This is a genomic window from Vibrio cholerae ATCC 14035 (assembly GCF_000621645.1).
Classification (GTDB): Bacteria; Pseudomonadota; Gammaproteobacteria; order Enterobacterales; family Vibrionaceae; genus Vibrio; species Vibrio cholerae.
Genome location: NZ_JHXR01000003.1, coordinates 173,014 through 343,669 on the forward strand (window position 1 = coordinate 173,014; position 170,656 = coordinate 343,669).

General features: G+C 48.3%; 144 protein-coding genes, 1 tRNA gene and 1 pseudogene (1 of these 146 cut by a window edge). 100 read left to right on the forward strand and 46 right to left on the reverse strand.

All coding sequences use genetic code 11. The features are described from left to right. On the reverse strand, window positions 1–586 hold the 5' portion of the coding sequence (locus tag T411_RS0104235; protein WP_000349088.1) for a YtjB family periplasmic protein. 38 nt of this gene lie to the left of the window's left edge; the window shows 586 of its 624 coding nt (coding positions 1–586); the start codon lies at window positions 584–586; the stop codon falls past the left edge of the window. Between the two features lie 102 nt (window positions 587–688). Between T411_RS0104235 and serB the strand changes: the two genes are divergently transcribed. Then, a complete protein-coding gene (serB, locus tag T411_RS0104240) occupies window positions 689–1,669 on the forward strand; it encodes a phosphoserine phosphatase (RefSeq protein ID WP_000339691.1) in 981 nt (326 codons plus the stop codon). A gap of 204 nt (window positions 1,670–1,873) precedes the next feature. On the opposite strand, the gene T411_RS0104245 is transcribed toward serB, so the two are convergent. Then, on the reverse strand, window positions 1,874–4,213 hold the full coding sequence (locus T411_RS0104245; RefSeq protein ID WP_001187861.1) for a PilZ domain-containing protein: 2,340 nt from the start codon (window positions 4,211–4,213) through the stop codon (window positions 1,874–1,876). Between the two features lie 130 nt (window positions 4,214–4,343). Between T411_RS0104245 and radA the strand changes: the two genes are divergently transcribed. Together radA and fusA are read left to right on the forward strand one after the other, a co-directional pair. Next, window positions 4,344–5,720: a DNA repair protein RadA gene (gene radA, locus T411_RS0104250; RefSeq protein WP_032074635.1), complete on the forward strand. Its 1,377-nt coding sequence runs from the start codon at window positions 4,344–4,346 to the stop codon at window positions 5,718–5,720. 270 nt (window positions 5,721–5,990) lie between these two features. Beyond that, a complete protein-coding gene (gene fusA, locus T411_RS0104255) occupies window positions 5,991–8,078 on the forward strand; it encodes an elongation factor G (RefSeq protein ID WP_000774534.1) in 2,088 nt (695 codons plus the stop codon). A 113-nt stretch (window positions 8,079–8,191) separates the two neighbouring features. Here the strand turns inward: fusA and T411_RS0104260 are convergent, their stop codons facing one another. The 3 genes from T411_RS0104260 to chrA form a co-directional block, all read right to left on the reverse strand. After that, window positions 8,192–9,877 (reverse strand): AMP-binding protein, encoded by a 1,686-nt coding sequence (locus T411_RS0104260; RefSeq protein ID WP_000615853.1) that lies wholly within the window; start codon window positions 9,875–9,877, stop codon window positions 8,192–8,194. A 205-nt stretch (window positions 9,878–10,082) separates the two neighbouring features. Further along, window positions 10,083–11,237, reverse strand: a complete 1,155-nt coding sequence (locus T411_RS0104265) for an HD-GYP domain-containing protein (RefSeq protein WP_001178408.1) — start codon at window positions 11,235–11,237, stop codon at window positions 10,083–10,085. Between the two features lie 135 nt (window positions 11,238–11,372). Then, on the reverse strand, window positions 11,373–12,515 hold the full coding sequence (chrA, locus tag T411_RS0104270) for a chromate efflux transporter (protein ID WP_000955540.1): 1,143 nt from the start codon (window positions 12,513–12,515) through the stop codon (window positions 11,373–11,375). Window positions 12,516–12,897: 382 nt separating this feature from the next. Here chrA and T411_RS0104275 point away from each other — a divergent pair, with 382 nt between their 5' ends. Next, window positions 12,898–15,972, forward strand: coding sequence for a beta-galactosidase (locus T411_RS0104275; protein WP_001243585.1), 3,075 nt, complete (start codon window positions 12,898–12,900; stop codon window positions 15,970–15,972). An 11-nt stretch (window positions 15,973–15,983) separates the two neighbouring features. Here the strand turns inward: T411_RS0104275 and T411_RS0104280 are convergent, their stop codons facing one another. Further along, window positions 15,984–16,991 (reverse strand): substrate-binding domain-containing protein, encoded by a 1,008-nt coding sequence (locus tag T411_RS0104280; RefSeq protein ID WP_000201010.1) that lies wholly within the window; start codon window positions 16,989–16,991, stop codon window positions 15,984–15,986. A 158-nt stretch (window positions 16,992–17,149) separates the two neighbouring features. Here T411_RS0104280 and T411_RS0104285 point away from each other — a divergent pair, with 158 nt between their 5' ends. Then, window positions 17,150–17,494: a tRNA-binding protein gene (locus tag T411_RS0104285; protein WP_000376453.1), complete on the forward strand. Its 345-nt coding sequence runs from the start codon at window positions 17,150–17,152 to the stop codon at window positions 17,492–17,494. Here T411_RS0104285 and T411_RS0104290 read toward each other — a convergent pair. From T411_RS0104290 to T411_RS0104300, 3 genes are all read right to left on the reverse strand, one after another. Continuing rightward, entirely contained in the window at window positions 17,491–18,042 is a 552-nt protein-coding gene (locus tag T411_RS0104290) for a gamma-glutamylcyclotransferase family protein (RefSeq protein ID WP_000275214.1), read from the reverse strand. The genes T411_RS0104285 and T411_RS0104290 overlap by 4 nt on opposite strands. Window positions 18,043–18,061: 19 nt before the next feature. Further along, on the reverse strand, window positions 18,062–19,003 hold the full coding sequence (locus T411_RS0104295; protein WP_000394852.1) for a zinc transporter ZntB: 942 nt from the start codon (window positions 19,001–19,003) through the stop codon (window positions 18,062–18,064). Between the two features lie 231 nt (window positions 19,004–19,234). Beyond that, the gene (locus tag T411_RS0104300) at window positions 19,235–20,686 is read right to left on the reverse strand and encodes a RimK family ATP-grasp domain-containing protein (protein WP_001285013.1); all 1,452 of its coding nucleotides are present in this window, start codon (window positions 20,684–20,686) and stop codon (window positions 19,235–19,237) included. A 204-nt stretch (window positions 20,687–20,890) separates the two neighbouring features. Here T411_RS0104300 and T411_RS0104310 point away from each other — a divergent pair, with 204 nt between their 5' ends. Together T411_RS0104310 and T411_RS0104315 are read left to right on the forward strand one after the other, a co-directional pair. Beyond that, entirely contained in the window at window positions 20,891–21,982 is a 1,092-nt protein-coding gene (locus T411_RS0104310; protein WP_000354943.1) for a GNAT family N-acetyltransferase/peptidase C39 family protein, read from the forward strand. A 162-nt stretch (window positions 21,983–22,144) separates the two neighbouring features. Continuing rightward, window positions 22,145–23,329, forward strand: a complete 1,185-nt coding sequence (locus tag T411_RS0104315; RefSeq protein WP_002034512.1) for an NnrS family protein — start codon at window positions 22,145–22,147, stop codon at window positions 23,327–23,329. Window positions 23,330–23,410: 81 nt separating this feature from the next. Here the strand turns inward: T411_RS0104315 and dapD are convergent, their stop codons facing one another. The 3 genes from dapD to T411_RS0104330 all read right to left on the reverse strand — a co-directional run bounded on the left by dapD (window position 23,411) and on the right by T411_RS0104330 (window position 26,090). Further along, window positions 23,411–24,442, reverse strand: a complete 1,032-nt coding sequence (dapD, locus tag T411_RS0104320; protein ID WP_000312986.1) for a 2,3,4,5-tetrahydropyridine-2,6-dicarboxylate N-succinyltransferase — start codon at window positions 24,440–24,442, stop codon at window positions 23,411–23,413. 309 nt (window positions 24,443–24,751) lie between these two features. Further along, complete coding sequence (locus T411_RS0104325; protein WP_000268537.1) at window positions 24,752–25,060, reverse strand: YebG family protein; 309 nt, start codon at window positions 25,058–25,060, stop codon at window positions 24,752–24,754. 115 nt (window positions 25,061–25,175) lie between these two features. Next, complete coding sequence (locus T411_RS0104330) at window positions 25,176–26,090, reverse strand: LysR family transcriptional regulator (RefSeq protein ID WP_000146408.1); 915 nt, start codon at window positions 26,088–26,090, stop codon at window positions 25,176–25,178. A gap of 110 nt (window positions 26,091–26,200) precedes the next feature. On the opposite strand from T411_RS0104330, the gene T411_RS0104335 reads away from it, so the two are divergent. The 4 genes from T411_RS0104335 to recD all read left to right on the forward strand — a co-directional run bounded on the left by T411_RS0104335 (window position 26,201) and on the right by recD (window position 36,844). Further along, window positions 26,201–27,169, forward strand: a complete 969-nt coding sequence (locus tag T411_RS0104335; RefSeq protein WP_000617198.1) for a TDT family transporter — start codon at window positions 26,201–26,203, stop codon at window positions 27,167–27,169. 220 nt (window positions 27,170–27,389) lie between these two features. After that, complete coding sequence (gene recC, locus T411_RS0104340) at window positions 27,390–30,836, forward strand: exodeoxyribonuclease V subunit gamma (protein WP_000495611.1); 3,447 nt, start codon at window positions 27,390–27,392, stop codon at window positions 30,834–30,836. A gap of 264 nt (window positions 30,837–31,100) precedes the next feature. Beyond that, entirely contained in the window at window positions 31,101–34,727 is a 3,627-nt protein-coding gene (recB, locus tag T411_RS0104345; protein WP_001271609.1) for an exodeoxyribonuclease V subunit beta, read from the forward strand. Next, entirely contained in the window at window positions 34,724–36,844 is a 2,121-nt protein-coding gene (recD, locus tag T411_RS0104350) for an exodeoxyribonuclease V subunit alpha (RefSeq protein ID WP_000971687.1), read from the forward strand. Before recB ends, recD begins: the two co-directional genes overlap by 4 nt. 29 nt (window positions 36,845–36,873) lie before the next feature. Here recD and T411_RS0104355 read toward each other — a convergent pair whose 3' ends face one another. Both T411_RS0104355 and argA read right to left on the reverse strand, forming a co-directional pair. After that, window positions 36,874–37,059, reverse strand: a complete 186-nt coding sequence (locus tag T411_RS0104355; RefSeq protein ID WP_000859478.1) for a hypothetical protein — start codon at window positions 37,057–37,059, stop codon at window positions 36,874–36,876. Window positions 37,060–37,285: 226 nt separating this feature from the next. Further along, window positions 37,286–38,623: an amino-acid N-acetyltransferase gene (gene argA, locus T411_RS0104365; protein ID WP_000702689.1), complete on the reverse strand. Its 1,338-nt coding sequence runs from the start codon at window positions 38,621–38,623 to the stop codon at window positions 37,286–37,288. A 270-nt stretch (window positions 38,624–38,893) separates the two neighbouring features. Here argA and T411_RS0104370 point away from each other — a divergent pair, with 270 nt between their 5' ends. From T411_RS0104370 to csdE, 4 genes are all read left to right on the forward strand, one after another. Further along, window positions 38,894–39,298 (forward strand): DUF2850 domain-containing protein, encoded by a 405-nt coding sequence (locus T411_RS0104370; protein WP_001140312.1) that lies wholly within the window; start codon window positions 38,894–38,896, stop codon window positions 39,296–39,298. Between the two features lie 70 nt (window positions 39,299–39,368). Next, complete coding sequence (gene mltA, locus T411_RS0104375; RefSeq protein ID WP_000044381.1) at window positions 39,369–40,475, forward strand: murein transglycosylase A; 1,107 nt, start codon at window positions 39,369–39,371, stop codon at window positions 40,473–40,475. A gap of 97 nt (window positions 40,476–40,572) precedes the next feature. Further along, window positions 40,573–41,388, forward strand: a complete 816-nt coding sequence (gene tcdA, locus T411_RS0104380; RefSeq protein ID WP_001208550.1) for a tRNA cyclic N6-threonylcarbamoyladenosine(37) synthase TcdA — start codon at window positions 40,573–40,575, stop codon at window positions 41,386–41,388. Between the two features lie 7 nt (window positions 41,389–41,395). Then, window positions 41,396–41,827 carry a cysteine desulfurase sulfur acceptor subunit CsdE gene (gene csdE, locus T411_RS0104385; RefSeq protein ID WP_001918829.1) on the forward strand — a complete coding sequence of 144 codons (432 nt, stop codon included), beginning with the start codon at window positions 41,396–41,398 and terminating at the stop codon, window positions 41,825–41,827. A gap of 69 nt (window positions 41,828–41,896) precedes the next feature. On the opposite strand, the gene csdA is transcribed toward csdE, so the two are convergent. The 4 genes from csdA to T411_RS0104405 form a co-directional block, all read right to left on the reverse strand. Continuing rightward, window positions 41,897–43,108, reverse strand: coding sequence for a cysteine desulfurase CsdA (gene csdA / locus T411_RS0104390; RefSeq protein ID WP_000933159.1), 1,212 nt, complete (start codon window positions 43,106–43,108; stop codon window positions 41,897–41,899). Continuing rightward, window positions 43,095–43,700, reverse strand: a complete 606-nt coding sequence (locus tag T411_RS0104395; RefSeq protein WP_000044231.1) for a DJ-1 family glyoxalase III — start codon at window positions 43,698–43,700, stop codon at window positions 43,095–43,097. Before T411_RS0104395 ends, csdA begins: the two co-directional genes overlap by 14 nt. Then, window positions 43,697–44,587: a 2-dehydropantoate 2-reductase gene (gene panE, locus T411_RS0104400; protein WP_001028571.1), complete on the reverse strand. Its 891-nt coding sequence runs from the start codon at window positions 44,585–44,587 to the stop codon at window positions 43,697–43,699. Before panE ends, T411_RS0104395 begins: the two co-directional genes overlap by 4 nt. Window positions 44,588–44,725: 138 nt before the next feature. Continuing rightward, complete coding sequence (locus tag T411_RS0104405; RefSeq protein ID WP_001232266.1) at window positions 44,726–45,526, reverse strand: nucleoside-specific channel-forming Tsx family protein; 801 nt, start codon at window positions 45,524–45,526, stop codon at window positions 44,726–44,728. Between the two features lie 327 nt (window positions 45,527–45,853). Between T411_RS0104405 and T411_RS0104410 the strand changes: the two genes are divergently transcribed. The 3 genes from T411_RS0104410 (at window position 45,854) to T411_RS0104420 (ending at window position 47,787) form a co-directional block, all read left to right on the forward strand. Then, on the forward strand, window positions 45,854–46,435 hold the full coding sequence (locus tag T411_RS0104410; RefSeq protein WP_000391276.1) for an LON peptidase substrate-binding domain-containing protein: 582 nt from the start codon (window positions 45,854–45,856) through the stop codon (window positions 46,433–46,435). 90 nt (window positions 46,436–46,525) lie between these two features. Beyond that, window positions 46,526–47,110, forward strand: coding sequence for an RNA polymerase sigma factor (locus T411_RS0104415; RefSeq protein WP_000483035.1), 585 nt, complete (start codon window positions 46,526–46,528; stop codon window positions 47,108–47,110). Further along, on the forward strand, window positions 47,107–47,787 hold the full coding sequence (locus T411_RS0104420; protein WP_000120276.1) for a ChrR family anti-sigma-E factor: 681 nt from the start codon (window positions 47,107–47,109) through the stop codon (window positions 47,785–47,787). Before T411_RS0104415 ends, T411_RS0104420 begins: the two co-directional genes overlap by 4 nt. An 87-nt stretch (window positions 47,788–47,874) precedes the next feature. Here T411_RS0104420 and T411_RS0104425 read toward each other — a convergent pair whose 3' ends face one another. The 4 genes from T411_RS0104425 to T411_RS0104440 form a co-directional block, all read right to left on the reverse strand. Then, window positions 47,875–49,263 carry an AmpG family muropeptide MFS transporter gene (locus T411_RS0104425; RefSeq protein ID WP_000250605.1) on the reverse strand — a complete coding sequence of 463 codons (1,389 nt, stop codon included), beginning with the start codon at window positions 49,261–49,263 and terminating at the stop codon, window positions 47,875–47,877. Window positions 49,264–49,331: 68 nt separating this feature from the next. Then, on the reverse strand, window positions 49,332–49,880 hold the full coding sequence (locus tag T411_RS0104430; RefSeq protein WP_001140219.1) for a peptidylprolyl isomerase: 549 nt from the start codon (window positions 49,878–49,880) through the stop codon (window positions 49,332–49,334). Beyond that, window positions 49,873–50,448, reverse strand: a complete 576-nt coding sequence (locus T411_RS0104435) for a YajG family lipoprotein (RefSeq protein WP_000737547.1) — start codon at window positions 50,446–50,448, stop codon at window positions 49,873–49,875. Before T411_RS0104435 ends, T411_RS0104430 begins: the two co-directional genes overlap by 8 nt. A 41-nt stretch (window positions 50,449–50,489) precedes the next feature. Then, window positions 50,490–51,620, reverse strand: coding sequence for a methyltransferase (locus tag T411_RS0104440; protein WP_000845886.1), 1,131 nt, complete (start codon window positions 51,618–51,620; stop codon window positions 50,490–50,492). A gap of 164 nt (window positions 51,621–51,784) precedes the next feature. Here T411_RS0104440 and T411_RS0104445 point away from each other — a divergent pair, with 164 nt between their 5' ends. The 13 genes from T411_RS0104445 to T411_RS0104505 all read left to right on the forward strand — a co-directional run bounded on the left by T411_RS0104445 (window position 51,785) and on the right by T411_RS0104505 (window position 65,139). After that, window positions 51,785–52,105 carry a BolA family protein gene (locus T411_RS0104445; protein ID WP_000613859.1) on the forward strand — a complete coding sequence of 107 codons (321 nt, stop codon included), beginning with the start codon at window positions 51,785–51,787 and terminating at the stop codon, window positions 52,103–52,105. A gap of 484 nt (window positions 52,106–52,589) precedes the next feature. Beyond that, a complete protein-coding gene (locus T411_RS0104450) occupies window positions 52,590–53,930 on the forward strand; it encodes a Na(+)-translocating NADH-quinone reductase subunit A (RefSeq protein WP_001906078.1) in 1,341 nt (446 codons plus the stop codon). A 5-nt stretch (window positions 53,931–53,935) separates the two neighbouring features. Beyond that, window positions 53,936–55,183 carry an NADH:ubiquinone reductase (Na(+)-transporting) subunit B gene (locus tag T411_RS0104455; protein WP_000523294.1) on the forward strand — a complete coding sequence of 416 codons (1,248 nt, stop codon included), beginning with the start codon at window positions 53,936–53,938 and terminating at the stop codon, window positions 55,181–55,183. Then, window positions 55,170–55,943, forward strand: a complete 774-nt coding sequence (locus T411_RS0104460; RefSeq protein WP_000157902.1) for a Na(+)-translocating NADH-quinone reductase subunit C — start codon at window positions 55,170–55,172, stop codon at window positions 55,941–55,943. Before T411_RS0104455 ends, T411_RS0104460 begins: the two co-directional genes overlap by 14 nt. Then, the gene (locus T411_RS0104465; protein ID WP_000092895.1) at window positions 55,943–56,575 is read left to right on the forward strand and encodes an NADH:ubiquinone reductase (Na(+)-transporting) subunit D; all 633 of its coding nucleotides are present in this window, start codon (window positions 55,943–55,945) and stop codon (window positions 56,573–56,575) included. Before T411_RS0104460 ends, T411_RS0104465 begins: the two co-directional genes overlap by 1 nt. 7 nt (window positions 56,576–56,582) lie before the next feature. Continuing rightward, window positions 56,583–57,179 carry an NADH:ubiquinone reductase (Na(+)-transporting) subunit E gene (gene nqrE / locus T411_RS0104470; RefSeq protein ID WP_000401432.1) on the forward strand — a complete coding sequence of 199 codons (597 nt, stop codon included), beginning with the start codon at window positions 56,583–56,585 and terminating at the stop codon, window positions 57,177–57,179. Between the two features lie 33 nt (window positions 57,180–57,212). Then, entirely contained in the window at window positions 57,213–58,439 is a 1,227-nt protein-coding gene (gene nqrF / locus T411_RS0104475) for an NADH:ubiquinone reductase (Na(+)-transporting) subunit F (protein WP_000103964.1), read from the forward strand. Between the two features lie 145 nt (window positions 58,440–58,584). Further along, window positions 58,585–59,589: an FAD:protein FMN transferase gene (locus T411_RS0104480; protein ID WP_001246830.1), complete on the forward strand. Its 1,005-nt coding sequence runs from the start codon at window positions 58,585–58,587 to the stop codon at window positions 59,587–59,589. A gap of 16 nt (window positions 59,590–59,605) precedes the next feature. Continuing rightward, window positions 59,606–59,839, forward strand: a complete 234-nt coding sequence (nqrM, locus tag T411_RS0104485; RefSeq protein ID WP_001091359.1) for a (Na+)-NQR maturation NqrM — start codon at window positions 59,606–59,608, stop codon at window positions 59,837–59,839. Between the two features lie 108 nt (window positions 59,840–59,947). Then, the gene (gene dinB, locus T411_RS0104490; protein WP_001153987.1) at window positions 59,948–61,030 is read left to right on the forward strand and encodes a DNA polymerase IV; all 1,083 of its coding nucleotides are present in this window, start codon (window positions 59,948–59,950) and stop codon (window positions 61,028–61,030) included. A gap of 245 nt (window positions 61,031–61,275) precedes the next feature. Further along, window positions 61,276–62,046 carry a YggN family protein gene (locus tag T411_RS0104495; RefSeq protein WP_001881981.1) on the forward strand — a complete coding sequence of 257 codons (771 nt, stop codon included), beginning with the start codon at window positions 61,276–61,278 and terminating at the stop codon, window positions 62,044–62,046. 63 nt (window positions 62,047–62,109) lie between these two features. Continuing rightward, window positions 62,110–63,627, forward strand: a complete 1,518-nt coding sequence (locus tag T411_RS0104500; RefSeq protein WP_001052610.1) for a diguanylate cyclase — start codon at window positions 62,110–62,112, stop codon at window positions 63,625–63,627. Between the two features lie 156 nt (window positions 63,628–63,783). After that, complete coding sequence (locus T411_RS0104505) at window positions 63,784–65,139, forward strand: sodium-dependent transporter (RefSeq protein WP_000079390.1); 1,356 nt, start codon at window positions 63,784–63,786, stop codon at window positions 65,137–65,139. Between the two features lie 68 nt (window positions 65,140–65,207). On the opposite strand, the gene T411_RS0104510 is transcribed toward T411_RS0104505, so the two are convergent. The 4 genes from T411_RS0104510 to T411_RS0104525 all read right to left on the reverse strand — a co-directional run bounded on the left by T411_RS0104510 (window position 65,208) and on the right by T411_RS0104525 (window position 69,307). Beyond that, window positions 65,208–66,296, reverse strand: a complete 1,089-nt coding sequence (locus tag T411_RS0104510; protein ID WP_001183315.1) for a succinylglutamate desuccinylase/aspartoacylase family protein — start codon at window positions 66,294–66,296, stop codon at window positions 65,208–65,210. Further along, on the reverse strand, window positions 66,256–67,161 hold the full coding sequence (gene rimK, locus T411_RS0104515; protein WP_000689982.1) for a 30S ribosomal protein S6--L-glutamate ligase: 906 nt from the start codon (window positions 67,159–67,161) through the stop codon (window positions 66,256–66,258). Before rimK ends, T411_RS0104510 begins: the two co-directional genes overlap by 41 nt. Then, window positions 67,158–67,601 (reverse strand): ATP-dependent zinc protease family protein, encoded by a 444-nt coding sequence (locus tag T411_RS0104520; protein WP_000660269.1) that lies wholly within the window; start codon window positions 67,599–67,601, stop codon window positions 67,158–67,160. The genes rimK and T411_RS0104520 overlap by 4 nt, the downstream gene beginning before the upstream one ends. 233 nt (window positions 67,602–67,834) lie before the next feature. After that, entirely contained in the window at window positions 67,835–69,307 is a 1,473-nt protein-coding gene (locus T411_RS0104525) for an aminoacyl-histidine dipeptidase (protein ID WP_001288783.1), read from the reverse strand. A gap of 464 nt (window positions 69,308–69,771) precedes the next feature. Here T411_RS0104525 and vcdP point away from each other — a divergent pair, with 464 nt between their 5' ends. The 15 genes from vcdP to pgpA all read left to right on the forward strand — a co-directional run bounded on the left by vcdP (window position 69,772) and on the right by pgpA (window position 82,624). Further along, window positions 69,772–69,861: a small protein VcdP gene (vcdP, locus tag T411_RS1000000121615; RefSeq protein WP_479729363.1), complete on the forward strand. Its 90-nt coding sequence runs from the start codon at window positions 69,772–69,774 to the stop codon at window positions 69,859–69,861. Window positions 69,862–70,184: 323 nt separating this feature from the next. Next, a complete protein-coding gene (locus T411_RS0104530) occupies window positions 70,185–71,477 on the forward strand; it encodes an NCS2 family permease (RefSeq protein WP_000890416.1) in 1,293 nt (430 codons plus the stop codon). A 37-nt stretch (window positions 71,478–71,514) separates the two neighbouring features. Beyond that, window positions 71,515–71,979 (forward strand): xanthine phosphoribosyltransferase, encoded by a 465-nt coding sequence (gene gpt, locus T411_RS0104535; protein WP_000037415.1) that lies wholly within the window; start codon window positions 71,515–71,517, stop codon window positions 71,977–71,979. 96 nt (window positions 71,980–72,075) lie between these two features. Next, entirely contained in the window at window positions 72,076–73,323 is a 1,248-nt protein-coding gene (gene frsA, locus T411_RS0104540) for an esterase FrsA (RefSeq protein WP_001287570.1), read from the forward strand. Between the two features lie 133 nt (window positions 73,324–73,456). Next, window positions 73,457–73,846, forward strand: coding sequence for a sigma factor-binding protein Crl (gene crl / locus T411_RS0104545; protein WP_001293331.1), 390 nt, complete (start codon window positions 73,457–73,459; stop codon window positions 73,844–73,846). 120 nt (window positions 73,847–73,966) lie between these two features. After that, window positions 73,967–75,100, forward strand: coding sequence for a glutamate 5-kinase (proB, locus tag T411_RS0104550; RefSeq protein WP_000210573.1), 1,134 nt, complete (start codon window positions 73,967–73,969; stop codon window positions 75,098–75,100). A gap of 11 nt (window positions 75,101–75,111) precedes the next feature. Further along, window positions 75,112–76,362: a glutamate-5-semialdehyde dehydrogenase gene (locus T411_RS0104555; RefSeq protein WP_000366574.1), complete on the forward strand. Its 1,251-nt coding sequence runs from the start codon at window positions 75,112–75,114 to the stop codon at window positions 76,360–76,362. A gap of 99 nt (window positions 76,363–76,461) precedes the next feature. Next, window positions 76,462–76,911, forward strand: coding sequence for a transcriptional regulator NrdR (nrdR, locus tag T411_RS0104560; protein ID WP_000543544.1), 450 nt, complete (start codon window positions 76,462–76,464; stop codon window positions 76,909–76,911). A 25-nt stretch (window positions 76,912–76,936) separates the two neighbouring features. Then, complete coding sequence (gene ribD / locus T411_RS0104565; RefSeq protein ID WP_001131982.1) at window positions 76,937–78,040, forward strand: bifunctional diaminohydroxyphosphoribosylaminopyrimidine deaminase/5-amino-6-(5-phosphoribosylamino)uracil reductase RibD; 1,104 nt, start codon at window positions 76,937–76,939, stop codon at window positions 78,038–78,040. A gap of 4 nt (window positions 78,041–78,044) precedes the next feature. Continuing rightward, window positions 78,045–78,698, forward strand: coding sequence for a riboflavin synthase (locus tag T411_RS0104570; RefSeq protein ID WP_000493874.1), 654 nt, complete (start codon window positions 78,045–78,047; stop codon window positions 78,696–78,698). Window positions 78,699–78,738: 40 nt separating this feature from the next. Next, on the forward strand, window positions 78,739–79,848 hold the full coding sequence (gene ribBA / locus T411_RS0104575; RefSeq protein ID WP_001122865.1) for a bifunctional 3,4-dihydroxy-2-butanone-4-phosphate synthase/GTP cyclohydrolase II: 1,110 nt from the start codon (window positions 78,739–78,741) through the stop codon (window positions 79,846–79,848). Window positions 79,849–80,112: 264 nt separating this feature from the next. Then, window positions 80,113–80,583 (forward strand): 6,7-dimethyl-8-ribityllumazine synthase, encoded by a 471-nt coding sequence (gene ribH, locus T411_RS0104580; protein ID WP_000864130.1) that lies wholly within the window; start codon window positions 80,113–80,115, stop codon window positions 80,581–80,583. Continuing rightward, window positions 80,583–81,053, forward strand: a complete 471-nt coding sequence (gene nusB, locus T411_RS0104585) for a transcription antitermination factor NusB (RefSeq protein ID WP_000501296.1) — start codon at window positions 80,583–80,585, stop codon at window positions 81,051–81,053. The genes ribH and nusB overlap by 1 nt, the downstream gene beginning before the upstream one ends. A 90-nt stretch (window positions 81,054–81,143) precedes the next feature. After that, complete coding sequence (thiL, locus tag T411_RS0104590; protein WP_001918806.1) at window positions 81,144–82,118, forward strand: thiamine-phosphate kinase; 975 nt, start codon at window positions 81,144–81,146, stop codon at window positions 82,116–82,118. Then, window positions 82,115–82,624, forward strand: coding sequence for a phosphatidylglycerophosphatase A (gene pgpA / locus T411_RS0104595; protein WP_001283269.1), 510 nt, complete (start codon window positions 82,115–82,117; stop codon window positions 82,622–82,624). The genes thiL and pgpA overlap by 4 nt, the downstream gene beginning before the upstream one ends. Window positions 82,625–82,664: 40 nt before the next feature. On the opposite strand, the gene T411_RS0104600 is transcribed toward pgpA, so the two are convergent. The 3 genes from T411_RS0104600 to map form a co-directional block, all read right to left on the reverse strand. After that, window positions 82,665–83,048: a DUF3461 family protein gene (locus tag T411_RS0104600; RefSeq protein WP_000483924.1), complete on the reverse strand. Its 384-nt coding sequence runs from the start codon at window positions 83,046–83,048 to the stop codon at window positions 82,665–82,667. Window positions 83,049–83,323: 275 nt separating this feature from the next. Then, window positions 83,324–85,954 carry a bifunctional uridylyltransferase/uridylyl-removing protein GlnD gene (gene glnD, locus T411_RS0104605; protein ID WP_001146857.1) on the reverse strand — a complete coding sequence of 877 codons (2,631 nt, stop codon included), beginning with the start codon at window positions 85,952–85,954 and terminating at the stop codon, window positions 83,324–83,326. Window positions 85,955–86,058: 104 nt separating this feature from the next. Next, window positions 86,059–86,901: a type I methionyl aminopeptidase gene (gene map, locus T411_RS0104610; RefSeq protein ID WP_000023305.1), complete on the reverse strand. Its 843-nt coding sequence runs from the start codon at window positions 86,899–86,901 to the stop codon at window positions 86,059–86,061. 340 nt (window positions 86,902–87,241) lie between these two features. On the opposite strand from map, the gene rpsB reads away from it, so the two are divergent. The 22 genes from rpsB (at window position 87,242) to T411_RS0104720 (ending at window position 110,776) form a co-directional block, all read left to right on the forward strand. Then, window positions 87,242–87,970 carry a 30S ribosomal protein S2 gene (gene rpsB / locus T411_RS0104615; RefSeq protein ID WP_000179228.1) on the forward strand — a complete coding sequence of 243 codons (729 nt, stop codon included), beginning with the start codon at window positions 87,242–87,244 and terminating at the stop codon, window positions 87,968–87,970. A gap of 131 nt (window positions 87,971–88,101) precedes the next feature. Beyond that, window positions 88,102–88,944, forward strand: a complete 843-nt coding sequence (tsf, locus tag T411_RS0104620; protein ID WP_000301490.1) for a translation elongation factor Ts — start codon at window positions 88,102–88,104, stop codon at window positions 88,942–88,944. Between the two features lie 187 nt (window positions 88,945–89,131). Further along, the gene (gene pyrH / locus T411_RS0104625; protein ID WP_000210548.1) at window positions 89,132–89,863 is read left to right on the forward strand and encodes a UMP kinase; all 732 of its coding nucleotides are present in this window, start codon (window positions 89,132–89,134) and stop codon (window positions 89,861–89,863) included. A 53-nt stretch (window positions 89,864–89,916) separates the two neighbouring features. After that, the gene (gene frr, locus T411_RS0104630) at window positions 89,917–90,474 is read left to right on the forward strand and encodes a ribosome recycling factor (RefSeq protein ID WP_000606619.1); all 558 of its coding nucleotides are present in this window, start codon (window positions 89,917–89,919) and stop codon (window positions 90,472–90,474) included. Between the two features lie 91 nt (window positions 90,475–90,565). Beyond that, window positions 90,566–91,318, forward strand: coding sequence for a polyprenyl diphosphate synthase (uppS, locus tag T411_RS0104635; RefSeq protein WP_001180544.1), 753 nt, complete (start codon window positions 90,566–90,568; stop codon window positions 91,316–91,318). Window positions 91,319–91,335: 17 nt separating this feature from the next. Next, window positions 91,336–92,178, forward strand: coding sequence for a phosphatidate cytidylyltransferase (locus T411_RS0104640; protein ID WP_000813566.1), 843 nt, complete (start codon window positions 91,336–91,338; stop codon window positions 92,176–92,178). 48 nt (window positions 92,179–92,226) lie between these two features. Next, a complete protein-coding gene (ispC, locus tag T411_RS0104645; protein ID WP_001229026.1) occupies window positions 92,227–93,435 on the forward strand; it encodes a 1-deoxy-D-xylulose-5-phosphate reductoisomerase in 1,209 nt (402 codons plus the stop codon). Further along, window positions 93,432–94,790: a sigma E protease regulator RseP gene (rseP, locus tag T411_RS0104650; RefSeq protein WP_000129777.1), complete on the forward strand. Its 1,359-nt coding sequence runs from the start codon at window positions 93,432–93,434 to the stop codon at window positions 94,788–94,790. Before ispC ends, rseP begins: the two co-directional genes overlap by 4 nt. A gap of 48 nt (window positions 94,791–94,838) precedes the next feature. Next, the gene (gene bamA, locus T411_RS0104655) at window positions 94,839–97,250 is read left to right on the forward strand and encodes an outer membrane protein assembly factor BamA (RefSeq protein ID WP_001240970.1); all 2,412 of its coding nucleotides are present in this window, start codon (window positions 94,839–94,841) and stop codon (window positions 97,248–97,250) included. A gap of 14 nt (window positions 97,251–97,264) precedes the next feature. Further along, window positions 97,265–97,774, forward strand: a complete 510-nt coding sequence (locus T411_RS0104660) for an OmpH family outer membrane protein (protein WP_000794125.1) — start codon at window positions 97,265–97,267, stop codon at window positions 97,772–97,774. 9 nt (window positions 97,775–97,783) lie between these two features. Then, entirely contained in the window at window positions 97,784–98,839 is a 1,056-nt protein-coding gene (gene lpxD / locus T411_RS0104665) for a UDP-3-O-(3-hydroxymyristoyl)glucosamine N-acyltransferase (protein WP_000210023.1), read from the forward strand. Between the two features lie 105 nt (window positions 98,840–98,944). Continuing rightward, a complete protein-coding gene (gene fabZ, locus T411_RS0104670; protein ID WP_001027757.1) occupies window positions 98,945–99,376 on the forward strand; it encodes a 3-hydroxyacyl-ACP dehydratase FabZ in 432 nt (143 codons plus the stop codon). 1 nt (window position 99,377) lies between these two features. Further along, the gene (lpxA, locus tag T411_RS0104675; RefSeq protein WP_000581103.1) at window positions 99,378–100,166 is read left to right on the forward strand and encodes an acyl-ACP--UDP-N-acetylglucosamine O-acyltransferase; all 789 of its coding nucleotides are present in this window, start codon (window positions 99,378–99,380) and stop codon (window positions 100,164–100,166) included. Between the two features lie 160 nt (window positions 100,167–100,326). Then, window positions 100,327–101,466, forward strand: a complete 1,140-nt coding sequence (gene lpxB / locus T411_RS0104680; RefSeq protein ID WP_001081509.1) for a lipid-A-disaccharide synthase — start codon at window positions 100,327–100,329, stop codon at window positions 101,464–101,466. Between the two features lie 24 nt (window positions 101,467–101,490). Beyond that, the gene (gene rnhB / locus T411_RS0104685) at window positions 101,491–102,111 is read left to right on the forward strand and encodes a ribonuclease HII (RefSeq protein ID WP_001085485.1); all 621 of its coding nucleotides are present in this window, start codon (window positions 101,491–101,493) and stop codon (window positions 102,109–102,111) included. A 38-nt stretch (window positions 102,112–102,149) separates the two neighbouring features. Further along, entirely contained in the window at window positions 102,150–105,629 is a 3,480-nt protein-coding gene (dnaE, locus tag T411_RS0104690) for a DNA polymerase III subunit alpha (protein ID WP_001909664.1), read from the forward strand. Between the two features lie 54 nt (window positions 105,630–105,683). Further along, window positions 105,684–106,643 (forward strand): acetyl-CoA carboxylase carboxyl transferase subunit alpha, encoded by a 960-nt coding sequence (accA, locus tag T411_RS0104695; protein ID WP_000055726.1) that lies wholly within the window; start codon window positions 105,684–105,686, stop codon window positions 106,641–106,643. Window positions 106,644–106,782: 139 nt separating this feature from the next. Further along, the gene (gene tilS / locus T411_RS0104700; protein ID WP_000342512.1) at window positions 106,783–108,105 is read left to right on the forward strand and encodes a tRNA lysidine(34) synthetase TilS; all 1,323 of its coding nucleotides are present in this window, start codon (window positions 106,783–106,785) and stop codon (window positions 108,103–108,105) included. A 35-nt stretch (window positions 108,106–108,140) separates the two neighbouring features. Then, the gene (locus tag T411_RS0104705) at window positions 108,141–108,464 is read left to right on the forward strand and encodes a c-type cytochrome (RefSeq protein ID WP_000513613.1); all 324 of its coding nucleotides are present in this window, start codon (window positions 108,141–108,143) and stop codon (window positions 108,462–108,464) included. A 376-nt stretch (window positions 108,465–108,840) separates the two neighbouring features. Beyond that, window positions 108,841–109,365: a phenolic acid decarboxylase gene (locus T411_RS0104710; protein ID WP_001210057.1), complete on the forward strand. Its 525-nt coding sequence runs from the start codon at window positions 108,841–108,843 to the stop codon at window positions 109,363–109,365. Window positions 109,366–109,524: 159 nt separating this feature from the next. Next, the gene (gene glnB / locus T411_RS0104715) at window positions 109,525–109,863 is read left to right on the forward strand and encodes a nitrogen regulatory protein P-II (RefSeq protein WP_000717795.1); all 339 of its coding nucleotides are present in this window, start codon (window positions 109,525–109,527) and stop codon (window positions 109,861–109,863) included. Window positions 109,864–109,930: 67 nt separating this feature from the next. Then, entirely contained in the window at window positions 109,931–110,776 is an 846-nt protein-coding gene (locus T411_RS0104720) for an endonuclease/exonuclease/phosphatase family protein (protein ID WP_000747834.1), read from the forward strand. A 16-nt stretch (window positions 110,777–110,792) separates the two neighbouring features. Here T411_RS0104720 and T411_RS0104725 read toward each other — a convergent pair whose 3' ends face one another. Then, entirely contained in the window at window positions 110,793–112,391 is a 1,599-nt protein-coding gene (locus T411_RS0104725; protein ID WP_001264066.1) for a LysM peptidoglycan-binding domain-containing protein, read from the reverse strand. A 71-nt stretch (window positions 112,392–112,462) separates the two neighbouring features. Further along, window positions 112,463–113,221: a hydroxyacylglutathione hydrolase gene (gene gloB, locus T411_RS0104730; RefSeq protein ID WP_000939287.1), complete on the reverse strand. Its 759-nt coding sequence runs from the start codon at window positions 113,219–113,221 to the stop codon at window positions 112,463–112,465. 37 nt (window positions 113,222–113,258) lie between these two features. On the opposite strand from gloB, the gene T411_RS0104735 reads away from it, so the two are divergent. After that, window positions 113,259–113,996, forward strand: coding sequence for a class I SAM-dependent methyltransferase (locus T411_RS0104735; protein WP_000801254.1), 738 nt, complete (start codon window positions 113,259–113,261; stop codon window positions 113,994–113,996). 70 nt (window positions 113,997–114,066) lie between these two features. On the opposite strand, the gene rnhA is transcribed toward T411_RS0104735, so the two are convergent. Next, window positions 114,067–114,537, reverse strand: coding sequence for a ribonuclease HI (gene rnhA, locus T411_RS0104740; RefSeq protein WP_001041874.1), 471 nt, complete (start codon window positions 114,535–114,537; stop codon window positions 114,067–114,069). Between the two features lie 56 nt (window positions 114,538–114,593). Here rnhA and dnaQ point away from each other — a divergent pair, with 56 nt between their 5' ends. Continuing rightward, the gene (gene dnaQ, locus T411_RS0104745) at window positions 114,594–115,337 is read left to right on the forward strand and encodes a DNA polymerase III subunit epsilon (protein WP_001098051.1); all 744 of its coding nucleotides are present in this window, start codon (window positions 114,594–114,596) and stop codon (window positions 115,335–115,337) included. Window positions 115,338–115,345: 8 nt separating this feature from the next. After that, window positions 115,346–116,605: a TIGR03503 family protein gene (locus T411_RS0104750; RefSeq protein WP_000944348.1), complete on the forward strand. Its 1,260-nt coding sequence runs from the start codon at window positions 115,346–115,348 to the stop codon at window positions 116,603–116,605. Between the two features lie 146 nt (window positions 116,606–116,751). On the opposite strand, the gene fadE is transcribed toward T411_RS0104750, so the two are convergent. Beyond that, window positions 116,752–119,196 carry an acyl-CoA dehydrogenase FadE gene (gene fadE / locus T411_RS0104755; protein WP_000404355.1) on the reverse strand — a complete coding sequence of 815 codons (2,445 nt, stop codon included), beginning with the start codon at window positions 119,194–119,196 and terminating at the stop codon, window positions 116,752–116,754. Window positions 119,197–119,513: 317 nt separating this feature from the next. Here fadE and lpcA point away from each other — a divergent pair, with 317 nt between their 5' ends. After that, window positions 119,514–120,089 (forward strand): D-sedoheptulose 7-phosphate isomerase, encoded by a 576-nt coding sequence (lpcA, locus tag T411_RS0104760; protein ID WP_000284054.1) that lies wholly within the window; start codon window positions 119,514–119,516, stop codon window positions 120,087–120,089. Between the two features lie 62 nt (window positions 120,090–120,151). Further along, on the forward strand, window positions 120,152–120,997 hold the full coding sequence (locus tag T411_RS0104765) for a class II glutamine amidotransferase (RefSeq protein WP_000333364.1): 846 nt from the start codon (window positions 120,152–120,154) through the stop codon (window positions 120,995–120,997). A 140-nt stretch (window positions 120,998–121,137) separates the two neighbouring features. On the opposite strand, the gene purN is transcribed toward T411_RS0104765, so the two are convergent. Beyond that, a complete protein-coding gene (purN, locus tag T411_RS0104770) occupies window positions 121,138–121,776 on the reverse strand; it encodes a phosphoribosylglycinamide formyltransferase (protein WP_000836541.1) in 639 nt (212 codons plus the stop codon). Between the two features lie 2 nt (window positions 121,777–121,778). Then, the gene (purM, locus tag T411_RS0104775; protein WP_000016423.1) at window positions 121,779–122,819 is read right to left on the reverse strand and encodes a phosphoribosylformylglycinamidine cyclo-ligase; all 1,041 of its coding nucleotides are present in this window, start codon (window positions 122,817–122,819) and stop codon (window positions 121,779–121,781) included. Between the two features lie 166 nt (window positions 122,820–122,985). On the opposite strand from purM, the gene upp reads away from it, so the two are divergent. Further along, window positions 122,986–123,612: a uracil phosphoribosyltransferase gene (gene upp, locus T411_RS0104780; RefSeq protein WP_001887652.1), complete on the forward strand. Its 627-nt coding sequence runs from the start codon at window positions 122,986–122,988 to the stop codon at window positions 123,610–123,612. 347 nt (window positions 123,613–123,959) lie between these two features. After that, window positions 123,960–125,381: a sensor domain-containing diguanylate cyclase gene (locus T411_RS0104785; RefSeq protein ID WP_001911815.1), complete on the forward strand. Its 1,422-nt coding sequence runs from the start codon at window positions 123,960–123,962 to the stop codon at window positions 125,379–125,381. 97 nt (window positions 125,382–125,478) lie between these two features. Here the strand turns inward: T411_RS0104785 and rluF are convergent, their stop codons facing one another. From rluF to T411_RS0104800, 3 genes are all read right to left on the reverse strand, one after another. After that, complete coding sequence (gene rluF, locus T411_RS0104790; protein ID WP_000082232.1) at window positions 125,479–126,465, reverse strand: 23S rRNA pseudouridine(2604) synthase RluF; 987 nt, start codon at window positions 126,463–126,465, stop codon at window positions 125,479–125,481. A 65-nt stretch (window positions 126,466–126,530) separates the two neighbouring features. Further along, window positions 126,531–127,109 (reverse strand): DNA endonuclease SmrA, encoded by a 579-nt coding sequence (smrA, locus tag T411_RS0104795; RefSeq protein ID WP_000076436.1) that lies wholly within the window; start codon window positions 127,107–127,109, stop codon window positions 126,531–126,533. A 181-nt stretch (window positions 127,110–127,290) separates the two neighbouring features. Next, window positions 127,291–127,431, reverse strand: a complete 141-nt coding sequence (locus tag T411_RS0104800) for a DUF3149 domain-containing protein (protein WP_000348347.1) — start codon at window positions 127,429–127,431, stop codon at window positions 127,291–127,293. Window positions 127,432–127,660: 229 nt separating this feature from the next. On the opposite strand from T411_RS0104800, the gene T411_RS0104805 reads away from it, so the two are divergent. Then, window positions 127,661–127,737: transfer RNA gene (locus tag T411_RS0104805), tRNA-Pro, on the forward strand. 174 nt (window positions 127,738–127,911) lie between these two features. On the opposite strand, the gene T411_RS0104810 is transcribed toward T411_RS0104805, so the two are convergent. After that, on the reverse strand, window positions 127,912–128,778 hold the full coding sequence (locus tag T411_RS0104810; RefSeq protein WP_000957788.1) for a TraB/GumN family protein: 867 nt from the start codon (window positions 128,776–128,778) through the stop codon (window positions 127,912–127,914). A gap of 446 nt (window positions 128,779–129,224) precedes the next feature. Between T411_RS0104810 and T411_RS0104815 the strand changes: the two genes are divergently transcribed. Beyond that, window positions 129,225–131,876, forward strand: coding sequence for a beta-N-acetylhexosaminidase (locus T411_RS0104815; RefSeq protein ID WP_000914817.1), 2,652 nt, complete (start codon window positions 129,225–129,227; stop codon window positions 131,874–131,876). 136 nt (window positions 131,877–132,012) lie between these two features. Here the strand turns inward: T411_RS0104815 and T411_RS0104820 are convergent, their stop codons facing one another. Both T411_RS0104820 and copA read right to left on the reverse strand, forming a co-directional pair. Next, entirely contained in the window at window positions 132,013–132,453 is a 441-nt protein-coding gene (locus T411_RS0104820) for a DUF411 domain-containing protein (RefSeq protein WP_000831719.1), read from the reverse strand. 8 nt (window positions 132,454–132,461) lie between these two features. Beyond that, a complete protein-coding gene (gene copA, locus T411_RS0104825) occupies window positions 132,462–135,182 on the reverse strand; it encodes a copper-translocating P-type ATPase CopA (RefSeq protein WP_001015221.1) in 2,721 nt (906 codons plus the stop codon). Between the two features lie 200 nt (window positions 135,183–135,382). On the opposite strand from copA, the gene gltX reads away from it, so the two are divergent. Next, window positions 135,383–136,807 (forward strand): glutamate--tRNA ligase, encoded by a 1,425-nt coding sequence (gene gltX, locus T411_RS0104830; RefSeq protein ID WP_000216841.1) that lies wholly within the window; start codon window positions 135,383–135,385, stop codon window positions 136,805–136,807. 295 nt (window positions 136,808–137,102) lie between these two features. Beyond that, complete coding sequence (locus T411_RS0104835) at window positions 137,103–138,068, forward strand: OmpA family protein (RefSeq protein WP_000731531.1); 966 nt, start codon at window positions 137,103–137,105, stop codon at window positions 138,066–138,068. Between the two features lie 88 nt (window positions 138,069–138,156). On the opposite strand, the gene T411_RS0104840 is transcribed toward T411_RS0104835, so the two are convergent. Continuing rightward, on the reverse strand, window positions 138,157–138,663 hold the full coding sequence (locus T411_RS0104840) for a Fe3+-citrate ABC transporter substrate-binding protein (protein WP_001895039.1): 507 nt from the start codon (window positions 138,661–138,663) through the stop codon (window positions 138,157–138,159). 611 nt (window positions 138,664–139,274) lie between these two features. Between T411_RS0104840 and T411_RS0104845 the strand changes: the two genes are divergently transcribed. From T411_RS0104845 to T411_RS0104855, 3 genes are all read left to right on the forward strand, one after another. Further along, window positions 139,275–141,338 (forward strand): TonB-dependent siderophore receptor, encoded by a 2,064-nt coding sequence (locus tag T411_RS0104845; RefSeq protein ID WP_000279435.1) that lies wholly within the window; start codon window positions 139,275–139,277, stop codon window positions 141,336–141,338. Window positions 141,339–141,641: 303 nt separating this feature from the next. Next, a complete protein-coding gene (locus T411_RS0104850; protein WP_000064348.1) occupies window positions 141,642–142,457 on the forward strand; it encodes a siderophore-interacting protein in 816 nt (271 codons plus the stop codon). Window positions 142,458–142,702: 245 nt separating this feature from the next. Next, window positions 142,703–149,956, forward strand: a complete 7,254-nt coding sequence (locus T411_RS0104855) for a non-ribosomal peptide synthetase (protein ID WP_000523394.1) — start codon at window positions 142,703–142,705, stop codon at window positions 149,954–149,956. A 129-nt stretch (window positions 149,957–150,085) separates the two neighbouring features. Here the strand turns inward: T411_RS0104855 and T411_RS0104860 are convergent, their stop codons facing one another. After that, window positions 150,086–151,219 carry a flagellar assembly protein FlgT gene (locus T411_RS0104860; protein WP_000739493.1) on the reverse strand — a complete coding sequence of 378 codons (1,134 nt, stop codon included), beginning with the start codon at window positions 151,217–151,219 and terminating at the stop codon, window positions 150,086–150,088. 160 nt (window positions 151,220–151,379) lie between these two features. Between T411_RS0104860 and T411_RS0104865 the strand changes: the two genes are divergently transcribed. Together T411_RS0104865 and flgP are read left to right on the forward strand one after the other, a co-directional pair. After that, complete coding sequence (locus T411_RS0104865) at window positions 151,380–152,015, forward strand: FlgO family outer membrane protein (protein ID WP_000759070.1); 636 nt, start codon at window positions 151,380–151,382, stop codon at window positions 152,013–152,015. Between the two features lie 7 nt (window positions 152,016–152,022). Continuing rightward, complete coding sequence (flgP, locus tag T411_RS0104870; RefSeq protein ID WP_001912103.1) at window positions 152,023–152,460, forward strand: flagellar assembly lipoprotein FlgP; 438 nt, start codon at window positions 152,023–152,025, stop codon at window positions 152,458–152,460. A gap of 109 nt (window positions 152,461–152,569) precedes the next feature. Here the strand turns inward: flgP and T411_RS0104875 are convergent, their stop codons facing one another. The 3 genes from T411_RS0104875 to flgA form a co-directional block, all read right to left on the reverse strand. Then, a complete protein-coding gene (locus tag T411_RS0104875) occupies window positions 152,570–152,995 on the reverse strand; it encodes a flagella synthesis protein FlgN (protein ID WP_000729367.1) in 426 nt (141 codons plus the stop codon). A 103-nt stretch (window positions 152,996–153,098) separates the two neighbouring features. Beyond that, window positions 153,099–153,422, reverse strand: a complete 324-nt coding sequence (gene flgM / locus T411_RS0104880) for a flagellar biosynthesis anti-sigma factor FlgM (RefSeq protein WP_000907265.1) — start codon at window positions 153,420–153,422, stop codon at window positions 153,099–153,101. A 130-nt stretch (window positions 153,423–153,552) separates the two neighbouring features. After that, window positions 153,553–154,320 carry a flagellar basal body P-ring formation chaperone FlgA gene (gene flgA, locus T411_RS0104885; protein ID WP_001881906.1) on the reverse strand — a complete coding sequence of 256 codons (768 nt, stop codon included), beginning with the start codon at window positions 154,318–154,320 and terminating at the stop codon, window positions 153,553–153,555. A 56-nt stretch (window positions 154,321–154,376) separates the two neighbouring features. On the opposite strand from flgA, the gene T411_RS0104890 reads away from it, so the two are divergent. The 16 genes and pseudogenes from T411_RS0104890 to T411_RS1000000120035 all read left to right on the forward strand — a co-directional run. After that, entirely contained in the window at window positions 154,377–155,303 is a 927-nt protein-coding gene (locus T411_RS0104890) for a chemotaxis protein CheV (protein ID WP_000145786.1), read from the forward strand. Between the two features lie 10 nt (window positions 155,304–155,313). Continuing rightward, a complete protein-coding gene (locus tag T411_RS0104895; protein WP_000125384.1) occupies window positions 155,314–156,141 on the forward strand; it encodes a protein-glutamate O-methyltransferase in 828 nt (275 codons plus the stop codon). 219 nt (window positions 156,142–156,360) lie between these two features. After that, window positions 156,361–156,756, forward strand: coding sequence for a flagellar basal body rod protein FlgB (gene flgB, locus T411_RS0104900; RefSeq protein ID WP_001007981.1), 396 nt, complete (start codon window positions 156,361–156,363; stop codon window positions 156,754–156,756). 4 nt (window positions 156,757–156,760) lie between these two features. Beyond that, entirely contained in the window at window positions 156,761–157,177 is a 417-nt protein-coding gene (flgC, locus tag T411_RS0104905; protein ID WP_000051920.1) for a flagellar basal body rod protein FlgC, read from the forward strand. A 17-nt stretch (window positions 157,178–157,194) separates the two neighbouring features. Then, on the forward strand, window positions 157,195–157,902 hold the full coding sequence (gene flgD / locus T411_RS0104910; protein WP_000929365.1) for a flagellar hook assembly protein FlgD: 708 nt from the start codon (window positions 157,195–157,197) through the stop codon (window positions 157,900–157,902). Between the two features lie 28 nt (window positions 157,903–157,930). After that, complete coding sequence (flgE, locus tag T411_RS0104915) at window positions 157,931–159,235, forward strand: flagellar hook protein FlgE (RefSeq protein ID WP_000122825.1); 1,305 nt, start codon at window positions 157,931–157,933, stop codon at window positions 159,233–159,235. Between the two features lie 182 nt (window positions 159,236–159,417). Beyond that, window positions 159,418–160,167, forward strand: a complete 750-nt coding sequence (gene flgF, locus T411_RS0104920; RefSeq protein ID WP_000373284.1) for a flagellar basal-body rod protein FlgF — start codon at window positions 159,418–159,420, stop codon at window positions 160,165–160,167. 19 nt (window positions 160,168–160,186) lie between these two features. Then, complete coding sequence (gene flgG / locus T411_RS0104925; RefSeq protein WP_001182097.1) at window positions 160,187–160,975, forward strand: flagellar basal-body rod protein FlgG; 789 nt, start codon at window positions 160,187–160,189, stop codon at window positions 160,973–160,975. A gap of 23 nt (window positions 160,976–160,998) precedes the next feature. Further along, on the forward strand, window positions 160,999–161,775 hold the full coding sequence (flgH, locus tag T411_RS0104930) for a flagellar basal body L-ring protein FlgH (protein WP_001911822.1): 777 nt from the start codon (window positions 160,999–161,001) through the stop codon (window positions 161,773–161,775). 90 nt (window positions 161,776–161,865) lie between these two features. Next, complete coding sequence (locus T411_RS0104935; RefSeq protein ID WP_001225051.1) at window positions 161,866–162,951, forward strand: flagellar basal body P-ring protein FlgI; 1,086 nt, start codon at window positions 161,866–161,868, stop codon at window positions 162,949–162,951. Window positions 162,952–162,961: 10 nt separating this feature from the next. After that, window positions 162,962–163,900 carry a flagellar assembly peptidoglycan hydrolase FlgJ gene (flgJ, locus tag T411_RS0104940; RefSeq protein WP_000609516.1) on the forward strand — a complete coding sequence of 313 codons (939 nt, stop codon included), beginning with the start codon at window positions 162,962–162,964 and terminating at the stop codon, window positions 163,898–163,900. Between the two features lie 179 nt (window positions 163,901–164,079). Further along, complete coding sequence (gene flgK, locus T411_RS0104945; protein ID WP_000135483.1) at window positions 164,080–165,954, forward strand: flagellar hook-associated protein FlgK; 1,875 nt, start codon at window positions 164,080–164,082, stop codon at window positions 165,952–165,954. Between the two features lie 12 nt (window positions 165,955–165,966). Then, on the forward strand, window positions 165,967–167,160 hold the full coding sequence (gene flgL, locus T411_RS0104950) for a flagellar hook-associated protein FlgL (RefSeq protein ID WP_000934642.1): 1,194 nt from the start codon (window positions 165,967–165,969) through the stop codon (window positions 167,158–167,160). Between the two features lie 407 nt (window positions 167,161–167,567). Further along, window positions 167,568–168,707: a flagellin A gene (flaA, locus tag T411_RS0104955; protein ID WP_000154827.1), complete on the forward strand. Its 1,140-nt coding sequence runs from the start codon at window positions 167,568–167,570 to the stop codon at window positions 168,705–168,707. Window positions 168,708–169,261: 554 nt separating this feature from the next. Next, window positions 169,262–170,395, forward strand: coding sequence for a flagellin C (gene flaC, locus T411_RS0104960; RefSeq protein ID WP_000290380.1), 1,134 nt, complete (start codon window positions 169,262–169,264; stop codon window positions 170,393–170,395). 163 nt (window positions 170,396–170,558) lie between these two features. Beyond that, window positions 170,559–170,656 (forward strand): annotated as a pseudogene (locus tag T411_RS1000000120035) (IS200/IS605 family transposase); the annotation flags it as partial.

The window sequence follows — 170,656 nt, forward strand, 5'->3', positions numbered from 1 at the left end:
AGTTCTCACCTGTTGGTTTTTTCGGTCTGCGTCGTAGTAACAGCGTCAGTAGCACACCGCTGACAAAACTCATCAACAGCATCCAATACATATTGTGGTCGCTCTTACGATAGTGATGGTCTGAAATCGCCGTCACTTTACCGGTTTCAAAAGTAATGCGTACGAAACCAATTAAACTGCCGTCGTGAACTACGGGCTCAACTAATTGTTGGCGGCCAATGCTGGCAGTATGCAGTGGCGTATCTAAACCCAGCACTTCACGCACACTGAGCGCAGAGTCACTCGCGGCCAGCAATACGCCTTCAGAATCATAAATCGAGGCATCGAATACCAGACGATCAGTAGCAAGCTGGTTAGTGAGTGCTAACAGACGTTCCTGATCTTGATCGGCAATCATACTTCCCGCAGACATCGCCGCTTGAGTAATCAGAACTTTGGTTAAGGTTTCCAACTGGTTGGCTTGAATGCGTTCATTGCCTTTACTGATCACAACGCTGTTTTGGATGGTGATAAAAAACATGACTGCGACAGCGAGCACCGTTGCCACGCGCACAACGACTCGGAATGAAAAAAGTGAACCATCCATGATGAGAGAAACCTACAAAAAACCAACTGCGCTCATATTGAGACTTGCGTTTTTAAATTGCAATAGGGTAACGTCTGGCTATACCGAATAAGGAAAGTGGACATGGATGCTTTAACAACTTTACCGATCAAAAAACACACAACGCTACTCAATCGTTTTCCTGAAACGCGTTTTGTCACCCAATTAGCGAAAAAACGTGCCAGTTGGATTGTGTTTGGACATTACCTAACTCCCGCTCAATTTGAAGACATGGATTTCTTCACCAATCGCTTCAATGCCATCTTAGATATGTGGAAAGTGGGACGTTATGAAGTCGCATTGATGGACGGTGAGCTGACGTCTGAGCATGAAACCATTCTTAAAGCGCTAGAACTCGATTACGCGCGGATTCAGGATGTGCCCGATCTCACCAAGCCGGGGTTAATTGTGCTGGATATGGACTCGACCGCGATCCAGATCGAATGCATTGATGAAATTGCTAAGCTTGCGGGAGTCGGGGAAGAGGTCGCTGAAGTCACTGAGCGCGCGATGCAAGGTGAGCTGGATTTTGAGCAGAGTTTACGTTTGCGAGTCAGTAAACTTAAAGATGCTCCGGAGCAGATCCTAAGCCAAGTACGCGAAACCCTGCCGTTAATGCCTGAATTACCCGAGCTGGTGGCAACGCTGCATGCCTTTGGTTGGAAAGTCGCGATCGCCTCGGGCGGCTTTACCTACTTCTCTGATTATCTCAAAGAGCAGTTGTCGCTAGACTATGCACAGTCTAACACTCTAGAAATTGTGAGCGGCAAACTGACTGGACAGGTGCTGGGAGAGGTAGTCTCCGCGCAAACCAAAGCGGATATTTTGCTGACGCTTGCTCAGCAATACGATGTGGAAATTCATAACACGGTAGCGGTTGGCGATGGCGCAAATGATTTGGTGATGATGGCGGCCGCAGGGCTTGGGGTGGCATACCATGCCAAACCTAAGGTTGAAGCCAAGGCGCAAACGGCGGTGCGTTTTGCAGGATTAGGTGGCGTCGTGTGTATCCTTTCTGCCGCACTGGTCGCTCAGCAAAAACTGAGTTGGAAAAGTAAGCCTTAGCCGACACATGGAACTTAGGTTAATCAAATAAGCCACGTTCAGTGACGTGGCTTATGTTTGGAAGAGATATCCCCTTCCTACTTGAAGCTGCAGGAGTGTTGGCTACGTTCGTTCACCCCAATCACATAGTCTGTCTATGCTCATGGGGATTCACTCACTTGCCGCCTACCTGCAACTCCAAGTGGTTTGGGTATAGCGCTAGTATCAGGTCAACTCAAGTCGGATCAACACTTCCTCAGTAATATCGACCAATTCACCATAGCCGACTTGTGCCAGCATCTCTTTTTCTAAACTTTTGGCGTGGTGTGGGCTGATCTCAGCCAGCTCGGTCAAATCGCTGCGTAGCAAATTCGTGATCGGTGCAAACACCGGAACACCACTCACCCTGAGTGCGTAGAATTCGCCCATCGCTTGCCCTTGGCGGATAAAACGGATGCGTTCACGAGTATCGGCAAAGTCACTCAACAAACGTGATTCCACGGATTGAATGCGTGTTCCGTATTTCACCGCACTCAAATACACCTCATGGTATTGCGGTACCGCGCCTTCAATCCGTTTCATTGGCGTTGCGAGTAACGAGTTGGTATGCCCCTTAAATATTGGTTGCAGAGTAATTCGATTCTCACTACCCAATTTGGCCAACAGCGCCAGATGTGGTGGGAGTGGGTAGTTCACCCCAATCACTTTGGGTTTAAGATTACTCCCGACCTTTTCAACAAAAAACGGCGTACTCACCATCTTATCGAGCAGAATATTATGCAGACTTTCGAGTAGGGCATTGCTCGGTAGTATCTCTTCTTTAATCAATAGTTTGTCTTGGTTGTGTTCAATGATGCTATTAAAGAAAGCAATGGTTTTGAGGGTTTGTAAATTCTCCTCAATAACCAGTTGTAAACGGCGTCCTTCAGGACCGATACGCACCACTTTGTAGGGGGCCTTGTCTAAGGGAAGGCTTTTGTCGTACAACTTGAGCTCAAGGTAATCGACCCAGACTTGATCGTTGGCTTTGACATCCAGTGGGGTATCTAACAGCAAACTGAGACCACGCTTAGAGAGATCAACCGTTGCTCCCGTGACCTTGAGTGCATCTATGCTCACTTGTACTGGCGTACTAAACCGATAACGCGGCTCTTTGCGCCGTGAGCGCGCATCAAAATAGATACCCATCGGTGTACCGACGACCTGACGTGGGTGGCGGAAGTCATTCAGTGTGCTGCTCGGTAAATTGGGTTTTTCAACCAGTAAATAGTCGTGTGCCGCTTCAGTATCACTGATCTCTTGCAGTACACCGCAATGAGTGAGAGAACGGGATTGGTCAGCTAATTCACGAGAGTGTTCGGCGAGCGTTTTTCGCTCTTCATCGGAGAGTTCAAACACAAACAGTCGAAACGCTTTCCAGCTATCGCGTTTAGCGCCAATATGCCAAAACAGCTTGCGCTGTTCTTGAGTCGCCTCTGGCATCAGCATAGAGAAAAACAAAGTCTTGTGTTGGTGCTCATGCTTAAAGGCGTACAACACATTATTGCTGCCCCGAACGCCCGGAGCGGTTAAGTGCGCCATGCGTTCTGGTTTGAATAAGGTGCCAAGTGCTTGCTGGTTACGCTCATCGTGCCAATATTGCCAAATGGGGCGGTTATTCTCGGTGAGTAACGCCAGCTTGAGTTCGTTGCCACTAAAAAACAGCGGTAGATTACAGGTGTGTTTGAGGTACATGTGCTCATAGCCACGAGTACGGGCACGAATGATCTTATCTTGGTTGTCGTGGCGTGCTTTCTGCGTATTAGTCTGAATCGCTTCCTCGATGACTTTTTCAATCACATCGGTATCACTGAGTTTCAATACCCGCAGAAATTTAATCGCATCACTGTCATAGGACTCATCGACGCCGAGAATCCGGTAATCGATACTTTTATGCAGTCCCACCACGTTTGAGGTTTTATTTAAGTCAGAAAAATAGACTTGAATCACCTCGCCCAATTTGTAGTCAAATGCTGCTGGCACTTTTAATTTGGCCCCAGAAGGGGAGAGGTCAACACTCAGACCGTGTACTAATTGCTCGTTCTTCAGATGGATTTCGATCTGGCTGGAGATTTTTAAGCGGTTTTCTTGGCGTTTGAGGTCGTATCCAAGCTTGACCGGCTCAACTTCAAAACTCGTATCTTTCGGCTGATCTGTTTTCGGATCGAGTTTGCCTTGTTGCTTCATGACTCGGAAATTATTGCGGGTGTTATTGACCGCTTCCCACACCCCTTCGGTATAAGCCCCAAATTTCTTGAGACTTTTTTGGTAAGAGTTGAACGCCACATCATCAAGCCAGTGTTGGCGGCCATCAAAATGGTATTCCCGACACTCTCCTTGAACTTTGCCACGTAAATCAATGCTTTTTGTACAAGGTGCCATTAGGCGGTTCAGTTCCATTTTGACCAATAATTTGGCCGAAGGCGGGTGCCCTTCGGTCATTTGCGACAAAAGGTAGTCAAGGTCACCGGAACGATAAACGGGTATAAGCCTTTCAACCAGAGAGAGAATTTCGGTCTGTTGCATACTTTTCTGTTAAAGTGTCTTCCATTCTGATGCATCGGCATCAACATACTAATCTTTAGCGATATGTTGCAGCCGTTCCACTTTTTCTTAAAGTATTACGCCTGATAAGTGAGAGCAAGTTCGAGGATTGATTGTGAAAGCTAAGCGCGCCTATGTATGTAATGAATGTGGAGCGGATTTTCCGCGTTGGCAAGGACAGTGTAATGCCTGTGGTTCGTGGAATTCGATTTCAGAAGTTCGTTTAGCGGCTTCACCGCAAGTGGCGCGCAATGAAAGGTTGGTCGGTTATGCGGGAGCTCTTGAAGCGAAAGTACAAACTTTGGCTGATATTGATTTACAAGAAGTGCCTCGATTCACCAGTGGCTTTAAAGAACTAGATCGCGTACTTGGCGGCGGAATTGTGCCGGGTGCGGCGATTTTGATTGGTGGTAATCCGGGCGCGGGTAAATCGACCTTACTACTGCAAACCATGTGTTTACTTTCCGGACAGATGCCGACGTTGTACGTGACGGGCGAAGAATCGTTGCAGCAGGTCGCGATGCGTGCTTCACGGCTTGGTTTGCCGAAACAGCATCTAAAAATGCTCTCAGAAACCAATGTGGATCGGATTTGCCAGATTGCTGAGCAAGAAAAGCCGCGCATTATGGTCATCGATTCGATTCAAGTGATGCATGTGGCGGATGTGCAATCGTCACCGGGGAGTGTCGCGCAAGTGCGTGAGTCGGCCACGGCGCTTACGCGTTATGCTAAACAAAATAATGTGGCGGTATTTATTGTGGGCCACGTAACCAAAGATGGTACGTTGGCGGGACCTAAAGTTCTTGAACACATCATCGATTGCTCGATTCTGCTTGATGGCGATACCGACAGCCGTTTTCGTACACTCCGTAGTCATAAAAACCGTTTTGGTGCGGTCAATGAACTCGGTGTGTTTGCGATGACTGGACAAGGGATGCGTGAGGTGAGTAATCCATCGGCGATTTTCCTTTCTCGTGGAGAAGAAGCCACATCTGGTAGCTCAGTGATGGTGGTGTGGGAAGGAACTCGCCCACTCTTAGTTGAGATTCAAGCGTTGGTCGATTACTCACAACTCGCTAACCCACGACGCGTTGCGGTTGGCTTAGAACAAAACCGTCTCTCTTTATTACTGGCCGTGCTGCATAAACACGGTGGTTTGCAAATGGCCGATCAGGATGTGTTTGTGAACGTAGTCGGTGGCGTGAAAGTGACGGAGACCAGTGCAGATTTAGCGCTACTCATGGCGTTATTGTCGAGTTTTCGTGATCGTCCGCTGCCAAAAGATGTCGTGGTTTTTGGTGAAGTCGGATTGGCTGGAGAAATTCGTCCCGTACCGAGTGGTCAAGAGCGCCTTAACGAAGCCTTCAAACATGGTTTTAAGAAAGCGATTGTGCCGATTGCCAATATGCCGAAAGGTGGTATTGAAGGTATGCAGATCCACGGTGTGAAAAAGCTTTCTGATGCGATCGCGGCTTTTGATGAGCTGTAATGGGTAGTTGGTTTTGAACACGAATGACGCCAAAAAGTGCAGCGTAAAAATATCATGGTTGCGCCTCGCGAGCCGTTTGAGGATCACCTATAGTTTCTCAGCGATAGGCACTCGTTCATCCCCTTGGCTACTTGAAACTGCTGCCGTGTCGGCTGCAACGCTAAGTCGCTAGGGCATATTTTTTTTCAGCAAGCGCATGCAGGGGTATCAGTCTTGACAGATTGTGATATACTCTGCGCGCACTTTATACCTTATTAACAGAGTAAGACAATGGCAGATTTATCATTATACAGAAACATTGGTATCTTCGCGCACGTTGACGCGGGTAAGACCACTACCACTGAGCGTATCCTGAAGCTGACTGGTAAAATCCACCGTCTGGGCGAAGTACATGACGGCGCTTCAACGATGGACTTCATGGAACAAGAAGCTGAGCGTGGTATCACTATCCAGTCTGCTGCGACTACCTGTTTCTGGAAAGGTCACCGTTTTAACGTAATCGACACCCCGGGACACGTTGACTTCACCGTTGAAGTATACCGTTCTCTGAAAGTTCTTGACGGTGGTATCGGTGTATTCTGTGGTTCTGGCGGTGTTGAACCTCAGTCAGAAACTAACTGGCGTTACGCGAACGAATCAGAAGTATCTCGTCTGATCTTCGTTAACAAACTAGACCGTATGGGTGCTGACTTCTTCCGCGTAGTTGAGCAAGTGAAGAAAGTTCTTGGCGCAAACCCACTGGTTATGACTCTACCTATTGGCCGCGAAGATGAATTCGTTGGTGTGGTTGATGTACTAACTCGTCAAGCGTACGTATGGGATGACTCAGGTCTTCCAGAAAACTTCGAAGTGAAAGAAGTTCCAGCAGACATGGTTGATCAGGTAGAAGAATACCGCGAAATGATGATCGAAACTGCTGTTGAGCAAGATGACGAGCTGATGATGGCTTACATGGAAGGCGAAGAGCCAACTGTTGAGCAAATCAAAGCATGTATCCGTAAAGGTACACGTGATCTCGCGTTCTTCCCAACTTTCTGTGGTTCTGCGTTTAAAAACAAAGGTATGCAGCTAGTTCTGGATGCAGTTGTTGACTACCTGCCTTCTCCAACAGAAGTTGAGCCACAACCACTGACTGATCCAGCAACGGGTGAGCCTACTGGTGAAGTAGCAACAGTATCTGTTGATGCACCACTAAAAGCGCTAGCGTTCAAGATCATGGATGACCGTTTTGGTGCCCTGACCTTCGTTCGTCTCTACTCAGGTAAGATTAAGAAGGGTGATACCATTCTTAACAGCGCAACAGGTAAAACTGAGCGTATCGGCCGTATGGTTGAGATGCACGCAAACGACCGTAACGAAGTGGAATCTGCACAAGCAGGTGACATCATCGCGATCGTTGGTATGAAGAACGTTCAAACAGGTCACACTCTATGTGATCCTAAGCACGAATGTACTCTTGAGCCAATGATTTTCCCAACACCAGTTATCTCTATCGCTGTTAAGCCTAAAGATAAGAACGGTTCTGAGAAAATGGGTATCGCGATTGGTAAGATGGTTGCAGAAGATCCATCATTCCAAGTGGAGACTGACGAAGATTCTGGCGAAACCATCCTGAAAGGTATGGGTGAGCTGCATCTAGACATCAAAGTAGACATCCTTAAGCGTACTTACGGCGTTGAGCTGGAAGTGGGTGCTCCTCAAGTTGCTTACCGTGAAACTATCACTAAAGCAGTTGAAGATAGCTACACGCATAAGAAACAGTCTGGTGGTTCAGGTCAGTTCGGTAAGATCGACTACCGTATCCGTCCAGGAGAGCAAAACTCTGGCTTCACCTTCAAGTCAACCGTTGTTGGTGGTAACGTTCCTAAGGAATTCTGGCCAGCAGTTGAGAAAGGCTTCAAGTCTATGATGGATACCGGTACTCTTGCTGGCTTCCCTGTACTTGACGTTGAAGTTGAACTGTTCGACGGTGGCTTCCACGCAGTTGACTCATCTGCAATCGCATTTGAAATCGCAGCGAAAGGCGCATTCCGTCAGTCAATTCCAAAAGCGGCTCCTCAGCTTCTTGAGCCAATCATGAAAGTGGATGTGTTCACTCCGGAAGATCACGTGGGTGACGTTATCGGTGACTTGAACCGTCGTCGTGGCATGATCAAAGACCAAGAAATGGGTCTTACAGGCGTACGCGTTAAAGCAGACGTACCACTATCTGAGATGTTCGGCTACATCGGTTCTCTACGTACAATGACTTCTGGTCGTGGTCAGTTCTCTATGGAGTTCTCTCACTACGCACCATGTCCAAACAACGTAGCTGAGCAAGTTATTGCTGAAGTTAAAGAGCGTAATGCGAAGAAGTAATTCTTTGTTTTAAAGCTTAAAAAGCCCCGTAAGTGAAAGCTTACGGGGCTTTTGTCTTCCTGCCAGCGAGGACGGCTCGACAAGCAAGGCCGTCCGCTTAGCGTGCTAAGTCCTTACTCTTCCCAAACGACGAGCTGACCTTTAGGCCAGTTTTGGCCGACATCGTGATATTTCTTCTCTAGAACATGACGTTTGATCTTGAGCGTTGGCGTTAAGATGCCGTTATCAATGCTCCAAGGATCTTTAATCATTAACACCCCTTTAATTTGTTCGTGAGATTCCAATTCACTATTGATGCGTGCTATCACTTTTTGGGTGGTGCGTTCATAACGCGCACGATCAAAGTGAGGAAAATTGTGCGGAACGGCTAACAAGATGGGGGCTGGGAGACCAGAGCCGATCAAGCACATCATCTCAACTCGGCTGTATTCAAACAGCTTTTTCTCGATAGGAACGGGGGCGACGAACTTGCCTTTAGCGGTTTTAAAGGTGTCTTTTTTACGACCTTGAATGGTTAAATAGCCTTCACTGTCCAATGACCCGATATCGCCAGTATGTAACCAACCGTCATCGTTAAAGCTTTCGGCTGTCGCGGTGTCATTTTTATAGTAGCCAGCAAACAAGCCTTTGCTGCGGACTAAGATTTCTTCATCCTCCGCGATTTTCAGTTCAATGCCCGGTCCAGCATTACCCACAGTGCCGATTTTGTCAGCACGGAATGGATAGTTGAGTGTGCTGTATGCAAAGGATTCCGTCATGCCCCACGCTTCGGTAATGTTTAGTCCGACACTGCGATACCATTCGAGTAATGCTGGGGAGACTGGTGCGGAGCCACAACCGAGCACGCGAGCTTGATCTAGCCCTAAACCATCGGCCAACTTACGTTTGATGAGTGAGTTGACGAAGGGGATTTTGAGCAGAATATTCAGCTTTTTCTGCGGCAGTTTATCTTGGATGCGTTGTTGGAACAGTGTCCATAAACGAGGTACAGAAATAAACAGGGTTGGGCGGTGCATTTTGACATCTTCGATAAAGGTATCGAGAGATTCCGGAAATGCGGTCAGTACGCCACCGATGATCGATGAACCAAAAATATAAACTCGCTCAGTGATATGAGCGAGTGGCAGATATGAGAAAAGTCGATCGTTTTCTTCGATGCCTATGTGGTTGATCAGTTGTTGGGCGGACCAAGTAAATGCGCCATAAGTGAGCATGGCACCTTTCGGTTGTCCTGATGTACCAGAGGTATAAACGATGGACATCAGTTTTTCATCAAAGTGGGTGGGGCGCTCTTCACTGGGTTGATGCTGTTTGATCAGCGTTTGAAACTCATATTGGCATTTGGCTGCCGAAGGATAAGGAAGCGAGATACTGATAAGATTAGGACGCTCTGCTAACACATGCGCAGTGGCTTTATTATCATCCAGCTTGCCGACGATCAGGATTTTACTTTCACTGTGCTCAAGGCAGTAATCGATAGTCTCACTGCCTGCTGTCGGGAAGATAGGCACACTGATGTAATCCCCGAGCATCATGGCTAAATCGCAAATAAACCATTCCGCACAGTTTTTTGAAATTAATGCAACTTTATCGCCCGGATCAGCCCCTAAGGCTCGCAAAGCGGAAACGAGGCGTAGAGCCTTATCCGCAACTTCGGCGTAAGTAAACTCAACAAATTGGCGGTTAATAATCTGTTTTAGGTACACCTCATTCGGACGCTCTTTAGCCCAACGCAGCAACATCTCATTGGGTGGTGGGAGAGCACAAGGAGGGTGATTGAACTGATTAGGCTGGATCATTCTCAAACTCCGGGTAACGTTGTTATTATGTTAATTTATTGTAAAGCGTAGCATGGAGAGCGTATTTCATCGAACCTTTTTGCATAAGAGAAGTGTAAAACTTTACGATTTGTTGACGAGATCAAACAAGACTCTGAATCTAATCAGTGGATTACTTACCCTAAGCGGTTCAATTTTGTCGATGCACGTGATTGGGAGGATGCGCTCAGTGGGTGATTCCCTGGTCCTTGGGATCTTGTTCCGGGAAACGGGCAACGATCTCTTTAAGCTCTTCTTGATTCTCACGCAGGGCATTCACACAATGACGATCTAACTTGCCATCGCTGACCATTTTTTCCAGTTCCAATAGGGCATGAGGAATGGATTGCGCTTGTTTGTAAGGGCGATGTGCGGTCAGGGCATCAAAGATGTTAGCGACCGCTATAATGCGTGCTGGGATAGGAATTTGGTCACTGACTAGACCAAATGGATAGCCGCTGCCATCCAAAAATTCATGGTGATAAGCCATGATTTCTCGCAAAACGGCCAAACAAGGATGGTGAGGTGTACCTAGCTTTGCAATCACTTCATTGAGTAAATCAATGCCGTATTCAATATGGTTATGAACTTGCTCTTTTTCATGGTTGGCCAGTGAAGCGCGTTTTTGCAGAAGATCGGCTGGCAAGGCCAATTTCCCAAGATCATGGCAAGTGGCAAACTGGCTGATGTTTTCTATGAGCTCATCATCGAGCGCATACTGATCTGCGACATCGAGTGCGATGATCCGCGCGTAACGGCTGATCCGCTCTTTATGTTGCTTGATGTGAAGCCAGTGTTCGGGAGATTGAGTTTCAATTTGGTGTACATGGTCAACCAATTGATGGATTAAGGCGTATTCACCACAGATAGATTGTTGGATGAGCGATAAATAGGTTTCTAGCCGTTCAACGACTGACGCAGAAAAATAATGGCTCATTGAAGCGTTAAAAAATAAGAAACCGACGAAGGTGTGTTGATCAAAAACGGGTTTCACTAACGAAGAGCAATATTGCTGTTCCAGCAACCAGCGGTTATGAGGTGTATGGCTTTTGGCTTGATTCGCGAGATCGTGAATAATGCGCAGTGCTCCGGACTCTTTGCTCTGTTGTAAAGAGGGTAAGTTCGCGAGTGGTAACTCATAATGCACAAAGTCATGACTGACCGGAGAGCTGTCGGCACAGGTTTTAATCGAGTCTTTCTTCTCATCGTACAGAGCGAATGAAATCCTTTGGATATCAGGCAGCTCTACCCGAATTTTCTCGAGCATATTGGTTAAATAGGTATTTAGCGACCCCACCGATGGGTAATAGCGAAACTGACCGACTTTGGGTTGCATCTGCATATCACCGCCCTTCCTTGCTAGCTACTCATTAAGTTTAGACAAGGTTTTGTGGATTGCCGCATTAGGGCGGTGCTTTTCTATGTCTGTTTTACTACTCGAGGTCTGTTTTACTACTCGATCACATCCCGTTGCTTTTTAGATTAAGCCGCTGAGCACACCAAATAACAAGGTGCTCCCCACCATGCCAATTAAAGGAAGTCGCAAGACTTTAAACAAGAAGAAGCCGACTAACAGGGCTGCCCAATCGAGTGGGGCATGTACTGTGCTACTCCAAACGGGTTGATATAAGGCGGCGAGCAGTAAACCGACCACACAGGCGTTTACTCCTTGCATGGCTCCTGCAACTTTCGGGCGCTGAGCCAATGCCGACCAGTTTTTGAGTACGCCGAGTAGCAATAAAAAACCGGGGAGAAACACGGCTAAGGTTGCGATTAAAGCGCCAACCACGGGCATCTCTGGTGTCAGCACATAGCCAAGGTAAGTGGCTAAGGTAAACATTGGGCCCGGCACCGCTTGTGCTGCCGCGTAGCCTGTCAGAAATTGATCGGTCGATAGGCTGTCACCTAAGGCATTTTGCAGCAAGGGAAGAACCACATGACCGCCACCAAACACTAAGCTTCCTGCTTGGAAGAAATGGCCAAACAACTCAACCAGCGGTGAGCTTGCAGCCAAGAGCGGCAGCCCGAGTAATAAACTTGCAAAAAGTAGCAGTGAAAGCCAAGAGGGGCTGAACGTGGTTGTCGAAAATGACTGTTGTGGTGCCAAGCGGGCTTGGCCAACGAAAGCGGCGATCAGAAGGACCGCAAACTGAGTGATGAGACCGGGAGCTAACGTAATCGCAACCGCAGTCAGAACACATAACCCTGCAGTAAGGCGTTGCTGACAAAAATTGCGATACATGGTTAAACAAGCATCGGCCACCACTATGATCGCGAGTAGCTTCAAGCCATGAATCATTTGTTCAAACAGTGGGGTATCAAGGAGATGGCTGCTTAGCCCCGCGAGCAGCAGCATGATGAGCACGGAGGGAAGGGTAAAACCGAGAAACGCTGCCCAAGCGCCAGCCAGACCACCACGATGATAACCAATCGCAAAACCAACTTGGCTAGAACCGGGGCCAGGAAGGAACTGGCTCAGTGCCACAAATTGTGCATATTCTTGCTCGCTAACCCAGCGTAATTTCTCAACAAAGGTGTGGCGAAAGTAACCTATATGTGCGGCTGGCCCACCAAAACTCACCCATCCGAGAGCAAAAAAAGTTCTAAAAATCGTTAGCATAATGATCTGAAGTCATCCGTAATCAATGGAAGGTCAACATCCGTAGGAGCATAGGTTATGGAGAGTCAAAGCGCAGAACAACTCCGAATGTGTAAAAAATTACACCATTATGATGGCAATCGTATGAATCGATTCAGAAATAGAAAAATTGGGTCAATATCGACCTCTATTTAAATTGTGGAAACGTTTACACAATTGGTGAGTGGTTCACAGAATCGGTGTTTGAAAGTTTGTTAGACTTTTTTGCATCTGCAGCATGTCATCATTCCTATTCAAAGCTGCGAATCTTATTGAATGACTTCTTTACTCCTCGGCTTGAGGGATGTACGCCGTAGAGCAAAGGCGTTATTGGCTTGTTGCTTCGCGTATTCAAGAGGATCTTATGCGCAACTTCTCCGATATTCTTCTTAGCCAAGATTGGCAAAACCCGCACATCGTTAAATGGCACTGCCGTACACCCCATGTTCCTTTGCACAGTTATCGCACTGAGCAGGAGGCTCGTTTGGATGTTGGGGGGAATCGCCAATCTCTAAATGGTCAGTGGCGGTTTGCTCTGTTTGAGAAGCCAGAAGCGGTTGAGCCTGCGGTGATAGACCCGGATTTCGATGATAGCGCTTGGGCGCACATTCCTGTACCGAGTAACTGGCAGATGCAAGGCTTTGATAAGCCGATTTACACCAATATCCAATATCCATTTGCGGATCGGCCGCCTTACGTGCCGCAAGATAATCCAACCGGCTGTTATCGCCACCGTTTTACACTGGAAAAACAAGCGCTAACCGAGTCCATTCGCATTGTATTTGATGGGGTCAATTCGGCATTTCATCTGTGGTGCAATGGTCATTGGGTCGGTTATTCGCAAGATAGCCGCTTGCCTGCCGAGTTTGAGTTAACCCCTTATCTACAAGAGGGTGAAAACCTGTTGGTGGCCATGGTGCTGCGCTGGTCTGATGGCTCTTATTTGGAAGACCAAGATATGTGGTGGCTGAGTGGCATCTTTCGCGATGTGTATCTCTACCGCAAGCCGATACTCGCGATTGAAGATTTTTTTATCCGCACTGAATTAGATGCGCTTTATCAACACGCTGAATTGCGAGTAGAAACACGCTTAAGCCAAGTGACTCGCCATCATCAAGTGCAAGTGGCTTTATTCGATGCACAAGGTGAATGCGTGGCGCGTTCACAAGCCTTACATACAGGCCAGCGTGTAGTGGATGAAAAAGGAGCATGGCACGATAAAACCGAACACAGTTTAGCGATTTGCTCTCCGACACTGTGGAGTGATGAAGCGCCTTATCTTTACCGCTGCGTGATCTGTTTGCTTGATGAAGATGGCGCGCCGATTGAGTTTGAAAGTGCAGCAGTGGGTTTTCGCAAAGTAGAAATCACTCAGGGACTACTGAAGCTCAATGGTCAGCCCTTGTTGATCCGCGGGGTGAACCGTCATGAACATCATCCCGAATTGGGGCATGTGATGGATGAAGCAAGCATGCGCCGCGATATTGAATTGATGAAACAGCATAATTTCAATGCGGTGCGTACCGCCCATTACCCCAATCATCCGCGTTGGTACGAACTGTGTGATGAGTACGGTTTGTATGTGGTGGATGAGGCCAATCTCGAAACCCACGGCCAATTTCCGATGAGCCGACTTTCCAATGATCCACAATGGGTGAATGCCTATTTGCAGCGCATGATTGGCATGGTGGAGCGCGATAAAAACCACCCTTGTGTGATCATTTGGTCGCTCGGCAATGAATCGGGGATTGGTACCAATCATCACGCCATGTATCAGTGGACGAAACAGCGCGACCCATCGCGTCCTGTGCAATACGAAGGGGGCGGCGCTAATACGGCGGCGACCGATATTGTTTGCCCGATGTATGCGCGGGTCGATCAGCATCAGCCACATCCTGCGGTTCCAAAATATGCGCTGAAAAATTGGATCAGTTTGCCGCAGGAAAACCGCCCCCTCATCTTGTGTGAATATGCTCATGCGATGGGCAACAGCTTGGGCGCGTTTTATAAATACTGGCAGGCGTTTCGTGAGTTTCCTCGTCTGCAAGGTGGCTTTATTTGGGATTGGGTCGATCAGGGCATTTCCAAATGGGATAGCGAGGGGCGCCACTATTGGGGCTATGGCGGTGATTTTGGCGATACGATTAACGATCGCCAATTCTGCATAAACGGTTTGCTGTTCCCAGATCGCACGCCGCATCCGGCATTACATGAAGTCAAAAAAGTCCAGCAGCCGTACCAGTTTTCGTTGAGCTATCCCAAGCTCACCATTCACAATGAGCGCTTGTTTGCAGCGCTGCCGCTGGAGCTGGTAGTTAGTGTGCTATGCGATGGGCAAGAGATTAAGCAAGAACGTCTGCCGCTTGATATTGCGCCGCGCGGCACAATCACGCTGGATTTAGCGTCGCTGCCAATGTTGCCAGAGCATGAATACCACCTCAATGCAGTCTTATTGTGTCGTGAGGATCAGCCATGGTCTAACGCGGGGCACTGCATCGCTAGTGAGCAGTGGTGTTTGCAGCCACGAAGAAGCATGTTACCTAAAATCACACACGCTCCGCTGCCTCAATGGCAGCAAGATGGAGATAAGGTGCGCATCGAGGCGGCCAATCAGCAATGGCAGTTTAACCGCCAAACTGGGCTATTGGAGCAGTGGTGGCAAAATGGTCAGCCCGTATTGAGTGAACCGCTGCGCGATAACTTTTACCGCGCGGTGCTGGATAACGATATTGGTACTAGCGAAGCGCAGCATCTTGACCCGAACAGCTGGATCGCACGTTGGCATGCGGCGGGCTTAGATAAGCTGCGTGTGGAATGTGACGATCTTCGCGTCACCACCTTGAACGAGAGTGTCGAAGTGGTGATCGATGTCGCCCATTACCATCAGCAAGCGTTAGCGCTTCGTACCCGTTGGCGTTACCAAATCTTCGGTGATGCGCGGGTAGAACTGAATGTTGAGGTGATGCTGTGTTCTGATTTACCGCCGCTGCCAAGAGTGGGGTTAACGCTCGCATTACCAGTGGCAGAAAACCCAGTGTCTTGGTTTGGTCGCGGGCCGCATGAGAATTATCCGGATCGTTTGCAATCGGCGCATGTGGGGCGATACACCGCCACGGTGGATGAGCTGCATACACCGTACATTTTCCCGAGCGAAAATGGTTTGCGTTGTGATACTCGCCAGCTACAAGTGGGCGCTTTGGTGGTGGAAGGGCATTTTCACTTCTCGCTCAGTCGCTACTCACAAACGATGTTGGATAAAGCCAAACACAGCAACGAGTTGGTGGCGGGCGATAAGTGGTATCTCAATCTGGATGCGCAGCATATGGGCGTGGGCGGCGATGATTCGTGGAGCCAAAGTGTGCACCCTGAATTTTTGCTCACTCAGCCGCACTATCAGTATCAGCTCACCTTACGTGTGAAAGCGTCATCCCCACAATAAGCCAGAGAGCCTTAAGGCTCTCTTTTTTGTGCCACGCTGTCGCGGCGAACGATGGTGGGCGAAAAGATCATCGGATCATTTTCACGCGGTGCATCGGTTGCCAAAGCAAGAGCCAACTGAGTGGCTTTTTCTGCCATCAGTTGGATTGGGTAACGCACGGTCGTCAGGCGTGGGCGTAAGTAGCGCGAAATCAGGGCATCGTCAAAACCAATCACTGAGACATGTTCAGGAACCGAATGCCCATTTTCCTCAAGTACCAACAGGGCTCCAGCGGCCATATTGTCGTTGTAAGCGACCACTGCGGTAAAAGGCAGTGATTTCACCAGTAGGTTAGTCATCGCCTGTTCGCCGCCTTCACTGTCTGGGCTGGCTTTTTCAATATAGCTGCTGCTTAGGGGGATGCCATGTTCGTTCAAGGCTTGTTGATAGCCCGCAATACGCTGATCGGCATCCTCAATTTGATGAGAGGAGCTGATGCAAGCAATGTTTCTATGTCCTTGACGGATGAGAAAATCGGTTGCTAAATAAGCACCTTTCTGGTTGTCGAGTGAAATACAGCGATCGGCGAGCTGAGGAATATGGCGATTGATCAACACCAGCGTTTTTACCTCGTTGGCGTACTCAATCAGCTCTTCATTGGGAAGCGCTTTGGAGTGGATGACCAGTGCATCACAGCGGCTGTTGATGAGCAGTTCCAGCGCGCGGCGCTCTTCTTCCGCTCGGTGGTAGCCGTTGCCGATCAGCAAATGTTTTCCTTCGCGGTGGGCGACAGTGTCGACGGCTTTGACTAAAGTTCCAAAGAAGGGATCAGAAACATCGCTGACCAAGACCCCTATGGTATTGGTGCTTTGATTGACTAAAGCGCGAGCCGCGGCGTTCGGACGATAGCCGAGTTTGTGCATCGCACTGGTCACCGTATCAATCGAGGCTTGGCTGGCTTTCGGGGATTTGTTGATGACGCGTGAAACCGTTGCCACAGATACACCGGCTTCACGTGCTACGTCTTTTATGGTTGCCATAAGATTCCTTCTCTATCACAGGCGCAATAGTAGCGCTCCCTGTGAAAACAGCGCAATTGTAACTGAGTACATAAGAGTGAATTGTGAGCCATGACGCTTGTTCAACAGGGATTGGCGTAAAGTGTAAACGTTTTTAATGATTAAGAAGGATAAGAGTTATGGACTCGGCGTTTTTGACGGTAGGGTACGATGATTTTGCGCGGCTGGATTTACGTATTGGCACCATTGTTGAGGCAAAGCTTCATCCTCGTTCGACCCGCAACTATATTGTGCAGATTGCGTTGGGAGAGCAGATGTTGCAAGCCGTCACCGCGTTAGCACCTTATTACTCGGCAGAACAATTACTCAATCAACAAGTGGTGGTGCTGTGCAATCTCAAACCGAGCTTGGTAGCTGGTGTAGAATCCCACTGCATGCTGCTGTGCGCGGAAACGCAAGATGGAGAAGAGAGTGTATTGCTCACCCCACAACGGATTATCGCCAATGGGGTGAGAATCGTTTAGCGTACTGCGGCAATCAGTTGATCAATCAAGCCATGCTGCTCCGGTTTTACCCCCGCCAAGTTGCCGTATTTGGGGGCGTGGCGGTCATTGTCTAACGGATGTTGCCAGCCCAAGGTTTGCTCGACAAATTGCCGTGCAAACGCTTCGGAAAACTCAAGGCAGCCACTGAGTACGGTATCGACATAGGTTTGCACGATCGGGCTTTGTGAACAGGGCGGTTGATGCTGCTCGGTGACGTAAATCCAAATCGGTTTTTCTGGATCAAAATGCTCTTGTGTGTGAATACGATCCGCGGTTAAAGCGATGCGCTGATAACCACGCTCACGGCGATCAAATTCCGCTAACGCAACCTCATCAATTTCCAACAGCACGCCATTAATTTGCCCGTCGCCTTGATGAACCACTAAGGGTGAAAGAATGTAACTGTCATCGATTTTGCCAAAATAGCGCACCAATCCGGTTGCGCTGGCGGGAATGGCTCGTCCAGTCTGGCCGGTTAAACGGCGTGAGGCAGAATTAATCAGGCTTCCATAGCCAAAGATGTACATGATGAGTTCCTGTAACGATTTACGATTGATTATCAAAAAAGCGCAGACGGCGCAAAATCCAAAACTCTAAGCCGAAAATTAGCCCAAGTCCTGCACAAAACAGCCCAAAGGCGATGGGCGATTCAGTCCCCGGAATGCCGCCAACGTTCACGCCTAACAAACCCGTTAAGAAACTGGTCGGCAGGAAAATTGCCGCGATCACGGAAAACAAATACGTGTTCTGGTTCATCTTCTCTGCATGGTACTGGCGCAGTTCACCTTTGATGATTTCCAGCTCACTCAAGAAGAAGTCCAAGGTTTCGTTAATCCGCGTTACCGTGTTGACGCTGTGGCGCAAACGTAAATGTTGGCTCTGCGCCAGGGCGACTTCCGAATTGAGATAATCATCCAAAGCGTATTGCTGCGGCTTAATGAAACGCTTCAATTTGAGCAGTGATTTATGGGTTTGCATCAGCTCATTACTGAGTTCGAGTTCTTCATCAAACTGGGTGATGCGTTCCTCAATCTGGTCGAGATAGAGGTCGATGTTTTTATTCAGTTCATCGACTACACGCACAATCAGTTCTGCCAAATTGGATGGGCCTTGGCCGGCTTCAAGCGCTGTACGCACGGTACTGATCGCTTTCGAAGGTGTTTTACGAGTCGAGATCAACGCGCCGTGATAATAGAGAATACGCACACTGAGCATATCCGCAGGATCCGCGTTATCGTTAAGATTCACCCCACGCAAGATCAGCAGAAAGTTCTGTTCATCATACTGCTCAAACAGGGGGCGAGTATCTTCGGCCAACAAACTGTCGATAACCGAAGAGGGAACATTTTGGTCGAGTAACCACTCGCGCAGCCCTTTAGCATCGCGTTGGCAGTGATACCAATCACCGGCTTGTAGTGTTTGCAATTGAGCAGGATGTCGCTTTGGCGCGGAATCGCCAAAACGCCAGTGATCGATGAGAAACTCCATGGTGATCCTTGTTTCAAAACCTTGATGGCAAGAAAGTAACAATGGAGCGATAAAGAGTCAAAGCCCAGAATATTTCTGGGCTTTGATTAGAGAAGGATATTCCCTTCCTACTTGAAGTTGCAGCGGTGTTGGCTACGTTCGTTCACCCCAATCACATAGTCTATCTATGCTCATGGGGACTCACTCACTTGCCGCCTACCTGCAACTCCAAGTTGTTTGGGAATAAACGGTTTAAAAACCACGCATTTGAATGCGGCGTAAGAACTCGGTCATGATGCGATCGTAGAGCAGATCGCCCAAGAAGGCGTCTTCCACATGGTGATCGATACTTGGGTTATCATTCACTTCAATTACGTAAACTTGACCATCAATCTCTTTAAGATCCACACCGTAGAGTCCGCCACCAATCAGGTTTGCGGCTTTGACCGCCACATCGACCACATGCTTCGGTACTTGTTTGAGATCGAGCGTTTCAAAGCCACCTGCGGTCACGCGGCCGCTGTTATGGTGTTGGTAAATCTGCCAGTGGCCACGGCTCATCATGTACTTACAAGCAAAAATCGCTTGACGGTTCATCACCCCGATACGCCAGTCAAAGTCGGTCGGCATAAAGGCTTGCGCCAAAATCAGCGCGCTTTTCTCAAACAGGGTACCGGCTTCTTTCTCCAGCTCTTGCTCATTGCGCACTTTCACCACACCGCGAGAAAAGGCACCATCAGGAATTTTCAGCACCATAGGGAAATCCAACTGCTCCATCAGCCCGGTTTTCCACTCTGGGTCAAAACTGCGGATGATCACGCTCTTCGGTGCGGGTACCTTGTTGGTTTCCAACAGCTCAGTCAAAAATACCTTGTTGGTGCATTTCATGATCGATTCAGAGTCATCCATCACCACTAAGCCCATCTTCTCAGCGGTTTTCGCGAAGCGATAGGTGTAGTTACTGATGTTGGTGGTGGCGCGAATAAACAGACCATCAAATTCCCCCAAACGCGACAAATCATCCGGTGAAATGGTTTCCAAGTTCATACCCAAACGGTTGGCGGCGCGATGGAAACGTTTGAGCGCAGAAGCATCAGACGGTGGCATTTTTTCATCTGGGTCGACCAGCATTGCGATGTCGTAGCGGTACTTCTTCTCTTGCTTTGGACGACGCCACACTTTGGTAGAGAACATTTCTAGAGACTCAATGAAGAAATCCTGCTCGGGGTCTTCTAAGTCTTGAAACGGGAAGGGAGCGATTTTGATGATCTGCCATTGCCCTTGGTATTTGTGCATTTCCAGTTCAATCACGGGCACCATGAACTGCTCAAACAGGCGGCGCGCCAGTTTTTCTAAGCCTTTTTGTGGAGTGCGGCCAAAGTAAATTTTGGTGTTGATGACGTCAGTGCCACTGTTCAGTTTGTGCATCTTGATCAGGCCGGAAGAGAGGAAAAACGGCTGATTGATGTCATTAATCGCCATCACGCGCGGGATCACGCGGTGGCCACGGGCTTCGGCCATCAAGGAAACATAGTAACCGCTACTCATGTAGCCGTAATCGCGACACAGGTTGACTACCTGTACACTGCGGTGATTGAATTTCCAGTCAGTATCGAGATATTGATCGACACTAACAACTTGTTCTGAAGGGAAATATTGTTGCCAGTCACTGACCTGATCGGTCACGATTAAAAGGTTAGCCATCGGTATATTCTTCCTATTGTCATAGGTTTATGCCCTTCCTACTTGTCATGGCAGCGGTGTTGGCTAGGTTCATTCACCCCAAACATAGAGTGAACTATGCTCATGGGGATGAATTCACTTGCTGCCTACCTGCAACTCCAAGTCGTTTGGGGCTATTATGTGAGTCGCAATCTCGTCAATCCACTCATTATTTAAGGACGTTGAATGGACATTCGTCGTGCCAATAGCGCTGATCTCAATGCGCTCAATGCGTTAGAACAACAGCTTTTTGACGGGGATAGAATCTCTCCTCGCCAAATGAAGCGTTTTTTACATTCCGACCATGCGGCGTTATTCGTGGCAGATGCCGGCGACCAGCTGGCGGGATATGCATTGCTTCTATTTCATCAAGGTACACAGCTATCAAGATTGTATTCGATTGCCGTAAAACCTGAATTCAGAGGGCAGAGAATTGCTCAGAGTTTAGTCGAGCAATGCGAGCGTGCTGCTCTTGATCAAGGCTCAACTACATTACGGCTGGAAGTGCGTGAAGACAATACCGCCGCCCTAAAATTATATGAAAAGATGGGCTATAAAACCTTGAAGTTGCTCATCCATTACTATGACGATTTGTGCGATGGGCGCAGAATGCAGAAAAGGTTAACGCCTCAAGAGTCCAAAGTCTTGCTGCCGATGCCTTTGTATGTACAAACCACGCCATTTACTTGTGGTGCAGCCTGTCTGTTAATGAGTTTTGCCTGCTTGGATAAAACCTTTGAGCCGAGCCGCACGCAAGAGATGCAGCTGTGGCGTGAAGCCACCACGATTTTTATGGCGGCTGGGCATGGTGGCTGCAGTGGCCAAGGTTTGGCGCTGGCCGCCGCAAGACGTGGCTATCATGTTGAGCTATGGAATCAATCTCGATCAACGCCTTTTATTGATAGCGTACGTGACCCCAACAAAAAGCAGATCATTGAGTTAGTGCACCAAGATTTTTGCCAGCAACTTACCGAGCAAGATGTGAGTATGATTGATGCGCCGCCATCGCAAGCCCAGCTTGAAGAGTGGGTACGGCAAGGAGCCTGTGTGCTGCTGCTCATTAGCACGTACCGTTTTGATGGTAAGAAAGAGCCGCACTGGATTGTGCTCAGTGGCTTGAGTGATAAGTTCTTCTTTTTCCACGATCCGCATGCAGAATCGGAAGAGCATGTGAGCGGTTCGGGTTATATTCCGGTGGGCAAAGCGGCACTGTCGCAAATCATCGGCTTTGGTAAGCAAAAGCAGATCGCTTGTGTGGTGATCACACCTCGCCTATAGAGTTTGAGTGAAACACACATCAAAAAGTCATAATGACTCGATTTTTCGGTGTCATTATGACTTTTCCTTTTTCTAGTCTATTGATTTTAAATATGAATTATCTTGGCTTGGTTTGTGCTCATCACTGGTTCGGTCTGTGATGAAGTCGGCGAAGGAGCCAAAGTGATCAACATTATCGATAAACGTGTCGAAGAGCGTATTCCTGCCGTACTGCGGTTGGGATTTCGTCCTTTCTTCTTACTTGGCAGTGTTTATGCCGTGGTGGCGATTGTGGCTTGGGTGTGGATGTTTCAAACCGGACAACCGCCACGCTTGCAAGTCCCCGCGCTGTGGTGGCATGTGCATGAAATGCTGTTTGGTTTTGCGATGGCGATTGTGGCCGGATTTCTGCTCACGGCGGTGCAAAACTGGACGGGCATTACTGGCACGAAAAGTCACCGTTTAGCTCTCATTGTGGCTTTGTGGCTAATGGTGCGGATTCTGTTTTGGTTACCTGTGCCGCTCTGGTTAACGTCGAGTATTGAAGCGCTATTTCTTCTGGCGGTGGCCTATGAAGTGGGGTTACGGGTGGTAAAAGCCAAAGGTTGGCGCAACCTATTTTTTATCCCTCTGTTTCTGTTGGCGATTGCCGCTAACTTTGCCAGCTACGCCACCATTAAAGGCATGCCGCCATTCCCGAGCAGTGCGGTGTGGCAAGCCATGCTGTGGTGGTTTATGTTGCTGCTTTCGGTGATGGGCGGGCGAGTGATTCCGTTTTTTACTGCAAGACGCTTTCAATTTACCAAAGCGGAGCCGATTTTGGCTTTGGATGTGATCGCAAACGGTAGCTTACTGGCGCTGTTTGTACTTAGTTTCTTCCCATTGACCACGGCACAACTCGGCCAGCCTTTGATGCTGTTAGCTGGCGTCGCGCAATTGATCCGCTTTTTACGTTGGCAGTCTTGGCGTACAGTGAGTGAGCCTTTAGTCTGGTCACTGCATGCTGCCTATCTGTGTATCCCGCTGAGTTTGCTGCTGCGCGGGGGAGTGAATAACGCTTGGCTGAACCACAACTTACTGCATTTATTTGCGATTGGTGCGCTCTCTGGCCTAGTTTTAAGCATGATTGCGCGTGTCACTATGGGGCATACGGGACGAGCGATTTATCAAGGCCCTAACATGCAATGGGCATTTATCGCTTTGTTGCTTGCTGCACTTGTGCGCAGTTTCGGTGTGGGTTTGCTGCCGCAGCAGTTGCTGATTTGGGTGAACCTGAGCGCTGCGCTGTGGGTGATTGCGTTTGCACTGTTTGTGCTGCGCTTTGGCGCAATGTTGCTAAAACCAAGAGTGGATGGTCATCCCGGTTAAGCGTATTGAAATGCAAGATTTGAGATAAAAAAATGGCTTGGAAATTCAAGCCATTTTTCTTGCATCACGAACGTATCAAGATCAGTTGTTCTTGTGCAGTTCGCTGTTGAGTTCCACGGCCGATTTGTTGGCCAGACACTCAATTTGTCCAGTCAGTGAGTTACGACGGAACAGCAAATCCGAAACGCCAGCCAGATCGCGTGCTTTAACGATATCGACTTGGTTGCCATCTTTATCCAGCGTGCGCACTTTGGTGCCGGCCGTCACGTACAAGCCTGATTCCACAGTACAGCGATCGCCAAGTGGGAAGCCCAAGCCTGCGTTTGCACCAAGCAGAGAGTTTTCACCAATCGATACCACTACTTTGCCGCCGCCAGACAGCGTACCCATGATGGATGCGCCGCCGCCGATGTCTGAGCCATTGCCCACCACAACACCCGCAGAAATACGGCCTTCAACCATGCTCACGCCAGTGGTACCCGCGTTGAAGTTGATGAAGCCTTCATGCATGACTGTGGTGCCTTCACCCACATGTGCGCCAAGACGTACGCGAGAAGTGTCCGCGATACGAATACCTGCAGGGACCACGTAATCGACCATTTTCGGGAATTTGTCGACGCAATCGACCGTCAGCACTCGGCCAGCCAGACGCGCTTCGATTTGGCGCTCTGCCAGTTCTGGAAGATCAATGGGGCCTTCATTGGTCCATGCGATGTTGTGCAGCAGACCGAAAATGCCATCCAGTACCGTACCGTGTGGTTTAACCAGACGGTGAGAAATCAGTTGTAGCTTGAGGTAGCCTTCAGCCACGCTTTGTGGCTTTTCATCGCTGGCCAGAATCACCAGCACGAGAGGCTGTTTGGCATTGGCAGCTTTATCAGCAAATGCTGCGCTTGCGACTTGTTGATGAGCGGCGAAAACTGCGGCTAATTGCGCGCTTTGTGCCGCGGTAATGTCTAGCGCTTGATTGCCTTCTTGGTAACCCACGATCGGTGCCAATGCCGCAACCAAAGCGTCGCTAGGAGCCAGAATGGGGGGTGGGAAGAAGGCTTCAATAATTTTTCCATCACGATTTTTGGTCGCGGTTGCTAGACCTAAAGCAAAGTACGCCATGTGTATTCTCCATCATCAAATGTGGGTTGAGCTGTTTGCCCGCTTGTCATACATGGACAAAGCAAAGGCATTGAGTTGAGCATCCACAGCTCAACCGATAGGTGGTTCATCATAAAGAGTGGTTGAGCAGGATAAAAGACCGCAGAGGCAATACGTCTGTAGAAGAATGCATTTTGTCTTTTTAAAGTGATCCCCGTCCTACTTGAAGCTGTAGCGGTGTTGGCTACGTTCGTTTTTCGCAGTACTTCGTTTGTGAGCCAACCTCAGCAAATAAAAAAAACCGCTGGTTTCACTCAGCGGTTTTCTTGATTAGGCAGCGTCGTCGACCGACTCATCGTCATCACTGTCTGCAACCGCTTTCGGCTTCTTGCCCGTTGCTGGAGCAGGTTTACGCTTGGCTCCCAGTGCGCACAGTACGTCTTCTTTGTTTTGAGCCAAGAACATCGCCAGCTCTTCTTGCTTGGCTTCATCTTCGATCAGAGCACTTTTACCCAGCAGTTCGAACAACTCGTCTGCCATATCCAGCATTTTGTCATAAGCGTCAGCTTCGGCTTTCGAGGTAAAAGTCATTTTCTCTTCTCCGTTGCGCTCCACCACGTACTTCACGATAACAGCCATGGTTAATCCTCTAGTTTGTCGCTAAAAATAACTGGCTGTTTATACAGTTTTCATTCACTAAAGTCCAGTTGCGACCACCAAAATGCGCGCTGAGTCATATCCCTTGATTCACTGATTAATCGAGTTGCAGTAGGGCGCTTTGGCTCGCCCATTGGGGACAAAATTCAATGAACTGCCGTAGCAGTGGGTTTTGGTATTTCTCTTTATGAACCAACATCCAGAAGCGACGTTTCATATCGAGCGGGACATTGAGAATCACCACGCGCCCATCTTGTTGAGGCGTTTTCGCGGCTAATCGAGACAAGCAACCTAGCCCTAAACCGGAAGAGACACTATTGATCAGCGCTTCGGTGGTATTGAGTTCAAACGCTTCAATCCAGTGCTCGATGCGTGGCGCAATCACACGTAAGAAAAACTCGCGCGAGCCAGAACCTGCTTCACGCAGCACCCAATCACTGTGTTCAAAATCGCTCATGACCAAGCGCTCTTGCTGCGCGAGAGGATGATCGGGCGCACAGATGATACACATCTCATCTTGGCTAAACTGAGTAGAGATGAGCTCGGGATGTAGCGTTTTGCCTTCAATCAGACCGATATCGAGCTCGTAATCGACCAGCTTTTGGCACACTTGCGCTGAGTTGGAAATAAACAGGCTTTGTGACGGATGAGGATGCAACTGCCTAAAAGCACTGATCAGATAAGGTGCAACTTGATTACCTATGGTGTCACTCGAACCGATGCGCAGTTTGCCGGTAAGCACCTGCTGCTCTGCAAACAAACGGTCGATATCTTTGGCGCGTTGCAGCAGTTCATCGGCCATTGGCAGCAGTTTTTGCCCTTCTTGATTGAGCACCAAACGGTTGTTGACGCGATCAAACAGTGCGTGACCAAGCTGTTTTTCCAGCTCTGACAGCGCGACACTGACCGCGGCTTTGGAGAGGCACAGCACTTCTGCGGCGACAGTCAAACTTTTATGTTGAGTGATGGTGGTGAAAACCCGCAATTGTTTGAGCGAAATATGGCTAGCCATGGCGACCGTTTAGTTTTATTGAACATGTGTTAGAAATAATTAGATAGTTGAAAACAAAGTGCAAGCGTAAGATGCGTTTATTAACCGATAACCATCAATAGAGAGACAGTATGATTCGAGCAGCAAAAGCGAAAGTGATGGGAGCGCCGACCCCAATGGCCGGCCTCGCGCTAGGGATTGCGAGCTTGGGATGGAGTTGGGAAAACATGATTGCGGCACACGGTGTCGCGCAGTGGGTGGGTGCAGCAATCGCCAGTGTGCTATTGATTGTGCTGGCCTTTAAATTTTTATGGCACGGTCACTTGTTACGCCAAGATTTGGCGCATCCGGTAGTGGGCAGTGTGGTGCCAACCTTTGCCATGGCAACCATGGTGGTATCGGCGTCGCTGGGGCATTTTTACCCTGTGGCTGGCGATGCTTTGTGGCTGTTTGCTGTGGGCTTACACATTCTGTTTTTGGTGAGTTTTTTGTATCACCGCGCACAAGCGTTTGAGCTGCACCACATGGTGCCAAGCTGGTTTGTGCCTCCTGTCGGCATTATTGTCGCTGACGTTTCTTTCTCGGGCCATCCTGCGTTAGCGCCAATTGCCTACGCGTGTTTAGTGTTTGGCATGCTGGCTTACGCCGTGATGCTGCCTATGATGATCTATCGTTTTATTTTTACACATGAAATTCCAGATGCGGCGAAGCCAACATTGGCGATCATGGCCGCGCCAGCCAGCCTCTCTCTGGCGGGGTATTTGACCGTAGTGTCCGAGCCTTCACCTGTGATTGTGGCGCTGCTGTTTGGCATTGCGGTGCTGATGACCGCCATCATCTACTTGGCGTTCACGCGCTTACTGCGTCTGCCTTTTAGTCCCGGCTACGCGGCATTCACCTTCCCGATGGTGATTGGTGCGACCGCGCTGTTTAAAATGGCGCACTGGATGGAAAATATCGGTGTAGCAGAGCATTACGTAGCACAAGTGCATTGGTTAGCGAGCCTTGAGCTGATCGTAGCCACGGTGGTGGTGAGCTATGTTGCGATTCGTTATCTGGCCTTTTATCAACCACACAAAGTGTTAGTGGGTTCTCGTTAACCATTCCCTTCCTACTTGAAGTTGCAGCGGTGTTGGCTACGTTCGTTCACCCCAATCACATAGTTTGTCTATGCTCATGGGGACTCACTCACTTGCCGCCTACCTGCAACTCCAAGTTGTTTGGGGATATATTGAGATCCTAGCCCGCGCTTTTTTATCCTTCCCGACATGCACTTATGCTACTCTCAGCTCATGATGAGTCGAGCAGCATGAGTGCATTGTGTTTACGGTCTACCACTCCAACCAAGTTGAAACGCTGAAGATCCTGTTGGTGCATTTAATCAAAAATGAACCGTTGGACGATCCCTTTATTCCTGAGAGCATTTTGGTGCAAAGCCCCGGCATGTCGCAGTGGCTGAAAATGGCGCTGGCTAGCGAATTAGGGGTTGCCGCGAATCTTGAGTTTCCTCTACCGGCAACCTTTATCTGGCAGATGTTTACTCAAGTGTTGCCCGATGTGCCGCAGCGCAGCGCCTTCAATAAAGAAGCCATGAGTTGGCGTTTGATGGAGCTACTGCCCAAGCTGCTTGACCGAGCCGAATTCCAACCGCTGCAACGCTATTTACAAGACGATGAAGATGATTCTAAGCGCTTCCAATTAGCGGAAAAAATTGCCGATATTTTTGATGGTTACTTGGTGTATCGCCCCGACTGGATTTTAAGTTGGGAAGCGGGGGAAGAGGTGGCGGAAATCGCTGACCAACACCCGTGGCAGCCGATTTTGTGGCGTGAACTCTACGCTTACACGCATAAGCAAGGGCACTCGATTTATCACCGTGCTAACCTCTATCAGCGTTTTATTGAACAGTTGGCGAGTGGCGATTTTGATCGCAGCACATGGCCTAAGCGGTTGTTCATCTTCGGTATTTCTGCGCTGCCGCCCCGTTATATTGATGCGCTGCGCGCGATGGGGGAGCATATCGACGTGCACCTGATGCTGACCAACCCTTGTCAGCACTATTGGGGCGACATTCGTGACCGTAAATATCTGGCGCGAGTGGCAGCGCAAAAACGCAAGCTCCTGCACATTAACGGTGAGCAAGTCACTGTTGGCAGTGAAGTCTCGCCGCTCAAAGGCGATGTGGAAAACTATCTGCAAGAGTCGATGCACCTGAGTCACGCGGTGGGCAATAGCTTACTGGCCTCGATGGGCAAAATGGGGCGCGATAATCTCTATCTTCTGGCACAAAACGATCAGTCTGAATTAGAGCTGTTTATTGAGATTCAACGCGACTCGCTGCTGCATCACATCCAAGCAGATATTTTGCATCTGCAAGAGCATCAAGACGATGCCAAGTTTGCCAGCAGCGGTCATAAACCCAGCATTGCCGCGCAGGATGATTCCCTGCAGATTGCCCTATGTCACAGCCCAATTCGTGAAGTGGAAGTGCTGCACGACCGACTGCTGGCCGAGTTTGAGCGTGACCCTAGCCTGAAACCGCGCGATGTGATTGTGATGGTGCCTGACATTAACGCCTACGCGCCTTACATTCAGGCGGTGTTTGGCAACGCGCCCGGCGAGCGTTTTATTCCGTTTTCAATTTCCGATCGCAGCGCCGATCAGGAAAGCCCTATCTTAACCGCCTTCTTGCAGTTGTTAGCGCTGCCGCAATCACGCTGTCTGGCTTCTGAACTGCTTGAGCTACTTGAAACCCCGGCGATTATGGCGCGTTTTGCGATTGACGAAGAAGAGTTTGCCACTGCCAAACGTTGGGTCGAAGAAGCGGGCATTCGTTGGGGGCTGAATAGCGACACGGGTGCGGAGTTTGAACTGCCCGCCAGTGAACAAAATACGTGGCAGTTTGGCATTGAACGTATGTTACTGGGTTACGCCATGCCGGCTGAAGCGGGATTGTATGAACTTGGCGGCCAGTGGCTTGCTCCTTATAACCAAGTCCAAGGTATGAGCGCTGAGTTGGCGGGTAAGCTCGCACACTTTGTGGAAACGCTCAGCGATCTGCGTAGCCAACTGGCGCAAACCCAAAGCATGGAACAGTGGCGTTATTGGCTCAACGAGCTGTTGGAGCGCTGTTTTAGTGTCGATCTGCAAGGTGAGCTGGCGCTGAAAACCATCCGCGATAGTTTGGTGAACCTAAAACAGCAGTTGGCCGACGCGGGCTACCAACAAGCGATTTCACCGGCCATTATTCGCCAAGTGCTGACCAATAAACTCTCCGGAACTCGGATTAGCCAACGCTTTTTAGCGGGACAAGTGAACTTCTGTACCCTGATGCCGATGCGTTCGATCCCGTTTCGCCGAGTGTGCCTGCTTGGCATGAATGATGGGGTTTATCCACCCAATGAAATGGTGGAGGGGTTTGACCTGCGCAATGTGCAGCGCCGAGTCGGCGACCGTTCACGGCGTGAAGAATCACGCTACCTATTTCTCGAAGCCTTGTTGTCAGCCAAAGAACAGCTTTATATCAGCTATGTCGGCCGCTCGATTCAAGATAACAGCGAGCGCGTGCCTTCAGTGCTGGTCAGCGAGCTTTTGGAATATTGCGAGCAGAACTACTGCTTGGCAGGCGATGAAAATCTAGAAAGTGATGACTCAGGACGCCGTTTGGTTGAGCACTTAACCACTCAGTATCCTATGGTGCCGTTCAGCCCGCAGGCGTTTATCGCTGGCAGTTTTGCCCGTGAATGGCTGCCTGCAGCGCGTCGCCAAGGGCAGAGCAGCGCAGATTTTCTCACCCCACTCAGTGATTATCTGCTCGAAGTGAGTTGGCCGATGGAGCTGGATCTGGTTGAGCTGCAACGTTTTTGGCGTCTGCCGGTGGCGTATTTTTTCAAACGCCGCTTGAAAGTGAGCTTTGAGCCGCCGCTGGCTGTGCTGGAAGATGATGAGCCGTTTGCTTTGGATGGATTGAGCGCGTATCAGTTGCGTGATGAGTTAGTGGAAAATCTGCTGGCTTGCTGTGATGGCGCAGAGCGCGACCAAGTGGTGGCGCAGTTTGCTAAGCAGCAACGAGCGCAAGGCAAGTTGCCGGTGGCGGCGTTTGGCGATCTTGAATTGGCGCAAAGTGCGCAGCAAGCTTTGGCGCTGGCGGAAAAAATTGGCTTTTTGTGTCACCAACCACTGGAAGATGAAGAGATTGATCTACGCTTGCAGCCCTTTGACGATGGCCGAGAAGTCTTACTACGTGGTTGGCTCGTGAAGCGTTATCAATCTGGCTTGGTGCGCGCACGCAGTGGCGCGATTCGCTCGGAAGATTTATTAGCCGCATGGATTGATCATCTTTGCTTGGCGGTGAGCGGCAAAGCCGTCACGACCCATTTGATTGGTTATGAGCGCAAAGAAGGAGTGCAGCACCAAATGCTGCCGCCACTTAATGACGCGCAGCAAGCCAAGGCGCTACTGAGTGAACTGGTGGCGCTGTTTTGCCAAGGCATGAACCAGCCTTTGGCTTATTTCCCGAAAACGGCGTTGGCTTGCGTTGAGGCGGGATTTTCCCGTGGCAAATGGCAGGAAGATGAAGAGAAGTCCTACAAGAAAATGGCGGACACCTTCAACGATAGCTTTTACATCAAGGGTGAAGGCGGTAATCGCTACATCGCGCGTATTTGGCCGCAGTGGAGTAATGAACTGGCAAAATCGCTGCGCCAATTGGCCATCACAGTGCTGCAAACACCGCGTTTACAAGTGCAAGATGCCAAACAGGTTTAATCATGAATGACGTGGGAAGTGGGTGGCCGCCAGAAAATCATTATTGGTGTAGGGCGTTCGCTGTACGGCCACAGGTCAGAGGGACCTAAATTCTTGTGTAACCAATGAATTTGTTAACGTGCGCGCAGTGTAAAGCGCCGCCTTGGCTTGTGCCGTGAAGTGGATCCCATAAGCCCATACTCAATCACGGTTTTTAGTTTAATGCAGAGAAATATTCGTTTTAGGTCACATCTCTGTCATCGGTAGATAGAAGGATTAAGGCTGATGAGTGCCGATTCAAATAAGCTCGCTGTTACGCTCGATACGTTGCGTTTTCCTTTGCATGGAGCGCGGCTGATTGAGGCCTCGGCAGGCACCGGAAAAACCTACACCATTGCCGGACTCTATCTGCGTCTGGTGCTTGGACATGGCTGCGCGGAAACTCGTCACGCGCATCCACTGAGTGTGGATCAAATTCTGGTGGTGACTTTTACCGAAGCGGCCACTGCAGAGCTGCGTGACCGTATTCGTCGCCGCTTGCACGATGCGCGCCTCGCTTTTGCTCGTGGCGCGAGTGACGATCCGCTGCTTCGCTCCCTGCTGGCTGAATTTACCGATCACAACTTAGCCGTCTCTTTGTTGCTGAGTGCCGAGCGGCAGATGGATGAAGCAGCGATTTTCACCATCCACGGTTTTTGCCAACGGATGCTGACGCAAAATGCGTTTGAATCGGGCAGTCGCTTTGAAAATGAATTCGTCACTGATGAAAGTAGTCTCAAAGCTCAAGTGGTGGCCGATTATTGGCGCAGACAGTTCTACCCTTTGCCCATTGCCCTCGCGAGCGAAGTGCGCCGCTTATGGCCTGCACCCTCTGCACTGTTGGCTGAGATTGCCGGTTATCTTTCTGGGCCGCCAGTCAAACTGACCACACCTTTGATGGAAGGGGATTTGGCCGCGCTGCAACAAGCGCAGATAGCGCGCATTAGCGAGATTAAGCAGCACTGGTTAGCGGAGCGAGAGGAGATTGAGCCCGCAGTAACTGGCTCTGACCTGCACAAAAATAGCCAAAATGCGCTGCTGCGCCGTTTGCCGATTCTGGATGCTTGGGCGCAAAGTGAAACGCACGATCTGCACGTGCCGTCAGAGCTTGAAGAGTTCACCCAAAGCGGGTTGCTTGCCAAATCAAAGAAAGGCAATCCGCCACAATTAGCGCTGTTTGAACGAATAGAAGCATTTCTTGCTGAGCCTGTGTCACTCAAAACACCGCTTTTGGTGCATGCGATTCATCACTGTCGTCACTGGTTGGCGAAAGCCAAATCCACCCATCATTGGCTCTCGTTTGATGACTTACTGACTCAACTCAGCGCTGCGCTCGATAATGATGAGCAAGGGCTATTGGGCGAGCGGATCCGCTCGCTTTATCCGGTGGCGATGATCGACGAATTCCAAGATACCGACCCGCTGCAGTACAGCATTTTCAGTCGGCTGTATCTGGACCATCCGCAGTGTGGCTTGTTGATGATCGGCGACCCGAAACAGGCGATTTACGCCTTCCGTGGCGCCGATATTTTCACTTACATCAAAGCGCGTAATCAGGTGAGCGCTCACTACACCTTGGGTACGAACTGGCGCTCCAGCGCGGCTATGGTGGCGGCCGTGAATCAAGTGTTTAGCTCCGCGACTCATCCGTTTATTTACAGTGATGACATTCCCTTTCAGCCCGTGGCGGCAAGCCCTGGTACTGATAAACGCCATTGGTCACTGGAGGGGCAAGTACAACCAGCCTTGACCTATTGGTGGCCGGAAGATCTCGATAAGCCGCAAAGCAAGACCGATTACTACGCGCAAATGGCTGAGGCGTGTGCGGCGCAAATCCAGCACATTTTGACTGCTTCGGCCTCTGGCGCGGCGGCCTTTCACCGTGGCGAGGCGATTGAAGCGGGCGATCTGGCGGTGCTAGTGCGTACCGGTAATGAAGCGCGTATGGTGCGTGATGCGCTCAGTCAGCAAGGCATCGCCAGTGTTTACCTTTCCAACCGTGACAGCGTGTTTGCCAGTGATGTGGCGCAAGATATTGAACGCTTGCTGCTCGCCGTGTGGCAGCCAGAAGATGAACGCTTGCTCCGTGCGGCCATCGCCTCGAATCTGTTTGCGTTAACCGCCAGCGAGCTGGATGCGCTGAATAACGATGAAAACGAATGGGAACAGTTAATTGCCGAATTTCGTCAATATCGCCGCTTGTGGAGCGAGCGCGGCGTATTGCCGATGCTGCGGGCGGTATTAACTCAGCGCCACATCGCCGAGCGTTGGCTGACGGAAAGTGAAGGTGAGCGCTGGCTCACCGATTATCTGCACATCAGCGAACTCTTGCAGCAAGCGACGCGTGAGATCGATAGCGATCAGGGCTTACTGCGTTTTCTGACTCAGGCGATGGCGGATGCTGCCCAAGGATTGGGGGGCAGTGATGAGCAGATCCAGCGTCTCGAATCTGAGCGGCGTCTGGTGCAGATTGTCACCATCCACAAATCAAAAGGGCTTGAGTACCCGCTGGTGTTTTTGCCGTTTGTGATGAGCTATCGCGAGAGCAGTGAAGGCAAATATTACGATACTGAATCGGCCACTACTTGGGTCGATTTAACCGGCAATGAAGAGGCGTTAGCCAAAGCCGATCAAGAACGTTTGGCAGAAGATTTACGCTTGCTGTATGTGGCGCTCACTCGCGCAGTGTATGGCTGTTTTATTGGGATTGCGCCGCTGCGCAACGGCAATTCGAGCCAAGAGCCGACCTCGGCGCATCGCAGTGCGATGGGGTTTCTGCTGCAAGATGGTCAAGAAGGTGGTATCGCGGATCTGCAGCAAGCGCTGCTTAAACAGTGTGAAAACTTGCCAGATGTCGTGCAATGCCCGCCACCGAAGCGTTTCGAACAAGCGTATCAGCCACCCCAATTGGACGAGCGAGAGCTGACTGCCCGTGAGTTAAGCCAAGCGATTGATCGCCGTTGGCGAGTGACCAGTTACTCAGGCTTGGTGATGCAATCAAGTCATGCTCGCCATGATCCTTTGCAAGAGTTGCCCTTGCTTGAAGTAGGCGGTTTTGATCTTGATAGTGCGCAAGAGCGTGATGGAGCGGCGCTGGAATCTGTCGAGCGTTCGATTTTCAATTTCCCGCGTGGCGCACGCCCCGGCACTTTCTTGCATTCGCTGTTTGAAGAGGTGGATTTCCAGCAATCGGCACACAGTGAACCCAATACTAAAATCATCCTTGATTTGATGGAAAGTGAGCAGATTGAAAGCGAGTGGCTGCCGGTGTTGCAACACTTGGTTGACACCGTATTGAGCACGCCACTGGATGGTAAAGCGCTGCGCTTACAACAAATTATGGCCGCCCAGCGTCTGACCGAGTTGGAGTTTTTATTGCCGATCGAAGTGTTGGATGCGCCAACCCTGAATCGCATCACCCAGCGTCACGATCCGCTTTCGGCACAGGCGGGCGATCTCGGTTTTCATGCGGTGCAAGGCATGCTCAAAGGCTTTATCGATCTGGTGTTTCAATATCAAGGGCGCTATTACGTGCTGGACTGGAAATCCAACCATTTAGGTGACGATCCTGCGGCGTATCATCCACAGCGTTTGAGCGGTGCGATGGCCGATCACCGTTACGATCTGCAATACCAGATTTACGCGTTAGCGCTGCATCGCTTTTTGCGCAGCCGTTTAGCCCATTACAATTACGAGCAGCATTTCGGCGGCGTGTTTTATCTCTTCTTACGCGGGATGGATGGCCGCACCGATCAAGGCGTGTTCCATACCAAGCCAAGCTTGGCCTTGTTAGATGAGTTGGATGGATTGATTGCAGGGCGCGAGCTGGCACAAAGAGCGAGTAAAGCTGGGCAGATGGAGCTTGATTTATGATGTTTTGGGATAGTGAAGTAGCGAAACGTCTGCTGGCACAAGGCGCGCTGCGTCCTTTGGATGTGCAGTTTGCCCGCTTTATTGGCAAGCAAGCCGCATTGGCAGGGCACAACGCTGCAGAAAGTGAACTGTTGAGTGTGCTGAGCGCGGCGCTCAGTGCAGAACTTGGGCGTGGACACATCTGTTTGCCACTGTGGGATGCACAGGGTAATCGCTGCGATCTGGCGGCGCTGATTGGTCTTTATGGTGAAGCGAGTTTGCAGCACAGTGAACGCTGGTTAGCGTTAGACTGGCAAGCCTTACTGCAAGCCTCGCCGTTGGTGGGGAAGCAAGGTGAAGCGGTGCCGTTAATGTTTGATGGCGCAAGGCTCTATCTGCATCGCTACTGGCATTATGAAAAGCAACTGGCAGCGCGATTGACTGAGTTGGCCGCACCCCAACGTTTAAGCCCTGCTGAACTGGCTAACTTGCGTGAACGCCTGAATACCTTATTTGCCCGCGACTATTTAGGCTTGTGGCAAGCACTACAACAAAAGCCGCTGAGTTCGGTCGAGCGGATTCAACTGCTGAATGATCGATTGGATGTGGTGGAGTCGGATGCGCTGGATTGGCCAGCGATTGAAGCTGTAGTCGAAAAAGCGCAGCGTGCCGCGGATTTGCAAGCTTTAGAGCAGCTTATTCCGCTTACTCACTGCTTAAACTGGCAAAAAGTGGCGGCTGCCGTCGCGCTCACGCGCCGTTTTGCGGTGATTTCCGGTGGGCCGGGAACCGGCAAAACCACCACAGTGACCAAGCTTCTGGCGGCGCTGATTAGCCAAAGCATGGCGCAAGGTAAAGTGCCAGAGATCAAATTGATTGCTCCAACCGGTAAAGCCGCGGCACGCTTAACCGAATCGATGGGTAAAGCGGTGAGTCAGCTGGCGATAGAGCCTGAGATCGCCGCGGCGATCCCAAGCACTTCCAGTACCATTCACCGTTTGCTTGGCGCGATTCCGGGCAGCGCTGAGTTTCGTCATCATGCACGTAATCCACTCCATCTTGATCTGTTGGTGGTGGATGAAGCGTCCATGGTCGATCTGCCTTTGATGGTGAAACTGGTCGAAGCGCTGCCCAAGCACGCTCGGTTGATTTTACTTGGCGATAAAGATCAGTTGGCCTCGGTAGAAGCGGGGGCGGTGCTCGGTGATATTTGTACCTTCCTGAACCAAGGTTACGGTAATGAGCAGGGCGCGCAGTTGGCTGAACTGACGGGGTTTGCCTCTTTGCGCCAAACTGCCAGTAAGACGGTGAATCCGGTGGCGGATTGCTTATGCATGCTGCAAAAAAGCTACCGTTTTGATGCACGTTCTGGCATTGGCCAACTGGCGAAAGCGATCAACAGTGGATCTCCGGCGCGCGTTGAAACTGTGTGGCAGCAATCGTTCAGCGATATTGAACATTTTGCCCTTAGTGGCGAGCATTATCAGCAACTGCTGCAAACCTTAGTGCAGGCTTATCGTCCTTATCTGAATTTGCTCAATCAATCGACTGAGCAGTTTGAGTCGACAAAGCAAACCATGCTCACACTAGCCAAATCAGCACTCGATGCGTTTAGTCGCTGCCGATTATTGTGCGCGTTACGTGAAGGCGATTTTGGGGTGATGGGGCTGAACACTCGCATCGAACGGGCGTTGAATGCGCACAAGCTGATTAAAACTCAAGAAGAGATCTGGTATCACGGGCGACCGATCATGGTCACGCGTAACGATCATGGCTTGGGGCTATACAATGGTGATATCGGTTTGTGTATGCGCGATCGTGACGATGATCAGGGCAGACTGAAAGTCTATTTTGAGCTGCCGGATGGCAGCATTAAAGCCGTGTTACCGAGCCGAGTCCCGCAACATGAAACCGCGTATGCGATGACCATACATAAATCGCAAGGCAGCGAATTTGATTTAACTTTGCTGATTTTACCGCCGGATTACAGTCCGATTCTGACGCGTGAGTTAGTTTACACGGGGATCACAAGGGCGAAAAAACAGCTCAAATTGTATTGCGATAACAAGGTATTGCAGCGGGCAATTAAAGTGAAAACCCAACGGGCGAGTGGCTTAGTGGCAAGGTTGGAGCAGTAAATGCTCCGCCATTCCGTGGCGGCACAGCATTAAAGGTTGGCAAAAGCTTTAGTAAAGGTGATGCTGCGGATCTGGTAACGTTCACGCGATTGGAGCAGAAACGTTTTGAGATTATCACTGACGGGAAATACGCAGTGTACATCAAGCCCGGAGAGGAACTCAGCGTCAGCCATGTCCCAAAAGCTTTGTAGAGAATTACAAATAACGGTTTTCATAGACGATTTGCTCTTAGATACGGAATGTACTCATAAAAGCAATCCATGCGTGAATTGAGAAAGATCTCAAGCGTCAAATCCTGACTCGATGATTGAACAACATTTAATCAAACGCGCGCATTCTACCGATCTCTCTCACAAAATAAAAGCGAAAATCGAAGAAAAAAGATGCAACAATTTGCATCTTTTGTTCACTTCTGTTCACACGCTTTTCAACCTGTTGAATTTAAAGCTGCAGCATCAAAATTTTTGAGCGGCGTTGGTAGTTGTATAAGCTCTTTTTCGCCATCGGTAGCGCTTCGACATCGACTTCATTGAAACCTTGCTCACGGAACCAGTGTGTGCTGTGAGTGGTTAGCACAAATAGGTGACGAATGCCCATTTGCTTGGCTTGATGCTTGCTGTGCACCAATAAATGCAATCCACGGTGGCCATCACGGTATTCGGGATGAATCGCGACACAAGCCATCTCAGCCATGCGTTCTTCTGGATAAGGGTAGAGTGCCGAGCAACCAATCACTAAACCATCTTTGTCGATGATGGTGAATTTATGGATCTCTTGCTCCAACTGTTCACGAGAACGGCGTACCAGAATGCCTTGTTCTTCCAACGGACGAATCAAATCAAAAATACCGCCGATATCATCAATCGTGGCTTGGCGGATCTGCTCAGCACTCGCCATTACGATCTGGGTGCCGATACCATCAAACGAGAACAGCTCTTGGATTAATGCACCATCTTCTTTGTAACTCACCAAGTGACTGCGCGGCACACCCGCGCGGCAGGCTTTTAAAGCGGCGCGCAAAAAACGCATGGTGCTGAAACACTCTTCATCATCTGGCGCGCACTCTTGCTCCATGTTTTTGACGAGGCGTTCAACATCGCTTGGGAAGAGTTCGGCAATCGCATTGCCTTTGGTATCGATGATCCCTTGCTGTGGGCAAAAACCGATCAGCTTGTCGGCTTTAAGTTTTATCGCCACTTGGGTCGCCACTTCCTCAGAAAGCAGATTGAAACACTCACCAGTGACAGAGCTAGCAATCGGGCCAAGCAGCACAATCGAGCCTAAATCCAACATGCGGTTGATGCCTTCCACATCAATCCGGCGAATGCGCCCGCTGTGGCAGTAATCGACACCTTCATCTATACCTAGTGGTTGAGAGATGATGAAATTGCCGCTCACAACGTTGAGTTGAGTGCCCGCCATTGGCGTATTGTTGAGGCTCATTGAAAGACGCGCAGTGATCGCGTGTTGTAGTTGTCCGGCGGCTTGCATCACTAAGCCGAGTGAGGATTCATCAGTGATCCGCACACCTTTGTGGTATGGCGTATCACGTTGATTTTTTTCAAGGATTTGATTGATTTGTGGCCGAGCTCCGTGCACGAGTACCACTTTAACGCCAAGGCTGTGCAGCAGAGCGATATCGCTGATGATGTTAGGAAAATTTTTATCGGCAATCGCTTCTCCTCCCAGCATAACAACCATGGTTTTCCCACGGTGGGCATTAACGTAGGGCGCTGACTGGCGAAATCCTTTGACGAGAGCGGTACTGCGAATTTTCACGGCTGAACATCCTTGGTGTTTAAATATGCGCAAATAATGACTTTTTATTCTTTTTTGAGCAAGCGGTTTTTTATATGACCGATAGAATCCTCGGTTTATTGCAGACCCGTTTATTGCAGGCCCTATGGGTCAAAATAAATGGGATGTAAAACAGAAGGATGACAAAAGTATGAACAGTAAGGTTGAACGCTGCATCAATCTGTATGAGCAGTGCAGTTAATGGTGCAAAGCCTCGCCCCAAGAGGCTTGGATAAAGTGAGATAAAGCGGTATGGCAAAAACGGAAAGCAAAAGTAAAGCCTTGAGTAAAGAGCGTTTATTGCTCTTGCTCGCGATTTTAGGCACCTCCTACGTTTTGATGCTGTACAGCAACATCTTTGGTCGTCTGCAAGAGCAGTGGTTTCCTAAGTCTGAGCTATATGGAATATGGGTTGAGCAGAATGTTGCCCCTTATGCGGCACAAAAAATCACCATTGGCACTCAAGGTATTGTGTTGAATGGGCGTTTAGTCACCACCCATTTTAACTACGATGGCGCTCGACTCGAATTTACGGTGAATGGGCAGCCGTATCAGTTTGAGATCATGCTGGAGAAAAAGCAGATGAAACAGCGTTCGTCCGCTAACTATCAGCCAGTTTATCAATTGTCAGAAAAAGTAAAAAATAATCGCTATTAATCAAACGCCAATTGCACAGTTTCACTGACTTTGTCATGCTCTTGGCAAACATAAACCATGGACCTCTTTTGTGAGTAAACGTCTTCTTTCTCTCGCCAGTTTGGCACTGCTGTTTGGTTGTGCTCAGCAACCTAACGATCGTGCTCAGCAATACCAACAACAAACTTTTCCACACATTTTGAATCGTGCCGATGTGGTTGAATCCAATAAGCCGCGTGACTATACCGAATTCAGTAAACAGAGTGAGTTGGTCGTGCAAGGCTCAGCCTCCATGGCCAAGATCTATCGACCGCTGTATGAACAATTGAATGAGTGGGTTCTGCAAAGCGGAGATCCTGCCACTTTAGCGCAATTTGGTATTCAAGCAGCGCAGTTAGGTGGCGGGGATAAACAAGGTAACGTATTGTTTACTGGCTATTTTTCACCTGTGATTGAGCTGCGTCATCAACCCGACAGCGTGTTTAAATATCCGGTTTACGGCTTGCCAAAATGCAACAAAAACTGCCCCACTCGAGCGGAGATTTACCAAGGTGCGCTGGATGGTCAAGGTTTAGAATTGGGCTATGCGGAGAACTTGATCGATCCTTTCATCATGGAAGTGCAGGGCAGTGGCTTTGTTCACTTTGGGGATGACGATACTTTGGAATACTTCGCTTACGCGGGTAAAAATAACAAGGCTTACGTCAGCATTGGTAAAGTGTTGATTGAACGCGGTTTGGTTGAGCGCGAGAAAATGTCGCTCAAAGCGATCAAAGATTGGGTGCTGGCCAACGATGAAGCCACCGTACGTGAACTGCTTGAGGAAAACCCTTCCTTCGTATTTTTCAAACCCAGCGCCGCGGCACCTGTGAAGGGCAGCGCCGGGATTCCTTTATTGCCGATGGCATCGGTTGCCGGGGACCGTTCAATTTTGCCTATGGGGACGCCAATTCTAGCGGAAGTCCCCCTGCTGAATGCCGATGGCACTTGGTCTGGCGCACATCAACTGCGTTTGTTGATTGTGCTTGATACAGGCGGTGCCGTGAAACAAAACCATCTCGACTTGTACCACGGTATGGGACCACGTGCAGGGTTAGAAGCGGGGCACTATAAGCACTTTGGCCGTGTGTGGAAACTCGGGTTAGAAAACTCGCCTACCCAAGCACCATGGGCATTGCCGCCGGAAAAACAGCAATAGTTTTTCCTGATATTGTGCCGGTAGCAAACTGGACATTTTTGTGAAGAGTGCGTATAAATCGCACTCTTTATTTTTCAGCTAGAGTGGAAATGTGGTTATGCGTGAACTCGATACTCCTGCCTCCGACAGTTACAACCAACGTTTTGGTGGTACGCGCCGTTTGTATGGTTATGACGAAGTCGACATTTTACGTGCCGCGCACGTGTGTGTGATTGGGATTGGTGGTGTCGGTTCATGGGCGGTAGAAGCTCTGGCGCGCACTGGTATTGGTGAGTTGACGTTGATTGATATGGATGATGTGTGTGTCACTAACATCAACCGTCAAATCCATGCCATGACCGGGACGATTGGCAAAAGCAAAATTGAAGTGATGGCGGAGCGCGTTAAGCTCATCAATCCAGAGTGCAAAGTCAATTTGGTGGATGACTTCATCACGCCGGATAATCAACATCTTTATCTCAATAAATCCTTTGATTATGTGTTGGATGCGATTGACAGCTTGAAAGCCAAAGCTTCTCTTCTGGCTTACTGCCGCAGCAACAAAATCAAAGTGATTACAGTCGGAGGTGCGGGCGGACAAACCGATCCAACGCAAATCACCGTGGCCGATTTGACCAAGACGATTCAAGATCCACTGGCGAAAAAGCTCAAAGATCGCCTGCGTCAGCACCACAACTTCCCAACCAATCCAGCGCGTAAATTTGGGATTGATTGTGTTTTCTCGACCGAGCAACTCAAATACCCACAAGCCGATGGTTCGGTATGCGCGACCAAATCAACCGCAGAAGGTCCAAAACGTATGGATTGCGCCAGCGGATTTGGCGCTGCGACGGTAGTGACGGCGACGTTTGGTTTTGTCGCGGTGGCGCGCATCGTCGATAAATTGATTCAAAAGCATAAAGTGAAGGCGTGAGGGCATGATGAGTCCATTTCCCGCTCATCCCTTTGGTGATGACATTAATGCACAAACCGTCTTAGAAACCATGCAAACATTGCGCGGTTGGGAAGATCGTTATCGCCAGATCATCCAATGGGGCAAACTGCTGCCTGTGATGCCAGAAGCGCTGAAAAGTGAGCAAGTTCTTGTCTCGGGCTGTGAAAGTGAAGTGTGGCTAGTGGCAGAGCAGCAAGGTGAGCAGTGGTTTTTCTGCGCGGATTCCGATGCGCGGATTGTGCGCGGTTTGATTGCGATTGTGTTGGCGGCACTGAATGGCAAAACGTCTGCAGAAATTAGCGCGTTTTCTATGGATGACTACTTTGCCGAGCTTGGCTTGCTGGCGCATTTAAGCCCATCACGCGGTAATGGGTTGCAAGCGATTGTGGCGACGATTCAGGCCAAAGCGCATCACTAACGACATACTTTTTCCAAGCAAAAGAGCCTCATAACCATGAGGCTCTTTTGCTATCAGTTCTGCCGATGTTTACAGTAAATCGACCGCTTTATGGATGGCGGCGATCAAGCGTTCCACCTCTTCTGCGCTGTTGTACACTCCGAAAGAAATTCGCACCGTCCCTTTTACGCCAAAGGCATCCATCAAAGGATGAGCACAATGATGCCCCGCACGAACGGCAATTCCTTGTTGATCGAGTAAGGTGGCGAGGTCTTGATGATGTACGCCATCCATCACTAAGCTCAGTACACTGGCGTTAGGCTGATAACCGAGCACGCGAATATCATCGATTTGCGAAATAGCTTGGTAAGCTTGCTGTTGCAGTTGGTGTAAGTGCGCTTCCACGGCGGCTCGATCAAGACTTTGATACCAGTCAATCGCGGTGGCCAGAGCAATGGCACCTGCCACATTCGGCGTGCCTGCTTCAAATTTTCCGGGCAAGCCGGTAAAGGTTGTACCATCAAACGAGACCTTTTCAACCATCTTGCCGCCGCCATGCCAAGGTGGCATGGCTTCTAAAAGCGCCGTTTTGCCGTACAACACACCAATCCCTGCTGGCGCATACAGCTTATGGCCCGAGAATACATAGAAATCCGCATCCAGCGCGCGAACGTCTACGGTTTCATGGACTATGCCTTGAGCGCCATCGATCACCACAATCGCGCCTTGTTGATGTGCGGCTTGGATGACTGCTTCAATCGGCTGGCGAGTTCCCGTGACATTGGTGATATGGGCTAGGGCTACGATTTTGCAGCGTGGTGACAGCAATTGCCGAAAGGCAGCAAGGCCAAATTCACCCGTTGTTGTCATCGGGATTTTGACCACTTTCGCGCCCGTTTGCTCAGCGACCATTTGCCACGGCACGATATTGGCGTGGTGTTCAGTTTCACTGACCAGAATCTCATCCCCAGCTTGTAATGTGCTGCGGGCATAACTTTGTGCAATGAGGTTGAGTGCTTCGGTAGCACCGCGCGTCCAGATAATATTTTTGCTGCTTGGCGCACCAATAAATTGTGCGACTTGTTCACGCGCGCCTTCAAATTGGCTGGTGGCTTGCGCCGTCAAGCTGTGGCTACCGCGATGTACATTGGCATTGTGCTGGCTGTAGTAGTGGCTGATGGCATCAATCACACATTGTGGTTTTTGCGTAGTGGCCGCACTGTCGAGATAGACCAGCGGGTTACCGTTGACGATTTGTTGCAGCGCCGGAAACTGCGCACGGATTGCATCAAGATTGAGCATCAATAAAACCTGAAAGTTCGGTCAGTTGTTGAGGATGAAGAACCATGGGGGCGGCAACGTGTTGCGCCAATTCCACGCCTGCGAGCAGTGCAATCATGGCGAGCGCAAACTCCAGAGCGGTGCCTGGCCCTTGGCTGGTGAGTAAATGTTGCGTGGCATAGTAACAGACGCGCTGACGACTCAGACGCTCTGAAGGAATATGGTCAAAAAAGTTGGGGTGACAAGTCATGCGTGCGCCGACAAATTTCTGCTGTTTGGCGAAAACCAGTGCAGGTGTCGCGCAAATTGCGGCAACCAGTTTGCCTTGTTGTGAGAACGCATCAATCAGTGCAAGTAGCGCAGTACTATCGGCAAACGCTTGCGCTCCGCCCACACCTCCGGGCAGTGCCAGTGCATCAAACGCTTCTGCCGAGCACGCTTCAAGCGTCTGCTCTGCCGTCAGCCAAACACCCCGTGAGCCTTGCACTTGTAACTTGTCGCCGACCGCTGCCATGGTGACCTGAAATCCTGCGCGCACCAAAGTATCGACGATGATGACAGTTTCCATCTCCTCGCTGCCATGGGCTACGGGGACGAGAATTCGTTTGCTCATGCCTTGCTCCAACTCTGCTCTAAGGTTTTGATTTGTTGATATAACGCGCTGTTTACCGGAGTTGCAATGCCATGCTGTTCGCCTTTGCGTACTACGTAACCAGTAATAAAGTCTATCTCGGTTGGACGTCGGTGGAAAACATCTTGATGCATGGAGGAGAGATTGGCCGCCGTAGCTTGGATTACTTGATAAACCCCATCACGCAGTGCTTCAGCCTCACCGCTTATCGCTTCTGCCTGCATAACGGCTGTCACCTCATCTAAAATGGCAGTGATGATCGGCGTAAATTCAGGTGCAACTAATGCACCGTTGGCGCATTGATGAATCGCGGTTAGCGGATTTATCGCGCAATTCACCGCGAGTTTGCGCCACAAAGCCTGTTGGATCTCTGGATTCCATGTCACTGGAGCGAGTGCGTGATTAAAAACGTCTGCGATAAAATCACAACGTGCACCGAGGGCATTAAAAGGACCCACTTGGGTTTGGCCGAATCCCGTATGACTCACTTGGTTGAGCGTGGCTTTTAGCGCGCCATGAGTGGTGGTTGCAAACAATACCGGAAAGTGAGTCAAAGATTCGCTTATGGCTTCGACTGCGCCCATGCCATTGTGCATAAACAGCAAAATGGTTTCTCGATTCAGATGGGGGAGCAAAGGCTGTAATGCCGCTTCCACTTGCCAAGCCTTGACGGTGATCAGCAGTAAATCGGCATGGATGAGCGTGTCTAAATTTTGATTACGAAATGAAATGGGCGCTTCTTCATCGAGCTGGAGCGTTATGGTCGGCTGAGCTTGACGGCTCCATAGCGCGACTTGATGACCTGCACTATGTAAGTGCAGCGCCCACAAAGAGCCGACCGCTCCCGGGCCAAGTACCACAATATTCATCTCTGTCCCCTGCTGAAAATCGAATGCGCCAAGGATAACGAGGGGAGTTTTGAAAGCAATAAAAAATGGCGCGAAGTCGCGCCATTTTTACTGTTTAGGCTCTTTCCTGTTTAGGAAGGAGCGTGCAGATGTCTACAATTAGAACTTGTAAGTTACTGCTACGTAGTGGCCAAAGCCTGTTGACTTGAAGCCATCGGTATCTTTGATTCCGTAAACGTCTTTGTAGCCTTTTAGACCGTAGCCTACAGCGAAACGATCTGAATGCCAGTAGATACCGTTAAACATCGCACCGCCGTTGCTGGCTGTCGAGTATTCATCTTTAAGGCCGAATTGGTAATCGATATAACCTTGGTAAGAGATGAATGAACCGTTCTCGAAGAAATAGAAAGGTTTAAACCAGTTGGTCGAGATTTGGAAGCCGTTCCAATCTTTGCGGTTGCCATCATAAGTACCGTATAGGTTCAGGCCAACTTTGCCAAACCATGGAACCATCACATCAGAACCAAGACCAATTTTCTGGTTGTTTACAGAAAATGCGTTGGTTTTAAAATCTGTACCATCCCATTCGAACAGTGATGCAACGTAAACTTCTTGTACTGGACCGAAAGACATATCAACGCCAGTAAATGCATCCAGAGACATACGTGGAGCAAACTTCATGAAGATTTTTGGATCGCCAACTTTGTCACTGCTTTTGTTCGTTGCTAAGTTAAACACGTCAACGTAACCGTACAGATCAAAGATACCAGAACGACCGCCAAATTCCATTTCCAGATAATCATGAGATGATTTGCCTGGAAGTTCGTCGAATGCACCCATCAGGTTAAATTGCATCCACTTGTAATCGTTTTTGTGGATATCGCCATCTGAGTAGTCAGCGGCCAGAACAGGTGCTGAAGTTGCTGCCAATAGGCTTAAAGCAAGAAGTGATTTACGCATAAGGGGAACTCTCTGTAAGTGTGTTGTGTATGGCGGCCGCATAACTGCAGCTCGTTCAACTGGCGGGCATAATAACGATAAAAATCGCAATTAAAAGTGATAAGAAGTGCAAAATTAAAGGCATTGAGTGATAGCAATCACACCTTTGTTAATTAATTTTGAACTTATTTTGTATTTCACAATTTTGCATTTTTATTGTGATCTTAATCGCTTTGGTTGAGAGTTGACTAAACTTATACGCTAATCGATAAACCAACAAATTCAGTGAGTGATCGACGAATGAACTCTTTTCGTATACCTAAGTAAATTTATGAAAAGGAGTGAGTAATGGAAGAGATAATGTTGTTTCCACTTAGCTCCGTCGTACTTCCTGAAGGGAAAATGAAGCTGCGAATTTTTGAACCGCGCTATCAGCGTATGGTCGCTCAGTGCAGTAAAACGGGCAGTGGATTTGGTCTCTGTTTGTTCGATAGTAAGTCGAATAAAAATGCAAACGAATTATCTGAGTTTGGGACTTTAGTCAAAATCGTTGATTTTGAAACGTTAAGTGATGGTTTGCTTGGGATCACAGTCGTCGGTATACGACGTTTTGCGATTCGCAAAGTTCGGGTTGAATATGACGGTTTGCGGATTGCTACAGTACAGTGGTTTCCGGATTGGCCAAGCCAAGAATTGTTAGAGCGGGAGCGCTTTTTAGGCGAGCAATTGCAGGAAGTCTATCGGCAATTTCCACAAATTGGTGAGTTGCACAGTTTGTGCTTTTTTGATGATGCGAGCTGGGTCTGTCAACGTTGGCTAGAACTGCTACCTTTAAGCAAAGGACAGTTTGATGTGCTGGTTGGGCAGCGAGATTGCCATGCAGCTTTAGCTTTTTTACAGCGTACCATTGAGTCGCATCTCGACACGTGAACAATTTGCTTGTGGCGAATGATCTCAAGTGGTAACACTGACGTATAGGCTTACTAGGGTGTTCGCCTGAGTCATTAAGGATGAGTTTATATGTTTAATCCATCACCTCATACGTTTGGCCGCCAAGAGTGGCTAGAGTGTATGGAAAAAGTTAAAAGCAGGGACACACAGGCTTTTGCTCTGGTATTTAGCTATTACTCGCCGAAATTGAAGCAGTTTGTGATGAAGCATGTCGGTAGTGAACAGGTAGCGTTGGAATTGGTTCAAGAAACCATGTCAACCGTATGGCAAAAAGCTAGTCTGTTTGATGGGCAGAAAAGCTCTCTCGCGACTTGGATTTACACCATAGCGCGTAACCTAAGTTATGACTTGTTACGTCGACAAAAGGGGCGTGACGCTTATGTGTTGGCCGATGATATTTGGCCGGAAGATTATTGTCCTCCTGATCTGGTTGATCACTACGCACCGGAACAAGATCTGCTCAAAGAGCAGGTGATGAAATTTCTCGACCGCCTGCCAGAAGCACAGCAGCAAGTGATCAAAGCGGTCTATTTAGAAGAAATCCCCCAGCAAGATGTGGCCGATATGCTCGACATTCCACTCGGCACTGTGAAATCACGTCTACGTCTTGCGGTAGAAAAGTTAAGATTATCAATGGATGCGGAGTCCTTATGAGTTATCACCCTAATTATGCTTTACTCGCAGCCTATGCTGAGGGCGGTCTTGATTCTGCGCATGGTTTGGCGATTTCTGCTCATTTGGAAATCTGCCCACATTGTCGTGACTTGGTGCATGAGATTGAGGCAGAACTTGGTGAGTTACTCAATCAGCAAGCGGCCTCTTCTGTCGCCTTGTCAGACGATGCCAACTGGCAAGCGATGTTCGATTCGATTGTGGCCTTGCCGCAGCAAGCGGCATCGAACACTCCCGTTAAAACCACACCGGTAATGGTGACGGTAAACGGTAAGCAGATTGCGATTCCCAAAGTCTTAGCGCGTTTGGTTAAACCTGAGCAGCAGTGGCGCAGCTACGGTGGCAAAGTGTTCAGTTTACCTTTGCAGTCGGAAGATAATGTACGGATGAATCTGATGTACATCAGCCAAGGGGTTTCTATTCCTCAGCACACCCATAAAGGGTTTGAGTCGACCTTGGTGTTGCACGGTGGTTTTAGTGATGAAAATGGTCATTACGATGTGGGTGATTTTATGCAGCATGATGGTCAAATCTGCCATTCGCCAAGCACACCGCAAGATCAAGACTGCCTTTGCTTAACCGTATTGACTGAGCCTATGGTCTTTACCCAAGGGGTAGCGCGGATCTTTAACCTGTTTGGCAAGGGACTTTACCCGTAACCGTTAATGAGCTTGAAAATAAACAAGGGAGCGATGAAGCTCCCTTGTTGGTTTAGTGAAGGGTTTATTTGGTGAATGGTGTGCGCCTTACTGGATGATTTTATCCTCAGGCGGTAACTCTTCTTTATGCTGCTTCGCGTTTTCTAGCATCTTAGTGAAGTCATGACGTAGCGAGTAAAGCATGATCAAACTTGGGATCACCATTACCGCGGTCAAAATGAAGAACAGTGACCAGTCGTTCAGAAAATCCGCTAACTCACCACTAAACGAAGCGATAGTGGTTCTGCCTAAATTACCTAATGAAGCCAGCAACGCGTATTGCGTGGCGGAAAATGCCTGTCCAGTCATTAAGGTCAGGAAGGAAACAAAGGCTACCGTTGAGAAGGCAGAAGTGAAGTTATCGACGAAGAGAGTCGCTAAAAATAGGTGCTCATTCGGACCGACTTTGGCTATCCAAGCAAACATCAAGTTACTAGACGCCATGGCGATGCCACCAATCATTAATCCTCGCACAATACCGAACTTGATATTGACTAAGCTGCCAAGCAAGGTGAACAAAATGGTGATACCCCAACCGAGTAGCTTAGAGTAGTAGCCAATCTGTTCGTTGCTAAAACCAATTTCTTTGTAAAAGGCAATCGACATGCGTCCTAAGAAGGCTTCGCCGATTTTGAACAGAAAGACAAACAGCAGCAGTGTCAGCGCAACACGAAAACCATTACGGCGGAAAAAGTCGATAAACGGCTCTAAGACCGTGACGGTTAACCAACTAAGCACCGGATTGCTGACAACCTGTTGGTGGCGTTCTTCAGCAAGTTGCTGTAATTGATCCCGCTGAGTGTGTGGCTCACCTACCAGCAAGGTAAACAACATCAATAAGCCAACCACTCCTGCCATAATGTAGTAAACCCCATTCCAGCCAATGCTATCGGCATTGACGAAAGCGAAGTAGCCGGGAAGCGAGTAACCCGTCCACCAACCGACGACCGCCATGGCAGATGCTTGTGGCAATTTGGTTGATTCACTTTTTGGGAAGGTATCTATCCGGAAGGCATCGACAGCCACATCTTGCGTCGCCGAGGCAATCGCAATCCCCAAAGCGAACATGGAAGTCAGCATAAGATTGTTGGCTGGGTTAACACCTGCGATGAGTAACGTACAGACTAGAACGATGGATTGGCAGAAAAAGATCCAGCTTCGGCGCTGACCAAGCATCGAATGTAGAATGGGTAACTTGACTCTATCGACCAGTGGTGCCCAGAGAAAGTTGATCGCGTATACCGCAAACACACTGCCAAAATAGCCGATGGCAGCGCGGCTGAGTCCGGCATCTTTCAGCCAGCCAGTCATGTTGGAACCAATCAATACCCATGGGAAGCCGCTGGCACAACCCAGCATAAATACCCAGAGCAAGCGTCGATCAAAATAGCTAACAATAAGTTCTAGCCAAGAATGGGACCGGGGTTGCTGAACCATAACGAGTCCTTTTGCATGTGATTATGATGATTGCCGCACTCCCGAGTTCAGGAGTGCGGTGAGGCAGTTTAAGGTAAGCGAGTGACTTTATTAATGACGATGGGTGTGACAGGAACGTTCTGCATTCGACCTTTATTTTGAGTCGGTTGCTGAGCCATTTTTTCAATCACATCAAACCCTTCGATCACTTGACCAAACACCGCATAGCCCGGCGGCTTTGCGGCATAGTTCAAGAAATCATTATCCACCAAGTTAATGTAAAACTGTCTTGTTGCCGAATTCGGGTTTTGCGTACGAGCCATGGCAATGGTCGCGGTATCATTACGCAAGCCATTGCTGGCTTCATTCTCGATCGGGGCGTAAGTCGGTAGCTGATTAAGATAAGCATCAAAGCCACCTCCTTGCGCCATAAAGCCTGGGATCACGCGATGAAATTGGCTGCCAACATAGCTGCCGTCATCCACATAGCGTAAGAAATTCGCAACCGAGATCGGTGCTTTTTCTTGATTCAGCTCGATCGTGAAATTGCCGAGTGTGGTTTCCACTGCGACTTTGGGACCCGCCCACACGCAACTGCTGACCAGTGCTACGGTTGCCAATAGCCATGACTTAGCCATTAAAGCGCTCCTGCATGTAGTTTTGCAGCTCGGCATCGTTAGCGATCTCTTTGAGCACAGTGTTGATCACGTCATTGAGTACGGTTTCAATTTCATCGTTAGAGGCACTGAGAACGCCAGTACGTTTTGCGGTGCCTGTGTAGCTTTTCACCAACTTGCCTCTTGGTGTTTCAGCCGTGATTTCCAATACCACGCTGCCATCCATTTGGTTTTCCATGATTGAGTGCTTCACGGAGACCAAAAGTTCTTGGATTTCGAGAGTGATGGTGTTTTCACTATTGACGCTGAGACGGAAACCTTGCGATCCAAACTGTTCAGCCAGGGCGTTTTCTAGCGTAATGCGCACATTTTGGCGTGGATGAATGGGCTCAATATTGTTACGACCACTATCGACTAAAGCCACATATTGCGCTGAACGCACATCTTTGCTGACCAGCGAAAAGCTGCTGTTATTCACAATCGCATTTTGGCTTAATGCCGCTTGAGGGTTAACGTTGATTTGACTCTGCTGAGGAGCAGAACAAGCGGTAAGTAAAGCGATTGAAGCCGCAAGAACCAGTTTTTTCATGGTTAATTCCTTTCGTTTTATTGTGCACACAGCCGCAAGGCTCAAGATTTAATAGCTTGTAAGATAACAAATTTACTGTTGTTGGCGATCACTCTAACATGACTTTTACCAAACAATCTTGCCAGTTTTACATCGTAGCCGAGGTGGCGATTGCCGATCACCCATAATTTCCCGCCTTTTTTCAGAACATGCTTTGAGTCACAGAACATTTGCCACGCGATGTGATCCGTAATGGTTTGTTGTTGATGGAACGGCGGATTACACACAATCATTGAACTACTGTGCGCTGGGAAACCATCCAGACAGTTGTTGGCGATACAGTGAATATCTCGTTTACCGAGATTGTCGTGTAAGTTTTTTTGTGCGGAGGCGATCGCCATAAAGCTTTCATCAACACAGGTGATCTTCGCTTGTGGGTTTAATTGTCCGAGACGAACCGATAACACGCCATTGCCACACCCAAGATCAATAAAGTCTTCCAGAGTCGGATCGGCTGGCAAATGCTCAAGGATAAATCTGGAACCCAGATCTAAACTTTCACCCGAATACACATTCGGTAAGTTAGTGAGGGTGATAGCATAAGGCTCAATGCTCCAACCGCATTCAGGGTTAACCTCATTAGCGGGATTCACCGTCGCAGAACTGAACACTAAACGATGTTTTTTCCACGCCAGCGAAGTGGTGGTGGGGCCTAGATGCTTTTCAAACAGATTCAAGGTTGATGTATGAATCTCCTTCGCTTTATTCACCGCAATGATCGGGATGTTCGGCGAAAGGGCTTTACGCAGTTGGCTCAGGATCCACACCAGATGACGATTACTCTTGGGCAGTTGCAGTAGCACGACAGAGGCATCATTAGGGACCGGATCCAACGTCGTCAGTAACTGAACTGGCGGACGCTGATTTTGCTGCAAATTCGCTTGAGTCGCTTGATGGGCAATGTAGGAGTCACTCATCATGCTGACTTTATGTTTTTGACTAAACCAACAACTTAAAGTGCCGAAATGGTCATTAATGATCACTATATGGCTAGATTCTGGGAGGGCGAGTTGTTCCACATGCTGGATGAGGTACTCATCGCCGGCATCCCAAGCTTGCAAAGTTTCGTTATTGCGCTTTGGGAAACGATGAAGAGTGAGCGTCTGCTCAAGCAAAGTAAGCTCAGTTTTCATATTGCTCGTGTTTCTAGTAAATTGACGGCGCATTGTCTCAGATGGCAATAAAACAGCAAATGAAAACCTAGGTTTTTGCATTTTTAGCCACACGCAAGACCCGCTATGGTCTATTCTCAATTTGTCATGTTGTCGACACTCAAGTGTTCAACAAGGAAAGCAATATGATTCAAGATGTTATTGAAAAGAAGCTGAGTGATGAATTTCAGCCCGAGTTTCTGAAAGTGATTAATGAAAGTGATATGCACAACGTGCCGCGAGGTTCGGAGAGTCATTTTAAGGTCACAGTAGTGAGTGAACGCTTTGCCGGCCTGCGTCCTGTCGCTCGTCATCGTTTGGTCAATCAAACCTTGGCGGATGAGTTAGCGAATCATATCCACGCGCTCGCCATTCATACCTACACGACTCAAGAGTGGCAGCAAATGAATCAGGAAAGTCCAGAAAGCCCAATGTGTTTGGGGGGCTCGCGCAAAAGCGCTCAATGATAGGTTTGATACCTATAACGCTTGATTGGATTTTGAGCAAATTATTAACACGGTTTAAACAAATGAGTTCGAATATTTCAGGTTATGCAGGGGTTTAGTGGCTTAAGTCAGTCAATAGGCCCACATAAAATAGGCCTTAGTGAGTTTGTGCGATGCTTCAAAAATATGATGATTTCTTAGCCTTTCACTCCGGATTCGTTTGAAATTAAACAGTGATTCAGGGCATTGGTCATGGCATCAAGTTCCCAAAAGATGCTAGACTACAGCACCTGACAAATCCCCCACATGATTTGTGATGGGATTTTTAAAAGGATGTTGCGATTTTAATGGTTCAAGCCATTAAAAACGGACACAAACAATGTCGTGTCTACCGAGGTAAGGATTCCGCTAGCGTTGTTCAGTTGTAAGGACAAGGCAAACGGAGTGCGCCTCGAATTTGCGCAATGAAAGAATCTTTTTCCCGATAAAAGTAGTGCAAGTGCGTATGATTACAATAAAAAAGGGATTGGACCTTCCTATCGCAGGAACTCCTTCCCAGGTGATTAGTGATGGTAAAGCCATCAAAAAAGTCGCCTTGCTTGGCGAAGAGTACGTTGGCATGCGTCCTACTATGCATGTCCGCGTAGGTGATGAAGTAAAAAAAGCTCAGATTCTTTTTGAAGATAAGAAGAATCCGGGTGTGAAATTTACTTCACCAGTCAGCGGTAAAGTGGTTGAAATCAATCGTGGTGCAAAGCGCGTTCTTCAGTCTGTAGTGATTGAAGTGGCGGGTGATGACCAAGTGACCTTCGACAAGTTTGAAGCCAATCAATTAGCCAGTTTGAATCGCGATGCGATCAAAACTCAGCTGGTTGAGTCTGGTCTTTGGACTGCTTTCCGTACTCGTCCGTTCAGCAAGGTTCCAGCCATTGATTCCACTTCTGAAGCCATTTTTGTCACTGCTATGGATACCAATCCGTTGGCAGCTGAGCCGACCGTTGTGATCAATGAACAATCTGAAGCCTTCGTTGCTGGTCTAGATGTGCTTTCCGCACTGACAACTGGCAAAGTGTACGTTTGTAAAAAAGGCACCAGCTTGCCACGTTCTCAACAGCCGAATGTTGAAGAACATGTCTTTGACGGCCCACATCCTGCAGGCTTAGCTGGCACTCACATGCATTTCCTCTATCCAGTAAGTGCAGACCACGTGGCGTGGAGCATCAACTATCAGGACGTGATCGCAGTAGGTCAACTGTTCCTGACGGGCGAGCTATACACCCAGCGTGTGGTTTCTCTTGCCGGCCCGGTGGTGAACAAACCTCGTTTGGTTCGCACTGTCATGGGCGCATCACTAGAGCAACTGGTGGACAGCGAAATCATGCCTGGCGAAGTACGCATCATCTCTGGCTCTGTGCTGTCTGGTACGAAAGCCACTGGACCACACGCTTATCTTGGTCGTTACCACCTACAGGTCTCTGTTCTTCGTGAAGGACGTGATAAAGAACTGTTTGGTTGGGCGATGCCGGGTAAGAACAAGTTCTCTGTGACTCGCTCTTTCCTTGGTCACCTATTCAAGGGCCAAGTGTACAACATGACCACAACCACTAATGGTAGTGATCGATCTATGGTTCCAATCGGTAACTATGAGAAGGTCATGCCACTAGATATGGAGCCAACCTTGTTGCTTCGTGATCTGTGTGCTGGTGACAGTGACAGCGCGGTTCGCTTAGGTGCTTTAGAGCTGGATGAAGAAGATCTAGCACTGTGTACGTTCGTTTGCCCAGGCAAATACGAGTACGGTCAGCTCCTGCGTGAGTGCTTAGACAAGATCGAGAAAGAAGGGTAATTTCCATGGGCCTTAAAAAGTTTCTTGAAGACATCGAGCATCATTTTGAGCCAGGCGGCAAACACGAGAAGTGGTTTGCCCTGTATGAAGCAGCGGCGACGCTGTTCTATACACCAGGTCTGGTAACCAAAAGAAGCTCGCACGTTCGTGATAGCGTTGACCTAAAACGTATCATGATCATGGTTTGGCTTGCCGTATTCCCAGCGATGTTCTGGGGTATGTACAACGCTGGCGGCCAAGCTATTGCAGCACTTAACCATCTGTATTCAGGTGATCAACTCGCGGCGATTGTGGCGGGTAACTGGCACTACTGGCTAACCGAAATGCTTGGCGGAACCATGTCAAGCGATGCTGGTTGGGGCAGTAAAATGCTGTTGGGTGCAACCTACTTCCTACCTATCTACGCTACGGTGTTCATCGTCGGTGGTTTCTGGGAAGTGTTGTTCTGTATGGTGCGCAAGCATGAAGTCAACGAAGGTTTCTTCGTTACCTCTATTCTGTTTGCTCTGATTGTTCCGCCAACTCTGCCTCTGTGGCAAGCTGCACTGGGTATTACCTTTGGTGTTGTGGTTGCCAAAGAAGTGTTTGGTGGTACAGGCCGTAACTTCCTTAACCCAGCGCTGGCTGGCCGTGCTTTCCTGTTCTTTGCTTACCCAGCACAGATCTCAGGTGACCTAGTATGGACTGCGGCAGATGGCTACTCAGGCGCAACTGCGCTGAGCCAATGGGCACAAGGTGGTGCAGGTGCACTGATTAACAACGCGACTGGTCAAACGATCACTTGGATGGATGCTTTCATCGGTAACATCCCAGGTTCAATTGGTGAAGTGTCTACTCTGGCACTCATGATTGGTGCAGCGTTCATTGTTTATATGGGCATTGCTTCATGGCGCATTATTGGCGGCGTGATGATTGGTATGATCCTGCTGTCGACACTGTTTAACGTGATTGGCTCAGATACCAACGCAATGTTCAACATGCCTTGGCATTGGCACCTAGTATTGGGTGGTTTCGCATTCGGTATGTTCTTCATGGCGACTGACCCAGTTTCTGCGTCCTTCACCAATAGCGGTAAATGGGCTTACGGTATTCTGATCGGTGTTATGTGTGTGCTGATCCGTGTTGTGAACCCGGCTTACCCAGAAGGCATGATGCTGGCGATCCTATTCGCGAACCTATTTGCGCCACTGTTTGACCATGTGGTTGTAGAGAGAAATATCAAGCGGAGATTAGCGCGCTATGGCAAGCAATAACGATAGCATTAAAAAGACGCTGTTTGTTGTTATCGCGTTGAGCCTAGTGTGCTCAATCATTGTATCGGCAGCGGCTGTCGGTCTGCGTGACAAGCAAAAAGAAAATGCGGCATTAGACAAGCAGAGCAAGATCCTGCAAGTGGCTGGCATTGAAGCGAAAGGCAGTAAACAAATCGTTGAATTGTTCAATAAAAGCATTGAACCACGTCTGGTTGACTTCAACACGGGTGACTTTGTTGAAGGCGATGCAGCTAACTACGATCAACGTAAAGCAGCGAAAGAAGCCTCTGAATCTATCAAGCTGACCGCTGAACAAGATAAAGCGAAGATCCAACGTCGTGCGAATGTTGGTGTGGTTTATCTGGTGAAAGACGGCGACAAAACCAGCAAGGTGATTCTGCCTGTACACGGTAACGGCCTATGGTCGATGATGTACGCGTTTGTAGCAGTAGAAACTGACGGTAACACGGTTTCAGGTTTGACCTACTATGAACAAGGTGAAACACCGGGATTGGGTGGCGAAGTTGAAAACCCAGCTTGGCGTGCTCAATGGGTCGGTAAAAAGCTGTTTGATGAAAACCACAAACCTGCGATCAAGATTGTCAAAGGTGGTGCACCTCAAGGTTCAGAGCATGGCGTAGACGGTCTGTCTGGCGCAACTTTGACCAGTAATGGCGTACAAAACACCTTCGACTTCTGGTTGGGTGATATGGGCTTTGGTCCATTCCTGACAAAAGTTCGTGACGGAGGTCTTAACTAATGTCTAGCGCAAAAGAGCTGAAAAAGAGTGTGTTAGCCCCAGTTTTGGACAACAACCCGATTGCACTGCAAGTTCTGGGTGTGTGTTCTGCACTGGCGGTAACCACTAAGCTGGAAACGGCATTTGTTATGACGCTAGCGGTAATGTTTGTTACTGCATTGTCTAACTTCTTCGTTTCTCTGATCCGTAACCACATTCCTAACAGTGTGCGTATTATCGTACAAATGGCGATTATCGCTTCGTTAGTTATCGTGGTAGACCAGATTCTGAAAGCGTATCTGTACGATATTTCTAAGCAACTGTCGGTATTCGTTGGTCTGATTATCACCAACTGTATCGTAATGGGTCGTGCAGAAGCGTTTGCAATGAAGTCTGAACCAATTCCTTCTTTCATTGATGGTATTGGTAACGGTTTAGGATACGGTTTCGTGCTGATGACGGTTGGTTTCTTCCGTGAGCTTTTAGGCTCAGGTAAGCTATTTGGCTTGGAAGTTCTGCCTCTGATCAGCAACGGTGGTTGGTATCAGCCAAACGGCCTGATGCTACTCGCACCTTCAGCATTCTTCCTGATCGGCTTCATGATTTGGGCGATTCGCACGTTCAAACCAGAACAAGTAGAAGCGAAGGAGTAAGGTTGTCATGGAACATTATATTAGTCTGCTGGTGAAATCGATTTTCATCGAGAACATGGCACTCTCTTTCTTCCTAGGGATGTGTACATTCTTGGCGGTGTCGAAGAAAGTTAAGACATCATTCGGCTTAGGTATTGCGGTAATCGTAGTACTGACTATCTCTGTACCAGTTAACAATCTGGTGTACAACCTTGTGCTTAAGCCAGATGCACTGGTTGAAGGGGTAGATCTTAGCTTCCTCAACTTTATTACCTTTATCGGTGTTATTGCGGCATTAGTACAGATTCTGGAAATGATCCTCGATCGCTTCTTCCCGCCTCTGTATAACGCACTGGGCATCTTCCTTCCGCTGATCACAGTAAACTGTGCGATCTTCGGTGGTGTGTCTTTCATGGTGCAGCGCGACTACAGCTTTGCTGAATCAGTGGTATACGGTTTCGGTTCTGGTGTGGGTTGGATGCTGGCTATCGTCGCTCTTGCAGGTATCCGTGAGAAGATGAAGTATTCAGACGTTCCTCCAGGTCTGCGTGGTTTAGGTATTACCTTTATCACGGCTGGCTTGATGGCGTTGGGCTTCATGTCTTTCTCTGGTGTTCAACTGTAAGTCGGGTAAACCGCAGCAATAAAGGAATAGTTAATGTCTACTATTATTTTTGGTGTAGTGATGTTTACCCTGATTATACTGGCTTTGGTTCTGGTGATTCTGTTCGCCAAATCCAAGCTAGTACCAACAGGTGACATTACAATTTCTATTAATGGCGATCCTGAAAAAGCGATCGTAACCCAACCGGGTGGTAAGTTGCTGACTGCACTGGCAGGCGCTGGTGTATTCGTATCTTCAGCTTGTGGTGGTGGTGGTTCATGTGGCCAATGCCGTGTAAAAATCAAATCAGGTGGCGGTGATATTCTGCCGACAGAACTGGATCACATCAGCAAAGGCGAAGCCCGTGAAGGTGAGCGTTTGGCGTGTCAGGTTGCTGTAAAAGCAGATATGGATCTGGAACTGCCAGAAGAGATCTTTGGCGTGAAGAAGTGGGAATGTACGGTTATCTCTAACGATAACAAAGCCACTTTCATCAAAGAGCTGAAGCTTGCGATTCCTGATGGTGAATCAGTACCATTCCGTGCGGGTGGTTACATTCAGATTGAAGCGCCTGCGCACCATGTTAAGTACGCCGATTTTGATGTACCTGAGAAATACCGTGGTGACTGGGACAAATTCAATCTGTTCCGTTATGAGTCTAAAGTGGATGAGCCAATCATCCGTGCATACTCAATGGCGAACTACCCTGAAGAGTTTGGCATCATCATGCTGAACGTGCGTATCGCGACTCCGCCGCCAAATAATCCAAATGTGCCACCAGGCCAAATGTCTTCTTACATCTGGTCACTGAAAGCCGGTGATAAATGTACGATTTCTGGTCCGTTCGGTGAGTTCTTCGCGAAAGACACGGATGCAGAGATGGTATTTATCGGTGGTGGTGCGGGTATGGCGCCAATGCGTTCGCATATCTTTGACCAACTGAAGCGTCTGAAGTCTAAGCGTAAGATGTCTTATTGGTACGGTGCGCGTTCTAAGCGTGAAATGTTCTACGTGGAAGATTTCGATGGCCTAGCGGCTGAGAATGACAACTTCGTATGGCACTGTGCTCTGTCAGATCCTCAACCAGAAGATAACTGGACAGGCTACACCGGTTTCATCCATAACGTACTGTATGAAAACTATCTGAAGGATCACGAAGCTCCGGAAGATTGTGAATACTACATGTGTGGACCTCCGATGATGAACGCGGCAGTGATCAACATGCTGAAAAACCTAGGTGTAGAAGAGGAAAACATCCTACTGGATGACTTCGGTGGTTAATCGATAACTCGCTACACTGCGATGGCTGGCTCGTTCGAGTCAGCCATTGTTTTTTACAAATTGGATATTGAAAGTGTCGATGGTTATCTGGTTTAGGGTATCGGTATTTCCCATATCAATTTTTAACTATGAAAGGAGTAAACAAGTGAGAAATTGGCTTGTTGCATTAGCTTCTCTTCTCTTGCTGGCTGGCTGTGAAAAGCCCGCAGAGCAGGTACATCTCAGTGGCCCAACCATGGGAACCACTTACAACATCAAATACATTCAACAGCCGGGAATTGCGGATTCGAAAACACTGCAAACCGAGATTGATCGACTCCTTGAAGAAGTGAACGATCAAATGTCGACTTACCGTAAAGACTCTGAGCTCAGCCGTTTTAACCAGCATACCAGTAGCGAACCTTTTGCCGTTTCTACACAAACGTTAACCGTGGTGAAAGAGGCGATTCGTTTGAACGGTCTTACTGAAGGTGCTTTAGATGTGACCGTCGGACCTTTGGTTAATCTGTGGGGATTTGGCCCTGAAGCCCGTCCTGATGTGGTACCAACCGATGAAGAGCTGAATGCGCGTCGTGCTATTACTGGCATTGAGCATCTGACGATTGAAGGGAATACGCTGAGTAAAGATATTCCTGAACTGTATGTCGACTTGTCTACGATTGCCAAAGGTTGGGGAGTAGATGTGGTCGCCGATTACCTTCAATCTCAAGGTATCGAAAACTACATGGTAGAAATTGGCGGAGAAATCCGTTTGAAAGGACTGAACCGTGATGGTGTTCCCTGGCGTATTGCGATAGAAAAGCCAAGTGTTGATCAGCGTAGTGTACAAGAGATCATCGAACCGGGTGATTATGCGATCGCAACCTCCGGTGATTACCGTAACTACTTTGAGCAAGATGGCGTTCGTTACTCGCATATCATCGATCCAACTACCGGACGCCCAATCAATAACCGCGTGGTCTCCGTGACGGTACTGGATAAGTCTTGTATGACGGCGGATGGCTTAGCGACAGGCTTGATGGTCATGGGCGAAGAGCGTGGTATGGCTGTCGCAGAAGCCAACCAGATCCCGGTTTTAATGATTGTGAAAACGGATGATGGCTTTAAAGAGTACGCATCAAGCAGCTTTAAACCGTTTTTAAGTAAGTAATAGTGAGCATAAAACAATGAACACCTTTTTGATTACTTTTGGTTTCTTTCTGGCCGTGATTGCCGCCATGGCCGTTGGTTACATTTTCCAACGTAAAGTGGTGAAAGGCAGCTGTGGTGGTTTAGGTGCAGTGGGCATCGAAAAAGTCTGCAATTGCCCTGAGCCTTGTGATGCACGTAAAAAACGTGAAGCTAAAGCAGCCGCCCGCGCCGAGCGTCTTGCGGCTTGGGAAAAAGATCGGATCGCATAATTCGTGCTATCGCATCAAAAAGCTCGCTCCGGCGGGCTTTTTGTTTATCAGACTTTCCTTATCGATGGCTTATTATTATACTGTTTATGTATACAGTATTGGTGGGCTATGCAAGACAGAATTCGTAAAATCATCCATGTCGATATGGACTGCTTTTTCGCTGCCGTTGAAATGCGGGATAACCCTGCGTATCGAGAGATAGCACTGGCCGTGGGCGGACATGAAAAGCAGCGTGGAGTGATCAGTACATGCAACTATCAGGCGCGCAAATTTGGCGTTCGTTCTGCTATGCCTACCGCTCAGGCATTAAAACTCTGCCCACAACTGCATGTCGTCCCGGGGCGGATGTCTGTCTACAAAAGTGTTTCTCAACAAATCCAAACTATTTTTCAGCGTTATACCTCGTTGATTGAGCCTCTTTCACTTGATGAGGCCTATCTTGATGTCAGTGAATCGACTGCCTATCAAGGTAGTGCGACCTTAATTGCTCAAGCGATTCGACGTGATATCTGGCAAGAGTTGAATTTAACGGCGTCCGCTGGTGTTGCGCCGATCAAGTTTCTTGCAAAAGTTGCGTCCGACTTAAATAAACCTAATGGCTTGTATGTGGTGACGCCTGACAAAGTTCAGGAGATGGTCGATAGTTTGCCGCTGGAAAAGATTCCGGGTGTTGGCAAAGTGGCGTTAGAAAAGCTGCATCAAGCCGGTCTTTATGTCGGAGCGGATGTAAGGCGAGCGGACTATCGCAAGTTACTGCATCAATTTGGGCGTTTAGGTGCTTCTTTGTGGAAAAAAAGTCACGGCATTGATGAACGTGAAGTGGTGACTGAGCGCGAACGAAAATCTGTCGGTGTGGAGTACACCTTTAGCCAAAACATTTCGACGTTTCAGGAGTGTTGGCAAGTGATTGAACAGAAATTGTATCCGGAGCTAGATGCTCGTTTGAGTCGGGCTCACCCACAGCGAGGCATTATTAAACAAGGCATTAAAGTGAAATTTGCTGATTTCCAACAGACAACCATTGAGCATGTTCACCCTGCATTAGAGCTCGACTACTTCCACGAGCTGTTAGAGCAAGTGTTAACTCGCCAGCAAGGACGAGAAATTCGCTTACTTGGTTTAAGTGTCATGCTTAAGCCGGAATTGCAGATGAAACAGCTATCGATGTTTCCGAGTGATGGATGGCAATAGGCCGATGCCTCTCTTAAAACAGACATCATGGAGTGGGGTGATAAAGAGCGTTATCCTTTCGTCGCCTAATGCAAATCGTTTGGTATAGTGTGTTTGTTATTGATATACCACTCTAAATGAATGAGAGAGAGTTCAACTTTGGGTTCCTTTATCAGGGGGGGGATTTGATGAATTGAACAATAAACGGCAGGAAAGTGTCATTTTTGACGTTTTATTGGCGTAGTATTCATCAGGATTGATTATAGTTGGCAAAAAATCGGCCAGAGAACACCATGAAAAAATCGTTTTTAACCTTAGCGCTATTAATGAGTTCCTCCACTTGGGCGGCACAATGTCAGGTGGATATCCAAAATGAAGTGCATCTTAATACTCAACGTATTGAGATCCGGCGTACCAGCAGTGATAAAGCGCTGATCGATAAGCAGAACAATCTTTATATTCAAGGTAAGAGAGTTTCGCTTAACGCAGATCAGCAGGCAGCGGTACGTCAGTATCGTGAGCAGTTGACCAGTTTACTGCCAAAAGCTCAGCGATGGGCAGACGATAGTTTGAAGCTAGCCAATCAGTTAGTTGACGATGTTGCACTCTCTTTAGAGGCCCCACAAGCGTTTAATAATGTGAAAACCTCTATGGCCACCTTGTTTGCTGAAGCGAAAGCTGAGTACTTTAAAAATGGTGATTTGGTTGTTCCCGCTGAAACGTTTGCTGCAATGCAAACTCGATGGCAACAGAAATTAGCGCAGGGAAAAGAAGTCCTCACGCAGCAATTTTTTACTAGTGCGTTTGATGTGATGGCGAATAAAATGCAGCAGGAGGGCGGGGTGAATCTTAGCCAGCTTGGTAAAAACATGGCGGATTTAAAAAACAAATTGGACAGCAAGCTAAAAGAACAAAGCTCGACGTTTGAGAAACAAGGACGAGAGTGGTGTGATACGCTGAACAAAATGACGCAACAAGAACAGCAATTACACAAAAAGATCCCTCAACTAAAGAACTATCAAGTCTTCACCATCTAAACTGATAAGAGCGTGACCTGCGCTCTTTTGTTCTAAGTAAAGGTTTATTATGACGATGGTGATATGAATTTAAATAACTTTAGCCTACGCTGGCTAACGACACTCAATGCGTTAGCGGTGGTGTTAGGCTTTTTAATGTTTTATCTGACCTTTAAATATTTCTGGTCACATGATCGTGAAGTTGCGCAAGTGCTGCAGTTACAACAGGCCGAGTTGCAGCGGGTTGAAACCTTGTTGTCGTTAGAACGTAAGGCGATGGGGGCTTCTTTGGCAGATTATGCCGCTTGGGATGAAATGGCAGACTTCATTGCAAAACCCACCCTTGAGTTCACACAAAGCAATATTGGAGAGCACGCTTTCAGTTCACAATTCCTCGATGGCGTATTTATCTATGATCCTGAGGGCAATTTGGTTTGGGGCAAGAAATATGACGCAGCAACGGGGCAGAGCTCTAGCTATGAGCACTTATTGCCGGATTTTTCACGTATTTTACAGCAGGCGACACGTTTAAGTGTGGATGAAATCTCGACTTCCGTTCGTTATATGGTGGTGGAGGATGAGCCCTATTTAGCTGCCACGGCTCGTGTCTGTGACAGTGATGGGAAAGGGTGTAACAAAGGTTTCTTAATCTTTATTAAAAAAGTCCGCGCCCAGTTTGCGAATGTGGTTGAGCAAGCCACTGGTGTCGATATTGAAGTCTTAACCTGTAAAAATGATGCGCCCTTACCGCAAGACGAAGTGGATGTTTCATACATCAAGCAACTCGATTACAGCGGTAATTCCAGTGTGTTGTTTAAAATTAACCATCACATTAAGCATCCTCCCTTCATTCGAACCGAAGAAATTCTTGCTTTGCTGTTCTTTTCACTGGTGATGTACTTAGTCAATTTATGGGTGGTGATTGCCTTGATCAAACCGATCACGACCGCCAGTCAAGTGTTGCAACAATTTAAAACATCGGGCGGAAAAATGCCGGATGCGAGTACTTTTATCTCATCGGAGATGAAAGAATTTGCCACTACGATCAACCGAATCGTCGGACAATTGGAGGATAGTCAACAAGTGTTACGTTGGCAGTCTGAGCATGATCCACTAACCCGCATTTCCAATCGTCGCCATTTAGAAAAGCAGCTTAAAAGTTATTTGAGCGATCGTCCGCAAGCCTATCTGGTGCTGTTTCTTGTCGATATCGATTTTTTCAAACGTTTCAATGACAGCTTTGGTCATTTGGCTGGCGATGAAGCCTTATGTTCCGTTGCTGATGTGCTCCAATCGGTGGAGTTCCATGGCGAGAAAATCGTGGCGCGCTTTGGGGGAGAAGAGTTTTGTGTTGTTTTAGCTTCGGACTGTGCATTTGATGCAGAACAGTATGCACAACAGATGAGAAGCAAAATCGAGCAGCTCGCGATTGCAAATCCGGTTGATGCACTCTGCCAATATCTAACGGTGAGCATTGGTGGTGTGTATGCTATTTCTCCAAAGATGGAGTCTTATCTCTCTTTGTTCCATCAGGCGGATATGGCACTTTATCATGCGAAAGAACACGGACGAGATCGATACGTTGTGCGAAATTTTGTCTAAATTTTAAACGATACATCATTTGAAATTTGATTTGAGTCGATAAAAGTAAAGTGATTGGGTGATTTTTCAGCGAATGATTCTGTTGCTGATTGAGTCAATCTCCGCTTTGTATTAATGTACTAGTTAACTAGTGTGTTGGTATCGTGAGTCGTCGTAATGGCACAATCAAATTCTCGTGAGACATTCAGCTCTCGCCTCGGTTTTATTCTTGCGGCTGCTGGAGCTGCAGTCGGTTTAGGTAATATTTGGGGGTTTCCTACTCAAGCGGCCAGCAATGGTGGCGGCGCATTTTTGTTGGTCTACCTTATTTTGATCTTTGTGGTCGCCTTCCCGATGTTGGTCGTGGAAATGGCGATTGGCCGCTATGGTCAAGCTAACCCTGTCGATAGTATGCGTTCACTCACCTCTCAACCTGCTGCGAAAAAAGTCGGTGGATTCGTTGGTTGGGTTGGCCTTAGTGTACCCAGTGCCGTCTTGGCCTTTTACAGCATTGTGGGTGGCTGGATTATCTGTTTTTTACTGGGAGCCATGACCGATCTGTTTGGTTTCACCGCGGCAAGTGCGTGGCTGAAAGGATTCAGTGTCGAACGTAATCTTTTTGGTACGCTGATTTTTTATGTGTTAACGATCTTGATTGTGCAGGGTGGCGTGAAGCAGGGGATTGAGCGCTGGTCAACCCGACTCATGCCTGCTCTATTTGTGCTGTTTGCCGTGCTGTTTATCTACATCATGACTCAGCAAGGGGCTTGGGAAGGATTGAAGCATTATCTGATCCCTGATTTTGAAAAAGTGTGGGATCGTAAATTGATCTTGGCGGCAATGGGACAGGGATTCTTCTCATTAACCATTGGGGGTTGTTCGATGCTGATTTACGGCTCTTATCTGAGTAAGAAAGAGAACTTGCCGAAAATGGCGATGAGCGTGACCTTGGTGGATACAGCGGTGGCTTTTATTGCTGGTTTGGTGGTGTTGCCAGCAATGTTTGTGGCAATGAATAAAGGCGTGCAGATTTATGCGCAAGATGGCTCTTTGCTGAGCTCTGATACCTTAGTCTTTACCGTATTACCTTTGATGTTTGATAGCTTGGGCTTACTGGGACAGATTTTCGCCATGGTGTTTTTCCTTCTGCTCACCATCGCTGCGCTCACTTCTTCTATCTCTATGCTTGAATGTCCGGTTGCACTGGTGGGTGAGCGTTTCAATACTCGCCGTACGCCAACCAGCTGGGTGTTGGGCGGTTTGATTGCCCTGTTCAGTGTGGTGATTGTCTATAACTTTGGTGCCCTGTTTGGTTTGGTTGCCACTCTAGCGACGCAATATTTGCAGCCTACTGCCGCCTTAATGTTCTGTCTCTTTGGTGGTTGGGTATGGCAGCGTGATGCCAAAATGAAAGAGCTGCAAGCCGGATTTCCGGAACTGCAACAAAGCTTATTTGGCAAAATCTGGCCTTGGTATGTGAAATTTGTCTGCCCGGTTTTAGTGGCGACAGTGATTTGGGCTTCGTTTGGCTAAATAAAGCGCGGCTGGCGTAAGAAAAAGCCCTCATGATGAGGGCTTTTTCTATTGAGCAGATGCGGTATTTAGAGAGTGACAAGATGTCCTGTGGTTAAGGGCTCCAAATCGGCTTCCGTTAACTCTTCGATAAACTCTTCGACCACTTGTTCGATAAGGTCATCAGCTTTATGAAAATAGGCGAGATGGAACACCGCATCCCCTTCATTGACTAAGGGGAGCGTTTGTTGCCCAATCACGATGCCGCTCTTGTTGGCTCGAATCTCCACTTCTAGCTTGCCAAGTGGGGAGTTGATGTAAGCTAACACCTGGCCTTTTTCGACCTTATCTCCTAAAGACACCAATGTACGTAAAATACCGTCGGCTTCGGCACGTAGCCAACTGGTTGATTTTGCAATGATCGAGTTAGGTATCTTTTTACGGCTAGGGCGCAGCATGCCGATGGACTGCATCACTCGCTTGATACCGATGATCCCAGCATTGATCGCAATCGGATCAAAACGCAGAGCTTCCCCCGCTTCATAAGTTAAGACGGGGATCTGCTGCTTTTCCGCTTCACTACGCAGTGAGCCATCGCGTAAAGGTGAATCAATGATCACTGGAGTAGCAAAGGCTTGTGCAATGCGCAGGGTTTCGCTGTTGCTCAGATCGGCACGAATTTGCGGTAGGTTGGTTCGGTGAATCGCTCCGGTATGCAGATCGAGGATGTAATCACAACGCTCGGCGACTTGGGAAAAAAAGGTGTGCGCCATACGTGAGGCTAGAGAGCCTTTTTCACTGCCGGGAAAGCAGCGATTTAAATCACGACGATCGGGTAAGTAGCGTGATTTGTGAATAAAACCGAAAACATTGACGATAGGCACCGCAATCACTGTGCCTTTGAGTTTTTTTTCATCAAGTGTATTGAGCAGTTGGCGGATGATTTCTACGCCATTGAGTTCATCACCATGAATGGCGGCATTGATCATCAAAACGGGGCCGGGAGATGCGCCATGGAGAACTTCGATGGGGATAGAAAGAGGGGAGTCGGTATACAGTTTGGCGGCTTCGAGTTCGATAACTCGCCGAGAAGAGGGGGGAATGGTTTCCCCCAAAAATGAAAAGTCGCCGTGCTTTTTAGCCTTTGCCACGAGTTTTAGTCCTTTTACTGGCTGCATTTTTCTCTATGAATTCGACGATCATACCCGCAATGTCTTTCCCCGTCGCGGCTTCAATGCCTTCTAAACCCGGTGAGGAGTTCACTTCCATCACCAGTGGGCCGCGGGCAGAACGCAGCAGATCTACACCCGCTACATTCAATCCCATAATTTTGGCCGCTTCAATCGCCGTTTTACGCTCTTGAGGGGTGATTTTGACCAATGATGCCGTACCACCACGATGCAGGTTCGAGCGAAACTCACCATCTGCGCCTTGGCGCTTCATCGCTGCAATCACTTTATCACCAATCACAAAGCAGCGAATATCCGCACCGCCTGCTTCTTTGATGTACTCTTGCACCATGATATTGGCTTTGAGTCCCATGAACGCTTCAATAACACTTTCCGCCGCAGTACGGGTTTCTGCCAATACCACGCCGATGCCTTGTGTGCCTTCTAATAGCTTAATCACTACTGGCGCGCCGCCGACCATATCGAGCAAGTCTTTGACATCATCAGGCTTACTCGCAAAACCGGTGATGGGCATGCCAATGCCGCGACGAGAGAGCAACTGCATGGAGCGCAGCTTGTCACGAGAGCGAGTAATCGCAACGGATTCATTGGCTGGGTAAACGCCCATCATTTCAAACTGGCGCAGTACAGCGGTACCGTAGAAAGTGACAGAAGCACCGATACGAGGAATCACAGCATCAAAACCGGCTAGCTCTTCGCCTTTGTAATGAATCTCTGGTTTGTCAGAGTTGATATTCATGTAGCAGCGCAAGGCATCAATCACTCGAACTTCATGGCCACGCTGTTTGCACGCTTCTATCAAACGCTTGGTCGAATACAGCGAAGCGTTACGCGACAGAATACCAATTTTCATTTACTCGGCTCCTCGAAAGGGATTAAAAACGATTTTGTAGGATCGACCATGATTCGATGGTGCATGGCGGTACGTCCTAACAACATACGAAAAGCCATATTTTCTCGATTGGTCAAGGTGATCTCAATTGGCCAAATTTGGCCACCAAAGCTAAGTTCCGATCGAATGACGTAGCGCTTTTCTTCGTGGCCACCGGAATCGCGAACCACACGTTCGTCAATCACTTCGGCTTCACACACATTCACTAGCTGATCATTCTTTTGCATCGGGTGGATCCAAAAACGAACCCATTGAGCTCCTTCCTTAGTGAAGCTCTCCACTTTGAACGCGTGCAAGCAAGACGTTCGGGCTCCGGTATCGATTTTCGCTTTAATACGTTCAATACCTAACCCTGGAAGGCTGAGTTCCTCACGCCATCCGACAATCATTTTTTCTTTCATCGCAATTTCATTAGTTTGAGAATTTCAGATACCGCTAAGGACAAGCAGCACCCTCGAAACAACTCGCATTTGGCCAGTTGTCGCTTGAAGAGAGTTTGGTGAATAACTCTGGGAACTTCAAGGGGGCGAACTCTAGCAGCCAACCTCAAACTCAAGCTAATGAATTAAATTTGCCTTTTCGACAAAAAAAATTGATATAAAAAAGCCGAGTTATGCACTCGGCTTCTTAGCGGTTAGGCTTTCACTGGGATATTGGCGAGTAGTGCCACCATCTGTTGCCAGAACAGATCAACCGTGTCTATCTTCACTTTTTCATCCGGTGAATGTGGGAACTTGATGGTTGGACCGAAAGAGACCATATCCATGTTTGGATAGGGTTTTTTGAACAGCCCACACTCAAGACCCGCGTGGATCACCATGATATTCGGTTTGTGGCCATAAATGCCTTCATACATATCACGGAAAATATGCATGATTTCAGAATCAGCATCGGGTTTCCAGCCAGGGTAAGCACCAGAAAGGTCCAGCTCTGCCCCCGCAAGTTGTGCCAGCGATTGCAACATGCCCTCGACTTGGTGGCGGCCTGAGTCCATTAGGGAGCGAATCAAGCACAGCACTTTGATTTTGTTGGCTTCTGTGGTGATCACTCCCACGTTGAGTGAGGTTTCTACAACACCTGCAATATCATCGCTCATGCGGATCACACCGTTTGGACACGTGTTCAGAGCGGCAACAAAACGTTGTTGAGTGTGCGCGGTCAGCACTTCACTTTGCAGTTCTTTGGCTTCAAGGAAAGTTACCAAGTGAGTTTCAACCTTACCCAGTTCAGCTTTGAGTAGCTCAGTGTAGCGGTGGAATAAGGTTTCTAATTCGGCTACGTGCTGTTCTGGCAAGGCGACGGTGACAAAAGCTTCACGCGGGATCGCATTACGTAGACTACCGCCACGGAATTCGACTAAGCGCAGATCTAATTCTTTCGCATGGCCTGCGAGAAAGCGCGCCATCAGCTTGTTAGCGTTACCACGGCCAGTGTGAATATCACAACCTGAGTGACCGCCTTTCAAACCCTTTAAGATCAGTTGGCGGCCAACATAACCAGCAGGGATCGCTTCACGCTCAATGGAGAAAGTGAACTCGGCGTTCACGCCTCCCGCGCAGCCCATATAGACTTCACCTTCTTGCTCAGAGTCGGTATTGAGCAGAATGTCGCCCTCCAGCCAACCTTCTTTGAGGCCAAAAGCGCCGGTCATGCCTGCTTCTTCATCAATAGTCAGCAGAACTTCAATTGGACCATGTTGGATCTCTTTAGAAGCCAGTACTGCTAGGCAAGAAGCCATGCCGATACCATTATCCGCGCCAAGCGTAGTGCCTTTAGCAGTAACCCATTCACCATCAATATAAGGCTGGATCGGATCTTTGGTGAAATCATGCACTGTGTCTTCATTTTTTTGCGGCACCATATCAATGTGCGCTTGAAGTACCACACCTTTACGATTTTCCATGCCCGGTGTCGCTGGCTTTTTAATAAAGACGTTACCGGTCTCATCACGACGAACGGCCAATCCTTGTTCTTTAGCCCAGTTGATAATGTATTGAGCTAATGCCTCTTCATGTTTTGAAGGGTGCGGGATGGAACAGATAGTGGCGAAAAATGGCCAAATTGGATTTGACGATAACTTACTGATTTCGGTTTGGAACTCAGACACAGATGACTCCTTACTGTAATTTTTCCCGTGTATCCTCTCTCCAGAGCTGGGTCGTGGCAGAGAATTTGCCTGTAACAGGTAGGTACTTTCGTTGCACAGCATATCACTGTGCAGGGGCAGGGTGTAGGTCAAAAGTGGCAGGAAAACGGGTTTTGATCATCGGCTAGCGTCAGGAATGATAAGAAGACGTAACGTGACTGAGGTAGGCAAATGCATCTTCATGCACTTTAACTGTAATTTTTCTTAATAAAGTTGTAATTAAATTACTAAAAAATGCTGACCAAGATCAATTTAAATGATTTTTGTGATTTTAATCACCTTAAGTGTTGTAATTTAATTTCTTGGTGGTATATTTGTGTACAGCTTCGCTAGCGAAGAGAAAACGCTCAAAGGATGAGTCCGATTTATCGCCTCCATGGAACCGAGAAATCAAGTAAACAGTTTTGATTTTAATGGTGATAGTTATGAATAAAGGTTTATCGTCTGCAATGTTCTGGAACCAACACTCTGTGTACACCGGTAACTTTGCATACCCTCGTAGCTTCGGCTACTGATACGCAACTTTTGCGTCTCGAACAAGTTTTGTTCACCCCTAAATTGGAATTTATTGACGACCAAATTTGGTCGATATGATTCACCGCCATCTCACTTGAGGTGGCGTTTTTTTATCCTCAAAAAATCTTCCCTATTCGAACTTGATCGCAACATTCTGTTGGTATTGAGCAATTGACTTATCTTCTGATCGACAGATTCCCTTTTTGGTTAGAAAACCCGCGTACAGTCAGAATTGTGTCTGGAATTTGTTTTTTGATAACTCTATAATCGCCGCCAATCGTTTACGCAACCGTTTACTTTTTTACCACTAAAGGATTCGAACATGCTGGAAAAGCTTTTTAAACTCAGTGAATACGGCACGAACGTGCGCACTGAGATCCTCGCTGGGGTCACGACTTTCCTGACCATGGCTTACATTATTTTTGTTAACCCAGCCATTTTGTCGGATGCGGGAATGGATCGCGGTGCGGTTTTCGTGGCGACCTGTTTGGCGGCCGCGATTGGCTGTTTCATTATGGGTTTTATTGCCAATTATCCTATCGCTCAAGCGCCAGGTATGGGGCTTAATGCCTTCTTCACTTATGGTGTGGTTCTTGGTATGGGACACACTTGGCAAGTCGCTCTGGCCGCGGTGTTCTGCTCGGGCGTGCTGTTTATCCTACTCAGCTTGTTCAAAATCCGTGAGTGGATCATCAACTCGATTCCTCACTCTTTACGTACTGGCATTTCAGCGGGTATTGGTCTGTTCTTAGCTTTCATCGCATTAAAAAATGCGGGCATTGTGGTCGATAATCCGGCAACACTGGTTTCTTTAGGCGCAATTACCTCGCTGCATGCGGTGTTGGCAGCAGTGGGCTTCTTCCTGACGATTGGTTTAGTCTATCGCGGTGTCAAAGGCGCGGTGATGATTGCTATTTTAGCGGTGACAGCTCTCGGTCTCGTATTTGGTGATGTGCAATGGGGCGGCATTATGTCTACGCCTCCGAGTATCGCGCCGACCTTCATGCAACTCGATTTCTCTGCTGTCTTTGAGATCGGCATGATTTCTGTGGTGTTTGCGTTCTTGTTTGTTGACCTATTTGACACTGCTGGCACCTTGGTTGGCGTTGCAACCAAAGCGGGATTGATCGAAAAAGATGGCAAAATTCCGCGCCTGAATCGTGCCCTGTTGGCGGATTCGACAGCAACGTCTGTCGGCGCTCTGCTCGGTACTTCAAACACCACTTCTTATATTGAAAGTGTCTCCGGTGTTGCTGTTGGTGGCCGTACTGGTTTAACTGCTGTGGTGGTTGGCATTTTGTTCCTTCTTGCATTATTCTTCTCGCCACTAGCGGGTATGATCCCAGCTTATGCGACGGCCGGTGCACTTTTCTATGTTGCTATTCTGATGATGTCGGGGTTAGTGAGCATTGATTGGCGTGATCTGACTGAAGCGGCACCCACTGTTGTTACCTGTTTGATGATGCCTCTGACATTCTCGATTGCGGAAGGTATCTCACTCGGTTTTATTGCTTATGCCGCAATCAAACTTTTCAGTGGTAAAGGACGCAGCGTCTCTCTCAGTGTATGGGTTATGGCGGCCATTTTTGTCATCAAATACATTTTGGCGGCGTAAGAGAAGACATTATAAAAATTCAATTTAGGTTTATCACATGAGCAAAAAATTCGTTATCACCTGGGACAATATGCAGCATTACTGCCGTGAACTTGCACAGCGTCAAATGCCTGCAGAACAATGGAAAGGTATCTTGGGTGTCAGCCGTGGTGGCTTAGTTCCCGCTGCTATTCTCGCTCGCGAGTTGGGCATTCGCTATGTGGATACGGTGTGTATCTCGAGCTATGACCATGATCACCAGCGTGATATGACAGTTCTGAAAGCACCAGAGCATGACGGCGAAGGTTTCTTGATCATTGACGATCTGGTGGATAGCGGCGATACCGCACGTAAAATCCGTGAAATGTATCCGAAAGCGAAATTTGTGACTGTCTGTGCTAAACCTGCGGGTAAAGACTTGGTTGACGAGTACGTGGTTGATATTCCACAAGACACTTGGATCGAGCAACCATGGGACATGGTGCTGTCTTATGTTGAGCCAGTTAATCGCAAGCAAAAATAGTCTTTTTGCCGAGAATTTGAAAATGACCCTTTCAAGGGTCATTTTTTTTTACTACTGTTAGCCCAACTTAGCGCAACGCCAGTAAAGAGACTTGTCATGTCAGAAGCGAGCAGCAAAAACCTGTCTGAGACCCTGTTTCAAAATCACAAACAAGCTAAAGAGACATCTTCGCTTACCCAATATATGCCAAGCAGTTTAGAGCTGTTAGACACTCGCCGAGAACAATCATCCCAAGCTTGGTACCGTAATTTGCGCCGTTTACAGTGGATTTGGCAGGGCGTTGATCCGGTTGAGCAGGAAGAGATCCTGGCGCGGATTGCCTCTTCTAAGCATTCGCGCACTCACGATGAGTGGCTTGATACTGTGATGGGATATCGCAGTGGTAACTGGACCTACGAATGGACGCGCGTTGGCATGCTGCATCAAAAGCAAGCGGCGGAGCGTCAAGGAGAAGAGGCGGCCGATCAAATGTTTGCCGCGGCGCTCTATTACAGCATCGCGGGTTATCCTCATCTTCGAAACGACAACTTGGCTTTACAAGCCCAAGTGCTCGCAAACAATGCTTATCAAGAAGCGGCAAAACTGACGGGATTTGTGGTTAAGCGCTTAGAGTTTTCCTATCAAAACAAAAAAATTGCTGGTTATTTGCATCTACGTAATACCGATTCTCCAAAGCCTGTGGTGCTGGTTAGTGCGGGGTTAGATAGCTTACAAACTGATATGTGGCGTCTATTTCGCGACTATTTAGCCAAGCGAGATATCGCCATGCTGACCATTGATATGCCGTCACTGGGCGCAAGCTCTCACTGGCCATTGACTGAAGATTCCTCCTGCTTGCATCAAGCGGTACTGAACCAGCTGGCAGATCTGCCTTGGGTGGATCATTTCCGTATCGGGCTGATTGGTTTTCGTTTTGGTGGGAATGCGATGGCGCGGCTGGCTTTTCTCGAGTCGGATAAGGTGAAAGCTTGTGTTTCACTTGGCGCGCCAATTCACGATATTTTCACCTCCCCTAATAAGTTGGCCGCCATGCCAAAAATGTATCTTGATGTACTGGCGTCACGTTTAGGCAAAAACGTAGTCGATGTGCGCAGCTTATCCGGACAATTGATGGCATGGTCGCTAAAAGTGCAGGGTTTTATGTCTGGCCGCAGAACCAAAACGCCGATTTTAGCACTGGGATTGGAAGGGGATCCGGTATCGCCTTATTCAGACAACCAACTCGTGGCACTCTTTAGCCAAGGTGGGCAAGCGAAGAAAGTAAAAAGTAAAACAATTTCACAGGGATATGAGCAATCCCTCGATTTGGCAATAAACTGGCTAGAAGATGAACTTTGCAAGTGACATTTCCATAAAAGTCATCAAAAGTAAGCAATAAGTGGCGAATATTTGTTCGTCTAATTCTAAAATCTCCCCGCCGAAGTTGTCGGTTGAGGGAGATAACATGGCTCTCAATTGCTGCTTATGGAGATGAATTATGTCAGAGATGACCAAAACCCCTACCCACTACCGCCTGCTCTCGACCTTGAAAGCGATGGGGCCTTATTTACGCGAAGGGCAGTGTAGTGAGCGATTCTACTTATTTGATTGTCTCGCCTCATGTGTGAACGATAAAAAATCCCCTGAAAAACGCGAGTTTTGGGGCTGGTGGATGGAGTTGACGCAAAATGAGCAAGAAATGTCAGCTTGCTACCATATCGGTCGCTATACGCTTGCGGGAGATTGGGTTGCAGAAGCGATACCAGAATCTGCCCAAGCGGAGGTTAATCATACTCAAGCGGAATTTCACAAAAAGTTAGTCAAAACGTTACGTGAACGTTTCGAAATCTCTGTCACTGTCTCAACCGAGTCCGCGCCATTTGCCTAATTAACCCTGTTCAATCGATAACCCGAAGAAAAAGGTGCTTTTGCACCTTTTTCTGCTTGTGCATTGCAGTGTGGATTGCTAAAACATCGTCTCTTAAAGTTTTTCTCAACAGAAGCAATCATGACCACAAATCAACGAAGCATCAAAGCTCCACAAACGGTTGTTGTGAAGCTGGGAACCAGTGTTCTGACCGGCGGTACTCTTGCGCTGGATCGTGCTCATATGGTTGAGCTCGCTCGCCAGTGTGCTGAACTCAAAAAGCAAGGTCACTCAGTAGTGATCGTGACCTCGGGCGCCATTGCGGCTGGCCGTGAGCATTTAGGTTACCCTGCGCTGCCCAACGCGATTTCCAGCAAGCAACTGCTGGCAGCGGTTGGGCAAAGTCGTTTGATTCAGGTCTGGGAATCGTTATTTGCGATTTATGGCATCAAAATTGGTCAGATGCTGCTCACCCGTGCTGATCTTGATGACCGTGAGCGTTTCCTTAATGCGCGTGACACCATCAATGCGTTAGTTGAAAATGGCATTGTGCCTGTGGTCAACGAAAACGATGCGGTAGCAACCAATGAAATCAAAGTCGGTGACAACGATAACTTATCGGCGCTGGTCGGTATTTTGTGTGGTGCGGATAAGCTGCTGCTGTTGACCGATCAAAAAGGCTTGTTCACCGCCGATCCGCGTAAAGATCCCAATGCCCAACTGATCAAAGAAGTGACCACCATTGATGACACACTGCGCAAAATTGCTGGTGGCAGTGGCACTACACTCGGTACGGGCGGCATGGCCACCAAGCTGCAAGCGGCGGACATTGCTCGTCGTGCTGGTATTGAAGTCATCATTGCGGCAGGTCGTGCGCCCAATGTGATTTTTGACTCCTTAAGTGATGAGCCACAAGGCACGCGCTTCTTAGCTTTGGAAGAAGCGTTAGAAAACCGCAAACGCTGGATTTTGGCAGGCCCAGCGGCATCAGGCGATATTGTGATTGACGATGGCGCAGTGAAAGCGGTGCAAACCAAGGGCAGCAGCTTGCTCGCCAAAGGTGTGGTGCGAGTGCAAGGTCAGTTCGCCCGTGGTGAAGTGGTGCGGGTACTGGATAAGCAAAGTCATCTGATTGCGCGCGGCATCGCGGCCTACTCCAATGACGAGTTGGCGCAAATTGCTGGTAAGCACAGTAAAGAGATCATCGATATTTTAGGCTACGATCACGGCTCAGAAGTGATCCACCGCGACGACATGGTCGTGATTCAAGAGTAAAGGAGAGAATGATGGATTTAACCGTACTCGGTAAAGCGGCCAAAGCGGCCTCTTTCCAACTGGCTACCGCCAGTACCGCGCAAAAAAATCAGGCTCTCGCCAGTATGGCCGATCAGTTGGAAGCGCAAAGCGCGAGCATTCTTGCTGCAAACGCAAAAGATATTGCGCTGGGGCGCGAAGCGGGTTTGTCTGATGCCATGCTGGATCGCTTGCTGCTCAATGAGTCTCGCTTGCAAGCAATCGCCAACGATGTGCGTAACGTGATCAAATTGAACGATCCCGTCGGCAGCGAAATTGATAGCCGAGTGTTGGAAAACGGCATGTCATTGGCACGCCGTCGCGTCCCCCTTGGTGTGGTCGGCGTCATTTATGAAGCTCGCCCTAACGTCACCATTGATATTGCGGCGCTGTGTTTAAAAACCGGTAACGCCGCGATTTTGCGCGGTGGCAAAGAGACGTTTTTCTCTAACATGGAACTGGTCAAAGTGATCCAGTCGGCGTTGGATAAAGCAGGTCTGCCAGCGGCTTCCGTGCAGTACATTGAAAAGCCAGATCGTGAACTGGTGACGCAACTCCTGAAAATGGATGATTACGTCGACATGATCATCCCACGTGGCGGTGCGGGCCTGCACAAAATGTGCAAAGAAAACAGCACAGTGCCTGTGATCATTGGAGGCTTTGGCATTAGCCATATTTTCGTGGATGAAAGTGCTGATCTGGATAAATCGGTTGCCGTAATTGAAAACGCTAAAGTGCAACGCCCATCGGCGTGTAATGCGCTAGATACCTTGTTAGTGCATCAAGCGATTGCCAAACCGTTACTAGACAAACTCATCGCAAAACTGAATGGCAAAGTGGCGTTTGTGGCGGAGCCCAAAGCCAAGGCGTTGATGAGTTCAGCGGCTGAGCTGCGTGATGCGCAAGCGGGCGATTTTGATACCGAATGGCTCAGCTACACCTTAGGGGTGAAAGTGGTGCAGGATGTACAAGAAGCCATTGAGCATATGCGCGAGCACAATGCGAGCCATTCCGATGCGATCATGACCAACGATCTCTATAACGCTGAGCTGTTTGTGAATACCGCCGGTTCAGCGGCGGTGTATGTCAACGCTTCTACGCGTTTTACTGACGGTGCACAGTTTGGTTTAGGCGCAGAAGTGGCAGTCTCAACACAAAAACTGCACGCGCGTGGTCCGATGGGGCTAGAAGAGCTCACCAGCTACAAGTGGGTGGGCAAAGCTAATTACCTGTCACGCAGCTAAAATTCAAGCAAAGATGTGATGTAAAGGGGCTTCGCGCCCCTTTTTCTTTGGCTCTCAACAGCACATCGGCTACACTGGTTGTCTTGTTATGGAGGTAATATGCATTGTCCTTTCTGTTCTGAAAACGATACCAAAGTGATCGATTCACGTCTGGTGGCTGACGGACATCAAGTGCGCCGTCGTCGTCAGTGTCTGGCTTGTAATGAGCGCTTTACCACCTTTGAAACCGCGGAGTTAGTGATGCCACGCGTGATCAAATCGAATGGTAATCGTGAGCCTTTTGATGAAGAGAAAATGATTGGTGGCTTGCAGCGCGCATTGGAAAAGCGCCCAGTGAGTGCCGATGCGATTGAACTGGCGATCAGCACCATAAAATCTAAGCTACGTGCCACTGGCGAGCGTGAAGTTCCGAGTAAACTGATTGGTAACTTGGTGATGGAACAGCTGAAAGTGCTAGATAAAGTGGCCTATATTCGCTTTGCATCCGTATATCGTAGTTTTGAAGATGTCCGTGAATTTGGCGAGGAGATCGCCAAACTGCAGGACTAACCGATAGGATTAACTGAAAGCGATTATGCCTATGTTTACCTCTTTTGATCATCAAATGATGTCTCGCGCGATTGAACTTGCGTGGCGCGGGCATTTTACCACTTCTCCTAATCCTAATGTCGGCTGCGTGATCACTCGCGGTGAGCAGATTGTAGGGGAAGGTTTCCATTTTCGCGCGGGGGAACCCCATGCTGAAGTGCATGCTATGCGCCAAGCCGGTGAGCTTACCCGCGGTGCGACCGCTTATGTCACTTTAGAACCTTGCTCTCATTATGGTCGCACACCGCCTTGTGCTGAAGGGCTTATTAAAGCCGGGGTTGCGAAAGTGATTTGCGCAATGCAAGACCCTAACCCACAAGTGGCGGGGAAGGGCGTACAAATGCTGCGTGATGCCGGGATTGAGGTTGAAGTGGGGTTGCTGGAAGCGGATGCTCGAGTACTCAACCGCGGTTTTCTAAAACGTATGGAAACCGGCATGCCTTTTGTGCAGCTTAAAATGGCGGCGAGTCTCGATGGACAAACCGCGCTCGCTAACGGTAAAAGCCAGTGGATTACCTCTCCTGCAGCACGTAAAGATGTTCAGCGGTTTCGCGCGCAAGCCAGTGCGATTCTCTCCACCAGTCAAACGGTGCTGGCGGATAATGCTTCTCTGGCGGTGCGTTGGTACGATTTACCGTCATCGGTACAGGCGCAATACGCAGAAGCGGATTTGCGTCAGCCACTGCGGGTGATTTTGGATCGTCAACATCAATTGCATCCAGAGTTAGCGTTATACCAAACACCTTCACCCGTGCTGCGAGTTGCCAGCGAGAATGCCGAACTCTGTATCTCTGCTGAGAACGGAAAGCTTGATTTGCGTGAGCTTTTGGCACTACTCGCTCAGCAACACAATGTGAATCAACTCTGGGTAGAGGCGGGGAGCCAACTGGCTCAATCTTTGATTGAGCAAAAGTTGGTGGATGAAATCATTCTCTATTTAGCGCCGAAACTGATGGGCAGTGATGGCCGTGGTTTATTTGGCGCGCTCGGTTTGACGGAAATGGCTGAGGCCATTGAACTCAAAATAGAAGATTGTCGAATGGTGGGGGCAGATTTGCGGATCATCGCCACCCCAAAAACAAAAGATTAGCATTATGTTTACAGGTATTGTTGAAGCGGTTGGCAAGCTGACCGCTATTATCCCTAAAGGCAGCGACGTCACCATCAGTGTAGATGTGGGTAAGCTGGACATGGGCGATGTTAAACTCGGTGACAGTATTGCCACTAATGGCGTCTGCTTAACGGTTGTGGCATTTGATCAGCGTAGTTTTAGCGCGGATCTGTCGATGGAAACCCTCAAAAAATCGGGCTTTGCACAGTATCAGGTTGGTGATCGCGTTAACCTTGAAAAAGCCATGCTGCCCACGACCCGTTTTGGTGGTCATATCGTCTCAGGGCATGTGGATGGCGTAGGTGAAATCGTCGAGCGTATTCCTGTGGGGCGTGCGGTGGATCTGTGGGTCAATATGCCGGCAGAAATCAGCAAATACGTGGCTGAAAAAGGCTCGATTACCGTTGATGGCATCAGTTTAACGGTCAATGATCTGCGTAAAAACGCGTTTAAACTGACCATAGTGCCCCACACCAGCGCAGAAACCACTATCGATGAATTCCAAGTGGGACGCCGAGTCAATCTGGAAGTGGATGTATTGGCACGTTACATGGAGCGTTTACTGCAAGGTCAACAAGAGAGTGAACCTCAATCGCGTCTGACCATGGCATTTTTGCAACAAAACGGTTTTGCTTAACCTCAGCTCTCAGAGGTTTCATAACAATAGGACTGACATCATGCCAATTAGCACCCCACAAGAGATCATTGAAGACATTCGTCAAGGCAAAATGGTCATCCTGATGGATGATGAAGATCGTGAAAATGAAGGCGATCTGATCATGGCGGCTGAGCACATTACGCCAGCAGCGATCAATTTTATGGCAACCCATGGTCGCGGACTCATCTGTTTAACGCTCACGAAAGAGCGTTGTCGCCGTCTGGGTTTAAATCCCATGGTACAAGATAATAATGCCCAGTACACCACCAATTTCACCGTTTCGATTGAAGCTGCCGAAGGCGTGACCACCGGTATTTCAGCGGCGGATCGCGCGCGCACAGTACAAGCGGCAGTGGCAAAAGAAGCGAAAGCGGCCGATTTGGTTCAGCCGGGGCATATTTTCCCGTTGGCTGCACAAGATGGCGGAGTATTAACGCGCGCTGGGCACACAGAAGCTGGGTGTGATTTGGCACGCTTGGCAGGTTTAGAGCCCGCGTCGGTGATTGTGGAAATTCTTAATGATGACGGCACCATGGCGCGTCGTCCGGACTTAGAAGTGTTCGCTGAAAAACACGGCTTAAAGCTGGGTACGATTGCAGACTTGATTGAGTACCGCAACCACACCGAAACCACCATTGAGCGTGTCGCGCAGTGTAAACTGCCAACCGAATATGGTGAGTTTGAGCTGGTGACTTACCGCGACATCATCGATAAGCAAATCCACTTTGCTCTGCGTAAAGGCGATATTACTAGTGCGCCAACTCTTGTGCGTGTGCATCTGCAAGATACTTTTACCGATCTGCTGCACAGCAACCGTGCGGCAGAGCGCAGTTGGCCACTTGCGACAGCAATGCAGCGTATTGGGCAAGAAGGCGGGGTGTTGGTGATCCTGGGTCATGAAGAATCGAGTGAGCTCTTGCTACACCGAGTGAAAATGTTTGAGCTGCAAGATAAAGGCGAAGCCCCTGCGATGGCCAAAAAACAAGGCACTTCACGCCGGGTCGGGGTTGGCTCGCAAATCCTTGCTGATCTTGGAGTGAAAGAGATGCGTCTGCTCTCTTCACCAAACAAAAAGTACCACGCATTGGGTGGTTTTGGTCTCAATGTGGTCGAATACGTCTGCGAATAATCGCTATTCCCTTGCTACTTGAAGTGGCAGTGGAGTGAGCGACCTTCATTCCCCCAAGCATAGAACCTACCTATACTGGGGGATGAACTTACTGTCCGCCTCGCTGCAAAAACAAGTCGTTTGAGGATATTTCATGGCTGGTTTACCGCGTTTTAGCTTGATGGCAGTGCGCGGTGTAAGCCCAAATTTCTGTTAGATATTGCTCACAAATTTGTGCTAGAATCCGGCGATTCTCACTTGATGAACAGAGTTAAAGGAAAGCTTATGAAAGTGATCGAGGGTGGTTTCCCAGCACCAAATGCGAAAATTGCGATTGTGATTTCTCGTTTCAACAGTTTTATCAATGAAAGTTTGCTGTCTGGTGCCATCGATACTCTTAAGCGTCACGGTCAGATCAGTGATGACAACATTACCGTTGTGCGTTGTCCCGGTGCGGTTGAGCTGCCTCTGGTAGCGCAACGTGTTGCAAAAACCGGCGACTACGATGCGATTGTCTCTCTGGGTTGTGTGATCCGTGGCGGTACACCGCACTTTGACTACGTTTGCAGTGAAATGAATAAAGGTCTGGCACAAGTGTCTCTGGAATTTAGCATTCCAGTCGCATTCGGTGTGTTGACTGTTGATACTATCGATCAAGCTATTGAACGCGCAGGAACCAAGGCTGGTAATAAGGGTGCTGAAGCAGCACTGAGCGCACTTGAGATGATTAATGTTCTTTCTGAAATCGATTCCTAATGGGGGCCAGTGTGAAACCAGCCGCACGTCGTAATGCACGTCAATTTGCGCTACAAGCAATTTATTCATGGCAAATTACTAAAGAGAATGTTGCGACTATTGAAGAGCAATTTCTAACCAGCGGTAAGTACGATGAAGAAGAACATCGTGCCGCTGAGCCAGCTCTTGCTGCTCCTGAAACCGATGTTTCTTATTTCCGTGATCTGCTGGCGGGTGTGGTTTTAAACCATAATGAACTCGACAGCAAACTGCGTCCTTTTGTTTCTCGTCCGATGCAAGATCTGGACATGATGGAACTGGCGCTACTGCGTTTGGCCATGTATGAAATGACGCGTCGTGAAGACGTACCATACAAAGTGGTGATTAACGAGGCGATTGAACTGGCAAAAGTGTTTGCTGCGGAAGATAGCCATAAATTCGTTAACGGTGTGCTGGATAAAGCCGCACCGCACGTACGTAAGAAAGCGTAATCCGTTTTCCACCAGAAGGTCAGCAGTCGCTGACCTTTTTTCTTGATAAGCTGCGACCTAATGCAGCGTTTCAACCAAAGAGTCTGGATGATGTTTGGTGAATTTAATTTAATCGATAAATACTTTTCCAACCGACAAGCACAACGCAAAGACGTTCACTTAGCATTGGGTGATGACTGTGCCATTGTCAAAGTTCCTGAAAATTCGCGCGTGGCGATCAGCACGGATACCTTAGTTGCTGGAACCCATTTTCTGGCTCAGGCCAATCCGGCTTGGGTCGCGCACAAAGCCTTAGCGTCGAACATCAGTGATTTGGCGGCGATGGGCGCGACTCCGGCTTGGGTTTCGCTTGCGTTGACTCTGCCTGAGATTGATGATGCGTGGCTAACGCCATTTTGCGATGCTTTTTTCGAGTTGGCCAAGTACTACAATGTGCAGCTCATTGGTGGCGATACCACCAAAGGGCCACTCAGTATCACATTAACCGTGCAGGGCTTTTTACCCAAAGAGCAGGCTATGCTGCGTAGCGGGGCGAAAGTTGGCGATTGGCTCTATGTCACGGGCGATCTAGGCGATAGCCAAGCCGGCTTAGACGTGATTTTAGATCCGGAAAAGCGCCATTTACCCTTCGCCGATATTCTTGAGCAGCGCCATTACTTGTCGACACCACGCATTGTGGCAGGGCAAGCCTTAGTGCATTTGGCCTCTTCGGCGATTGATATTTCCGACGGCCTGATTGCCGATCTGCAACACATTTTGCGGCGTTCCAATGTTGGGGCGAGTATTGATGTCAGCTTGTTGCCGCTGTCTAAAGAGTTATTGCAGTTTGTAGACAGTGTCACTAGTGCACAGCAGTATGCCTTGACCAGCGGTGAAGAGTACGAACTCTGCTTCACCATTCCAGAAGAAAATCGAGGCTCGCTAGAAAATGCGCTCGCACATTGCGGCACGAAAGTGACCTGTATTGGCCAAATTCGCCCGGCCGGTACGTTTGAGCTGCACAATCAGGGGAAAAAGCTCGATTGGCAACTGGCTGGGTATGATCATTTCAAGGTGAAAGCATGAGCGATCCACGCAGTAATCTCTCCTTAAGTAACCCTTGGCACTTGCTTGCTACTGGTTTTGGCAGTGGCTTGTCGCCCATCGTGCCCGGAACGATGGGCACGTTAGCATCGGTGCCATTTTATCTAATGCTGGCACAGCTCCCTTGGATTCTGTATGCCGTCGTGGTTGTGTTCGCTAGCCTCATCGGCATAAAAATTTGCCAAGTCACCTCAGATGATATGCAGGTACACGATCACGGTTCGATTGTTTGGGATGAATTTGCCGGCTTTTGGATCACTATGCTGATTGTGCCGTTATACCAATTACCGGTTTTCGATTGGAAATGGCTCGTGACAGGTTTTGTGCTATTTCGCTTTTTCGATATGCTCAAACCTTGGCCGATCAGTTGGTTGGATAAGCGTGTGCATGGCGGTTTCGGCATCATGATTGATGATTTAGTGGCTGGAGTAATGGCCGCGATAAGTTTAGCGGCCATCGGCTACTGGTTAGAGTGGCTGCCTGTTTGAGATTCGCCTGTTTAGGTTCCCCTAGGGGAACCTAACTCAGCTAGTTTAATTTTTGCAAATCGGCTTCAATTTCGGCAATTTTACTGGCAACGACCTTTTCCAAATGGCGTAAATCATTAAGAATTTTCTGTTTCACGTCTACTTCACCCATGACTTCAGGTTTGGTTATCTTATTAAGCTCATCAATCACCAGCGTTAAATTGCGATTAATTTCAGTGACTTCTTTGTACTGATGACTGCCACTGTCGACCAATACATTTTTGATCTGCCTTGGATACTTAAACTTGACGCTTTTGGCGAACAGCTCGCCCTTTTGCTTTTTGAAGTAGATCTTTAATACATCTTTATGCGCTTCTTGGCGCAGCGAATAGCGTTCAATTTGCGTAGGTTCATTAATACCCAAGCCAACGAGATGGGGAAACATAGGCAACCTCTTAGTTAAAATAACCCGCACGCCTCTTGATATACCCTTCCTACTTGAAGCTGCAGCGGTGTTAGCTACGTTCGTTCACCCCAATCACATAGTTTGTCTATGCTCATGGGGACTCACTCACTTGCCGCCTACCTGCAACTCCAAATTGTTTGGGTATATACATTTACCAAGATGGCACTCAATTTACTGTAGCAGTTGGTTGATGTGCCTGACAGTTCAATAGGTTAACTTGTGCTCAAGATCGCACCCGAACCTTGACCGTTTCGCTACTGAGCGCTAGGCGCGAGCTCTGCGACATGTTCAATCAATTTCTCGCGCAAGTGCTGCTCCTCCTCTTCATTGAGGCGCGTGCCTTGGGCGTTGGTCAAAATGAATAAGTCTTCTGCGCGCTCACCTATGGTCGTGATTTTAGCCGCATGCAAATCCAAGTTGAGTTCGGCAAAGGTTGCTCCGACGGTAGCCAGTAGTCCCGGCGTATCCAGCGCGACGAATTCCATTAAGGTGCGCTTTTTACTCTTGGTTGGTAGAAAATCAACCTGAGTTTTGACTTTAAAGTGCTGCAAGTTACGAGGAATGCGCCTTGCCTTTTGCGTGGTAGGACGACCATCTTCCAGTACATGCACCAGATGACGAATCAGTGCTTGATGGCGATCTTCTTCAATGGCTTGCCCATTTTGGTCAAGTACCATGAAAGTATCGAGTACATAACCGTCTTTACTGGCCATGATTTGCGCGTCATGCACGTTCAGATTACGTCGGTCGAGCTCGGCAACCACAGTCGCAAATAAAGCAGCCTGATCCTTGGTGTAGATAAAAACTTCCGTTCCGCCGCGAGTGGCTTTTTTGCTGAGTAAAACCAAAGGTTTGCTACTGTCTTCATGGCGTAATAAATGGGTGCAGTGCCACGCGATCTGTTTATGAGTATGGCGCAAGAAATAATCGGCTTTAAAGCGCTGCCACAACACCTCAATTTCACGGCTAGAGAAGCCTTCTTTGCGCAGTAAGGCAGAGGCCATTTGCTGGTTATGACGAATGCGTTCACGGACATCGACGGGATTTTCTAGGCCGCGCCGTAGCGCGCGCTGGGTTGAGTAAAAGAGCTCTGCCAACAAAGTCCGTTTCCAACTGTTCCAAAGCTCAGGGTTGGTGGCGCAGATGTCAGCGACGGTTAAACACACCAAGTATTCGAGGCGCTCTTCATCACGCACTTTTTTGGCAAATTCGATGATCACATCTGGATCGTAGATATCACGACGCTGCGCGGTGACTGACATCAGGAGGTGATTTTTGACCAGCCAAGCGACCAATTTCGCTTCCGGTTTAGATAAACCGTGCTCAATACAGAAATCAAACGCTTCATCAGCACCAATTTCTGAATGATCACCGCCGCGTCCTTTACCGATATCATGGAAAATGGCCGCGAGGATGAGCAGCTCTTTTTTCTGAATTTTAGGGTAAATTTCACAGCAAATAGGGTGGCGGTCGTGGTTATTGGCATCACTGAATAGATGGATATGTTTGAGTAGACGAATACTATGTTCATCCACCGTATAGACGTGGAACAAGTCGAACTGCATCTGGCCAACAATCTGGTTCCATTGGGGCAAATAAGCAGCAAGTACGCCCAGCTTGTGCATTTGGCTAAACGCTTTATGCAGTGCGTTGGGGTGGCGTACCAGCTCAATAAACTTTTCGCGTGCGGCGGGAAGGGTGTGCAGAAATTTATTCAGTCGGCGACGAGCCGTGCGTAATTGGCGCATGGTGGCTGGCGCAACCGATTCGATGGTGGAGTCGCTGGCCATGTGCAAAAACATATCCAGAATAGTTTCTGGACGAGCTTGAAATAGCGCGGGTTTACGCGCTTCAATCATATTGCCACGGCGTTGGAAGTCATCATCAATAATCACGGCTTCGGCTTCTTCACCATTATTGAGGATCGCTTTATCGAAAATTTTCAGCAGCATTTTGTTGAGTTCAGCCACACGACGCAGGGTGCGGAAAAACTCTTTCATCATCATCTCTATGCCACGGTTGCCTTCACCAAAGTAACCGAGATGACGAGCAACTTGCACTTGATGCGCGAAGGTTAAGCGGTTGTCGTAACGTTTCAGCTCAATGTGCAGCGCAAAACGCACGCGCCATAAAAAGTCTTGGCACTCAACCAGCTCACGGTATTCGGCATCGGTCAGAAAACCAAAGCGGCTCATCTCATACAAGGACGTTGCTCCAAAATGGCGGCGTGCGACCCAACTTAAGGTGTGAATATCGCGTAGCCCACCGGGAGTCGATTTGATGTCTGGCTCTAAGTTGTAGGTGGTGTCGTGATATCGAGCGTGGCGCTCTTTCTGCTCACGCACTTTGGCTTGATAGAAGATTTCACTTGGCCAGAAGGACTCAGAATGGATCACCATTTTCAGGCGATGAAAGGTCTCTTCACAGCCGCACAGTAAGCGCGCTTCTTGCAAGTTAGTGGCTACAGTGAGGTCGGCTTTACCGATTTCAGCACACTGTTCCACGGTTCGTACCGCGTGGCCAATCTCCAATTTTAAATCCCATAACAGGGTGAGAAATTGGCTGATTTTATTGGCGACTTGTTCGCTGAGCGGCTGTTGAGATAAGACTAGGAGATCGATGTCTGAGAGAGGGTGTAGCTCACCACGCCCATAACCCCCAACCGCGACTAAGCTCACTTCAACCAGCTCATCAAAGCCAAAAAATTGCCACAAACGGTGGAGTAGCAAGTCCATGTATTCGGAGCGGCCAAGCACTAAGTCGGTCACTGGATGGTGATCGAAAAACTCCTGCTTTTGGTATTCAGTAAAGCTTTCGAGCTGCTGCTTTAAGCTCTCTACCGTCAGTTGGGGTTCTTGAAATGTGATAGGGGATTGATACGGCATAGCGCGTCCATGCAAGCGTTAACACGAATGGAGCCAATCTAGCAGATGGCGACGGATAAAAAAATATCCCTGACCAGCAGGGATATTTTCAATCGAAGGAAAACTTAGGCGTTATTCAAGATGCGTGGCAGGCTTTCTTCACTACGTAGCGTCAGGATTTCACAGCCAGTTGCAGTGACCAAAATCGTATGTTCCCACTGGGCAGATTTTTTGCCATCGGCGGTGTAGACCGTCCAGCTATCTTCATCATCAAGACGGCAGCCAAATTTACCGGCGTTAATCATGGGCTCAATGGTGAAAATCATCCCTTCACGCAGCACAGTGCGGTCACTGTTTTTGTAGTGCACCACTTGTGGCTCTTCATGGAACTCAGCACCAATGCCGTGACCACAGTAATCACGCACGATAGAGAATTTAAAGCGCGGGTTGTTTTTGTTGTTGGTCTTGATGTGTTTTTCAATCGTGGTTCCAATTTCGCCCAATTGAACGCCCGGCTTGACTTGTTTCAGTGCCAAGTAAAGGCACTCTTGCGCCACATGACACAGGCGTTTGTCTTCAATCGACACATCGCCAATCAAAAACATTTTTGAGGTATCGCCGTGGTAGCCGTCTTTGATAACCGTAATATCGATATTAAGGATGTCGCCATCACGCAGTACCGCAGGACGTTGGATCTGACCAAAATAAGTATCTTCACTGGCAGGAATGCCGTGGCAGACAATGTGGTTGATCGACGTACAGATCGATTTTGGAAAACCGTGATAATTCAGTGGTGCCGGAATCGCGCCTTGAACTTCAGTAATGTACTTATGACATATCTGATCCAGCTCTTCGGTAGTCACGCCTGCTTTCACATGAGGTTCAATCATTTCCAGAACTTCAGCGGCTAAGCGGCCCGCAACGCGCATTTTTTCAATTTCTACGGCATTCTTGATTTTTATAGACATCGGCTTTCTCTACTCACTTGTGAGCACACAAGGTGCTAGTGGCGCTATTGTAACAATGGACAGATGAAGCGCAAGAAAACAGTCGTCCGGCGTTAAAATCGAGTGGCTAAGTCATGGCTTTGCATTGGCTATCGACGAATTTTTTCTAGCCACACAGGGGCGAAATATGATATAAAGCGCGCCGGAATCCGGGTCCTTATTCTCCCTGTTGGCGAAAAGGATTGGGAACCACAAACCTAATTGTTTAAATCACACACATTCCGACACGTATTCCGGGGTGCTCCAAGTGGAGTCGGATATACGGGGGATGTGGAGGCCTAACCCCATAGAGGATTTTAAAATGGCATCTGTATCAATGCGCGATATGCTGACAGCGGGCGTACACTTCGGTCACCAAACTCGTTACTGGAACCCAAAAATGAAGCAATTCATTTTCGGCGCACGTAACCGCGTTCACATCATCAACCTAGAAAAAACTGTACCTATGTTCAACGAAGCTCTAGCTGAGCTGGCAAAAGTTGGCGAGAAGAAAGGTAAAGTTCTATTCGTTGGTACTAAGCGCGCTGCATCTGAGTCTGTGAAAGAAGCAGCTCTAGCAAGCAACCAATACTACGTTAACAACCGCTGGTTGGGCGGTATGCTGACTAACTGGAAAACTGTTCGTCAGTCAATCAAGCGTCTGAAAGAGCTGGAAGTTCAATCTACTGACGGTACTTTTGACAAGCTGACTAAGAAAGAAGCTCTAATGCGCACTCGCGAAATGGAGAAACTGGAAAAGTCTCTTGGCGGTATCAAAGATATGGGCGGCCTGCCTGACGCTCTGTTCGTAATCGACGCAGATCACGAGCACATCGCTATCAAAGAAGCGAACAACCTAGGTATTCCAGTATTTGCTGTTGTTGATACTAACTCTAGCCCAGACGGCGTAGACTACATCATCCCAGGTAACGACGACGCGATCCGCGCTGTTCAACTGTACCTGAATGCTGCTGCTCAAGCGATCAACGAAGGTCGTAACAAAGACGTAGCTGCTGTAGCTGAAAAAGACGGTTTCGTAGAAGCGGAATAATCTCGGCTCTGAGTGAAACTTAGGCTATCTGCCATGATTGTGTAGCATAGCCCAAGTTATAGTTAGCATTGGGGGCCGATAATGTAGGCCCTCAATTTTTACCCAATCCAGAATTAACTGAGGAATAGAGAATGGCTGTTACTGCTGCTCTAGTAAAAGAACTGCGCGAGCGTACTGGCGCAGGTATGATGGAATGTAAGAAAGCCCTTGTTGAAACCAACGGTGACATCGAGCTGGCGATCGAGAACATGCGTAAGAGTGGTGCTGCTAAAGCTGCTAAGAAAGCTGGCAACATCGCTGCTGAAGGCACCATCATGATCAAAGAAGGCGAAGGCATTGCGGCTCTAGTTGAAGTCAACTGCCAAACTGACTTCGTAGCAAAAGACAGCAACTTCGTAGCATTTGCTAACCAAGTTACTGACGCTGCTCTCGCTTCTAAAGCCTCTGTAGAAGAGCTGCAAGCACAATTCGAAGAAGCTCGTGTTGCTCTTGTTGCGAAAATTGGTGAGAACATCAACATCCGTCGCGTTCAGTACGTTGAAGGCGAAGCTCTGGCGACTTATCGCCATGGCGACCGTATCGGTGTTGTCGTTGCTGGTTCTGCTGACGTTGAAACTCTAAAACACGTTGCAATGCACGTAGCGGCTTCTCGCCCAGAATTCCTGACTCCAGACGACGTTCCTGCTGAAGTGGTTGCTAAAGAACGTGAAGTTCAAGTTGGCATCGCAATGAACGAAGGCAAGTCAAAAGAAATCGCAGAGAAAATGGTTGAAGGCCGTATGAAGAAATTCACTGGCGAAGTTTCTCTGACTGGTCAGCCATTCGTAATGGAGCCAAAGAAAACTGTTGGTGAAATTCTGGCTGAGAAAGGCGCAACTGTTTCTGCATTCATCCGTCTAGAAGTAGGTGAAGGCATCGAGAAACAAGAAGGCCTGAGCTTTGCTGAAGAAGTAGCACTGGCGCAAAAAGGTTAATCCTAGCGCGATTGCTCAGAAAAAGACCGTGGCCATGGCTGCGGTCTTTTCACGATTAAGGTGTTGATTCGTTAATGATTGAATCATAAAGCGTCGACTCGATTAACCGTGATGAATGGATTTTGGCCTAGCACTCAAATCTATCCATGACTGTTAATCCTCAACTCTCTTTGGAAGGTAAACTCCCATGACAACGAACCCTAAACCAGCTTATCAACGTATTCTGTTAAAACTAAGTGGTGAAGCGCTACAAGGCTCTGAAGGTTTTGGTATTGATCCAACGGTACTTGATCGTATGGCTCAAGAAGTAAAAGAACTGGTTGAGCTGGGTGTTCAAGTGGGCGTTGTGATTGGTGGCGGCAACCTATTCCGTGGTGCTGGCCTTGCCAAAGCGGGTATGAACCGTGTTGTTGGGGATCATATGGGCATGCTTGCCACGGTAATGAATGGTTTGGCAATGCGTGATGCCCTGCATCGTGCTTACGTCAATGCACGTCTGATGTCTGCTATCCCACTAAATGGTGTGTGTGACGATTACAGCTGGTCTGATGCGATTCGCGAATTGCGCCAAGGCCGAGTGGTGATTTTTGCTGCGGGTACAGGCAATCCTTTCTTTACTACGGATTCGGCTGCGTGTCTGCGTGGTATTGAAATTGAAGCTGATGTCGTTCTCAAAGCGACCAAAGTAGATGGTGTTTACAGCGCTGACCCGGTAGCCAACCCGGATGCACAACTGTATGATAAGCTGGCTTACAACGATGTGCTTGAGAAAGAACTGAAAGTGATGGATTTGGCGGCGTTTACTCTGGCTCGTGACCATAAAATGCCAATTCGTGTCTTCAACATGAATAAGCCAGGCGCACTTCGTCGTGTCGTTATGGGTGAAGCTGAAGGTACGCTGATCAGCGACGTGCAGTGATCCGTCTGCGAACGAAACGCTCTCGAAACGAAAACAAGAATTAAGGTGATATTGTGATTAATGAGATCAAAAAAGATGCGCAAGAGCGTATGGAGAAAAGTGTTGAAGCACTGAAAAATGGCCTGTCGAAAATTCGTACTGGCCGTGCTCACCCAAGTCTGCTGACGGGTATTTCAGTTGACTACTACGGCGCTCCAACTCCACTTAATCAGGTTGCTAACGTGATTGCTGAAGATGCACGTACGCTAGCGATCACCGTGTTTGATCGCGAATTAACTCAAAAAGTTGAAAAAGCGATCCTGATGTCTGATCTGGGTCTAAACCCAATGTCAGCCGGCACCATTATCCGCGTTCCACTGCCACCGCTCACGGAAGAACGTCGCCGTGATCTGGTTAAAATCGTGCGTGGTGAAGCAGAAGGCGGTCGTGTTGCGGTACGTAACATTCGTCGTGATGCGAACAACGATCTGAAAGCGCTACTGAAAGACAAAGAGATTTCAGAAGACGATGAACGCCGTGCACAAGAAGAGATTCAAAAGCTGACGGATGCGGCAGTGAAGAAGATCGATGATGTGCTTGCTGCAAAAGAAAAAGAGTTGATGGAAGTTTAATCCACTGACTTGGTGAACAAAACGCTGTGCTCGCAGCACAGCGTTTTTTTATGCTACTCTTGCGCCTCTTTGATTGTTCGTTGTGTTTCTTATGCAAAATCTATCTCTTTCCCAAGATGTATTGCCTAAACATATTGCCGTCATTATGGATGGTAATGGTCGTTGGGCGAAAGCGCAGGGAAAACCGCGTGTTTTCGGCCATAAAAATGGTGTGGCTGCGGTACGAAAAACCATCTCTACTTCTGCTCGCCTTGGCATTAAAGCCGTAACTCTGTTTGCTTTTAGCAGCGAGAACTGGCGTCGTCCGGAAGAAGAAGTGGGCGTGTTGATGGAACTTTTTATGACGGTTCTTTCAACCGAAATTAAGAAATTGCATAAAAACAATCTGCGTTTGCGAGTGATCGGTGATAAAAGCCGCTTTAGTGAGCGTCTGCAAACGAAAATCGCGCAAGCGGAGCAGTTAACCGCCAGCAATACCGGCATGGTGGTCAACATCGCTGCGAACTACGGTGGACAGTGGGATATCTTGCAAGCTACTCAAGCATTGGCTGAAAAGGTTACCCAAGGTGAACTGCAACCGTCGGACATCGATGAAGACGTATTTAAGCAGCATTTGACTATGGCTGATCTGCCGGATGTGGATTTGTTGATCCGCACCAGTGGAGAGTGCCGCATTAGTAATTTTATGCTTTGGCAACTTGCCTATGCAGAAATGTATTTCACTCCAGTCTTCTGGCCTGAGTTCGATGAAAACTGCCTGATTGAAGCAGTGACTTGGTTTGTTAATCGTGAGCGCCGTTTTGGCTGTACTGGTGAACAAGTCAAGGCATTGATGGAAAACTGAATATAGGACTTCTCAATTTGAAGCAGCGAATCATTACAGCGCTTATTCTGGCGCCTTTGGTGATCCTTGGCATCCTTTATCTGCCTTTTGCTTGGTTTATGTTGGCACTCGCAGTAGTGACCTTACTCGGATTCTGGGAATGGACTCAGTTCGTTAACCAACCATCACGCATGTTAGCCATGATTCCCGCCTTATTGGTTGGTGGTATCAGTGTCGCTTTGATCGACTTTCAATTTCCGGCTATCAGCAATATGAATACGGCGCATTTTATTGTGCTGGGTATCGGTAGCCTTTGGTGGCTCGTCTCAAGTGGACTGGCGATCACTTATCCGCGCTCGCGTCCATTATGGGAGCACTCCAGCACTGTTCGCCACCTGTTTGGCCTATTTACGCTGCTGCCTTTCTTTTGGAGTGTGTTGTTCTTACGCGCCGATACTTACCTTTCCGATCCTCTTTATGGTGCGAAATTAGTTCTCTTCGTCTGTTTTCTGGTCTGGGCCGCAGACAGCGGTGCCTATTTTGTGGGAAAAAGCTTAGGTAAACACAAAATGGCGCCCGCAGTCAGCCCGAATAAAACGATAGAAGGTTTGGTCGGTGGCATCGTCACCGCCATGCTGGTTGGTTATTGGGTAGCAGAGTGCTTTGGTATTCAATTTAGCTCTATGCCTGTCATGCTGCTGATCATCTTATTGACTGTGGTAATTTCGGTTTTAGGGGATTTGGTCGAGAGCATGTTTAAACGTGTTTCTGGGATCAAAGACAGCAGCAATATCATTCCTGGGCACGGCGGCATTCTGGATCGGATTGATAGCCTAACGGCCGCTTTCCCTGTGTTCGCTCTTCTCTATTTCTTGTTCTAGTACTCAGGCTGCTTAGGCAGCCTGATGTGAATAACAGCGATCTTCACTATGCGTAAACTAACCATTTTAGGTGCCACAGGTTCGATAGGAGCCAGCACCCTTAAGGTGATAGCCCAAAATCCACAGCAGTTTTCCATTGTTGCGTTAGTGGCTGGGGTCAACGTAGCCAAAATGTACCAGCTGTGCCAACAGTGGCGGCCGAAATATGCCGTTATGGCAACGGCGTCAGCAGCATCTGAGTTGCAAGGCTTGCTCAAAAACCAAGCGATGGCGACCGAAGTGCTGTACGGCGAAGAGGCGATGTGCCAAGTCGCGGCGCTGGATGATGTGGATACCGTGATGGCGGCCATTGTTGGGGCCGCAGGTTTGTTACCCACCATGGCGGCGGTGAAAGCGGGTAAGCGTGTGTTACTTGCCAATAAAGAAGCATTGGTCATGTCGGGACAGCTATTTATTGATGCTGTCGCACAATCTGGCGCTGAATTAATGCCCGTAGATAGTGAACACAACGCGATTTTCCAATGTCTGCCGACTGAAATCCAAACTCAGTTGGGGCGCTGTGATTTATCTCAACACGGTATCGACCATATTTTGCTCACGGGCTCTGGCGGCCCTTTCCGCTATAGCGACCTTGCGACCTTAGATAGCGTGACTCCTGAGCAGGCGATTGCTCATCCAAACTGGTCAATGGGACCGAAAATTTCGGTAGATTCCGCGACCATGATGAACAAAGGCCTTGAATACATTGAAGCTAAATGGCTATTTAACACGTCACGTGAACAGCTCAAAGTGCTCATCCATCCTCAGTCGGTGATCCACTCTATGGTGCAATACCAAGATGGTTCAGTGATTGCTCAGTTGGGCGAGCCGGATATGGCAACGCCAATCTCCTATGCCATGGCTTATCCTGAGCGAGTGACCGCGGGAGTGCCAGCACTGGATTTTACGCGTTTGCAGCAACTGACCTTTATGGAGGTCGATTTTGCGCGCTACCCGTGCTTGCAATTAGCGATGGATGCGTGTTTCCTCGGCCAACATGCGACAACCTCGCTCAATGCAGCCAATGAAGTAGCCGTTGACGCGTTTTTAAAGCGGAAAATACGGTTTACTGACATTGCACTCATCAATGATCAAGTATTGTCCAAGGTCTGTGCGACCAACACCCAGTTACATTGCCGTGACTTGGAAAGCCTGCTTGAGCTAGATACAATGGCTCGGCATTTTGCCCATCAAGTACTCAAAGAGCGCCAAGCATGACCGACATATTGTGGAACTTTATCGCCTTCATCATTGCGCTGGGCATTCTCGTCGCAGTGCATGAGTTCGGACACTTCTGGGTTGCCAGACGTTGCGGTGTGAAAGTTGAGAAATTTTCTATCGGTTTTGGGAAATCGATTTGGAAACGCGTCGGCCATGACGGTACAGAATACTCGATATCGATGATCCCACTCGGTGGTTACGTCAAAATGCTCGATGGACGTGTGGATGATGTTCCCGCCGAACAGCAAGCCATGGCGTTTGATAAGCAGTCACTCTGGAAACGTTCTGCCATTGTGAGTGCGGGCCCCATTTTTAACTTCCTCTTCGCAATCTTTGCCTATTGGCTGGTGTTTATGATCGGCGTACCAGCGGTCAAGCCTGTGATTGGCGAAGTGACACCCTACTCGATTGCGGCTCAAGCGGGCCTTGAGCCGGGTATGGAGATCAAAGCGGTTTCTGGCGTGAATACTCCCGACTGGGAATCGGTCAACATGGGCTTAATTGGTCATATTGGCGATGACAGTATGACGATCACCGTCTCCTCCGCCGAAGGGGTGGGATTGAATGAAATTAAGACAATAAATCTGCGTGATTGGAACTTTGACCCAGAAACAGAGTCTGCTATGGGGGCGCTTGGCTTTAAACCTTTTACCCCTGAGATTTCCAATCAGCTGACCAATGTTTCTGCGCAAGGTGCGGGTGAGCGTGCGGGTTTACAAGTCGGTGATACCGTGTTGCAAATCAATGGACAAGCGGTTGAGGCTTGGCAACAAGTGGTCAATGCAATTCAAAGTCATCCTAACGCGCCTATCGCAGTTATGGTTGAGCGAGCAGGCCAGCAAGTTGAACTCACTTTGATTCCCGATAGCCGTGAGCTTTCGCAAGGAAAAGTGATTGGTTTTGCGGGAATCGCACCAAAAGTCGCAGAATGGCCGCAAAACTATCGATTTGAATTGCAATTTGGTGTATTTGAGTCGCTTGGTAAAGCGGTTGAAAAAAGCGGACAAGTGATTGACCTGACGGTCAGCATGTTGAAAAAACTGTTGGTGGGCGATGTTGGGTTGAATAATCTCAGTGGTCCCATTTCGATTGCTAAAGGCGCAGGAACAACGGCTGACTACGGCTTTGTGTACTTTTTAGGCTTTTTGGCTCTGATCAGTATTAACCTTGGCATTATCAACTTGGTGCCACTGCCGATGCTGGATGGTGGTCATCTGTTGTTTTTCATGATTGAAGCGGTGATCCGTCGCCCTGTTCCGGAAAAGGTGCAGGAAATGGGTTACCGGATTGGTGGTGCCATCATTTTCTCTTTAATGGCCGTTGCAATCTTTAACGATTTTACTCACCTGTGATTGATAAACATTAGGCAAGAGTTGCAGTAAGGAAGAACTCAAAACAATATGGCGATGAAACAGATTCTGCTCGCGACACTGCTTGCCACGAGCGTGTCGGCGAATGGTGCCGAAAAATTTGTGGTACAGGATATTCAAATTGATGGCCTGCAAAGGGTCGCTTTGGGTGCGGCGTTGTTGAAAATGCCTGTTCGAGTCGGCGACAGTGTCGATTCGCAAGATGTCGCGAACATCATCAAAGCGCTCTATTCCTCAGGTAACTTTGAGGATGTCAAAGTATTGCGTGATGGCAATACCTTGATGGTGCAGGTTAAAGAGCGCCCGACCATTGCAAGCGTGTCGTTTTCTGGCAACAAAGCGATCAAAGAGGAGCAACTCAAGCAAAACTTGGAAGCTTCGAGCATCCGAGTTGGCGAAGCCTTGGATCGAACGACACTCAGCAATATTGAAAAAGGCTTAGAAGATTTTTACTACAGCGTGGGTAAATACAACGCGACCGTGAAAGCGGTGGTAACCCCATTGCCGCGCAACCGTGCTGACCTTAAGTTTGTCTTTACTGAGGGCGTTTCCGCTAAGATCCAACAGATCAACTTTATCGGTAACCAAGTGTTTAGCGATGAAGAGTTGCTGTCACGTTTTAACCTCAACGTTGATGTCGCATGGTGGAACTTCCTTGCGGATGATAAGTACAAGAAGCAAGTGCTGGCGGGTGATATTGAAGCGCTGCGTACTTACTATCTGGATCGCGGTTATCTGAAGTTTCAGGTTGATAGCACACAAGTGGCCATCTCTCCCGATAAGAAGGGCGTGTACATCACGCTGAACTTGAATGAAGGTGAGCCGTACACGGTAAGCAAAGTGCAGTTCCGTGGTGAGCTGATGGGCAAAGAGGCCGAGTTTACTTCTCTTATCCCATTTGAAATCGGCGAAACCTATAACGGTTCTGCGGTGACTAGACTCGAAGAGAGTGTTAAGAAAGTGCTTGGGGAATCTGGCTACGCCTATCCACAAGTACGCACCATTCCTGAATTTGATGATGAAAAGCAGCAAGTGTCACTGGTGGTTCATGTCGAAGCGGGTAAACGTGTCTATGTCCGTGACATCCGTTTTGTCGGTAACAACAGCACTCGTGATGAAGTCTTGCGCCGTGAAATGCGTCAGATGGAAGGCTCCTGGCTCAACTCAAAAGACATCGAAACCGGTAAGACTCGTCTCAATCGTTTAGGTTTCTTTGAAACGGTAGAAGTGCAAACGGTGCGCGTGCCTGGTAGTGAAGACCAAGTGGATCTTGTTTACAGCGTAAAAGAGGCGAACTCAGGCAACGTCAACTTCGGTGTCGGTTACGGTACTGAATCCGGGGTGAGCTTCCAAGTCGGTCTGCAACAAGACAACTTCTTAGGTTCGGGTAACCGCGTTGGCGTGAATGCCATGATCAACGATTATCAGAAAAACCTGACGTTAGAATATCGCGATCCTTACTGGAACCTCGATGGTGTCAGCTTGGGCGGCAAAGTTTTCTACAACCAGTTTGAAGCTTCTGAAGCGGGCATTGTTGACTATACCAACGAAAGTTACGGAACCAGTTTGACTTGGGGTTTCCCATTTGATGAATTGAACCGATTTGAGTTTGGTATTGGTTACACCCACAACAAGATTGGTAACTTAACGCCTTATCTGCAAGTGGAAAACTTCCTTGCTGCGCAGGCGAGTAACATCGATTCTGGCGGTAACTTGTTGACCGATGACTTCGATATCAACTTATCTTGGACGCGTAATAACCTCAATAACAGCTATTTTCCGACGGCGGGTAACCACCAGCGTGCTTTCTACAAAATGACAGTGCCGGGGTCGGACGCGCAGTACTTTAAGCTGCAATACGATGTTCGTCAGTATTTCCCGTTGACCAAGAAACATGAGTTTACCTTACTGCTGCGTGGCCGTTTAGGTTACGGTAACGGTTATGGTCAAACGGATGGAAAAGATAACTTGTTCCCGTTTTATGAGAACTTCTATGCGGGCGGCTTTACCTCATTACGTGGTTTTGGGTCAAACTCTGCAGGTCCTAAAGCGGTGTACCGTGACTACTCGGGTTCGAACAATGGCTCCGATACTGCCACCGATGATTCGGTAGGGGGTAACGCGATTGCTCTTGCCAGCGTAGAGCTGATTGTACCAACGCCGTTTGCTTCAGAAGAAGCACGCAACCAAATTCGTACCAGTATCTTCTACGATATGGCGAGCGTGTGGGATACCGAGTTCGATTATCGTGGTAAAGCGGATTATGGTAACCAGTACTATTACGATTATTCAGATCCAACCAATTACCGCTCATCTTACGGTGTGGCGTTGCAGTGGGTGTCACCAATGGGACCTTTAGTGTTCTCATTGGCTAAACCGATTAAAAAGTATGAGGGTGATGACGAAGAATTCTTCACCTTCACCATTGGAAGAACCTTCTAGGAGAGGAACATATTTTGAAAAACATGATCAAAGCAGCCAGCCTTGGCCTGATTATTCTTAGCTCATCAATGATGGCGAATGCGGCTGAAGCAGCGCAGAAAATTGGCTACATCAACACTGCGCAAGTGTTCCAAGCGCTGCCGCAACGTGAAGTCGTTTTGCAAAAGATGCAAGAAGAGTTCAAAGACAAAGCGGCTGAGCTGCAAGCTATCCAAGCGGATGCTAAAACCAAGATTGAGAAGCTCAAGCGTGATGGTCAATTGATGGGACAAGATGAAGTAGAGAAACTGCGCATCGAAATCGGTCAATTGGACAGCAAATACAAGATCAAAGCACAAGCGTTAGAGCAAGCGTCTGCTCGTCGTGAAGCCGAAGAGAAGCAAAAACTGTTTAAAGTGATCCAAGATGCAGTGAAGAAAGTGGCTGAGAAAGAAGGCTACGATATCGTGCTAGACACGAGCTCAATGCAATACGGTAAGCCAGAACACAATCTGTCTGAGAAAGTTATTAAAGCCATTAAATAATCGAAAATTATGACCACACTCACTTTAGCCGAATTGGCTACTATCACCGGGGGGGAGTTGTTCGGTGATCCAACAGCACTGGTCAGTGCCGTTGCGCCTATGGATAAGGCACAGCTTGGACATGTGACATTCTTGTCTAATCCTAAATACAGTAAGCACTTAGGTGATTGTAAAGCCACGGTGATCATGGTGAAAACCAGTGAGCGAGAACTCTGTCCGAGTAACGCTCTGGTGGTTGCCGATCCGTATGTTGCATTTGCTAAAGTGGCTCAGGCGCTGGATTCAACTCCTTCTCCTGCACACGGTATTGCACCGAGTGCTGTGATTGCTGAAGATGCAAAGTTAGGTCACAACGTTTCGATTGGGGCAAATGCGGTCATTGAGTCAGGTGTTCAGCTTGGCGATAACGTAGTGATTGGTGCTGGCTGTTTTATCGGTAAACAAGCGCGTTTGGGCGATAACACTAAGCTTTGGGCCAATGTAACGATTTACCACAAAGTGGAAATCGGCTCAGATTGTTTGATTCAATCTGGAACCGTGATTGGTGCTGATGGCTTTGGCTATGCGAATGAGCGTGGCGAGTGGATTAAAATTCCTCAGCTTGGCTCTGTGCGTATTGGTGATCGCGTTGAGATTGGTGCTTGCACCACCATCGACCGCGGCGCGCTGGATGATACGGTGATTGAAGATAACGTGATCATCGATAATCAGCTGCAAATCGCTCACAACGTGCACATCGGATATGGTAGTGCGCTGGCGGGTGGTACAGTAATCGCCGGCAGTACACGCATTGGCAAGTACTGTATTATTGGTGGCGCTAGCGTGATTAACGGACATATCGAAATTGCCGATGGGGTGACCATCACTGGCATGGGTATGGTGATGCGCAGTATTGAGGAGAAGGGGATGTACTCTTCGGGTATTCCTCTGCAAACCAATAAAGAGTGGCGTAAAACGGCCGCTCGCGTACACCGTATTGACGATATGCATAAGCGACTGAAAGCTTTAGAAAAGTTGCTTGAGCAATCCGACACGGTACAGCCCGATAACTCTCAAGCTGAATAAGCTGGTTTCAAAGGCTCGCACATTGCGAGTCTTTTCGCTGTTGGGTATTCCCTTATTTTTCTATTTACAAACAGGATGATGACTTTGACTACTGATAAGAAAACGATGAATATCACTGAAATTCAATCGCTTCTGCCTCACCGCTATCCATTTTTACTGATTGATCGCGTGACCGACTATGAAGAAGGTAAGTACCTGATTGGTTTGAAAAATGTTTCAGTGAATGAGCCTCAGTTTACGGGTCACTTTCCACAACTGCCGGTTTTCCCCGGTGTATTGATTTTAGAAGCCATGGCTCAAGCCACTGGTCTGTTGGCGTTCAAAACCTTTGGTGCGCCAAAAGAGAATGAACTGTACTATTTTGCCAGCATTGATGAAGCTAAGTTCCGTAAGCCAGTGACACCGGGCGATCAACTGATGATTGAAGTTGAATTCCTTAAAGAGCGTCGTGGTATCGCGCTGTTTAACGGCGTGGCCAAAGTCGATGGTGATGTGGTCTGTTCTGCTCAACTGAAATGCGCACGTCGAGAGTTTTAAGATGATTCACGAAACTGCACAAATTCACCCAACTTCCGTCGTGGAAGAGGGCGCTATCATTGGTGCCAACGTTAAGATTGGTCCTTTCTGTTTTGTCGATAGCAAAGTCGAGATCGGTGAAGGTACTGAGCTGCTATCGCACGTTGTGGTCAAGGGGCCAACTAAAATCGGTCGCTTCAACCGGATTTTCCAGTTTGCTTCAATTGGTGAAGCGTGTCAGGACCTGAAATACGCTGGTGAAGATACGCAGCTCATCATTGGTGATCGCAATACGATTCGCGAAAGCGTCACCATGCACCGCGGTACAGTGCAAGATAAAGGCATCACTATCGTGGGTAGCGACAACCTATTTATGATCAACGCCCACGTTGCGCATGACTGTGTGATTGGCGATCGCTGTATTTTTGCCAACAACGCGACCTTAGCGGGTCACGTAAAAGTGGGCAACCAAGCGATTGTGGGTGGCATGTCCGCCATTCACCAGTTCTGCCATATTGGCGATCACTGTATGCTGGGTGGCGGCTCTATTGTGGTGCAAGATGTGCCACCGTACGTGATGGCGCAAGGTAACCACTGTGCACCGTTTGGTATTAACGTGGAAGGCTTAAAACGCCGTGGCTTTGATAAAGCAGAAATTCATGCGATTCGCCGTGCCTACAAATCCTTGTACCGCAATGGTTTGACCCTTGAAGCAGCCAAGGCTGAGATTGCCCAAGAAGCTGAGCAATACCCTAGTGTGAAACTGTTCCTCGATTTCCTTGAGAAATCTGAGCGTGGCATTATTCGCTAATTTGTTTAGTGAGTGAGCTAACCAAACTATTTAAAGATCGCTGCTGATTCAGCGATCTTTTGCATTTCTGTACTCTGGCGAGTGTCAAAACAGGGGAGATACCACCCAAGTGGCGAAGGCTTGAGTATCCATCAGCGCATGATGAACTGCGGAGGAAACCGTGAATAGACCATTACGGATTGGCATAGTTGTTGGGGAGCTCTCTGGCGACACCTTAGGCGAAGGCTTTATCAAAGCGATACGTGCTCGTTACCCAGATGCTGAGTTTGTCGGCATCGGTGGGCCGAAAATGAACGCACTTGGCTGTCAATCTCTGTTTGATATGGAAGAGTTGGCCGTGATGGGTTTAGTGGAAGTGCTTGGCCGCTTGCCGCGCCTGCTGAAAGTCAAAGCCGAGCTGGTTAAGTATTTCACTGCCAATCCGCCGGATGTTTTCGTGGGTATCGATGCGCCGGATTTTAATTTACGCCTTGAGCTGAGCCTTAAACAAGCGGGGATCAAAACCGTACATTACGTCAGTCCATCAGTGTGGGCGTGGCGACAAAACCGCATTCATGGCATTGCCGCGGCGACGCATTTAGTGTTGGCCTTCCTTCCATTTGAGAAAGCGTTTTACGACAAATTCAATGTGCCTTGTGAGTTTATCGGTCATACCTTGGCGGATTCGATCCCGTTAGCGTCCGATAAGTTAGCCGCTCGCCAACTGCTTGGTCTGGATGAGCAGCGCCGCTGGTTAGCCGTTTTGCCGGGCAGCCGTGGCAGTGAAATGAAGATGCTCGCGGAGCCCTTTATCGCCACCTGTCAAAAACTGCAGGCGCGCTATCCAGATCTTGGCTTTGTGGTGGCCTTGGTGAATGCTAAACGTCGTGCGCAGTTTGAACAGGCTTGGCAACAAGTCGCTCCTGAGCTGAATTTTGTGCTGGTGGATGATACCGCGCGCAATGTGATTACTGCAGCCGATGCGGTGATGCTTGCCTCCGGCACGGTGGCCTTGGAGTGCATGCTGCTTAAACGCCCTATGGTGGTCGGTTATCGCGTGAATGCCTTTACGGCCTTTTTGGCCAAACGTCTGCTGAAAACGCCGTATGTCTCTTTGCCGAATATCTTGGCGGGAGAGGAACTGGTGAAAGAGCTGCTGCAAGATCATTGCACCGTCGACAACCTTTACCATGAAGTGAGCCGTTTACTCGAAAGCGACAACCAAGCCTTGATGGACAAATTTACCGAAATGCATCAATGGATCCGTAAAGATGCGGATCAGCAAGCGGCGCAAGCTGTGCTGCATTTGATTCAGAAATAACATTAACCAGATTGAGAAGATACCATGGCGAAGAAACCAAGCATTGAGCTGCCTCCCTTTGAGATTCCTGCAGGTTATGCCTTGATTGCTGGAGTGGATGAAGTCGGGCGCGGCCCACTGGTGGGGGATGTCGTCACGGCAGCAGTGATCCTTGACCCTAATCGGCCGATTATGGGCTTGAATGATTCCAAAAAGCTCAGTGAGAAAAAACGCTTAGCCCTGTTTCCTGAGATTCAGGTAAAAGCCTTAGCTTGGGCGGTGGGGCGCTGTTCGCCGCAAGAAATTGATGAGCTGAACATCTTCCAAGCCACCATGGTCGCAATGCAGCGCGCCGTCGCAGGGTTGCGCATTCAGCCTGATTTGGTATTGATTGATGGCAATAAAATTCCCAAGCTCCCAATGGAGGCGCAAGCCGTGGTTAAAGGCGATCTGCGTGTCGCGCAAATCAGTGCCGCTTCGATTATTGCCAAAGTGATCCGCGACCAAGAGATGGAAGCGTTGGATAAACAATATCCTCAGTTTGGTTTCGCCAAGCACAAAGGTTACCCAACCGCCGCGCATTTTGCTGCCATTGAGCAGCATGGAGTGATTGAGCAGCACCGTAAAAGTTTTGGCCCAGTAAAACGTGCTCTTGGTATAGAATAGAGCGCAATTGCGTTTCCTAAGATTTGGATACTCCTTGCATGTCAGACCCAAAGTTCATCCACTTACGTATACACAGTGATTTCTCTATGGTGGATGGTTTGTCCAAAGTCCCGCCATTGGTGAAAAAAGTGGCGGCAATGGGCATGCCCGCAATGGCCTTGACCGATTTCACCAACCTGTGTGGCTTGGTGAAGTTTTACAGCACCGCGCATAACTGCGGGGTTAAGCCAATCATTGGCGCCGACTTTACTTTGCAATCGGAAGAGTTCGGTGATGAGCTGACCAAACTGACCTTGCTTGCTAAAAACAATGTCGGTTACAAAAACCTCACCTTATTGATTTCTAAAGCCTATTTACGCGGCCATGTCCAGCATCAACCTGTGATTGATAAAGCGTGGTTGGTCGAGCATGCCGAAGGGCTGATTGTGCTCTCGGGAGGCAAAAGTGGCGAAGTGGGGCGCGCATTACTCAAAGGCAACCAACAACAAGTAGAAAGATGCATTGAGTTTTACCAAACTCACTTTGCCGATCATTTCTATCTAGAGCTTATCCGCACTGGCCGTGCTGATGAAGAGAGCTACTTACATTTTGCGCTGGATGTGGCAGAGCAGTACGACTTGCCCGTCGTGGCAACCAACGAAGTGGTGTTCATCACTGAAGAGTCGTTTGAAGCCCACGAAATCCGAGTCGCGATTCACGATGGTTATACGCTGGAAGATCCACGCCGTCCGAAAAATTACAGTCCGAAGCAGTATCTGCGCAGCGAAGCGGAGATGTGTGAGCTGTTTGCAGACATTCCAGAAGCGTTAGCCAACAGTGTCGAGATTGCCAAACGTTGTAACGTGACCGTACGTTTGGGCGAATATTTCCTACCTAACTTCCCAACGGGCGGGATGGCGATTGAAGATTTTCTGGTGATGAAATCTCGCGAAGGGTTGGAAGAGCGACTCGAATTTCTTTTCCCAGATCCAGAAGTTCGTGCCAAGCGTCGCCCTGAATATGATGAGCGTTTGCAAGTTGAGCTCGATGTGATTAACCAGATGGGCTTTCCCGGATACTTCTTGATCGTGATGGAGTTTATCCAGTGGTCAAAAGATAACGATATTCCAGTCGGTCCGGGACGGGGCTCGGGGGCGGGCTCATTGGTAGCGTATGCACTGAAAATCACCGACCTTGATCCGCTGGAATACGATCTGCTGTTCGAGCGTTTCTTGAATCCAGAGCGGGTCTCCATGCCCGACTTCGACGTCGATTTCTGTATGGATAAGCGTGATCAAGTAATTGATCACGTAGCGGAAATGTATGGTCGTGATGCGGTATCACAAATCATCACTTTCGGTACCATGGCGGCGAAAGCGGTTATTCGCGATGTGGGGCGTGTACTTGGTCATCCGTTCGGTTTTGTCGATCGCATTTCCAAATTAGTGCCACCCGATCCGGGTATGACGCTCGAGAAAGCCTTTATCGCCGAGCCTGCACTGCAAGAGCTGTATGACGCGGATGAGGAAGTCAAAGAGCTGATCGACAAGTGTCGAATTCTGGAAGGCTGTACCCGTAACGCTGGTAAACACGCTGGGGGCGTGGTGATTTCGCCCACTGCCATCACTGACTTTGCGCCGATTTACTGTGATGCGGAAGGCAACTTCCCGGTTACTCAGTTCGATAAGAACGATGTGGAAACTGCCGGTCTGGTCAAATTTGACTTCTTGGGGCTGCGTACCCTTACCATTATTGACTGGGCTTTGGGCTTAGTGAACCCGCGTTTGAAAAAGGCGGGCAAACCCCCCGTGCGGATTGAAGCGATCCCGCTCGACGATGCGCGCTCTTTCCGTAACCTGCAAGATGCCAAAACCACCGCGGTATTCCAGCTCGAATCGCGCGGTATGAAAGAGCTGATTAAGCGACTGCAACCCGACTGTTTTGAAGACATCATCGCTCTGGTGGCGCTGTTTCGTCCGGGGCCGTTGCAATCCGGCATGGTGGATAACTTTATCGACCGTAAGCATGGCCGAGAAGCCATCTCTTATCCGGATGAAAAGTGGCAACATGAATCGCTCAAAGAGATCCTAGAACCGACCTACGGCATCATCCTCTATCAGGAGCAGGTGATGCAGATCGCGCAGGTACTGTCGGGTTACACCTTGGGTGGGGCAGACATGCTGCGCCGTGCAATGGGTAAGAAAAAGCCAGAAGAAATGGCTAAGCAGCGCGCTGTGTTCCAAGAAGGGGCGGAGAAAAATGGCGTCGATGGTGAGTTGGCGATGAAAATCTTCGATCTGGTGGAAAAATTCGCCGGATACGGATTTAACAAATCGCACTCTGCCGCTTATGCGCTGGTTTCCTACCAAACCTTATGGTTGAAAACCCACTATCCAGCCGAGTTTATGGCGGCGGTAATGACCGCGGATATGGACAACACGGAAAAAGTGGTTGGCCTAGTGGATGAGTGTAAAAACATGGGATTGACCGTGTTGCCACCGGACATTAACTCGGGTCTTTATCGCTTTAACGTCGATGACAACGGCGCGATTGTTTATGGTATTGGCGCAATTAAAGGGGTGGGTGAAGGTCCGATTGAAGCGATTTTGGAAGCGCGCAACAAAGGGGGATATTTCAAAGATCTGTTTGATTTCTGCGCGCGGATTGATCTGAAAAAGGTCAACAAACGGGTAATTGAAAAACTGATCTTGGCTGGCGCCCTGGATAGATTAGGCCCGCATCGCGCAGCCATGATGGCCTCAGTGGATGATGCGGTGCGTGCAGCAAGCCAACATCACCAAGCGGAAGCGTTTGGACAAGCGGATATGTTCGGTGTGCTCACGGATGCGCCAGAAGAAGTCGAGCAGAAATACACGCAAGTGCCAGAATGGCCAGAAAAAGTGCGTTTGGAAGGGGAGCGCGAGACGCTTGGGCTCTATCTCACCGGCCATCCGGTGGATGAATACCTGAAAGAGCTCACCAAATACACCAGTTGCCGTTTGAATGAAGCCGCACCAACCCGGCGTGATCAATCCTTAACCGTTGCCGGATTGGTGATTGCAGCGCGGGTGATGACCACCAAACGTGGCACGCGAATTGGTTTAATGACTTTAGATGACCGCTCGGGCCGTATGGAAGTGATGCTTTACTCGGAAGCACTCGATCGGTATGCAGAATGGTTAGAAAAAGATAAAATTCTGGTGGTTTCCGGACAGGTCAGCTTTGATGACTTCAATGGCGGACTTAAAATGTCGGCGCGCGAGGTCATGGACTTGGGCAGCGCGCGTGAAAAATTTGCCCGCGGTTTATCGATCTCGATTTTACAGTCGCAGATTGATCAACAATTTTTTGAGCGTTTTAGTCACATACTGGAACCTCACCGCGCAGGAACCGTACCTGTCAATGTATACTACCAGCGCCCTGATGCGCGAGCGCGCCTGACGTTAGGCACAGAGTGGCGAGTTACGCCAAGCGATACATTGTTAGACGAATTAAAGCAGCTACTTGGTCATGATCAGGTAGAACTCGAATTTAACTAAAATTCAGCCAGTGCGCACTGAGGGTGGCATGGCTGAGTCACAAAGGATCGATAGATGAGCCTCAATTTTCTTGATTTTGAAAAACCGATTGTCGAACTGGAAACGAAAATTCAGGCGCTGCGTGATGTGTCTCGTCACAGCACAAGCGCATCCGTAGATCTGGATAAAGAGCTAGAACAGCTTGAGAAGAAGAGCCTTGAGCTGAAAAAGAAGATTTTCAGTGACTTAGGTGCATGGCAAGTCGCGCAATTGGCGCGTCATCCGCAACGTCCTTATACGCTGGATTATCTCAAACACATCTTTACTGAGTTTGATGAACTGGCGGGCGATCGCGCCTATGCCGATGACAAGGCGATCGTGGGCGGTATTGCACGCCTTGAAGGTCGTTCGGTCATGGTGATTGGTCACCAAAAAGGTCGTGAAACCCGTGAAAAGGTCAAACGTAACTTTGGTATGCCAAAGCCTGAAGGCTACCGCAAAGCGCTGCGTTTGATGGAAATGGCTGAGCGTTTCAATATGCCTATCATCACTTTCATTGATACCGCGGGCGCATACCCAGGTGTGGGTGCTGAAGAGCGCGGTCAGTCGGAAGCGATCGCCAAAAACCTTAAAGTGATGTCAGGCCTGAAGGTGCCAGTCATCTGTAACGTGGTGGGCGAAGGTGGCTCTGGTGGTGCGTTGGCGATTGGTGTCGGTGACTATGTGAACATGCTGCAATACTCAACCTACTCAGTGATTTCACCAGAAGGTTGTGCGTCGATTCTGTGGCGTGATTCTGATAAAGCGCCACAAGCGGCAGAAGCGATGGGTCTGATTGCTCCACGTTTGAAAGAGCTGGAGTTGATTGACGAAATCATTGAAGAGCCACTGGGCGGTGCGCATCGTGATCACAAACAGACTGCAGAGAATGTAAAAGCCACGCTACTGCGTCAGTTGGCCGATCTGGATGCACTGGATCACGAAAACTTGCTGGAGCGCCGCTATCAACGTTTGATGAACTACGGTTACTGTTGATTGCGGTTACTGTTGATTATTTCATCGCGCAGTGGCGGTGGAATATCCACATATAGAAAGGGTTGGCTTAGGTCAGCCCTTTGGCTTTTCTGGGCTCAAGGGGTAAACTTGAGCCACTTTTCTCAACTCTCTGTGGTTTATGGACGATCTCTATCTCCACTTTGTGCAGCAATTAGCTCGCTATCCTTTTCGCAAAATCCTTCTCGCACTGAGCGGCGGCGTGGATTCGCAAGTTCTGCTTGCCCTTCTGGCGCGTGGACGCGATGAGTTTGGTTGGGATGTGACCGCGGTTCATGTTCATCATGGGTTGAGCCCGAATGCCGATCAGTGGGCGCAGCATTGCCAGCGCTGTTGCCGTGAAGTCGGCATGGCCTGTCAAATCGAATATGTACAGCTGGATGTGGCAAGTGGTGAAAGTATTGAGAAACTGGCGCGAGAGGCGCGTTATCGAGTCCTTGCTCCGCATGTGAATGCGCAGACACTGTTGTTACTTGGGCAGCATGCTGACGATCAACTGGAAACTTTTTTACTCGCATTAAAGCGCGGCAGTGGCCCAAAAGGGCTGGCCGCAATGGCTGCTTATGCCCCGTTTGCCGAGGGACATTTGCTCCGCCCTCTATTAACCGTCTCACGTCAACACATTGAAGCCTATGCCAAGCAGCACAAACTCACTTGGGTTATCGATGAAAGTAATGCAGATATCCGCTACGAGCGCAATTTTCTACGCCATCAGGTGACACCTGTACTTACCGAGCGCTGGCCGAGCATTCGCCAAGCTGTGCAACGTAGTGCTGAGCTGTGTGCAGAACAAGAAGCGCTGCTGCAAGAGTTTTTAGCTGAAGCATTAAAAAAGGCGATCACTGCTGAGGGCGGATTGTCGATCGCCGTTCTGGCTGAGGGCAGTGAGGGAATGCGTCGACAACTGATCCGAGCTTGGTTTGCGCACCATAGGCTACCGATGCCCAGTCGTCAGCACACGGAGCGTATTTGGTGTGAGGTGGCGCTGGCGAGTGAGGACGCCAATCCAAAATTAAAGTTGAACCATATTGAGGTGCGCCGTTTTCAGCACTGTCTGTACCTCGTGCCACCAGAAAAAGATCTTTCAGGCTGGCGCAGTGCATTAGTGCCTGAACAACGTTTGCCGTTGCCGCAAGGTCTAGGTCATCTTCAGTTGACCAGCAAGGCAGGTGGAAATATCAAGCTGCCCGATGACCCCAGCCAATTATGGGTTAGCTTTGAGCCGCAAGGGCTAGAGGCTTGTCCTGTTGGGCGGGTGGGTTCGCGCAAACTCAAAAAACTGTTTCAAGAATATGGTGTGCCGAGTTGGCGGCGGCGGCAAACACCCATCCTCATGTACCAAAATAGAGTGGTCTGTGTCGCGGATTTATTCGTAGATCGTGATTGGAGTGGGCAAGATTGTGAGTTGGTTTGGTTCAAATCTCATGATTCTGTGCCAAAATAAATTCATAACCACACATAATCTATAGGGATAATTACATGGGGAAAGCAATGAACAAAATGGTTATAGCCCTCGCTTTGGGTGGCTGCGCTATGTCTGGTGCCGCTTTGGCGGGGGATGTGGCTGCAGGGCAAGCGAAAGCCGCGGTTTGCGCAGCGTGTCACGGCATGGATGGGATTGCCGTTATTCCCGGCTACCCAAATCTTAAAGGGCAGAGTGAGCAATACTTGATTAGCTCCGTTAAAGCTTACAAAAATAAAGAGCGCACAGGTGGCTTGGCTGCAGTGATGCAAGCGCAAGCCATGATGCTCAGTGATGAAGATATTGCTAATCTGGCTGCTTATTACGCCAGCTTGAAGTGATCATTATCCGCTTCGTACTTAAAGCGGCAGCGGTGTTGGCTAGGTTCGTTCATCTCTATCACATAGTGTGCCTATGCTCATGGAGATGAACCCACCTACTGCCTACCTGCAGTGCCAAGTCGTTCGGGAATAACTTCTATTATGCTTTGTTTGGCACCTATCAATGAATACGTGCCCACACCTAAGGTCCGCGAGTGTTATCTGCGGACTTTTTGCCTTTTTCAGCCTTCACTCTTTTTATCTGTGCATTGTTGTGGCACAGCATACAAATCTCACATTCATTTCACTTTTGATTGCAACCAATTCCAATGATTTATGCTCTCAATGCATGGGAATGATCCCGATCGTCATTATGAACTGTCGTAGAGGAGCGGCCATGAGATTTGAACGAAATGATTTAAGTGGATTTTTAGGGAAGAGTTTTATCTATAACTATGATCAGGGTTGGCGTTATGAGCTGTATGTGAAAAATGCGACCACCATAGATTATCGAGTCCATTCTGGGATTGTTGGTGGGCGATGGGTGAAAGATCAAACCGTGCATATCTCGCGAGTTGGGGCGGCCATTTATCGGGTTTCTTGGGCTGAGCCAACTGGAACCAGCGTCGCTCTCACCTTAAACTTAGAGGATTATGTCGTGCATGGTGCCATTTACTTTCCTCGCTGGATTGTTGATGAGCCTGAAAAAATTGCTTGCTATCAAAATGACCATCTCCCTCTTATGGAAGCGTACCGTGATGCCGGGCCTATCTATCCAACCCATGTGATCGATAGCTTTGCGACCTTGATTTATATGCGTGATTGCGGACTCAATAATGAACAAGTGATTAACTGCCCCCCCAGTGAGCTTGCTGAGGATTATCCTTTCTGTTTAGCCGATAAAAACTTACTGCCAGCCTAAGTGTGGTCATGGCGTAAGCTGATGAAGATGGCTTTGGGAGCACGGAAAAGTCTATAGTGGCTTGAGTAACAAAAGGAAAAATTACTCAAGCACTTTGGTTGATTGTTGGTTATGGCTGACAGATAATGCCGAGCACTGACAGTCGTTTAAGGGATGAACATGAAAAAAATCGAAGCCATCATCAAGCCGTTTAAACTCGACGATGTCCGCGAGGCGTTGGCCGAAGTCGGCATCACAGGTATGACAGTGTCTGAAGTCAAAGGATTTGGCCGTCAGAAAGGACACACTGAACTGTACCGCGGTGCTGAGTATATGGTCGATTTCCTGCCTAAAGTGAAGCTAGAAATTGTGGTCACCGATGATGTGGCGGATCGCTGTGTCGACACCATCATTGAAACGGCTCAAACCGGTAAGATTGGCGATGGTAAAATCTTCATCACCAACGTTGAGCGTGTGGTACGTATTCGTACCGGTGAAGAGGATGAAGATGCAATTTAAGCATCCGTCCCTATGATTACTTAATAATAAGGAGCTAAGGCTCCTTATTTTGTTTGAGGGTAACTGAATGAAAAAACGTTACTGGATGGCTCCATTGTTGATAGCGGCGGCGGGACTGGCCGCTTTCTGGTCTATCTTCACGATTCCGACTCAACCTGAATTAGTCACTATAGGACGCAATCAGCAAGGCGAACCGCTGTTGTGCTATCAACATCCGCAGTCTGAAGTTTTGGATCTTGATGGAGAGCTCAATCTGCTCGTTTGGAATATCTATAAACAAAATCGTGCCAATTGGTCAACGCAGCTCACCGAATTGAGTCGTGACCAGCAATTACTCTTGCTGCAAGAGGCCAATATGACGCCTGCGTTTAAAGAGTGGATTCATCAATTAGGGTGGGATGGCACCCAAGCTCGAGCTTTTGAAGCATTTGGAGAGACGGCTGGAGTAATTAATCTCGCTAAAGTGATGCCAACCATGGCTTGTGCTTATACTCAGCTTGAACCGTGGTTGAGGCTGCCTAAATCGGCGATCTACGCACGATATCGTTTAAGTGATGGGCAAGAGTTAGTCGTAGTCAATCTGCACGCAGTCAACTTCACTTATGGCACCCAAGAGTATCAACAGCAGTTGATCGCACTACTGGATGAGCTACGTGATTTTACTGGCCCTGTGATTGTGGCGGGCGATTTTAACAGTTGGAGCGAGGCGCGTATGGCGCTGCTAAGTACTCAGCTTGCCTCCGTAGGATTACAAGAAGTGCGCTTTTCGCCAGATAACCGCACGACGTTTATCAATGGCTTGCCATTAGATCATGTCTTCTATCGTGGATTGCAGCTTGAAAAAGCAGAAGCGCCCATATCGGACGCTTCTGATCATAATCCTCTGTTGGTTCGCTTTCGCTTACTCAACTAGCCTATTCAGCGCAGTGTTATGCGCTGAATTTGGTCACATCCACATACAGTTTCAGTTGCTGACCCGCCTTGAGATATTGAGTGCTGTTTAAATCATTCCACTTAACGATGTCAGCAGTTTTCACTTTAAACTTATTGGCAATACCACTCAGTGTATCGCCAGAGCGCACTTTGTAAGTTACCGTGCGGATCACGCCACTCGTTGGTTTACTGTCTTTCCAGATCACCAATTTCTGACCTTTACGCAGCGCATCTTTCGGTGCCATGCCATTCCATTTCGCCAGAGATTGGTAAGGCACGTTATACTGCTTGGCGATGGTCCAGAGGCTTTCCCCTGAGTTGACGGTGTGCGTCAACTGATACTGTCCACGTGGCACGGATTGGGTCTTGGCTAAGCGATTGCTCACGCTCAGTGCATACGCTTTCTCATCTTTCACCGAGGTTGGTACGAACAGATAGCTACCCACACGAATTTGGTTGCTGGCAATCTGGTTGGCTTCTTTGATCACTTTAGCCGTGGTGTTGTACTTATCGGCAATGGTGCTGAGAGTATCACCCGATTTCACCTTATAGCGAACCACCTTAATCCCTTTGCCGCGGTTCTCTTCCATGGCTAGATTAAAACGTTCAACTTTTTCAACGGGGATCAGCAGTTGATGTGGGCCATTTGGAGCCGTTGCCCATTGGTTATAGGCAGGGTTAAAGCTTTGCAGCTCTTTAACCGTTAGACCTGCATATCGAGCGGCAATCGCAAGATCCAACTGCTCTTTCGGGTCAACGGTGGCTAACACTGGGCGGTTTTCGATTGCTGGGATGGAGATACCGTATTTTTCCTGATTGGCAATCACATCGGCTAGTGCAATCAGTTTAGGGACATAACCGCTGGTCTCTTTAGGCAGATCCAGCGAGAAGAAATCGATAGGTTTACCCGCTTTTTTATTGGCTTTAATGGCGCGGGCCACGCGCCCTTCACCACTGTTGTAAGCGGCGATGGCGTGATACCAGTCACCATCGAAGTGTTGGTTCAAGACAGTAAGATAATCCAGCGCAGCGTCTGTGGCGGCGGCGACATCTCGTCGGCCGTCATACCAGAAATTTTGTTTGAGACCATAACGCTTGCCGGTAGACGAAATAAACTGCCATAAGCCTGCAGCACTGCCGTGGGAATAGGCAAAAGGATCGAACGAGCTTTCGACAATCGGTAACAGCACCAATTCTAGCGGCAGGCCGCGTTGCTCGACTTTTTCAGTGATCAGATAGAGGAAAGGTTCAGCACGACTGGCAATCGCTTGTAAGTGACCTGGGTTTTTGAGAAACCATTCGCGTTGTGCATCAACACTTGGGTCTTTGGGGATGCCGAGCTTGAACTGCATAGCAATGCGTTGCCATACATCGTCTTGTTCTTGTGGTGTCAGCGCGACGCGCTCTTCTTCTACACTCTCCGTTTCGCCAGCAGGCAGAGTTGCAGTCGTTTGCGGCTTACGCTTTTTTTTCACGGTAGCAGATTGAGTGGGCGGGTTTACCGCTTGGTCATCTGATGTGGTCGTATCCACAGGTTGGGGGGATTGACAGCCAACGAGCAGCAACGCCAATACCCAACTGAATTTAACTCGCATGTAACACAGCCCTTATTCTTCATGGCTGCTGATAATACTTGCCACTTTGTCTTGGTGACAAGCGACAAAAGTCAAAATTCATTCTTCCATTCACGTAATGCAGTAAATATTGTGAGCGGATCCAGCGTTGACACTTGGCTAGCCACTGAGCGAATAACACTCGGCTCTTGCGTGCGTAAAAAAGGATTGACCCATTTTTCACGCCCCAATGTGGTGGGGAGCGTTGGCTGATTTTGCGCGCGTAAACGACTCACTTCATCACGATAAATATGCAGTTGTTCGTTTTCGGGCTCTACCGCTAATGCAAAAGCCACATTGGCGGCAGTGTATTCGTGTGCGCTGTAAACTTGAGTCTCTTCAGGTAGGCTGAGCAACTTATTCAAGGAAGAAAACATCTGCTCCATCGTGCCTTCAAATACTCGCCCGCAGCCTGCAGAAAACAGCACATCGCCGCAAAACAGCTTGCCATCACCAACGTAACCGATATGCCCTAAGGTGTGTCCCGGCAGACCGAGAACCATAAAGCGTTCATCAAACAGTTCGATTTGGTCGCCATCTTCCACCGGATGAGTGAGAGTTGGGATGGGCTCTTGTGCTGGGCCTACCACATGGATTTCGGGGAACTGATGCACAAGCTCAGCAACGCCGCCAATATGGTCGTGATGGTGATGGGTGATCAGCACGGCTTTTAAGTTTAAGTCATGCTGTTTAAGGTAAGCGAGGACAGGCTCAGCACTGCCCGGGTCGACCACAGCACAGTCGCGATCGCGATTTTGAATCAGCCAGATGTAATTGTCGTCAAATGCAGGTATGCTTTTGATCTGTAACATGAGTTGTCTCCGGTTACCTTGATGAAGCGGGTGAGCAATGAAACCAGCACGCAGTGATAAAGCGCTTGAAAATCCACACTCATGGGCTCAATTGAAAAATGGCCAATGGGTGAGTGAATCTATTCAGACCCGTTTAGATGAATGGTGCCCAAAACTTTTTGGTTACCATATGTTAAAGCTCGGCGGTCTGAGCTGTGAGCTTGCCAGTTGTACCTGCAATATTCAACACCAAGTACACCTCGATATTGAAAATCCGTTGCATACGGTGATTGCCGATAAATATGAGCTGCCGTTTTTGGAGAAGAGTATTGATGTGGCGATTTTGGCGCATCAACTCGACTACAGTAACGATCCTCACCGTTTATTACGGGAAGTGGATCGAGTCTTGATTGATGATGGTTATCTGATCATCACCGGTTTTAACCCAATCAGTTTTATTGGCTTAGCCAGCCTGATGCCTTGGCGCAAAAACAACTTACCTTGGAGTGGGCGAATGTTTACCCCGAATCGGATTAAAGATTGGCTAAGCGTACTCAATTACCAAGTGGTTGCTTGCGATCAGTACGCCTTGTTTCCGATGCAAAAATACCGACCTTTCTGGACTTGGTTGGAAAACGGCCTCGGTGGCTCAAATTCGCCCTTTGGTAGCCTGTACTTTATTGTTGCGCGCAAACGTACTTGCCCACTCAAGCCGATTCGTTCTAAATGGCGTTTGAAGCGAAGATTATCGCCGATTGGGGTCAACTATCGAGTTAATAGTAAGTCGCAGTCGTGACGCTCTTTTGAACTCTCATTCTGAGCCTCTGTGGTTCAAAACGAGTGCCTTTTTGCTGATTGAGCTTCTGTTATTGGGGTTCAGGTTGATAGCCGATATCGTCTTCGGTGGGATTTTCTGCCGCTTGGCGGGCAAGTTCATCACACATTTCGTTTTCACGGTGTCCCGCGTGGCCTTTAACCCAGCGCCATTCGACTTGGTGGCGAGCGGTTTCTTTGTCAAGGGCTTGCCATAAGTCGGCATTTTTCACGGGTTTTTTGTCGGCAGTTTTCCAACCACGCAGCTTCCAGTTGTGGATCCACTGGGTGATCCCTTGGCGAACATACTGACTATCGGTCGTCAGGATCACGCGACAGGGTTCTTTAAGTGCCTGCAGAGCCATGACGGCGGCCAGCATTTCCATTCGGTTGTTGGTGGTGAGGCGATAACCGCGAGCAAGGGTCTTCTCGACTTGTTTATAACGCATCACGATGCCATAACCGCCGGGACCTGGGTTGCCGAGGCAAGAACCATCCGTGAAAATTTCCACCTGTTTGTTCATGATTTGATACTATTGGGTCACGCAAAGAATTGGCATAGTCTGACATAGATATCCTGATGAATACTAGCAACAATGCAGAATACCAACGCATCGTGGTGCTCGATACCGAAACCACGGGTATGAACCGCGAAGGCGGCCCCCATTACGAGGGACATCGAATTATTGAGATCGGTGCAGTTGAAATTATCAACCGTAAACTCACCGGACGGCATTTTCACGTCTACTTAAAACCAGATCGCGATATTCAATTAGAGGCGATTGAAGTTCACGGTATTACCGATGAGTTTCTAAAAGATAAGCCCGAGTACAAAGATGTCCATGAGGAGTTTGTAGACTTCATCAAAGGGGCCGAGCTGGTTGCCCACAATGCACCGTTTGACGTCGGCTTTATGGATTACGAGTTTGCTAAACTCGGTGGTGCGATCGGTAAAACCAGCGATTTTTGCAAAGTGACCGATACTTTGGCGATGGCCAAGCGGATTTTCCCCGGTAAACGCAATAACTTGGATATCTTGTGTGAGCGTTACGGCATTGATAACTCACACCGAACCCTGCACGGCGCTTTGCTCGATGCGGAGATTCTAGCCGACGTTTATCTATTGATGACCGGTGGGCAGACTTCACTGCAATTTTCATCGGTCACGCAAAATAGTGGGGAATTGAGCGCAGAATCGTTAAAACGTGCTCGTTCAGAGCGAAAAGCGTTAAAGGTTTTAGCGGCTAGCGCCGATGAACTACAAGCACATCAAGATCGTTTGGACATAGTGGCCAAAAGTGGCACTTGCCTATGGCGTAGTTAGGAGAAGTTATGTTGAGGATTCTCGCGGCGATAGTGGGATGTTTGATCAGTTTGAGTAGTCTAGCGGCACAACAATCTAGCATGTCGCTGCTCGATAACCGTTTTCGCGTTGATCCGACCATAACCCAAATCACCTTTGTGATTTACCGCGAAAAAGATTCTCAACCAGTCGTGTTAGTTCGCCCTGATGGCAGTAAGTATTATCAGTGGCGTAATCCTGAAAATGTGCGCTGGTATCAAGAATCCTCGATGGACATCATCTCGATTGAGAATCCTATGCCGGGGCCTTGGCAGGCAATCGGTAAAGTCACACCGAAAAACAACATCAAACTTATCTCCAATCTACAACTCACGACCGACGTCTTTCCGAGCCGAGTGTTTCAAGGGGAAGAATTTAAATTTACCGCACGCTTAACGTCGGACGGTAAACCTTTGCTATTGCGCGATTTTTTAGATCGAGTCAACCTCAAAGTGACCTTCACCAAGTTTGTTGAAAATGAAGATTCTCTCGCTAAGGAAGCACGACCCATCCCCGAAGTGCTCGGAGAATTTGCCGATGATGGTACTTTGCTTGATGAAAAGCCCGGCGATGGCGTGTTCACGGTGGCTTTAAAAATGGCGATTGAACCGGGCAAATACCGTGTACGAATTACCTCAGGAAATGGCGTTTTTCTGCGTGCGCAAGAGCAAGAGGTGTTAGTTTACCCAACGCCGATTTCGACCACTTTCATTCAATCGCGCTTAACGGGCGCACCGCATCAGGTGCTGTTTACGGGAGAGCAGGGGATGATTGAGCCCGGTTCATTAGTGGCTCATATTCGTCATCGCCACCCTTATCAAGATGATTACATCGCGCAGGCGCAATCAGGCAAAGAATCCTTGACCGCTAAGTTGACCATTCCCTATGACGGTCAGTTTGGTAACTACTCTTGGGATGGAAAAGTGTGGGCGACCGAACTTGCTTCACAACGTGAACTCTATTTCCCGATTGGCGATCAAACCTACAGTGTGGTCGATGAGCTTAATATTGCCGAAGTGCGTCGAATTCAGGAAGAAGAGGAAGCTTTACGCCTGAAACAAGAGCAAGAGCTGTTGATCATTCAGATGCGCGAAGAGCAGCGTAGCCGCAACATGATGTACATCATAGTAGGTAATATCGTGGTACTGATCTTGGCATTAGCCGTTTGGTTTGTACTGCGTAAGATCAAAATGAAAAAAGCTGCTGTACCGGAAATGCAGCTAAATATGCCGCCTAAGAAGGGGAAGTAAAGGCGTTGAATTTGCCTTTGACCTTTTGAGGTTTGTTGTTCAAGCGGATTTGAATGAAGGCTCACTTGAGTTTATGAAACATAAGAAAAGGGAGACGTTGTCTCCCTTTTGGCTATTGAAGTGGTGAATACTGCTCAATGTGGAACTTAAGCCACTTCAGCTTTACGTTGTGTGCGCTTTTTTGCGGCCAGCTCTTGTGGGGCAAAGTCATCGACATTGATGGTGTAGAGACGATGCGCTTCCGCTTCGCTCAGCAGTGCCGCTTCCTGAATGGTCAGCACTTTGGCTTCTAAGCCCAGCTTGGCGACTTCATCCAACCCCATAAATGGGCGGCGTTGACCAAGCGCTTTGCACGCTTTTTCAAACAGCGGCTCAGCTTGTAAAATCACATTCAACGCTTGTTCTATCTTACCCGCAGGATTGTTATCACTCGGTGTTAAGTATTGGTGACGACCAATTCTTGAACGTGTTTCACTCGGGGTTTGCAAGATCTGCGCGAGCTTGCTATCGAGCTTGTCACTTGGCGCTTTACGCACACGGCCGAAAGGCATCATGAGTACACGTAATGCGCGGCCAATAATCCGATTTGGGAAGTTAGCCAAGAACTCATCAATGGCGATTTCAGTTTGGCGCAAACTATCTTGTAAGCCCCAATGGACCAGTGGTAAATCTTCGGCTGGACGGCCATCGTTTTCAAAACGTTTTAAGGTCGCTGAGCTTAAGTAAAGCTGGCTCAGAATATCCCCTAAACGGGCAGAGAGACGCTCTCTACGTTTGAGTGAACCGCCCAATACTGCCATGGAGATATCCGCAAGCAGGGCCAAGTTAGCACTGTAACGATTAAGCTGTTGGTAGTAGCGCTTGGTCGCATCACGGGTTGGTGCTTGTGAACCATAACCATCAGTCAAACCAAGCCATAGGCTGCGCACTAAGTTGCTGAGCACAAAGCCAACGTGTCCTGCTAGGGCACTATCAAATTTTTCTACCGCATCAGAATTTGGGCTATAAGCCGCTTCCATTTCTCTGAGTACATAAGGATGGCAGCGAATCGCACCTTGACCAAAGATGATCATCGAGCGGGTAAGAATGTTCGCGCCTTCTACGGTAACGGCAATTGGAGCACCTTGATACCCGCGAGCGAGGAAGTTAGCGGGGCCTAAACAGATGCCTTTACCGCCGACAATGTCCATCGCATCAATAATTGAGCGTTGTCCGCGGTGGGTACAGTGATATTTTACGATCGCAGAAATTACCGAAGGCTTTTCACCGAGATCGATACCCGCGACAGTCAGGTTGCTTGCTGCATCCATCACATAAGCGTTACCGGCTAGGCGCGCTAATGGCTCTTCAATTCCTTCCATCTGACCGATAGGTTGTTTGAACTGGCGGCGAATACGCGCATAAGCACCTGTAGCGAGTGCCGCAGTTTTAATGCCGCCGGTTGAGTTGGAAGGTAGGGTAATACCGCGTCCCACCGAAAGACATTCCACCAACATGCGCCAGCCTTGGCCTGCCATTTTTGGACCACCGATGATGAAATCCAGCGGCACAAACAGATCTTTGGCACGGGTTGGACCGTTTTGGAAAGGCACGTTGAGTGGGAAGTGGCGATGGCCGATCTCCACGCCTTTAAGATGCGTTGGGATCAAGGCACAGGTAATGCCGAGCTCTTCTTTATCACCGAGCAGTCCTTCAGGGTCGCGCAGTTTAAAGGCAAGCCCCAGCACAGTCGCCACCGGTGCGAGAGTGATGTAGCGCTTGTTCCACGTCAGGCGCATACCTAGAACTTCTTTGCCTTCCCATTGTCCTTTACAAACTACACCGAAATCAGGGATAGAACCTGCGTCTGAACCGGCTTCTGGGCTGGTTAAAGCAAAACAGGGGATCTCTTTGCCTTCCGCTAAGCGAGGTAAGTAATAGTTTTTCTGCTCTTCGGTACCGTAATGTTGCAGCAGCTCACCGGGGCCTAAAGAGTTAGGTACGCCTACGGTTGAGGAGAGAACACCAGAAACACCGGTCAGTTTTTGCAGCACCAAAGATTGTGCATAAGCTGAAAATTCTAAGCCGCCATACTGTTTTTTGATGATCATGGCGAAGAATTTCTTCTCTTTGAGGAAAGTCCACACTTCTGGCGGTAAATCTGCCAGTTCATGGGTGACTTGGTAGTCGCTAACCATGGCACACACTTCATTGACTGGGCCATCCAGGAAGGCTTGTTCTTCAGCAGACAGCTTCGGAGCTTGGATATTGTGCAGCTTTTTCCAGTCCGGCTTGCCTTTAAACAGTTCGGCTTCCCACCAAACTGTTCCGGCCTCGAGGGCTTCTTTCTCGGTCTGTGACATCGCGGGCAGTACTTTTTTAAACACTGCTAATGCTTTACCACTGATCAACGATTGGCGAACGGATGGCAGACAGAGCACGACGACGGCCGCCAAATAGAGCGCCCAACCGAAAAAGCCAACAGGCCCAAACAGTGAAAGCGCTAGCATGGTGAAAGTCAGTGCTGCTAATGAGGTAAATAGGGATGTTCTTTGATACAGGCATGCGCCGAGTATCAAGAGCATGATTAAGGTAGAGAGCAAGATTTCCATACTGTTTTATCCTTTTTCAGACTCGCGTTTTCTATCAGTAGATACGAAAATCGCGACTCTAAGTTTAGTGGTCTAACCAGTTAAAGTGTAACCAAAATATTAATGAAATGTAAAACGGCATTTTGTCCGAAAGTGATCACGCTAGAGTAATCTCTCTACTCTTGCCGCTTCTTGAATGAGTGGATTTGCTAACGAGGAGTAAATCTTGCTTTTTGACTATCGACAGCTTCGCTTGTTTGGGTAAACTCAGGTGGATACTGAATTGAAGTGCCAAGCGCGCGGGTTCGGATAACTAATAATCAATAGAGAGATACCTCATGTACCAGGATTTAATTAGAAGTGAACTGACCGAAGCGGCAGACGTTTTGCAGAAATTTTTGAGTGATGACCACAACATCGCACAAATTGAAGCGGCGGCTAAGCTGATTGCTGATTCGTTCAAGCAAGGTGGGAAAGTGCTTTCTTGCGGTAATGGTGGTTCGCATTGTGATGCCATGCACTTTGCTGAAGAGTTGACTGGGCGTTACCGTGAAAACCGCCCTGGTTATCCTGGTATTGCGATTTCTGATCCAAGCCATCTGTCTTGTGTGAGTAACGATTTTGGCTATGACTATGTTTTCTCTCGTTATGTGGAAGCGGTCGGAGCGAAAGGCGATGTTCTGTTTGGTCTGTCTACCTCTGGTAATTCAGGTAATATCCTAAAAGCCATTGAGGCGGCGAAAGCAAAAGGCATGAAAACCATCGCGTTAACCGGCAAAGATGGCGGCAAAATGGCGGGTTTAGCCGATGTTGAAATTCGTGTGCCACATTTTGGTTACGCGGATCGTATCCAAGAAGTGCACATTAAGATCATCCACATCATCATTCAGTTGATTGAAAAGGAAATGGCGTAACCCTACGCTCAAGAGCCCGGTATTAACCGGGCTACTGGTTTAAGTAAGGAGTGGTTTAAACCATGTGTGAATTGCTCGGCATGAGCGCCAATGTACCAACCGATATCTGTTTTAGTTTCACTGGCTTGATGCAACGTGGCGGGAAAACGGGTCCGCATCGTGATGGGTGGGGAATCGCGTTTTACGAAGGCAAAGGCTTTCGCACCTTCAAAGATCCTAATCCCAGCAGTCAGTCCAAAATTGCCGAGTTAGTTCAGCAGTATCCGATCAAAAGTCGTGCGGTGATCAGCCACATTCGTCAGGCCAATCGCGGTGGGGTGAATCTGGAAAACACTCATCCGTTTACCCGCGAGTTGTGGGGGCAGTACTGGACGTTTGCCCACAATGGGCAATTGACGGGATATCAAAATCTAGTCACTGGACGCCATCGACCAGTCGGTGAAACGGACAGCGAACTGGCGTTCTGTTGGTTGCTGAATCAAATGGAACAGTGTTACCCCGAAGGTCCACAAGATTGGCCTGAGATGCTGCGCTATGTTGCGCAGTGTTGTGATGAGCTTAGAGCTCTCGGTGTCTTTAATATGCTGCTGTCTAATGGCGAATATGTGATGGCGTATTGCACCAATCATTTGTATTGGATTACTCGCCGAGCCCCATTTGGCTGCGCGGCACTGCTCGATGAAGATGTCGAGATCAATTTCCAAGAAGAAACCACGCCGAATGATGTGGTGTCAGTGATTGCGACTCAACCGTTAACCGGTAATGAAACTTGGCAGCGTATGAAGCCGGGGCAATTCGCATTTTTCCATTTTGGAGAGCGGATAGAAGACAATGCACATGTGTTGATGGATGTGGGTTTTGCACCGAATCGACCCGGATGTCAGGCACCAAGCCAACCTCTCGACTAAGCGATATACCTTTCCTACTTGAAGCTGCAGCGGTGTTGGCTATGTTCGTTCACCCCAATCACATAGTTTATGTTGTCTGGGAATAAAAAGTGGTACAAAAAGAAAGGGTTGAATGATTTCAACCCTTTTTCGATTGGAGATTATTCGGCTGCGTAACCGTGTATGCCGAGCGCTTCGCCATCTAAATAAGCTTTGCCGTCTTTCATTGCTAAACGCTCTTCGACAAACCATTTCACGACAAGCGGGTAGATGCGATGCTCTTGATCCTGCACGCGAGCCGTGAGCTCTTCGACCGTGTCATCTTCAAAAATCGGTACTTTGGCTTGCAGAATGACTGGACCGCCATCGAGCTGCTCAGTGACAAAATGCACGCTGGTACCATGCTCTTCATCGCCCGCGTGGATAGCTCGTTGATAAGTGTTCAGTCCCGGATACTTTGGCAATAACGAAGGGTGGATATTGATCATGCGGCCCAGATAGTGGCGAACAAATTCGCTACTGAGAATGCGCATGTAACCGGCCAGCACCACTAAGTCAGGAGCAAATTTATCCATTTGCTCCATCAATGCCGCGTCAAAAGCATCACGAGTTTCGTAAGCTTTGGGATCAATAAAACAGGCGGCTGCGCCAGCCTGTTTGGCACGTTCTAAACCGTAAGCTGTTGCTTTATTGGAAAACACAGCCGTCACTTTGCCATCTTGAATACTGGTTGCACAAGCATCAATGATCGCCTGTAGGTTGGTTCCGTTTCCCGAAATTAAAACAACAATACTCTTCATGCTTAGTTGATCTCTACCTGTGCTTCGTTGCTATTGGCGGCTGCGATTTCGCCGATGACCCATGCGGTTTCGCCTTCTGCTTGCAGTAGCGCAACGGCCGCATTGGCTTGATCTTTTGGCAGTGCAATGATCAAACCGACACCACAGTTGAAGGTGCGGTACATTTCGTGAGTGGTCACGTTACCTTTTTCCTGTAACCATTGGAAAATCACTGGCCATTCCCAGCTCTTACCATCGATCACGGCTTTTGTACCTTCTGGCAATACGCGTGGAATGTTTTCCCAGAAGCCACCGCCAGTGATGTGTGAAATCGCATGAATGTCATGTTCAGCAATCAGCTTTAAGCCAGATTTGATATAAATTTTGGTCGGTGCGAGTAAGTGCTCACCAATGGTTTTGCCTGCTAACCGCTCATTCTTATCGGCTTTAGAGACTTCTAAAATCTTACGTACCAGCGAGTAACCGTTGGAGTGTGGGCCGCTTGAGCCAACCGCAATCAGCGCATCACCCACTTGTACCTTACTGCCGTCGATGATCTCTTCTTTTTCGACGACACCGACACAAAAACCTGCCACGTCGTAGTCTTCACCTTCGTACATGCCTGGCATTTCCGCGGTTTCGCCGCCAATCAGCGCGCAGCCCGCTTGCAAACAGCCATCGGCAATACCAGAAATCACTTCAGCAGCCGTATCCACATCCAGTTTGCCTGTCGCGTAATAATCGAGGAAAAACAGCGGCTCAGCGCCTTGAACAATCAGATCATTGACGCACATCGCCACCAGATCGATACCTATGGTGTCGTGTTTTTTCATATCCAGAGCGAGACGCAGTTTGGTACCTACGCCGTCAGTGCCAGAGACTAAAACAGGGTGCTTGTATTTGGTTGGCAGTTCACACAGTGCGCCAAAACCACCTAGGCCACCCATAACTTCAGGGCGACGGGTGCGCTTCACGGCGCCTTTAATTCGTTCAACGAGTGCATTACCTGCATCAATATCGACACCTGCATCTTTGTAGCTGAGAGATGGATTATTACCGCTCACGGGGAAGTTCCTCGGTCTAGTTGGATATGAAAACGGCGCTATTCTACAGGGCTTAAAACAAAAAGGAAAACGTTTGCGTAAGATTTTTATCCGGTTTTACAGTCGGAAATATCCACAAAATGAGTGTATAATCCGCAGGTTTAAATTAATGAAGCCGGAGTTGGACATGAAAATTGTTGAAGTTAAGCACCCTCTTGTAAAACACAAACTTGGCCTGATGCGTGAAGGCGATATCAGCACTAAGCGTTTTCGTGAGCTTGCAACTGAAGTGGCGAGTCTACTGACTTATGAAGCGACTTCTGACTTTGAAACCGAAAAAGTCACGATCGAAGGCTGGAATGGTCCTGTGCAAGTGGATCAAATTAAAGGTAAGAAAGTGACGGTTGTGCCTATCTTGCGTGCAGGTCTTGGCATGATGGATGGTGTACTTGAGCATATCCCAAGTGCGCGTATCAGCGTGGTCGGGATTTACCGTGATGAAGAAACTCTTGAACCGGTTCCTTACTTCAATAAGTTAGCCACTAATATTGAAGAGCGTATTGCCATGGTGGTTGACCCAATGCTGGCAACTGGCGGCTCGATGATTGCGACAATTGACTTGTTGAAAGAGAAAGGCTGTAACCAGATTAAAGTGCTGGTGTTGGTGGCTGCTCCGGAAGGGATTGCCGCTTTAGAAAAAGCGCACCCAGATGTTGAGCTTTACACGGCGGCGATTGATGAGAAGCTGAACGACAAAGGCTACATCGTACCGGGTCTTGGTGATGCCGGTGATAAGATTTTTGGTACTAAGTAATTTTGAATGAGGAAGCCACATGGCTTCCTCATTATCTTTCACCGTTCATAGCCCATACCCCACAGCCAACAGCGATACTCCCTGTCTATTTTTGCGATCTATTCCTACTTTTATTGCAATGCATTGCCAAAAAGTCGCGGATAAATGAATAGCCCTCACAGCACTGATGCATCTATCAGTTCTTTCTAACGCATCACCGAGAGTTAATGGCAACATAGCCAGCACTCGGTATGGTATATGGATTACGTTTCACTCATTACACTCGCTTATTAGAACAAAGGATGCGCTTCTGTTTTCCACTGATGGAGCAGAAGATTGAAGTAAGCAGTACTAGCAGGATGCTCATTATGACGCGAAAGAAATTTAGTTGGATTCTTGTCACCCTGATTATTTTTGGTTTTTTTGTAACGAGCTTGGTCAGCTATAAAGTGGCTCATGACACGCTTGAAGAGCAAATCAATAAAGATTCACTGCCATTGACCAGCGATAATATTTATTCGGAAATTCAGCAGGATCTGATCCGTCCGATCTTCATCTCCTCACTAATGGCTCAAGACACGTTTGTGCGCGAGTGGACTTTGGCGGGAGAGCAAGACCCAGAAAGGATCATCCGTTATTTGCGTGAAATTCAGCGTCAATATCAAACGATCTCCAGTTTCTATATCTCGGATCGCACCGGTCATTACTACCACTACACAGGCATACTCAAACAAGTATCGGAATCGAATCCGAATGATGCTTGGTTTTATCGCGTTAAAAACTCCGCGCCAGATAAGAATTTTGAAGTCAATATCGACATAGATACCGCGAATAGCCAACAAACCGTGGTGTTTGTGAATTACAAAGTGTTTGATTTTGAAAATCGTTTTCTCGGTGTGATTGGGGTTGGGCTGAGCTCTGATGCGGTTTCCGCATTAGTCGAGAAATATCAAAAACGGTATAACCGCCACATCTATTTCATCAATGAGTTGGGAGAGGTGACTTTACACGGATCTCACCATCCGGGGTTTGATCAGATTCAGCAGCGTGAAGGGCTCAAAACCTTAGCCACTCAAATCCTGACCTCTCCGAGTGTGGGTGCTAGCTATTATGCGGACGGACAGAAAGTCTACCTCAATAGCCGTTGGGTCGATGAGTTTCAGTGGTACATCATTGTGGAGCAGAAAGATGAGTTTAATCACGACATCTGGTTTAAAGCGACATTAGGCAATTTAGCCATCAGTGCTTTTGTGGCGTTGGGAGTGCTTGGTTTAGCGCAAATGAGTTTTCGAGGCTATCAAAAACGGCTGGAAGATATGGCGGTGCGCGATAAATTGACCGGAGCATACAACCGACAAGTTTTTGAAGAGCTCGTCGATGACGCTATTTCTTTGGCCAATAAAGAGAGTCACCCTTTAAGTCTGGCTGTGATCGATCTTGACCATTTCAAACAGGTGAATGACAACTATGGGCATCCCGCGGGGGATCTGGTTTTACAACGGGTGGTTGCACTGTGTCAGCGTCATATTGCTCAGGTAGGAACTTTGTGTCGGTGGGGCGGTGAAGAATTTGTGGTTTTGCTGCCGCATATGACGCAGCAAGAAGCCTATCAGCGTATGGAGAGTATCCGCGCTGAGATTGCTATGCACGCGAGCCAACCACAAGTTACCGTCAGCATTGGTGTGGTGCAATACCAGCAGAATGAGAGTTTGTTACATCTATTCAATCGTGCGGATCAAGCTATGTATACCGCGAAAAGCGAAGGGCGTAATAAGGTCGTTGGCTTGTGATGGATAATCAAAGTGGGGGAAGCCAAGACTTCCCCATTTTTGTATCAAAGCTCCCCCTAGCTAGGCTAGGGGGTTAAGCTTGGAGATAAAACGAAATTTATTTCGATTTTCTGAGGCTTAAAGTGCCACCGGTGCGCGGTGTTGGCTTTGAGCCTGAGGCTGTATTGGATGATGGGCTAGACGGACGACGCTGCGCTTTTTTCGAATTTGGCGCATGGCGAAACTCTTGTGCATTTTTACCATGGTAGGTTTTGGGGTTACGGCGCGCTTTGGATTCTTTGTTGGCTTCACGGCTATCAAATAGCTTGGCATCGGTCGCACGTTTAATCGTGTCACCACTTTGCGCGACTCGTGAGGCTTCTTCTGTACCGCTGGAGTCTTCACACATAGCCAGAATCTCGCTCACTTCCGCTTCGCTTAAATAACGCCATTTACCGTTTGGAATGCCATCTAGCGTGATGTTCATGATCCGCACGCGTCGCAGTTTAAACACTTCATATCCCAAGGCTTCACACATGCGACGAATTTGGCGGTTCAGTCCCTGAGTCAGCACAATACGAAATGAATATTGCGTCTCTTGAGTCACTTTGCAGGGCAGAGTTACCGTATCGAGGATGTTTACCCCAGAAGACATTTGACGGATAAATTCAGGCGTAATGGGTTTATCGACTCGAACCACGTACTCTTTTTCGTGGTTATTTCCCGCACGCAGGATCTTATTCACGATATCGCCATCATTGGTCAGAAAAATCAGGCCATCAGACGGCTTATCTAAACGACCTATTGGGAAAATACGTTTGTGGTGACCAATGAAATCAACGATATTTCCCGGAACATCACGTTCCGTCGTACAAGTAATGCCAGTGGGTTTGTTTAAAGCAATATAAATTGGACGCTCTTTGCTACGCAGAGGCTTACCGTCAATACAGACTTCATCTTGCTCGGTGACTTTGCTTCCGACTTCTGGCTGTAGGCCATTGAGAGTTACTCGCCCTTGCTCAATCAGCTTGTCGGCTTCACGGCGTGAGCAATAGCCCGTCTCACTGATGAATTTATTGAGGCGTTTTTCAGTCGGTTGGGACATACAATCTCCTAACGTTTCACAACGGATGGTGCACAAAATCCGCGCATTCTAACAGCTTTACCTACTTAGCCAAGCCGTTTCTGGTGACGCTCACGGTTTTCGGCTTTTTTCTCGGCACTCTTACGAAGTAAGACATAAACCGCGCCGGTGCCGCCATGTAAGCGTTGAGCTGAATGAGCACACTGCACTTCGCTGATTTGAGTCAGCCAATGGCTGACAAAACTTTTCATCAGCGCTGGTGGGGTAGAGCGCTCGCCACGACCATGCACAATCAGTAGGGTGCGAATATCCATCGCCATACATTGGCGAATAAATTGGATCACTTCACTGCGTGCTTCTTTGAGCGTTTTTCGATGTAAGTCTAAGCGTGCTTGAATAGGGTACTTACCCAATCTGAGCTTGCGATACACGCCATCTTGAACGCCATCCCGCTTAAATTCGAGCATATCATCAGGCTTAAGCATGGGGGCATGATCGATGGATAGCGCCTCGGGGTCATGGTCTGCCAAGCTTACTGCCGCTTCTCGCTTAGCCAGTTGAGCTTCGGTGACTTGGTGGGCTTTTTTGAGTTCAACCGTATCATGGGTGATGGTTTTGACATCGCCCATCATTTGTTGAAACAGTTCTAAATCCTCTTGCGACATAACGGCACATCAAAGTTATTTCACATGGTGCTGATTATATACTTCTCATTTAGCAAGTTGCACGGAGTTGTGCGTGGAAGGGGAGTGATGTTGAGGATAAATGCACAATAAAAAACCGGAGCAGACACGCAGTCGGCTCCGGTGCATAGCGTTTTTCTATCTTTCAATAGAGGCTAGCGATCTAGTGAGGAGATTTGTCCGTCATCACTTTGTAGATGAAGAAACCGCCATAGAACAGCATAAGACCTAAAGCGCCCAAGATGACTATCATTGAAGAGAGTCCAACTGCATTACCAAAAAGAAGATCGAGCCAGAAGTCCATGTTTCCTCCAAAGTGTTGAAGACGAGTTAACGTTAAATTCTGGCTATATTTGCAGCACTGATCTGGATCAATTGTGTTGCATAGGTTGCTTATATGTTTCTAATGTTGAGTTATGAGTCACATTTTTTACGTGCTTTGCTGCTGTTTTGACCGAACGAGAGAAACTCAACAGAAAGTCTGGCTTCAGGGCTTGCGCTTCAAGAAAGAACGAGTAACATACGCAGCGTTTCGGTGAATAGCGCAGTTTGGTAGCGCATCTGGTTTGGGACCAGAGGGTCGGGGGTTCGAATCCCTCTTCACCGACCATATTTAAGGCCTCAGCATTTATGCTGGGGCCTTTTTGCTTTATCAACATCTCACTTGAAGCCTCAGCGTTGTCGGCACTCGCTTCCCATCACATGATCTGTCGATACTTGTTTGGATAAGTTCATCTGCCGCCGACCCATAATGCCAAATCATTTGTTCTACCGAATAGCTGATTTATAAAAATGAGCAGCTTGCCGTTTGGCTTTGGTTAAGCTGCTGGATGCTAAAGCCTTTTTGCTCAAGAATACTGAGCAAGCTCTGCTTGCCAATTAAATGCAAAGTGCCGACGACGACCAGATAAGGTTTGCCTTGTTGTGGTAAGAATTGAGGGTGAGTGAGCTTCTCTGCCCAATCCCGATTACGCTCAGTGAGCATGTGGGCTTCCAATTCAGCGGACATACCGGTGAGTGTGAGCATTTGTAGCAAATTCTTCTCATCTCCTTTTTTCCAGCTTTCAATCATGCACTCGGTGAGTTGGGTATTGTTTTCCCATTCATCGATCAAACTCACCAGTAATTCCTGCCCTGAGTTGGGTAAGTGCGCTAACAGATCCACTTGAAATTGTAAGGTTTCTAGACTGAGTATAGGCAGTTGATGCTGCTCAGCTTGTTGCATGAAATAAAGGTCGATGCCTCGATCGGCTTGATACCCCATCTCTAAAAATTGGCGCATTTGCAGGATAAGGCTGGCTGACCATGGGGGCTGTTGGCGGATCTGCTGGGCATCCAACCTCAGTTGCTGCGCAATCCCATCCAATACAAACAGTTGTTCATCGCTTAAAACCTGCTCACTACTCAACGTCGTTGCAGGCAAAGTGATGTTGGATTGGTGACGGATATCCGTCTCCACGACTAAGCCTGCGCTTTGTTTTAGCTTTTGTGCGAGTTGGTCAGGCAATGGATAAAGCTGATCGCTGCCCACATGCAGAGAGCCTAAGAGGATGAGTTGTGTCGAACCTTTGGTTGCTGACCAGTACAAGGGTTCTGCGTGAAGAGGTTGGATAAATAGCCATAAAAGACAGCAAGCGAATCGTGTGAGCATGGAATGCGTGAACTCCTTTAGGTTCGGCAAAAACGTTACTTTAGCAGTGAATTAACGGATTTGACGGAGCTTGAATCATGATAAAGCTCACATCTTGTTGATTTGTCCGAGCCAACTCACGATTTGTTGCCGCAATCTTGTGTGATGTCGATCGGCTTTCTTTGCGTAACGCGGATTGCTAAGTGTGATCTGGATTGGAAGAAATCTCGTCAAAAATGAAGTGTCGATTTTGACGTTGCTCCTATATTTTTGAAATTTAAGACTTTTATCTTGGTGTCAATTTGTAAAGTTTGAACATGATCACTTGGCTAAAGGATTAATTTTGCGCTTAGAAAAAAGTGCCGCTAAATATCCCTGAATTTTAGGTAAAGCCATTGGCTGATGTCGTTGTGAGATTGGGTGCAGGCAGAGCATCCCTCATCGTTAACTAATTTAGGGTCATTATTATGCTGAAGAAGAGTCTTATCTCGATCGCGGTATTCACTTCATTAAGTGGCTGCGCACTCAACACTACGTCACCACAAGAGGTGGTAGACACATTAGCGAATAACTTGGATGTGCAATACCAAGTGGTCAACAATCACGGCGCGGATACTGGTTTGGCTTGTCAAACTCTAGAAGCTGAGTGGGCTTCTTGTAACCAAGTGAATATGACCTTGGTTAACCGTGGTGAGGCGGTCAATTCAAAAGATTGGGCTATTTACTTCCACAGTATTCGCTTGATCCTCGATGTGGGGAATGACCAGTTCAAAATTACTCGCGTTACCGGCGACCTACATAAACTGGAACCTACCGATAAGTTTGATGGTTTTGCCGCAGGTGAAACGGTGACTTTGCCGCTGATTGGTGAATACTGGACGCTGTTTGAAACGGACTTTATGCCACGCGCTTTTGTCACCGCACCGGATGCCGAGCCAAAAGTCATTGCGGCTTTAAATACCGAGGACGTGGCAAGCTTTGTCAGCGGACTGGAGGGTGAAAACCTTAAGCGCACTCCGAGTGACAACAATGTATTCGCTCAAGCGCTGTCTCGCTTTGAAAAGAACAGTGATGTTGCGCTGCAAGATGTGACACACGCACTCATCCCAACGCCACTGCAAGTGAAATCGCATAGCGGATCTGTCTCTATCGCTAAAGGTATCGCGCTGCCAAGCAAAGCGTTTGACGGTGAGCAAATGCAAGCGCTGAATGAGCGCGCACAACTGCTTGGCGTGAATCTGAAAGGGGTGATGCCGGCGCAAGTTATTATCAATCCTAAATCTTTTAAAGGTGACTTGGCTAAATCTGGTGCGTATCGCCTAGCGATTACGGATAAAGCCGTTAAAGTGACTGCATTTGACCAAGCAGGAGCCTTCTATGCGATGCAATCGCTGCTGGGTTTAGTCGATATGGCCGATGCCACTCAACTGCCAAAGGTTGAAATCGTCGATGCTCCTCGTTTTGATTATCGCGGTGTGATGGTGGATGTAGCGCGTAACTTCCACTCTAAGCAAGCGATTCTGGCGACCTTGGATCAAATGGCGGCTTATAAAATGAATAAGCTGCATCTGCACCTGACTGATGACGAAGGCTGGCGTATTGAAATTCCGGGCTTACCTGAGCTGACGGATATCGGCGCTCAACGCTGTTTTGACCCGAGTGAAACAGAATGCGTGTTGCCACAGCTTGGCTCTGGTCCAAACGCCGATAACTTTGGCTCTGGTTATTTCACCAAGCAAGATTATTTAGAGATCCTGCAATACGCGAAAGCACGTCATATCGAAGTGATCCCTGAGATTGATATGCCAGCGCACGCTCGTGCGGCCGTGGTTTCAATGGAGGCGCGTTACCAACGTTTAATGCAAGAGGGCAATGAGGCGGCGGCCAATGAGTTCCGTTTGCTGGATCCGCAAGATACCTCTAACGTCACCACAGTGCAGTTCTATGATCGCATGAGCTTTATCAATCCATGTTTGGACTCTTCCAAACGCTTTGTGGATAAAGTGATCTCTGAGATTGCGGCAATGCATCAAGCGGCGGGTATGCCTCTGACGACATGGCACTTTGGTGGCGATGAAGCGAAAAACATCAAGCTTGGCGCAGGCTTCCAAGATGTGAATACCCAAGAGCCAGTAAGTTGGAAAGGCAACTTGGATCTGAGCAAGCAAGATAAGCCATTTGCGCGTTCGCCGCAGTGCCAAAACTTGATTGCAACAGGTGCGGTGAGTGATTTCGGCCATTTACCAAGCTACTTTGCTGAGCAAGTGTCTAAGTTGGTTGCCGAGAAAGGGATTCCTAACTTCCAAGCATGGCAAGATGGCTTGAAATACAGCGAAGGCGAAAAAGCGTTCGCAACCGAAAACACACGTGTGAACTTCTGGGATGTACTGTACTGGGGCGGCTCTGCTTCTGCGTACGAATGGGCTGAGAAAGGCTACGATGTGATCATCTCTAACCCTGACTACGTGTACATGGATATGCCTTACGAAGCTGACCCGAAAGAGCGTGGCTACTACTGGGCAACGCGTGCAACCGACACTCGTAAGATGTTTGGTTTTGCACCAGAAAACTTGCCACAAAACGCAGAAACCTCACTGGATCGTGATGGTAATGGCTTCAGCGGTAAAGGCGAAGTGAAAGGTAAGCCTTTCTATGGTCTGTCTGCGCAGCTGTGGTCTGAAACCGTACGTACTGATGAGCAGTATGAATACATGGTATTCCCTCGCGTTCTCGCCGCTGCTGAGCGCGCATGGCACCGTGCAGAGTGGGAAAACGCCTATAAAGTTGGCGTCGAATATTCGCAAGAGACTCAGTTGGTTAACCATAAAGCGCTGAACGCAGATTGGAATCGCTTTGCTAACGTATTAGGTCAACGTGAGCTGGCTAAACTTGAGAAAGCAGGCATTGATTACCGCCTCCCAGTTCCGGGAGCCAAGATCGAGAACGGTCATTTGGCCATGAACGTTCAGTTCCCAGGTGTCACACTGCAATACTCACTGGATGGTCAAACTTGGTTGGATTATGACGCGAAGCAAGCGCCAAAAGTGAGCGGAGAAGTTTGGATTCGCTCGGTGTCTGCCAGCGGTGAGCGCACTAGCCGAGTCACTTCACTGAAATAATCGAACACTCATTTCACTCAATGGATAATGAAAGCCTCCGCATGCGGAGGCTTTTCTTTTGTCTTTTTTCTAAAGAACAAGTTATGGGGCAGCGCTTTGTGTCTAGCCCTTCATTCTCTTCGATAAGAAGGATAGATCAGTTCCCTTGATAAGAGCGGTATTCAAAGACTTGGCCGTGCTCATTAAAGGCATACACCGCATAACTGTCTTTCTTATCGCCATATTCCATACCCGGTGAACCCATAGGCATTCCGGGAACCGCGAGCCCTTTGGCATTTTTCGGTGGGTTAGCCAGAAAGTCTTTGATGTCTTGCGCTGGAATGTGACCTTCAAAGACATAACCGCCGATCTCTGCGGTATGGCAAGAAGCTAGCTTAGGTTTTACGCCCAGTTGTTGCTTAATGCTGTCCATGTTGTCATGCAGCACTTCTTTTACCGTAAAACCATTCTCTTCCATGTGTTTGGTCCATTCGGTGCAACAACCACAATAAGGAGATTTGTGATTCACTACCTGAGTAGCAAGCGCTTGTCCTGAAAATGTGGCCAATAGGGCGAGTGTCATCATTGTGCGTTTCATGGTGTACCTCATTGAGAATGTTGATCGAAAGAAATTTTGCTCCAGCGCAGGCGATTGGCATTGCTGACCACGGTGATCGAGGAGAGCGCCATCGCCGCTCCGGCGACAACTGGGCTGAGTAAAAATCCAAACGCTGGGTAAAGCACACCCGCTGCGATAGGAATGCCCAGCGTGTTGTAAATAAATGCGCCAAACAGGTTTTGCTTCATATTGCGCAGTGTGGCTTTTGACAGCTCAATCGCGCTCACCACACTGGTTGGTGATGAGTTCAAAAGGGTCATCTGTGCGCTCTCAATGGCTACATCACTGCCACTGCCCATGGCAATACCAATGTCAGCCAGCGCTAAAGCTGGGGCATCATTAATCCCATCGCCAATCATGGCGACTTTACGGCCTTGTTGTTGCAAAGCTTGAATGTGCTGCGCTTTTTGGTCGGGCAGCACTTGCGCTATCACTTGCGAGATACCGAGCTCTTTGGCAATCGCATTGGCAACCGAAGTGTGATCGCCAGTCAGCATCACGGTATGAATTCCAAGCTCATTGAGCTTACGTACCGCTTGCGCTGAGGTGGGCTTGATCGGGTCGGCAATCGCTAACACGCCTTGCAACATGCCACGATAAGCCACCGCCACCGGCGTCCACGCTTGTGCTGCAAATTTTTCTAGAGTCGATTCAGCCATCGACAAATCAATGCCTTGTTCTTGCATAAAAGCGAGAGAGCCAACCAGCACGGTTTGATTTTGGTAATCGGCTAAGAGTCCACGTCCACGTTGGTTAGTGAATTGGCTGATCTCTACTGGACTAATATTGCGTTGTTTCGCGTAATCACAGATCGCTTTAGCCAGTGGGTGTTCTGATTGCTGCTCAAGGGCGTATGCTAGAGCCAGTAATTGGTTTTCATCACCCTGCAACACATGCAGTGATTGAATACTCGGTTTGCCTAAGGTCAGCGTCCCCGTTTTATCAAACACCACGGTATCTACCTGACTTGCGGTCTGCAGTACGTTGGCATCGCGAATTAAAATCCCCATCTCTGCTGCTTTGCCGATACCTACGGTAATCGAGAGCGGAGTGGCAAGCCCCAAAGCACAAGGGCAGGCGATGATTAATACAGTGGTCGCAACGACCAACATGTAACTGGCTTTAGGATCGGGGCCATACAGATACCAAAGTGCGGCAGACAAGATGGCAATGACAACAACAACGGGCACGAAAACAGAGGAAATCTGATCGGCTAAACGAGCCATCGCCGGTTTACTGCTTTGCGCTTGTCTTACCATCTGGATAATCCGCGCCAGCATGGTTTGCGCACCAATGCCAGTAGCGGTGATCACTAAGCTGCCATCTTGGTTCAATGTGCCCGCTGCGACTTTCGCGCCGGCTTCTTTGAGTACAGGAATGGGTTCGCCCGTGAGCATGGACTCATCCAGATAAGAGTGACCAGTACTGACCACACCATCGACAGGCACTTGCTCTCCGGGTTTGATGCGCAGTGACATACCCAGTTGAATATCAGCGACGGCGATGGATTGATCGCCTTGTTCAGTCACCAACGTTGCTTGCTGTGGTTGTAAGTTAAGCAAGGCTTGCAGTGAGCGATTAGTATTGCTTTTGGCTTTGGTTTCAATGTAATGACCCAATGAAATCAAACCAATGATCATTGCCGTTGCTTCGAAGTACACATGACGCGCTGCATCAGGGAACGTTTGCGGCCAAGCTACCACGAGCATGGAGTAAAACCAAGCAGCGCCAGTGCCCAGTGCGACTAGGGTGTCCATTGTCGCTCTGCCATGAGTCAGTGCTTGCCACGCATTCATAAAGAAGTGGCGTCCGGCGGTGAGTAGCAGTGCGAAACAGATGGTGCCGATTCCCCCCCAGACCATTTGATCACTACTATTGCGGATCATCATGTTGCCGCCAAACACGCCCCACAGCATTAAAGGCGTACCCAGAGCGATACCTAATAAAGCACTCTGTTTATGCTCTTTTTGTAAGGCTTCTAATTGCGCTTGTTGTTTGGCTTGCTGCTGTGCTGGGTCATCCAAGATCTCCGCTTGGTAGCCAGAACTTTGAATGGCGTTAAGCAGTGGTTGCGGATTGGCGAAAATGCCTCTCACCAAGGCACTTTGCTCTGTGAGGTTGACTTGTGCACTCTGCACTCCCTCAACAGAAAGCAGGGCTTTTTCCACCGATGCGACACAACTGGCGCAGGTCATCCCCTTAATAAGCAGAGAGAGTGTTTGGCTAGACGCCTCAGTGGCTTCTGTGTTCGAGGAGTTCTCAGCGTCAGGCGTGTCGGTTTCCTTCTCATCAATGGAGGCTGCTGGCGCGAATGTTGATTCTTGTTCTGCTTCTATAGCCTGATAGCCCACTTCCGCCACTAGCGCTTTTACTTGCTCAGCGGTTAAGGTTGTAACCAGTGAAAGCCGCTCTTTACTGACGTGCAGTTTGGCAATCTCTGCCTGCGCGCTGAGGTGCGTGGTCAGTTTATTCACACAGCGACCACAATTTAAACCTTGTAGCTGATAAGTTTGCTCAGTACCGCCTTGATAACCCAGCGATTCAATACTGGTGAGCACCTCATTTAAGGTGGCATGGGTATGCAGTTCAATCGAGGTTGGCGTCAGCGTTTCGATCTCAACGGTGAGATCTTGATTGAGTTGGCGCTCCAATTTTCGCGCACAGCCCATGCAGTTCAGGCCACGCAGCGCTAAAGCAAAATGGTTCATGATCACTCCTCCTTGCGGAATGTCCACAAGGATAAACCTTAACCTTAAGGTAAGGTCAACCCTTACTTCTCGAACTCATTTTACTGAGAGTCAATTTGCCGAAAATCGTGCGTAGCATCGCGTTAACTCGGGTGTTAGAATACCGCCCAAAATTTCGCATGCTGAGCTCTCAGCAAAAGAATCTCACAAAGGTAATTCAAATGACGGTTAAAACTCGTTTTGCGCCTAGTCCAACTGGGTATCTGCACGTTGGTGGTGCGCGTACAGCACTCTATTCTTGGTTATATGCTAAAAGCCAAGGTGGTGAATTTGTTCTGCGTATTGAAGACACCGACCTAGAACGCTCTACTCAGGCGGCGGTGGATGCCATTATTGAAGGCATGACGTGGTTAGGTTTGGAATGGGATGAAGGCCCATACTACCAAACCAAACGTTTTGATCGTTACAACCAAGTGATTGATCAGCTATTGGCAGAAGGCAAAGCCTACAAGTGCTATGCGCCGAAAGAGCTGCTGGATGAAATCCGTGCTGAGCAAGAAGCCAACAAAGAGATGCCTCGCTACGATGCGAATCATCCAAAAATCAAAGCGGTCAATGATGCGGCAAAAGAAGGTGAGCCTTGCTGTATCCGTTTCCGTAACCCGAAAGAGGGGAGCGTCGTTTTTGATGACCAAATCCGTGGCCGCATCGAAATCCGTAACGACCAACTGGATGATCTGATCATCCGTCGTACTGATGGCACTCCAACCTATAACTTCTGTGTAGTCGTGGATGATGTCGATATGGGTATCAGCCATGTGATTCGTGGTGAAGACCACATCAACAACACGCCACGCCAGATCAACATTTACAAAGCCATGGGCGCGACCATCCCAACCTTTGCGCACTGTGCAATGATCTTGGGTGATGATGGTGCCAAGCTATCTAAGCGCCATGGCGCGGTTTCTGTAATGCAATACCGTGATGATGGTTACCTCCCAGAAGCGCTGCTGAACTACTTAGTGCGTTTAGGTTGGGGACATGGCGACCAAGAGATCTTCTCACGCGATGAAATGATCAACTTATTCAGCCTTAACGCAATTTCAAAATCAGCGTCAGCGTTTAACACTGACAAACTGCTGTGGTTGAACAACCACTACATCAAGACTTCAGAGCCTGAGTATGTGGCGAAACACCTTGAGTGGCATTTCGAGAACCAAGGCATTAACAAAGCGACCGGCCCTGCTTTAGCGGAAGTGGTGAAGTTGGTGGGTGAGCGTTGCAATACCTTGGTTGAGCTTGCGCAGCAATCACGTTACTTCTACGAAGATTTTGCTGAGTTTGATGCTGATGCCGCGAAGAAACACCTGCGTGGTGTGGCAAAAGAGCCACTGATGCTAGCTCTGAGCAAGATTGAAGCGCTGACAGAATGGAATACCGAAGCACTGCATCACGTGATCGCACAAGTGTGTGAAGAGCTTGAGATTGGCATGGGTAAAATCGGTATGCCACTGCGTGTTGCTGTGACTGGCGGTGGCCAATCGCCTTCTGTGGATGCGGTGATGAACTTGATTGGTCAAGAACGTGTAATTGCACGTATCAAAATGGCACTAGAGTACATCGAAACTCGCGAAGCGAATGCATAGTTGTTTGATTGCATAAAAAGCCAAAGCCGCAGAACAAACTGCGGCTTTTTTATTATCTTTTGAAGTCTTGTTCTAATTCTACCGTTTATAGTTAAGGGTATGTGTTTTAGTCTTTTCTCATTTTTAGCAAAGACGTGACAAAATAATAACCGAAAGGCTCTTTTTCTTTTTATTTCATCCGCTATAGTGATGCCGACAAAAAGGTGATCTGGCTCGAGTACGAGTTAACCTTTTTGAACGGTCGAGGATCAGCGTATAACTCTCGACAATAATCATAAAGAAAAAAGGAAATACCATGAAAAAGCTAGCGGCAATTATTTCAGCGACGTTACTTTTTGCTTCTTCTGCGGCAGTGGCAGAGGTGTATGTCGGAGGTAAGGTCGGTAAATCTTGGTTGGATGACGCGTGTCTAGCTGGTCAATCTTGTGAAGATGATGATCAGGTTGTAGGCGCGTTTCTGGGTTACCAAGCAAACAAATGGCTCTCTCTGGAAGCAGGCTACGACTACTTAGGTAAGTTTACTGCTGCTGGATTGAATGATGAGAAGGTACAAGCGGTAACGCTAGCACCAAAACTCAGCATTCCTCTGACCGAAGGCATTGCGCTGTACGGTAAAGTGGGTGGTGCTTATGTCGATTACGGCAGCAAGGACGACTACTCATACCTAGGTGCAGCAGGCCTAGAGTTCAACACTAACCACAATGTCACTATGCGTTTGGAATACCAAAACCTGACTGACATTAATAACGACATCGTACGTGCACGCGCAGAAACCGCTACACTCGGTATCGCTTATAAGTTCGGTGGCAGTGAAGAGCCAGCACCAGTGGTAGAACAGCGTCCAGCTGAGCCTGCACCTGTTGCCGCACCAGTCGAGAAAGTGGCAGTCACTAAAACCTTTACTTTCCAACATCTGGATAGCAGCACCTTTGCTACTGCAAGTGCTGAGCTAAAACCAGCAACGGTTCAGAAGCTGGATAAAATTGTGGGTTACCTAAACCAATACCCACAAGCAAAAGTAGAAGTAGTTGGTCACACAGACTCAACAGGTTCTGAAGCTTACAACCAAAAACTGTCTGAGCGTCGTGCTCAAGCAGTAGCGAAAGCACTAGAAGCTCAAGGTATTGATGCATCTCGTATTTCAGCTAAAGGTCTAGGCGAAAGCAGCCCAATCGCTTCTAACGCGACAGCAGAAGGTCGTGAGAAGAACCGTCGTGTTGAGCTAGTGATCCCTGAATTCCAGTACCAAGTTACTGAATAATTTACGGTAATCATCAAGATTCAATCTACAAAGGCCCATTCGGGCCTTTGTTTTTTCTGGTGATAACAAAAATCGAGTGAAAAAGGTTTTATTTCAGGTCGATACTGTTTAAGCGTCCCATAAACACCAAAATATCTAAGCAATCTTTATGCGCGGCCAATAGGGCTTTTTTGGTTTTCGTGTAGGCGGCCAGTTTTCCGTGTTTATTGATGGAGCAGACCACGCTGCGGAAGTGGCATTTACCTTGTTCATCGTATTCTCGCCAAGCCGCAATATAACAAGCGTCTCTTGCCGTGGGGTTATCCAAGGTCGGCCTAGGTTTATGGATGATTTTGGGTTCTAAGCTGTGTGGTAAGCGAGTCATCAAGTAAGGATCTTTTAGGATTCTGCGCCAAAATTTGCCCCACATGGCGGAGCCCAATTCGTTGCGTAGCAAAATCGCTTTCTTCAATCCTTTCTTTTCACCAAGCCGTACAAACCCGACTGAGCGATGTAAAACCTTATCGTCAGGGGTATGAATATGAATTTTATACGCGGTTTTCGCTTTGGATATAAAGCGGTGTCCGGTATTCGTCTCTAGGTTACTTTTCGACATGACGTGTTTTATAAATAAAACTGTTAATAGTAATAATAGAGGCTTTTGGCTAGCACGAGAAGAAATGTGCTGTAGGAATGACCAAAGATTGACATAGTAAGCTTTACTCTGACCTTGTATCCTCTTCCTACTTGAAGCAGTAGCGGTGTTGGCTACGTTCGCCCCCCAATCACAGTGTTTATCTATATTCATGGAGATGAACTCTCTTGTCGCCTACCTGCAACTCCAAGTCGTTTGGGTATAGTGACGCTATTTACGTTTTCGCTTCTCTCTACTTCCCCTGCAACGCTCTTTCTATCTAAGCAATGTGCTCATAAATGCAAATGAGAATGCTTTACATTTGATTTGTGAATTATTAAGATTCTCAATGATGTACGTTCTATGCAACTCAGTGTCTTGGTTAAACCGTGGCTCAGTGCATTGTTACTGTATGTTCGTCGGAATACTTGCAATCAAGCGCATGGACTTGAGTCATGGTTTAGCAGTGCTGTTTTGTTTTGCCGCGTACTTTTTCGTTCTGGTATTTGTCATTGAAAACGAAGGAAGCCTCTCATCTCCATACTGGCCTGAGCGCAGTGTAGTGGTTAATTTAGAGTTAAGGAGAAATTCAAATGGCAGTTTTATGCCCAGCGCGAGTCAGTGTTGCAGAGAACAAAAAGTTTAAATTGCACACCTTGTCGGCGATGATGATGGGGCTTTTCACGGGCAGTTTTGCCTATGCGGAAACGCAGAATACGAGTAATCAAGAGCAAGAAATGCCCGTGTTGGTCGTGATTGGCGAAAAAACACAACGCAGCATTTATGAGACGAGCGCGAGTGTCGAAGTGTTTGATCAAGACACGATTGAGAGAACACCCGGCGCAACAGAGATTGATGATCTCCTACAACTGATCCCAAACCTTGTCGATTCGGGTCAAAGCAACAATATGCCCACGATTCGAGGTATCGATGGCTCGGGGCCTTCCGTTGGGGGCTTGGCCAGTTTTGCTGGCACATCACCTCGCTTAAATATGTCGATTGACGGTCGTTCGCTGACTTATTCTGAAATTGCTTTTGGCCCTCGTTCACTCTGGGATATGCAGCAAGTGGAGATCTATTTAGGGCCACAGAGCTACATTCAAGGGCGAAATACCTCGGCGGGCGCGATTGTGATGAAGTCTAACGACCCTACTCATCATTTTGAAAGTGCGGTAAAAGCAGGTATTGGCGAAAGCGATTATTCGCAAACAGCGGGTATGATCTCTGCACCTATTATTCAAGATGAGTTGGCATTTCGTTTGAGTTTTGATCAGCAGAAGCGGGATAGTTTTGTCGATCTTGCTGCTTTTGAACCCGCGGGCGATCCTAAAAAAATCGAGATGAATTCGGTGCGCGGTAAGCTGCTGTACGAACCTTCCGCACTGGATGGTTTTAAAACCACGTTAACGCTCTCTCATATGGATTCTCGTGGGCCACAAACAGAAAACATTAATGTGGCGGGTAACGAAGCCTTCCGACCGGTTTATGAGACAGCCTCGTTCACGACGGCGTGGGATATTATCTGGCATCTCAACGACCTCTTCACTTTTGAAAACAATCTGGTGTATGCCGATTTCAGCTATGACCGTTATACCAATCCCAATAGCCGAGGGGATTTCAATACCGATGGTAAAGAATTCCATATCGAACCGTTATTACGCTATATCGCACTGGATGGTAGCGTGAATACGCTGATTGGGGCGCGTTACTACCAATCTTCACAGGATGATATGTACATTGATGCGGCCAGTGCATATCCGATGGATGGTCGCACTAAAGCCAAATCCGTTTTTGCGGAAGTCACTTATGCGTTAACGCCTTCTATCAATGTGAATTTGGCTGGCCGATTTGAAAGAGAGCAGGTTAAGCGAAACGTCTCGCACCCAAGATACAAGCTTGATTACGATGAAACATCCAGCGTATTTTTGCCTAAGCTCGATGTGGCATATACACCAGTGCAAGGGCAGACCTATGGGATTAAAGCGGCTAAAGGTTACAATGCGAGTGGGGCAGGACTAGCCTTTAACTCGATGCAATTTACAGGTTTTAGGCCCTACGAGTTTGAACAGGAATCGATTTGGAACTATGAGTTTTACACCCGTCACCGTTTCAGCCATTCTGTCGAAGTGTTGACTAACCTTTTCTATAACGATTTTGACAGTATGCAGATGACGCAAACCACATCCAGTGGTGATGTGTTTATCGCTAACCTTGATGAAGCGAGCACTTACGGCGCTGAAATCGGATCACGTTGGTATGCGACCTCTTCACTCGAACTTTTTGCCAACCTAGGGCTTTTGAAAACCGAGTTCAAAGAAACCACCGGAAACACCAAAGAGCTGCCTCGAGCACCGAAAATGTCAGCCAATGTTGGTCTGCTTTATGATTTTGGCCAAGGGTTTGAGTTCAGTAGTAATGCGGCTTATACCGGAAGCTATTTCTCGGAGAGTGGCAATTCAGAAAAATTTGCGATTGACTCATATTGGGTTGCCAATGCTCAGTTAGCCTATGTTTTTGAGCATGGACGAGCAACCTTGTATGCCACTAACTTATTGGATTCTGATAAAACAACGCTTTATCTCTCAACCAATAATACGCTTGACCAACTTAAACAGCAGCCTCGCATGATTGGTGCATCGGTGCAGTTGAATTTCTAAATGATATTTCAAATGGACTGAAACAAAACAACGCCTCTAAGTCAGCTGAGAGGCGTTTTTTTATGTTCGCATTTAAGTCTTGAGCTGAGCTCTCGAGGTTAAACCATATCCTAAGAATCTGGGCTCCCTTGGTTAAGTTGATCGACAGTTGTGTAAAATTGGTTAATGATATACATTCTCATTTGAATTGATTGTTTACAGGGCCGAACCATTGTTTTTCAACTGGGGCAGAACGTTGGGAGGATTGAGTGAATGACACTCCCAGCAAGGTTGGCTAAGGCATAAGATAAATTAGGTGAAAGAATGAGTAACGAAGTCGAGCGCGTTTATCCGAGATTACTGGATTTTGTGCGTAAAAAATATGTATCAAAAAACCTACTTCGAGTGACACTGACTGGTGAGGATTTAATTGGATTCCCCGAAGATCAAAATGGGTCACACATTAAGGTTTTTTTCCCTAATCAGGCGAGTGGCATACTCCAATTACCGATTCGTGAGGGTGATAAAGTCATTTGGCCAGAGCATAAACCGGTTCCGCGAGCGTATACCGTTAGACAATACCGAGCACAGAGCAATGAGCTTGATATCGATTTTGTTGTGCATGGAGAAGGAACACCGGGTGGTGGATGGGCGCTAAAAGCTCAAACTGGTTCACAACTCGGTTTGATAGGTCCCGGTGGGCCAGACCCTCTTATTGAGCCAGCAGATTGGCATATTATGGCTGGCGATCTCTCTGCTGTGCCTGCGATCAGTGCCATTTTAGAAAAAATGCCTAGTCAGGCCAAAGGTTATGTATTTCTTGAAGTGGATGATATCGAAGATAAGCATGATATCTCCCATCCAGAACAGATGGTGATTAAGTGGTTAGTGCGCGATCCTAATCAGGCGCAACCCGTTTTGGCGATGGCGATTGAACAACTGCCAGTACCGCAAGGCGCAGAGTCGCTTTCTGCTTTTGTGGCAGGAGAAAATGAGAGCGTTATTGCGTGTCGTAAAATTTTGCGCAATGAATATCGAATCGCAAGAGATAAGATTTACGCCATTCCTTATTGGAAGCGCGGTAAAAACGAAGAGGCGTACCACGAAGAGCGCCATGTGGTGATGGATGAAGAGTTTTAACCTCTGACTCAGCACGGATTTCATTCACCTTGCCTGTTAATGTGGTAAGCCCCATCAGGGGCTTACCAACCCCTCTCTTTTCCCTTCCTACAAAGCTTCTGATGTGTTGGCTGCGTTCGTGACTTTTTCAATCTCGAGGCTGACCGATTTCGCTCTTTACATGTAATTGATAATGATTATTATTAACTAAAATTTACACATTAATGCGTTGCAAGACGATGTGTACCGAGTAAAGGGATGAATCTGTGGGTTTAAAGATGAAAGAAATGACAGCAATGCAAGCGGCTTATTGGCTAGGGCGTCAACACGACTGCTTGCTCGATGGTGTGGCCGCGCATCTCTACGCCGAATTTGATGGTCAAGCATTAAATCGACAGGCGCTAACGGAAGCGGTACGTGCGCTGTACGCGAAACATCCCATGTTACGTTTAGCGATCACCAAGGATGGACAGCAGAAGATCTTGCCGCTCTCAACTTTCCATCAGCTTAAAGTGGATGACCTATCACAATGGAAGCCAGATGAGGTGGAGTCTTTTGTGCATACTAAGCGCCAGCGAATGACCCACCAGATGCTCGATTTAACTCAGGGAAACCCGATTGAGATCAGCTTGACTCTGTTGCCTGAGGGCAAACACCGATTACACATTGATGCGGATATGATTGCGTGTGATGCACAAAGTTTTCGGCTGTTGGTGGACGATCTCACCTCACTCTATTTAGAGGCCATAGAGCATCGATTAGAGATCATTGAGTCTGATGTGGTGACTTTTTTCCAATATCTTGATGCTCAGCAAGCCGATCGTGCTTTGGCAAAACGCAAAGAGGTGGATAAGAAATGGTGGCAAGAGCGTCTTGCGACGATTCCCGCCGAGCCAAGTTTGCCTTATCAACCCGTACCAACCGACGCCGTTAGCGCAAACAGCCAAAGGTTTGCACACTGGTTCACTCCAGTGGAGCGCAAAGGGTTGGCGGAGGTTGCGCGGCAACATCATCTCACACTGACCCAACTGACATTGGCACTCTTTTCACAAGTGATTGCCAATGCTTGCCAAGAGAGACAATTTCGACTCAATGTACCTACATTCCATCGCGGCAATCGCTCTTTGGATATTGAACACACGATCGGCGATTTTTCCAATTTGCTGATTTTTAGCGCCGATGTGGGAACGACTCAGACCCTGTTAAGCCTGTGTCAGCAAACGGCTAACCAACTGCATCAATTACTTCGCCATGAAAGCTATTCAGGGGTTAGCGTGATGCGCGATTTATCGCGGAAACAGGGTGGGGTGCAGCGTTCACCGATAGTCTTTACCTCAGGCATGGAAATGCGAGACGAGGAGATCTTTTCCGATCATGTCACTCAGCATTTAGGGCGTATGAATTGGGTGATTTCGCAGGGAGCGCAGGTGACTCTCGATGCGCAAATTGCTCCGGCTTATGAAGGGATTTTGCTCAATTGGGATGTGCGAATGGAAAACTTCGCTGATAAGGACATCACAGCGCTTTTCGCGCATTACGTTGATTTGATCCGCTGTGTGGCGCTGCATCCTGAGATGATGCAGCAAAGCGTACAACAGATTGACGCGCAACTCGGTTATGCTCGCCGCGAGTCGATTCAGGAGATGCCACTGACCCCTTTACAACAAGCTTACTTGCTAGGTCGCTCAACCCAAATTGCCTTAGGCGGCGTCGCGATGCATGAGTTTCGTGAGTATCGAGGTCACATCGACACTCAGTCACTGCATAGCCGTCTGCTCTATCTCGTTGAGCATATTCCTGCCTTGAGAACTCGCATTGATCAAGAGAAATGGATTCAGTGGGTCTCTCCTTGCATAGCGTTAAATTGGCAAGCCATCGATTTACAGCATCTTTCCCGCGAACAAGCCTTATTAGCGGTTGAGCCAGTCAGGCAGCAATATCAGCAGCGGATGCATGATTTAACGCGCTCGCCCTGGCAAATCTGTGTGGTGCAACTGCCAATAGAAGAGCAAGAGGAGTTCAGCTCCATCGTATTGACCAGCTTTGATGCTTTGATTGTCGATGGTCGCACCCATGCACTCATTCTTGCTGCACTACTAGGAAGCGAAGAACCCGATATAACTCAGGTGGTGCAAAATGCTCGTGATACTCAGTCCATCTCGCCGCAATTCGCCTCCAAAAAAGCGCAAGATGAAGCGTATTGGAAAAGCAAACTTCATCCTGATTGCCCGCCGCCAGCACTGCCTTGGAAACAAGCATTAGAGACGATCACTACGTCTCGTTATGCTCGTGAAAGTTTGCAAATACCCAAAGAGAGTGTCGGTAAGCTCAATCGATGCGGCATTGAAAATGGCTTATTTCTCAATTCCTTGCTGACAGCAACCATCTTGGACGTGCTCTCCTATTGGACAACCGAAATCGGGATGCGAGTGGGTTTTCCGGTATTAATTCCAAGCAGTAATGCGATTGATGGCAATGAGTCATCCTTTGTGATCTTAGAGCATGAAAAATCCACCCTGAGTTTGCTGAGCCAAGCGAGCAAGCTACAGCGTGAGATGCTAGAGGCTCTTGAGCATCTTGCTTTTTCTGGCGTCGATCTTAACCGTCTGTTGATGAATCAAGCGCCGCAAGCTCTGGTGCTGCCGGTTGTGTTAACCAATGGTTTGTCTTGGAAAACCCTGAATCCAGAGGATGCTGTCACTCTGTTCGATGGGGTAACGCAAACTCCGCAGGTGGCTTTAGATATTCGCTTAACTTACGACGAGCAGAAAAACCTCATCATCAGCTTTGATTATGCTTTAGCGGTTTTAGAGACTGAGCTTATCCGCGAGATGTTAAGTGCCTTACATCATCGCTTGAGTCAGATCACTTCGTCAGCATCATTGGCCGCGCCGCTTGAGCCATGTATCGACCTTTCACACTACCGTTTTAATAGCGATGAGTCGGCCAGTCACGATTGCGATTTTCTTGCCAAGTTAGCGCAGCAATTGTTTGTCCGCACAGAGGATAAAACCGCTGTGATCTGCGGTGAACAAACCCTTTCTTATGCTCAATTGGGTGAGCAGGTTCAGCGCGTGATGTGGCAGCTCAAAGCGCGAGGGTTGACCACAGGAAATGTGCTCGCCATTTGCTTGCCACGCAGTGTTGAACATATCGTCATCAGTTTGGCTTCTGCACTTTCGGGGATTATCTGGGTACCTATTGATGCTGCGTCTCCCAAAGAGCGTCTGAATTACCTTTTAGAAAATTGTCACGCCGATCTGGTGGTGATGGATAAGCCCTGTGAGTTTGGCAATGTGATCGCTTTTGATGCCTTGATTGAGCCTGTCTTATTCGCCGATGGAGTACCTGACGTTACACCACTCGATCAATTAAGCCGATTAAGCCAAAGCCAACAAACGGCTTATTATCTTTATACCTCTGGCACTACGGGCAAACCTAAGTGCGTGGTGGTCAATAATCAGGCGACCTCGAATGTGATTGGTCAAACTGGCCAAGCGTGGCATCTCACCAGTGAGGATGTGGTGATGTCAGTGACGCCATTGCATCATGATATGTCGGTGTTTGATCTCTTTGCCACCTTGAGCTTCGGAGCGACGTTAGTTCTTCCCGCTGGGCATGAAGAAAAAGATGCGTTGCAATGGAATCGCTTAATTGAGCGGCATCAAGTGACGATTTGGGTCTCCGTCCCCGCTATCTTGGAGATGTTGCTCTCTTGCACTCAAGCAGGGCAATTACACTCACTTCGTCTGATTGCCCAAGGGGGGGATTACATCAAACCTGCCACCATCGCCCAATTACGCGCTGGTTCAAATCCGCCGCGGTTGATCTCTTTGGGCGGTCCTACCGAGACGACGATTTGGAGCATCTGGCATGAGCTGACGGCAGATGATGTCAGCGTGATCCCATATGGTCGGCCGTTGGCGGGAAACCGTTATTTCATTATGGATGAGATACAACGCCATGTACCGCAAGGTGTGGTCGGCCGTATCTTCACCTCTGGGGTCAATTTAGCGCAAGGTTATCTTGAAGACGGCGAACTGAAACAAACCGATTTTGTCACCGTATTGGATGAGCATGGCCACCCTGTGCGCGCGTTTCGAACGGGCGATCAAGGCTACTACCGCGCGGACGGCAATATCATTTTTGCTAGCCGCATCAATGGTTATGTGAAAGTTCGTGGGGTACGAGTGTCACTGCCGGATATCGAAAAGCAGCTGCAAACTCATCCGGCGCTCGCGAGCGTGGTGGTGGTCGATTATGCGGATACTAATGGAGATACCGCTTTAGCCGCATTATTTAGCGTTAAACCTCAGCAATCAGCATCGAGTCAGGCGTTACGAGAGTTTGCCAAACAATCGCTACCGTCTTCGCATATTCCGAGTCGGTTTATTGCTTTAGAGGCTTTACCGCTTTCTGCGAATGGTAAAGTGGATCGCAAACAGTGCCAAGCGCATGTTCAGCGACAATCGATCTCTGTTGAACCAGTAGGTCAACCGAATCAAAGTCAACCTCTCTCACCACCTACCTTGTCATCGGCTTCCTTGAGTGAGTTTGAACAGCGAGTCTGGCGACAGCATCAACGACATGGTGACGGACGCAATCAATATGCGACCGCTTATCGATTGAGCGGAAAAGTGAATATCGCGCGCTTAATCACAGCGCTCAGTCAGTTGCCCAATCATTTTCCAGTGTTAAACCGACGCTATGTGCTTGATGAGGCATCCGGCTTAACCTTGTACTCGGCGAAGCCAACACCGCTTGAGATCCATTTTGAGCATGTTGAGTCAATGGATGAGGCGTTTGAACATCTTGTGCGATGGCAAAATCAGCCGATGGATTTAGCCAAGCAAGCCACACTAAGTTTTTGCTTGTTGAGTTTGGGGAGCGAAGAGCGAGTGCTTGGGGTGATAAGCCATCAAATTATCAGCGAGCAATGGGATTGGCGGCGCGTATTTGAGTGCGTAACCAATGGGTATAACCAAATCGCCTGTGACATCGATCCTGTGATGGAGGGGGAGGATCTTTCCCTCGGCTTTACCCCTGTGATGCCGCAAACGCCATTATCCCAAGCGTTGTTGCCGTGGTTACAGCCTGCGAGCCACGCTACATGGATTGAGCAGAGCTTGCCGAGCGCAAATAGCGCCATCAATACGCTTTGCAGTCGTAAATATCGGATTGCCCTACACAGCAGCGTACTGGCGGAGCATGGTTTAGCGCAGCCGGATAAGCAGGAAGTGCTTGCACTGATCGCCGCGTTATTTGCTCGCTACCTTGCCGCAAGTGCGAAACTTGGCCAATTTGAGCTTTACGTTCCGCATGATGTGGAGCGCAAAACGCGTGAGTTGAATGGTTCTATGATTGAAAGCCAGTTGGTGCATATCGCCCTTAAAGGCTTTGAGCGTCCGCTTTCGCAACTGAGCCAAGAGATCTTAGACGCTATGCGCCAGCCGTTAACGGGGGGAGTCGCTAGCGAAACTCACGCCTCTGCCGCAGCCTTGGTGACTTGGTTAGTGGATCCTTCAGTGCATCTACAATTGGAGGGCTTGCGCTGCGAAAAATTACTTTTTGCAGCCATGCACCCCAAATTTGAAGTCGCCTTGGGGGTTGGGCTTAATTGCCAAGGTGCCCTAGTACTTGAGCTGGCGTTAGATGCCACGGTTTCCCCCCATGTCGGAGCCTACTTGCTTGAGCAATTTGTCGCTGCGATAGGTGGGCGAACAATGCCTTCTTCGACAACCTCATCCTCTCATGTCTCAGCCATTGAGTTGACGTCAAACAATCCGCCGACCTCAAACAATGCGCATGCGGCGTTGGCAGAGTCTGAGCTTGAATTGAGCGCTGTAAATTCCTCTGCGGTTGAAGAGTGCATTTTGGCTGAGTTTCGCTCAGCACTTGGTGTTGCCGAGATGACGGCAGAGGATGATTTCTTTGATTTTGGCGGACATTCCCTGATCGCAACGCGAGTCATTGGTCGCTTGTTGAGCGAGCAAGGTATTGAACTGCACATCAATGATATGTTTAGTTTCCCTAATGCCAAGCAACTGGCGCAGCAAGCCGTACTTCACCGTAAACCCACCAGCACATCATTCGCAGTGAGTGAGGTGGTCGAGTCGTCCAAAGCGCCTTTGTCGTTAGCACAAGCCTCTTTATGGAAGGCGATGAGCAAATACGCCAAGTTTGGTTTGACCCACATCTTCAATCTTCCGTTTGCGCTTAAATTTTTAGATGAGGTCAATGAGCAAGCATTTGGTGAGGCTTTTCACTGGCTTTTACTGCGTCATGCTGGGTTACGAACCCACTTTGGCCTAGAAGATGGGCAGCCTTACCAGCACGTGATCGCAGCCAGCAACATAGAACATTACCAGTGGTTCTGGACGTCTAAAGATAACGCCGCCCAATCCGTGGCCAGACTACTGGCGCAAGAGGCCGAGCACACCTTTGACCTGAGCCAAGAATTGCCACTTCGACTCAATTTCGTACGTGATGAACAGACGGGGACGCAATATCTTTCACTTCTGTTCCACCATATTGTGTTGGATGAGTGGTCGATCAATATTTTGATGGATGAATTAGCACAGGTGTATCAACACAGTGTGCAAGGTACTCGTCCACAGTGGCAAACGGAACCCTTACCTTTCCATGAGTTTGCTCGCAAGCAGCGTTCTTCGGCATTCAATCAAACGCATCTTAACTATTGGTTAACCAAGTTTGCCGGTGTGCCTTGGGCACAGCCTCTGTTTGCTGCGGATCATCCTTTAAGTAACAGCACTGGCGTCGATCTTGGAGAAGGCGGCTGGGTCGAAATAAAATTGCCGAAATCAACCATGGTATCGCTGTATCAATTGGCTAAAGCACGCCATGCTTCGTTGTTTAACGTGATGTATGCGGCGATTTCTGCGTCGGTACATTGTCTCGGCGCACCAGAAAAGCTGCTGGTTGGCACACCTGCTTCCGGTCGGCTGGATGCCGAGTTTTTCGACACAGTCGGTTATTTCACTACCATGGGCGTTCAGTTGGTGGATTTCACGAAAGTACAAACGGTGTGGCAACTCATCGAGCAAGTGAAAAACAGCATTAACCAGTCGATGCCATACACAGATATTCCGATTGACCTGATTGAAGAAGGGCTCAAAGGTGTTGAGCATGAGACGGAAGGTCACATGTTTGAGGTCTTTATACAACTGCATGCAAAAAATAAGCTGCATGGAGAGCTACTGTTGACAGAAGGGCATGCGATCCGCTTCCAACAAGTCGATCCCGATAAAAGTGAATCCGGCTTAGGTTTACAGTTTGAAATTTTAGAAGAGAGGATCGAGCAAAAGCAGACGTTGAGAGTCATGATGAGTTATATGTCGAAACACTATAGCCCAGCTCAAGTCGCTCTGTTGACCAAGGTAACCAGTGGCATGTTTGAGCGGTTTTCCGATTGTATTGCACAAGATATTGCACTGCCGACGCTGAAAAAGCAGGTGAGGCAGCTTGAAGATGAAGCTTGTCGCTCTCCGTCCATGGGGTAGTGTTTTTGTGTCGTGACTCGATATCGTAGTGGTAGGGAATAGGGGGCGAAGGGCGATATTGGCTCCCCCTTTATGACAAGCCCTGAAGTGCCAGTCGTGGCAGTTCAGGGCTTGAACTTGATGATTGAGCTACATCTGCTTGTGCATCACATCGCCGATTTGAATACTGTAGGCGAGCTCAGGTTGATCCACGGTTAATTCCGCTTCGTGTTCATATACACGAGACACGGTAAGCGTAATCTCACTTTGTGTGACTTTGTTACGCGGCAACCCTTGTTGGTCGATAAAGGCTCCGGTGTGCCAGAGGCTGAGCTTGTCACCTTGTTTAACACCGTGAATACGACCGAGATCCATGGTGGCTGTGGTTCCAAATTTCGCCACAATTTGCGGTAACGTGATCTTACAAGAAATTTCCGATTCAAGGTCGAGCATAATGTTGCGGCTCACCCGCAGCATCATTTCACCATAAGTCGATGCCCAGAAACGTGCACTACGCGTATCAATTTGGCTGGTTTTAGGAAACGGCCAGCGCGCAACTTCACGGTAAGTGCGTGTCATCACTTCATTGCCTGTTTTTCCATCAAACACACTGATTTCCATCGCAAACTGGCGATTGATGATGTCATCTTGCAGCGTTTTTTGCTCTATGGTGGCGGTTAAATCAGTGATCATGCCGCCCATGATGTACTGCGCTCCAGCATCTTGCGCGATCATCTTGATCCGCTCCGGCGCTTTAGGGTCAATATCGTATTGGGTTGTGCCGACCGAGACAAAGCTGCGAGATTCTTGCTCTAAGCGACGATTAATCACCTGCGCAAAATCATCACCGACCTGATAGATCTGTCCCATCACTGCTTGCTGAGGTGAGGCCAGATCAATATTGCCGATCAACATGGTTTTTTTGTATTGCTCAACGTGGCAAGCCGTTGCCGATGGGTAAATATCAATGCGGGTGCGCACGTACATCACATTGTTAATCGCTTTGCGTTCTTCAATCAGGATGTAGCGTACCTCATGGTTAGCAAACAGGTATTCTCGACGATCAGACTCCAAGAGCGGCATCAAATTGCTAATGCTGCCAATATCTGCCCCGGCAAAATTTACCGCTTTATACAGCGCATCTTCTAAGGCGTGTAAGCGGGCGACCTCTTCGGAAGAAACAATAGCGGCAGAGCCTGTCACTTCATACCAAGCTGCATGAGCCGATGGAAGTTGAAGCATCATCCAAAGTGCTGAAATGATAGATAAAATATTTTTTTTCATCGTAAGGTCCCAAGTGGGTATAAATTTTGCTTTTCAAATCCTAACTGATGTAGGCATTGCAATTCTGAATCAATAACCGTTTAAGAAAAGCAAGGAGCGTTCCAGTTTAATCGAGTGAGAAGCTGAAATGCGCGCCATAGTATATCTGGAGATGAAGAGAATGAAAAAATGGCTTTCCTTAGTACCCGTCGTTTTACTGACTTCGTGTGCATACGCCCCGATTTATAACGGCAAAGAGCCATACAATGGTTCACAGTTTATGTTGATGGAGAGTCCTCGTCACACATTGGATTTCTTTGTTGAGAGCATGACGGAAGATTTGATGCTCTCGAATACCAGCATTACTGCTCGTACGCCAATTGCGGTGACCTCGTTTGTCGATCTGCAAAATATGGATACCACTAACTGGCTCGGTAATTCGGTCTCGGAAGGATTCATTCACCAGTTTCAGCGCCGTGGATTCAAAGTGGTGGATTTTAAAACCACAGGTTCAATCCAAGTGACGCAGCAGGGGGATTTTGCCTTTAGCCGCGACTGGAAAAACCTTTCTTCAGAGCAAGAAGTCCAGTACGTACTGACAGGGACTATGCTGCGCCAAGAAGGCGGGGTGATAGTGAATGCTCGTGTAGTTGGCATGCACTCACGAATTGTTGTGGCCACGGCACAAGGTTTCTTGCCTGCCGATCGTATCGGCCGAGATTTGGATACGCTCAACAGTATCCGTACCCAAGATGGAGTGTTGATCCGCTCAGATCCAACCATCACTCAGCCGTACACCGTGATTTTACGTCCATAGGAGAACGATGATGAAATCTAGCTTACTACTCCTAGTGGCAGCCTTAATGATGACGGGATGCCAACCCTTGCAAAGCATGCGCCCTGATGATTGGTTAACGGCGGTTGGCTATGCCAATATCAGCGAGCAGAGAGGGCGTGATGAGGCCGAGAAGCAAGTGCGTGCGATGCGTGCTTCTAAAATTGATGCTTACCGCGAGCTTGCTGAGCAGGTGTATGGTATGCGCATCAGTGGTCGTGCTGAGTTACAAGATCAACGTCTTGGTACAGAGTGGACGGCAGGTGCGGTCGATGGTGTGATTCGCGGTGCTGAAGTGGTACGCAGTTATAAGGTTGGGGACAGCTATGTCACTGAACTGAGACTTGATATTCGCAAGATGGACAAGATGCGTGATTACGGGGAAGTTCAACAAGTTCCCGAAAAACGACAAATGACCCTATTCTAGCGCTCACCTCTTCATCTCCCAGAACGTCAAAAGCGGCAATGATTGCCGCTTTTTTGCTTGTTAAGTCTTACTGATTTGTTTGAGTGCTTCGCTTTAAGAGACTCTCTCATCATGCTTTGATATTGGTACCCAAGGTTGAAATAGTATGGGTTTTCCCGGTCGCGCTGTAAGTCATACCAATCTTGCCATGACTTTGTTGCATCAGGTTATTGAGTTTATTGAAGCTCAATTGCGCGCGGGCCAAAGCATCGCCATTAATCAGGTTGGCTTGCTGGCAATCCATGATAATACTGCGGATTTGACTCACCAACTCATTGAGATAAGTATCTTCAGTCAGGCTCGCGACATGCGGATGTTTCGCAATGCGTTGGTCAGTTTGCTGTAATTGATTGACTAAGGTGAGTTTCTGTTTAGCAATGGATTCGATATCGACAGAGATTCGGCTGGTGATCGCAACTTTCTCCGCTTCGAGTACGGTCACGAGTTCTTGCGCATTTTTCAGTTGAAACTCAACCAAGTCTTTTAATGCTGCCATCGCCAAATCGCCTATACATTACAGTGGGATCATCATTCTTTGTTCGTCACTTTTTCGTTATAACAACATACTCGTCGGTGACGCACGCTGGGGACACGTTAGGTTAGAAGCCGCCCAGTTCTTTTTCGAATTTGATCATATTATCGGCCAGTTTTTCAGGGTCAACCACGTAAGAGCCGTTAGCAATCGCTTCTTTGATTGCGGCGACTTTTGCGCTGTCAAAACTGGGTCTTGAAGCCATTTCACTATGCATTTCGCCAATGGCTTTACTTTGTGAGCTCAGCGATACCGCATCTTGACCACTTGCCGATGAGCGCGATACCGCCCCGGATTGAGTGGAAGAGTTGCTGGCATCAGAAGAACGCACATTGGTGCGGCTGGTCGTGTTTAACGACTGTCCTGCGCGTATGTTATCAATACCTGCCATAAATGAGCCTTTTCAATAAACTTTAACGTGTACTGTCAATATCGACCACACAGGTCGAAACTTTAGCGACTTTTTTAACCAAACAGAAAATCACTTGGCACCAGTTTTTCTGATAAGCAAGGTAGAGCTATCAAAACGCGACGGTGACCTCACCAACACCACTGACTTGCGCATCAATTATACGGTTAGATTTGTCATTTTTCACTTTTATCTGCTCTCCCACGACACCATCGGACATCGCCGTCCCTTTGGTTGTGATCGACATACCAGATTTTCCCGCTCGGATGACAACACTTTCATTTCGACACACGATGCACACATCGTTCTGTTCAATCACATCACCCACACGAATATTTTTTTTGATTTTTGCACCAATCACGTTTTCAGGAGTGGAAAAACCTTGCCGCCGGAAACGCAGCAGGTCTACCATACTTAACGTAACATCTTGTGCGGAAATCATTTGTCCCCGACTTAATGGGGTTGCCGCAGTGATGAGTGGGATAGTGATCGTCAGACGAACCGGCACATAAACACGCCAGTTATCCGGTTTACACTCCACCAATACGGTGATGTTGGCCGCAGAACCATTGCTGGATGATGAATTTGTTGTGAGAGGTTCCGGACAATCGGTCGCGAATAGACGATCGTCTATATTGGCAGCATTGACCACTAACTCACCGCCAGCAGGCATATCCACCGTGCTCAGCACATGATTTTCGGCGGCTTCTTTGATCATTGAAAGCTGTTCCGGCGTGGCTGCATTGGCCGCTAGACTAAAGAAAAATAATAAAAAGCCGATAAAGCTATAAAATATTTCACAGAAAGCTCTACACTTAGTTATGAAATGCGAATGGAGATCGATCTTCGGATGCATTTTTCGTTTCTCTGGTTTCTTCATAGCCTGTAGTAGACTATCACTTTTTTTGGATAAAAGTTTGAGATGGAGATGAGCTTATGACGGGTATTCTTGATTCTGTGAATCAGCGTACGCAACTCGTCGGTCAAAACCGATTAGAACTATTAACTTTCCGTCTTAACGGCCGTCAACGATACGGTATTAACGTTTTCAAAGTTAAAGAAGTCCTGCAATGTCCTAAATTGACCTCAATGCCTAATTTGCACCGCTTAGTAAAAGGGGTTGCCCATATTCGTGGTCAAACGGTCTCTGTGATTGACATGAGCCTTGCCGTTGGTGGTCGTCCGACGACGGACGTGGATAAAAGTTTCGTGGTCATCGCGGAATTTAACCGTACTATTCAAGCATTTCTGGTGAGCTCGGTTGAGCGTATCATTAACATGCGTTGGGAAGCGATATTACCGCCTCCGAATGGGACTGGGAAAAGTAACTATTTGACGGCTGTGACCAATATTGATAATGAATTGGTTGAGATCATCGACGTTGAAAAGATCTTGGCTGAAATCACGCCAGTTAACGAAGATATGGACAGCTCAATTGGTGAACAAATAGCCCAAGTTGAGCAGGAAAAAGAGTTTGTTCGTCGCATTTTGATTGCGGACGACTCCAGCGTGGCACGCAAACAGGTGCAACGCGCCATTGAGTCTATCGGTTTTGAAGTCGTTACCACGAAAGATGGTAAAGATGCTTACGAAAAATTACTGGAAATGCTCAGTGAAGGGCCAATCAGTAATCAAATATCTTTGGTTATCTCCGATATTGAAATGCCAGAGATGGATGGCTATACCTTGACTGCGGAAATCCGTCGTCATAACGAGCTCAAAGATCTTTATGTTATTTTGCACTCTTCATTGAGTGGCGTGTTCAACCAAGCCATGGTTGAGAGAGTTGGGGCAAATGCGTTTATTGCGAAATTTAACCCTGATGAGCTTGGTAATGCGGTGAAAGCTGCGCTAGTTAAATAAAGAGAATTGAATGACTGCTATAACGATTAGCGACCAAGAGTATCGCGACTTTTGCCGATTTCTGGAATCTCAGTGCGGAATTGTACTGGGTGACAGCAAGCAGTATTTGGTGCGAAGTCGTCTAAGTCCACTCGTCACCAAATTCAAGTTAAGTTCGTTGTCTGACTTGTTGCGGGATGTCGTGACAGGACGAAATCGCGATCTGCGCGTAGCAGCGGTTGACGCCATGACAACCAACGAAACCTTATGGTTTCGAGATTCCTACCCATTTACGGTTTTAGCTGACAAATTATTGCCAGAAATGGCGGCACATAAACGGCCGATAAAAATCTGGTCGGCGGCCAGTTCATCAGGCCAAGAGCCGTACTCCATGGCGATGACGATTTTAGAAGTGCAGCAAAAACGTCCGGGATTGTTGCCAAGCGTGTCAATTACTGCCACGGATATTTCAGCCAGTATGTTAGATATGTGCCGAGCCGGGATTTATGACAACTTAGCTTTAGGACGTGGTTTATCTCCTGAGCGTCGTCGAGTGTTTTTCGAAGATGCTGGGGATGGCCGGATGAAGGTGAAGGATAACGTAAAACGTTTAGTGAACTTCCGCCCGCAAAACTTAATGGAAAGTTACTCCTTGCTGGGTAAGTTTGACATCATTTTTTGCCGTAACGTGCTGATCTATTTCTCGCCAGATATGAAATCTAAAGTGCTTAATCAGATGGCGGCAAGTTTGAACCCCGGCGGCTATTTACTGTTAGGGGCATCCGAATCCCTGACTGGGCTGACGGATAAGTTTGAAATGGTGCGTTGTAACCCTGGTATCATCTATAAACTCAAATAAAGAAATTAATCCATCTCATTTTGCCCGGTTTCTACCGGGCTTTTTCTTTTCTTTCAGACTCTAATGAACAGGAACGCCTTTTTCTTGCAAGGAGTCGGTTTGGCGTGGAGTTTGCTAAATATTATCCATCTTGCTGCTAATCGTTCCAGTTTTGAAAGTTGGTACGCTAATTGCAAATAATTTCAGCAGTAACGGTCAGTTCTTATCGAAGAGGTAAACATGGCTATTTCTTTTGACAGAGCCCTAGGTATTCACCAACACACGGTGGGCGTACGTGAGCGCAACTCTGAGGTGATTGCCACCAATATTGCGCAGGCCAATACGCCGGGATTTAAGGCAAAAGGAATGGACTTCCAGAAGGCATTGCAAGCGGCAAGTTCGGGGGCAAGCATTAGTCTTAGCCGTACCGATAGTCGGCATATTCCTGCCTCTTCAACGATGAGTGGGGAAATTCTTTACCGCGTACCGACACAGCCGGATACCGGTGATGGCAATACGGTGGATGTAGACTTGGAGCGTAACTTGTTTATGCAAAACCAAATCCGTCACCAAGCGTCACTGGATTTTCTAGGCAGTAAATTTAAGAACTTAACCAAGTCGCTTAAAGGGGAGTAGATCGATGAGCTTATTCAGCGTATTTAATGTCACAGGTTCTGCGATGAGCGCCGAGTCGGTTCGTCTCAATACGACCTCAAGTAATCTGGCCAATGCTGATAGTATTAGTAGTTCAGCGAAAGATACTTACAAAGCTCGTCATGCAGTATTTGGCGCAGAGTTGAGTAAAGCGCGTTTCAACCGCGATCCCAATGTGCCGGTGAAGGTTTTGGGGATTGTGGAAAGTGATAAACCGCTGGTCGCTGAATTTAATCCAGAACATCCACTTGCCAATGATGAAGGCTATATCTACAAGTCCAACGTCAATGTGATGGAAGAGATGGCCAATATGATTTCTGCCTCTCGTTCTTATCAAACCAACGTGCAGGTGGCGGATGCCAGTAAACAGATGCTGCTGCGTACGCTGCAGATGGGTCAATAAGGATAAGGAGTTAACGTATGGCCGGAGTCAATAATGTTGGTCAAAGCGGCTTGTCCTATATTGATCAGCTTAAAGCTCTTCAAGAGCAGAAAAAGCCGGATGAAACCACAGGGCAGAAATCCCTGAAACAAGAAGACTTTCTTTCTTTGCTGACCAAGCAGTTAGCACAGCAAGATCCGTTCAAACCCGTGAGTAACGATCAGATGATTGCGCAGATGGCTTCATTTGCGACCGTTGATGGCATTGGCAAGATGAACACTCAGTTTGAGAGTCTCAACTCATCAATGACCTCTAACCAAGCGCTGCAAGCGTCATCACTGGTAGGGCGTGACGTGCTAGTGCCGGGGGCGGCAGGAATGAAAAAGCCTGATGGCGGTATGGCGGCAATGGTGAAACTGCCGCAGTCGATCGATAACTTGTTCATCCGTATTGAGAATGAAGCTGGTCAATTGGTACGAACCTTTGACGTCGGTGCCAAATCTTCTGGTGATAACCGCGTTGAATGGGATGGAAAAGATCAGAACGGTAATCCGTTGCCGGGTGGCAAATACAAAGTGAAAGCGTCTGGCTTGCTGGATGGAGAGAGTAAAGAGTTTGAAGTCTCCACGTATGCGAACGTCAACAGCGTTTTGTTAGGCAAAGGCGATGGTAACGTACTACTCAATCTGGCTGGTTTTGATGCACCAGTTCGACTTGCTGAAGTACTTGAAGTAGGCAAAGCGTGATAGCGCTAGCTAGATAGGAGAATTACTCATGTCATATGTCTCTCTTAGTGGTTTATCCGCCGCGCAGATGGATTTAAATACCACCAGTAACAACATTGCGAACGCCAATACGTTTGGTTTTAAAGAGTCGCGTGCCGAATTTGGTGATGTGTATTCCACCTCACTCTTTACTAACGCGAAGACGACACCAGGGCAAGGTGTGCAAGCGGCCAAAGTGGCACAGCAGTTCCACGAAGGTTCTAGCATCTATACCAATAACCCACTGGATTTGCGTATCGCGGGTACGGGCTTCTTCGCTGTCGCGAAAGATCGCTTAGTTCCACAGCAAAATGAGCTGACTCGTAACGGCGCATTCCACTTGGATAAAAATAGCTTCATGGTCACAGCGAATGATGAGTTCCTGCTGGGTTATGAAGTAAACCCTGATACGGGTGATGTCTTATCTTATGAGCCTAAGCCAATTAATATTCCGCCGCAGTTCGGTAAACCGAAACAGACCGCGAATATTGACTTAGGAGCAAACTTGCCTGCTAACGGTGATCTCAAAGACCCTGCGCTGTTTGATATTACCGATCCTGAGACTTATAACCGTACGACCTCATCGACCATTTACGATTCTATGGGGCAACCTTATAAGTTAACGACGTATTACTTGAAAGATATGAATCAAGCTAATACATGGCAGACCTACTACACCGTCACTGACAAAACCGGTGAAAAGCCGATTAACGTTGTCGGTGGTGATGCGGCAAGCCCAACAGGCCACGTGGGACATACCATGCGTTTTAACAACGATGGTACCTTGTCAAGCTTAAACAACGGTCAACCAATTGTGACTGAGCCACTGGGTGGCGGTGCCAATCCAGTCGATCTGAACGGTGCGGATGTTAACCAAACCTTGTCGTTTAGCTTGGATTCTGCCACGCAGTTTGCCGCACCTTTTGAGTTGACCAAGTTTGATCAAGATGGTGCGACGACAGGCTTCCTGACGAAGATCGACTTTGATGAAAATGGTAGCGTACTGGCTACTTACTCAAACGGCATTAACACCACTCTAGGCCGTGTTGCGCTGGTGCGTGTTGCGAACGAGCAAGGACTGGACAAAAAAGGTGGTACTCAGTGGGATGCTACTCAGTTCTCGGGCGCGAAAATCTGGGGTGAATCGAATAAAGGTTCGTTTGGGTCGATCAGTAATGGTTCATTAGAGCAGTCGAACATCGATATGACGCAAGAGCTGGTGGATTTGATTTCCGCTCAGCGTAACTTCCAAGCCAACTCACGTGCTTTAGAAGTACACAACGGTCTGCAACAAAATATCCTGCAGATTCGTTAATCCTCTTCAACCCCATTAAGCGGCGGCAATGCGGCTTAATGGGGTTGCCTCTTTGCCCCCTTGCCGCGGCAAATACGCTTATCTCCTTCAGATTTCTCATCTATCAGTTTGTTCCATAAGGAATAATTAAGTTGGCATGCTGCTTGCTTTAACTGCTCTAACTAACGATTTGGGAGCAGATTATGGACCGCGCATTGTTTCTTGCCATGAGTGGCGCAAAACAAAACATGCAAGCGATGCAGTTACGGGCAAACAACTTAGCTAACGTCAGCACGACGGGATTTCGTGCCGATTTAGCGCAAGCTCGTTCTATGCAGGCTTACGGTGAAGGGCTCCCAAGTCGCGTCTTCAGTATGACTGAGCGTCCGGGGCATAACTTTGCCCAAGGCAGTGTGATCACGACAGGCCGCGATCTCGATATCACGATTCAAGGTGATGGCTGGATTTCTGTGCTGGATAAAACTGGCAAAGAGGGACTGACTCGTAACGGCAACTTACGAATCGATGAAACGGGACTGCTGCTTAACGGCAATGGGCATCCGGTTTTAGGCGAAACAGGGGCTCCGATTACCTTGCCTGTGCCGCTAAACAAAGTCGAAATCGGCGGTGATGGTACCATCTCTGTTCGTCCGCAGGGTGCCCCGGCTGATGCGATGGAAGTGGTGGATCGAATCAAGCTGGTTCGCCTCAATGACCAGTCACTGTTTAAAGACGTGAATGGTTTATTTCGCGCTACCGATCCCAACACTCAGTTTGAGGCCGACGCCAGCGTAAAAATTCTCACGGGTGCCCTTGAAGGGAGCAATGTGAATGCGATAGGTGAAATGACCAGCCTTATCGACTTGCAACGTCAGTTCGAAATGCAAGTCAAGATGATGAGCACAGCGGAAGAGATGGACAAAGCTTCCGATTCACTGCTTCGCAGTAGCTAATTTAAGGTAGGAGTTAGGTATGCAACCAGCACTATGGGTCAGTAAGACCGGCTTAGATGCCCAACAAACCAACATTGCAACGATTTCCAACAACCTTGCCAACGCCTCAACCATTGGCTTTAAAAAAGGGCGGGCGGTGTTTGAAGATCTGTTTTACCAAAACATTAACCAGCCGGGAGCACAATCCTCGCAAAACACTCGTTTGCCGAGTGGTTTGATGTTAGGCGCGGGCTCTAAGGTCGTGGCAACCCAAAAGGTACACACGAACGGTAACGTACAAACGACCTCCAACAGTTTGGACATGATGATTGAAGGCGACGGTTTTTTCCAAATTCTGATGCCAGATGGCAACATTGCCTATAGCCGAAATGGTCAGTTCACCTTGGATGATGAAGGCGCGATTGTGACCTCTGGTGCGGGCTACCGTTTACAACCTGAAATCATCATTCCCGAAGACGCTATTTCCATCACGATTGGTAATGATGGTGAAGTGTCGGTTCGTGTCCGTGGTCAGCAGGATAACCAAGTACTGGGGCAGATCACTACGGTTGATTTCATTAACCCCGGCGGTTTAGAGCCGGTTGGACAAAACCTTTACCTACCAACCGGAGCCAGTGGTGAGCCACAAGAAGGGGTTCCGGGCTTGGATGGTTTGGGGGATATTCGCCAATCTATGCTCGAAACCTCGAACGTGAATGTGACGGAAGAGTTGGTCAACATGATTGAAGCGCAGCGTGTGTACGAGATGAACTCTAAAGTTATCTCCGCCGTCGATAAGATGATGAGCTTCGTTAACCAACAACTGTAATTGCTAACTAAGAGATGGCCGCGATGAAACGTCTACTTGCTTCTAGCTTATTGATTCTGCTCTCAGGTTGTAGCTTGATGCAGCCACCGATTGAATCTGCTGAAACCATTCAAGGTACCACGACGGTGGATGCGGTTGAGGGGGACAAATCTGAGAGTAACTCGGGTTTGACCGATGCGCTGCGCAATCGTACCGACCCCGTTGCGGGCGATCCCGCATGGGCACCTATTCATCCGAAAGGTAAGCCTGAGCATTACGCGGCGGAAACGGGCTCGCTGTTTAATTTGGCGAGCAGCAGTAGCATGTATGACGATTCTAAACCGCGTGGTGTGGGTGACATCATTACCGTGACTCTCAATGAAAGCACCAAAGCAGCCAAAAGTGCGGATGCGGATCTGAACAAGAAAAATGATGCTTCGATGGATCCGCTGGCGGTCGGCGGCAAAGATTTGACCATCGGGGATTACAATTTCTCTTACGCACTGAAAAACGACAATAAGTTTTCAGGGAGCGCGGCGGCTAACCAAAGTAACAGCATGTCAGGCTCGATTACGGTAGAAGTGATTGAAGTGTTAGCGAACGGTAACTTAGTGATCCGCGGTGAAAAATGGCTCACTCTGAACACGGGTGATGAGTACATTCGTCTCAGTGGCACCATCCGTCCGGATGATATCGACTTCGACAATACGATTGCTTCTAACCGTATTTCCAATGCGCGAATTCAATATTCTGGCACTGGAACCAACCAAGATATGCAAGAACCCGGATTCTTGGCACGATTTTTTAATGTCTCTTTATAAGTCGAGCCGCTGGGCTAGTTTATTGACAGCATAGTGAACGGTGAGGCCCTTTGGCCTCATTGTTGTTTTAGAGAGTAAGGTACATCCGCCATGAGAAAATTCACGATTTTATTGATGTTGCTGCTGGCTTCCAGTGCGCAAGCTGCACGGATCAAAGATGTTGCGCAGGTTGCGGGCGTTCGTAACAACCAATTGGTCGGATACGGCTTGGTCACTGGTTTGCCGGGGACTGGCGAGTCGACACCTTTTACTGATCAAAGCTTTAACGCCATGCTGCAAAGTTTCGGCATTCAATTGCCTCCCGGCACCAAGCCAAAAACCAAAAACGTTGCCGCCGTGATCGTCACTGCCGATCTGCCCGCGTTTTCTAAGCAAGGTCAAACCATCGATATCACTGTCTCTTCAATTGGATCGGCAAAAAGTTTGCGTGGCGGTACCTTGATGCAAACTTTCCTGAAAGGTTTGGATGGGCAAGTTTACGCGGTGGCACAAGGTAACTTAGTGGTGAGTGGTTTTAGTGCAACCGGTGCGGATGGTTCAAAAATTGTTGGTAACAACCCGACTGTGGGCATGATTTCCAGTGGCGCGATTGTTGAGCGTGAAGTGCCTAACCCATTTGGCCGTGGTGATTACATTACGTTTAACCTGTTTGAATCTGATTTCACGACAGCACAGCGTTTAGCCGATGCAGTGAACCAGTTCTTGGGCCCCCAAATGGCTTCGGCGGTGGATGCGGCCTCAATCAAGGTACGTGCTCCGCGCGATCTCAGCCAGCGTGTTGCCTTCCTCTCTGCAATTGAGAACCTTGAATTCAATCCTGCAGACAGTGCGGCGAAAATTATCGTTAACTCACGTACGGGCACCATAGTGGTTGGGCAGAATGTACGCCTCAAACCAGCCGCGGTCACTCACGGTGGGATGACGGTAGCGATCAAAGAAAACTTAAACGTCAGCCAGCCTAATGCACTGGGTGGCGGTCAGACGGTGGTCGTGCCAAACACAGAAATAGAAGTCACTGAAAAACAGGGCAAAATGTTTAAGTTAGAGCCGGGGGTCACTTTAGATGATCTGGTGCGTGCGGTTAACGAAGTGGGTGCTGCCCCTTCCGATTTAATGGCGATTTTGCAAGCGCTGAAACAAGCGGGCGCGATTGAAGGCCAACTGATCATTATTTAAGGAGCCAGCCATGATTAATAATTCCAATGACATTGGCTTTATCCAAGATATCGCCGGACTCGACAAGTTACGCCAAAAGGCGGTGAATGGTGATGAAAATGCCGGACAGTCTGCGCTAACCGCAGCGGCTCGTCAGTTTGAATCGATCTTCACTTCCATGATGCTCAAATCCATGCGTGATGCGAATAGTGACTTTAAATCCGATCTGATGAGTAGCCAGAATGAAGATCTTTATCGCCAGATGCTGGATGAACAGATGGCGAGTGAGTTCAGTTCATCTGGTTCGCTTGGCTTGGCCGATATGATCGTTGCCCAGCTTTCGACCGGACAAACGGCGAGCGAGCAAAAAGGGGAGGATGGCTTCCAAGAAGCCATGCGCCGTGTGGAACATGCACGTAAAACGGCCAGTGAACGCAGCAATGAAGACTTGGTGGCGGCGGTGTATCCGCTGCGTAAAACACAAGCGGTTCAATCGACGCAGTTTGATTCTCGCCATTCGTTTGTTACTAAGCTCAAACCTTATGCGGATAAAGCGGCACGCATGCTCGGGGTCGATTCTTCCTTGTTGATTGCTCAAGCGGCACTGGAAACAGGCTGGGGGCAAAAAATGGTCAAAAATGCCCGTGGCAACAGCAATAACCTCTTTAACATCAAAGCCGATCGCAGCTGGCAGGGGGATAAAGTCGCAACCCAAACCTTGGAATATCACAACAATGTTCCAGTGGTGGAGAAAGCGGCATTTCGCTCTTATGCGAGCTTTGATGAAAGCTTTAACGACTATGTTCGCTTCTTGGAAAACAATCCACGTTATACCAATGCGTTGGATCATGGCGGAAACAGTGAACGCTTTATCCACGGTATCCACCGTGCTGGATATGCGACCGACCCGCAATACGCCGACAAGGTGCTGCGTGTAAAAGCGCAAATCGATCAAATGAATCTGTTATAAATCGCCCGCCGGAATATTTCCGGCGGCACTCTTTCTCGTCCTCAATCTTTTCAGCTTACCAATCCTAACTTGCTATTTTTATTAGAGTAAATCGAATACATCCAATCTGGCATACATATTGCTATCTACTGTTTAGATTCAGTGAATTTTACTGATTAATATCGGTTTTCGGGGGCAGTATGGCGTCTGATCTTCTGAATGTGGGTACGCAAAGCGTACTGACGGCTCAGAGACAACTCAATACCACAGGTCATAACATTTCCAATGTTAATACAGAGGGTTACAGCCGTCAGTCTGTGATCCAAGGGACCAATGCGCCTCGCCAATACGGCGGTGAAACCTATGGTATGGGTGTGCATGTGGAAAATGTTCGCCGCTCGTGGGATCAATTTGCCGTTAAAGAGCTGAATATTGCCTCTACCGATTACGCTTTTAAGCGAGATACCGAAGAAAATCTCGATATGCTGTCTAAGCTGCTTTCCTCTGTGGCTTCGAAGAAAATTCCTGAAAACCTCAATGAGTGGTTTGATTCAGTAAAAAGTTTGGCTGATTCGCCCAATGATCTGGGTGCCCGTAAAGTGGTGCTCGAAAAATCCAAGCTCATTTCACAAAACCTGAATGATTTCCATGAGACGGTTCGTTTACAAAAAGACATTACCAACAAAGGGTTAGCTCTTGGCGTAGAACGCATCAACCAACTGGCGTTGGAAATTCGTGATTTGCAGCGTTTGATGATGCGCGTACCAGGGCCACATAACGATTTGATGGATAAGCATGAAAAGCTGGTATCCGAACTGTCGCAATACACCAAAGTCACGGTCACGCAAAGAAAACATGGTGAAGGCTTCAACATTCATATCGGCAACGGCCACACTTTGGTTTCCGGTACTGAAGCCAGCCAACTGAGAGTGATTGACGGTTTCCCAGATACCCAGCAACACCGTTTAGCCATGGTGGAAGGCAAGGCGCTCAAAGCCATCTCCGCGCGTGATATTGGCGGCAAGATGGAAGCCATTTTAGATATGCGTGATGAACACATTCCGTACTTGATGGATGAAGTCGGTCGTCTCGCACTCTCCTTTTCTCATGAAGTGAATACCTTACAGTCACAAGGTTTAGATCTACGTGGCAATGTGGGTAGCGCTCTGTTTACCGATGTCAATTTGGACGTCATTGCTCGCTCTCGTGTGGTGACCAACAGTAATTCTAAAGCCGATATGGCGGTATTTATTGAAGATGTTAGCCAGCTCAAAGGTGGCGAATACTCCATGCAGTACAACGGCAGTGAATTTGTGGTGACTTTGCCTTCAGGCCAACAAACCGTGTTGCCCGTGGTAAAAGGCAATGTGTATGTCGATGGCTTACGCGTAGAAGTACGTAACCCGCCCCAAGTCGGGGAGCGAATTTTGGTGCGCCCAACTCGTAACGGTGCCGCTGCCATTCGTTTAGCAACTGAAGATGCGACAAAAATTGCCGCACAGAGCTTTGAAGCATCGACCACTTTTGCCCAAGGCAAAGCGAAATTTAAGATTTTACAAGCGGGGGATGTTCGCGAATTTGAAGTGATTGTCTCGCCAACCGGCGATCAATTCGCGGTGACCGACACCAAAGGCAATATTTTACTTCAGCCTCAGCCTTATCCGCCGACTGGGCCTGTGACCGTATTGGGCACTACCTTTGAGCTGACAGAAGGTGCGTTACCTAATGATAAGTTCACGGCAAACCTTGTCCCTTCAGAAGGGGATAACGGCAACTTGCGTAAAATGATCAACATTCAAACCGCAAAACGGATGAATGATAACGAGTCCACCATCATCGATCTTTACCACAACCTCAACACGGATGTGGGGCTAAAAATGGCCACCATGACGCGTTTGACCGATGTGGCAAGACTGGAGAAAGAGGCGGCGCAATCGCGCATCGCTTCGATTTCCGGTGTGAACCTTGATGAAGAAGCCGCCAACATGATGAAATTTCAGCAAGCTTATATGGCTTCCTCACGCATCATTCAGGCCTCGAACGACACTTTCAACACCATTTTGGCGTTGCGATAGGGAGATGGGTAAATGTTAAACCGAATCTCTAGCTTCCATAACTACCAAGCGGTTCAGAACGACATCCGTCGTCAGGAATCGAAAGTGTTTAATAACCAAGCGCAATTGGCGTCTGGTAAGAAGCTGTTGTCAGCGAGTGACAACCCACTGGCGACGCACTACATCCAAAACGTTGGGCAACAAGAAGAGCAGCTGCGTCAGTACCTAGATGCGATAGTGCTAGTCCGCAACCGTCTTGAGCATCAAGAAGTCATTATTTCTAATACCGAAGAGTTTTCTGACTCCGCAAAGCGCACTGTGATGGAGATGATCAACGGCTCATTGTCACCAGAAGATCGGGTGGCGCGTGCGCGCGTGTTGCAAGAAATGGCCAATAACTTTATTAACCTCGCCAACGTACAAGATGAATCCGGCAACTATATTTTTGCCGGTACCAAACCCAAAAATCAGCCCTTCTTTCGTGATAACCAAGGCAATGTGACCTACGCGGGGGATGATTATCAGCGCAAAATGAAGATCTCCAACAGCTTGGAAATTCCATTTAATAACCCAGGCAGCAAAGTGTTTATGGAGATCCCTAATCCTTTTGGCAGCTATGAGCCCAACTATGCGCTGCAAGAGGGTTCCGAGCTGCTCTTAGAGCGTGCAGTTAACCTCAATCCCGATGATACCGCATCCTATCGTGTAACGTTTGTCGATATGCCGGAAGGCAAAAATGGCTATCAGTTAGAGCGTAATGGCAGCGTAGTGCAAGCGGGAGAGTTTGATGCGAAAACCGGCATCCAGTTTGAAGAGCTGAATATTCAGGTCAAAGGGCAGATCAGCAAAGGGGATGCGATTGAGCTGACGCCTCGCACCACGTTTAGTGTGTTTGATACTTTCCGTGATGCGATTCGCTACGCCGAAGGGTCGGTATCGGATGCCTCGAATACGGCCAAACTGCATCAGTTAGTTGAAGAATTTCATACCGCCTTTATCCATCTCAATAAAACCAGAACGGATATTGGTGCGCGTTTGAGTACGCTCGATATTCAGGAAGAGCAGCACGAAGATTTCAAAATCAGCCTCGCGAAATCCAAAAGTACCTTTGAGGATCTGGATTACGCAGAAGCCGTGATTGAGTTCAACGAGAACTCGCGAGCCCTTGAGGCATCGCAGAAAGCCTTTGGTAAAACGAAAGATCTCACCCTTTTTAACTACATCTAACCTTCAATGCCTTATGCGCTTAAGCCATATGAGCGAAGTGAGTTGAGTAAAAAGTGGCACGGAAGTTGCTAATACAACATTGAGCCTTGGTGAAAAGTTGTACAGGGTAACCAAAGCGGCAAGTCAGCGGCAAAATGGATTGCCGCTCACCGAAATCGGCAACTTTGAGTGGCTGATTGAATTAGATAGACAATGTAACTCATTGAAAATAAGCGATGTATATCAATGGGTGTCAAAGAAAATAAAGTTGGCACACTAATTGAATAAAGTACATCAGAGTTGTTGTAACCGGTTTTTAAATCCGCCTTTGGGCCGATTTGGCAAGTTATTCACGGTCAGTGCTTCCAAAAGAGACCAAAGCTGACCGCTTCGCAAATGAGCTTGCGAACTCGATAGGAGAGCAAACTATGACCATTAACGTAAATACCAACGTGTCGGCGATGACCGCACAACGTTATCTGACCAAGGCGACGGGAGAGCTTAACACCTCCATGGAACGCCTCTCATCAGGTAATCGCATTAACAGTGCAAAAGATGACGCGGCAGGCCTGCAGATTTCAAACCGTTTAACGGCGCAATCTCGTGGTTTGGATGTGGCAATGCGTAACGCCAACGATGGTATTTCGATTGCTCAAACCGCAGAAGGTGCGATGAATGAATCGACCAGCATTTTGCAGCGTATGCGTGACCTCGCCTTACAATCGGCGAACGGTACCAACTCAGCGTCAGAGCGTCAGGCTCTGAATGAAGAGTCGGTGGCACTGCAAGATGAACTGAACCGTATCGCTGAAACCACGTCATTTGGTGGTCGTAAGCTACTCAATGGTTCGTTTGGTGAAGCTTCGTTCCAAATCGGTTCTAGCTCGGGTGAAGCGATCATTATGGGACTGACCAGTGTACGTGCTGATGATTTCCGCATGGGTGGCCAATCCTTTATTGCCGAACAACCTAAGACTAAAGAGTGGGGGGTACCACCTACCGCTCGTGACCTGAAGTTTGAATTCACCAAGAAAGACGGTGAGGCAGTCGTGCTTGATATCATTGCCAAAGATGGTGATGACATTGAAGAGCTGGCCACTTACATCAACGGTCAAACGGATCTGTTCAAAGCTTCGGTTGACCAAGAAGGCAAACTGCAGATTTTTGTTGCTGAACCCAATATTGAAGGCAACTTCAATATCTCCGGTGGTTTGGCAACCGAACTTGGCCTCAATGGTGGCCCTGGTGTGAAAACCACAGTTCAAGACATTGATATCACCAGTGTCGGTGGTTCACAGAACGCCGTGGGTATCATCGATGCCGCATTAAAATACGTCGATTCGCAACGAGCTGACCTCGGTGCTAAACAGAACCGACTCAGTCACAGCATCAGTAACCTGTCGAATATTCAGGAGAACGTGGAAGCGTCGAAAAGTCGGATTAAAGATACGGATTTTGCGAAGGAAACAACGCAACTTACCAAATCTCAGATTCTGCAACAGGCGGGGACTTCAATTCTTGCCCAAGCGAAACAGTTGCCAAACTCTGCAATCTCGTTATTGCAGTAGTTCACGGTACCTTCATTAATGAGCTCAGACGTGGGTATGTAATGAAGGGACTTTGGCAAAGTATGGTTATGGAATGTTAGGCGAGCTCTCTCACTCAAACTGCTCATCTAGCCCCACATAATCATGCGCCCCTAATGGTTAGCCGAAATGTGTTCATTTCTCTTGATCTCCACATTGGCGATGGCTACCACCAAATAGCCCCGGTTCTCTCAAAGGAAAAGGGGCTTTTCTTTTTTCTGCGTTTTACCCCCACCTTTATCTTTCCTACTTTTTCCTATCATCCGCTGAAGAACGGTTCTCGAAGCGTGAGTGGATGCCCCCGGCCATTGTGGATAAAACTTGAGCCTATCAGCCTGATATTTATGTGATTTGTGTTATATCTCTCAAGATGCATAGATTTCAGAGGGTTTAGGGCAAAAAAACATCTTTTTGCTAAAGGATTTATTCAACGAGTCGCTAATAGAGGTAACTTTGAGAGAACTGCTTGGTTTTCCGAGACGTCGGAGACCGTTTGGGAGTTCCGCTACGTCGGAAAATCAATAGGAGATACCACTATGGCGGTGAATGTAAACACCAACGTGTCAGCAATGACAGCACAACGGTACTTGACGAGTGCAACCAATGCACAACAATCGTCAATGGAACGTCTATCTTCAGGATACAAAATTAACAGCGCAAAAGACGATGCGGCCGGTCTGCAGATCTCTAACCGCTTGAACGTGCAAAGCCGAGGTTTAGGTGTCGCCGTTCGTAACGCCAACGATGGTATTTCGATGGCGCAAACCGCGGAAGGGGCAATGAAAGAGACCACCAACATCTTACAACGTATGCGTGATCTCTCCTTGCAATCAGCAAACGGTTCGAACTCAAAAGCTGACCGTGTTGCGATTCAAGAAGAAATTACCGCGTTGAATGATGAGCTTAATCGTGTGGCCGAAACCACCTCTTTCGGAGGTAACAAGCTGCTCAACGGTACATTCGCAACCAAATCATTCCAGATTGGTGCGGATAACGGTGAAGCGGTAATGCTTAACATCAAAGATATGCGCAGCGATAACGCTTTGATGGGAGGTAAAACCTATCAAGCGGCTAACGGTAAAGACAAAAACTGGGGCGTGGAAGCGGGTAAAACCGATCTGACCATCACTCTGAAAGACAAACGCGAAGGCGATGTCACCATTTCGATCAATGCGAAAGAAGGGGATGATATCGAAGAGCTGGCCACTTACATCAACGGTCAAACCGACATGATCAAAGCATCGGTGGATGAAGAAGGTAAGTTACAGCTATTCACTGATAACAACCGAATCGATGGTGCTGCGACCTTTGGTGGCGCACTTGCCGGTGAGTTAGGTATCGGTGCTGCGCAAGACGTGACGGTTGATACTCTGGATGTCACTACGGTTGGTGGTGCACAAGAGAGTGTGGCGATTGTCGATGCTGCCTTGAAATATGTGGATAGCCATCGTGCTGAACTCGGTGCATTCCAAAACCGATTCAACCACGCTATCAACAACTTAGATAACATTAACGAAAACGTGAATGCGTCTAAGAGCCGGATCAAAGATACAGACTTTGCCAAAGAAACGACTGCACTGACCAAGGCGCAGATCCTTTCTCAAGCATCAAGTTCTGTTCTCGCACAAGCCAAGCAGGCACCCAACTCAGCACTGGCTCTTCTAGGCTAGTTCGAGTTGATAGGAAAAAACCCAGCTGCAGCTGGGTTTTTTATTGTCATCCCTAAACCACCGCTTTTAGCGGTGGTGATTGTCCCTAGGGGCTTTTGCCCGAAAATGCGCCCATGTTAGAAGACAAACTCTTATTCACCATAAGTAAGAGGATTCAAATAACATGGGCGACTACAGAAGTTCATCACACGTCTATTGGCGTTGCAAATATCATATCGTTTGGACACCAAAATTTCGTTTTAAGATCTTAAAAGGTAATGT

What these genes read in the sequence shown, in the direction of transcription:
- T411_RS0104405 (WP_001232266.1), bottom strand. Translation starts at nt 45,526, where the DNA reads ATGCGTAAATCACTTCTTGCTTTAAGCCTATTGGCAGCAACTTCAGCA.
- T411_RS0104710 (WP_001210057.1), top strand. Translation starts at nt 108,841, where the DNA reads ATGAGATTTGAACGAAATGATTTAAGTGGATTTTTAGGGAAGAGTTTT.
- map (WP_000023305.1), bottom strand. Translation starts at nt 86,901, where the DNA reads ATGTCTATAAAAATCAAGAATGCCGTAGAAATTGAAAAAATGCGCGTT.
- T411_RS0104505 (WP_000079390.1), top strand. Translation starts at nt 63,784, where the DNA reads ATGGCACAATCAAATTCTCGTGAGACATTCAGCTCTCGCCTCGGTTTT.
- T411_RS0104300 (WP_001285013.1), bottom strand. Translation starts at nt 20,686, where the DNA reads ATGGCTAACCTTTTAATCGTGACCGATCAGGTCAGTGACTGGCAACAA.
- gloB (WP_000939287.1), bottom strand. Translation starts at nt 113,221, where the DNA reads ATGTTACAGATCAAAAGCATACCTGCATTTGACGACAATTACATCTGG.
- T411_RS0104285 (WP_000376453.1), top strand. Translation starts at nt 17,150, where the DNA reads ATGGACTCGGCGTTTTTGACGGTAGGGTACGATGATTTTGCGCGGCTG.
- T411_RS0104420 (WP_000120276.1), top strand. Translation starts at nt 47,107, where the DNA reads ATGAGTTATCACCCTAATTATGCTTTACTCGCAGCCTATGCTGAGGGC.
- flgF (WP_000373284.1), top strand. Translation starts at nt 159,418, where the DNA reads ATGGACCGCGCATTGTTTCTTGCCATGAGTGGCGCAAAACAAAACATG.
- serB (WP_000339691.1), top strand. Translation starts at nt 689, where the DNA reads ATGGATGCTTTAACAACTTTACCGATCAAAAAACACACAACGCTACTC.
- T411_RS0104460 (WP_000157902.1), top strand. Translation starts at nt 55,170, where the DNA reads ATGGCAAGCAATAACGATAGCATTAAAAAGACGCTGTTTGTTGTTATC.
- nqrE (WP_000401432.1), top strand. Translation starts at nt 56,583, where the DNA reads ATGGAACATTATATTAGTCTGCTGGTGAAATCGATTTTCATCGAGAAC.
- T411_RS0104840 (WP_001895039.1), bottom strand. Translation starts at nt 138,663, where the DNA reads ATGTCGAAAAGTAACCTAGAGACGAATACCGGACACCGCTTTATATCC.
- T411_RS0104850 (WP_000064348.1), top strand. Translation starts at nt 141,642, where the DNA reads ATGAGTAACGAAGTCGAGCGCGTTTATCCGAGATTACTGGATTTTGTG.
- flgP (WP_001912103.1), top strand. Translation starts at nt 152,023, where the DNA reads ATGATGAAATCTAGCTTACTACTCCTAGTGGCAGCCTTAATGATGACG.
- nqrM (WP_001091359.1), top strand. Translation starts at nt 59,606, where the DNA reads ATGAACACCTTTTTGATTACTTTTGGTTTCTTTCTGGCCGTGATTGCC.
- T411_RS0104450 (WP_001906078.1), top strand. Translation starts at nt 52,590, where the DNA reads ATGATTACAATAAAAAAGGGATTGGACCTTCCTATCGCAGGAACTCCT.
- ribH (WP_000864130.1), top strand. Translation starts at nt 80,113, where the DNA reads ATGAAAGTGATCGAGGGTGGTTTCCCAGCACCAAATGCGAAAATTGCG.
- glnB (WP_000717795.1), top strand. Translation starts at nt 109,525, where the DNA reads ATGAAAAAAATCGAAGCCATCATCAAGCCGTTTAAACTCGACGATGTC.
- dapD (WP_000312986.1), bottom strand. Translation starts at nt 24,442, where the DNA reads ATGGCGTACTTTGCTTTAGGTCTAGCAACCGCGACCAAAAATCGTGAT.
- ispC (WP_001229026.1), top strand. Translation starts at nt 92,227, where the DNA reads ATGCGTAAACTAACCATTTTAGGTGCCACAGGTTCGATAGGAGCCAGC.
- T411_RS0104875 (WP_000729367.1), bottom strand. Translation starts at nt 152,995, where the DNA reads ATGGCAGCATTAAAAGACTTGGTTGAGTTTCAACTGAAAAATGCGCAA.
- T411_RS0104325 (WP_000268537.1), bottom strand. Translation starts at nt 25,060, where the DNA reads ATGGCTGTTATCGTGAAGTACGTGGTGGAGCGCAACGGAGAAGAGAAA.
- T411_RS0104295 (WP_000394852.1), bottom strand. Translation starts at nt 19,003, where the DNA reads ATGGAGTTTCTCATCGATCACTGGCGTTTTGGCGATTCCGCGCCAAAG.
- T411_RS0104800 (WP_000348347.1), bottom strand. Translation starts at nt 127,431, where the DNA reads ATGGACTTCTGGCTCGATCTTCTTTTTGGTAATGCAGTTGGACTCTCT.
- proB (WP_000210573.1), top strand. Translation starts at nt 73,967, where the DNA reads ATGACCACAAATCAACGAAGCATCAAAGCTCCACAAACGGTTGTTGTG.
- T411_RS0104415 (WP_000483035.1), top strand. Translation starts at nt 46,526, where the DNA reads ATGTTTAATCCATCACCTCATACGTTTGGCCGCCAAGAGTGGCTAGAG.
- T411_RS0104785 (WP_001911815.1), top strand. Translation starts at nt 123,960, where the DNA reads ATGACGCGAAAGAAATTTAGTTGGATTCTTGTCACCCTGATTATTTTT.
- copA (WP_001015221.1), bottom strand. Translation starts at nt 135,182, where the DNA reads ATGAACCATTTTGCTTTAGCGCTGCGTGGCCTGAACTGCATGGGCTGT.
- lpcA (WP_000284054.1), top strand. Translation starts at nt 119,514, where the DNA reads ATGTACCAGGATTTAATTAGAAGTGAACTGACCGAAGCGGCAGACGTT.
- T411_RS0104520 (WP_000660269.1), bottom strand. Translation starts at nt 67,601, where the DNA reads ATGAAAGAAAAAATGATTGTCGGATGGCGTGAGGAACTCAGCCTTCCA.
- T411_RS0104500 (WP_001052610.1), top strand. Translation starts at nt 62,110, where the DNA reads ATGAATTTAAATAACTTTAGCCTACGCTGGCTAACGACACTCAATGCG.
- T411_RS0104425 (WP_000250605.1), bottom strand. Translation starts at nt 49,263, where the DNA reads ATGGTTCAGCAACCCCGGTCCCATTCTTGGCTAGAACTTATTGTTAGC.
- rimK (WP_000689982.1), bottom strand. Translation starts at nt 67,161, where the DNA reads ATGAAAATTGGTATTCTGTCGCGTAACGCTTCGCTGTATTCGACCAAG.
- T411_RS0104330 (WP_000146408.1), bottom strand. Translation starts at nt 26,090, where the DNA reads ATGGCTAGCCATATTTCGCTCAAACAATTGCGGGTTTTCACCACCATC.
- T411_RS0104370 (WP_001140312.1), top strand. Translation starts at nt 38,894, where the DNA reads ATGGCAAAAACGGAAAGCAAAAGTAAAGCCTTGAGTAAAGAGCGTTTA.
- flgA (WP_001881906.1), bottom strand. Translation starts at nt 154,320, where the DNA reads ATGAAGAAACCAGAGAAACGAAAAATGCATCCGAAGATCGATCTCCAT.
- dnaQ (WP_001098051.1), top strand. Translation starts at nt 114,594, where the DNA reads ATGAATACTAGCAACAATGCAGAATACCAACGCATCGTGGTGCTCGAT.
- T411_RS0104335 (WP_000617198.1), top strand. Translation starts at nt 26,201, where the DNA reads ATGATTCGAGCAGCAAAAGCGAAAGTGATGGGAGCGCCGACCCCAATG.
- ribBA (WP_001122865.1), top strand. Translation starts at nt 78,739, where the DNA reads ATGCCAATTAGCACCCCACAAGAGATCATTGAAGACATTCGTCAAGGC.
- T411_RS0104355 (WP_000859478.1), bottom strand. Translation starts at nt 37,059, where the DNA reads ATGAAAACCGTTATTTGTAATTCTCTACAAAGCTTTTGGGACATGGCT.
- accA (WP_000055726.1), top strand. Translation starts at nt 105,684, where the DNA reads ATGAGCCTCAATTTTCTTGATTTTGAAAAACCGATTGTCGAACTGGAA.
- rnhB (WP_001085485.1), top strand. Translation starts at nt 101,491, where the DNA reads ATGGCGAAGAAACCAAGCATTGAGCTGCCTCCCTTTGAGATTCCTGCA.
- frsA (WP_001287570.1), top strand. Translation starts at nt 72,076, where the DNA reads ATGTCAGAAGCGAGCAGCAAAAACCTGTCTGAGACCCTGTTTCAAAAT.
- rseP (WP_000129777.1), top strand. Translation starts at nt 93,432, where the DNA reads ATGACCGACATATTGTGGAACTTTATCGCCTTCATCATTGCGCTGGGC.
- flgD (WP_000929365.1), top strand. Translation starts at nt 157,195, where the DNA reads ATGGCCGGAGTCAATAATGTTGGTCAAAGCGGCTTGTCCTATATTGAT.
- fusA (WP_000774534.1), top strand. Translation starts at nt 5,991, where the DNA reads ATGGCAGATTTATCATTATACAGAAACATTGGTATCTTCGCGCACGTT.
- T411_RS0104275 (WP_001243585.1), top strand. Translation starts at nt 12,898, where the DNA reads ATGCGCAACTTCTCCGATATTCTTCTTAGCCAAGATTGGCAAAACCCG.
- T411_RS0104890 (WP_000145786.1), top strand. Translation starts at nt 154,377, where the DNA reads ATGACGGGTATTCTTGATTCTGTGAATCAGCGTACGCAACTCGTCGGT.
- T411_RS0104835 (WP_000731531.1), top strand. Translation starts at nt 137,103, where the DNA reads ATGAAAAAGCTAGCGGCAATTATTTCAGCGACGTTACTTTTTGCTTCT.
- flgJ (WP_000609516.1), top strand. Translation starts at nt 162,962, where the DNA reads ATGATTAATAATTCCAATGACATTGGCTTTATCCAAGATATCGCCGGA.
- T411_RS0104860 (WP_000739493.1), bottom strand. Translation starts at nt 151,219, where the DNA reads ATGAAAAAAAATATTTTATCTATCATTTCAGCACTTTGGATGATGCTT.
- lpxA (WP_000581103.1), top strand. Translation starts at nt 99,378, where the DNA reads ATGATTCACGAAACTGCACAAATTCACCCAACTTCCGTCGTGGAAGAG.
- csdE (WP_001918829.1), top strand. Translation starts at nt 41,396, where the DNA reads ATGAGTCCATTTCCCGCTCATCCCTTTGGTGATGACATTAATGCACAA.
- rluF (WP_000082232.1), bottom strand. Translation starts at nt 126,465, where the DNA reads ATGTCCCAACCGACTGAAAAACGCCTCAATAAATTCATCAGTGAGACG.
- pyrH (WP_000210548.1), top strand. Translation starts at nt 89,132, where the DNA reads ATGACAACGAACCCTAAACCAGCTTATCAACGTATTCTGTTAAAACTA.
- T411_RS0104820 (WP_000831719.1), bottom strand. Translation starts at nt 132,453, where the DNA reads ATGAAACGCACAATGATGACACTCGCCCTATTGGCCACATTTTCAGGA.
- T411_RS0104865 (WP_000759070.1), top strand. Translation starts at nt 151,380, where the DNA reads ATGAAAAAATGGCTTTCCTTAGTACCCGTCGTTTTACTGACTTCGTGT.
- T411_RS0104310 (WP_000354943.1), top strand. Translation starts at nt 20,891, where the DNA reads ATGGACATTCGTCGTGCCAATAGCGCTGATCTCAATGCGCTCAATGCG.
- T411_RS0104465 (WP_000092895.1), top strand. Translation starts at nt 55,943, where the DNA reads ATGTCTAGCGCAAAAGAGCTGAAAAAGAGTGTGTTAGCCCCAGTTTTG.
- tcdA (WP_001208550.1), top strand. Translation starts at nt 40,573, where the DNA reads ATGCGTGAACTCGATACTCCTGCCTCCGACAGTTACAACCAACGTTTT.
- upp (WP_001887652.1), top strand. Translation starts at nt 122,986, where the DNA reads ATGAAAATTGTTGAAGTTAAGCACCCTCTTGTAAAACACAAACTTGGC.
- ribD (WP_001131982.1), top strand. Translation starts at nt 76,937, where the DNA reads ATGCCTATGTTTACCTCTTTTGATCATCAAATGATGTCTCGCGCGATT.
- tsf (WP_000301490.1), top strand. Translation starts at nt 88,102, where the DNA reads ATGGCTGTTACTGCTGCTCTAGTAAAAGAACTGCGCGAGCGTACTGGC.
- flgL (WP_000934642.1), top strand. Translation starts at nt 165,967, where the DNA reads ATGTTAAACCGAATCTCTAGCTTCCATAACTACCAAGCGGTTCAGAAC.
- nrdR (WP_000543544.1), top strand. Translation starts at nt 76,462, where the DNA reads ATGCATTGTCCTTTCTGTTCTGAAAACGATACCAAAGTGATCGATTCA.
- flaC (WP_000290380.1), top strand. Translation starts at nt 169,262, where the DNA reads ATGGCGGTGAATGTAAACACCAACGTGTCAGCAATGACAGCACAACGG.
- T411_RS0104265 (WP_001178408.1), bottom strand. Translation starts at nt 11,237, where the DNA reads ATGCAGATGCAACCCAAAGTCGGTCAGTTTCGCTATTACCCATCGGTG.
- flgH (WP_001911822.1), top strand. Translation starts at nt 160,999, where the DNA reads ATGAAACGTCTACTTGCTTCTAGCTTATTGATTCTGCTCTCAGGTTGT.
- gpt (WP_000037415.1), top strand. Translation starts at nt 71,515, where the DNA reads ATGAGCAAAAAATTCGTTATCACCTGGGACAATATGCAGCATTACTGC.
- dnaE (WP_001909664.1), top strand. Translation starts at nt 102,150, where the DNA reads ATGTCAGACCCAAAGTTCATCCACTTACGTATACACAGTGATTTCTCT.
- T411_RS0104935 (WP_001225051.1), top strand. Translation starts at nt 161,866, where the DNA reads ATGAGAAAATTCACGATTTTATTGATGTTGCTGCTGGCTTCCAGTGCG.
- T411_RS0104455 (WP_000523294.1), top strand. Translation starts at nt 53,936, where the DNA reads ATGGGCCTTAAAAAGTTTCTTGAAGACATCGAGCATCATTTTGAGCCA.
- T411_RS0104445 (WP_000613859.1), top strand. Translation starts at nt 51,785, where the DNA reads ATGATTCAAGATGTTATTGAAAAGAAGCTGAGTGATGAATTTCAGCCC.
- nqrF (WP_000103964.1), top strand. Translation starts at nt 57,213, where the DNA reads ATGTCTACTATTATTTTTGGTGTAGTGATGTTTACCCTGATTATACTG.
- T411_RS0104245 (WP_001187861.1), bottom strand. Translation starts at nt 4,213, where the DNA reads ATGCAACAGACCGAAATTCTCTCTCTGGTTGAAAGGCTTATACCCGTT.
- recB (WP_001271609.1), top strand. Translation starts at nt 31,101, where the DNA reads ATGAGTGCCGATTCAAATAAGCTCGCTGTTACGCTCGATACGTTGCGT.
- T411_RS0104435 (WP_000737547.1), bottom strand. Translation starts at nt 50,448, where the DNA reads ATGAAAAAACTGGTTCTTGCGGCTTCAATCGCTTTACTTACCGCTTGT.
- gltX (WP_000216841.1), top strand. Translation starts at nt 135,383, where the DNA reads ATGACGGTTAAAACTCGTTTTGCGCCTAGTCCAACTGGGTATCTGCAC.
- T411_RS0104735 (WP_000801254.1), top strand. Translation starts at nt 113,259, where the DNA reads ATGAAACCAGCACGCAGTGATAAAGCGCTTGAAAATCCACACTCATGG.
- rnhA (WP_001041874.1), bottom strand. Translation starts at nt 114,537, where the DNA reads ATGAACAAACAGGTGGAAATTTTCACGGATGGTTCTTGCCTCGGCAAC.
- flgE (WP_000122825.1), top strand. Translation starts at nt 157,931, where the DNA reads ATGTCATATGTCTCTCTTAGTGGTTTATCCGCCGCGCAGATGGATTTA.
- crl (WP_001293331.1), top strand. Translation starts at nt 73,457, where the DNA reads ATGTCAGAGATGACCAAAACCCCTACCCACTACCGCCTGCTCTCGACC.
- T411_RS0104395 (WP_000044231.1), bottom strand. Translation starts at nt 43,700, where the DNA reads ATGAGCAAACGAATTCTCGTCCCCGTAGCCCATGGCAGCGAGGAGATG.
- T411_RS0104750 (WP_000944348.1), top strand. Translation starts at nt 115,346, where the DNA reads ATGTTGAGGATTCTCGCGGCGATAGTGGGATGTTTGATCAGTTTGAGT.
- vcdP (WP_479729363.1), top strand. Translation starts at nt 69,772, where the DNA reads ATGAATAAAGGTTTATCGTCTGCAATGTTCTGGAACCAACACTCTGTG.
- thiL (WP_001918806.1), top strand. Translation starts at nt 81,144, where the DNA reads ATGTTTGGTGAATTTAATTTAATCGATAAATACTTTTCCAACCGACAA.
- flgM (WP_000907265.1), bottom strand. Translation starts at nt 153,422, where the DNA reads ATGGCAGGTATTGATAACATACGCGCAGGACAGTCGTTAAACACGACC.
- T411_RS0104845 (WP_000279435.1), top strand. Translation starts at nt 139,275, where the DNA reads ATGGCAGTTTTATGCCCAGCGCGAGTCAGTGTTGCAGAGAACAAAAAG.
- glnD (WP_001146857.1), bottom strand. Translation starts at nt 85,954, where the DNA reads ATGCCGTATCAATCCCCTATCACATTTCAAGAACCCCAACTGACGGTA.
- T411_RS0104720 (WP_000747834.1), top strand. Translation starts at nt 109,931, where the DNA reads ATGAAAAAACGTTACTGGATGGCTCCATTGTTGATAGCGGCGGCGGGA.
- fabZ (WP_001027757.1), top strand. Translation starts at nt 98,945, where the DNA reads ATGAATATCACTGAAATTCAATCGCTTCTGCCTCACCGCTATCCATTT.
- purN (WP_000836541.1), bottom strand. Translation starts at nt 121,776, where the DNA reads ATGAAGAGTATTGTTGTTTTAATTTCGGGAAACGGAACCAACCTACAG.
- flgC (WP_000051920.1), top strand. Translation starts at nt 156,761, where the DNA reads ATGAGCTTATTCAGCGTATTTAATGTCACAGGTTCTGCGATGAGCGCC.
- chrA (WP_000955540.1), bottom strand. Translation starts at nt 12,515, where the DNA reads ATGCTAACGATTTTTAGAACTTTTTTTGCTCTCGGATGGGTGAGTTTT.
- uppS (WP_001180544.1), top strand. Translation starts at nt 90,566, where the DNA reads ATGCAAAATCTATCTCTTTCCCAAGATGTATTGCCTAAACATATTGCC.
- lpxD (WP_000210023.1), top strand. Translation starts at nt 97,784, where the DNA reads ATGACCACACTCACTTTAGCCGAATTGGCTACTATCACCGGGGGGGAG.
- T411_RS0104260 (WP_000615853.1), bottom strand. Translation starts at nt 9,877, where the DNA reads ATGATCCAGCCTAATCAGTTCAATCACCCTCCTTGTGCTCTCCCACCA.
- T411_RS0104705 (WP_000513613.1), top strand. Translation starts at nt 108,141, where the DNA reads ATGGGGAAAGCAATGAACAAAATGGTTATAGCCCTCGCTTTGGGTGGC.
- smrA (WP_000076436.1), bottom strand. Translation starts at nt 127,109, where the DNA reads ATGTCGCAAGAGGATTTAGAACTGTTTCAACAAATGATGGGCGATGTC.
- T411_RS0104290 (WP_000275214.1), bottom strand. Translation starts at nt 18,042, where the DNA reads ATGTACATCTTTGGCTATGGAAGCCTGATTAATTCTGCCTCACGCCGT.
- flgK (WP_000135483.1), top strand. Translation starts at nt 164,080, where the DNA reads ATGGCGTCTGATCTTCTGAATGTGGGTACGCAAAGCGTACTGACGGCT.
- T411_RS0104440 (WP_000845886.1), bottom strand. Translation starts at nt 51,620, where the DNA reads ATGAAAACTGAGCTTACTTTGCTTGAGCAGACGCTCACTCTTCATCGT.
- csdA (WP_000933159.1), bottom strand. Translation starts at nt 43,108, where the DNA reads ATGCTCAATCTTGATGCAATCCGTGCGCAGTTTCCGGCGCTGCAACAA.
- fadE (WP_000404355.1), bottom strand. Translation starts at nt 119,196, where the DNA reads ATGGAAATCTTGCTCTCTACCTTAATCATGCTCTTGATACTCGGCGCA.
- T411_RS0104895 (WP_000125384.1), top strand. Translation starts at nt 155,314, where the DNA reads ATGACTGCTATAACGATTAGCGACCAAGAGTATCGCGACTTTTGCCGA.
- dinB (WP_001153987.1), top strand. Translation starts at nt 59,948, where the DNA reads ATGCAAGACAGAATTCGTAAAATCATCCATGTCGATATGGACTGCTTT.
- T411_RS0104410 (WP_000391276.1), top strand. Translation starts at nt 45,854, where the DNA reads ATGGAAGAGATAATGTTGTTTCCACTTAGCTCCGTCGTACTTCCTGAA.
- T411_RS0104555 (WP_000366574.1), top strand. Translation starts at nt 75,112, where the DNA reads ATGGATTTAACCGTACTCGGTAAAGCGGCCAAAGCGGCCTCTTTCCAA.
- T411_RS0104280 (WP_000201010.1), bottom strand. Translation starts at nt 16,991, where the DNA reads ATGGCAACCATAAAAGACGTAGCACGTGAAGCCGGTGTATCTGTGGCA.
- T411_RS0104530 (WP_000890416.1), top strand. Translation starts at nt 70,185, where the DNA reads ATGCTGGAAAAGCTTTTTAAACTCAGTGAATACGGCACGAACGTGCGC.
- panE (WP_001028571.1), bottom strand. Translation starts at nt 44,587, where the DNA reads ATGAATATTGTGGTACTTGGCCCGGGAGCGGTCGGCTCTTTGTGGGCG.
- bamA (WP_001240970.1), top strand. Translation starts at nt 94,839, where the DNA reads ATGGCGATGAAACAGATTCTGCTCGCGACACTGCTTGCCACGAGCGTG.
- T411_RS0104510 (WP_001183315.1), bottom strand. Translation starts at nt 66,296, where the DNA reads ATGCAGCCAGTAAAAGGACTAAAACTCGTGGCAAAGGCTAAAAAGCAC.
- rpsB (WP_000179228.1), top strand. Translation starts at nt 87,242, where the DNA reads ATGGCATCTGTATCAATGCGCGATATGCTGACAGCGGGCGTACACTTC.
- T411_RS0104815 (WP_000914817.1), top strand. Translation starts at nt 129,225, where the DNA reads ATGCTGAAGAAGAGTCTTATCTCGATCGCGGTATTCACTTCATTAAGT.
- T411_RS0104570 (WP_000493874.1), top strand. Translation starts at nt 78,045, where the DNA reads ATGTTTACAGGTATTGTTGAAGCGGTTGGCAAGCTGACCGCTATTATC.
- recD (WP_000971687.1), top strand. Translation starts at nt 34,724, where the DNA reads ATGATGTTTTGGGATAGTGAAGTAGCGAAACGTCTGCTGGCACAAGGC.
- T411_RS0104600 (WP_000483924.1), bottom strand. Translation starts at nt 83,048, where the DNA reads ATGTTTCCCCATCTCGTTGGCTTGGGTATTAATGAACCTACGCAAATT.
- flaA (WP_000154827.1), top strand. Translation starts at nt 167,568, where the DNA reads ATGACCATTAACGTAAATACCAACGTGTCGGCGATGACCGCACAACGT.
- pgpA (WP_001283269.1), top strand. Translation starts at nt 82,115, where the DNA reads ATGAGCGATCCACGCAGTAATCTCTCCTTAAGTAACCCTTGGCACTTG.
- T411_RS0104810 (WP_000957788.1), bottom strand. Translation starts at nt 128,778, where the DNA reads ATGCTCACACGATTCGCTTGCTGTCTTTTATGGCTATTTATCCAACCT.
- nusB (WP_000501296.1), top strand. Translation starts at nt 80,583, where the DNA reads ATGGGGGCCAGTGTGAAACCAGCCGCACGTCGTAATGCACGTCAATTT.
- flgB (WP_001007981.1), top strand. Translation starts at nt 156,361, where the DNA reads ATGGCTATTTCTTTTGACAGAGCCCTAGGTATTCACCAACACACGGTG.
- flgG (WP_001182097.1), top strand. Translation starts at nt 160,187, where the DNA reads ATGCAACCAGCACTATGGGTCAGTAAGACCGGCTTAGATGCCCAACAA.
- T411_RS0104725 (WP_001264066.1), bottom strand. Translation starts at nt 112,391, where the DNA reads ATGCGAGTTAAATTCAGTTGGGTATTGGCGTTGCTGCTCGTTGGCTGT.
- tilS (WP_000342512.1), top strand. Translation starts at nt 106,783, where the DNA reads ATGGACGATCTCTATCTCCACTTTGTGCAGCAATTAGCTCGCTATCCT.
- T411_RS0104765 (WP_000333364.1), top strand. Translation starts at nt 120,152, where the DNA reads ATGTGTGAATTGCTCGGCATGAGCGCCAATGTACCAACCGATATCTGT.
- T411_RS0104430 (WP_001140219.1), bottom strand. Translation starts at nt 49,880, where the DNA reads ATGGCTAAGTCATGGCTATTGGCAACCGTAGCACTGGTCAGCAGTTGC.